Origin of the sequence: Ensifer sp. NPDC090286 (assembly GCF_044769565.1) — a bacterium.
Taxonomy (GTDB): Bacteria; Pseudomonadota; Alphaproteobacteria; order Rhizobiales; family Rhizobiaceae; genus Ensifer.
In genome coordinates, this window is sequence record NZ_JBIVYF010000001.1 from 1,714,980 (window position 1) to 1,936,408 (window position 221,429).

Genomic DNA, 221,429 nt, shown 5'->3' on the forward strand with positions numbered 1-221,429 from the left:
AGCTACGACTATGTCAGCATCAACGGCCAGCCCGTTCTGGTCGAACCGGCAACGCGACGCATCGTCTACGTCTACCGCTAACAGCCGAGATCTCCGGCAGCCATTCGGTTGCCGGAGGTTCCCTCATGCGCCTGCACCACGCTCCCTCGCCCTCCCGACGGCACGAATCATCCACGGCAAGGTCAATGCCGCAAGGCACCCCCGCCGCCGGCTCCATTTTCCCGCTTTGCCTGTATGATATTGCCTCTGCCTAAAATCGAGCCATTTCAATTGGCTACGAAGCAGTCGCGGGAACGTCATTTCACTCAAATTGACAATAAACCAGAATAGGCTTCAACCTATTGATGCCGGATCATCGGCTTTTAGTGGCGCGTCCACGACGAGCCACGACACGGAGGGATCAATGGAAGCATTAATGCCTATCATTACCCAATTGATCGCGGGGGCGGCCGGCGGCAACGCGGCCAGCGCAGTGTTGAAGCAGCAGGCATTCGGTATCGTCGCACGCACCATCGTCGGCGCGATCGGAGGCCTCGGCGGCGGGTTCCTCATTCAGATGCTCGGCGGAGAAGCAGCCGCGACCGGTCTTGCCATGCAAGCCATCGGCGGCCTTGTCGGCGGCGGCGTGCTGAGCGGAATCGTCGGGCAGTTCTTGGGGAAGACCGCCTAACTCTGCGATCATATCCGTAGCAAGACAAAAGGCGGCCCCGGGGGCCGCCTTTTCTGCATTCGAGAGTATCGCGGGTGCCGTTACTCGGCTGCCGCGGCAACCGGATAGACTTCCTTCATGTAGTCGTTCATCAGCGTTTCGCAGATCGTCGCCGGCGTGAAGCGATAGGGGCCGATTTCGGAAACCGGCGTTACCTCCGCGGCCGAGCCGGTGAGGAAGCATTCGCTGAAACCGGACAGTTCCTCCGGCATGATCGCCCGCTCGACAACTTCATAGCCGCGGCGCTTGGCAAGCTCGATCACGGTGCGGCGGGTGATGCCGTCGAGGAAGCAATCCGGCACCGGCGTGTGGATGACGCCGTCCTTGACGAAGAAAATGTTGGCGCCGGTCGCCTCGGCCACGCGGCCACGATAGTCGAGCATCATCGCATCCGCATAGCCCTTGGCCTCGGCCGCATGCTTGGAGATGGTGCAGATCATGTAGAGGCCGGCGGCCTTCGACTTCGAAGGTGCTGTCTGCGGATCCGGGCGGCGATATTCTGCGATATCGAGCCGGATGCCCTTGAGCTTTTCGGCCGGGTTGAAGTAGCTGCCCCACTGCCAGATGGCGATGGCAACGTTGATGCGGTTGTTCTGTGCCGAAACGCCCATCATTTCGCTGCCGCGCCAGGCGATCGGCCGCACATAGGCCTCGGAGAAGCCCTGACGCTTCAGAAGTTCGACGCTGGCGGCGTCCAGTTCCTCGACCGAATAGGGAATCTTGAAGCCGAGGATTTCGGCGGACTGATGCAGGCGCTGGTTGTGCTCGGTCAGCTTGAAGATGCGCCCGCCATACGCGCGCTCGCCCTCAAAGACCGCGCTGGCATAGTGCAGGCCGTGGGTCAGCACGTGTACCTTGGCGTCCTTCCACGCGACGAACTCGCCGTTGAACCAGATCTGTCCGTCCAACTGATCAAAAGGAACCGCTGCCATGGTGTCATCCTCCGGCGCATGCGCGCCATTCTTAGTTGATTATCGTCCTGCTTTCAGTTTATCGGCAAACTGATTGAGGGAAAATTCAATTTCGTGATTTTGGATTTGCGATCGGAACGGCACGGCATATCCTTTCAGATGTTGCCAACGCCAAATGTCTCGCTTACCGAGCATGGACGCTAACGACACGGTAAAAATATGTCAATAAAGCTGACGTATTTTTCCGAATGTTTCGCAAGTTGCAATCAGGCTGAAAGGAAATGACCGCGTGGCCGGCCAATCCAAAGAGAACACCCGGTATCTGAACGATGCCGCTGCCGATGACGATACGATCGATTTCGAGATCATCGAGCTGCTCTTCTTCGCCTATCGCGACTTCACCTCCGACCCGGACGCGATCCTGGAAAAGAGCGGCTTCGGACGGGCGCACCACCGTGTCGTGCACTTTGTCGACCGCGAGCCGGGCATGACGGTCGCCGACCTCCTGGACACGCTGAAGATCACCAAGCAGAGCCTTGCGCGGGTGCTGAAGCAGCTGATCGATTCCGGCTATATCCGCCAGGAAACCGGCCCTGAGGATCGGCGCCAGCGCATGCTCTATACGACGGAGGAAGGCCAGGCGCTGGCGCGTGCGCTCGCCGAGCCACAGTCCCGCCGCATAGCCGATGCATTGGCAAGAACCGGTCCGGGCGCGCGCGAAACGGTCAAGCGCTTTCTCGCCGGTATGAAGAACAACGCCGCAGACTGACGCCCGCCGCAGCGCGGGTCTGGCCTGCAACTTGGGAAGCGTGGAATGACGACAAAAGCGACTGTCTCGGACGATGCCGCTCACCTTCTGGTCGTCGATGACGACCGGCGCATCCGCGATCTGCTCAACCGCTACCTGGTCGAACAGGGTTTTCGCGTGACGACCGCGTCCGATGCGGACGAGGCCCGCCGCAAACTCGTCGGCCTCGACTTCGACCTCCTGATCGTCGACGTGATGATGCCGGGCGAAAGCGGCATTTCGCTCACCCAGAGCCTCAGGCAGATCAAGACCGTGCCGATCCTGATGCTGACGGCGCTGGCGGAATCCAATTCCCGCATCGAGGGCCTCGAGGCCGGTGCCGACGACTATCTGTCGAAGCCGTTCGACCCGCGCGAACTGGTGCTGCGGATCAACAACATCCTGCGCCGCAACCAGCCGGCCCAGGCACCCAAGGTCGACCAGGTCATCTTCGGCCCCTACACCTTCTCGGTGGTGCGCAAGGAACTCCGGCGCGGCGCCGACCATATCCGGCTGACAGACCGCGAGCAGGAGATCATGACGCTGTTTTCGCAGCGCGCTGGCGAAACCATTCCGCGCCACGAACTGATCGGCGACGATGCCGAAGTCGGCGAGCGCACGATCGACGTGCAGATCAACCGTCTGCGCCGCAAGATCGAGGACGACCCATCCAACCCCGTCTGGCTGCAGACGGTGCGCGGCATCGGCTACCGGCTGAGCGTGGACTGAAATGGCAGCCCTTCCGATGAGCGCGGCAGATCATGGCAAGCTTTGACGGCATAGAGCACGGTGCATCCGGGGCGAACGACAACGCCTGGAGGCGTTTCACCCGCTGGCTGCGCCGTCGCCTGCCCATGGGGCTTTACGCCCGCTCGCTGCTGATCGTCATCATTCCGATGGTTCTCCTGCAGTCGGTGGTCGCCTTCATCTTCATGGAGCGCCACTGGCAGCTGGTGACGCAGCGCCTGTCGGCCGCCGTCACCGGGGACATTGCCGCGATCGTCGATCTCATCGACACCTTCCCGGCCGACCGCGATATCTCCGAGATCATCCGCATCGCCCGCGATCAGCTCGATCTCAGCATCTCCGTGGACCCGCCCGGCGAACTGCCACCGCCGCGTCCCAGCCCCTTCTTCGAAATCCTAGACCAGATCCTCGGCGAAGAGATTTCGAACCAGGTACGCCGCCCCTTCTGGATCGATACGGTCGGCAACTCCAAGCTCGTGGAGATCCGCATCAAGCTCGACGACGGCCGCATCCTGCGCGTCTACGCCCGGCGCAACCAGGCCTATGCCTCCAACACCCACATCTTCCTCGTCTGGATGGTGGCGGCCTCGCTGGTGCTGCTGACGATCGCGGTCCTCTTTTTGCGCGGCCAGATCCGGCCGATCCTGGCTTTGACCAAGGCGGCCGAAAGCTTCGGCAAGGGCCAGAAGATCGACGACTTCGCGCCGCGCGGCGCCGACGAGATCCGCCGCGCCGGCCTCGCCTTCATCCAGATGCGCGAGCGCATCGAACGCCAGATCGAACAGCGCACCGCAATGCTGACCGGCGTCAGCCACGATCTGCGCACCATCCTCACCCGCTTCAAGCTGCAGCTGGCGCTTGCCGGCAACAACCCGGATCTCGAAGGCCTGAACCAGGACGTCGAGGACATGCAGAACATGCTGGAAGGGTATCTCGCCTTCGCCCGCAGCGAGGCGGAGGAAGACGTCGGCCAGCTGAAACTTTCGGACCTGATGACCCGGCTCGCCGCGGAAGCCGAACTGCTCGGCAAGACGCTCACCACCTCCGTCGAGGGGGAAGACGATATCCGCGTCCGGCCAAACGCCTTCACCCGTCTCATCGCCAACATCGCCTCGAACGCCTATCGCTACGCCAACACCGTCAAGATCGATGCGCGCCACAGTGCCAAGTGGCTGACAATCACCATCGACGACGACGGCCCGGGCATTCCCGAACGTTCGCGCGAGGATGTGTTCAAGCCGTTCTTCCGTCTCGACGAAGCGCGCAATCTCGACAGCTCCGGCACCGGCCTTGGTCTGGCGATCGCCCGCGATATCGCCCGCAGCCACGGCGGCAACGTCACGCTAGGCGACAGCCCGCTCGGCGGCCTCAGGGCAACGGTGCGCGTGCCGGCTTGACGTCCCTGCCCTGGCGGGCCACTTCTGGCCGCGAACGGGGCTGAGGGGAGCGGGAATGGTAGACGTCATCGATTGGGCTGACTGGGAACGACGGGTGGCCGAACTCTGGGCCGCCTTCGACACGCTGGATGGCGAAAGCTTTGTCGCCCGCATCGATGCCCTCGCCACCGAACTGCCGGCGGGACATGCCGTCGGGCTATTCGAGCGAGCCTCGGCACAGGATTCAACCGGCCATGAGACGAAGGCAGAGCCGCTCTACCGGCAGGCGCTGGAAAACGGCCTTCAGGGAATTCGCCGCCGGCGCGCCACCATCCAGCTCGCCAGCACCCTGCGCAATCTCGGCCGCGCCGACGAAGGCGTCGCCCTGCTCACCGCCGAGCGCGACAAGCCATCGGACGAACTCGACGATGCCGTCGTCGCCTTCCTGGCGCTTTGCCTTGTGGATACCGGCCAGGCGCAAGAGGCAACCGCCCTAGCGCTCGGCAGCCTGTCGCGGCACCTGCCCCGCTACAACCGCTCGCTCAAGCGCTACGCCGAGATGCTGTTGCCGGAGAGTTGAACCGTCAGCGCTGATAGATCGAGGTCAGGCCGCGTCGTTCGTTGAAGCGGTGCCAGGCGTCGATGCGGCGTGGATGACGGGCGCGCATGACATCGAGCGGTGCGAGCAGCCGGCCGTCGCGGCCAAGGGCTGCATCGAGGATCTCGATGATGCGGCGGTTCGGCCAGGGCTTGCGCGTGATGGTCAGCAGTGCCTGGAAGGCTTCGTCCTCTCGTCCCGCGCCAAGCTGGTGCGCAATCAGACCATAGGCAAAGGCAGTAGAGCGGCTGACGCCGGCATGGCAATGGACGAGAATGCGGCTCTCAGCATGCTCGGCCACCGGGCGCATCGCCTCGAAGACCTCAAGCACCAGATCCGGGAAATGCTGGGTGGCTTTCAGGTTTTCCTGATCGCGCATGCGCACGATCCGGTGGCTGGCGTCCGCAATCACCGGCACGTTGGCATCCGGCAGTTCCGGATCGAGAAGGGACACCACATGACTTGCGCGCCAGTCGCGCGCGGCATCGGCGGCGCGCCAAAGGCAGGACACCTTGACGCGCTCGGGGATCGCATCGAAAGCAATGTTCATGGGATCACATCAACTTCTTGCCGTTGGGGACCGGCCGTTCGGTGGCAGCCAGCACAATCGCACCGGCCTCGTCTGCAAAGCCCAGCGTCAGCACTTCGGAGCGCACAGGCCCGATCTGGCGTGGCGGAAAATTGACCACGCCCAGCACCTGCCGCCCGACGAGATCCTCCGGACGATAATGCACCGTGATTTGCGCTGATGACTTTTTTATGCCGAGTTCCGGGCCGAAATCGATCTTCAGCTTGATGGCCGGCTTGCGTGCTTCCGGAAACGGTTCGGCCTCGACGATGGTGCCCACGCGGATGTCCACGCGCTCGAAATCAGCAAATTCAATAGTTTCAGCCATCGTCATTTCCTATGTGAAATCTTCTCCGACGAGGTGGATTAAAGCATCGGGCGAGATTCCGAAAGCATGGCGTCCCCGGAAGGCTCCCCGCGAAATCTGGCCTCCTCCCACGGGCGGCGCGCAAACTGCTCGGCCAGGAAATCGACGAAAACACGCACGCGCGGCGGCAGGAACCGCCGGTGCGGATAGACGACCGTGATCGGTTCCGCCTCGGCATAGTTGCTGTCGGTCAGCAGCGGCACCAGCAATCCCGCCTTGATATCGCCGCCCACGAGCAGTTCGGAAAGGCGCACGATGCCGATACCCGCGAGCGCGAGCCGTCGGAGCGCTTCGGTGCTGTTGGCCTCGACGGAGCCACGAACACGGATCGCACGCCGGCCGTCGCCATCCTCGAACTCCCAGACATTGAGGCGACCGCGGGCGGTGATGGCAAGGCAGGCATGCCGCTGCAGGTCGTCGGGCGTCTGCGGCGCACCGTGCCGTTCGAGATAGGCGGGTGCCGCGCAGATGACGCGGCGGTTCGGAGCGAGCCGCCGGGTCACCAGCGTGCTGTCGTTTTGTTCCGCAACCCGGAGCGCGACATCGGCCTCGCCGTTCATGAGGTCGACGACCGCGTCGCTGAAATCGAGTTCCAGGTCGATCTCCGGAAACCGTTCGATGAAATCAGGCAGCATAGGCACGATCAGGCGGTGACCGAAGGCGCTGGGCAGGCTCACCCGCAGCCGCCCGCGCGGCACCGCCCCCGGCTGGATCGCAACCTCCGCATCTTCCATGTCGCCGAGGATGCGGCGGCTCGATTCCGCATAGGCGCTGCCTTCGCTCGTCAGGCTGATGCTGCGGGTCGATCGCTGCAGCAGGCGCACGCCGAGGCGCGCCTCCAGCCGGCCGACGATCTTGCTGACCGCCGATGGCGTCATGCGCAACCGCCGCGCCGCCGCCGAGAAATCGCCCTCCTCGACGACGGCGAGAAACACCGCCATGGCTTCCTGTCGATCCATCTTATCTATTCCATTTCGTCACAGATAAACGGAATTTAACATGGATTATAGCGGCAGGCGACAGGCTGTAGCCTAAGCCGGAACTCAGACAGCGAAGCTTGAGGAGTGACGGAAATGGGCAATCAGCAAGACGGTCTGCCGATGAGCTATGCGCTGCATTCCTGGGCGCGGCGTCAACGCGCCATTGCGATCGGCGACATGAGCCGCCGCGCGATACGTGCAATCTGGAGAAGTCTATTCAACCGCCAGCCAAGCCGCGATCATGGGGCTTGCACTGGCGCTTACCCGACGCGAACGCCATAGGCCAGGCGCCTGCCGGCCCCGACATGGCGCCGGCCGCGTTTGATGTTCAGCCTGCGAGTTCTTCCGCGCGCTTGCGCGCCGCAGAGATCGCCTTGTCGAACAGCGGTTGCATGCCGTCGTCGGCCATCAGCACGGACAGTGCCGCGGCCGTCGTGCCGCCGGGCGAGGTCACGTTCTGGCGCAGCCGCGCGGCCTCGTCGGGCGACTGGTGCAACAGTTCGCCAGCCCCCGCGACAGTTTCCCGCGCGAGCCGCATGGCAAGGTCCGCCTGAAGGCCGGCCTTGCGACCCGCCTCCGCCATGCACTCGACGAGATAGAAGACATAGGCCGGGCCACTGCCGGAAACGGCGGTGACGGCATCGATCTCGGCTTCGGTGCGCACCCATTCGACCGGGCCGCTGACCTTCAAGAGATCATGCACCTGAGCGCGCTGCTGATCGCTGACGCGGGCATTGGCAAAGGCGCCGGTGACACCGCGGCCGATCATGGCCGGCGTGTTCGGCATGGCACGCACCGTAGCGGCGGCACCAAGATGGGTTTCGATGAAGGCCAGCGTCTTGCCGGCGGCAACCGATACGATGACCGTCTCCGGGCCAACGAGCGATTTCAGCGGCGGCAGGACCGCGTCCATCACCTGCGGCTTGACCGCAAGGAAGATCACGCCCGCCTGAACACCCGACGGTGCGGAGGTCGCATGCGTCACGCCGTTGTCGGCGATCAGCTGCGCCATGGCCGGCGGCGGACCGGGATCGACGACGAGAACGTCCCCGCCTTTAACACCGCTCTTCAGCCAGCCGGAAAGCATGGCGCCGCCCATATTGCCGGCGCCGACGAGCACGATGGGACCGGAAGCGGCGTTCGTCATGATCAGGCTTCTCCAACCGTTTCGAACAGCACGGCATCGACGGCGCGCTGCGCGTCCATGCCGGACCAGACGACGAATTGAAACGCCTGATAATAGGATTCGCAAGCGTCGAGTGCGCTCGAAAGCAGAACTTCGACCTGCTGGTTGGTGGGCTCGGCGCCGCCGGCGAGCAGCAGCGACTGGCGGAAGATCACCACTTCCTCCTGACGCCACAGATCGAAGTGGCCCATCAGCACCTGCCCATTGATATGGGAGAGCAGACGGATGACTTCGTTGACCCGGCTTTCCGGCACCTTGATGTCGAAGGCACAAGCCAGGTGCAGCGCCTCGAATTCCTCCATCCAGGAGAAGGAAACGTGGTAGTCCGCCCACTTGCCTTCGACCGTCATGGCGATTTCGTCTTCGCCGGATCGCTCGAACGACCAGTCGTTATTGGCAGCCACGAACTCGATCATATCGACCGGGTTGGATTGGCGCTCGACTTCCATTTCCAAAAGGCTCATGCATCACCCTGCATAGGTGTGGCACGGGCATGCATCATCACGCTCACAAGACGCAACGCTGCAAACCCAACACCGATTACAAACACACTATGATTGCTGAACTCACATCCATCCTGGCTGACTTACCCTGCCCGGAGCTTACGTGGTTCGTTTCGAATCATCATTTAAAATCAGTGTATAATGGCGGAGTCAGGCTGCCAGCCCCTCGGTCCAAAAATAGCCGTGAACAATCGCGTCCACGTTGTCATGTGAATGAAGCGGTTGAGCTTAACTGACTCTGCCATAAGGGTTTTTTGGCAGTGTCCACAGGTGGAAAACTTTTCAGGTTTTATTAACCACCGATCATGCCGTTTCAGACCTGTGCGGCTGATCGACAGCAAAACGCCCGCGGATGAGGTCCGCGGGCGAAGTAAAAACGCTGAAATGCCGTTATTTCAAGGGAATCGCGTTACTTGCCCGTATCGACGAGACGCGCTTCAAGAGCCTCAATACGGGCCAGAAGCGCATCGTTTTCCTCGCGCGCCTTGATGGCCATTTCCTTGACCATCTCGAACTCTTCGCGCTTGACGACGTCGAGCGAATTCAGCGCCCGCTCGGCCTGCGCCCGGAAGGCGGTTTCAACCTCGCGGCGCACGCCCTGGGCGGCGCCTGCAGCATCGGTCATCAGCTTGGCGAAGTCATCCAGCATGCGGTTGGTGCCTGTGCTCATCGTCGCGATCTCCATTTCAGCCATCGCCTCTTAAAGAGCGATGCGGTCCATGGGTTTCAGGTAGGGTCACCGGCCGCCCGATGCAAGAAAAATCACGCGCGCCTTCACGGCCCGCTTCACGACCCTGTGTCCGGGGCGCAAATCGTCGCCCTTGACCGGGGTGCAATCGCTCGCCATGTTCCGCCGAAACAACCGGCCCGGCACGAGAACAATAAATTGGAAACATTAGCGACCCGCCTCGCCATCCTCCCCTTCCCTGAAATCGATCCCGTCATCGTCCAGATCGGGCCGCTGGCCATCCACTGGTACGGGCTCGCCTATGTGGCGGGCATCCTCCTCGGCTGGTTCTACGCCCGGCGCCTGGCAATGAACACCGCGCTCTGGCGCGACGACAAGCCGGCGATCACGCTGCAGCAACTCGACGACTTCCTGCTGTGGGCAGCCGGCGGCATCGTGCTCGGCGGCCGTATCGGCTACATTCTCTTCTACGATCTCGGCTCCGTGCTCGCCAATCCGATCCGGGCGCTTGAAATCTGGAACGGCGGCATGTCGTTCCACGGCGGTTTCCTCGGCACCACGCTCGCGATGATGCTGTTTGCCCGCAAGAACAAGATCGCCATCTGGAGCCTGTTCGACATAGTCGCCGCCGTCGTCCCGATCGGCCTGTTCTTCGGCCGCATCGCCAACTTCATCAACGGCGAGCTCTGGGGCCGTCTGTCGTCGATGCCCTGGGCGATCGTCTTCCCGACCGGTGGTCCGTTCGCCCGCCACCCGAGCCAGCTTTACGAGGCCGCCCTCGAGGGCATCGTCCTGCTCGCCGTGCTTGCCTGGTTCATCTACCGTCGCCACGCTTTGAAGTCGCCGGGGCTCGTTACCGGCATCTTCGTGCTTGGCTATGGCCTGAGCCGTATTTTCGTCGAATTCTTCCGCGAACCGGACGCGCAGATCGGCTATCTTGTCGGTGGCTGGCTGACCATGGGCATGCTTTTGTCGTTGCCGATGGCGCTCGCCGGCATCTGGGCCATTGCCCGGGCGCGGCGCGCAGCCGCCTGAGAGCGGATGGGGCAAGGGCGTGCGGCTTTTCCGGCCGCCGCCCGGCGAATTGGACGAAGGCATGACGACACCACTTGCGGACAAGATCAAGGCGCTGATCAAGGCCCACGGGCCGATCAGCGTCACCGATTATTTCTCGCTTTGCCTGGCGGATCCGGAGCACGGCTACTACCGCGTGCACGAGCCCTTCGGCAAGGAAGGCGACTTCACCACGGCGCCGGAAATCAGCCAGCTCTTCGGCGAGATGATCGGCATCTTCCTCGTCCATGCCTGGCAGCAGCACGGCAAGCCCGAGGGTGCCGTGCTTGCCGAAATCGGCCCTGGCCGCGGCACGATGATGGCCGACATGCTGCGCGTCGTGCGCCGTCTCGCGCCCGATCTCTATGCCTCCGCCGGCGTGCATCTCGTCGAGACCAGCGAGCGGCTGCGCAAGGTCCAGTCGGAAACGCTCGCCGCCCATGGCCACAAGGTCGAGTGGCACACGAGCTTCGAGACCCTGCCGGAAGGCTTTCTGCTGCTGGCCGCCAACGAGCTGTTCGACGCCATCCCGATCCGGCAATTCGTGCGCACCGCGCAAGGCTTCCGCGAACGCATGGTCGGGCTCGATGCCGATGACGAACTGACCTTTGCCGTCGGCGTTGCCGGCATCGATCCCGATCTCCTGCCGACGCCGGCCCAAGGTATCGCCGAAGGCACGATCTTCGAGATCGCCCCGGCCCGCGACGCAGTCATGTCGGCTCTGTGCGAACGGCTGAAGGTCAGCGGCGGCACCGCCGTGATCATCGACTACGGCCATATGGCCACCGGCTACGGCGACACGCTGCAGGCCGTGCTCGACCACGAATACGATCCGCCGCTGGCCAGCCCCGGCCGCGCCGATCTCACCAGCCACGTCGATTTCGAGCAACTCGCCCGCCGCGCCAAGACGGACGACGTGCAGATCAACGGTCTTGCCCACCAGGGTGATTTTCTTGTCGGCCTCGGTCTTCTGGAACGCGCCGCATCCCTTGGCCGCGACAAGGATGCGCTGACGCAGGAAACCATCCGCCAGGACGTCGAGAGGCTCGCCGGCGCAGGCGCGGGAAAGATGGGCGAACTGTTCAAGGTTCTGGCCGTCAGCAGCCCGCCGGTTCCGCTCTCGCCGTTCCGCAAACCGAAGCCCTGAACCGCCACCGGACGGCACCCCTGCCGTTCGGGAATTGACAGCCCTGCCGTCGCGGGTCAACATCGCGCCGGCAAATCAAGAGCCAGTCGCCGGGCCGGAGCGCGCCCCCAAACCCATTGATTTTCCTGATAAAGCAAAGGCGAATATACCAATGCAGCATGACGCCGCGCTCTCTCCTGTGCAAAGCTCGCTCTTCAGCGAGAAGGCCGGACCGGCAATCGCCCATGGTTATTTCACCCGAACGGGCGGCGTTTCCGAAGGGATCTATCGCGGCCTCAATGTCGGGCTCGGCTCCAAGGACGAGCGCGCCCATGTCAACGAGAACCGCGCCCGCGTCGCCCGCTGGTTCGGGGCTCCGCCCGAGCGTCTGGCAACCGTGCACCAGGTCCATTCCCCAGACGCCGTGGTGGTCGACGAAAGCTATGACGGCGCCCGCCCCGAGGCCGATGCGCTGGTGACGGCAACGCCCGGTATCGTGCTCGGCGTGCTGTCGGCCGATTGCGGCCCTATTCTCTTTGCCGATGCCGAAGCCAATGTCATCGGTGCGGCCCATGCCGGCTGGAAGGGCGCGCTCGGCGGCGTGCTCGAAAGCACGATCGACAGGATGGTTTCGCTCGGCGCCCGGCGCGAGCGCATCGTCGCCTGCCTCGGCCCATCGATCAGCCGCCGCAACTATGAGGTCGGCTCCGAGTTCGTGGATCGCTTCGTCGCGGCCAACGAAAGCTACGCCTCCTTCTTTCGGCCTTCGGAGCGCGACGGCCATGCGATGTTCGACCTGCCGGGGCTGACGATCAAACGCCTGGTCGAAGCGGGCGTTATCGCCGAGAATCTCGACATCTGCACCTATGCCGACGAGGAGCGTTTTTTCTCCTATCGGCGCACGACCCACAGGCAGGAACCGGACTACGGCCGACAGATTTCCGCCATTTGCATACGAGGGACCTGACATGGCGCTTCATTTTGCCCAGGAAGAATATGCAAGCCGCCTTGAGCGGCTGACGGAGAAGATGCGCGAGGAGAAGCTGGACGCGGTGCTGCTTTTCGCCCAGGAAAGCATGTACTGGCTGACGGGGTACGACACCTTCGGCTACTGCTTCTTCCAGACGCTGGTCGTCAAGAAGGACGGCTCGATGGTGCTTTTGACGCGCTCGGCCGACCTGCGCCAGGCCCGTCATACATCGAACATCGAGCGCATCGAGATCTGGGTCGACCGGGCCAATGCCGACCCGACCATGGACCTGAAGAACCTTCTGAGCGAACTCGACCTGCTCGGCTGCCGCATCGGCATCGAATATGACACCCACGGCATGACCGGCCGCGCCGCGCGGCTGATCGACCGGCAGCTGCAGACCTTTGGCGAGCTGATCGATGCCTCGCATTTGGTCGGCCGCCTGCGCCTGATCAAGAGCGATGCGGAAATCGCCCATGTCGAAAAGGCCGCGAGCCTTGCCGACGACGCGCTCGATGCCGCCCTGCCGCTCATTCGCCCCGGCGGCAACGAGGCCGACATTCTGGCCGCGATGCAGGGCACGATCCTTGCCGGCGGCGGCGACTATCCGGCCAACGAGTTCATCATCGGCTCCGGCGCCGATGCGCTGCTGTGCCGCTACAAGTCCGGGCGCCGCCTGCTCGACAGCCAGGACCAGCTCACGCTGGAATGGGCCGGTGTCAGCGCCCACTATCATGCGGCGATGATGCGCACCGTCGTCATCGGCGAGCCGACCAACCGCCACCGCGAACTCTACAGCGCCTGCCGCGAAACGATCCAGGCGATCGAGATGGTGCTTCGCCCCGGCAACACCTTCGGCACCGTCTTCGACGTGCATGCCAAGATCATGGACGAGCGTGGCCTTGCCCGCCACCGGCTGAACGCCTGCGGCTATTCGCTCGGCGCCCGCTTCTCCCCCTCCTGGATGGAGCAGCAGATGTTTCACCTCGGCAATCCACAGGAGATCGAGCCGAACATGTCGCTGTTCGTGCACATGATCATCATGGATTCCGACAGCGGCACCGCCATGACACTCGGCCAGACCTACCTCACCACGACCGACACGCCGCGTGCGTTGTCGCGTTACGGCCTGGACTTCATTTCTGCTTAGGGAAATCCGCCTAGACTTGCGTTCGTACTGGCAGACGACAGGAGACGTTTCAGGAAACTGCCGCGAAGAAACGGACGGACGGTTTGAACATGCGAAAGCTCACCACGCCCATCGTAGCTCTTGGCCTCGCCATCGCGCTCGCCGGCTGCAACAGCACCGAGATGCTGACGCCACAGGTTGACGTCGGCGGGGGGAACTTCCGCTCGCCGCCGGTGACGCAATCCGACCTCGACGCCATGTCGACGCAGACGGCGATGGCGCCTGTGCAGCGCGAACCCGTCAGCCAGACCACCGCCTATTCGCCGCAGCCGGCACCCTCGAACACGCCGACGGCCTATGCCACCGGCGACGCGACCTATACGGATCCGGCCGGTACCTTCGAGGGACAGGCAAACCGGCTTGCCGCCGGCTCGGCGCCGGTCCAGAACGCGATCGAGAGCCGCCAGGCACCGGTCGAACAGGCGCCAGTCCAGCACACGCCCGTCCAGCAGACGGCGGCCGCAGCCGAAGAAATCCAGAGCCAGCCGACCGTCGCCGCGTTACCGAAGGCAAGCTCAGCTGCAAGCGGCACGATCCGCTTCCTGCCGATCATCGGCGCGCCGGTCCAGGCCGTGACACCGCTTTCCAAACAGCTCGGTGCCGACGCTCGCGCCCGCGGCCTGACAATCAAGGGCTCGGCAGACTCAAGCAGCGAGCATATCCTCAAAGGCTATTTCTCCGCACTGAAGGATGGCGACAAGACGACCGTTGTTTATGTCTGGGACGTGCTCGACGGCAGCGGCAACCGCCTGCACCGGATCCAGGGACAGGACTCTGTTCCGGGCGGCGGCACGGATTTGTGGAGTGGCGTTCCGGCTACAACCATGCAGGGAATTGCGACGAAAACCATCGACGCCTATCTCGAATGGCGGCAATCTCAAGCCGGTTGATACAAAGTTTTTAGGATATTGGCCTTCGCGGCGCAGCATTCCCCTTGCATTCAAGTTCAGTCTCGCTAAAAAGCGGCCGATCAGCTCTGAACGGCGGCCATCCGCAAAGAATGACCGCGATTGGAATGGCTCTCGGAATCTGCGCGGAAAACACCGCTACCGGAAAAGTACCGGACGGTGACCGCGCCAGCTCAAGGCGGTCCGTCAATGAAGGTTTTCGCAGGTAATTCGAACCGGCTCCTGGCCGAAGCGATCTGCAACTATCTCAACCTGCCTCTCGGCAAAGCGACGGTACGCCGTTTCGCCGATCAGGAAATCTTCGTCGAGATCGGCGAAAACGTACGCGGCGAGGATGTCTTCATCATCCAGTCGACCTCGTTTCCCACCAACGATCACCTGATGGAACTGCTCATCATGATCGACGCGGTGCGCCGCTCGTCCGCTCGCCGCATCACCGCCGTGCTTCCCTATTTCGGCTATGCCCGCCAGGATCGCAAACCCGGTCCGCGCACGCCGATTTCCGCCAAGCTGGTCTCCAACCTGATCACCGAAGCCGGCGCCGACCGCGTGCTGACCCTCGATCTTCATGCCGGCCAGATCCAGGGCTTCTTCGACATCCCGACCGACAACCTCTATGCGATCCCGATCCTGGCGCGCGACGTCAAGGAAAACTACGATCTCAAGAACGTCATGGTCGTTTCGCCTGACGTCGGCGGCGTGGTTCGCGCCCGTGCGCTTGCCAAGCGTCTCGACTGTCTGCTGGCGATCGTCGACAAGCGTCGCGACCGTCCGGGTGAATCCGAAGTCATGAACGTCATCGGTGACGTGAAGGGCAAGGACTGCCTGCTGATCGACGATATCGTCGATTCCGGTGGCACGCTCTGCAACGCGGCCGAAGCGCTCCTGAAGAACGGCGCGACCAGCGTTACCGCCTACATCACCCACGGCGTTCTCTCGGGCGGCGCGGTTGCGCGCGTTACCTCGTCGATGCTCAAGGAACTGGTCATCACCGACTCGATCCAGCCGACGACCGCCGTCCAGTCCGCCCACAACATCCGCGTCATCTCGACCGCGGGCCTGCTCGGCGAAGCCATCAGCCGCACGAGCCAGGAAGAATCGGTATCGAGCCTCTTCGACTGAGCTCGTCCGGAGCCCCCGAATTTCTTAGACGCCGGCGCCCACGCGCCGGCGTTTTTCGTTACAGGACGCTATTACTTCTCCAGCGCCTGCGCCAGCGGCTGGTCGACGAGGTTGTCGATGAACCAGTTGGGATAGACGGGCACCGGTACCGTCTCGGCATCGAGCGCCGAGATCTCCGCTTCCGTGAGCACCAGATCCGCCGCGCCGAGATTGTCCTTTAGCTGGTGCGGCTTGGAAGCGCCGAGAAGCACACTGGTCACCGCTTGTCTCGAAAGCAGCCAGGCGATCGCCACCTGGGCGACGCTTGCTCCGTGTTCGCCGGCGATGCCGCGCATGCGCTCCACCAGCTTGAAGCCCTGTTCCTTGTCGAAGGGCAGAATGTCGAAGCCGGAATAGCGGTTGTCCGGATCGCCGAGATTGTCGCGAGTGTATTTGCCCGAAAGGAAGCCCGAGGCGAGCGGGCTCCAGACGGTCAGCCCCAGCCCATAGCGCTGCATCATCGGAATAACATCACGCTCGACGTCGCGGCCGAGCAGCGAATAGTGCATCTGGCCGTGGGTGAAAGGCGCCAGCCCGTTGGCCTTCTGGATCTCGGCCGCTGCCGCCACCTTCCAGGCCGACCAGTTGGAAAAGCCGATGTAGCGCACCTTGCCCGAACGCACGACCGCATCGAGCGCGACAAGCGTTTCCTCAAGCGGCGTATGCGGGTCTTCCTTGTGGACGATGTAGGTGTCGATCCAATCGGTCCCGAGCCGCTTCAGGCTTTCGTCGACCGACCAGAGAATGTGACGACGCGACAGACCCGCCTGGCTGAGCGGCGTGCCGGTGCGGAAACCAACCTTGGTGGCGATCACCACCTCGTCGCGGCGGGACTTGAGCGCCGCACCCAGGATCCGTTCCGACTGGCCGGAGGCATAGGCGTCGGCCGTGTCGAAGAAGTTGATGCCGGCATCGAGCGCCTGCCCGACAAGGGCGTCTGCGGCTTCGGCACCGGTCTTGTAGATCGCGCCGAGGCTGCGGTCGCCGGCGGTAAACGTCATCGCCCCGAAGGCGAGACGCGAGACCACCAGGCCGGTATTTCCAAGCGTCGTATATTGCATGTCGATCTCCATCCTCTGCGAGACAAGTTGCTGTTGGACGGACCATGCCAAAGTGGATTGCTGCGAAAAACCGCCACTCTCTTGATAGGTTTGGAAGAGTTGCTTCATAATCAGCAGATGGCGAACGACCCTTTCAACGGACTGAGAGAATTTCTGGCGGTGGCGGAGGCAAGCAGCTTTACTGCCGCGGCGGCGACGCTCGGCGTCACGCCCAACGCCGTCAGCCAGACGATCAGGGCGCTCGAAGCCCGCCTCGGCCTTCAGCTCTTCGTGCGAACCACCCGGCGCGTCGCGCTTACCGAGGCAGGCCTTGCCTTCCTGAAGCGCGTGCGTCCGGCCGCCGCCGAGATCGCTGATGCCTACGAGTTGCTCGGCGACTTTCGCGACCGGCCGATGGGCAATCTCCGGCTGACCGTGCCGCGCATGGCGATCCCTCTGGCGCTGACCCCGCTCTTGCCGCGCTTTCGCCAGGCCTATCCTGACGTTTCCGTCGAAGTCTCCATCGACGATGCGGCCGTCGATATCACCGAACACGGCTTCGATGCCGGTATGCGCATCGGCGAAGCGGTCGAGCGCGACATGATTGCCGTCCGGCTGACGCCGGATATCACCTGGGCCGTGGTCGGCTCGCCCTCCTACTTCGTCAAGCACGGGCGGCCGGCAACGCTCGAAGAGCTGACGCGCCACGAAGCCATTCGCTATCGTTATCCGGGATCCGGCACCATCTATCGCTGGGAATTCGAGCGCGATGGGCGCAACGTCTCGGTCGATGCTCCGGGCGCCCTCACCGTCAATGATTTTCAGATGCTGATAGAGATGGCCGAGGCCGGCACCGGGCTTGCTTATCTGCCGGATCTTTCGGTGCGGGATGCCGTCACAAGCGGCCGCCTCGAACGGGTGCTTGAAGCCTATCTGCCGACGTCGCCGGGTCTCTTCATCTATTTCCCGGCCAAGGCGCAGACGCAGCCGAAGCTGCGGGCCTTCCTCGACCTGGCGGCAAAAGTCACGCGGGAACGGAAATAGTTCCCGGCCTACCGTCCGCGGAAGACGACGGCACAGGCCTCGCCGCCGCCAAAAAGCCGCGAGCGCGTGAGGAAGCGCCTCTCCCGTCCATTGTCGAGCGAGAACATGCCGCCCCTGCCCCGCACCACGTCGATGATCAGTTGCGTGTGCTTCCACACTTCGAATTGGCTGGCGCTGATATAGACCGGCACGCCGCCGATCTCGCCGAGCTTCACATCGTTGTCGCCGACAATGTAGTCATCGGCCGGATAGCACATCGGCGACGAGCCGTCGCAGCAGCCACCGGACTGGTGAAACAGGATATCGGGGTGATCCCGCTGGATTTCGGCGATGAAGGCGAGCGCTGCGTCGGTCGCCAGCACGCGCGGCTCGTCTCCGTTGCCTCCCGTCAGTTCCGTGGACATTTGCGCGCCTCGCTGTCGATTGCGGTCAATGGGCCGGCTGAGGCGCGGGTGGAGAGCACGCCTCAGCCGTCGATCAAGCCGGAGGGAAAGGGTGGAGAATACCGTCCCTCCGGCTCCTCACCTTCCCCAGGCGGCGGGGAAGGCAGATCCGATCAGAAGAAGCCGAGCGCCTTCGGGCTGTAGCTCACGAGCATGTTCTTGGTCTGCTGGTAGTGGTCGAGCATCATCTTGTGCGTCTCGCGGCCGATGCCGGACTGCTTGTAGCCGCCGAAGGCCGCATGGGCCGGATAGGCGTGGTAGCAATTGGTCCAGACGCGACCGGCCTGGATCTCGCGGCCAAAGCGGTAGCAACGGTTGGCGTCGCGGCTCCAGACACCGGCGCCGAGGCCGTAGAGCGTGTCGTTGGCGATCTCCAGCGCTTCGGCTTCTGTTTTGAAGGTGGTGACCGAGACGACGGGTCCGAAGATTTCCTCCTGGAACACGCGCATCTTGTTGTGTCCGCGGAAGACGGTCGGCTTGACGTAGAAGCCTTCCGACAGCTCGCCCTCGAGCACGTTGCGGCCGCCGCCGGTCAGCACTTCGGCGCCTTCCTGCTTGCCGATGTCGATATAGGAGAGGATCTTTTCGAGCTGTTCGCTCGACGCCTGTGCACCGATCATCGTGGCGCTGTCGAGCGGATTGCCCTGGCGGATCGCCTCGACGCGTTTCACCGCCCGCTCCATGAAGCGGTCATAGATGCTCTCCTGAACGAGCGCCCGGCTCGGGCAGGTGCAGACCTCGCCCTGGTTCAGCGCGAACATCGCAAAGCCTTCGAGCGCCTTGTCGAAATAGTCGTCGTCTTCGGCAAGCACGTCGGCAAAGAAGATGTTCGGCGACTTGCCGCCGAGCTCCAGCGTCACCGGAATGAGGTTCTGGCTCGCATATTGCATGATCAGGCGACCGGTCGTCGTCTCGCCGGTAAAGGCGATCTTGGCGATGCGCGGGCTGGTGGCGAGCGGCTTGCCGGCTTCAAGGCCGAAACCATTGACGATGTTGAGCACGCCCGCCGGCAAGAGATCACCGATCAGGTCCGCCCAGACGAGGATCGAGGCCGGCGTCTGCTCCGCCGGCTTCAGCACGACGCAGTTGCCCGCAGCGAGCGCCGGCGCCAGCTTCCAGGCGGCCATCAGGATCGGGAAGTTCCAGGGAATGATCTGGCCGACGACGCCGAGCGGCTCGTGGAAGTGATAGGCGACCGTGTCGTGGTCGATCTCACCGATCGAACCTTCCTGGGCGCGGATGCAGGACGCGAAGTAGCGGAAATGGTCGATGGCAAGCGGAATGTCGGCGGCCATGGTCTCACGGATCGGCTTGCCGTTGTCGAAGGTTTCGGCACGGGCGAGCAGTTCGAGATTGTCCTCCATGCGCCCGGCGATCTTCATCAGGATGTTGGAGCGCTCGGCAGCGGACGTCCGGCCCCACTTCTCGCGCACCGCATGGGCGGCGTCGAGCGCCAACTCGATGTCGGCCGCATCCGAGCGCGCCACCTGGCAAAGCACACCGCCGGTCACCGGCGTCGTATTGTCGAAGTAGCGCCCGGCCACCGGCTCGCGCCACTGGCCACCGATGAAGTTGCCGTATTTCTGCTTGAACGGGCTTTCAACGATCTTCTGATGCAACATGGTCATTCCTCCCTGAGACCCAGCAATGGAGCTGTGAGAGGAAGGTGAAGTTGAACGCGGATCTTCGATAGGGCCGTGCGATCAGCAGTAAGGAGAACTGTTTCAGATATGAGACAGCTTGGCGCGAGTGACGATGCTGCAATGCGGCAAGGAGGGTGAACCAGGCGTCAGCGTCCGCCCCTCGTCCCCCTGCCGGGGGCCTCTCCTCGTAGGCACGAGGAAAGGAGGCAAGTGGCATGCTCTGGACCAGCTCGCAGCGATGCATGAGGGGCATTTTTGCCGGTGACTGATCAGTTGACCTGGAGCCGTTTCATCTTGCGATAAAGCGTGGCACGGCTGATGCCGAGCAGTTCGGCTGCCATGGAGACATTGCCGTTGGCGCGCGAGAGCACGCGGCGGAGCGCCGCACGCTCCGCATCCGGAAGCTCGCCGGCATCACCCGACGTATCTTCCCGCAGCAGATCGGAGGCCGGAACGCCGGCAGCGATGCGTTTGTCGTCGAGGTCGAGCCATTGCCGGGCCGCGCGGGTTGCGCCGAGCACCAGGTCGTCGCGGTCGACGGCGAGCAGCGCGGGGCCGGCGCGGTCGACCGGCACCAGCACGATGCGGGCGCTGGCAAAGGCGCGACGGAAAAGCCCGGCCTCGATGCGCGCGGCCGCGTCGCGCACGGCCTGCGACAGGAGCGACATGGTCATTTCGGAGGCGTCCGCACGGCAGGTGGAGATATCGATCGCCGCTGCCAACCGGCCGAGATGGTCGCGGATCGGCGCCGTGGTGCAGCTGAGGCCGATATTGCTGCTGAGAAAATGCTGGTCGCGTTGGATGACGACGGCGCGCTCGTCGGCGATCGCCGTGCCGATACCGTTGGTGCCGACGCTCGCCTCGCTCCAGACCGTTCCCGACCAGAGCCCGAGATCGCGGAAACCGGCATCGTCGCCGACGGCCCCGCGGCGTTCCAGCGCCACCCCCTTGTCGTCGGTCAGAAGCAGGCAGCAGCCGGCCCGGCCGACGGTCGCAAACAGCCGGTCGAGCTCACCGCCCGCTTCCAGGATCAATTCGGCCGACCTCTGCCGGGCAATCTCGAACTCCGCGCCGGACAGTCGGAGCGGCTGGCGCCCCTCCTCGGGTGCCAGCCCATGCAGCGTCATGCACCGGCGCCACGAAGCGGCAATCGGCGAGCTTGCGGCGGCTGACGGCTGGTGCGCAACCTTGTAGACATAGTCCGAATGTTCCCTGACGGCAGCCATCGGCTTCCTCCCTGAAAGCGTCGTCCGGCGGAATGTCGACACGGCCGATCTCCCAAGCGGGCCGCATCCACGGGGCCACTATAGCCGTCGTTTTCCGCGAAGGTCCAGCCAGACGAAGGTTCGAGAGCGGGCACCCGTCAACGAGTTTGATCGGTCGATCACGCCGCCGATATCGACAGCGCGCCCGAATGTGCTACGCGAAAGGATCAAATTGCCGCGACTCAACCTCACAACAGCCGGTTGCCGCCATGCTTCGTGACTTTTCGCTCCAGAGCCTGTTCATGGGCCTGCTGATCGCCTTCGTCGGCTTCGCCAGTTCCTTTGCCGTCGTACTGCACGGGCTGACCGGCGTAGGCGCCAGCGAGGCGCAGGCCGCCTCCGGCCTGATGGCGCTGTCGATTTCCATGGGCCTCTGCGCCATTGTCATCAGTGCCGTGACGCGGCTGCCGGTCAGCATCGCCTGGTCGACACCCGGTGCTGCGCTGCTTGCAAGCGCCGGCGTCGTCGAGGGCGGCTTCAACGCGGCGGTTGGCGCCTTTCTCGTCTGCGGCCTGCTCGTCGTGATCGCCGGCCTCTGGAAGCCGCTCGGCCGCCTGGTCTCCTCCATCCCGGCGCCGCTTGCCAATGCGATGCTGGCGGGTGTGCTGCTCAGCCTCTGCTTTGCGCCGGTCAAGGCGATCGCCTTCAATCCGCTTTTCGGCCTGCCGATCCTGCTCGCCTGGGCCCTCGTCGGCAGCATCAACAAGCTCTATGCGGTGCCGGCGGCGCTGATTGCCTTCGTGCTCGTCATCACCTTCGGCGTCGAAATCCCGGCCGGCGCCTTCTCCGCCCTGTCTTCGGCGCTGGTACCGACCGTCGAATTCGTGGTGCCGCAGTTCAATGTCGCGGCCATGATCAGCATCGCCCTGCCGCTCTTCATCGTCACCATGGCCTCGCAGAACATTCCCGGCATCGCCGTGCTGAAGGTCAACGACTATCATCCGGAACCCGGGCCGCTGTTTGCGACGACCGGCGTCTTTTCGATGCTGAGCGCCCCCTTCGGCGGCCATGCGGTCAATCTGGCTGCAATCACCGCCGCCATGTGCGCCGGCGGCGATTCCCATCCTGATCGCAACCGGCGCTACTGGTCGGCGATCAATGCCGGCGCCTTCTACATTCTCTTCGGCCTCTTGGCCGGCGTCGTCACCACCTTCGTCAGCCTTGCGCCGTCGGTCCTGATCGAGGCAGTGGCGGGCCTTGCCCTCGTCGGTGCCTTCGCCGGCTCCGCCATGGCCGCCTTTACGGACGCAAAGACCCGTGAGGCCGCGGCGATCACGTTCCTGGTGACTGCGTCCGGCGTCAGCTTCGGCGGTGTTTCCGGCGCCTTCTGGGGTCTGATTGCCGGCGGGTTGATGCTGGCGCTTGCGCGTTTCACCGCTAAAAAGAGCTGAAACCGCGGCAAAGCTTGCATTTGCAGGGGATCTCGTCTAAGGAGCGCCCGTCCGCGTAGACACCCTTGGAGGCAACGCGGATGAAGTCCTTGCGGCTTCAGTTCTTCCGCATGGCGGTCGAACTCTCCAGCATTAGACATTAGAAAGGTCTATCCATGAGCCACGCATCCTACGAGCTCAAGGCCGAGACGCGCGAACGGGTTGGTAAGGGGTCCTCCCGTGAACTTCGTCGCAACGGTCTTATCCCGGCTGTCATCTACGGTGACAAGCAGGCCCCCCTTTCCATCGCGCTCTCCACCAAGGAAGTGACGATGAAGATCCACGCCGGCGGTTTCATGACCACCGTTGCAACGATCGACGTCAACGGCGAAAAGATCCGCGTCCTGCCGAAGGACTACCAGCTGGATCCGGTCCGTGACTTCACGATGCATGTCGACTTCCTGCGCGTCTCCAAGGACAGCCAGGTTACCGTTGCAGTTCCGGTTCACTTCGAAAACGAAGAGAAGTCCCCGGGGCTCAAGGCTGGCGGCGTTCTCAACATCGTTCGTCACGACGTCGAACTCAACGTTTCGGCCAACGACATTCCGGAATTCCTGACCGTTGACCTCTCCGGTCTCAAGGTCGGCGACGCCATCCACATCTCCAACATCAAGCTGCCGAAGGGCGCGACCCCGGTTATCACCGACCGCGACTTCACCGTTGCAACGATCGTTGCTCCGGCCGGTGGCGTGAAGGAAGAAGCTGAAGGCGAAGCAGAAGCCTGATTGGCCTCTGGGCGACCGGCGAAAGCCGGTCCCGCCGCACTTCATTCAAGAGCCCGTCCCATTCGTTTGGGGCGGGCTTTTTGCATTGGCGACAGCCCTCCGCTGCCCGGATGCATCTATGCCGTGCCCCACGAATTATCATGAAGCGATTTCAGCAACATTTAAGGTTTTGATGATGTTCTTCTGACGGGGAAATTGGGCTTGTCTGAAGAGAATTCTGATATGAGATGGGTGGCAGCTGCTTCTGGGGCGTGCATGCGATGATGCACTCCGTGGAGAACCGGTTTATTGCGATTGTCTGCGGCGCGATGCTCGTCTTCATTGCCCCGCTGCTTGCACTCTTTCTCAGCATCTCGAGCGATCGCATCGCACGCGAGCGCCTGCACAACATCGAACTGTTGATGGTTGCAAGCGCCGAGGCGCTCGGCAAGCCGATCTGGGACTTTGACAGCGACGGCATCAAGCACATCGCCCGCTCGCTGATAAACGGCACCGACATCCTCTCCGTCACCATTCGCGACCAGTCCGGCTCCATCCTCGCGCAGCTGCCGATGGGCGGCGTGCAGCCGAGCACCAAGGACCGGGTTCTCACCCTGCCCATTTCCTACCAGTCGGTGGATGGCATGAAGGAGATCGGGCGCATCGAAGTCAGGGTTCCGACGCCGGGTCTGCTGTCGCAATTCAGCAAGGACGAGCTGGCGATCCTCGCCATCCTGCTCTTTGCGGTCGCGATCGTTTTCGCCGCAGCGCTCGTCGGCAATCGCTTCACGGTGATGCGCCCGCTGATGCGCCTGACCGCCGCGATCGAAGCCACCCGCCGGCTCGGGTCTCGCCACCGCGTCGACTGGACCTCCGACGACGAAATGGGCGCACTCGCCGCCAACTTCAACGAGATGCAGGACCGCCTCGAGCGCGAAGAGACCGAGCTGAAGAACGCCCACGAGCGCGTCACCGATATCTACAACCTGACGCCGGCCATGCTGTTTTCGCTGGATGTCGACGGGCGCCTGCTCGCCGTCAGCGACTATTGGCTGCTGGCGACCGGGTACAGCCGCGACGACGCCGTCGGGCGCGACTTCATCGATTTCGTCGATCCGCACTGGCACGAGACCTATCGCAGCCATGCCAAGACGATCGCCGTTGCCGATCACGCGATCCGCGAAGTGACCGTCCCCTTCCGCAAGGCGGACGGCGAAGCGATGACCGTGCTGATCCAGGAGACGAAGGCCACCGGCGAAAGCAGCCTGTCGCTGTCGGTCATGACCGACGTGACCGCGCTGAAGCAGGCGGAAAGCCGCAACCACACCCAGGCGATCACCGATCACCTGACCGGCCTGTTGAACCGCCAGGGCTTCGAGGCCGCGCTCGACGAGGCGATCATCCAGGCCGACCAATGCGCCATGCAGCTCGGCTGCCTGTTCATCGACCTCGACCGCTTCAAGTGGATCAACGACAATTTCGGCCATGCCGCCGGCGACGAAGTGCTGCGCCAGACGGTCGAGCTCATTCAGGCCGCCCTGCCGCATGGCGACATCATGGCCCGGCTCGGCGGCGACGAATTCGCCATCCTGCTTTCCGATCCGAACGCCGCTACTCTGGCGGCCGAAATCGCCGAGCGCATCGTCACTTCACTGCACGAACCGATGGCGATCGCCGGCAACGAACTTTTCGTCAGCGCCAGCGTCGGCATCGCCGTCTACCCGACCCATGCGGAAAACGCCTCCGACCTGCTGCTGAAGGCGGACATGGCGATGTATGCGCGCAAGCACGACGGCAAGAACGGCCTGCAGGTGTTCGACGCCGGCATGCTCGACGCCTCGCGCGAGCGCCATGAGATCGAGCAGTGCATCGAAGCCGGCCTGAAGGACGACCACTTCGAAGCCTGGCTGCAGCCAATCGTCAGCCTCGCCGACGGCCAGATCGCCGGCTTCGAGGCGCTGATGCGCCTCAACCACCCGGAAAAGGGCCTGATGCCGCCCGGCAAGATCATCGGCATCGCCGAAGAAACCGGCATGATTGCCCGCATCGGCGATCAGATCCTCGAAAAGGCGATCCGCCACCTGGCGGCGATCTCCGAGCTCGACGGCACCCAGAACACCTATCTCGCCGTCAACTTCTCGCCGCTGCAGTTCGAGCTGACGCTGCCGCACAAGCTCGCGGCCCTGCTCCTGAAGCACCATATCTCGCCGAGCCGGATCGTCGTCGAGATCACCGAAGCGGTGCTGATGCTCGACAATCCCGAGGTCCACTCGGTGCTGAAGCAGCTCAACGAATTCGGCTGCCGCATCGCTCTCGACGATTTCGGCACCGGCTACTCGTCGCTGAGCTACCTGAACCGTTTCCCGGTCGATATCGTCAAGGTCGACCAGTCCTTCACCCGGTCGCTGAGCTCCGGCACAGCCGACATCCGTCGCAAGAGCCGCATGCTGATCAAGGGCATCCGCACGATCTCGCACCAGATGGGCTGCACCGTCGTTGCCGAGGGCATCGAGACCAAGGAGCAGTGGCAACTCTTGCGCAAGCTCGGCGTCGATTGCGGCCAGGGCTATCTCTTCAGCCGGCCGATGCCGGTCGACCGGATGCTGACCATGCTCGAAAGCGATTCCGAGGCAAAGGCGGCTTCCGCACCCAGCATGCGGGCATGAGTTCACCCACCTGGTTCCCTGGGGCGCGGGAGAGCTTCGGGACCAAAGGTCGAGCACGGGCCGGGGATAGAAAGAAGGATCCGTCGCAAGGCGGACGCAAAAGAGGAGGAAAAGATGTGAAGGCGCTGATCGCAGCATTTTTCCTCGGCCTTGTAACGACGGCCGAGGCCCAGACGATCAAGTTCGTCACCGAGGAGTATCCGCCTTACAACTTTTCGACCGAGGCCGGCCCGAGCGGTGCGGCCGTCGACCAGATCAAGCTCATCATGGAGCGCCTGAAGCAGCCCTATACGATCGAGGTTCTCCCCTGGGCGCGGGCTTTTATGCTGGCCGAGACCGATCCCGCCTATTGTGTTTTCACCACCGGCCACGACGCCGAGCGCGACGGAAAGTTCCAGTGGGTCGAGCCGCTGCTGATCGACCACATGGTCATGGTCCGGCAGGCCGGATCCGCGATTGCGCCCAAGTCGCTGGAGGACGCCCAGCAATATACCGTCGGCACCCAGCGCGAGGATTTTTCGGCGTCCTATCTCAAGGAGCACAGCTTCCCCAAGATCGACTATGCCGCCAATCTCGATTCCAGCCTGAAAAAGCTGCTCGCCGGCCGGGTCGATCTGTTGATGACGTCCGAGAAGACCTTCGAAAGCATGCGCACCGAAGGCAAACCGGTGGAGGCGGCGCTGGTGCTGGAAGGCAAGCTCTACGGTATCGCCTGCCACCGCGACTTTCCGCGCGATATCGTCGCCGCCATGCAATACGAACTCGACCGGCTGATCGGCAACGGCACCCAGGATGTGATCTTCAAGCAATACGGGCTGAAGCCCAATGCCAGCCTGCAGGCGGAGAAATAGGCGTTGACTTCCGGGGGGTGCGGTGTTTTTGGATGGCATCACCCCGAAATCATGAATGCGCAGCACCATGTTGATCATCGTAGGGCTTGGCAATCCAGGTTCGAAATACGCCGCCAACCGGCACAATATCGGCTTTATGGCGGTTGACGTCATTCACCGCCGGCACAGCTTTTCTTCCTGGTCGAAGAAGTTCAAGGCCGAGATCGCCGAGGGCGAGATCGGCGGCGAGCGCGTTCTGTTGATGAAACCGCAGACCTACATGAACCTGTCCGGCGAAGCGGTCGGCGAGGCCATGCGCTTCTACAAGCTGCAGCCGAAGGACATTACCGTCATCTATGACGAGCTCGACCTGCCGTCCGCCAAGGCGCGCATAAAGGTCGGCGGCGGCCATGGCGGGCATAACGGCATCAAGTCGATCGATGCCCATTGCGGTAAGGACTACCGGCGCATGCGCCTCGGCATCGGCCATCCCGGCGTCAAGGATCTGGTGCACGCCCACGTGCTTGGCGATTTCGCCAAGGCCGACCAGGCCTGGCTGGTGCCCCTGCTCGATGCCATCGCCGACAATGCCGACATGCTGGTGCGCGGCGAAGACAGCCAGCTCCTGAACAAGATCGCGCTCGCGACCGGGGGCAAGCCGGAAGCGGAAAAGCCTGAAGGCCCGAAGAGGCAGGGCGCGCAATCGCATATCCACCAGGCGCGCAACTCCGCCCAGCCGAAGAAGCTGCCGGCGACCGGCCCCATGGCCGACATGCTGAAGAAGATGTTCGGCTCGAAGAACGACTAGCTTCCCCTAATCGGAAAGCGCCCTAGCTTGTGCAGTCGGAACGGGTCAGATCGACCCGATGGCATAAGCCTGGAGCACGCCCGTGGCCGACCCGGTGATTGACTGGCTTCTCGCATCGGATCCCGCAATCCGCTGGCAGGTAATGCGCGATCTGCTGGATGCTCCAGAGCCTCTGTGGAAAGCCGAAAGGGCCAAGGTGGAGATCGAAGGCTGGGGCGCCAGGCTTCTCGCGCATCAGGACGATGACGGCCAATGGGCGGGCGGCGCCTTCATCCCCGCCGGTTTCGACGAGCACGAGTGGACCGCGCAGGGCCAACCCTGGACGGCAACCTGCTTTTCGCTGTCGCAGCTCCGGGAATTCGGTCTCGACCCTTCGTCCGAGCGGGCCCAACGAACCGTCGACCTGATCGGCGCGCATTCCCGCTGGGACGAAGGCGGCCAGCCCTATTGGCAAGGCGAAGTCGAGGAGTGCATCAACGGCCGCACCGTTGCCGACGGCGCCTATTTCGGCGTCGACGTTTCGCCGATCGTCGAGAGGCTCGTCGGCGAGGTCCAGGCCGATGGCGGCTGGAACTGCGAACGGGCAAACGGTTCGCTCCGGTCCTCCTTTGCCACCACCATCAACGTGCTTGAAGGCTTGCTTGCGTTCGAACGGGCGACCGGTGGCACGCCACAGTCCAAGGCGGCGCGCCGAACCGGCGAGGATTACCTGCTCAAGCGCCATCTGTTTCGCCGCCTGAGCACGGGCGAGGCCGCCGACAAACGCTTCCTGTGCCTTTGCCACCCGAGCCGCTGGCGCTACGATATCCTGCGGGCGCTCGATTACTTTCGTGCCGCGGCGCGCCTTTGCGGTGCGGCACCCGATCCACGGCTCAGCGAAGCGATCGACCATCTGCGTTCAAGGCAGCTCGAAAGCGGCGCATGGCCACTCGACCGGCGCCCAGCCGGACGGGTTTGGTTCGACATCGACGACGGGGTCGATGCCCCTTCGCGGTGGGTGACGCTGAAGGCTATGCGCGTGCTCAAGTGGTGGGACGCCCACGTGCGGTGAAGGCCGCGCGCCTGAGCGCAACCCGTATCCATCCATCACCCCGGCCCATGGGCCGCCAGAAAGATCCGCACCGCCTCGGCCGCATGGGCCCGCAGCACCTCCGGCGTCGGAATGGCGCCGTCGCCGAGCAGCATGGCGTCATTGACCGGCCCGCCCATGACCAGCCAGTTGAAGAAGCCGCCGGCGACCTCTGCGTCCCTCACCCGGATGTCGCCCTTCTCGCCATAGCGCCTGAACGCGACCGCCAGCCGCCGGATCGAGCGCATGGGCCCGCGCTCGTGCAGCGCCTCGCCAAGCTGCGGAAAGCGCTCGACTTCGGCGATCACAAGGCGGCGGACCTGCATCAGTCGTGGCGTCATCACGATCGTCAGCAACTGCGTGGCATAGTCGAGCAGGAAGTCCTCGATCGGCTCGTCGCCATCGGGGTCGGCCACCTGCTCCTGGAACTCGTCGCCGGCTCCCCCCGTCATGCTGCGCACGACTTCGAGAAACAGCGCCTCCTTGTTGTGGAAGTGGGAATAGACCGTCTGCTTCGACACCTCCGCCGTCGCTGCGATCTCGTCCATGTTGGTACCGAGAAAGCCGTGCTTGAGGAAGAGATCGCTGGCTGCGGCCACGATCAGTTTGCGGGTGCGCTCCATGCGCGTCTTTGCGCCGTTGCTCAAGCCTGCCCTCCCCCTGCCGTATCTCGCCAAATCACTCGGCTTGCAGAATAGGCCAGTCGGATTGACAAATCAAACTGGACGGTCCAGTCTAGTTAGTGAAACCAGATCAGGAGATGGCCATGGCCAAACCACAGGGAAGACATCGCATTGCCGCCTGCCGCTGCGGGCTGGTTGCCTTTGAAGCCGTCGGCGAGCCGATCGTCGGCGCCGCCTGCTACTGCACCAGTTGCCGCACCGCCGGCGAGCGCTTCGAGGCCTTGCCGGAGGCGTCGCCGGTCATGGAGGCCGACGGCTCGACGCGCTTTGCGCTCTACCGCAAGGACCGGATCCGCTGCGTGAGAGGCAGCGATCTCCTGCGCGAACACCGGCTGACGCCGGAAGCGCCGACGCGCCGGGTCATCGCCAGCTGCTGCAACGCCGCCATGTTCCTGGAATTCAAGGGTGGCCACTGGCTGAGCGTCTACAATCAGCGTTTTGCCCCGAACGAACAGCCGCCGCTGGAAATGCGCACGATGACTAGGGATCGCAGGGCCGGCGTCGAGTTTGCCGACACGCTGCCGAGCTACAAGACCCATTCGGGCCGCTTCATGTGGCGGCTTCTGACCGCCTGGGCGGCGATGGGATTCAAAGCGCCGAAGATCGACTATGTGAAGGGCGAGGCCAATGGCATCCCAGGCTGAGAAGATCGAGATCGAAAACATCGTCTCGCCCGGCCACAAACATCGCGTCGACCGGGTGAAATACGAGGCGATGCGTGAAGCCCTGCTCGCGGTGCTGCCGCCGTCGTCGCCCGGCCTGAGCGTGGCGGAAGCGAAGGAGCGGCTGCTGCCGTTGCTGCCACAGGACCTTTTCCCCGAGGGCGCGAAGGCGGGCTGGTGGCTGAAAGCGGTTCAGCTCGATCTCGAAGCCAAGGGCACGATCGAGCGCGAAGCGAGCAAGCCGCTGCGCCTGCATCGGAAGGCGTGAAGCGGGCGGGCCACCGGGCATCTCCCCGGCCGCCGCTCGCTATTCATGAGGCTTGTTATTCCTCTGGCTCGGTGGTGAAAAGCAGCGGGAAGCCCGCTTCCTTGGCGAGATCGGTTGCTTCCTTGGCCTTGGTTTCGGCGATGTCGCGGGCGCAAACGACCACCACGCAGCTTCCCATCTTGTGCGCGGTCATCATCACCCGGTAGCCCGCCTCCTCGCTCATATGGAACACGGCCTTGAGCACGCCGACGACGAACTCGCGCGGCGTGTAATCGTCATTGAGCAGCATGACCTTGTAAAGCTTCGGCCGCTCGAGCTTCACCTTCACTTTGACTTTTCTGGCAACCTCGTTGTCACTCATCGGAACCACCCCGTTGATGACAGATTGTCCGCTGCCGCGGCTCGCCTTGCGGACAAGGCCGTCTCGGCGCACCGGCCCCGTCGGCGCACTATCCTACGGCCGCAGGTGCCGATCAAGCAAAAGCAGGCGCACGGACGCAGGCGGAAATCAACGCTTTCCCCAATAGCCAACGAACATCGATGCCGCTTCGTCATAGGAGCGGGCTTTTTCCAGCGCCGCCTTAGCCTCCTGCTTGCGCGCCAAAAGCGCGTGAAAGAAGCAATGCACGAAAAGCGGGGCGTCCGCTCCCTCGGGCGAGCCGTCAGGCGCAACGTAGAGGGCGGCCCCTCCCTTTTCGACAAAGGCATCGCCGTAGCTCTTGCCGCCGGTCTCGCAGCAGGTGCTGAGCACGATCTTGCCGTCAAGCCTGGCGTGTTCGGCGATAACGGCGGGCGGCAGGCTGCCCTCGACCAGCATCGATGTGTCGATCTCCTCGATATAGTAGCCAAAGACGAAGCCGTTCTCGTCGCCGTGTCCGGAAATGACCACATGCTGGTGCACCAGCTCGCCACCGGCAAGCAAGGTCAGAAAGTCCCCGGGCGTTCCCGGCAGATGCAGGGTGACGACGGCGCCCATGCTTTCGAGCGTCGCGCGGACCAACAGTGCCTCGAGCGTATCGCCGATATCGACGACCGCAACCGGCACGCGCGGAAACATGAACTTCTGGTCGATCAATACGGAAATCCTCAAAAATGTCCTGGCCGCCGAGCAGGTCGACAGAAATCTGAGCGCATATGCGGCCCGAAGAGCACCCGTTCAACGGGCGTGGCCCCTTATTTACCGTGAACAGGGCCTGCGCCCTTGACCGGGGAGCGCCCTTCCCGCATAGCCACGCCAACGGAATTTTAAGATACGGACGAGACCCCATGGGCTTCAAATGCGGTATTGTCGGACTGCCGAACGTCGGCAAGTCCACGCTCTTCAACGCACTCACCAAGACGGCAGCGGCGCAAGCGGCCAACTATCCGTTCTGCACCATCGAGCCGAACACCGGCGAAGTGGCGGTGCCGGATCCGCGCATGCGCAAGCTTGCCGACATCGCCAAGTCGAAGGAAATCATCCCGACGCGTATCTCCTTCGTCGACATCGCCGGCCTGGTACGCGGCGCGTCGAAGGGTGAAGGCCTCGGCAACCAGTTCCTCGCCAACATCCGCGAAGTGGACGCCGTGGTGCACGTGCTGCGCTGCTTCGAGGATGACGACATCACGCACGTCGAAGGCCGCATCAACCCGGTCGCCGATGCCGAGACGATCGAGACCGAGCTGATGCTCGCCGACCTCGACAGCCTGGAGCGCCGCACCGAGCAGACGCGCAAGCGCGCCGTCGGCAAGGACAAGGACTCCGTCGCCCAGCTGCCGATCATGGAAGCCTCGCTGAAGCTGCTCCAGGACGGCAAGCCGGTCCGCACGCTGCTCGCGACGCTCGACGCCGAAGAACTGCGCATCCTGCAGGGCCTCAACCTTTTGACCGCCCATCCGGTTCTCTACGTCTGCAACGTCGCCGAAAGCGATGCGGTCGACGGCAACGAACACACCCGCGCGGTCGCCGAAATGGCGAAGGCCCAGGGTGCCGAAAGCGTCGTGATCTCCGCCGCCATCGAGTCCGAAGTGGCGCAGCTGCCGGAAGACGAATCCAAGGAGTTCCTGAGCGCGCTTGGCCTCGAAGAAGCCGGCCTCGACCGCCTGATCCGCGCCGGCTACAAGCTGCTCGACCTCATCACCTATTTCACCGTCGGCCCGAAGGAAACGCGCGCCTGGACGATCCAGCGCGGCACCAAGGCGCCGCAGGCGGCCGGCGTCATCCATACCGACTTCGAGCGCGGCTTCATCCGTGCCAACACCATCGCCTATGAAGACTACATCGCGCTCGGCGGCGAAGTGGGCGCCAAGGAAGCCGGCAAGGCGCGCGACGAAGGCAAGGAATACGTCGTCCAGGACGGCGACGTCATCCACTTCCGCTTCAACACGTAAAGCCTGCCGGTCCGATCCCGCACTCAAGGCGCGGGATCGGAGCGCCTCAGAACTTGATACTACGGCGCGGCATGCAACCGCGCCGTTATCGTTTCCGGCAAGAGGTCGATGACCATGCGGCGCAGCCGCTGCCAGAAAATACCGATGAATAAGACGGTCACCCCGACGACTGCAAGGGCGATGAAGACGTAGCTATCGAGCGACGCATTGGTCTTGCTCAATACGGTCCAGATCGCACCGCCAAGCGACAACAGCCCCGATGTGACGAAAGCGCGCCGGTCGATGACGAGCCCGACCAGCATGAACACGGCGACGATCACGATTGCGGAAGCGGCCTGATTGAAGCTCGCCTGTCCGTCCCACCATGTTGCGCCACCATTGGCCAGAAACACCAGTCCCATCAGCGAATAGAGCAGAGCCGGCGCGGCTGCCAGGTGCAGCCAGAAGGCGATGTCCGAACGGGTGGTGAGCCGCTGAGGGTCCGAGACGTCGTAGCGCATGGCGATCGCGAACACGGCCATCGCCCCCACGAACAGGGTCAGCGGAAAGAGCAGGACGTGGTCGGGGTTGGCAACGTCGATACCGAAGACCTTCTGGAAGGCGATGAACACCGCCACCACGCAGAGCATCGCGATCGACAGCACCAGGCCGGCCAGCGCCAGCGGAACGCGGTAGCGCCAGTAGAACAGCGCCAGCGGGATCGGGAAGGCAGCAACATAGGTCAGGCCGAAGGTCAGGGGGTGCCAGGCATCCCCGTGATCGTCCACGAACCACATCGAGGTCATTGCGACCCAGTGGACGAGCGCGAGCGTCAGCACCACCGAAGGCAGCGCCAGACGCTGGCGCCGCACGAGAATTTCCGCAAGCACGAGAATGACGGGCAGCGTTGCGAGTGGGCCGGTCAGGCCCCACAAGCCGATGAGGACCACCACGACGCCGATCGTGATCAGGATATCGTGGAAGCCTCTGATGAAGCGGGGCTGTTCGCTGTCTTCCGCCGCCCGCGCATCGAGCGCGGCGTCGGCCCTGTCGGCCGCGGCATCCGATGCCACTGGTCCGAAACGGAAGCCGCGATCGGCGAGATACACTTCGAGATCGCGCACCTGATGCGCTGAGATGATGCCTTTTTCGGCTGCGCCCGCGAGCGCTCTGTTCAGTTCGGTCACGCGCTTTCCTCAGTCAAGACACGAGCGGATGGGACGGATAGTCAGCTGGTTGCATGGACAAGAGCCAAGCGCAACCGGGAAACGTCGCGGGAGGACCTCGATGTTGCCTATGTCCGCGCAAATCGATTCCGCTTGCGGAAATTATGCAGTAGGTAATGCGGCAACAAATCAGACGGGACAAGGCAAGCATGCTCTACTTCGAGGATTTTTCCGAAGGCCGGCGGTTCGACTACAAGCCGGTCGAGATGAAGCCGCCGGAGATGATCACGTTCGCCAGCGAATTCGACCAGCAGCCGATGCATCTTGATGAAGAGGCGGGAAAACGCAGCATCCTGGGCGGTCTCGCCGCCTCCGGCTGGCACACCAGCGCCGTCGGCATGCGCATGATGCTCGACGCCTTCATGAGCAATTCCACGTCCCAGGGCTCGCCCGGCATCGATTTCATGGACTGGAGGAAGCCGGTCATTGCCGGCGACGTGCTCTCTGGCTTCAGCCTGGTGATCGAGGCGCGCCGTTCGAAGTCGAAACCGGATCTCGGCATCGTCAAGTTCCGCAACGAAATCAACAACCAGGCCGGCGAGCCCGTGGCGGTTTCCGAATGCTCGGTTCTCTTTCGCTGCCGCGACAAGGGCAAAGCCTGATGATGACGATGGAAGAATTCTACGCGGCCAAGAGCCGGACCGTCATCGGCAGCCTGACCTTTACGGCCGAGGACATCATCCGCTTTGCCACCGACTTCGATCCCCAGCCCTTCCATCTCGATGCGGAAGCGGCGCGGCATTCGCTATTTGGCGGCCTCTGCGCCTCGGGCTGGCATACCTGCGCGGGGTGGATGCAGTGCTTCGTCAAGTTCTGGCGAAACGAGCAGCGGCGGCTTGCGGCCGAAGGCCTGAAGGCGCCGAACCTCGGCCCCTCGCCCGGATTTCGCGACCTGAAATGGTTGAAGCCGGTCTATGCCGACGACACGGTCACCTACTTCGTCACCTTCCTCGAAAGCCGTTCGCTTGCCTCCAAACCCGGCTGGCGGATCAACACGATCCTGTGCGAAGGCGAAAACCAGCACGGCGAAGCGGTGATCCGTTTCGAGAGCAAGGTCATCGAGTTCGTCTGACCGGACCAAACCGGTCAGGCACCATCATTTCTTAAAATCGCCTTCCGCCGGGTGTAAACTCCCAAGCTACAGGTTGCGCGCCCTCAGCCGCGCCGAAGCGGCTTCAGGGCAGCTACCATTGCTAGCGGAGGAGCGGCTATGGAAAGAACCCACGCCCGCGAACTGGCGGACGAATATCTGCGTCTTGGCGGTCACCGACGCGTCGTCATCGATGATAACGAGACATCGGTCCGAAGCTGGGAAGACGAGCCGCCGGAAGCCGAAAAATTCTGGCTCACCGAAGTGGAGACATTGTCGCCGGCAGCCCAGCGCGAAGTGCAATTGATGCTGCGGACGATCAACCGCATGTAGGCCAAAGGAAGGGCGCGGTTCTCCGCACCCATCCCGCGGACCGATCAGTGGCCCTCGAACTCGATCAGCGTGCGGACATTGACGCCGAGCGCTTCGAGTTTCTTGCGCCCGCCGAGTTCGGGCAGGTCGATGACGAAACAGGCGGCGACGATCTCGGCGCCCATCTGCTTCAGAAGCTTGGTGGCCGCTTCCGCCGTGCCGCCAGTCGCGATCAGGTCGTCGACCAGGATCACCTTTTCGCCCGGACGGATCGCGTCCTTGTGCATTTCCATCTCGTCGACGCCGTATTCCAAGCTGTAGGCGATGCGCACGGTGTCGTGCGGCAGCTTGCCCTTCTTGCGGATCGGCACGAAGCCAGAGGAAAGCTGATGCGCGATCGCGCCACCGAGGATGAAACCACGCGCCTCGATACCGGCGATCTTGTCGATCTTGGTGCCGGCATAGGGATGCACCAGTTCGTCGATTGCGCGACGGAAGGCGCGCGGATTGCCGAGCAAGGTGGTGATATCGCGAAACATCACGCCCGGCTTCGGATAGTCAGGAATGTTCCGGATGGCGGCAATCAGTTCCGATTGAACGGTGGAGGTCATGGGCAAAAGGGCCTTTGCGTCTCTTGTTACCGCAAACCCATAACACCAACGGCCCGCTTGTCTATAACGGTTTCTTGTCGCGCGTTCGGCGGGAACAATTGGCCGTGCCGGGGGTTGATGCTACTCTGACCGTGCGGTCGCCCGACCGGCGCGCCGCGCTCTCGCATCAAACTTACACAGGGAAGGAAGCAACCATGCGCCTGTTTGAATGCGGTTCCCTCGTCCCGGGCTGCGAATGGCACACCCGCGCCGACAACGATGCCGAAATCGTGCGCCGCGTCGTCGATCACATGCGCGAAACGCACGGCGAAACCGTCATCCGCGAAAACATGATCGACAACATCAAGGCCCGGATCACCGACGAGTCCAAGGCGGCTTAAGCCGTCCTCAAGGCGGCGTGAGCCGTCCGGCCAAGACGGCCTGATCAGGACGGCTGCACCATGGCTTCGAGCCGGGCGACGAGGTTTGCCCGGTCGAGATTGAAGTTACGCTCGATCCAGAGGTTCTCGAGTTCGCCGAGGATCTCGCCCACCCGCGGGCCGGCCGGCACACCGGCCTTCAGCACGTCACCGCCGTTCAACGGAAAGCTTGGCCGCTTGAAGGCCTCGGCCCGCGCCAGAAGACGGCGCAGCGAAGCAGTCTCGGACAAGAACGCCGGGTCGCCTTCCGACTTGCGCCGCGCTGTTGAGATCGCCAGCCGCAGCCGCACGACAATGCCTTCCACCCCATGACGATAGAGCAGCCGATCGAAGGCCGTGTCGACGGTCGTCGCCGGGACCGCAGGCGCCTTGGCCCAGCGGCTGAAGAAAGCGGCTTCCACCTTCGATACACGCAAACGCTCCGCCATGGCCTCCAGACGCTGCTCGTCCGGCGGCACGATCGCGGAAAGGCGCAGAAGCGGATCCGGCTTCCAACCGAAGGCCCGCTCGGCGGCAACGAGTTCCGGGATCGCGTCGATGCCCCATTTCTCGGTTTCCGGCAGGATCTCGGTGAGCACGCCGGCCTGGCGCATCCACAGCAGTGCGCGGCCGGGATCATCGGCCGAAAGCAGCTTCTTCGTTTCCGCCCAGACCCGCTCGGCCGAAAGCTTCGCAAGCTTCGAGCGCGCGCGGGCACAGGCGCGCAGGCCATCGGCATCCGGCCGGCCGCGGCCGTAATGGGCGAAGAAGCGGAAGAAGCGCAGGATGCGCAGATAGTCTTCGGCGACCCGTTCGCTGGCATCGCCGATGAAGCGCAGCGTGCGCGTTTCGATATCGGCGAGACCGCCGACATCGTCGAAGACCTCGCCGCGGTCGTTGGCATAGAGCGCGTTGATGGTGAAGTCCCGCCGCTCGGCATCCGCCTTCCAGTCGGTACCGAAGGCGACTTCGGCGCGACGGCCGTCGGTCGCAACGTCACGGCGCAGCGTCGTCACCTCATAGGGCATGCCGTCGATGACGAGCGTCACCGTGCCATGGTCGATGCCGGTCGGCACCACCTTGATGCCGGCCGCCTTCGCCCGCTCGGCGACCTCTTCGGGGCGCCAGGTGGTTGCCATGTCGATATCGCCGGCCGGCAAGCCCATCAGGCTGTTGCGCACCGCGCCGCCGACGACCCGGACCTCGCCGCCGTCGACATTGAGCACATCGAAAACGCGACGCAGGGAGGGCGTCGAGAACCAGCCTTCGCCAGCAACCGAGGTCATGCATAAAGCCTTTCATAGAGCATGCGCAGAATTCCGGCGGTGATACCCCAGATGTTGCGGCCGCCATAGGGCATCCGGTAGAAATGCCGTTCCTCGCCCTGCCAGTGCCCGCTGCCGCGGTCGTGATTGCCGGGGTCCATCAGGAAGGACAGCGGCACCTCGAAGACGCTTTCGACCTCTTCCGGGTTGGGCACGAGCTCGAAACCCGGCTTGACCACCGCCAGCACCGGGGTGATGCGGAAACCGGACATCGCCATGTAGTGCGGCAGCCGGCCGATGGTTTCGACGAAGCGCGGATCGAGCCCGATCTCTTCCTGCGCCTCGCGCAGCGCTGCGACTTCGATCGACCGGTCTTCGGGGTCCACGGCACCGCCCGGAAAGGCGACCTGGCCGGAATGCTTACGCAGGCTGGTTGTGCGTTGGGTGAGGATAACCGTCGCATCGTCGCCGTCGTCGACAACCGGCACCAGGACTGCGGCATCCTTGAGCTTCAGCGTCTCCAGATAGGGCACCATGCCCGGATTGAGCAGGAAGTCGCCGTGCTCGCGCCAGGAGGTCTCGATCGGCCCGCCCATCTGGGTCAGCGCCCGACGACGAAACTCGTCGGCTGAGAAGGGATGCGCATTCATCGGGAGAGCGCTTCCAGTTCGGCCGCCGGCATGATCGGGAAGACCGCGCCGCCCGAGCGCACGCAGAACATCTCCGTGCCGTCGATCGCGACCGTTTCACCCAGCTCGACGATGTCGTACATGACCGGCCGCGACACCAGGGCCTCCAGCCGCCCGCGCACATGCAGGTAAGGCTTCAGCTCGCGGTTCTCGCCATGGATGACGAAGCGCAGCGGATGCTCCGCCCCGGCTTCGACCACGTCGCCGACATTGGTGCGGAAGGTCAGGAGCTGACCCTTTTCCCCCTCGGTCACGCTCATCTCGACAGCGACGAAGGGCGCATCGACGATGCGGATGCCGACCTTTTCCACAGGCGTGACGAGATAGGTGCGCCCGTCCTCGTCCTTGCGCAAAACGGTGGAAAACAGCCTGACCAAGGGCTGCCGGCCGATCGGCGTGCCCAGATAGAACCAGGTACCGTCGGCGCGGATCTCCATGTCGATGTCGCCGCAAAACGGCGGATTCCAGCGGTCAACCGGTGGCAGGCCGCGCGCTTTTTCGCCGGCCTGCCCGGCGGCACGCGCAATCAGGGCCGCCAGTCCGGCCGCATCGCCGGTTTGCTGAATTTCGGCTTCTGCCATTGTTCCGTCCCGTTTGACCTCGATTTTGCATCGAGACCTTTGATATCTCACGAGATAGTGCGTCGGCGCCGACTTGTCAGCCGTCCGGCAGGGTCTAAATTGGATTTTGGCGACTGAAATCCCGGCTACCGCATGATTCCTTAAATCGGGATCGATCTAAGGACAGGCGTCTTGCGGCGGCTCAATATTACAGCGAGCCTGGCGCGCTCTATAAGGACGCGCGGCGCTGTAGGGGCGATTCGGTTTAACAACGGGCGACCGGGGAGTATGACCATGAGTGTGATGAAGGGCGCGGCTGACGCGATCGACGAGAAGGCGATTGTCGCTGCGGCCGAAAGTGCGCTGGGCGAAATCGCCCGGGTGCGCGCGGAAGTCGGCAAAGTCATCTTCGGCCAGGAAAGCGTCGTCGAACAGACCCTGCTCGCGGTCCTTTCCGGCGGCCATGCCCTGCTCGTCGGCGTTCCCGGCCTTGCCAAGACCAAACTCGTCGCCACGCTCGGCACCGTGCTCGGGCTCGATTCCAGCCGCGTGCAGTTCACGCCCGACCTGATGCCCTCGGATATCCTCGGCTCCGAAGTGATGGACCAGGATGCGGCCGGCCATCGCTCGTTCCGCTTCATTCCCGGCCCGATCTTCACGCAGTTGCTGATGGCCGACGAAATCAACCGCGCCTCGCCGCGCACCCAGTCGGCGCTGCTGCAGGCCATGCAGGAGTATCACATCACGGTGGCCGGCGCCCGCAAGGACCTGCCGCAGCCCTTCCATGTGCTTGCAACGCAGAACCCGCTTGAGCAGGAAGGCACCTATCCCCTGCCCGAGGCGCAGCTCGACCGCTTCCTGATGCAGGTCGACGTCGGCTATCCGGACCTTGCCGCCGAGCGCCAGATCCTGCTCGAAACGACAGGTGTCGGCGAAGCGACGGCGCACCCGGTCATCGATGCCGCCCGGCTGCTGCAGATCCAGAGCCTTATCCGCCAGATGCCCGTCGGCGAGAAGGTGGTCGACGCGATCCTGTCGCTGGTGCGCTCCGCCCGTCCGGGCAACGGCAATGCCGCGACCGACAAGAACGTCGCCTGGGGTCCAGGCCCGCGCGCCGGTCAGGCGCTGATGCTCTGCGCCCGCGCCCGCGCGCTCTATGACGGCCGCCTGGCGCCTTCGATCGACGATATCCTGGCGCTTGCCGAGCCCGTCTTGCAGCACCGCATGGCGCTGACCTTCGCCGCCCGCGCCGAAGGCATGACGGTTCGCGACGTCGTCGCCGATCTGGTGAAGCAGGCCAGAGGCTGACGCATGGCCACCGTCGGGCACATAGTCTCGCGTACTCCCGCCAGTGAAGTGCTTTCACGCGCGCAGCAGCGCGCAATGCTCGTTCCCGATTGCCTGGTCGAGGCGCGACGGATCGCCAACACCGTGATCTCCGGCTGGCACGGTCGGCGCAAGCGCGGCATAGGCGAGAATTTCTGGCAATTCCGGCCCTATTCCGATGGCGAAAGCATGTCGCGCATCGACTGGCGACGTTCTGCCCGTGACGACCATACCTATGTGCGCGACCGCGAATGGGAAGCCGCCCACACCATCTGGCTGTGGGCCGATCTCTCGCCGTCGATGATGTACAAGTCGAAGCTCGGCACCGTGTCCAAGGAAAGCCGCGCGCTGGTGCTGATGCTGGCACTCGCCGAAATCCTTGCGCGCTCGGGCGAGCGCATCGGCTGCCCAGGCATCATGGAGCCTGTCTCCGCGCGCAACGCCGCCGAACGGCTGGCGACTGCCATCATGCTCAGCCCGCTTGCCGAGGGCCTGCCCGAAACCGGAATGATCCGCAGCGCCAGCGACCTCGTGCTGATCGGCGATTTCCTCGATCCTGCCGAAAAGATCATGGACCGCCTCGGCCCGCTGGCCAGGCGCGGCCTGCGCGGCCATGTGGTCGAGATTGCCGACCCGGCCGAAGAAGTGTTCCCCTATTCCGGCCGGACCGAATTCACCGACCCGGAGACCGGCGAGAAGCTGACCGCCGGCCGCGCCGAAGTGCTGCGTGAAGACTATCAGCGCGCCTATATCGGCCGCCGCGACACGCTCGGCGTAACGCTCCGCCATCTCGGCTGGACCTTCACCCCGCACAAGACCGACCGGCCCGCCTCCGAGGCACTCGTCGCCGTGCACACCTATCTCTCCGGGATGCCGGGACGCGCGACCCACGGAGGCCAGCTATGAGCGGCCTCGCCTTCCTCTTCACCAATCCGGCCATCCTTGCCGCCCTGGTTGCCCTGCCGGTCATCTGGTGGCTGCTGCGCATGACGCCGCCAAGGCCGTCGGCCGAAGTCTTTCCGCCGCTGCGCATCCTCGCCTCGGTGATGAAGCGCGAGGAGACCCCGGCGCAAAGCCCGTGGTGGCTGACGCTGTTGCGCATGCTGATGGCTGCAGCGCTGATCCTTGCGATTGCCGATCCGGTGATCAACCCACGGCAGAACACGCTTTCGGCAGCCGGTCCGCTCGCGCTCGTCGTCGACAACAGCTGGGCGACAGTCTCCGACTGGAACCAGCGCGTCGAAGCCGCCAGTGCGCTGATCGACGATGCCGAAGCCAAGGAGCTTCCGGTTTCGATCGTCTTTACCACCGACCGCCAGCATGACGCGACGCCGGCCTCCGCCGCCACGGCGCGCGACCGCCTGGCCGCCGCGCAGCCGCAGCCGCTGCCGGCCGACCGCGGCCGGGCGCTTGCCGCCATGAAGACCGCATTTGCCGGCACTCCGCCCGGAACCCTCGCCTTCCTCAGCGACGGCATCGAAGCGTCGAATGGCGGAACGATGGAGCAGATCGCGGAACTCGGCGCTGCGAATGTCCGCCGGGTCGAAGGCAATGCGGAAAGCGCCATCGCGCTGACCGCCGCAACCAACGAAAACGACGGAATGCGGGTTACCGCCTCGCGCCTGCCGCTCGGCGAACCACGCGCCTATTACGTGCTCGCCCGTGACATTCGCGGCACCGCGATCGCCGAGGGCGAGCTTCGCTTCGCGACCGGCGCCACCACGGCGGATGCCTTGTTGAAAGCGCCCTTCGAGCTGCGCAACGACTTTACGCGCCTGACGATCGAGGGCCAGGCGACGGCCGGCGCCATCCACCTCTTGGATGACGGCAACCGCCGCCGCCGGGTCGCTCTTCTCAGCGGCGAGGTCCATCAGTCTCAGCCGCTGCTTTCGCCGCTCTATTACATCAAGCGCGCGCTCGAGCCGCATGCCGACCTGATCGAGCCCCGCGAGGAGGCGGTCGGCAAGGCCATCGCCGAGCTCCTGGCGCAAAACCCGTCGATCCTCGTCATGGCCGACGTCGGCCGCCTGCCGGACGAAAGCTACCCGCTGGTCACGCGCTGGCTGGAAAATGGCGGCATGCTGGTGCGCTTCGCCGGCCCGAGGCTCGCCGGCGCTCCCGCCGACGACCCGCTCGTTCCGGTCGTGCTTCGCCAAGGCGAGCGCACGCTCGATGGCGCGCTTTCCTGGTCGGAGCCACAGCCGCTTGCCGACTACCCGCCCACAAGCCCCTTTACCGGACTGGAGCGCCCGCGTGACGTGCTGGTGAAGCGTCAGGTGCTGGCGCAACCGACACCCGATCTGACGGAGCGGACCTGGGCCAACCTCGCCGACGGCACGCCGCTGGTGACGACCGCAGAGCGCGGCCGCGGCCGCATCGTGCTCTTCCATGTGAGCGCCGATCCGAACTGGTCGAACCTGCCGATCTCAGGCTCGTTCGTCGACATGCTGCGCCGGTCGATCCAGCTGTCGCGCGCTGGCGGCGTTGCCGGCGACCAACCAAGCAAGGCCCAGACATTGCCGCCCTACCGCCTGGTAAGCGCCCGCGGCGAACTGACCGGCGATACCGGCAGCGCCCGCCCGCTCGAAATCGCACCCGGCGTCGCGCCCACCGTTTCCGCCGACACACCCCCTGGGCTCTACGGCTCGGAGGAAGGTTTCGTCGCCAACAATCTGCTGCCTGACGGCGGCAAGCTCACCCCGATTACCGGCAATCTCGTCGGGGCACGGGCCGAAGGACTGGAGGGCGCCCGGCCTTTCTCGATCCGGCCCTATCTCTTCGGCCTGGCGCTGGCGCTTTTCGTCCTCGACACGCTGATCGTGCTCCACATGGCCGGCGGTCTCGCCGGGATGCGCCGGCGCGCAGGCCGTGGCGCCGCGGCCGCGGCACTGGTCGCAACTCTCGGCCTTGCAACGCTCGGCCTTGCCGTCGCCCCGGCGATCGCCCATGCGCAGGACAGCCAGCCGAGCGACGAGCAGACGCTGCAACGGCTGGACACGACCCATCTTGCCTATGTCATCACCGGCGAGCAGGAGGTCGACCGCCTCTCCGAACAGGGCCTCATCGGTCTCAGCAACTATCTGACCTACCGCACGGCGCTGGAACCGGGCGCACCCGTCGGCGTCGATCTCGAACAGGACGAGCTGGCCTTCTATCCGATCATCTACTGGCCGGTTTCGGCCACCGCCCCGATGCCGAGCAGCCGGGTGATGAGCCGGATCGACGCCTATATGCGCAACGGCGGCACCGTGCTCTTCGACACGCGCGACCAGTTCTCGTCGCTGACACCGTCGGATGCCGGCGACAGCCCCAACGTGCAGCGCCTGCAGGCGATGCTGAGCGGGCTCGACATTCCACCGCTGGAGCCGGTGCCTTCCGACCATGTGCTGACGAAGGCCTTCTACCTGCTTTCGAACTTCCCCGGGCGCTATGCGGAAAGCCAGCTCTGGGTCGAGGCCGCCCCCAATGGTGACGAAGACCGCAGCAATCGCCCCGTGCGCGGCGGCGACGGCGTCACGCCGATCATGATCACCGGCAACGATTTTGCCGGGGCCTGGGCCGTTGATGTCAACGGTGCGCCGCTCCTGCCGACGGTGCCGCCGGACGAAATGCAGCGCGAATATGCCTACCGCGCCGGCGTCAACATCATGATGTATATGCTGACGGGCAACTACAAGGCCGATCAGGTTCACGTGCCGGACCTTCTGCAAAGGCTTGGACAGTGAGGGCCGATCGATGACCTATGGCTTTGCCCCGCTGATCCCGTGGATCTACTTCGTCCCGCTGCTAGCAGTCGCGGCGCTGTTCATCGCCTATGGCCTCTGGCAGAAGGTGCGCGGCGCCTGGCTGCGCCTGGCGGCACTCGCAGCACTGGGGCTGGCAATCGCCAATCCCTCGATTTTCGTGGAACTGCGCGATCCGCTCTCGACCATCGTCGCCGTCGTCGTCGACCGCAGCCAGAGCCAGCAGAACGGCGATCGCACCGCGCAGACCGATCGCGCCGTCGAGGGCCTGAAAGAACGGCTGTCGGCCATACCGCTGATCGAGCCACGCATCATCGAGGCAAACACCGATCCGGCAGATGTCTCGCCATCGACCAATCTCTTCTCCGCGCTCGCCTCCTCGCTCTCTGACGTTCCGCCGGCGCGCATCGGCGGCGCGATTTTCGTCACCGACGGCCAGATCCATGACGTTCCCGATGTAGGTCGCACGCTCGGCTTCGACGCGCCCGTGCACGGGCTGATCACCGGCAAGCCCGATGAATTCGACCGGCGTGTGGAACTGATCAACCCGCCGCGCTTCGGCATCGTCGGCGAGGAGCAGAAGCTCTCGTTCCGGGTGGTCGACGATGGCGCTGCCCCCGGCGGCAGCGCTGAAGTCACGATCCGCCTCAACGGCAACGAGATCGCCCGCGAGCGCGCCGAACCTGGCACCGACGTTCCCTTCGCCTTCAACGTTCCGCGCGGCGGCAACAACGTGCTCGAATTTGCCGTCGATGCTGTTCCGGGCGAAGTGACGACGGCCAACAACCGTGCGGTCCACGTGCTCGACGGCATCCGCGAGAACCTGCGCGTGCTCTTGGTCTCCGGCGAGCCGCATGCCGGCGAGCGCGCCTGGCGCAACCTCTTGAAATCCGACGCGGCCGTCGATCTCGTGCACTTCACCATTCTGCGGCCGCAGGAAAAGCAGGACGGCACGCCGATCAACGAGTTGTCGCTGATCGCCTTCCCGACGCGCGAACTCTTCGTCGACAAGATCAACGAGTTCGACCTGATCATTCTCGACCGCTACCAGCACCGCGGCCTGTTGCCGATCCTCTACTACGACAACATCGCGCAATATGTGGAGAATGGTGGCGCGCTGCTGATCGCGGCCGGCCCCGAACATGCCGGCGACGATTCGATTGCAGCGACACCGCTTGAGGCCGTGCTGCCGGCAGCACCCACGGGTGTGATGAACGAAAAGGCCTTCTTCCCCCGCCTGTCGGAGGAAGGAAAGAAGCATCCGGTGACCCGCGGTCTCGAAGGCTCCGACAGCGAGCCGCCGCACTGGGGCCGCTGGTTCCGCACGGTCGACGTCAACCGGCCGCAGGGCCATACGGTCATGGAAGCGGCCGACGGCAAACCGCTGCTGGTGCTCAACCGCGTCGGCAAGGGCCGCGTCGCCATGCTGCTCTCCGACCAGGGCTGGCTCTGGGCGCGCGGCTTCGAAGGCGGCGGCCCGCACGTGTCGCTCTATCGCCGCACCGCCCATTGGCTGATGCAGGAGCCCTCGCTCGAAGAAGAGGCGCTGACCGCGCGCGCCCGCGGCCGCACGCTGGAAATCACCCGCCAGACGATCGATGGCGAACCGGGTTCGGTGACCTTGACCTCGCCGTCCGGCGAGAAGCAGGACGTCAAGCTGACCGAACGGCAGCCGGGCCTCTACTCGGCCGAAGTCGCCACCACCGAAACCGGGCTGTTCGAGATGTCGAACGGCGAGCTCACGGCTCTTGCCCATGTCGGCGACCCCAACGCTCCGGAATTCAAGGCGGCGATCTCGACCGAGGACAAGCTGCGTCCCTGGGCGGACAAGACCAAGGGCCTCGTGCGGCGCCTTGCCAGTGTCGATGGACCACTCGACCTGCCCACGGTTCTGCCGGTCAGGGGCTCGGTGCGCGCAGCAGACGACCAGCGGCTCTCGATCCGCATGACCGACGAAACCGTGCTGAAGGGCGTCAATTCCGTGCCGCTGTTTACCGGCTTCCTTGGCCTTGCGGCGCTGCTGCTACTGATTTCCGCCACCTGGTATCGCGAGGGACGATGAGCGAGCGCACCATGATCGTCAGCGACCTTCGCGAAGCGCCGCATTTCTTCGATGCCGTGGCAGACCGCATCTGGCGCGCCTGGTGGGAGCCCCATGGCTTTCCGCTGGAACACATCACCGGCCTGCTTGAGGAGAGCCTTGCCGCCGATACCGAGCAGCTGTGTCTGGTGGCGCATGCCGGCGACGATTTCGTCGGCACCGCCTCGGTCATCGCCTCCGACCTTGAGGAGCGGCCGGATCTCACCCCTTGGGTCGCTGCCGTCTGGGTCGATCCACAGTTCCGCGGCGCCGGCGTCGGCGGCGACATCGTGCTGAAGGCAGCGCAGGCGGCGCTCGATACGGGCGCCGAAGCCGTGCATCTCTGCGCCCTCTCGGGCAAGCGCGCCTTCTACGAGCGCCTCGGCTGGCAACTCGACGAGACCGATGTCGGCGAGGACCGCCTGGATGTTTTCAGCATGCGCCGTGTCGAAAGGTAAGGACCGATGTTCGTCGTCACCGACGCCGCACCGCCCGAAGCGATCGAAGCCATCGGCAACGGCCTGACCGCCTTCAACGCCGCCGATATCGGCCCGTCGGAGCGCCGCCCCCTCTCCGTCCTGGTCGGTGGTCCCGAAGCAAAGGGTCGACGCGGTGGCTTGAACGGTTACACCGGCTGGGGTTGGCTGTTCGTGCAGTGGCTGTGGCTGCCGGAAGATCTTCGCGGCCAGGGACTTGCCGGCAAGTTGCTGCAGGCGGCCGAGGACGAAGCGCGCAGTCGCGGCTGCCACAGCGCCTGGATCGACACCTTCAACCCGCAGGCCCTGCGCGCTTACGAACGCCAGGGCTATGCGGCCTTCGGTGAACTGCCGGATTTCCCTGTTGGCCGAACCCGGGTGTTTCTGAAGAAGTCGTTCGTGACGCGATAAGATCCGCGTCAGCCGGCTAGCGGCAACGCGATCGGCTGCGCCTGCACCAGCTTGTCATCCCGCCAGGCGATGACGCCGGAAAGACCGGCATGCACGCCCTCGGCCATCGGCACGACGAGCACCCGCGCCGGATCGACCGGCCCCGGGAACTCGAGTGCCGCGTAGCGCACCTTCTCGAAACCGAGCGGCTGGTAATAGGGCGGGTCGCCGACGAGGATCACCGCGTGCGAGCCCTTCCGCCGTGCCGCCTCGACCGCGATGCGCACCAGTTCCCGCCCGATGCCCTGGTTCTTGTGCGACGGCCGGACGGCGAGCGGCCCGAGCAGATGGCCCTTGATCGAGCCCGCCATGACCGGCGTCATCCGGACCGATGCGATCGTCTCGCCATTGTCGGCGCAGATGAAGGACAGCGACCGGTCATGCGGCCCCTGCTCGCGAATGCGCGCGGCAGCGCGTGCGAACCGGCCGGGGCCGAAAGCTTCTTCGTTGATGATTTCGATGGCTGCGTCGTGGGACGCGTCTTCGGTCAGATAGACGAGATCGTGCTTTTTCATGAGATCGAGAAACCAGGCATGCGAACAGACATAGGGATGGCTTCGCCCGATGAGGGCGTTGGCAGCATCAGCGTCGTCGCAGGTTTCCCGAGAACATCATCTGTGTGGATTCTTCCAGACACGAAAAAAGTTGTGAAATCGCCGATAGCAGAAATTTGCCCTCTGTCAAAGCCTAAAACGCACTGTTCCGATTTCGCTACCTATCGAATGGCGCTGGAAGCGTTATCTATTGAGGCAACGATCACGAAGGAGTTTGTCCGATGGGCAGGTTGGTGGATGGCGTCTGGCAGGACGTCTGGTACGACACGGTGGCAACGAACGGCCACTTCAAGCGCAGCGCTTCGCAGTTCCGCAACTGGGTGACGGCGGACGGATCGGCCGGCCCGAGCGGCGACGCCGGCTTCAAGGCCGAGGCCGATCGCTACCATCTCTATGTTTCGCTCGCCTGTCCCTGGGCGCACCGCACGCTGATCTTCCGCAAGCTGAAGAAGCTCGAGGACCTGATCTCGGTTTCGGTGGTCGATCCGCTGATGCTCGCCCAAGGCTGGGAGTTCAAGGACGGCGGCATCGGCACCGGCGACCATCTCTTCGGTTCGAAGGCGCTGTGGCAGGTCTATACCCGCGCCGACGCCAACTATTCCGGCCGCGTGACCGTTCCCATCCTCTGGGACAAGAAGCAGAACACGATCGTCTCGAATGAATCCTCCGAGATCATCCGGATGTTCAATTCCGCCTTCGATGGCCTGACCGGCTCGACGCTCGATTTCTACCCGGAAGAGCTGCGCGGCGAGATCGATGCGATGAACACCGACGTCTACAACGACGTCAACAACGGCGTCTACAAGGCCGGCTTTGCCACCACGCAATCCGCCTACGAGGAAAGTGTGAGCGCACTCTTTGCCCGCCTGGACAAGCTCGAAGAGCGCCTCGGCTCGCACCGTTACCTCACCGGCAGCCGTCTCACCGAGGCCGACTGGCGGCTGTTCACGACGCTCGTGCGCTTCGACCCCGTCTATGTCGGCCACTTCAAGTGCAACATCCGCCGGATCGCCGACTATCCGAACCTGCAAGCGTATCTGCAGGAACTCTATCAGGTGCCGGGCGTGGCCGAGACCGTCGACATGCGCCACATCAAGGAGCACTACTACCGCAGCCACACGACCATCAACCCGACGGGCGTCGTGCCGGTGGGCCCGGTGCTTGACCTCACCGCCCCGCACGGCCGTGAGGCGCTGTAGGCCCGCCCTGAAACGGACGATCGATCGCTACCAGTAGCGATCGATTGCGATGCCGCCGGCAAGTTCCGCAAGCCGGCGGCGTGTCGCCGGCGTGGTGTCGTCGGGCAGCGCGTCCAGGGCGAAGAAGCCGCTTTCGGCAATTTCGAGATCGGGCGTTTTCGGCGCGGTCTGGCTGACGCCATCGCAGCGGTAGAAGACGACATGGTCGCGACGGCTGGTACGCCTGTTGTAATAGACCTGGACGAGCACCGGTGGCGCCGAAACCTCAAGGTTCCCCTCCTCGCGCAACTCCCGCAACAATCCGTCGATCGAGGCTTCGTCGCGGTCGAGTCCCCCGCCCGGCAGGTGCCAGCCCGGCAGGTAGGAGTGGCGGACGAGGAAAACGCGGCCCTCGCCATCGAAACAGGCCGCCCGCACACCCATCGTCATGCCGCGCGCCAGAGCGTAGTAGCCATGCGCAAGCCACATCAGGAGCCGGAGATACCAGCGCCGCATCTCCGGTGGCCGATCCTGTTCCAGGCGTTTTTTCCTTCCTCGTCCCGGCCACGCGCGATTCATCGGGCGACCTGATTCCCCTCGGCCGGAATATGCGCTAGACGGGGGCGATGTTCAAACTTGCCCATATCTCCGATGTTCATCTCGGGCCGCTGCCCGAGCTATCCCTCAGGGAACTCGCCTCCAAGCGCATCACCGGTTTCGTCAACTGGCACCGCAACCGCAGCCGCCATCTCTTTACCGGTACGCTCGACACCCTGCTGGCCGACATCGAGAAGAAGGATCCGGACCATCTGGCGATGACGGGCGATCTCGTCAATCTCGCCTCCTCGCTCGAGATCAAGGCGGTCACCGAGTGGCTGGAGGATGCGGGCAAGCCGGAAAACATCTCCGTCGTTCCGGGCAACCACGACGCCTATGTGCCGGGCGCCTACGAGAAGACCACCCGCGCCTGGTATCCCTATATGCGCGGCGACGATGCACCGGCGCATTGGCATGACCGGCACCATTGCTTTCCCTACATGCGCGTGCGCGGCCCGGTGGCGCTGATCGGCTGCTCGACCGCGGTTGCCACGCCACCCTTTGCTGCCAGCGGCTATTTCGGGCAGCGCCAGGCGCGCGCCACCGTCAACCTGCTGAGGCAAGCCGGCGAGGCCGGGCTCTTCCGCATCGCCATGATCCATCATCCGCCAATCCGCGGCGCGACCTCGATGCACAAGCGCATGATCGGCATTCGCCGCTTTGCCGCGACGATCTCGTCGGGCGGCGCGGAGCTTGTGATCCACGGCCACACCCACCTCAACACCGTCTATTGGCTGAAGGGCCAGCATGCCCCCGTCCCGGTCGTCGGCATCGCGTCCGCCTCGCAAGGACCGGGCGGGCACAAGCCACCGGCTGCCTACAACCTGTTCACGGTCGCGGGTGAAGCGGGAAACTGGCACCTGACGCGCGAGCGCTACGCGCTGAACGACGATGCCACCACGGTGTCGCTGGCCGAAACCACGCGCTTCTAGCCAAACGCAGGCTCCCTCAGCAGAAAATTCATCGCCTGGCGAATAAACTCCGGCCCTGCTGCGTCATACCCCGGTCCGCCGCCGCATGGCAGCGCGCCCGCCTCTGCGCGAATGCAGGACACGCAGTCGTTTGAACCAGCGCGAGGCTTTCGCGGTCATGCGCCAGCAATGGGAGATGGCATGATGAACCACAAGAACCTCGTTTTCGCCCTGTTCGCCGCCGGGGCAACCAGCTTCATGGCGCATGCGGTGATGGCCGCCGGCGAAGATACGAGCGAGCCGCCGAAGAAAACCAAGACCACCAGCGAATGCACCGACGGCAAGGTCTGGGACGCCAAAAAGAAAGCCTGCGTCGATGCCAAGAAGAGCGAGCTTGGCGACGACATCCTATTCCAGGCTGCCCGCGAACTCGCCTATGCCGGCCAGTATGAGAATTCGATCAGGGTGCTCGGCGCCGTCAAGGACCAGCAGAGCGCCCGGGTTCTCAACTATCTCGGCTATGCCAACCGCAAGGCCGGGCGCATGGAACTCGGCATGCAGTACTACAAGCGCGCGCTGCAGGCCGACGAGAACTACATCCTCGCCCGCTCCTACATGGGCCAGGCGCTGATCGAACAGGGCCGCGTCGAGGAAGCGCGGGTGCAACTGGTCGAGATCCGCGACCGCGGCGGCGAAAACACCTGGGCATACCGCGCCCTGCTTCAGTCGCTGGGTGGCGTCCGTCAGTACTGACCGGTCGATAAACTGGACAGGCGGCGCCAGGCGCCGCCTTGATCCGACGTGCCGCGGAGACTCACCGGGACGTCAGGTTTTCTTCGCCCCGCCCTTCTTGGGCTCGGTTCCCTTGGCTGTACTTCCCTGCGCCGCACTTCCCTGCGTCGTGCCAGCCGTGGCGTCGCTTCCCGTCGTGCTGTTGGCAATCGACTTTGCCTCGTTCTTCTTTTCCGACCATTCCGGCGGCAGGCCGAGCGCGCCGCCGGCGATGCCGCCAAGACCGGATCCCTTGCCGAACACGGCGCAATCCGGATCGGTCGGTTTACCGGTGACCGCATAGGCGACGCTGTTCTTGACGTTCTTCATCGAAGGCAGCTCGAAATCGGACTTCATCGGGTCGCCCGATTTTTCGAGCAGCGCGCTGAAGTCGCCCGAGAAATCGCCTGCAAGCTCAAAGGCGTCTGCCGCCGTCGAGGCGCGGGAGCCGTTGGTGAGGATGTTGGCGCCACGCGCCCAGGCAAGGCCGGCGATCTGCTTGCCCTGCGGGTCGAAGGCCTCCGCCTCGACCGCGAGGCTTCCAAGACCGATGGGAATGCGCGGAACCGGGATCGGAGAGACGGCCGAGGTGACGGTCGACACGCCGGCGACGACGGCGTTGGTCGATTTGACCTTGCTGATCACGGAGCGTACCGCCATGTCGGCGGGCTTGGAGATCGGCACGACGTCGAACTGTGCGCTCAAAGCTTCGCAAAGCGACCGGTCGATCGCAGTTGCCACCAGCTTCTTTTGCGGATCCCCGAGCTTGTCGAGATCCGCAGTGGCGGCAAAGGTCGTCGGGATCACATGCACCGTCTTGACGTTCTTGGTGGCGGCGGAATCCACCCGGTACTTCGTCTTGGTCACCATCCCGTCGCTGGCAACGAAGTCCTTGTAGGAGGATAGCGACCCCGTTTCCATGACCTGAGCGCTCTGGCAGGCGGCGAGCCCCGCAAACAGCGGAACCAGCGCAGCCGTGCGAATAACGGCCGCACCTCGCCGAATGCGGCGTCCGCCACAATGTCTCCCGACAAACCTGACAATACTCATGCCATTGCGATGCTGTGCGTTCATTGGCGTGTCCCCGACATCGACCTGCAGTTGTGCATGACGTCCAGTCAGATTCGGGCCGAACTTTGACGCGATCTCCGACCCCCGTTGCAGTTAACGGTAACGAAGCGCGTGATTAACGGGCGCGGGCAAGCGAAAGCTTTTTGGGAAAAGGCGCCATGAAGCAGCAGAATTTGCTTTCCGTTCCGGGACTTCCCTTGCAGACTAAGGAGCAAATGTTTCATATCATCCGCTCGTGCCCAGCACGGCGAATAAATGCATGATCCGGCACGTTTCATTGGAAGAGAAATGCGTCCAGCGGCAGAAACGAAGGACTTCAGACGCGACTTGGTCAGCCTGCTGCCCAAATTGCGCCGTTTCGCGATGACGCTGACGCGCAATGCCAATGACGCCGACGACCTCGTCCAGGAAGCCTGCGAGCGCGCGATCACCCGCAGCCACCTCTGGAACGGAGAGGGCCGGCTGGAAAGCTGGGTCTACGCGATGACGCGCAATCTCTGGGTCGACGAAATCCGCAAGCGCAAGGTCCGCACCGGCAGCGGCACCGTCGACGCACTCGGACATGACGAGCTCAGCATCGAGCCGTCGGCCGAAAAAGCCGTCTACGCCAATCAGTTGCAGAAGATGATCCTGTCGATGCCCGAGGGGCTGGCGAGCGTGTTCCTGCTGGTCAATGTCGAAGGCCATAGCTATCGCGAGACCGCCGATATCCTGGGCATCCCGATCGGCACCGTCATGAGCAGACTGTCGACCGCGCGCCTCAGGCTCGCGGCGATGATCTCAGAGAATACCGAAAGGAGGGCCTGACCGTTGCAACAGACAAGGGGTCAAGCGCTCGAAGTGCGCCTTTCCGCCTATATCGACGGCGAGATCGGCGAAGCTGAACGAACCGAACTCGACGCGATTCTTGCCCGTGACGAGGACGCCAAGGCATTGTTCGAGAGGCTGAAGGCCGGCAGCAGCTTTGGCGATACCGCCTTCGAGGATTTCCTGCACGATCCCGTGCCGCTCGCTCTCGTCCGGCAAATCAAGCAGGGTCCCGGGAGCAACCCGAAGACCGAGCGGATTGCCGCAACCACGGCCACTGTCCGGCACGCGCGGGTCTGGCCACGCATGGTTGCCGCATCCGTAGCCCTGCTGCTGCTCGGCGCCGGCGCCGGCTTCATCGTCGGAACGGCAAACACCGGCAGCGAGCCGGCCAAGCTCGCCGCAGCCCGTGGCTGGCTCGACGACATCGCCGACTATCACCGCATCTATTCGCGGCAGAAGGAGCATCTTGTCGAGGTCCCGGCGACGGAAGCGCCGAAGATCGAGACCTGGCTTGCCTCTAGCGTCGGCGTTCCCTTCAAGATCCCGCAGCTCTCCGGCAAGGGCCTGACCTTCGAGGGTGCGCGGCTGCTCGTGGCCAACGGCAAGCCCGTGGCACAGCTCGTCTACCGCAGCGCCGAAGGCGAGATCTTCGCGATCTGTTTCCTCAAGAGCACCACCGGCCCGCAGGCGGACCAGTTCGACGAAAGCATCCGCGACGATCTCGGCATGGTCTCCTGGCAGCGAGGCGGCGCCTCGTTCGTGCTCGTCGGCCCGTCTTCCCATGTCGGCATGCAGGACATCGCCGAAGCCGCCGCTGCGACGATCTGAGATCGACGGCAGTCCCCTACCCGTAAGACGACCCTGTCCCTGAAACGAAAAAGCCGCGCCGGGTTTCCCCGACGCGGCCGCATTTCGTCACGGTGAAGCGTATCAGCCGCGCTGCATCTCGAGCACGCGGTTCGCCGCCGAAACAATGGCTTCAAGGGAAGCGGCAACGATGTTGGTGTTGATGCCGGCGCCGAACAGCTTGCCGCCGGGATGCTCCATCTCGACATAGGCGATCGCGGCTGCGTTCGAGCCGTGCTGCAGCGAGTGCTCGGAATAGTCGGCGACCGAGAGGTCGATGCCGAGATAGATCGACAGCGCGTTGATGAAGCCATCGATCGGGCCGGTGCCCTTGCCTTCGATGCGCTTGACCTCGCCATTGTCGGTGATCTCAGCGGCCACCACGCGCACGCCCTTGTGCTCGCCCACCGGATAGGTGTGGTGGTCGACGAACTTGATGCGCGCGCCCGGCTGCTCGACGTAACGCTCGATGAAGCGCTCGTAGATTTTCTTCGAGGGAAGCTCCTTGCCCTCTTCGTCGGTGATGCGCTGGATGTCCTCGCGGAACTCGACCTGCAGGTTGCGCGGCAGGTTGATGCCGTAGTCTTCCTGCAGGATGTAGGCGATACCGCCCTTGCCCGACTGCGAGTTGATGCGGATGATCGCCTCATAGGAGCGGCCGACATCGCGCGGGTCGATCGGCAGATACGGCACTTCCCAGAGCGGCTTGTTGGCGGTCTTGATCGCCTTCATGCCCTTGTTGATGGCGTCCTGATGCGAGCCGGAGAAGGCCGTGTAGACCAGTTCGCCGACGTAAGGATGGCGCTCGGGAATGACCATCTGGTTGGAGTATTCGTAGACTTCCTTGATCCGCTCGATGTCGGAGCAGTCGAGCTGCGGATCGACGCCCTGCGTGAACATGTTCAGTGCCAGCGTCACGACGTCGACGTTGCCGGTGCGCTCGCCATTGCCGAACAGCGTACCTTCGACGCGGTCAGCACCTGCCATCAGCCCCAATTCGGTGGCGGCAATGCCGGTGCCGCGGTCGTTGTGCGGGTGCAGCGAGATGATCAGGCTCTCGCGGTTGTCGAGGTTGCGGCACATCCATTCGATCTGGTCGGCATAGATGTTGGGCGTCGCCATCTCGACGGTCGAGGGCAGGTTCAGGATCAGCTTGTTGTCGGGCGTCGGCTTGACGATCTCGGTGACCGCGTTGCAGATCTCCAGCGCCACTTCGAGTTCGGTGCCGGTAAAGCTTTCCGGCGAATATTCGAAACGGTAGCCGCCGCCGGCCTTGGCCGCCATGTCGGTGATCATCTTGGCGGCGTCGGTCGCGATCTGCTTGATGCCACGCACATCCTTGGCAAACACCACGCGGCGCTGCAACTCACTGGTGGAATTGTAGAAATGCACGATCGGCTGGTGAGCGCCTTCCAAGGCCTCGAAGGTGCGGGTGATCAGCTCCGGCCGGCACTGAACCAGCACCTGCAGCGACACATCCTTGGCGACATTGCCTTCCTCGATGCACCAGCGGGCAAAATCGAAGTCGGTCTGCGACGCCGAGGGGAACCCGATCTCGATTTCCTTGAAGCCCATGTCGAGCAGCAGCTGGAACATGCGGGCCTTGCGGTCGTGGCCCATCGGGTCGACCAGCGACTGGTTGCCGTCGCGCAGGTCGACCGAGCACCAGATCGGCGCCTTGGTGATCGTCTTCGACGGCCAGGTGCGGTCGGTGAGCGCAATCTGCGGATAGGCCTGGTACTTCACCGCCGCTTCCGGCATGCCAATCTTAACGGGATGGGATTTCTGGATCATTGCAGCTTCTCTTCATCACTGGACGTCCTGGCCGCCTTGCCATAGCCGATCAGGGATCGGATTGCGATGGCTAATGCCGCGCCGAACGCGCCTTTATTCTAAAACACTTGATGGGGTCGAGGAGCATCCGCCGGCGTGGCTTTTCGGCCGCCGGGCGCTCCTCAGCGAACCCGGCAACCGCGAGTAAGGCCGAGAAGAAGAAGCGAGGCGAAGGCGCGCGACGGCGCACGATTGGTATCGTGTCCGGCGGGGATCGAGGCGATCCGATATGCGTCAGCCTTGGTCATGCTCAAAGCCTATACACGGCTTGCCGAAGCGGAGCAAGCCGCGCGATGACGAGGATCACCGCAAAAGAAAAGGGCACCGGCGAACTGCCGATGCCCTCCAAAACCTTGGCTTGCGTGCGAACTCAGATGTCCGCAGCAGACGAGATGATCCGCGAAACGAGACCGTAGGACTTCGCTTCCTCGGCAGAAAGCCAGTAGTCGCGGTCCGTGTCCTTGGCGATCTTCTCCACCGGCTGGCCGGTCGCGTCAGCGAAGATCTTGTTCAGGCGATCGTTCATCTTGATGATTTCGCGTGCCTGGATCTCGATGTCCGAAGCCATGCCGCGGGTGCCGCCCGACGGTTGGTGAAGCAGGAAGCGGGTGTTCGGCAGGCAAATGCGGCGCTCCTTGGGGGCGCCGACAAAGATCAGCGCGCCGGCGGAAGCGACCCAGCCGGTACCGATGGTCCAGACCTTCGGCTTCACGAACTTGATCATGTCGTGGATGCTGTCACCCGACTCGACATGGCCGCCCGGCGAATTGACGAAGATGCGGATGTCTTCGTCGCTGGCGGCGGCAAGCGCCACAAGCTGCGAGCAGACCTTCTGCGCCAGTTCCTGATTGATAGAGCCGTAGATGAAAATCGAACGCGACTTGAAAAGATTCGCCTCCGTTTCCTTGCCGAGCGGCAATTCGGTCTTCTTGTCGTCCTCGTCGTCGTTCATCATCCGTTTTTCTCCGGCGTCTCATGAAGTCTTCAGTCAAAGTCAGATAATGCGACTCGACCCCGAAGACAATGCAACAAACCGAAGCGGCGACAAAGCGGCAAGGTCGACTACGCTTATGGTAAAAACACCTACCGCCAAATGCCGTATAGACAGGCCCGCAACGCCCAATAAGATCGTCAGCGTCAAACACTCAAGAGTGGGGCCGACCTCCCAGGTCCCGCCGATCCATGGGGACACGCATGAACAGACGCATCCTGATCGCCGCTGCGGCGCTGATCGCCTCCGCCGCACCCGCTTTCGCCCATCTCAATCCGGCAGAGCACGGCTCGTTCGCCGCCGGCTTCTCGCATCCGCTGTTCGGACTTGACCATATCCTGGTCATGATCGCCGTCGGCCTCTGGGCCGCCCAGATCGGTGGGCGGGCGCTGTGGGTCGTCCCGACGGCCTTTGTCTCGATGATGGCGGTCGGCTTCGCGCTGGCGGTTGCCGGTGTCGGCCTCCCCTTCGTCGAGCCGGCGATCCTCGCCTCGGTCGTCGCACTCGGCCTCCTCGTCGCCATGGCTGTACGTCTGGATATCGCTGCGTCGGCTGCGATCGTCGGTGTCTTCGCGCTGTTCCACGGCCATGCCCATGGCGGCGAACTCGGCAGCGCCGGGGCGCTTGCCTTCTCGGTCGGCTTCATCCTTGCCACCGCAGCACTTCACGTGGCCGGCATCGGCCTCGGCATCGCCCTTCAGCGCCTCTCCGGCAGCGGGCTGCTGGCGCGGATCCTCGGCGGTGTGACGGCTCTGGCCGGCACTGCCTTGATCTTCGGCTGAGATCAAACAGGCGTGCAGCACGGACGAATTATCTTTTTGAACGGCACGTCGAGTGCCGGAAAGTCAACGCTGGCAAAGGCGCTCCGGGAAACCCTCCCGGAGCCCTTCTGCTATTACGCGTCTGATCAGCTTGCAGACGCTGGGTTCCGCGTTCTCAAACGCGGCATGCATCATGGCATGCGCGGCGAACGCAACCGGTTCTTCGACGGGTTTCATCGGTCGATCGCGGCCTTTGCCGAGGCCGGAAACGATCTGATCGTCGAGCACATCGTCGAGGAAAAGAGCTGGGCCGAGGATCTGAGGACGCGAACCGCGCATCTCGACGTCTTCTGGGTCGGCGTGCACGCGCCGATCGAGGACCTCGAACGGCGCGAGCGCGAGCGTGGCGACCGCACCATCGGCGAAGCGCGCTTTCACCTGAAGACACATGACCACTGCGCCTACGACCTCGAAGTGGACACGCGCGACCCAACTGATCAGGTGGCTGCGCGCATCGTCGACGCTTGGCTTCAGCGCCAGTCACTCACGGCGTAGCGACGATCTCGCGCTTTACCCGCGGCCGAGGGATCCTTTTGCCGCGACTACAGTTAAACGCCTTGCATCGCGCATCGAAGCTTGTCCGAAGCCGCAGCAACGGCTGCGAGCTCGGCCTCCGAGTTCATATTGGTTTGCGCATACAAAAGTGCGGGACGAACTGCCTCGATCGACTTCCCGAACTTCGCCATCCAGCGATATCGGGGCACCATCCAGAGATGAAAGTGATGCGAGGTATCCTCGTTATAGAAATAGTAGACGTGCTCGATACCGAGTTGTTCTTGCTGTTGCCTTCTCAGCTTTTGCACAAGCGGCAAGAACTCTGATGTTTCATCGAATATCATGTCGCTCAGCAAAGTGAAATGCCGCTTTGCCGCCACGATGACCTGACCAGGCACGGGATAAGCCACATCCTGATGGGCATGAAAATATTCTGTCTCGAAGATAGTCCCGCCAGGAGTCGGCTGTCGCCCTGACGTCAGTTCACAACTCAAGCACAGACCACCCATACTGCCCCGCTTCCTTTGCGCGGTTCACAAGAGGAAATCTGTGCGAGGAGCGCCCGCACAGTCACTCAAGGCCGGATGTCAGCGTACACGCTTCAGCCGCGACCGCGATAGGTCGGCACGCCCTGGTCGGGCAGCCACAGGCCCTCCGGCGGCTTGCCGGTCTGCCAGAAGACATCGATCGGGATGCCGCCGCGGGGATACCAATAGGCGCCGATCCGCAGCCAGCGCGGCGAAAGCAGCGAGACCAGCCGGCTGGCGATCTCGATGGTGCAATCCTCATGGAAAGCGCCGTGGTTGCGGAAGGAATGCAGGAACAGCTTCAGCGACTTCGATTCCACCAGCCACTCGTCCGGCACATAGTCGATAACGATATGCGCGAAATCCGGCTGGCCGGTCATCGGGCAGAGCGAGGTGAATTCCGGCGCGGTGAAACGGACCAGATAATCCTTGCCCTTGTTGCCGCTCGGCACCCGCTCCAGAACAGCGTCTTCCGGGCTCTGCGGCAGGTCGACCTTTGCGCCCAGTTGCGAAAGGCCGGATACGTCAGTCTTGCTCATTTGCCTGTTGCTCCATGAGAACATCCGCGCGTGGATGCGGTCGACGCTGGCCTCTGCCCTCGCCGGCCCGCTCCGTTTGCGGCCGTTAAATCAGAACTGCCTCAAGAAGGAAACCTCGTCACGGTTGAAGCGCCGTCGACGGTGAATCAGTGGCGCCCGACTGTCGTCTTCACGCGCACGCCGTGGGCCTTCTCGCCTTCGGGCTCCACATGGATCGCGATCTTGGCGCCGGGATGCACGGCACGGATCGCGTCTTCGATGCGGTCGCAGATATCATGCGCCTCGCCGACCGGCATCAGCTCCGGCACGACCATATGAAAGTCCACGAAGATAGCTGGCCCGGCCTGGCGGGTCTTGAGATCATGCACGCCCAGCGAACCTGCGGCGTTGGTGGCGATCGCCTGCTTGATCGCCTCCTCCTCCTCGGCCGGCACAGCCCGGTCCATCAGACCGTCGATCGAACGCGAGATCACCATCCAGCCCTGGTAGAGGATGTTGCAGGCGACGATGACGGCGAGCAAGGGATCGAGGATCGCATAGCCGGTGGCAATCGCGAGAACGAGACCGATGAGAACGCCGATCGAGGTGACCACATCCGACAGGATGTGGTGGCCGTCGGCACTCAGCGCCGGCGAGCGGTGCTTGCGACCGGCGGTGATCAGCACATAGGCCCAGATGGCGTTGATAACGCCGGCCACGAAGTTGATCGCGAGGCCCAGGGCCGGGGCTTCCATCAACACCGGCGCCATCATTGCCGGCACGGCCTCCCAGACAATGAGCAATGCCGCAACGACGATCAGGACGCCTTCGATGACGGCCGAGAAATACTCCGCCTTGTGGTGACCGAAGGGGTGGCCGGCATCGGCCGGCTTGGAGGCATAGCCGATCATCAGATAGGCGATGACCGCCGCGATCACGTTGACGGTCGACTCCAGCCCGTCGGAGAGAAGCGCGATCGAGCCTGTCAGCCACCAGGCAAGCAGCTTCAGGCCGAGCACAGCGAGCGAGAGCGGTATGCCCCAGAAAGCAAGGCGGAGCACGGTGCGGTTTTCGGTTCCAGATGTCATTGTCATTCCTCGTGCAGATGCAAACGAGTTGCAAACGCAAGCCCATTCAAACGCAAAACCGCCCGCGCGAATTTTCGCGCAGGCGGTCGATGGACAAGCATATGCTGGATTAAGCGGCGCTTGTCAAAGATTGGATCGGCCGGTTCCGGTTTCTCCGCAGGCAATCGCGTCGAAAGGCAGCGCGCCGGCTTCGATCTCTGCGTCGCCGAGAGCCCTATCGCCTCGGCCGATGAAGAAGAATACGACGGCCGCCGTTGTGACGGTGATGCCGGTCAAAACCAGAAGCAGGACGCTGAACGCATCGCCATAGGCCTGCATCAGCGCGGCAGGCGATGTCTCCGGTGCAAGCCGCGTCGCCGCCGCAAGGTTGCCCGTGACGATGCGCTGCGCCATCGGCGCGGCATTGGCTCCGGCCTCCGGCGCGAGGTTCCAGGCCGTGAGCGCGGAAAGGATGGCGGTCACGATCGCAAGCGCAATGCCCTCCCCGGCGACGCGCGTGGTGCTGAAGATGCCCGTCGCCATGCCGGCGCGCTCCTTCGGCACGACGCTGACGGCAAGCCCGTCCATCAGCCCCCAGGGCAGGCTGATGCCAAGGCCGATCAGCAGCAGCGGTGCAAGCAGCGTGGCCGGCTCAGCCCCCGCCGGAAACAGGCTGAGCCAGAAGAGCCCGGCCGCCGAGAGCAGCAAGCCAACGCCGCAAATGACCGCCGGGGTGAACCAGCGTGTCAAAAGCCCGGCTACGATCGGCAGGATCAAAAGCGGCGCGGACATGGCGATCATCATCCGTCCGCCCTCAACGGCGCTCATGCCTTCAATGCCGATGAAGCGGACCGGGAGCAGGATGAGCAGCACCACGAAGCCATAGGCAGGGGCTGCCGCCAGCAACTGCACACCGATGAAACGCGGATAGCGAAACAGCGTCAGATCCAGCATCGGCCGCACAACAGAACGCTCGATCCGCCAGAAGGCCAGAAAGAAGAGCGCCGATGCAGCAAGCATCGCGATCACCAGCGGATGGCTCCAGCCGCTTTCCGGACCCTGCAGGATGCCTGACGTGAGCGTTGTGAGCGCCGCGGTGAAGCTTGCCGCTCCCTTCCAGTCGAGCCCGGCGGCATCCGGATCGCGTGTCTCCCGCAGGAAGACCGCGCCGAGCGCCAGGGACAAGCCAGCGAGAACGACCACCAGACCGAAGATCGCCGGCCAGCCGAAGGCCTCGACCATCAGGCCCGATGCGATCGGCCCGAAGGCAAGGCCGACACCGAAGCTGGCGCCGACCAGACTGAAGGCGCGTAGCCGCTCGCTCTCGTCGAACTCCTGCGCAAGGGAAGCCATGCCGCCGGAAAAGGCGGCGGCTGCCCCGATGCCCTGAAGGGCGCGCAGGATATCGAACCAAAGGATATTGCGAGCAAAGGCGAGCCCGACCGAAAGCAGCAGGAAGGCCGCAAGACCGCTGAGGAAAACACGCTTGCGGCCGAAACTGTCGGCAAGGGCGCCTGCCGCCATCAGCGAGCTGCCGAAGGTCAGCATGAAGGCGTTGGTGACCCAGTTGAGGGCGACCGGATCGGCGCCGAGGCTGCGGCTGATCGACGGCAGTGCCACCGCCGGTCCGGTGAAGGTGAGCGGCATTGCCGCGGCGGCGCAACAGACCGCAAGGAGCACGAGACGGCGCCCGCGTGATTCTCGAATTTCAGTTCTCATTCCCCGTTCCATCCGTTCGAGCAAAGGAGATACCCGCGCAGGCCCGCCGGACCTCCGTCTTGATGTCGGCAGTTGCCGGGTATCGATTGACGGATGCAGGATAGTTTCGACATAATCGGATGAAAATCACACAGTAATGCCATTTATACCGGAATAAAGCGCTCGAATGGAGAAGCAATGGATCGCCTGAGCGGCTTGACCGCTTTCGTCCGCACCGCCGATCTCGGCAGCTTCGTCGCCGCCGGGCGCGTGCTTGGCCTGTCCGCTTCAGCGGTCGGCAAGGCCGTCACCAATCTCGAACGAGAGCTCGGCGTCCGCCTGCTGCAGCGCTCGACCAGAAGCATAAGGTTGACCGAGGAAGGTCGGCTCTTTCATGAGCGTTGCCGCCGCATCCTCGACGATCTCGACGACGCCGAGGCATCGTTGGCCGAAGCGGTGGCCGTGCCGCGCGGACGGCTGCGCGTCAGCGTGCCGATCGTCAGCTACCATCTATTGCTGCCGGTCCTGCCGGACTTCGTGCGGCGCTACCCCGAGGTCGAACTCGATCTCGACTTCAACGACCGCATCGTCGATCTGATCGACGAGGAAGTAGATGTCGCCATCCGCAGCGGTGTGCTGCCGGATTCGCGGCTGATGACCCGGGCGCTCAGGCCTTTCCAGCTTCTGCTTTGCGCGGCACCCACCTATCTGGACCGACATGGCACGCCCGAATGCCCGCGCGATCTCGATGGCCACCACGCGATCCGTTTCCGTTTTCCCAACAGCCGCAAGCTGCAGGAATGGCCGATCGCCTTGCCGCCGGGCGGACCCGAGCCGCAGATCAGGACCGTGCTCAATTGCAACAACATGGAGGCGCTGAGCGGTGCCGTTCTCAGCGGTCTCGGCATCGGCTGCCTGCCCGATTTTCTCGCGCGCCAGCCGCTCAGCGATGGCCGGCTGCGCACCGTGCTCGACGCCTATCTCAACGCTCCCGGGCAGTTCCACCTGCTCTGGCCGTCAAACCGGCATCTCTCGCCGAAGGTCCGCGTCTTCGTCGATTTCCTGAGCGAACGCCTGTTCGCCGATCGCTGCGAGCGTATGCCGGCCACACGGACGGCGCCCTAGGTCAGGAAAGGGCAGCGTCGAGCATCGCGCGGTTGCGCAAAATCCACGCGACGCTGCGGGCCTGCCAGGCGATGCCCCAGACGCGCGGCACGTGTTCGCTTTCGGGGCGGATATTGAGTTCGAAGGCCTCGTTGGCCGCGCTCTCGGCGGCAAAGAAGATGATCCGATCCGCAAGGCGCTGGCGCTCGCCCCCATCAAGGCCGTAACCGTCGGCAAAGAGACGCACCTGCCGCATCCTTGAGGCAGCATCGGCCAGGCCGTTCATCTCGGCAACGCCGTCGTCATAAAGCTGGGCATTGTTCCAGGCGACCATCGCAAGCTCGGTCAGGCGATCGACGGGCCCGGCCGCTTCCCAGTCGATGAACGCGGCCGGAAGACCGTCGCGTGACACGATGTTCCACGGGGCCGCATCGCAATGTCCGACGATATCGGCCGTACCGACCGTGCGCCCGAACCAAGGGCGCCAGTTCGCCTGCGCCGGAACCTGAAAGGATGCGGCGGCGTCATGCATCTTTTGCATCAGCCGCCCGAGCGCGAAGATCGCCTCGTCCGACCAGGGTGCGGGATTGAGGATGTCGCCCTCGACATAGGTCAGCATTTCGCGGCCATGGTCGTCGAAGCCGGAACCGACGACGCGCGGCGCGCCGTCAAAGCCGGCGGCCTCGAAATGCCGCAGCAGCGCGTGCACGGAAGGCGCCCACGGCCCGGTTTCCCGAAGCACGGTGGAGCCCCTGCGGCTGACGGCCGTGCGGCCGCCTCCGCTCAAGGGCGTATCGTCTGCCATGCCGTCCTTTCCCGTCATGGGACCTCCAGCAAATGGCCGCGACCGGAAGCAGCGCCGACGCACCGCTTCCGTGGTCTGGGATATCAGGCGGCCTTGATCTTGGCGCGCTTGGCGAGATGCGCCACGACGTTTTCGATCATCCGCATGCCGGCGTCGCCGCCGAGCGTCATGATCGATTCCGGATGGAACTGCACCGCAGCCACCGGCTCCTTGGTGTGCTCGATGCCCATGATCGTGCCGTCTTCGCTTTCGGCGGTGATCATGAAGTCGGCAGGCAGGCTTGCCGGATCGGCAAAGATCGAGTGGTAGCGACCGACGGTCACTTCCTTGCCGAGACCGGAAAAGACGATGCCGGGCTCCAACACCCGGATGCGCGACGGCTTGCCGTGCATCGGAATCGCCAGTTGGCGCAGATCGCCGCCATAGGCTTCGGCCAGCGCCTGCAGACCGAGGCAGACACCGAAGATCGGCAGGTCGCGCGCCCGCGCCTTCTTGATCGTCGCCTTGCAATCGAAATCCCTGGGGTTGCCCGGTCCGGGCGAAAGCACGACCAGATCCGGCTTCACCCGATCGAAGATCTCTTCGGCGACCGGCGAGCGCACCGTCGTCACGGTTGCGCCCGTCTGGCGGAAGTAGTTTGCGAGCGTATGGACGAAGCTGTCCTCGTGATCGACCAGCAGGATGTTGACGCCGGCGCCGACGGCAGCGACATCGCGCCCGGCCTTGCCGGCGTTGGCGGATTTCGCGTCGCGAATGGCAGCGATCATGGCGGAGGCCTTCAGTTCGGTTTCGGCTTCTTCTTCTTCCGGGTTCGAATCGTAAAGCAGCGTCGCCCCTGCCCTGACTTCGGCGATGCCGTCCTTGATGCGGATCGTGCGCAGCGTCAGGCCGGTGTTCATGTCGCCGTTGAAGCCGACCATGCCGATGGCGCCACCATACCATGCGCGCGGGCTCTTCTCATGGCTTTCGATGAAGCGCATGGCCCAGAGCTTCGGCGCACCGGTGACGGTGACGGCCCAGGCGTGGCTGAGGAACCCGTCAAAGGCGTCCATGTCGTCGCGCAGGCGACCTTCGATGTGGTCGACGGTGTGGATCAGGCGCGAATACATCTCGATCTGGCGGCGGCCGATGACCTTGACGGAACCCGGCACGCAGACGCGGCTCTTGTCGTTGCGGTCGACGTCCGAGCACATGGTGAGTTCGGATTCGTCCTTCTTCGAATTGAGCAGCTTCAGGATCTGCTCGCTGTCGGCGATCGGGTCGTCGCCGCGCTTGATCGTGCCGGAGATCGGGCAGGTCTCGATGCGGCGGCCCGAAACGCGCACGAACATTTCCGGCGACGCGCCGACGAGATATTCCTGGTTCCCGAGATTGATGAAGAAGGAATAGGGCGATGGATTGATCGCCTTAAGCCGGTTGGAAATCTCCGACGGCTTGCTTTCGCAGCGCTCGTAGAATTTCTGCCCGGGCACCACCTCGAAAAGGTCGCCCCGGCGGAAGCTCTCCTTCGCCTTGACGACGAGTTCGGCATATTCGCCCGGGTGATGGTCGCCATGCGGCGGAATGGTGTCGACGGTCTTGAAGGGCTCGCTGGCGATCTCTTCCGCCTTGCCCTCGGTGGTCCTGCCGTCCTTGGCGAAATCGTAGCGGTCGATCCAGGCCTTCGCCGCATAATGGTCGACGACGAGGATCTCGTCCGGCAGGAACAGCACCATGTCGCGCTGGTCGTCGGGACGCTTGAGCTTCAGGTCGATCGCATCGAACTGGAAGGCAAGGTCGTAGCCGAAAGCGCCGTAGAGCCCGAGGCTCGCATCCTCGGCCGAATGGAAGAGGTTGGTGACGGCGCGAAGCACGCTGAAGACCGTCGGCATCTTGGAGCGCTCTTCTTCGGTGAAGACGCGATCCGGTGCATTGATCGTCAGATCCAGGCGGCGGCTGGTCGAAGCACCGAGCGTGATGTCGGCGACGGTCTTCAGATGCTCGGCGATGATCGCAAGCAGCACTTCGCCGCGACCGTTATAGGCTTCGATCCAGAGCGAACGACCGAAGGAGGAAATGCCAAGCGGCGGATCGACGACGGCCGTGTCCCACCGGGTGTAGCGGCCGGGATATTCGTAGTTGGAGGAGAACACTGCGCCGCGGCGTTCGTCGAGCTTGTCCACATAGCTCGCGATCGCCTGGCCATAGGACGCCTCCCGCCGGCGGCGCGTCACCGTGATGCCGCCCTTGGTGGTATAGCTCTCCGAGCCGTCCTCGAGAATTACCGTTGCCATTCGCCTCGCTCCGTAAAAGCCCGGTCCTTGAGCGGCCTGAATATGAAAAAAGCCGCCTCGAAATCTCCGGGCGGCTTCATCTCTCAATCACGCATGACTGGTCAAGGCCGCTTCAGCGAGCCCACCACCAGATCGAAATGTTGCGTGCGTTTTCCATGGGCCAAAGTGTTAGCTTGGGTTGCTGCCATGCGCAAGCGGGAAAGCGGCGCGCATCGTCACGGTTGCGTCAAAAAAAGAGGCGGCTCCGAAGAGCCGCCCGACTGGAATTGATCTGACCCTATCAGAACTTCGCCTTAGCCGTCACCAGGAACGTGCGGCCGCGGCCGGTATCGATCGTGCTGCCGGCGATCGTGCTCGACGACGGCGTGTAGGTCTTGTCGAACAGGTTCGTGACCTGGGCCGTGACTTCGAAGCCGTTTTCGAACTTGTAGTTGGCGAAAAGGTCCACCAGACCGTAGCCAGGCACGTTCGGCGGCGTGCGATTGATCTCGCCGACATAGGCGTTCGAAACGGCATAGAGACGCGTACCGACCGAAAGGCGCTGGTCCTCGAGGAAACGTGCGCCGAGCGTTGCGCTGATGATGTTTTCAGGCAGGTAGCTCTGGACGCCGAAGCCGTTGACCTGGCTCGGCAGCTTGCTGTCGGTGTAGGTATAGGCAAGGTCACCGAAGACGTAGCCGGCATCGTAGGCCGCCTGCAGTTCGAAGCCCTGTACAGTCGACGTGCCCGGGGTGTTGGCGAAGAAGATCTGGCGACCACCGTTAAGCAGGACGGCGGTGATGTAGTTGTCGATGCGGTTATGGAAGTAGTTGGCCTTCACCCGCAGGCTGTCGCTCGAGTCGAGCAGGCCGTCGAAGGCGAAGTTCGCACCGATTTCCCAGCCCTTGGACGTTTCCGGCTCGAGGAACGGATTGGGGAAGAACGACTGGCCCGAAGGACCCGGATGGGTGCCGCCGGCAAAGGTCTCGTTGACCGTCGGCGAACGCGATGTTTCCGCATAGGTCACATAGGGCTGGAACCAGTCCGTCGGATTGAGCGCGACCGTGACGCTCGGGTTGAGGCGGCCATCGGACTTGTCGACCGTATAGGGCCCGGCCGGAAGGCCGATCGGGTTACCGGCAACGACAGCGCCGGAGCCATCGAGGCTGAAGTGATCCCACCTGAGGCCAGCCGTCAGATCCAGCATGCCATAGGTGAAAGTCGTGTTGCTGAAGACGCCGGTGGTGGCGTTGGTGCCGCTACCATTTACGCCGGCGCCCGGCCGGGCCGTGCTGTTGATGACATCGTAGTCGTCGCGGAAATACTCGACGCCGTAGTTCGCCTTCACGGCAACGTCGCCAAGGTCGAACAGCGAGGTGTTCGAGATGTCAAAGCCCTTGCCGGTGTCGGTGATTTGACGACCGGCCGCTGTGCCGCCACCGCGAATGTCGGTGTCGTACTTCATCTTCAGCCGGTTCCAATAGGCATTGGCACGGAAGTCGATGAGTTCGTTGTCCGGCGTGTAGGCGTAGCTGGCCGAAACCGTCTGGTTCTTCACGTTCTGGAAATAGGAGTTCGCGAAGAAGTCGTTGTCATAGGTAACCCCGGTAAGCTTGAACGTGTGATCCTTGTCCGGCGTCACTTCAAACTTCAGGAGGCCCGAGAGAAGATCCTCCTCGGTGAAGGGGACCTCGACGCCGTTGCCGTTGTCGTAGTTGCCGGGATCGGCCTTGCTGATACCGCCAAGCACCGAGAAGACATCGTTGAAACGATAGGCGCCGATCAGCGACTCCGACCATCCGGCGCCGTTCGTGCCATAGGTTGCCGATGCGATGCCGCCATAGTTCTTGCCGTCCTGGATCAGGTCCTCGACGTCATAGGTCTTGAAATTGACGGAACCGGCGAGCGCGCCGCCACCGACACCGGTGACGGCGCCGCGCGTCACGTCGATTTCGGACAGGAACGCCGGGTCGAAATAGGCAAAGCCCTGGGCTTCGTGACCGGTGAAACGGAAGTTCTGGCGAACGCCGTCGATCATCATGTTGACGCGGCCGGACCCCTCAAAGCCACGAATGTTGACAGCAACACCCGGGTTCTGCGGATTGTTCGCCGTCGACGTTCCCGGAACGCCGCGCAGAAGGTCGTCGGTTTCCTGCCCCGACTGCAGATCGATCTGGTCCGAGGTGACGACGCTGACCGGGCCGGCCTTGGCATAAGGATCGCTCGTGCGCGAGCCCTTCGCCACGATCGGAGAGAGGTAGGTTTCGCCGGCCTTGGTCTCCTCGGCCTTTTTCTCTTCCGGCTTGGTCTGGGTTGTCGCGCTCTGCGCGAATGCGAGGGTTGCCGCGGAAAGTGCAAATGTTGTCGTGCAAGCCAACAGGGCCAGGCGACGATGCCGGGTGAGCATGGACCAATCCTTTGATTTTCGGAGGCCGGGCTTGCTGTTGAGCGGCGAACTCAAGGGGCTGGCTGGGCGGTAGATTCTAGAGCGGCGCGACATGTCGTCGCCTCATTTATGCCGCATAAAAAACATGAGTGTTCTTGTCAACATACAAAGCCGCTCCCCACAATTTATGGGGTCGTGCCAATTCGAGGCGTTGCTAAAGTGCAACGCTTTTGCCGGAGGCCGGATGAAACCAGATCCGGTTCCGTGCGTTCCCTTCCTTCCAGGCCCCGCTGCGGGGGCACGAGAAAGGAACCGGATGCGTCGCTCTTTTCCCTTGATCCTGCTGTCACTCCTGATCCTCACCGGCGCCAGCCTGCCGAAATCCGGACCCGTCCCGCTCAAGAAGCCGCCAAGTGAGGCGGAAACGAAAGAGGCTGTTCCAACACCCGAAGAAAAACCGGCGACGCCGACGGACGATGGCAAGGCCGATCCGTCACAGGTGCCGCCGGCCACCGACGAACAGGCTGTGCCCGAGCCGAAGCCGAAGGACGGGAGTGAAGGCGCGGCTGGGGACCAGAAGCCCGCTACGGACGGAAAGGGCCAGCCCGCCGACGAGAAGAAAGAAGAAAAACCGGCGCCGATCGTCTATCCGCCGGTGGAGGCGGAGAATGTCGCCGACTATGCAAAATGCGTCGCCGATCTGAAGGCGATCGGCGCGACCTTCGACGAAGCCAAGCGCATCGACGACGGCAAGGGCTGCGGCATCGACAAGCCGCTGGAGGTCACCAGCATTCTGCCCGACGTCACGCTCGCACCCAAGGGGCTGATGCGCTGCGAAACCGCGCTCGCCTTGGCGCGCTGGACCAAAGAGACCGCCCAGCCGGCTGCGGAAGTCGCCTTCGACAAAACCATCAAAATCAAGGCGCTGAACCAGGCATCGACCTATATCTGCCGTCTGCGCAACAATGCGACGACGGGCAAGATCTCCGAGCATGCGCACGGCAACGCCGTCGACATCGCCTCCTTCACATTAAGCAACGGCACGACGATCGCCATCCAGCCGCGCGACGAGGACGGCACCATGGACGGCGCGTTCCAGCGCGCGGTCACCGCGTCCGCCTGCCTCTACTTCAAGACCGTGCTCGACCCCGGCAGCGACGCCGCCCACGAGACGCACCTGCATCTCGACGTGATCGAACGCCGCAACGACTACCGCTACTGCCGCTAGGAGAACGGCTCGCCAGCCCTCAATCGTTTCCGTAGCCAAGGGCGACGAACTCGCCCTCGAAGCGACCGGCCACGCTGTCGCCGTCGAGGAGGTCGGCAACGACCACGGCCCGCGCTTTGCCCCGACGTTCGAGCAATCGCAGAAATCCCGGCCATTGCCCGGCATCCGCCAACGACGAGCGTGCGGAGAAGGCACCGGCCACCGGCTTCAGATAATCCATCCGGTTGCTCTGGATCACCAGCCGCGCCGCCACCCCGCTTTGGCGCAAGCGCACATGCAGCAGCGACCAGGCCGACAGGATCGCAAGCGCCGAGGCGCTGCCGCCGAACACCGTTTCGCGGTGGTTGATATTGGGCGCAAGCGGTGCAGAGAGCAGCACGTGATCGTCCGCTACCGTATCCACCCGCACCTGCATCGCCGCCGACAGCGGGATGTGGCTATGAAGATAGACCTGTAGTTCCTCTGGCGTCATCGTGGCGTCCCTGATGCGTTCCTGCGCCGATCAATGCACGAGACCACGTGTCCTGGCGAGAGACAGGCGCCTGCGTCCTGCGGTCTCCCGCAAGCATCCCATAGCCCAAAAGATACCGGGCCGCGCGCCTTGCAGGAGCCCGCCCCTGCTCCCAAATACGGCGCGAGGAAAATCCACCCGTTTTACGCCCCTTCTCAAGGAAATCTGTCATGGCATTGACGATGTACCAACTCTCCATTCCCGCACTCGTTCGCGGCCTTGGTGTCCTCACCAGGCTGCTCGACAAGGCAGAGGCTTTTGCCCGGGAAAAAGGCATCTCCACGGATGATCTCGTCAACGCCCGGCTGGCGCCCGATATGCTGACGCTTGCCGGTCAGGTGCAGCGTGTCAGTGACACGAGCAAGGGTCTCGTCGGCCGACTGACGTCAATCGAAGTGCCCCGCTTTGCCGACGAGGAAAAGACCCTGGACGAACTGCGCCAGCGCGTCGCCAAGACCGTCGCCTTCCTCGAAACGGTCAGCCCTGATGATCTCGAAGACAGCGGCAGCCGCGCGGTGGTGCTCAATTTCCCGACGCTGAAGGTGACGCTCACGGGTGAGGAATACCTGCAGAAATTCGTGCTGCCGAACTTCTATTTCCACCTGACGACCGCCTACGACATCCTGCGCCACAACGGCGTCCCGATCGGCAAGGCGGACTTCCTCAGCCTCACCGCCTAGCTTCCGCCTTGAAAGAACCCGGACACAGCAACGCCACGCATCCACCCGGATGCGTGGCGTTGCTTTTCAGGCAGGCAGGAAGCGCCTAGAACAGCCCTTCGATATAGCCCTGCTCGTTGAGGAAGATCTTTTCCGACGAAGGCACCTTCGGCAGGCCCGGCATTGTCATGATCTCGCCGGTGATGACCACGATGAAGCCGGCGCCGGCGGCCAGCCGCACCTCGCGGATCGGCACCGCATGGCCTGTCGGCGCACCGCGCAGGTTCGGGTCGGTCGAGAAGGAATATTGCGTCTTGGCCATGCAGATCGGCAGATGGCCGTAGCCCTGATCCTCCCAGCTGCGCAGTTGGTCGCGCACCGACTTGTCGGCGATCACTTCGCTCGCATGGTAGATGTCCTTGGCGATCGTCTCGATCTTGTGGAAGAGCGACATCTCGTCCGGGTAGAGCGGCGAGAACTGCGAATGCCCGCCCTCGGCAAGTGCCGCCACCTTCACCGCGAGTTCCTCGATGCCGGCCGAGCCCTCGGCCCAATGGCGGCAGAGCACGGCTTCGGCACCGAGCGTCGCTACATAGTCCTTGATTGCCTGCACTTCGGCCTCTGTATCGGAGGTGAAGTGGTTGATCGCGACGATGACGGGAACGCCGAATTTCTTGACGTTCTGCACGTGTCGGCCGAGATTGGCGCAGCCCTTGCGAAGCGCCTCCAGGTTTTCCCGGCCGAGGTCGTCCTTCTTGACGCCGCCGTTCATCTTGATCGCGCGAACGGTCGCAACCAGCACCGCCGCATCGGGCTTCAGCCCCGCCTTGCGGCACTTGATGTCGAAGAATTTTTCCGCCCCGAGATCGGCGCCGAAACCCGCTTCGGTCACGACGAAATCGGCAAGCTTCAGCGCCGTCGTCGTCGCGACCACCGAGTTGCAGCCATGGGCGATGTTGGCGAAAGGACCGCCATGCACGAAGGCGGGATTGTTTTCGAGCGTCTGTACCAGGTTCGGCTGCATCGCGTCCTTGAGCAGCACGGTCATTGCGCCATCGGCCTTGATGTCGCGCGCAAACACCGGGCTCTTGTCGCGGCGGTATGCGATGATGATGTTGCCGAGCCGCTGTTCCAGATCCTTCAAATCCCGCGACAAGCACAGGATCGCCATGACCTCGGAGGCGACGGTGATGTCGAAACCGGTTTCGCGCGGATAGCCGTTGGCAACCCCGCCGAGCGAGCCGACGATGCTGCGCAGCGCCCGGTCGTTCATATCCATCACCCGCCGCCAGGCGATGCGGCGGATGTCGATGTTCTGCTCGTTGCCCCAGTAGATGTGATTGTCGATCAGCGCCGCCAGCAGATTGTGCGCCGAGGTGATCGCGTGGAAGTCGCCGGTGAAGTGGAGGTTCATGTCCTCCATCGGCACGACCTGCGCATAGCCGCCACCGGCAGCACCGCCCTTGACGCCGAAGCAGGGTCCGAGCGAGGCCTCGCGGATGCAGACGATCGCCTTCTTGCCGATGCCGTTGAGCCCGTCGCCAAGGCCGACGGTCGTCGTCGTCTTGCCCTCGCCGGCCGGCGTCGGGTTGATCGCCGTCACCAGGATCAGATGGCCGTTCTTCTTTTCGCGCTGCCGGGCAATGAAATCGGCACCGATCTTCGCCTTGTCGTGGCCGTAGGGCAGCAGATCTTCCGCCGGTATGCCGAGCGCCGCGCCGATCTCCAGGATCGGCTTCTTCTTTGCGGCGCGCGCAATCTCGATATCGGACTTGACCTCCGTCATGACATGTCCCCTCCCCAGGGTCTCGTTTTCGTCCACGCCTTCCAAAGCGCGGTTCGCAATGCCGGAGCGGGAGGAGAAGACGTGTCTGCGGCTTCCGCCACATCCCGCTAACTCAAGATCGGCGGCGGCCGCCCTTTGGCGGCCGGCCACCTCGTCGTCTGCCTTAACGGGCGAGAATGTCGCGCATTTCGACGATGTTGGAGCGCACCCGCAACGTATAGAAGCCCATAGTCGCCAGATGCGTCGGCATGATCCAGCCCGCTTCCTCGCCATTGGAGATGATCCAGGGCTGGATGCGGAGCGCCGCGCGCAGCTGCTTGATCGTTTCGGTCCAGATCGGCAGCAGGCCGCGCTGGGCAACCACGTTGTCGAAGTCGGCGCCGGCTGCCGAGAGAATGCCGTAATAGCCGTAGAGCTGGCCATAGGCGAACCAGAAGCGATCGTCGGCGCGCGTGTCGAACCAGCCGCCATTGTGGTTTTCCGAACGCTCGCGCAGGATCGCCGAGGTGTTGCCGAGGTCGTTGGCGACACGGTCGAGGAACTCGACGAGGTTATCCGAGCGGCCGTCGAAGATTGCCTCGCACTTGCTGAGCGTCGTGTTGAAGGACCTCAGATCCTTCATCGCCGCCCGGTAGAAGCTCGGCGTCGGCGTCTTCGGACCGAACGGGTTGATGCCGAAATACCAGGTCTCTTCATCGAACTGCATGTTGCCACGCGCGCTCTGCAGGGCGTTGTTGATGCCCGAGGTGCCGCGCATGCGACCGAGCGAATCGACGAGCTCCACCGAGGTGCGGCGGATCGCCTGGTTCACCCCCCGCTGGAACGACGCCTTGTTGTCGAGCCAGGGCGTATCGTCCCAATCGAGCCCGAAGAAGCCGAGCTTGTAGAGCAGCATCGACGAGATCCAGGCGTTCTCGTTGACGTTGAAGTCGATCAAATCAGCCGTGACATCGACGATGGCCGAGGTCTGGCAAACGGTGCCTGCCGGCAGCTGCACGGCGGCAAGCGCCTCGGGCGTCGATTCCATCGGCTGCGTGGCCACGCCCGCAAGATTGCTGGCACCGCCGGTCGCCGATTGGCCTGTCGAGGTGGTACCGGGACCGCTCATCGGCGAGCCGGCGGGCACCTTGCGTTCGGCCAGCTTGTAGCGATCGACGTAGTCTTCGTTGAAGTTCGTCCAGGCCTGGGTCTGCCAGATGAAATAGCCGTAGAACAGGATCAGGCCGAGCAGGACGATGCCGATCGGTCCCTTGATGATCCAGCTGCGCTGACGATACCAGTTGCCGACCGCGATAAATGGCCAGAGCAGCCAGGCGACGGCGAGCCCGATGCCGCGGCCGATCGCGGTAAAGACACGCTGGAAAAACGCAACGATCGGGTCGAACATGTCCTATTCCTCTCTGAGGCCGTAAAGCTTGTGGCGGAAAGCCGCCTTGTCTTTCAGATATGTGCCGGTCAGCGTCGCCACAACATAGGCCTTGAAGCTTTCGCTATAACGCTCGTAGGCTTCGTAGAAGCCCTGCTTGTCGAAAACGAAGCGCGAGACGAAATCGCGGGGCACGAGCTGGGATATCAGCCGATTGACCAGCCACTGGTCCGGATGGGCGGGTGCGGCGCGCACCAGCATGAAGCGGTTTGCCGGCGCCACGTCCTGCATCTTGATCGTGCCGGTCGCAGCGACCGTGCGGATCATCTCCTGCAGGAAGGGATAGGCGCCGTCTTTCGCGACCGCGGCGGCATACCGATGCATCCAGGTCTGCAGCCAGATCCGGTCGGCATTGGCAAGATCGGCCGTCGGGTCGCTCTCGTTGATCAGCCCACGCACCACCATGTCGGCGCGGTGCTGATAAAGCCCGGAATCCTCGACCCAGGACGCCTGCGGCAGTTGCAGCCGCTTGGTCGAGGCGAGGAAGTCGTAGATCCGGGCGTGATCGTTGATGGCGATGTAGCTCACCTGCCAGGGCCGTGAGCGGCGGAAGCCCGGCACGGAAGGGTCGCAGATGACCGTCGTCGTCTTATGGTCGAGGAAGATATAGACGCCGCCGAAATGGTTGGCCCAGAACGCCTCATGGCGGAAGACGAGCTGATCCGGCACCAGTGCGTTCTGCCGGATGTCGCCGGTCTGCTTGGCAAGCTCGACCATGCGCGTCAGCATCTCGTCGTCGGCCCAGGCCGTCGGCACCTTTTTCAAGCGGTCGACAAGGCCACGCAGCTCGGCCGCCTTGCCGAGCATGTCCTCAGCCGACAGCACCCGGAAGCGCACCTCGTTGATAGACAAGAGATCGTCGATGTCGTTTACGACCGAGACCGAATCCTCGATCTCGCCATAGAGCGCATCCTTGATGGTGATGGCGTTGATCGCACGGCTGTTGGCGTTGAAGAACTCGTGCATCAGCGCCGCGGTATTGGAGAAGCTCGTATGCACGCACGGCAGCTCCGCCTGTTCCGGCGTCATGATGATGAAGCGGCGGTTGACCCGGTTCGGATCGAGATAGTCGCGATCCCCCAGCTCCTCGGCGATCTCGGGCGAAAACCCGGTCATGTCGATGCTGAACTGCGTCAGCGCCGTTGGCCGCAAGCCGAAGCCTTCGAGCGCCTTGTTGTAGCGCGCGATCAGATGCGGCTCGGAAATATCGAGCAACCGTCCATAGATCAATTCGGCTTCAAGCAGGCGGTTCATCTGTCAGTTTTTCCTAGCATCACCCCTGCCACCGGCCGTCGCGTTTCATCGCCTCGATCTCGCGGATCGCCTTTTCGCGCTGGCGCTCGCGGCGGATGATGTCGGTGACGGCGGCATCGTCCGACTTGTCGGTGTATCGGAACTCGCTGTCGGCGTAGCGGTTGATCTCCTGCAGCACCATGTCGATGGTGATCGGGCCGCGCAGCGCCTCGATCATCGCCTTCTTTTCATCATAGCCCTTGTGCATGAAGGAGCCGGCGTCCTTGAACCAGTCGTCCGGCAGTTCCACGTCCATGGCTCTGAGCTTGATCGCGTCGGTGATGTTCTTGATCGCCCGGCCGGTGAAGCGCGGCTCGGCCTCCTTGATCATGTGCAGATAGGCGCCGACATCGGCGAGCGAGCCGATCGCGCCCTTTTCCTTCTCGTAGCGCTCCCAGACGGCGACGAGACCATCCTCCTTCGGCCGCGCATGCTCGGCATAGGACTGGGCGACCGCGCGCTTGATCTCCTGGCCCTCGAACAGCTGATGCTCGCCGAGCGGGATGTTGTGGTTCTTGCCGACCAGCAGCGCGAAGATGTCGATGTAGTCGTCCTCGGTCTGCGGCCCGTCGACCAGCCAGCGCGCGCCGGCGCGCTGGCGCAGCGCATCGTCGACATTTTCGGGATAGTTGGAGAACATGCCGAAGGTGCAATTGCCGCGCACTACCGTCGAGGCGCCGGCAAAGCTCTCCATCAGCACCGCCGTCACCTCGTGCTGGCCGGCAGAGGCGCGATCGTCGGAGCGCTTCGCCGCCACCTGGTCGACATCGTCGATCGTGCCGAAGCCGATCGCCCGCGGATTGATGACGTTGTTGACGAACTCCTTGCAGTTCTGGCCGGACTTGCCCTGATAGGAGGAGATCTGGTCGACGCCGAAATTCTCGTAATGGAAGGCGTAACCGGCGATCTCGCAATAATCGTTCAGCATGCCGGCAAGCATCTGGATCAGGATCGTCTTGCCGGTACCCGGCATGCCGTCGCCGATGAAGGTGAAGAGGAAGCCGCCAAGCTCGACGAACGGGTTCATCTGCCGGTCGAAGTCATAGGCCATCAGCATCTTGGCAAGCTTCAGCGCCTGATACTTGGCGATGTGGTTGCCAATGATTTCCTCGGGCTTCTTGAAGGTCATGACCAGCGGCTTGCGCTTCTGGCCGGGTGCCACATCGAAACCGTTGAGCGTGAAATCGTCCTGGTCGAGGCGGATATGGACGTTCTCGAAGCTCTGCAGCCCGGTAAAGCGCGCCTTGCGGGCAATCAGCCCCTCGATCGCCACCCGCGAGAAGGCGCGCGCCCGGGCAGTCAGCGCCAGATCGTCCGGCGCTCCGGCAAGGCCGCGATCGAGCGCCGAGATCAGGCTCTTCAGCGCGTCCTGCGGCGTGTCGAACAGGAAGTCGGGCTCGATGGCGTCGTCAACCGGCTCGCCCTCGCCTGCCAACGTCGCGCCGAGATAGGCGGCAAGCGTGAAGGCCGCGACGTAGGCAGAGGCCGACAGCAGCGCCTTGAACTGATTGGCCTCCTCCCCGCCAAGCGGCGAAGTGGCGTTCTTCGCCTGCAGCTGTTCGAGGCTCGTCTGCCGCGCAAAGACGTCGGCGACGGCCAGCGCCACCTGGATGCCGCGGCGCGTGCGGTAGAGCACCGCGTGCTGGGCCGGAGAGAACATCGGGTCGCCCTGGCGCACTGCCTGGATCGTCTTCGTCAGCTCCACCTCGCGGGTGCGCCGCTGGCCGCCGGTCGAAACCGTCGACACGAAGCGACGGCCGGTGCCGGCAAGCGAGGTGCCGGCGGTGGCATCTTCCCGCTCCAGGATGATGAGCTTGGTCACCAACCCTTGCGCCACCGCCTGATGCTTGGCGATGTCGTCCTCGTGCAGCGTCGTCAGCCCCGTATTGAGTGTCATCGTCAAACCTCGCTCACGACCTGGTTGCCGGAAATGACGTGGACCTTGTAGTCGCCGAACACCTGTTCCGCCTCGCCGGCGGCATAGAGCGCCTGATAGGCGTCATGCGGCACCAGCGCGTGTTTCTCGTAGGAGGAGACCCCCATGCGCGTCGCTTCCAGATTGGCGGTATCGATGTGGAATTCCTCCTGCGCCGGGGTCGACGACCAGAAGCCGCGCTTGGCCGGTCGCTCCGATTTCGAGAAGACCTCCTGCACCGTCCAGGTCAGGAGCCAGGCATTCTCGGTCTTGCGTACCTTGGAAAGGATATCGTTGATGCGCGCATTGTTCTCGGTGATCCCGGCCGAATAGAACGGCCCGAGCACGATGCGGCGCAACTGCTTCGGGTGTAGTTCCTCGAAATCCTTGTCGAGATTGGTGGCGATCGTCACCGGCGTCAGAGAATAGCTGCTGTTCTTGGCGGCAAAATCGTCGAAACGGCTGGCGAGATCCGGATTGAGCAGGCCGCCGACCGGCAGCGGGATCTCCACCTGCGGGTTGAGCTTGCCATCGGCAGTCACCAGCATCTCGACGATCTTTTCCGAAGAGTCCTCGATCGTCGCCATATAGACCATCGGCAGGGTGTTCGCCCCGTCGAAGGCGCCCCAACTCACCACGTAATAGGGCCGCATCGTCTTGGAGTTGACGGCAACACGGATGGTCTCCGGCAGGATGAACGGCGAAAAAATCTCGCCCTTGCCGATCTGCTCCAGATAGAGCCGCTCGGCCATGCGCGTCTGCAGCGCTTCGGGAAAGGCCTTCTGCCTCAGGATGAAATCGACCATCTCGTCGCGCAGCGCATCGGCCTGGGGAATATCGGCAAGGCGCTTGGTCGCCGTCTGGCGATCGTTCTCCAGTTCGAGCACGTTCTGAAAGACGGGAAAGCCGCTTTCGGCGCGCGAAATCCGGAACTGGTCGACGAAGCCGATCCGGTTCTCCCAGCAGTCGATCGAGGCCTTCAGCCGGCCAAGATAGGGAACGATCACTTCACCGACGACGGTGTTGCGATAGAGCGGCGAGTTGCGATCGCCGAGAAAGAGCTCAAGCCCGGCGAGCGCCGCATGGATCGACGCGAAATACTGTGCGACAGCGGATGAAGCCGCGACCTTCATGCAAATCCCCGTGGCGCGCGCCGAAAGGCAAACTCAGTTCGGATCATGCGCCGTCCGTTCACTGCTTCACGTAGTTGGCAGTGTTGTGCTTGTCCATGACAGCCTGGAAGCGGCGGGCGAAAGCGTCGTCGGCGAGCTTCTTGCGGCGCTGGATATCCTGCGTCGAAAGCATGTTCTTTTCATGCATTTCCAGGAGATCGCCGATGTGGCGCTGGGCCGCGGCACCGATGCCGGCCATCGTTTCCTCGGCGGCCGTGTCGACCTGGCTGCCGAGCGTGTTGATCTTGTGGGCGACGTCCTGCTGGGCGGCCGTTTTCAGCGAGTCTTCCAGCGCCTTGTAGAGCACGATGCGCTGCTCGGTATCGATCGTCAGCTTGTTGATCAGCGTGTTCTGCGCCGCGATCTGGTTGTTCAGCGAATCGACGAAGGTCTGGAACATCGAGGTGTAGCGTTCGAGCGTCTGGCTTTCGGCAAGCAGTTCCTGCTCCTTGGCCTGCTTCTCGTTGTATTCGGTGGCAAGGGCGGAGCGCTCGCCTTCGAGCTCGGTGCGCACCTTCTGCTCGGTCGAGGCGGCGATGCGGTTTTCGATGTCTAGCAAGAGCGGGTTCAGCTCCTCGATGCGCTTCTGCACCTCTTCGAGGTTCGCCATCGTGCCCTTGCGGCGCTCGATCACCTGGATCAGGCTCTGCTCAGAAGTCTTGTAGCGCTGGTCGAGGATCGACTTCTGTTCCTTGAGGATGCCGACGATCATGTCGGACTTGGAAAGCAGTTCCTGCAGATTGCCGGCAAGCGACATGTTGCGCACGCGGTCAGTGCGCATGCGCTGCATCTTCTGCTTGGAGAAGATGCCGATGAACTTCTCGTAGCCCGTATAGTTCTTCATGCTCTCGAATTCGGAACCGAAGACATTGGTCGCATCCTCAAGGCCGATGATCAGGTCGGCGATGTTGGCTTCCATCACCTTTTGCTGGTTGATCACGTCCTGGATCCGGGCATTCTCGATGTCGAAATTGACGTCGCCGAGTTTGGTCTCGGCCTTGGCGAACTGTTCGAGTACGACGCCGGATTGTTCGAGCTTGCCGCGCATCTGTTCGACAACGCCCTTCGTCTTTTCGATCTCCGCGTCAAAATTCTGAAGAGTCGCCATGTCCTGCCCCTCGGTCCACCGTGGCGTTATCCGCCAGCCCGGCTGAATTATTCAGCCTTCGATTGCAGTTATATAAAGGGTGTTTACCGAAAGAGAACAAGCCTTTCCCGGCAGCTTTTTGATCAGCCACCACAGCGAAGTGCTTGAGATATCGACGGCATTGCCGCGCGCAAGCCGAGGAAAAGCGGGAAACGGTTTTCCGTCCGGAACCTGCGTCGTCCCTATTTGGCAGCCGGCGGCGCCTTCAGGTAGGCAATCACGTCGGCAATGTCCTGCGGCTTTTTCAAACCCACAAAAGCCATCTTGGTGGCACCGACCATTGCCTTGGGGCTCAGCAGATACTCGCTGAGCGTCGCCTCGTCCCAGACATGACCCTCGGCGCCGAAGGCCTTCATCGCGTCGGAGTAGTTATAGTCGGCAACGGATGCGGCCGGACGTCCGACGACGCCCATCAGGCTCGGGCCGACGCGGTTTGTCGGTTCGCTTGCGGTGTGACAGGCGGCGCATTTGCGAAAGACGGCAGCGCCGGCCGTGGCGTCGCCACCGGCATGGGCGACCGTTGCACCGAGGGAGAACGTGCCAAGACAGAGTGTGATGGAAAGGCTGGTGACGAGACGCAACATCGAAGACCCCTGGCGTGCGATAGGGGCGAACAATGGCATCGCGCATGTGGCGGTTTCAAGCCGCCACGACGCCGCACTCACTCGCAGCGCATCAGGTCGTCCCAATGGCGCCGGCAATAGGAGACGTATTTCTCGTTGCCGCCGACTTCGACCTGGGCGCCCTCGTGCACGACCTTGCCCTGCCCGTCCAGGCGCACGACCATCGTCGCCTTGCGGCCGCAATGGCAGATCGTGCGCACCTCGCGCAGTTCGTCGGCAATCGCCAGCAGCGCCATCGAGCCCGGAAAGAGCTTGCCCTGGAAATCCGTGCGCAGGCCATAGGCCATGACCGGAATGCCGATGCGGTCGGCGACGCGGGCAAGCTGCCAGACCTGCCCCTCGTTGAGGAACTGCGCCTCGTCGACGAAGACACAGGCGATCTCGCCTTCACCATCCCGGTGCAGCCGGTCGATCAGCCCGAAGAGATCATCGTCGCCGTGAAAGGGAATGGCGTCCGCGCCGAGACCGATGCGCGAGGAAATGCGGCCGACCCCTCCCCGGTCGTCATGGGCGGCGATCAGCATCACCACGCGCATGCCGCGCTCCTGGTAGTTGTAGGAGGCCTGCAGCAGCATCGTGCTCTTGCCCGCATTCATCGTCGCATAGCTGAAATAGAGTTTGGCCATTGTCACCGCGTCCGGTTTTTCCGTTTTCCGGGTAATGACGAGGCTTGGCCGGGAAGGCCAGAGCCCGTTTGCAGCACCCACAGTTTTTCGGCGGACTAGACCATTTCGTGGACATTGCGACATCGCGCGTCGCATCGTGCACCCCGCCAGCATATTGACGCAATACACTTCCTTCGACATCAAAGCGCTTGAATTCGCTATCCAATGGTGTTTGGCTAAAACAATAATCGAGGCAGGGGAACGACAACGATGAAAAAACGACTCTCTCTCAAACTGATGCTGGCAGGCGCCGTTTCGGTCGTCGCCATCACCGCTCAGCAGGCTGCAGCTGCTGAGCCGGAAAGCTGTGGCACCGTCCGTTTCTCCGACGTCGGATGGACGGATATCACCGCGACCACAGCCACCGTTTCCACCGTTCTCAAGGGCCTCGGCTACCAGACGGACATCAAGGTTCTCTCGGTTCCGGTCACCTACACCTCGCTCAAGAACAAGGACATCGACGTCTTCCTCGGCAACTGGATGCCGACCCAGGAAAACGATGTACGTCCCTTCCTCGACGACAAGTCGGTCGAATCCTTCGGGCCGAACCTGGTCGGTGCCAAATATACGCTCGCGACCAACGCCAAGGGCGCCGAGCTCGGCATCAAGGACTTCAAGGACATCGCCGCCAAGAAGACCGAACTCGACAGCAAGATCTATGGCATCGAGCCAGGCAATGACGGCAACCGCCTGATCATCGACATGGTCGACAAGGACACCTTCGGCCTCAAGGGCTTCGAGGTTGTCGAATCCTCCGAACAGGGCATGCTGGCGCAGGTCGCCCGCGCCGAAAAGGACGGAGCGCCGGTCGTCTTCCTTGGCTGGGAACCGCATCCGATGAACGCCAACTTCAAGCTCACCTACCTCTCGGGCGGCGACGACATCTTCGGCGCCAACTTCGGCGGTGCGGAAGTCTTCACCAACGTGCGCGCCGGTTACACCACCGAATGCCCGAACGTCGGCAAGCTTTTGACGAACCTCAAGTTCTCGCTCCAGATGGAAAACGAGATCATGGGCAAGATCCTGAACGACGGCCAGGAGCCGGACAAGGCAGCTGCGGAATGGCTGAAGGCCAACCCGACCGTCGTCGATCCGTGGCTCGCCGGCGTGACCGCCAAGGATGGCGGCGACGGCCTGGCCGCAGTCAAGGCCGCACTCGGCCTCTGATCGGCATCAAGGCGGGGGAAATCCCCGCCTTTTTTCACCGCGTCATGCGCCCCTTTTTGACCTGACGAGACGGATTTACCTTCGTGGAATATCTGACCGAGAACCGCATCCCCATCGGGGGCTGGGCCAAGGCATTCGTCGACTGGCTGACGACGAATTTCGATTTCTTCTTCGACCAGCTCGCCCGCTTCCTTCAGGCCGTCGCCGATACGCTGCTTTGGGTCCTTTACGCCCCCCACCCGCTGATCGTCGTGGCCGTCATCACCGGGCTCGCCTGGTGGTTCCGCCGCTCGATCGGCATAACGCTGTTCACCGGCCTTGGCCTGCTCCTGATCATCAACCAGGGCTACTGGAAGGAAACGACGGAAACGCTGGCGCTTGTGCTCGCCGCCACTGCCGTGAGCATGGCCGTCGGGGTGCCGCTCGGCATCGCCGCCGCCCGTCGCCCCTGGGTCTATGCCGTCATGCGACCGATCCTCGACCTGATGCAGACGATCCCGACCTTCGTCTATCTGATACCGGCGCTGATCCTGTTTGGTCTCGGCATGGTTCCGGGCCTGATCGCCACGGTCATCTTCGCCATCCCCGCACCGATCCGGCTGACGCGCCTCGGCATCATATCGACGCCGCCGTCGCTGGTGGAAGCCGCACAGGCCTTTGGCGCGACGCCGGGACAGGTGCTGCGCAAAGTGGAGCTGCCCTTTGCCATGCCACAGATCATGGCCGGCCTGACCCAGACCATCATGCTGTCGCTATCGATGGTGGTCATCGCCGCGCTCGTCGGCGCCAGCGGCCTCGGCGTTCCGGTCGTGAGAGCCTTGAACACGGTCAACATCGCCAAGGGCTTTGAAGCCGGCCTTTGCATCGTCATCCTGGCGATCATTCTCGACCGCCTTTTCCGCTCGTCCGACGAAGGAGAAGGCGCATGACCAACGCCGTCGTATTCAAGAACGTCGACATCATCTTCGGCAACAACCCGCAGGTCGCGCTGCAGATGGTCGACCAGGGCAAGACCCGCGACGAGATCGGCGCTGCGACCGGCCTCGTGCTCGGCGTTGCCGGCGCCTCACTCGAAATCACCGAGGGCGAGATCCTGGTGCTGATGGGCCTTTCGGGGTCGGGCAAATCGACGCTGCTTCGCGCCGTCAACGGCCTTGCGCCGGTCGTGCGCGGCGAGGTCGAGGTCAAGACTGCGAACGGGCCGCTCAATCCCTATCGAACCAATGCGAAGTCGCTGCGCGACTTCCGCATGCACACGGTCTCGATGGTGTTTCAGCAGTTCGCACTCCTGCCGTGGCGCACCGTCGCCGACAATGTCGGCTTCGGGCTCGAGCTTGCCGGCATGCCGGATGCCGAGCGCAAGGCGCGCGTCGGCGAGCAGCTCGAACTCGTCAATCTCTCGAAATGGGCGGGCCGCAAGGTCAACGAGCTTTCGGGCGGCATGCAGCAGCGCGTCGGCCTTGCCCGCGCCTTTGCGACCGGCGCACCGATCCTTCTGATGGACGAGCCGTTCTCGGCCCTCGACCCCCTGATCCGCACCCGCCTGCAGGACGAGTTGCTGGAGTTCCAGCGGCGGCTGAAGAAGACGATCATCTTCGTCAGCCACGATCTCGACGAGGCCTTTCGCATCGGCAACCGCATCGCCATCATGGAGGGCGGGCGCATCATCCAGTGCGGCACGCCGCAGGATATCGTCAAGAACCCGGCGAACCAGTACGTCGCCGATTTCGTCCAGCACATGAACCCGATCACCATGCTGACGGCGAAAGACGTGATGCAGACCGGCGTCCAGCGCGGGGTGACGGTTGCCGGCGTAACAGCGACGGCCAAGCCGACGACACCGCTCGTCGACATTCTCGACGCCATGTCCCGCCAGCCGGGCAGCATCGGGGTCGTCGACAACGGTTCCGTCGTCGGCACCATCGACGCCCAGGATATCGTGCAAGGGTTGACGCGCCACCGCAACAAAAGTTGACGGCGCCCCTCAACAAGCCAATAAAGCCCGGAGCGTCGTTCCGGGCTTTTTCGTCCCGGCGACGACCGCATGGCAGGAAAAGGGAAAGACCATGAGCGACAAGCCGAACGTTTTGCGCGACACCGACGACGAAGCCCGCACGCTGGCCCGCACGCTTCTGCGCGGCGCGCGCAGCGCATCGCTTGCGGCGATCGAGCCGGACAGCGGCGGCTTCCCCTTCGTCAGCCGCGTGCTCGTCGGCGTGGATGTCGACGGGGTTCCTGTCATCCTGATCTCGAAACTGTCGACCCACACCCAGGCGCTGCTGGCCGACGCCAGGGCTTCACTGTTGACGGGTGAACCCGGCAAGGGCGACCCGCTCGCCCATCCTCGCCTGACCGTACAATGCACGGCCGAACAGGTAGCGCGCGACAGCGAGGCGCATGTCCGAATCCGCGAGCGATTCGTTCGCCGCCACCCCAAGTCGAAGCTTTACGTCGATTTTCCCGATTTCGGCTTCTTCCGGCTGACGCCGTTGCGTGCCAGCCTCAACGGAGGCTTCGGCCGCGCCTATGTTCTGACCGCCGGGGACCTGCTGATCGACACGCCCGCCGTCGCTTCGCTCGCCGCGATGGAGGCGAACGCGATCGATCATATGAATACGGATCATTCTGACGCAGTTCAGCGCTATGCGGTGACGCTTTGCAAAGCGCCGGAAGGCAACTGGAAAGTGGTGGGTATCGACGCCGCAGGGCTCGATCTTGCAGATGGCGATCAGCTAAAACGCCTTGAGTTCCCGACACCTATCGAAGAAAGTTCCAATTTACGGGCAATTTTGCGTGAACTTAACGGTTAATCGCGGGAGAAGTACCCCCATTTCTTGCAGTGGGTGGTTGCCCTTTTATGCATCACGACTAATTATCGTGCTTCGTCAACCATAACTACGTGTGATGTAATTTTCGCATGGAGCACGCAATGCAGCCACTTTCGCCTGAAAAACACGATGAAGCCGAGGTAGCAGCCGGTTTCCTCTCGGCCATGGCAAACCCTAAGCGCCTACTCATCCTCGATTCCCTCGTCAAGGAAGAGATGGCGGTCGGCGCATTGGCCAACAAGGTTGGGCTGAGCCAATCGGCTCTCTCCCAGCATCTTTCTAAGCTCCGTGCTCAGAATCTCGTCAGCACCCGTCGCGATGCGCAGACGATTTACTATTCTAGCTCATCCGACGCGGTCATGCGGATTCTAGGCACGCTCAATCAAATCTACGGTGACGACCAGATCGCCACTGCAGAAAAGACTCCGGTCCGCAAATCGGCCTGATACTCGGTCCGCATCTGCGGACCCGTTCAAACAGCCCCACACGAGAAATCGCGCGGGGCTTATTCTTTGGCGGATAGTCTTCCCGATTTGCACGTGAAAGGTGCCGGCGTTCGCCGGCATTTACCGAGCCTTGAGACTTCCGGGGCACGATGCGCCGCGACAGAAAAAGCCGGAAAGCGGACATCGGGATATGCGTGACAAGGTCCGCTGGGGCATCGCCGGAACCGGCACGATCGCAAACAGTTTTGCCGCAGACTTCCGCTTCGCACCCCATGCGAGCCTTGTCGCCGTCTCATCCCGCAGCGCGCAGAAGGCCGAGAGCTTCGCTGCGCGTTTCGGCGGCCTGCGCAGCTATCAGGGTATCGAGGCACTGGCCGCCGCTCCCGATATCGACGCGATCTATATCGCCTCACCCAATGCCGAGCACCTTCAACAGGCCACCCTGGCGTTCGCCGCCGGCAAGGCCGTTCTGGTCGAAAAGCCGCTGACGACGTCGTCGGCCGACGCGCGCGCGCTCGTAAACGCCGCCGGGAGCACCTTTGCCATGGAGGCGCTCTGGACCTGTTTTCTTCCGGCGATTTCGCGGCTTCGCGAGTTGCTCGCTGTCGGAACGCTCGGCACGATCCGCCATGTCCGGGCGGAACTCGCCTATGAGAAACCGTTCGACGCCGGCAGCCGGTTCTTCGATCCGGCGCTCGGCGGCGGGTCGCTGCTCGACCTCGGCATTTATCCGATCGCCCTTTGCCTCAATCTGTTCGGAGACCCCACGTCCGTCGACGGCTCGTGGAAGCGCGCGCCGACCGGCGTCGACACTTCGGCCAAGCTCAAGCTGGCCTATGACGGCTTTAGCGCTGCGCTCGGCTGCGGCTTCGATCGAAACGGCCACAATCGCTTCGTCATCGAGGGCGAGCGGGGCACGCTGGTGATCGACGCGCCGTTTCTGAAGGCAAGCCGCCTCTTCGTTTCCACCGGCGGACCGGCGCGCAAGCTGCTGGCTTTCAACGGAAAAGCGGCCTACCGGCTGGCCCGGTATCTCCCCCTGCCCGGCCTCACCCGCCACGATCATCACTTCCCCGGAAGCGGCCTGCAATTCGAGATCGAGGCGGCAAGTTCAGCCATTATCGAGGGTCGCGGCGAACATCCGTCGATGCCGCTATCGGCCAGCATAAAGGCCCTGGAAATCATCGAGACGATCCGCGCAAAGACGCCTGACGCCGGATAAGCCTGCGCCGAAACGGAGCGGAAGCAGTGCCGACGCTGCGCCGCTTAGAGATCGAGCGGACGGTAGTCCCGCCAGCCGCCGTTGAGCGCCAACACCACTTCCGTCAGATGTCGTGCCGTCGCGCCGGAGAAGAACGGTGTCTCGCCGCGCTCGATCGCCTGCGCCTGCACCGCGATGCCGCGCACGAAATCGATCTGCGACGGAAAGGCCGGAAGCGCCCTTGCCGCCGGCCCCGGCGGATAGGGCATCTTCGTTCCGGGATAGAGCCGAAGTGGAAGCTTGCTGCCAAGTTTCCACTCCAGCCAGTCGAGCCCGCGGTGAAGAAGCGGCCGCTTCGCCCCGAAGGTCTCCAGATGGATCGGCGAACGATTGTCCCAGAGATCGCGAACGGAGATCAGGCCCTTGTCACCGATGATCGTCAGCGAGCGGTCGCGCGGCGCCGCCAGGCCACAGGTGACCCGCGCCGTCACACCGGAGCGGAACGTCAGGCAACCCACGGAAAAATCGGGCCCGAGCGCCAGCGTCTCGGTCCCCGGCCCCTTGTCCGGAAAGGTGAGCGCCGAGACCGCGCTGACTTCGGCGACCGGGCCGAACAGCGAGACCAGCCAGCTTGCCGCATAGCCGGCATGCTCGAGCGTGCATCCGACCTCGAACTCGTGCACGCCCGGCCAGCGCGCGCCCGAGCGGCTGCGCCAGGCGCGCCAGTTGGCCTTGAACACCGGGCCATCTTCCATCTCGGCATAGACAAGCCGCGGCGTGCCGATGGCGCCGCCCGCAAGCAGACGGGCGCAAAGCGCCTGCGCGTCGCTGAGGCCATTGGCCGGCGCGCCGACAAGCAGCAGCCCCTTGGCCTTCGCCAGATCGACGAGTTCGCTCGCCTCCTCCACCGTCATCGCCAGCGGCTTCTCGCAATAGACGTGCTTTCCGGCCGAGAGCGCTCTGCAATTTACGGTATAGTGGCTCTCCGGAGTGGTCAGATTGACGACGATCGACACCGCGGGGTCGGAAAGCACGGCGTCCAGCGAGGCAAAGGGCGAAACCTTCCAGTAGCGCGCAAACGCGTCGAGACGCTCGGCATCGCGGTCCCAGACGCCGACGAGCCGCAGCTCCGGATGGTTGGCGAGCGTCGTCATGTAATAGTCGGCGACGAAGCCGGTTCCGACAAAGGCAATCCCGGTCACGCTTTCAGTCTCCTATCGCGCGTCGGCCAGGAACGACGCGACATAAACGAGCGGCGCATTCCAGTTGATGGCGATTTCGTTGGACCCATAGGCTTCGATATCGTCGACATAACAGGTCTGCGGCGCGCAGCCGCGCAGCCGCTCCCTGGCGATGTCGTCGACAAAGGTCGAGTTCGGGCCGCCGGCAAGCGAGCCGACGGGCGGATTTGGCAACTGCGGATCGCGTTGACGGGCATACCAGCGGCTGTGCTGGTTCTGCGGCGAGCGGCTGCCATATCCGGTTATGTAGGAAAGCCCCATCGCGTTGCGCCCGAGGATATAGTCCATGCCCTCGCGCGCACCGTCGAGAAAGACCCTGTCGCCGGAGAGATCATAGGCGGCCGACAGCACGACGATGTTCTGCAGCATCAACTGGTTCGATCCCCAGTCGTAGCGCCTGTTTTCCGGTCGGTAGACAATGCCGAAGCTCTCGGCCTGCTGCACGGACAAAAGGCGCTGCGCCGCCGACACCACCGAACTGCCGATCGCTTCGCGGTCCGCCGCCGGCAAGGCTTTGCCATAAAGGGCGAGTTGCAGCCGCGCGAAGCCGGCAACGTCGCGCCAGTTGAAGGCGCCGCCGGGCGAAAACACATCCGCCTCCCAGAGCGGCGAGGCCCGCAGGGTCTTAAGATATTCGCCGTTGCCGGTCGTCAGATAGAGTTCGGTCGCCGCCCAGAAGAGCTCGTCGGAAATGCTGTCGTCGTCGTAGTCGCCACCGCCGCCGAACCCGTCGGACTTTGGCGCAAGAAGTGCGGGATTGGCATTGGCCGCCACCCACGCCTTGCGCGCCGCCGAAAGCAGCCGGGCGGAAAATGTCGGGTTGTGTTCGGCAAAGAGCCGCGCGCCCTGGGCCGCCACTGCCGCGACATCGAGCGTCGCCGCCGTCGAGGGACGGTAGAGCGCGCGCGGTTGCGGGTCGTCGCCCGGCAGCATCGGTGCGGCGGTCCAGGCCGTATCATGGATCTTATGGTGCACCATCCCAGCAAGCGGCTCCCCATCCGGGACCATCATCCGCAGCAGGAATTCCAGCTCCCAACGCGCCTCATCCAGAATGTCCGGGAGGCCATTGCCGTTTTCCGGAATGCGCGAGAGCCCGTCGCGGGTCACCGCCGATTTCGGCGCAAAGGTCAGGCCGCGTTCGTAGGTGGCAAGCAGTTGGGCGGCAGCCAGCGCGCCGGTCACCGCATATTTGCCGTGGTCGCCGGCGTCGTACCAGCCGCCGGTGACGTCCAGTTGATAGGAACAGGACCAGCCGCCATAGAGCGCGTCGGCCTGCGCGCCGCCAAGGCACGGAACCGCCTTGTCGCCCTGGTTGGGCGCGACGCCGACGTGACCGGCCGGCCGGGCATAGGCCTTGCCGGCGATCGCGCCCTTGATCTCGATCCCGCTTCGTTGCGGGTAGAACCAGGACAGCGCATCGATCCGCAGCCGCGTATAGAGATCCTCGCCGATCGAAAAGCGGTCGCTCGCCCAGTCGCCGGACACGAGACGATAGCCATCCCCCGGCGTCTTGAACGCTGAGAAGTCCGCAACCTGCGTCTCGACGCCGGCGGTCGGATCGAAGCCATGGGGCTGCGTCTTGCCCTTGCCGACCATCCTGTCCGCAGAATCCAGCAGCTGAAAATCGATGGGGTGCTTCGCGTCGGCGACGAAGGTCGCCCGCTTCGGGCCATCCGTCAGATAGCCGAGCTGGTTGACGCGAATGGCCGGCTCTTCGGCTGCCCGCCGCGCCGCCGGCGAACGGGCCCCGGTCGCCACCAGCGAGATGTCGTCGAGACAGACGCGGCCGCCCTCGCCGCCGCCAAGCGGAAACACGAGCTGCGCTTCGTCCGGTTCCTGGCCTGCAAATTCCGCCGAAAAAAGGCTACCCTCCGGCGTGCCTTCCATCGTGAATTCGTCCACCGTGGTCCAGGGATCGGCAGCGCGCTGCACCCTTGCCTGGACGCTGCGCGCAGGCTCAGCGAGCACCTTCATCGACAGGCGGTAGATCCGACCGGGCTCGAGCTTCAAACCGTTGGTGCCGATGAGCTGGCTCCAGGCTTCGCCACCCCGCGCAACCTCGACGCAAAGCCGGCCTTTCTCGCGCGCGAGCGTCAGCCCGTCGCTTGCCCAGAACGTGTCCTGTCCCTTGTCAAAGTGGCCGTCAGCAATCTGTTCGGCGCCCCTTGCCAGGCCCGGCAGGAAGAGCACGGCAATCGCCGCGTGTGCTATCCCGAACCTCGACACGTTTCTAACTCCGAACTCGCCGGTCATCCAAAAGGCGCCACGGAGCCGACAAGCCATGGCAGCAGAGCGTTGCCGCAAACAAGTTAAGCTTGAGAAAAGATCCGGCGGCGTGGCGAAATTTCGCTGTTGCCAAGCCCCGTCCAAGACCCGTCGGCCGGACCGGCGCGAGGCTTGACGCGCCCCGGTGCCCTGATAGTTTGACCAAAGGGTAAAAATATGGGCGGCAGCACCGCCCGGACGACAAGAGAGACCGAGGAGAACTGGAATGTCGAACCGCCTTAACACGCCGAACGACCTGCGCGCCTTCTGGATGCCGTTCACTGCGAACCGGCAGTTCAAGAAGGAGCCGCGGATGTTCGTCGGCGCCAAGGACATGCACTACACGACCCATGACGGCCGCACGGTACTGGACGGCACGGCGGGTCTGTGGTGCGTGAACGCCGGCCATTGTCGCCCGAAGATCACCGAGGCGATCCGTGCGCAGGCGGGCGAACTCGACTATGCGCCGGCCTTCCAGCTCGGCCACCCCAAGGCCTTCGAACTGGCAAACCGCCTGGTCGACATCGCGCCCGAGGGCATGAACCACGTTCTCTACACCAACTCCGGCTCGGAATCGGTGGATACGGCGCTGAAGGTGGCACTCGCCTATCACCGCGCCAAGGGTGATGGCTCACGCTTCCGCCTGATCGGCCGCGAGCGCGGCTATCATGGCGTCAATTTCGGCGGTATCTCGGTCGGCGGCATCGTCTCCAACCGCAAGATGTTCGGCACGTTGCTCACCGGCGTCGACCACATGCCGCACACCCACCTGCCGGCCAAGAATGCCTTTACCCGCGGCGAGCCGGAACATGGCGGCGATATCGCCACGGAACTCGAGCGCATCGTCACCCTGCATGACGCGTCCACAATCGCAGCCGTGATCGTCGAGCCGGTCGCCGGTTCCACCGGCGTGCTGATCCCGCCGAAGGGCTACCTGCAGAAGCTGCGCGAGATCTGCACCAAGCACGGCATCCTGCTGATTTTCGACGAAGTCATCACCGGTTTCGGCCGCCTCGGCACGCCGTTTGCCGCGCAGTATTTCGACGTCAAGCCCGACATCATCACCACCGCCAAGGGCCTGACCAACGGCGTCATCCCGATGGGCGCGGTCTTTGTCACCTCCGAGATCCATGACGCGTTCATGAACGGCCCGGAGCACATGATCGAGTTCTTCCACGGCTACACCTATTCGGGCAACCCGATCGCCTCGGCCGCTGCCCTCGGCACGCTCGACACCTACAAGGAAGAGGGCCTGTTGACCCGTGCCGCCGAGCTTGCGCCCTACTGGGAGGAAGGCCTGCACTCGCTGAGAGACTGCCCGCATGTCATCGACATCCGCAACCTGGGCCTGATCGGCGCAATCGAGCTGCAGCCGATCGCCGGCGAGCCGACGAAGCGCGCCTTCTCCGCCTTCCTCAAGGCCTATGAGAGCGGTCTGTTGATCCGCACCACCGGCGACATCATCGCGCTGTCGCCGCCGCTGATTATCTCCAAGGCCGAGATCGACGAGCTCTTTGGCAAGCTGCGCGCGGTTCTCAACAGCAATATCTAAGCGGGCCTCACCGAGACCATCAGAACCCTTCCCCCGGCAACGGGGGAAGGGTTACTCTTATCTGCAACAATGAAACCAGGCGTCGTCCCACCGAGAGAGCATCCGGGGCGCGTATAAGAAATGGAGTTGCCTCATGTCCGAAGCGCTGGAACGCTATATCGATCAGGGCGTCGGACGCGAGCCCGCAGACATCGTCCTGAAGGGCGGGCGGTTCTTCGATCTCGTCACCGGCGAACTCGTCGCCTCCGACATCGCGATCTCGGGCGACCGCATCGTCGGTACCTTCGGCAGCTACGAGGGGCGCGAGGAAATCGACATCACCGGCCGCATCGTCGTGCCGGGCTTCATCGACACCCATCTGCACATCGAATCCTCGCTGGTCACGCCGCACGAGTTCGACCGTTGCGTCCTGCCGCTCGGCATCACCACCGTCGTCTGCGACCCGCACGAGATCGCCAATGTGCTCGGCACCGAGGGCATCGAGTATTTCCTCGATTCCGCACTCGAAACGATCATGGACATCCGCGTCCAGCTTTCCTCCTGCGTACCGGCAACGCATCTGGAAACGTCGGGCGCCGACCTGCCGATCGAAAGGCTCCTGCCCTTCCGGCATCACCCGAAAGTCATCGGCCTCGCCGAGTTCATGAACTTCCCCGGCGTGGTGCACAAGGATCCGGTCTGCCTTGCCAAGCTCGAGGCCTTCCAGGGCGCGCATATCGACGGCCACGCGCCGCTCCTGTCGGGCAAGGATTTGAACGGCTATCTCGCAGCCGGCATACGCACCGACCATGAATGCACCAGCGCCGAAGAAGCCATGGAGAAGATCCGCAAAGGCATGCACATCCTCGTGCGCGAGGGGTCGGTCTCCAAGGACCTGCATGCGCTGATGCCGATCATCACCGAGCGGCTGTCGCCGCACCTGGCGCTCTGCACCGATGATCGCAACCCGCTCGATATCGCCGAGCAGGGCCATCTCGACCACATGATCCGCACGGCCATATCCGCCGGCGTCGAGCCGCTCGCAATCTATCGCGCCGCCTCGATCTCGGCCGCCCGCGCCTTCGGCCTGCGCGACCGCGGCCTCGTCGCCCCCGGCTGGCGCGCCGATCTCGTGGTCATCGACAGCCTGGAAAACTGCAAGGCCGAGACGGTGTTTTCCGGTGGCCGGCGCGTCACCGGTGCACTCTTTGCCACCCGCAATCCGGTCGCCCCGGTCGGGCTCGACAGCGTCAAGGCGGGCCATGTCCACGCCAGCGCCTTCGGCATTCCGGTCGCTGACGGCGACACGTCGGTCATCGGCGTTCTGCCGGGCAAGATCATTACCGAGCACCGCCGCTATCGCCTGCCTGCCGTCGGCAACCAGACGGGCGTCGATCTCGGCCGCGACATCATCAAGGTCGCCGTCATCGAGCGCCACGGCGTCAACGGCAACCATGCCAACGGCTTCGTTCAAGGCTTCGGACTGAAAAAGGGCGCCATCGCCTCGACCGTCGGCCATGACAGCCACAACATCTGCGTGGTCGGTGTCAGCGACGAGGACATGGCGATCGCCGCCAACCGGCTCGGCGAGATCAAGGGCGGCTTCGTCGTCGTCGAGGATGGCAAGGTGACCGGCGAGATCGCGCTTCCGGTCGCAGGCCTGATGAGCCTTGAGCCCTATGAGAGCGTGCGCGACACGCTGCACCATCTGAGGCAGGCCGCCTTCGCGCTCGGCGCGACGCTGGAGGAACCCTTCCTGCAACTCGCCTTCCTGCCGCTGCCGGTCATCCCGCATCTGAAGATCTCGGATCGCGGCCTGGTCGACGTCGACAAGTTCATGCTGATCGGGTGATTGGCGGCAGTGCTCAGTTGTCGGCCACGGCGGGCGAGAGTTCCTTGCGGAAATAGACGACGCGCTCCGTCTCCTCGAAGCCGAGCGCCATGTGCAGGCTCTGGCTCCGCAGATTGTCGGTCGCCGTGTCGGAGGCAAGTTCCTGGCAGCCCCGGCTCGTTGCCCAGCGTTCGACCGCGGTGATCAGGGCGCGCGCCACGCCGCGGCGGCGGTAGGCGGGCAACACGTAAATGCCTTCGAGGAAGCCGACGGGCGAGGTCTCGCAGCCGTTGACATAATCGTGGCGGATCGACGCTTCGGCGAAACCGGCAGCAACGCCGGCTTCGTCCTCGCACAGGAACGAAGCATAGCGGTCGCCCTCCGCAAGACAGGATTCGACCTCGGCGCGATGATCCGCGGCGGGGGTATCCGGCCAGAGCGCCACGCGCATCTCGACCCAGCGGCCGATGGCCTCATCATCCATCAACAATACGCGCATCAGTATTTCCCTGCGAAGACCGACAGTCCGGCAACCCTGATGCTACCGGCTTCCAGCCGCGCCGGATATCCGGGCAATTCCAGGGGCTCGACCGCAGCGGGCGCCGGAAACTCCAGGGGTTCCCGGGTGAGGTTGAAAACGAAGAGCATCCGTTCGCCGTCCTTCTCGCGTACAAAGGCGAGCAGGTCGCTGTTGGTGTCGAGGAACCGCATCGTGCCATCGCTGAGCGCTGGCTGCGACCGGCGGAAGGCGAGCGTCGCCCTATAGTGATCGAGCACCGTGTCACCGGCTTGCTGGGCGTCGACCGACAGGCGCCGATGGTCCTCGGGCACCGGCAGCCACGACTTGCCGCCGGTGAAACCGGCATTCACAGCGTTCTCTTCCCAAACCATCGGTGTGCGGCATCCGTCGCGGCCCTTGTAGGAGGGCCAGAAACGAATGCCATAGGGATCGCGCAGGTCCTCGAAGGCCAGCTCGGCCTCCGGCAGTCCCAGTTCCTCGCCCTGATAAAGGCAGATCGAGCCGCGCAAGGCGGAAAGCAGCGTGATCGCCAGCCGCGCCACCCTCTCCCTCTCCGCTTCGTTGCGGGCAAAGCGGCTGACATGGCGTGTCACGTCGTGGTTGGAAAAGGCCCAGCAGACCCAGCCGTCGGTCACCGCCTTCTGGAAATTCTCGACGCAGCGGCGGATATGGGCCGCGGTGAAATCCGGGCCCAGGAGGTCAAAGGTGTAGCACATGTTAAGCTTGTCGCCGCCGCTGGTATAGGCGGCCACGGTCTTCAGCGAACGGGCGCCGTCGCCCACTTCACCAACGGTCATACGGCCCTCGTAGAGATCGAGCAAAGCCCGGAACCGCGCGAGGAAGGCGATGTTTTCCGGTTGGCTCTTGTCGTAGAGATGATCCTGCATGCCATAGGGGTTCACGTCAGGTGCGTCGTTGCTGGTGGCATCCGGATCGGGAATGAGCGGCGGGTTGTCGCGCAGGTGCTTGTCGTGGAAGTAGAAATTCACCGTATCGAGGCGGAAGCCGTCGACACCGCGGTCGAGCCAGAAGCGCGCGGCATCGAGCACCGCGTCCTGAACTTCGGGATTGTGGAAGTTGAGATCCGGCTGCGAGCCCAGGAAGTTGTGCATGTAGTATTGCTTGCGCACGCCATCCCACTCCCAGGCCGGCCCGCCGAAGATCGACAGCCAGTTGTTGGGCGCGGTGCCGTCCGGCTTCGGATCGGCCCAGACATACCAGTCCGCTTTCGCGTTGGTTCGGCTGGAGCGGCTTTCGATAAACCAGGGATGGCGATCGGACGTGTGGGAGATCACCTGGTCGATGATCACCTTCAGGCCGAGACGATGGGCTTCGCCAAGCATTGCGTCGAAATCGGCGAGCGTGCCGAACATCGGGTCGACGTCGCAATAGTCCGAGACGTCATAGCCCATGTCGGCCTGCGGCGAGGTGAAGAACGGCGACAGCCAGATCGCATCGACGCCGAGCGAAGCTATATGCGGCAGCCTGCGGGTTACGCCCTTGAGATCGCCGATGCCGTCGTCGTCGGTATCCTGGAACGAACGCGGATAGACCTGATAGATCGCCGCACCGCGCCACCAATCGCCACCCGATACCTGCCGAGACGCCATGTAAGCCCCCTGAAGACGGTCTGTCGCGCAAAGGTGTAGCGTTGCCCGGCGCTGGAGTAAACGCCGTTCGCCGCCTCTCCCCCGCCATGTCCAAATGCCGCCGGGAAACAATCTCTTGCCGAGAACCGCCAAGCCCCTTATCCCCTCTCAGGCAAAAATCGTGTGAGGAGGAAAGACGTGGCCGGTAAGATGCTTGCAATCGGGGAATGCATGGTCGAACTCATGCAGGCGGAAGGCGGGCTCCTGCGCAAGGGCTATGCCGGCGACACCTTCAACGCCGCCTATTATGCGCGGCTGTTTATGCCTGCTGACTGGACCGTCGCCTATTGCTCCGCCGTCGGCACCGACACGGTCTCCGACGAGATGCTGGCTTTCATGGCGGAGAAACAGATCGACACGTCTGCCGTCCGCCGCATCGAGAACCGCTCAGCCGGCCTCTACATGATCCATCTGAAGGACGGCGAGCGCAGCTTCTCCTACTGGCGCTCGCACTCGGCAGCAAAGCTGCTTGCCGAGGATGCCGAGCACCTCAGACGCGCGATCGAAAGCTCCGACCTCATCCTCTTCTCCGGCATTACGCTGGCGATCCTTGCCCCCGATGCGGTGGAAACGCTGCTGTCGGAACTGCGCCGCGCCAAGGCCTCGGGCAAAACGGTGGTCTTCGACCCGAACATTCGCCCGCGTCTCTGGGACGATGCGGAGCGCATGCGCCGCACGCTGACCGACGGTGCCCGCGCCGCCACCCTGGTGATGCCGAGCTTCGACGACGAGATCACCCATTTCGGCGATGCTTCGATCGAAGCGACGATTGCCCGCTACAAGAGCCTTGGCGACGCAAATATCGTGGTGAAGGATGGCGAAAAGGGCGTGACGCTCGCCTTTGGCGACGCCCCGGTTGAACATGTGCCGGCAACCCCGGTCGAGCGCGTCGTCGATACCACCAGCGCCGGCGACAGCTTCAACGGCGCCTTCGTCTCCCGCCTGGTGGCGGGCGACAAACCAGCCCGAGCCGCTGCCTTTGCGGCAAGCGTTGCTGCCGGCGTCATCGGACATCACGGTGCGCTGGTCCCCAGGGAAAAGCTGCCTGCGGCTTAAGTGACGCCGCGTTTTCCGAAAAGAGCTTTGCGCCCGCCAAAATCTCCGTCATTCCTGTGCCTGTCACAGGAATCTAGCCAGCCCAAGTCCTTGGGCTGACAGGCTTTTCTGACCCGACGGACGTCGGGTCGCTGGATCCCCGCCACAAGGGCGAGGATGAGGGAGAATGAGGTTACCCTCCCGCTAGAGAACCTTAGCCTTATTCAAGGTTTGCAGGCAGTCTTCCTGCCGCCTGAGCGGCATGGTCGATTTCTCTCAGCGGCGCTTCTTCGCCTTGGATTCGTACGGGTTGTCGCCCGAACGGAAGTGCATGCGGATCGGCACGCCCGGCAGGTCGAAATCGTTGCGCAGACCGTTGATCAGGTAGCGCACGTAGGATTCCGGCAGCGCGTCGGGGCGGGTGCAGGAGATCATGAAGCCCGGCGGACGGGCCTTCACCTGGGTCATGTACTTGAGTTTCAGGCGGCGACCGGACACGGCCGGTGGCGGATGCTGGATCGTCTGCGATTCCAGCCAGCGGTTGAGCCGCGCGGTCGAAATGCGACGGTTCCAGGTCTTGTCGGTCTCGATGATCGCCTGCATCAGCCGGTCGAGGCCATAGCCGGTGTGGCCGGAAATCGGCACGGCACGGATGCCGCGCGCCTGCGGCAGCAGCCGCTCGGTCTTTTCGCGAAGATCGGCAAGCACCGTCTGCCAGTCCTCGACGAGGTCCCACTTGTTGAAAGCGAGCACCGCCGCCCGGCCTTCGCGCAGGACAAGGTCGACGATCTGCAGGTCCTGCTTCTCGAAGGGAATGGTGGCGTCGAAGACGATGACAACCGTTTCGGCAAAGCGAATGGCGCGCAACGCATCGGCGACCGAGAGCTTTTCGAGCTTTTCCTGAACCTTCGCCTTGCGGCGCATGCCGGCGGTGTCGAACATCTTGATGGTGCGGCCGCGCCATTCCCATTCGACGGAAATGGAATCGCGGGTGATGCCGGCTTCCGGGCCGGTCAGGAGACGGTCTTCGCCGAGGAAACGATTGATCAGCGTCGACTTGCCGGCGTTCGGACGGCCGACGATCGCCACGCGTAGCGGCTTGGTCTCGTCATAGGCCTCGGCCTCTTCCTCTTCACCATCTTCGTCCTTGAACGTCGGGCGCAGGTCGATATCGGTTTCGGCGACGTCGTCTTCCGGCGGGTAGGCCCGGTCTTCGCCGATCGCAGCGACGATCGCATCGCGCAGATCGAGCATGCCCTGGCCGTGCTCGGCCGAAATCGGGCAAGGCTCGCCAAGGCCGAGCGTGAACGCATCGTAGAAGCCGCCGTCCGAACCGCGCGCTTCCGATTTGTTGGCGACCAGCACCACCGGCTTGCCGCGACGGCGCAGCATTTCGGCAAGCGTCTCGTCGGCCGGCGTCAGGCCGCCCTTGGCGTCCACCAGGAACAGCGACAGGTCGGCTTCGTCGATCGCGGCCTCGGTCTGCGCCCACATGCGCCCCTGCAGCGTGTCGGGTCCGGATTGCTCGAGACCGGCCGTATCGATGATGCGGAAGCGCAGATCGATCAGCTTGGCATCGCCCGGGCGACGGTCGCGGGTGACACCCGGCGTGTCGTCGACGAGCGCCAGCTTCTTGCCGACCAGACGGTTGAACAAGGTGGACTTGCCGACATTGGGACGCCCGACGATGGCGACGGTGAAGCTCATGGATCTATCCGTTTCCGCTTGGAGCGCCGCTGCCAACAAGGCGTCTGCGCTCATAATTCGTTCTCTGCCGCATCCGGCAGCGACAGTTCCAGCCGGAACTGTTCCGATTGTACTCGGCAATCCCGAACGCAAAACCGCTTACGCGCTTCTGCTGGAACTGCCTGTGTGTCTTTCGCAGTTCCGGACGCAAAACCGCTGCGCACTTTTGCTGGAACTGCTTTGTCTTTCGCAGTTCCGGACGCAAAACCGCTGCGCACTTTTGCTGGAACTGCTTTAAACGCTTTAGCGCACAATCCCAAGGTCGAGACCGACATCGGGATCATGCGCTGATTCGAAAGGGTCTTGCACCCTGTGCCCATCCCGTCGGGGATAGGCTGCTGTTGTCTTAGGCCTTGCCGCTCGCGGCGATCACGTCGAGCAGCATCTGGGCGCGACCGGTGACGTTACGCGGGCTCTGCGCATCGTCGACGATCTGCTGGAACCAGGTCTTCGCCTTGGCGTAGTCGCCGGACTTGTAGGCCGCGAGACCAAGAGCCTCACGCGCCGAGTGGCGCATGTTGTTCTGCGGCGTTGCAAGCTGCTCGACCTCGGCCGAAACCTGGTCGTAGCTGCCGGTATCGACCAGCAGATAGGCTGCACGCAGGCGCGCTGCCTCCTGAATAGCCGTCGGAACGCTCCCGTCCTTGCCGATGGCGGAGAACGCCTTGGCGGCCGCGTCGGTCTCGCCCTTCTGCGCCTGCAGCGTGGCAGCGCGCAGACGCGCCAGCACCGGATAGGCACCGTAGCCGTCCTTCTCCAGCGTGTTCAAGGCGGTGAGCGCCTCGTCCGTCTTGTTTTCCTTGGCGAGGTTGAGCGCCTGCAAGAACGCATCGCCCGACTTCGAGGAGGCGCCATCCTGCCAGTAGTCGAAGCCGACCTTGCCGATGGTGCCGAGAACGATGAGCACGGCGATCGCCACGATGACGCCGCCGAAGCGGGCCCAGATGCTCTTCATCTGGTCGGAACGCAGTTCCTCATTGACCTCGCGGATAAAGCTGTCGTCTTGGTTCGCCATCTATTGCCCCGGCCTTGCCTGCACACTGGCCCGCCGCGCCAACGGTCTGATGACGATCGGCGGAACGGACACTCTCAAACTGTTCGAGCATGCACGACGGGTCCTTTGCCGCACCCGCCACACTCTCATGGATTTTGCGCCTTCTACCCGATTTTGCGGCGCTTGTAAGGGGGCCGACGCGATTTAGAGCGCCGATGGCCGGCACGAGGCCGCCTCCGTCGCTCTAAATTTTCCGTTACTGCAGTTCCCGGCGCAAAGCGCTGCGCATTTTTGCCGGAAATTGCGTCAGCCCATGACGACCGGCGCGACGCCGATCAACCATTCGTGCAACTTCCAGACGAAGAGCACGTAGGCGACAAGCCCGATGATGACGGCGAGCACGTCGTTGGTGGCCGACTTGAACACCGGCAGCACGCGTTCGCCTGCCCGCTCGCGGCGTTTCAGCGAGATACGCAGGATCACCGCCCAGGCGAGGAACGAGCCGAACAGCAGGACGGAGGACGTCTCGCCATTGGCGAGCAGATGCGCCAGCGCCCAGATCTTGATCGAAAGCACCTGCGGGTGCTTGACCGCGACTGCGATGCGCCCCGCCGGGAGGAAGCCGGCAGCAAGAAAGATGAACGCAAAGAGCATCAGCAGCAGCGCGATGTGGCGCATGAACACCGGCGGATCGTAGAGCATGCCCGTTTCGCTGCGGGCCTGGCCGAAGCCATAGATGATCAGACAGAGGCCGATGAGGCTGAGGATGGCATAGATCCCCATCCAGGTGCCCTTGCCGCGGCTCTCGATGACGCCGGCGCGGAAACCGGGCGCGACGACGCGGATGAGATGCAGGCCGAGAAAAAGAATGATGCCGAGAACGAGTATCGCCATGGGGCCACCGCTTTGTTCGAGTATCGGGCAAGCTCAGCGCCGCGCGTCGGAAAAGACGGGAGCAGGCCGCTGTAGCGCTTTGATTTCCAGTATCTTCGGTTCCCGGACCGATTCCGCCCAGGTTGTTATGGAGTAGCCTTGATGGCGCGTTTTTTCCAGACCGATCAAAGGATTGCCGCATTTTCGAACCATTTGCGACAAAACCAAAACAGTGCAGTTGATCATGATCCGTATTCCGCTTGCCCTCTCGCTCGCCCTTCTTCCCGCTCTTGCCAGGGCCGAGCCGGCGTCGCCTGCCACAGCGCCCGCCGGCGACAAGCAGCTGGTGATCGTCTCGTTCGACGGCGCGCATGACAACGCGCTTTGGGAAAAGAGCCTGGCGATGGCCAAGCGCACCGGCGCGCATTTCACCTATTTCCTCTCCTGCACCTTCCTGATGACGCGCGCGGACGGCAAGACGCTTTACAAGCCGCCGGGCCAGAAGGCGGGCCGCTCGAATGTCGGCTTCGCCCAGAGCCGCGAGGAGATCGCGGCGCGCGCCGGTCATATCTGGCAGGCCCATCTCGACGGTCACGATATCGCCAGCCACGCCTGCGGCCACTTCGACGGCAAGGGCTGGAGCAAGGCCGACTGGGAAAGCGAGTTTTCGACGTTCGACACGGCGCTCAAGGACGCCTGGAAGAAGGCCGGCACACCCGAGGCCGAGCCTCAGGGCTGGGCGGATTTCGCCAAGGCCGGCGTCAAAGGCTTCCGCGCGCCCTATCTTTCGCTGAGCGATGGCCTGGTGCCGGCGCTGAAGGAGCGAGGCTTTACCTATGACGCGAGCCTGGTGACCAAGGGCCCGGGCTGGCCGTCGGAGAAGGATGGTCTGCCGCGCTTCGGCCTGCCGCTGATCCCCGAAGGGCCGTCGCAGCGCCCGGTCATCGGCATGGACTACAATCTCTTCGTCCGCCACTCCATGGGCGTCGAGAACAAGAAGGACAGCGCCCGCTTCGAGGAGCGCACCTACGAGGCCTACAAGAAAGCCTTCGACCGCGAATATACCGGCGACCGCATCCCGCTACAGCTCGGTTTCCATTTCGTCGAAATGAACGGCGGCGCCTACTGGCGTGCGCTCGACCGCCTGCTGAGCGAAGTCTGCGGCAAGGCCGACGTCGCCTGCGTCAGCTACGCCCAGGCGTTGCCGCTCATCGAGCAGGCAAAAAAGAAGGCGGGTCGCTCCGCCTTCTGATTTTCGTTCCCGTCGATCCAGCTCAGGCGAGCTCTTCATCGCCACCGACGGCGATGTATTTTTGATCGATGTGCGGCAGCGGTTCGTCGTCTATCGCGGCCTCGAAGGCGCGAAGGCGCTTGTAGATCGACAGCAGCTCGACAATAGTTGTCCAGGAGTTGACCAGAAACTGAAATGAGCCTCGCACCTGCTCGAAGACATTCTGGATCTGCCCCATGACCCCAAGCGTTAGCTTGCCAGCGACAATCGACGGCACGAGGACGAAGGTGCCGAACAGGTTGTCGGCCTGCAGATAGAAAATCCTGGCAATGTTAAAATACATGTAGTGGAAGTATAGACGAAAGTAGTTTCGCCGCACGTTTTCGAAGAGCTCGGCAAGCGTCAGTGGATCGGCGCGCTCTTCATGGTCTTCGCCATAGACCAGCTCCTTTCGATAGGCGGCCTCTACTCGCTGATTGCGGAATTCAAGACCGGGAAGCTTGATACCGACAAGGGCCAGGAAGAAGGTTCCGAAAACTGACCAGAAGATTGCAGCCCATACCAGAGCGTGCGGAATTTCGCCAATGAAGGGCAGTTCAGTCACCTTCTCCGAAAACTCAAACAGCACTGGCAGGAACGCGATCAGCGTCATTACAGAGCTAACAAGTCCCACGCCGAGCCGCTCGACGGTCGTCGAAAAGCGCATCGTGTCTTCCTGAACACGCTGGGATGCGCCCTCGATATGACGCAGCTTCTGCCAGTGGGAAATGTAGAATTCGTTCATCGCCGTGCGCCAGCGGAAAATGTAGTGGCTGACAAAAAACAGATTGAGCACACCGACAGTGATCGCCACGAACGCGATGCCGGCAAAGCCGATCATACCCATATACAGCTGCTCGGCTGTCACAGGCGCAGTTCTGGCTAGCGCTTGCTGGATCGTATCGTAGAAAGGCCCATACCAGGCGTTGATTGCAACACTCACCTGAACCGAGAAATATGTGTTGAAGATGATCAGCGCCGAGCCAAGAACCGACCAGTTTTGCCAGCGATGAGGGCTGTAGAGGAACCAGAATGCAGAGAAGATGGCGACGACGATTGCATAGTAGACGTAGAACCACAGAAACGCCTGAGACCAGAAAACCGAGACGCCAATCACTGGCTTCTCACCCGGGGGCAGTGGTGGCAGTCCTATGTATGCGCCAAGATCGCTCGCCCCACCATACCAGGCAAGAATAGCAAGAAGCGTCCAGACCGTGGCGGATATGAAGAAAACCTTCGGTTTCGGGAAAAATGATAGGAACAAGTGCTGCACTCTCGTTTCGGAGGAGGCGAACAACTCACCTCTCGAAGCGCCGAAACTAGGGCAAAGCGCCGTCGCCAACAATCGGATAATATAAACGTTACTGTTATTTCATCCGGTCTGCCGCCCGTATTGCACGGATGTTTTTTGAGGGCTGCCAGGGCCGCTGGCTAGCCCCTCAACGCCTGCGAAATCCGCTTCAGCTCGACGACAATGACGCCGCCGCAGAGGAAGAGGACGGCGGCCGCAATCAGGGTCGGCGCGGCGAAGCTGCCCGTGCGCTCAGCAAGCCAGCCGGCCACCAGAGGGCCAATGATCTGGCCGATGCCGAATGCGGCCGTCATCAGGGCCAGAGCCTTGCGCGGGCTTTCGGGCGCCAGCTTCCGGCCGATCTGCAGGCCATAGGCAGTGATCATCATGAATGTTGCGCCAAGCATCAGGCCGCCGGCAAGCGGGGCATAGGGCAAAGGCAGGCTGACCGTCAGCACCAGCCCGACCGCCTCGACCAGCAGGCCGATCGCGTAGACACCGGCAAGACCGAAGCGCGGCACGGCAAAGCGCCAGAGAAAGACGGAGAGCGCTGCGGCAAGCCCCGTCAAAAGCCAGGCGAGAAATTCGATGCTGTGGCCGCCGCTCGGATCGCGCGCCATGGTGACGAGGAAGGTGGCAGTGATCACATAGCCGAAGCCGAAGAGCGCATAGGTGAAGGTCACCACCGTCAGCGGCCGCGTCCAGCGCAGCGGCTTTTCGCGCACCGGACCTGAACCGGAAGAAGGAACGCCAGGCAGAAGTGCGGCAACGACGATCGTCCCGACCAGCCCGACCAGCGCGCCAGTGAACCAGTCGCCCATGGAGGTCGTCAGGCCGGCGTGCCCCGCAAGCGGGTTCGCCCAGACGCAAAGCGAGGAAAACGCGATGCCGAGGCCGACGCCGCCAAAGTGGACGGCGGGCACGTTTTCCGACCGTGCAAGCACGCCATGACCGAGCACGATGCCGGAGATGAAGATCATCGCAAAGGCGCTGGCAAGACCGGCGAGAAAGCGGATCAGCGCCAGCACGACAACGGAGGACGACAGCCCCATGGCCGCCAGCAACGCTGTCGTGGCCACGAGCGACAAGAGCCCGATCCGCCGCTCGTGCCCATGCGCCCAGCCGTAGGCGGCAAGAATGGCGCCGGCGAGGTAGCCGACGAAATTGGCCGAAGCGATCAAACCGGCATCGCCGGGCGACAAGCCGAGATCCGCCATCATCGACGGCAGGATCGGCGTGTAGGAGAAACGCCCAAACCCCATGGCGACGGCCATGGCGATGGCGCCGGCGGCTGCCGTGGCGGCGATGTTGGTCTGCAGCGGTCTGTCGAGCGTGGTCATATCAGTTTATTGCGCCGCAACACGGCAGACCACAAACGACAATAATTGAAGGACCTATTGAAGAAATCGAACGATCGCCGATTTCAATGGCTTAGACCAATCGCCGGAAAGGTAAGATGCGCGGCGTCACGGCGGCAGATCATGCACAGCAGCGGTGGAGCAAAAAATCGTCTGGAGGACGACGGAGGCCGTAGGCCGCCGCCGTATCCCTGGTTCAGCCCGGCAGCGTCACCACCAACGGCCCGCCGCGGGTGACCACGACCGTGTGCTCGTACTGCACCGTCGGCGCGCGCGGATCGCTGTAGAGCGTCCAGTCGTCGTTGCCGCCTTCGGCCCATTGTGCGCCCATCGACAGGAACGGCTCGACCGTAAACACCATGCCGTCGGTCATCCGGCGGCGCTCCTTGGGATCGGGCCAGGTGGCGATCTCGGTCGGCTCTTCGTGCAGCGAGCGGCCGATGCCGTGGCTGGCGAGATTGGTGACCAGCGAGTAGCGGTTCTTGCGGGCGAAGTCGCCGATCGCGTTGCCGATGGCCGCCAGCGGCTGGTCCGGGCGCACCTGCTTCAGGCCGACCCACATCGCCCGCTTGCCGTCGCGGCACAGCCGGTCGATCGCGGCGGTGACCGGCGGCACCGGGAACGAGGCTCCGGTGTCTGCGAAGATGCCGTCTTTTTCGGCTGACACGTCGATGTTGACCAGATCGCCCGCCTTGATCACCCGACCGCCGGGAATGCCGTGGGCGATTTCCTCGTTGACGCTGATGCAGGTGGCGCCGGGGAAATTGTAGCAGAGCTCCGGCGCCGAGCGTGCGCCGGCCTCTTCCAGCACCTTGCGGCCGATGGCATCGAGCTCCGCCGTGGTGATGCCGGGCTCGAGCGCCTCGCCCATCGCGTGCAGGGCATTGGCGCAGATGCGGCCGATTTCCTTCAGCCGCAGCAGATCTTCTTCGTTGTTGAGGGTCATCCGTTTCTCGCTTTCGCGCTCACATGTAGCGTGTCGCCAGGCGTTATGCCAGCGCCGAGCGGAATGACCGGCAACCGGGCACAAGACCCGGCGTTCCGGTCAGACGGCGGCCGGGGCCGCCGCCTTCTCTTCCGCCACGGCCTTGCGCACCAGCGGCGCCACCTTCGTGCCGTAGAGCTCGATGCCGCGCATGATCTGGTCGTGCGGCATTGGCCCGATCGCCATCTGCAGCAAGAAGCGATCGTTGCGGAACAGCTTCCAGTTCTCGACGATCTTTTCGGCCACCGTTTCGGGATCGCCGAGGAAGAGATTGCCGCTGGGGCTGCGCGCCTGGTCGAAATGCGCCCGGTTGGTCGGTCCCCAGCCGCGCTCGCGGCCGATGCGATTCATCACCTCCGCCTGCGGACCGTAGAACTGGTCGGCAGCAAGATCGGTCGTATCGGCGATGAAGCCGTGCACGTTGATGCTGGTCTTCAGCTTTGCCGGATCCTGGCCGGCCCGCCGCGCGGCCTCGCGATAGAGATCGAAGAGTGGCGCAAACCGGCGGGGTTCGCCACCGATGATGGCAAGCGCCACCGGCAGGCCAAGCGCCCCGGCGCGCGCCACCGACTGCGGCGTGCCGCCGACGGCGATCCAGAGCGGCAGTTCCTGCTGCAGGGGCCGCGGATAGACGCCGCGATCATGGATTGCCGGCCGCATCTCACCCGCCCACGAGACCTTCTCGCTTTCGCGCAGCGCCATCAGCAGGTCGAGCTTCTCGGCAAAGAGCTGGTCGTAGTCGTCGAGCGACTGGCCGAAGAGCGGGAAGGATTCGATGAACGACCCGCGACCGGCCATGACTTCGGCGCGGCCGCCCGAGATCAGGTCCAGCGTCGAAAACTGCTGGAAGACCCGCACGGGATCGTCCGAACTCAACACCGTGACGGCACTGGTCAGCCGGATGGTCTTCGTCCGGGCGGCGGCAGCGGCCAGGATGACCGCCGGCGCAGAGGCCGCATAGTCGGGGCGGTGATGTTCGCCGAGCCCGAAGACGTCGAGTCCGACCTGATCGGCAAGCTCGATCTCTTCGAGAAGGTTGCTGAGGCGGCGCTGCCCTTCCCTGCCCTTGTCATCGGCGTTCGGATCGACATCCGCGAATGTGTAAAGCCCGAGTTCCATGGTGCCTGTCCTTTTTCTGTTTGCACAACAGATAGTTGGCGCGCGCGGGAGCAGCAAATGCGCATCCGGGAAACACAGTGTTTCCCGGATGAACACCAATGGACGTCAGCGGCGCGACAGACCGTCGAGCAGAATGTCGAGACCTTTCCGGAACGTGCCGTCCCAGTCGTTGTCGAGCAGCAGGCGCGTGCGCTCGATGGTCGGATAGCGTTCGCTGAGCACCGAGAGGCGCTGTTGTCCCGCAGTCTGGTCGGCGTCCGAAAGCGCGAAGCTCGCCCGGGTGACGGTGGCGCCGAGCACGTAGTTCCACAGCGACCAGATCGCGACGTTCATGCTGGCATCGGCAACGCCGGCGCCCGACAGAGCCTTGCTCATGGTTTCCAGGCGGGCGAGGATGTTCGGGCCGAGCGCCCGGCGCGGCAACAGCGATGCCGACCAGGGATGGCGCAACATGATTGCACGCCAGTCTTCGAGCATGTGAACCACATCGCTACGCCAATCCTCTGGCTCGGTCTTTTGCGGGGCTTCGCGGTAGGCAAACACCGCATCGAGCGCCAGATCGAACACCTCTTCCTTGTTGCTGACATGCCAATAGAGGCTCATGACGCCGGCACCGAGACTGTCGGCAAGGCGGCGCATCTTCAACCCGTCGATCCCCTCGGTGTCCAGCAGGTCCACCGCCGTTGCGACGATGCGGTCCAGAGACAGCGACGGTTCGCCGCCCGGCTTCCGCCCGGCTTCAGCTGCCGCCTCCACCCGTTGGGAGCGCTTGCCTTGCCCGCCGTTCCCTTTCCCCGCCATGCATCTTCCTTGCTGATTGAAACACCGATTTACGCTGACAACACGCTGGATGTCGATCCTGAACGATTGACTCGTACGGCGTACGATGTAAATCAATCGTACACCGTACGAGTCAATATCAAAGAGCGACGGCGAAAGGTCAAACCTGCGGGTCTGCAAGCCGCGTCGCGCACAGATCTCGGAGACGAGAGAACATCATGTCACACGCAATCAGACATCTCATGATCGGAGGATTCATCATCATGACCACAGGCGTTTCCACCCTGGCGACAGCAAGCGAGCAGGCGACGAAGCTGACGATCGTCAATCCGAAAAACCTCTACGACCCGACGCCGCATGGCTACAGCACCGCGGTAATTGCGCCTGCCGGGGCCCGCGTGGCCTACATTTCAGGACAGGGCGGCCAGGACAGCACCGGCGGCCTGTCTCCCGACTTCGCGGTGCAGGTCAAGCAGGCCTATGCCAATCTGGGTGCAGCGCTCGAGGGCCTTGGCGCAAGGCCGGACCAGGTCGCCAAGCTCACCATCTTCGTGGTCGACCACGACATGTCGAAGCTTGAGGTCCTGACCAGCAGCGTCAAGGCGATGTTCGGAACAACCCTGCCGGCACAGACCCTCGTTCCGGTGCCCAAGCTGGCGGTCGCCGGCATGCTGTTCGAGGTGGAAGCGGTCGCAGTCATCGACTGACGAGCGCCGCCCATCGGATCGGAAAGCAAATCACGGTTCGGGAGAGCTGGACGCCGCGCGAAATCCGCGGCCGTCCGGCCTCTCAACTCAGCGTGCGCTTGACCGCGTTGCGCCAGCCCTTGAGCTTCGTCTTGCGCGTCTTTTCGTCCATGGCAGGCTCGAAGCGGCGGTCGCGTGCCCAGGACTTGGCGAAGTCTTCCTGCTTCGGCCAGACGCCGGCGCGGCTGCCGGCAAGCCAGGCGACGCCGAGCGCGGTCGTTTCGAGGATGACGGGCCGGTCGACCGGCGCGTCGAGCAGGTCGGACAACCGCTGCATCGTCCAGTCGGAGGCAACCATGCCGCCATCGACGCGCAGCACCGTCTCCTTGCCGTTGTTGCGCCAATCCTTGTGCATGGCTTCAAGCAGGTCGCGCGTCTGGTAGCAGACGGCTTCGAGTGCCGCGCGGGCAAATTCCGCCGGGCCGGTGTTGCGGGTCATGCCGAAGATCGCGCCACGCGCATCCGGATCCCAGTGCGGCGCGCCGAGACCGGTGAAGGCGGGCACCAGATAGACCTCCTGCGTCGGATCGACGCTTGCGGCAAGCGTGCCGGTGTCGGAGGCGGCCTTGATCACCTTCAGCCCGTCGCGCAGCCATTGTACCGCGGCACCGGCAACGAAGATCGAGCCTTCGAGCGCATAGGTGGTTTCGCCATCAAGCTTGTAGGCAATGGTGGTGAGCAACCGGTTCTTCGAGCGCACCATATCCTTGCCGGTGTTGAGGAGCGCGAAGCAGCCGGTGCCATAGGTGGATTTCAGCATGCCCGGCTTGAAGCAGGCCTGGCCGATGGTCGCCGCCTGCTGGTCGCCGGCGACGCCGAGGATCGGGACTGCCGCGCCGAAGAGTGCTGGGTCGGTGACGCCGAAATCGGCGGCGCAGTCCTTGACCTCGGGCAGCATGGCACGCGGCACTTTCAGGATCTTCAGCAGTTCGTCGTCCCAGGCATTGTCGGCGATATTATAGAGCAGCGTGCGCGAGGCGTTGGTTGCGTCGGTGACGAAGGATTTGCCGCCGGTCAGCCGCCAGATGAGGAAGGTATCGATCGTGCCGAAGCAAAGCTCGCCCTTGGCGGCGCGCGCCTGCGCCCTGTCGATGTTGGTGAGCAGCCAGTTGAGCTTGGTGCCGGAGAAATAGGGATCGAGCAGCAGGCCGGTCTTCTTGGTGAAGGTTTTTTCCAGCCCCTGCTTCTTCAGCCGATCGCAATAGGAGGCGGTGCGGCGGTCCTGCCAGACGATCGCATTATGGATGGGATTGCCGGTCTCGCGATCCCAGACGACGACGGTCTCGCGCTGGTTGGTGATACCGATGCCCGAGAGGTCGCCGGCCATGATGCCGGCCTTGGCTAGCGCGTCCTCGACCGTCGAAAGCACCGTCTGCCAGATTTCCTCGGGATCGTGTTCGACCCAGCCGGATTTCGGAAAATACTGCTTGAATTCCTTGTGGCTGGCCCCGGCGATCTGCTGCTGACCGTCGAAGATGATCGCCCGGCTCGAGGTCGTACCCTGATCGATCGCGAGAATATATCCGCCCATATGCCCCTCCCCGGCCACACGCATGTTTCTTCACCCGACCTAAAGGGCGGGCTATCATTTCGAAAACTTCAATACGATGGCAAAACGAATGTCAAACGAAAACAAAACGCAACCAGGCCGCTTCGCCATCCCCCGTATCAACTCTGTCGCCGCAAGCTCAAAAACACAATTGTCAGCGCCAAGGTTTTACGCGTAGGCTGACGCTGTTGCGCCGCAACAAGTGCATTCCGCGACGCCACAAAGGGAGAGAGCAGCAATGACGAAAACAGCGGTCATCACCGGTTCGACAAGCGGCATCGGGCTTGCGATTGCCAAGGCTTTCGCCAAGGGCGGCGCCAATATCGTTCTCAACGGCTTCGGCAGCCCGGAGGACATAAAGAAGGCAACGGACGAAGTCAGCGCGCTGACGACAGCAACGGTCGTCTATCATGCCGCCGACATGACGAAGCCTGCCGAGATCGCCGACCTGATCGCCACCGCAACGACCCGCTTCGGCAGCGTCGATATCCTCGTCAACAATGCCGGCATCCAATATGTCGAGAAGGTCGAGGATTTCCCGGTCGAGCAATGGGATCGCATAATCGCGATCAACCTCTCCTCCTCCTTCCACACCATCCGCGCCGCCATCCCCGGCATGAAGGCGAAAGGCTGGGGCCGCATCATCAACATCGCCTCGGCCCACGGCCTCGTCGCTTCGCCCTTCAAGGCGGCCTATGTGGCGGCCAAACACGGCGTTCTCGGCCTGACCAAGACCGTAGCGCTGGAGGTTGCCGAGAACGGCATCACCGCCAATTCGATCTGCCCGGGCTACGTGCTGACGCCGCTCGTCGAAAAACAGATCCCCGACCAGGCGCGCACCCGCGGGATCACTGAGCAGCAGGTGATCAACGACGTGATGCTCAAGGGCCAGCCGACGAAGAAGTTCATCACCGTCGAGCAGGTCGCAGCCCTTGCCGTTTATCTCGCCGGCGACGACGCGGCCCAGATCACCGGCACGCACGTGTCGATGGACGGCGGCTGGACTGCGCAATAACGGCAGGTATCTTTAAGGATGACGGCAGCGCGGAGCGGATGCCCTCGCGCTGCCCGTATGGCGTGCAAAAGTCTGCTCGGCCCTTTGCTTTTCTGCATAACCACCTAAGATCAAAGTGATTTCAGGACGAGTGCAGCAGCAGGGAACGAGTGGCATGCCCCAGCCGAACGGATCGATCAGCTTTATCCTCAACGACCGCGAGCTCGCGATTTCCGACATCGCGCCGACGACGACGCTGCTCGATTATCTCAGGCTGGAGCGCCGGCTAACCGGCACCAAGGAGGGTTGTGCGGAAGGTGACTGTGGCGCTTGCACCGTGCTGGTCGGCAGGCTTGCGGGCGGCACGCTCGTCTACGAAAGTGTCAACGCCTGCATCCGTTTCCTCGGCTCGCTGCACGCGACCCACGTCGTCACCGTCGAACATCTGGCGGGACAGGACGGCGCGCTGCATCCGGTGCAGCAGGCGATGGTCGACTTCCACGGCTCGCAATGCGGCTTCTGCACGCCCGGTTTCGTCATGTCGCTCTATGGCCTGTGGCTTGCAAACGACGACCCCAGCCGCGCCGACATCGAAAAGGCGCTGCAGGGCAACCTCTGTCGCTGCACCGGCTACGAGCCGATCGTGCGTGCCGCGGAAGCGGCCGCAGAGGCGCGACCGTCCGAGATCTTCGATCCGATCACCCGGGAACGGCAAACGATCATTGCCCGCCTGAAGATGCTGGCGCCGGCTGAGACAATCACCGTCCGCCAGGGCGAAAACTGTCTGATCGTGCCGGCCGACGGCGATGGCCTTGCGCAAGCGCTCGCCAACAATCCGGGGGCCACGGTCGTTGCCGGTTCCACCGATGTCGGCCTCTGGGTGACCAAACAGATGCGGCCGATCAACCCGGTCATTTTCATCAACGGCATTGCCGAATTGCAAGGCATCGAAGAGGCTGAGGCGGGCCTGACCATCGGCGCCGGCGTCAGCTACACCATGGCCTATGCCGCACTCACAAAGGCGTTTCCCGCCCTCGGCCCGCTGATCAACCGCATCGGCGGCGAGCAGATACGCAACATGGGCACGATTGGCGGCAACATCGCCAACGGCTCGCCCATCGGCGACAGCCCTCCGCCGCTGATCGTTCTTGGAGCCACCGTGACACTGCGCTCCAAGGGCGGGCGCCGGACGCTGCCGCTCGAAGAATTCTTCATCGCCTATGGCAAGCAGGACCGTCAGCCCGGCGAATTCGTCGAGAGCATCTTCGTCCCGCGCCTGCCGGAAGGCGATCTCTTTGCCGCCTACAAAATCTCCAAGCGCCGCGACGAGGATATCTCCGCCCTGCTCGGCGCTTTCCGCCTGTCGGTGGAAGACGGCGTCGTCCGCGCCGCTCGCATCGCCTTCGGCGGCATGGCCGCCACGCCAAAGCGCGCAACCAATGTGGAAGCGACGCTCATCGGCAAGCCCTGGACCGAGGAGACGGTTCGCAACGCGCAAACGGCCTTTGATGCAGACTACCAGCCGCTCACCGACTGGCGGGCAACGAGCGACTATCGCATGCTGGCGGCGAAGAACCTGCTGATGCGCTTCTTCCTGGAAAGTGGCGGCGAGCCCGCACAACTGGTGCGCTTCGCTGCGGGAGACAGATGACCATGGACAAATCCACCTTCGAAGAACGCAAGGCGATCCGCGGCGAGATGCATGTCTCACAGCGCCATGACAGCGCCCACAAACACGTCTCCGGCAACGCCGACTATATCGACGACATGCCGGAGCCCACAGGCACGCTACATGGCGCGCTCGGCATGACCGACCGGGCGCATGCGGAAATCACCGCCATGGACCTTTCGGCCGTCGCTGCCATGCCGGGTGTCGTCTGCGTGCTAACCGCCAAGGACATGCCGCATTCCAACGACATCAGCCCGAGCCACCTGCACGACGAGCCGGTGCTTGCCGATGGCCTCGTGCAGTTTCATGGCCAGCCGGCCTTCGCCGTCATTGCCGAAACCCGCGACATCGCCCGCCGCGCGGCACGGCTGGCGAAGATCACCTATCGCGACCTGCCGCATTTCACCGACATTCTCGACGCCGTCGCCCACGGCGGCGAACTGGTCACGCAGCCGCTGACCCTGCAGCGCGGCGACGCCGAAGCCGAGCTCGAAAAAGCGCCGCGCCGGATCAAAGGGCAAATGCGCATCGGCGGCCAGGAGCATTTCTACCTCGAAGGGCATATCGCCCTTGCCATCCCCGGCGAGGACGACGAGGTCACGGTCTGGTCGTCGACCCAGCATCCGAGCGAGATCCAGCACATGGTCTCGCATGTGCTCGGCGTACCTTCCAATGCAGTGACGGTGAACGTGCGCCGCATGGGCGGCGGCTTCGGCGGCAAGGAAACGCAGGGCAACCAGTTCGCAGCCCTTGCGGCGGTCGCGGCGAAGAAGCTCAATCGCGCCGTCAAGTTCCGCCCTGATCGGGACGAGGACATGACGGCGACCGGCAAGCGCCACGACTTCCTCGTCGACTACGATGTCGGCTTCGACGACGACGGCCGCATTCACGCGGTCCATGCCAATTACGCCGCCCGCTGTGGCTACTCATCGGATCTGTCTGGCCCGGTCACCGACCGTGCGCTGTTCCACGCGGATAGCTCCTATTTCTATCCGCATGTGAAGCTCACCTCGCAGCCGCTGAAGACCAACACCGTCTCCAACACCGCCTATCGCGGCTTCGGCGGCCCGCAAGGCATGGTCGGCGGCGAACGCATCATCGAGGAGATCGCCTACCAGCTCGGCAAGGATCCGCTCGAAATCCGCAAGCTGAACTTTTATGGCGACAAGGGCTCCGGCCGCGATGTGACCCCCTATCACCAGCAGGTCGAAGACAACATCATCGCGCAGATCGTCGCCGAACTGGAAGAGAGCGCCGACTATCAGGCACGCCGCCAGGCGATCCTCGACTTCAACCGGAATAGCCGCGTCATCCGCAAGGGCATCGCGCTGACGCCGGTGAAGTTCGGCATCTCCTTCACGTTGACCGCCTTCAACCAGGCCGGCGCTCTCGTCCACATCTACCAGGACGGCTCGATCCACCTGAACCATGGCGGCACCGAGATGGGCCAGGGCCTCTATATCAAGGTCGCCCAAGTGATCGCCGACAGTTTCCAGGTCGATCTCGACCGGGTGCGCATCACGGCAACGACCACAGGCAAGGTGCCGAATACGTCGGCGACCGCCGCCTCCTCGGGCTCCGATCTCAACGGCATGGCGGCGTTCGACGCCGCGCGCCAGATCAAGGAGCGCCTCATCAGCTTCGCCTGCGAACGCTGGCAGACGACGCCCGAGAATGTCAGTTTCGTCGCCAACCACGTGAAGATCGGCGCAGAGCTGATCCCCTTCCCGGAATTCATCAAGCAGGCCTATATGGGCCGCATCCAGCTTTCGGCGGCCGGCTATTACAAGACGCCGAAGATCCATTGGGACCGCGCCAGCGGTCGCGGCACGCCGTTCTACTATTTCGCCTATGGCGCCTCGGTTTCGGAGGTATCGATCGACACGCTGACCGGCGAATACATGGTCGACCGCGTCGACGTGCTGCACGATGTCGGCCGCTCGCTCAATCCGGCGATCGACATCGGCCAGATCGAGGGCGGCTTCGTGCAGGGCATGGGCTGGCTGACGACCGAAGAACTCTGGTGGGACGACAAGGGCCGGCTTCGCACCCACGCCCCCTCCACCTACAAGATCCCGCTCGCCTCCGACCGGCCGAAGATCTTCAACGTCAAGCTTGCCGAATGGTCTGCCAATGCCGAGAAGACCATCGGCCGCTCCAAGGCGGTGGGAGAGCCGCCCTTCATGCTGCCGATCTCGGTGCTGGAGGCGCTGTCGATGGCGGTGGCGAGTGTCGCGGATTATCGCGAGTGCCCGCGCCTCGACGCCCCGGCAACACCGGAGCGTGTGCTGATGGCCGTCGAGCGCCTTCGGCAAGCCTGACGGCCATCGTCGTCAACGTTAAAACCGCGGCATTTCATCGACGCTGAAAAGGCGGCGAGAGGCAGCCATTGCCTCTTCGTCATCTCCATAGGGGCCGCGGCCATCCATGAAACCCATGTCTCTCTTGATATGATCAGGGAGCGCGTTGACGTCCAGCGTCGGCTTGGCGGCAACAAGTCTGCCGAACAGGCCGGCTACAAGCCGGGTGACCGGCTCGAACGAAAGAAATGGTTTTCTTTCAGTATGTTCGTAAGTGTCGCAAGTCATTTCAGCACCTGTTTCATCTTGGGAAGTTGACTTGAAGGATGCCGTGAAGGAGGATCGAAATCCAATCGAACATCCGTCTGCATGCATCAAGAGAACTTATCCATGAAGATGTCGAAGCAGTTTCCGCTGAATGCGCTCAGGGTCTTCGAAGCGGTCGCAAGGCTCGGCAGCTTCACCAAGGCCGGCGAAGAGCTGGGCATGACCCAGACGGCCGTCAGCTACCAGGTAAAGTTGATCGAGGAGAATGTCGGCGAGCCGCTGTTCCTGCGACGCCCGCGCCAGATCTCGCTGACGGAAGTCGGCCAGCGCATGGCGCCGCGCGTCACCGAGGCCTTCGAGATGCTGCAGGAAGCGGTTTCGAATGCCCGCGGCGATATCGACAGCGCGCTGTTGATCAGCTCGACGCCGACCTTCGCCTCGCAATGGCTCGCCCGCAATATCGGCAGCTTCCAGCTCGCCCATCCGAACATCGCCGTCCGGCTGACGACCAGCGACTCGCTCACCGATTTTACCCGCGAGCCGGCCGACCTCGCCATTCGCTCAGGCGCCGGCGTCTGGCCCGGCCTCGACACCCATCCGCTGATGCGGGTGGAATTCAGCCCGATGCTGAGCCCGGCGCTTGCCGCCACCATCGGCGGCGTGCATGAGCCGCGAGACCTCTTGAAGCTTCGCATCATCGATCCCGGTGACCCCTGGTGGCCGATGTGGTTCAAGGCTGCCGGTGTCAAGGATCCCGATCTCGAGGGACGGCCGCACAGCCGCCTCGGCGCGCAATCCTTCGAGGCGCGCGCCGCCATCGCCGGCCAGGGCGTGGCGATCCTGACACCGGAATTCTACCCCGATGACGTGGCGCTCGGCCGCCTCTACCAGCCCTTCGAACTGCGCTGCAGCGACGGCTGCGATTATTGGCTCGCCTATCCGCACGCCCGCCGCAACACGCCAAAGATCCGGATTTTCCGCGACTGGATCCTCGGCGAACTTTGCGCGCCGAACTTCCTGCAAGCAAATAGCGCTTGAGGAGCGCGCAAGCCCCTTTTCCCCTCCGCGGTTTATGCGCAAAGTGAGGCAACGGAGACAAAGGGGATCTGAATGTACGAGTTCGCCATCGCCTGGGAATGGCTGGCCTTTGCCGTGCGCTGGTTGCACGTCATCACCGCCATCGCCTGGATCGGCTCATCCTTCTATTTCATCGCGCTCGACCTCGGTCTGGTAAAGCGCGATCACCTGCCCGTCGGCGCCTATGGCGAGGAATGGCAGGTCCATGGCGGCGGCTTCTACCACATCCAGAAATACCTGGTGGCGCCGGCCTCGATGCCCGAGCATCTCACCTGGTTCAAATGGGAATCCTACGTGACGTGGCTCTCGGGCTTCGCCATGCTCTGTGTCGTCTACTATGGCGGCGCCGATCTCTTCCTGATCGACCGGCACGTGCTCGACATCTCGGCAACCACCGCGATCCTGATTTCGCTCGCCTCGCTCGGCATCGGCTGGCTGTTTTACGATCTGCTCTGCAAGTCGCCGATCGGCAAGAACACCTGGGGGCTGATGGCGCTGCTCTATGTGGCACTCGTCGTCATGGCCTGGGGTTACACCCAGGTCTTCACCGGCCGTGCCGCCTTCCTGCATCTGGGCGCGTTTACCGCCACGATCATGTCGGCCAATGTGTTCTTCATCATCATTCCCAACCAGAAGATCGTCGTCGCCGACCTGATCGCCGGCCGCACGCCGGATCCGAAGCTCGGCGCCCAGGCCAAGCAGCGTTCGCTGCACAACAACTACCTGACGCTGCCGGTCATCTTCTTCATGCTGTCGAACCACTACCCGCTGGCGTTTGCCACGGCATTCAACTGGATCATCGCAGCCCTCGTCTTCCTGATGGGCGTTACCATCCGCCACTGGTTCAACACCACCCACGCCCGCAAGGGCCGGCCGACCTGGACCTGGCTTGTCACCGCGCTGATCTTCATCCTGATCATGTGGCTCTCGACCGTGCCGAAGGTCCTGACCGGCGGCGAGAAGGCTGACGTGGCACCGGTCTTCAAGCGCTTCGCCGCTAACGCGCATTTTCCCGCCGTCAAGGACACGGTCTCGACCCGCTGTTCCATGTGCCATGCCGCCGAACCGGTTTATGAGGGCATCACCCAGGCGCCGAAGGGTGTGATGCTGGAAAGCGACGCAGAGATTGCCGCCCATGCCCGCGAAATCTATATCCAGGCCGGGCGCAGCCACGCGATGCCGCCCGGCAACGTGACAGACATGACGACGGATGAGCGCCAGCTGCTGGCAGCCTGGTTTGAAAGCGCCGTCGAGGAAGGCAAGACACAATGACGACCACCCTCATCCGCGGCCGATTGCTGAGCTTTCACCGCGCGCCGACGTCGATCGACGACAGCGCCGCCTACAGCTACGAAAGCGACGGCGCTTTGCTGGTTGCGGGTGGGCAGATCGTCGCGAGCGGCGCTTACGCCGCGGTGAAGGCCGGCGCTCCACAGGATGTGGCGGAAATCGATCACCGCCCGCACCTGATCGTGCCCGGCTTCATCGACACGCACCTGCATTTCCCGCAGATGCAGGTGATGGCGTCCTATGCCGCCAACTTGCTTGAATGGCTCAACACCTACACCTTCCCGGAGGAATGCCGGTTCGTCGAGAGCGCCCATGCGGAGCGCATCGCGACGCGCTTCTTCGACGAGATGGTGCGCCACGGCACGACAACGGCGACGGCCTATTGCTCCGTGCACAAGGCGTCGGCCGATGCCTTCTTCGCCGAGGCGCTCCGCCGCGACATGCGCATGATCGCCGGCAAAGTGATGATGGACCGCAACGCCCCGCAAGGACTGCTGGACACGCCTCAGATGGGCTACGACGAAACCCGCGCGGTTATCCGCGACTGGCACGGCAAGGGCCGCAACCACGTCGCCATCACCCCGCGCTTTGCCATCACCTCGACGCCCGAGCAGATGGAGGTCGCGAAATCGCTGGTGCGTGAATTCCCCGACCTGCACGTGCAGACCCACCTTTCGGAAAACCGCGACGAGATCGCCTTTACCTGCGAACTTTTTCCGGAAGCCAAGGACTACACCGACGTCTACGCCCGCTACGGCCTGCTCGGACCAAAGAGCCTGTTCGGCCACTGCATCCATCTGTCGGAGCGCGAGGCGGACGTCATGAGCGAAACTGGCTCGGTCGCCGTCTTCTGCCCAACCTCCAATCTCTTCCTCGGTTCCGGCCTCTTCCCGCTGCGCGCGCTCAGCAGGCGTGACAAGCCGGTGCGCACCTCGGTCGCCTCCGATATCGGCGGCGGCACCAGCTATTCGATGCTGAAGACGCTCGACGAGGCCTACAAGATCCTGCAGTTGCAGGGCGAGCGGCTGAACCCCTTCGACAGCTTCTTCATGATGACCCGCGGCAATGCCGAGGCGCTGTCGCTGGTCGACAAGATCGGCACGCTTGAGGCTGACACCGACGCCGACTTCATCGTGCTCGACATGGCAGCCACACCGGCCATGGCGCTTCGGGCCGAAGTGGTCAACTCTCTGTCAGACGAACTCTTCCTGCTCCAGACGATGGGCGACGACCGGTCGATCGTCGAAACTTACGTGGCCGGCAAGCCGGCGAAATCGGCGCTCGCCGCCGCCTGATCGACCTGACGCAGAGAGGTCAAGAAAATTGACCTCTCTGCGTTCTGCCTATTAACAAGCCTCCGGCAAACATGGTAATGGCTCGTTCCATCTCCGTTGGACGAAGGCCGTTCCCATGACGCAAATCCTCGAAATCAGCGATCTCAAGGCGCTCGCCAAGCGCCGGGTGCCGAAACTCTTCTTCGACTACGCCGACAGCGGCGCCTGGACCGAAGGCACCTATCGCGCCAACGAGGAGGATTTCGCCAAGGTGAAGCTGCGCCAGCGCGTGCTGGTCGATATGACCGACCGCTCGCTCGAAACGACGATGATCGGGCAGAAGGTGTCGATGCCCGTGGCGCTGGCGCCTACCGGCCTCACCGGCATGCAGCACGCCGACGGCGAGATGCTGGCAGCCCAGGCGGCGGAAGCCTTCGGCGTGCCCTTCACGCTCTCGACCATGAGCATCTGCTCGATCGAGGACGTCGCCTCGGTCACGACCAAACCCTTCTGGTTCCAGCTCTACGTCATGCGCGAACGCGAATTCGTGCTCAACCTCATCGACCGCGCCAAGGCGGCGAAATGCTCGGCACTGGTGCTGACACTCGACCTGCAGATTCTCGGCCAGCGCCACAAGGACCTGCGCAACGGCCTGTCCGCTCCGCCGAAGATGACGCCAAAGCACCTCTGGCAGATGGCCACACGTCCCGGCTGGTGCATGAAGATGCTCGGCACCAAGCGCCGCACCTTCCGCAACATCGTCGGCCACGCGAAAAGCGTCACCGACCTCTCGTCGCTCGGCGCCTGGACGGCGGAACAGTTCGATCCGCAGCTGTCCTGGAAGGATGTCGCCTGGATCAAGGAACGCTGGGGCGGGCCGCTGATCCTCAAGGGCATCCTCGACCCGGAAGACGCCAAGATGGCAGCCGCCACCGGTGCCGACGCGATCATCGTCTCCAACCATGGCGGCCGGCAACTCGACGGCGCCCACTCCTCCATCAGCATGCTGCCGCGCATCGTCGATGCCGTCGGCCACCAGATCGAGGTGCATGTCGACGGCGGCATCCGCTCCGGCCAGGACGTGCTGAAGGCTGTCGCTATGGGCGCCAAGGGCACCTATATCGGCCGCCCCTTCCTCTATGGCCTCGGCGCCATGGGCAAGGACGGTGTGACCAAGGCGCTGGAGATCATCCGCAAGGAGATGGACATCACCATGGCCCTCTGCGGCAAGCGCGACATCAACGACGTCGATCGCAGCATCCTGGCGGAATAGGCCCAGCATCGGCCAGTCCCGCCCTCATTCCTGTGCTTGTCACAGGAATCCAGCAGCCCAAGTCCTTGGGCGGAAAGGCTCTTTCGACCCGACAGACGTCGGGTTACTGGATCCCCGCCATAGAGCGAGGATGATAGAGCCTAGAGTGGCCCTTCCCGCAAAACGCGAAGCAAATGCAAGCCCCCTTTAGCCCTCAGCTCCCCCGGTAAGTCGAGTACCCATAGGGCGAGAGCAGCAGCGGCACATGATAGTGGCTCGCCGGATCGGCGATGCCAAAGCGCAAGGGGACGCGGTCAAGGAAGGCCGGCTCCGGCAGTGTCGCGCCTGACCGGCGCAGATAGTCGCCGGCATGGAACACCAGCTCGTAATTGCCGGCCATGAAGCCGATGCCTTCGACCATCGGGCCGTCGACGCGGCCGTCGCTGTTGGTGTGGACGGTACGGATCAGCTGCCGCTCCTCGCCTTCCAGCCAGTAGAGGTCGATGCGGAGACCCTCGGCCGGCTTGCCGAGTGCGGTGTCGAGAACGTGGGTCGTCAGGCGGCCGGTGCTGCTCATCTCATCCTCCTTCATAAACGGGTACGGGAGGCGGACGAAAGAACGTCCGCATTTTTCATCAGTCGCTAGACAGCGCTCTCTATGACGAAGGGCTCGTCGTAGAAGAACTCCTCGAGATTGTTGCCCGGTCCTTCGCGGTCGACGATGAGGAAATCGCTGACGCCGCCGATGGACATCAGTGGATGGTGCCAGACATTGCGGCCATAGTTGACGCCTTGCCGGCCGTTGGCTTGAAACACCCGCGGTGCACCCGGACGACCGTCCTCGTCTTCAGCGACGATCACCAGCCAGGGACGGTCGTCGAGCGGCGAAAAGCTCTGGCTGCCAAGCGGGTGCCGTTCCATCATCGTCACCGAATAGGGGAAAGCCCGCGGTTGACCGCGAAAAATGTTGATGATGACGTTGGCGCCGTCGCCGACGACATCGGCGCGCGCGAGCCCGTGGAAGCGTTCGGTATTGCCGCCGTTGATGTAGCGCATCGTTGCCGGATCGGCTTCGATGACGGTTCCGAACGGGGCGAAGGCGTCGCGTGTCAGCGGTTCGATCGTAAGCAGGCGCGACATTATGCGGAAACCTCGCAAGAAGACTTGGCGCTTGCGGATGTCCGGTCCAGTTCGAGCGCCCTCCTCATGAGCGGGGACAGGCATCGAACGGTTTTGTCAGGCATTTTCGTCTCCAGGAAGCATCGACTGCAGGCGCAGGCGGGCGATTTTCTCGACCTGTGCGCAAGCGGTTTCAAATTCCTCTTCGGGCGAATTGTCAATGCGGCTTTCGAAGGAGGCAAGAATTTGCGCCTTGGTCAGCCCCTTCACCGCGATGATGAAGGGGAAGCCGAATTTCTTCGTGTAGGCGTCGTTGAGCCCGGTGAAGCGCTGATGCTCCTCTGGCGTCAACCGGTCGAGGCCGGCGGATGCCTGTTCCGCCGTCGAGTCCGCCGTCAGCTTGCCGGCGATCGCCAGCTTGCCGGCAAGATCGGGGTGCGCACGCAGCACCTGCATCTTCTCGCGCGGCAGCGCCGTGCGAAAGGCCTGGCAGAGCGCCGAGTGCACCGTGCCCGCCGTCAGCCCCGTCGCCGCGGCTCGGTCGTAGGCGCGTTCGGCAACCCAGGGCGAGTGCTCGAACACGCCACCGAAACGGGCAACGAAGGCATCACGGTCGGTCATCAGAGCGCCCCTTCCGGCTTGTGGTGTTGGTACCAGTGGTTGGCGATGTCGATGCGACGCGGCACCCAGACCTTGTCGTGCGACATCACGTAGTCGATGAAGCGGGCAAGAGCTGCGGTCCGGCCCGGGCGGCCGACGAGCCGGCAGTGAAGGCCGATGTTCATCATCTTGGCGTCGCCCTGGCGGCCTTCCTCGTAGAGCACGTCGAAGGTGTCCTTGAGATAGCTGAAGAACTGGTCGCCGCTGTTGAAGCCTTGTGGCGTCGCAAACCGCATGTCGTTGGCATCGAGCGTATAGGGGATGATCAGGTGCGGCTTGTCGGGCGAAAGACCCGGCACCCAGTAGGGCAGTTCGTCGGCATAGCTGTCGCAGGAGTAGAGGAAGCCGCCCTCCTCCAGCACCAGCTTCAGCGTATTGGCCGAAGGCTTGCCCTGGTAGATGCCGAGCGGGCGCTCGCCGGTGAGTTCGGTGTGCAGGCGGACGACCTCGCGGATATGCTCGCGTTCGACCTCTTCCGGCACGTCCTTGTATTCCAGCCAGCGCAGACCGTGGCTGGCGATTTCCCAGCCGGCTTCCTTCATGGCCTCAACCGCTTCCGGATTGCGCGCCATGGCCTGCGTCACGCCATAGACGGTCAGCGGCACATTACGGCTGGTGAACATGCGCCACAGCCGCCAGAAGCCGGAACGGGCGCCATATTCGTAGATCGATTCCATGTTGAGGTTGCGCTGGCCAGCCCAGGGCTGTGCGCCGACGATCTCCGACAGCAGGCATTCGGACGCCGGGTCGCCATCGAGAATGCAGCTTTCGCCGCCCTCTTCGTAGTTCAGCACGAACTGCACGGCGATGCGCGCATCGCCCGGCCAGTTTGCCTTCGGCGGATTGCGGCCGTAGCCAACGAGGTCGCGCGGATACTTAGTCTCAGACATCAAATCACCCTTCGAATTTTTAAGAACGGTATCACCGCCGACCGGATTGTCGATACCGAAATGACGGGAAGCGGGGCAGCGGCAGCGCCATGGCCCTGACGGAAATCACCAGAAAAATTCCGCTGGGCCCTAGGCTGAGAGATTTTTCGAAACGGCGTTGAATGGATTGGCAAGGACAACGGCTCTGATCGAGATGAAATCCTACATTCAAGCGCTTCGCGGTAAAATCGGTTCCGGCCTGCTTCTCTGCCCGTCGGTGGCGGCCTCCATTCTCGATCCCGATGGCCGGATCCTGTTGCAGGAGAAAGCAAGCGGCGAAGGTTGGAGCCTGCCGGCCGGCGCCATCGAGCCGGGCGAAACGCCTGTCGACGCGATCCTTCGCGAGGTCATGGAGGAAACCGGCTATCCGGTCTCGGTCGAGCGGATACTGGGCGTCTTCGGCGGAGAAGCGTTTCGCTACACCTACCCGAACGGCGACCGCGTCGAATATGTGGTTACCCTCTATCGATGCCGGATCGTTGGCTCCCAGCAGCCGATCAGCGACAGCGAGACGAAGTCGCTACGCTACTTCGCGCCGGCGGAGATGCCGCCCCTCGGTCTGCCCTATCCGAAAGCGCTGCTGCTTGAAGATTAGCCCGCGTGCGTTTCCGCTTAGCGATGCGCCATCAGCGCCGCGACGATCAGCGGCAGCGGCCGGACGGCGCCTTGCGGCGCCAGCGACGGATCGGCGGCGGCGCGCTTTGCCCGCTCTGCGCGCGTGTTCGTCGAGATCTTGCCGAGCGGGTGCTGCGAATGCACCCGCATGGGCGCCCCCGTCTCCTGTTCGACAAACAGCGCAAGGCTGCCGATCGAAAGCGGTTTTGATAGGCAGGGCTCGAAGAGGTCGCGAAGCGGCGCCTCGACCCGCCGCATCGCGTCTGGTGCAAGCGGACCGGTCAGCATCATGTGGAAGCGGTACTCGTCCATCACATGCGGATCGCCCCAACGGTACAGGTTGGAAAACTGCGGCGCGGTCAGCCGGTCCGGATCGGAACGCTCGATCTCGTCTTCGCTGAGCAGCGCGCGGAAGGCGTCGAACTCCTGAACGACGTTGGCCGCAAGCAGATGCATGGCCGTACTCGGCACCTGCGGCATCAGCCCGAAGCATCGACCGATGCGGGCAACCTCCAGGCGATCGATTTCGAACGGGGTCTGGGCGCCGGCAAAATGCATCAGCGCCTTCAGAAGCTTCGATTCCGTCATGTCGGGGTGGAGGCGGAACGGCGACATCATCACCGCGTGAAAGCCGAAGCGGCGGGGTACCGCCGTGTGATAGGCGACATCTGCGGCGCTCAAGCCCGCGACCGACGGCAATTCCGTGGGGTCGCCGGAATAGACGTTGCGCCCCAGCCAGCTTGCAGCGGTCGCGGAAAGCGTGTCGGCCATCGGCGGCGTAAAACAAATGGCATAGCGCATCGGCTGGCTCCGGATATCCCTCAGCGCGGGATGAGCAAAAGCATGCGGTTTTCCGCCCTCACCCCGACTTGTCCAATGGCCGCGTCTTAGGTGATTTGCGTGACAGATTGACGAAGTCGGCCGGGGATGAGCGCAGCGCCCGCCCGAACGTCGCCGTTGGTTTTTCGGAACCATCCGGCCGATAGCCCGTTCCCCAATGGTAGGAAAACAAGGATGGAGAAGAAGCGTGACCTATCACAATGCGAACCTTCAGGACGCCCGGATCAAGGAGACCCACGACCTGATCGCGAGCGACAAGGTTGAAGGCACGAGGGTCTACGGCCCCGACGAAAAACACATCGGCTCGATCGAGCGCGTGATCATCGAGAAGCGCAGCGGGCGCGTCGCCTATGCGGTGCTCGGCTTCGGCGGCTTTCTCGGCCTCGGCGAAGATCACTATCCGCTGCCCTGGGCAAAGCTGACCTATGACGAGAAGCTCGGCGGCTATCGCACTGATGTGACTCGCGATCAGGTCGAAAACGCGCCGAAATATCACGGCACCGAAGAATACGATTGGAACGCGGAAAACGGTCGCCGTGTCTACGACTACTACGGCGTCCCGCCCTACTGGATGTAATGCCTGACTTTCGATCTTTCGGGTCCCGCCGCCGGCGGGGCCTTTCGCATGTCCGGGGCTAAAGGCTTTTGTCGCGAAGTGCGGCTATGTGATTCCGGCAGAAGAAGGAATCGGGAATACCGATCGTCGGTGAACCGGCGATCTCGTCGACGACGAACCGCGCCAGCCGGTGGGCGATGCCGAAGCTCACCTTGAAGCCGCCGGTCAGGACCGAGACATTCGAATGGTCCGGATGCCGGCCGACCATCGGCTCGCGGCCCGTTGATTTCGGGCGCAACCCCGCCCATCGCTCCACCACCTCGGCACCCGCCAGTCGCGGCGCAAGCGCCACGGCGCGCCGAAGCAGTTCATCGAGCTGCGCGTCCGTCGACAGGGGATCGGCAAAACTGTTTTCGCTGGTGCTGCCGACCGCCACATGGCCGTCGTCATGGGCGATGATGTAGACGCCGTCGGCGAAAATCACCGGAAGTGCCGGGTCGATCTCCGCCCGCAGCAGTGCCGCCTGGCCCTTGACCGCCGTGCCGCTCGTTTCCGCCAGCGGCGCTGACACGTCGTCGATCAATTGAAAACTGCCGACACCGGCGGCGATGATGCAATGCTCGAAACCGATCCGGGTGCCGTCGTCGAGTTCCGCCCAACCGTGTGCCGGCTCGATCCGGCGCACGCCCCGGCGTTCGTCCACATGGGCGTTCGGTGCCCGCAGGAGCGCCGCGCGGAGGGCCGCAAGCATGCGACGCGGCGAGACGCGCGCGGCGAGCGTATCGAAGACCATTCCGTGCGCTGCTGCCTCTGCGCCTGGCCAGCCCTCGGGCCCCTCGTCCTTCACGTGCCAGTGGAACTGCCTGTCGGCCGCGCGCCAGTGGCTCAGTGCATCCTGCTCGTGCCGAAGGGCGATGTCGCGCAGGTGAGGCTTGGCAAGTGGGATCAAGCGGCCCGTCCGCCGATAGCCGGTCGAAAGGCCCGTCTCCGCCTCGAGCGCCGTGATCTCTTCTTCGATCGCCACGAGTGCGTCGAACTGGAACTGCTTCTTGTCGTTCCAGCGATCGGGCATATGCGGCATGAGCGCGCCCAAAAGGCCACCGCTGGCGCCAGCGCCGATCGCCTGCTGCTCGACGAGCCGTACGGTCATGCCCCTGCGCGCGGCGCCAAGCGCGGCCCACAGCCCCATGATGCCGCCGCCGACGACCAAAAGCTCGCTCATCGATTGACCTTCTCCGGCCGGCGGATTATCGCCATGGCCATGACAGGATCCGCAGACCCGATCGAGCCCCCGGCGCACCAGAACCTTGATTGGCACGAGGGCGATATGCCCTATTCCCGGGAGTTTGGCGATCACTTTTATTGCCGCACCGACGGGCGGCTGGAGTGCGGCCACGTCTTCCTCTCGGGCAACGGCCTGCCCGATCGCTGGGTCGGTGCAGGCACCTTCCGCATCGGCGAACTCGGCTTCGGCACCGGCCTCAATTTCTGCGAAACCTGGCGTCAGTGGAAGATGACCGCAACCGCCGGCGACCGGCTGCAGTTCGTGTCCTTCGAACGTTTCCCGATGGCGGCAGAAGAGACTTCGCGCGCGCTTAGCCATTGGCCGGAGATCGACACGGAGCGCCAGGCGCTGGCCTCGCGCTGGCCGGCCGAGCCCGATGGCGACGTCCGGATCGACTTCGGCGACGGCGTTAGCCTCACGGTCGTCTGCGGTCCGGCACTCGAGGGCGTCGCCCGGACGGAACAACCGTTCGACGCCTGGTACCTCGACGGCTTTGCGCCGTCACGCAATCCCGACATGTGGTCGGAGGATCTGATGCGGCTCGTCTTCGACAAGACCGCGTCCGGCGGAAGTTTCGCCACCTATGCCGCTGCCGGTTTCGTCCGCCGCAATTTGCAGGCCGCGGGCTTTGCCGTCGAAAAGCGCAAGGGTTTTGCCGGCAAGCGCGAGATGCTGCGCGGCGACCGAGCCTAGCGCTCGTCGCGATTGTGGCCTGTCTTGAGCGGTTGCGCCATCCGGCTGCAGAAATGCGTCAGCGCAAGCGATTTACTCCACAAGAGAACTGAACTGTCGCAAATGGCGGGCCATCGCCGCTTCGAATCTGCGACACACTCCCCATCGGCAACACGGTGGGTCTTTCATGAACGACGATCAGTTTCCCGATGCAGCAACCGGCGACGCAGCCTCGACGCCGCTGGAGCGCCGACGCCGCCCGGGCGGGCGCAGCGCCGAGCGTGTGCGCAAATCCCCCGGCGGAAAATATCTCAATCTTGTCAATACGCTGGCGAAATCCACCGTCCTTTCGGATGATGCGCTTGAATCGGTGCATGAGGCATCGCTGACGATCCTCGAAGAGATCGGCATGGACGTCATCCTGCCGGAGGCGCGCGAACGGATGAAGGCTGCCGGCGCCGACGTGACACCCGGTACCGACCGAGTGCGCTTCGACCGCGGGCTGATCATGGACATGATCGCCTCGGTACCGCCAACCTTCACCATGCATGCCCGTAACCCGGCCCGCAATGTCGCCATCGGCGGCAACAATCTCGTCTTTGCCCAGATCGCCAGCGCGCCATTCGTGGCGGATCGCGACGGCGGCCGGCGCACCGGCAACCAGGAGGACTACCGCAAGCTGGTGAAGCTCGCGCAATCCTATGACATCGTCCACACGACCGGCGGCTATCCGGTCGAGCCGGTCGACATCCATGCCTCGGTGCGCCACCTCGATTGCCTCTCCGACATGGTGAAGCTCACCGACAAGGTGTTCCACGTCTATTCGCTCGGCAAGCAGCGCAACACCGACGGCATCGAGATCGCCCGCATCGGCCGCGGCATCTCGATGGAGCAGATGGAACGCGAGCCCTCGCTCTTCACTATCATCAACACCTCCTCGCCGCTGCGCCTCGACGGGCCGATGCTGCAGGGCATCATCGAGATGTCTTCGCGCAACCAGGTGGTCGTGATCACGCCCTTTACGCTCGCCGGCGCCATGGCCCCGGTGACGATCGCCGGTGCGCTCGTCCAGCAGAACGCCGAAGCGCTCTGCGGCATCGCCTTTACCCAGATGGTCCGGCGCGGCGCGCCGGTCATGTATGGCGGCTTCACCTCCAACGTCGACATGAAGACCGGCGCACCCGCCTTCGGCACGCCGGAATACATGAAGGCGGTGGTCGCTGGCGGCCAGCTCGCCCGCCGCTACAACATCCCCTATCGCACCTCGAACACCAACGCCGCCAATACGCTGGACGCTCAAGCGGCTTACGAATCCGCCATGTCGCTCTGGGCGCTGACGCAAGGGGGCGGCAACTTCGTCATGCACGCCGCCGGTTGGACCGAAGGCGGACTCACGGCCTCCTTCGAGAAATTCATCCTCGACGTCGACATGCTGCAGATGGTGGCGGAATACCTGACCCCGCTCGATGTCAGCGAGGATGCGCTCGGGCTCGACGCCGTGCGCGATGTCGGTCCCGGCGGCCATTACTTCGGCACGCTGCACACGCTGCAGCGCTACGAGACCGCCTTCTATTCACCGATCCTGTCGGACTGGCGCAACTTCGAGACCTGGACCGAAGCCGGACGACCGACCACCTACGACCATGCCAACCGGATCTTCAAACAGAAGCTCAACGAATATGAGCGCCCGCCGCTCGATCCCGCGATCGAGGAGGAACTCGATGCCTTTGTCGCCAAGCGCAAGGCGGAAGGCGGCGTCCCGACCGATTTCTGACGGGACGCCTTGGGTATACCGGAAAGCGCTACGAAGCCCGGCTGCGGCCGAGCCTTAAGGGAACACTGCGGCCCTTGCCGTTGCGATCAGTTGTTCGGTGGTGGCAGCCACGCAATTGCGGTCGATCTCGGCGACTGTCCGTTCGCGGACATGGGCGGAAAGCTGCTTGCGGAGATCGCCAAGCGTCCGGGGGGCCGCGCAGATCACCAGGCTGTCGAAGGCCTGGTTGGCGGCATAGCTTTCGAGCCTTCCGGCCACATCAGCAACAAAGCGCTGCTGCTCCTCCCGAACGGGATCGCTCTTGTATTCCATGGCCGAGCGGCCGTGTCCGACGGACGAATGCGACCGGCCCGGCTTGTCGGCCATGATGTCCTGAACGCGTTTCGGTTCGGTGTGAAAGGTCTCCTCCTCCGGCCGCTGGCGCTCTTCCTTCAACAGGTTCACGCCCTTGACGATGCGCGCGGTGTTGCCATCCGCGGCCAGTATCCAAGTCCGGTTCTGCACGATTGTCTCCCAGTGAAAGGTGTGGATCGCGAAGGGTCATGAAGACCCTGCAAAGGAAACGAACGAGCGGCGATCCGGTTCCATCGGAAGGTGGCGACGATGCTGATTGTTTCGCCGGGTGCGCCGGTCACATCCGCGCGATATAGGCTTCGAAGCTGCGCTCCGGCATCGCCTCATAGCGTTCGCGCTGGACGTGAAGCGCGCTGATCCTGTCGACCCGGAAATCGCGGAAATCCGACCTCAGTTCGCACCAGCCGGTCAGCAGCCAGAAATGCCCGAAGACGCTGAGACCGAGCGGCCAGATGATGCGCTCGGAATGTTCGTCCTTGAGGCTGTCATAGGCCAGGCGAAGCTTGCGGCGCCCGGCGATCGCCAGGCGGATCTCGCCGAGCAGCGCCGGCGGTTCCGGCTGGAGCGACGAGCGGAAGGCGCGAAGCGGTGCTGCCGTCAGCCGCTGCCGATGTTCGGGCGGCAGACCATGGGCGATTTTCTCCATCGCCTCGCGCGCCGCCTGGGCGAGCCTGCCGTCGCCGAGCATCTGCACCGCCCGCGCGCCGAAGGCGAGCGCTTCCAGCTGCTCGAAGGTAAAGGCAAGCGGCGGCGCATCGAACGCGCCGCGCAGGAGATAGCCGACGCCGCGTTCGCCGTCGATCGGCGCGCCCGATGCGATCAGGTGCTCCATGTCGCGATAGATGGTGCGCTGGGCGACCTCCATCTTCTCGGCGATCTCACGCGCCGTCATCACCCGGCCGCTCGCGCGCAGGAGCTGGATGATGCGAAACAGCCGGTCGGCGGGTCTCATGTCTGGCCTCCCAACGGCAAGACGCCGGTGACGTATCAAAGGGCTACCGCGCGCCTTGTCTGTCCACAACCACGGCTCCGTCGGTAATGGCCATAAGGCTGTCAGTTGCCCTGTGTTAAATCAAGCGGCAACTCACCGGGAGCATCCTCATGACCAGCGATCACATCCTCGAACTTGCCGTCTGCATCGTCACCGACAGGCCGGCCGCGACGGCCACGCGCCAGCGCGCCATGCAGGCGGTTTCACGCTATCCGGGCTTCGTCTCCTGGCGCGCGGTCGATTCCTGCGAGACTTCGGGCATGTTCGCCGACCTCGTCGAATGGGAAACGCTGGAGGCTGCTAAATCGGCCGGCGAGCGCGTCCGGGTCGACCCTGAGTTCGCACCTTACGCAGCCACCATCAGCGCTGTAATGCTGGTGCAGCATTTTAGCGGCGGCCAGAGGATCTGACCGGCCCGGAACGAGACGAACAAAGGACTGCCGCGCGATGGCCGAACCACTGAAGAACCTGCTGCACCCCGGCGTCGTCGTCGCCATCGCCGATGCGCTCGGACGCAATGCGGGAACCTTCGATCGCAGGAAGTTCATGGCGCTTGCGGGTGAAGGCCTGGAGGCGCTGGAGCTGATGCAGCGGTCGCTGCAGATCCGCGACGCGCTGGTCGAGACGCTGCCGCAGGCATTTCCGGAGGCGGCCGCCATCCTCGGCGCCTGCCTTCCCCGTGACGACGCCGAGGGCATCAGCGGCTGGTCGCTGCTGCCCGTCAGCCAGTACGTCGCCTTGCGCGGCCTCGACGACTTCGACCTTTCGCTTTCGCTGCTGCGCGCGCTGACACCGCATTTCACAGCCGAGTTCGGCATCCGCGTCTTCATCGATCGCGACCAGGAGCGCGCCCTTGCGACGATCCGCGGCTGGACGAAGGACCCCAACCATCACGTCCGTCGACTGGCGAGCGAAGGCACCCGCCCGCGCCTGCCCTGGGCGATGCGGCTGCCGCAGCTCATTCGCGATCCGCAGCCGATCCTGCCGATCCTGACGGCCCTCCTCGACGACCCCGAGGACTATGTGCGTCGCTCGGTTGCCAACAGCCTCAACGACATCGCCAAGGACCATCCGGACCTGGTTGCCGCTTTCGTCGCCGAGCATATCGGCGACGCATCGCCGGAGCGCCGCCAGCTTCTACGCCACGCTTCGCGCACGCTTTTGAAGCAGGGCCACGCGGACGCGCTCGGCAATTTCGGTTTTGCGCCCCCGGCCGGCATCAATGCCCGCTTTTCGCTCGATCGTTCGGACATCGTGCTGGGCGAAAGCCTCGGCCTGCGCCTCGCCGTCAGCCATGACGCCGAGACGAGCCAGAAGGTGATGATCGACTACGCCGTGCACCACCGCAAGGCAAACGGCGCAACCTCGCCGAAAGTGTTCAAGTGGACGTCGGCGACGCTTGCCCCCGGCGCCTCGATCGAGATCGAGAAGCGCCATGCGATCCGGCCGATCACCACCCGCCGTTATTACCCCGGCGCCCACCGGATCGTCATCCTCGTCAACGGCCAGGAAGCGGCCGAAGCGGGCTTCGATCTCGCGCTTGAGTAGATCTCATTTCGCACCTGCGAAAAGATGGACCTTGACTTTTTCGTCCAAACCAACGACATGGTGCCCAGCGTCACCTTCCGGCCGCCGCGTGAGCGCGCCCTCGGCAGACATAGAAAGCCGTGAAGAAGGATAGCGCACATATCACCGCAATAGGCGGCACAGCACAGGCGCTTGACGACTTAATTCAACCCACAAGTTCCCAATTCACGCGGGGTTCTTGACGCCGAACGACACCGGAACAGCAACAACGCGGTTCCGGCGAATGCGTTTGGCGCCCCCAAAAGGTATATGCATTTGTCCACCTTTAAAGATCTCGGCCTATCCGAGCACATTCTGGAAACCCTGTCTGCCAACGGCTTCGAAAAGCCGACCCCGATCCAGGCACAGGCCATTCCGCTGGTGCTGAAGGGCAACGATCTCATCGGCCTCGCCCAGACCGGCACCGGCAAGACCGCTGCCTTCGGCCTGCCGATGATCGAAAAGCTGGTCGCCGAAAGCCGGCGTCCCGATCCGCGCAATATCCGCGCGCTGGTGCTGGCACCGACCCGTGAACTGGTCAACCAGATCGCCGCCAACCTCAAGCTGTTCGTCAAGAAGTCGCCGATCAAGGTCGGCGTCGTCGTCGGCGGCGTTTCGATCAACAAGCAGACCGAGCAGCTTGCCCGCGGCGTCGACATCCTGGTCGCCACCCCCGGCCGCCTGCTCGACCTCGTCGCTCGCAAGGCCGTGACGCTGACGCAGGGCCGTTACCTGGTGCTTGACGAAGCCGACCAGATGCTCGACCTCGGCTTCATCCACGACCTGCGCAAGATCTCCAAGCTGGTGCCGAAGAACCGCCAGACGCTGCTCTTCTCGGCCACCATGCCGAAGCAGATCGCCGAGCTCGCCGGCGAGTACCTGACCAACCCGGTCAAGGTCGAAGTCACGCCTCCGGGCAAGGCTGCCGACAAGGTCGAACAGTACGTGCACTTCGTGCCCGGCAAGGACCTGAAGACGCAGATCCTCAAGAAGTCGCTGACCGACAACCCTGATGGCTTGTCGCTGATCTTCAGCCGCACCAAGCACGGCGCCGAGAAGCTGATGAAGCATCTCGACCACGTCGGTTTCAAGGCCGCCTCGATCCATGGCAACAAGAGCCAGGGCCAGCGCGAGCGCGCGCTCAAGGCTTTCCGCGACGGCGAAATCCGCGTGCTGGTCGCAACCGACGTCGCTGCCCGCGGCATCGACATTCCCGGCGTTACCCACGTCTACAACTACGACCTGCCGGAAGTGCCGGATGCCTACGTCCACCGCATCGGCCGCACCGCGCGCGCCGGCCGCGACGGCATCGCCATCGCCTTCTGCGCGCCGGACGAAATCCGCCTGCTGCGCGACATCGAGAAGCTGATGGGCATCAACATTGCCGTTGCCAGCGGCGAGGCTCCGGCCGACCAGGCGCGTCCGGCCAAGGGCCGCGGCGGCCGTGGCAACAACGGCGCCGGCCACCGCAAGGGCAATGGCGGCGGTCATCACCAGAACGGCGGCCGTCCGCCGCGTCGTGAGCGCCCGGCCGGCGAACCGGTTGCAGCCACCAGCGGCTTTACCGGCGACGACCTGCTGCGCGACGAGCGCCGCCCGCAGCGCCAGGAGCGCCGCGATCACGGCCATCCGCAGACCGACGGCCGTGGCGAAGGCAACCGCAACCACGAAGGCAAGAAGCACCACGGACGTCCCGGCCAGAAGCAGGGCGACCGTCGTGACCGCAACCAGGGCGGCCGCAACGAAAACCGTGGCGGTGGCGAGCGTCGCGAAGGCGGCCAGGGTCAGCGTCGGGGCAATGGCGGCAATCGCGGCCACCAGGGCTGACCGAGGCGCTGCGCGTCGATCAGGCGCGCAAAGCCATCGTAGTACTTAGAAATATGAACGGCGGGTCGCTTCGGCCCGCCGTTTTCGTTTTGGGCTGTGCCTGTCGCTATAGCAAAACCGCTGCACGCTCTCGCTCGTCGTGCGTCATGCCTGCTTGCGATTGGTCAGATAGACGCCGGCAACGGCAATGATGGTGCCGATAACCATCGGCAGCGTCAGCGCTTCGCCGAAGAAGAGCCACGCCTGCACGGCGGCGAGCGGCGGCACGAGATAGATCAGCGAAGCTGCGCGCGACACCTGTCCGCGACGGATCAGATAAAGCAGCAGCGCGATCGCCCCCATCGAGAGCCCGAGAACCGACCAGGCAAGCGCCAGAACCACCTGGAGGTTCCAGGTCACGTGCAGCTCTTCCAGCATCAGCGCCAGCGGAATCGTCACGATCAGCGCGCCGAGATATTGCAGCGCTGCGATGGTGCGGATGTCGCCGCTCTGCAGATGGCGCTTCTGGTAGAGCGTGCCATAGGTGACGGCGCCCATGCCGAGCACGTTGATGATCACAGGCAGAAAGTGGATCGGCGTCGCACCCGTGTCGATCGCCAGCACCTTCGGCAGGACGGCAAGAGCAATGCCGAAGAAGCCGAGCACCAGCCCAAGCTTCTGCTGCACGCTCAGCCGCTCGTCGATGACGAAGGCTGCGGCAACCGCGGTCATCAGCGGCTGAAGGCCGGCGATGATGCCGGAAATGCCGGCCGGCACGCCTTCGCCGATCGCCCACCAGACCGACCCGAGATAGAGCCCGTGGAGGAACATGCCGGACAGGATCGCATGACCGGCCATTTTCCAGGACTTCGGCCACTGCGCGCCGGTGACGACGCAGAAGAGGATGAAGAGCGCGATCGCCAGCGTGTAGCGCAACACGAGAAAGGTCAGCGGATCTGCGTAGACCGCAGCATATTTCGCCACCACCCAGCCGGTGGACCAGAGCAGAACGAAGATGGCGGGAGCCAGACGGGCGAGCATGGTGAGCCTATCGGAATGATGGCGGCAGGCGGAAAGCATGAGCCACCCTCGCTGAAGCGCGCCTGGCCGCCGTAACGCTTTGATCTGCCGCTGATTTCGCGCTCAAATCCTCTGATTTAAGCACTCATGCAAGTATCCGCGCCGGTATTGATGGTCAAAGCAATTTTTCTGATGGGAAGCATCAGCCAATCGGAACCATCAGCCTGAGCGAGGAGAGCGAGAGCGAGACGAAACCGGGATCGTACTCCTCGCGATAGTGCAGCAAGGCGGTATCGATCGCATGGCCTTCGGCCGCGATCCAGTCGAACATTCTCTGGTAATGGGCAAAGACGTCGCCGGCGTCAGGGTGATGCAGGGCCGTGACGAAGCGCATGGCCGGCAGGTCGACATGGCCGGGGTGCACGGTCGTCTCGGCCTTGTCGGAGACATAGCCGACGAGATAGCGAAAGCCATCCGGACGATCGTTCCAGGAGATGCCGACCAATGCCGTATGGTCGCCAGGATGAAGATGCTGGTGGTGCCCCTGCATTTCGGCGATCAGCCTGCGCACGGCGCCATCGGCCGCCTCGACGAAGGTTCCCTCCCAGAACGATCCGGAAATGCGCTGTGCGGGTCTCTCCACGATTTCGAACGCCATGGTCACCTCTTTGAACGGGCAATCCCGCAAACATTGGCAGGCTTTCGCCGCCATCGCAGGAGAGAAACGGACCTGCTCTCAAAGCAGTTCCACGAAGGCGCGTGCCGCGCGGCTGAACTGCCTCTCGCGATGGGTCAAAAGTTCGAAGCTGCGCTCGGCCAGTTCGAACGGCAGCTCCACCAGCCGGCCGCTATCGACGAAGGGTTGTGCGGCAAGCCGGGAAACGGCCGTCACGAAGGGGCCGCTTTCGACCGCCGTCAGCACCGCCTCGTTCGAGGGCAGCTCAAGCTCGACCCTGAGCCGATCGACGTCTGCACCATGCTCGTCCATCGATTGCAGGAACATTGCCCGCGTGCCGGAGCCTTCCTCGCGCAGCACCCAGCGCGCAGACAGCAACATTTCCAGATTGACCGCGGCACCGACGAACGCGTGGCCAGGCGCGGCATAGACAGCGATGCGATCGACGGCGACGCGGCGATGGTCGAGCTTGGCGCCATCCACGCGCCCCTCGACGAAGCCGAGCTGTGCCGTCCCCTCCTCCACCGCCTCGGCGACGACCGCCGTGTTGCGCACGGTGAGCTTCACGTCGACCTGGGGATAGTCGTGGGTGAAGCGGGCAAGCCGCGACGGCAGCCAATAGCTCGCAACCGTCTGGCTCGCCGCAATCGACAGTTCGCCACGGCGAAGCTCGGAGAGATCGCGAAGGCAGGCGGTGGCCGCGGCTGCCCGGGCAAGCACCGCTTTTGCCTCCGGCAGGAAGATCTTGCCGGCATCGGTCAGCGTCAGGCCGCGGCCAACGCGATCGAACAGCCGGACATCGTGCTGGGTTTCAAGCGCTGCGATCGCCGCACTTGCGGCCGACTGCGTGACGTTCATCGCCTCGGCGGCTTTGGTCATGTGCAGCCGCTCGGCGACCGCGACGAAGATTTTAAGCTGATCGAGTGTCATGGTAGATCAATCTCAAAAATCGATCAGAATGACAAGAATAATCCGTTAGACTGATTCATGGATGAGCGTAGGTTGCGCCCATGTCCAGATCGCATCCCCCATTTCGCTCCCATTTTTCCTCAGCTGCCTCCCGCCTGACGTGCATTCTCCCGGGCCTTTTCCTCTGCTGTCTCGTCGCCCTTGCGGCCATCGGCCTCGAATGGATCGAGCGGCGCTGGACCGGCCGCGCCTGGCTGGAAGCCCTCGTTCTCGCGATCCTTCTCGGCGCTATCGTCCGCACCCTCTGGACGCCCGGCGCGCGCTTCCTTTCCGGTATTCACTTCTCGGCGAAGATCCTGCTGGAGACGGCGATCGTGCTGATCGGCGCGATGCTGAGCTTCGACGCGATCGCCAAGAGCGGGCCGACCTTGCTCGTCACCATCGTCGTGATGGTCCTCCTGTCGATTTCCACCGGTTACGTGATCGCGCGATTGCTTGGCCTGCCGAAACGTCTGGCGACTTTGATTGCCTGTGGCAACGCCATCTGCGGCAACTCGGCGATCGCCGCCGTCGCACCGGCAATCGGCGCCCGCGGCGAAGAGGTCGCGGCCGCCATTTCCTTTACCGCCATCCTCGGCATCGCCGTCGTCCTGTCGCTGCCCTTCATCGGCGGCTGGCTCGGCATGACGCCCCAGGGCTACGGCGTCTTTGCCGGCATGACTGTCTATGCCGTGCCACAAGTCCTGGCCGCCGCCAGCCCCTTCAGCCCGCTCTCGGTCCAGGTCGGCACGCTCGTCAAGCTGGTGCGCGTCCTGATGCTCGGCCCCGTCGTCTTCTGCTTCTCGCTGATCGGCAGCCGCGACGAGGAGGCGGAATGCAAAGCGCCCGGACAACGCAAGTCGCCGCTCGCCACGATCCTCCACTTCGTTCCCTGGTTCATCCTGGGTTTCGTGGCGGTTGCCATCGCCCGCAACAGCGGCGCAATCTCCGACACGCTCGCGACCGGCGCCGTGACGGTCTCCACCTGGCTGACGGTCATCGCCATGGCCGCCCTCGGCCTTGAGGTCGACATCCGCGCGCTTGCCCATTGCGGGCCGCGTGCAAGCGCTGCCGCCACGCTGTCGCTGCTGGTGCTCTGTGTTCTTGCGGTGCTCGCCATCGTCTGCCTGGGCCTCGGCTAGCTTCGGCGCCTGCGTCCAAATTTAGAGCACGTGCATATTTCTTGCCCACCCGGTCGCAACCGCTTTCAGCGACCGGATGTGGCTGCCTTGCCGTTGGGCAGATTTTCTCGCGAACAGGCGCTTCTGGCGGGGTCAACTTTCTTTTCGGGCGACTGAGCACGCTTCTTGCATTGCAACCAGCCTTGTACTCAAATGGTCAAAAATAAGGGGACCACGCCTTTGGCATTTGACGAAATGATGAATGCGGACAGCAGTCCGCGCCAGCCATATTCGACCTATCATGATTGGTATGCCAGCCAGGACAGAAATCGGCTCATAGCGAAATCCAAGGACGCCGAGAACATCTTCCGGAAAACCGGCATCACCTTTGCGGTCTACGGACACGCAGACAGCTCCGAAAAACTCATCCCCTTCGACCTCATCCCCCGCATCATCTCCGGCCGCGAATGGCGCAAGCTCGCGCAAGGCATCGAACAGCGGGTCATCGCACTCAACGCCTTCCTCGACGACATCTACCACAAGCAGGAAATCATCCGCGCCGGTCGCATCCCGCGCGAACTTATCGAGAAGAACGAAGCCTTCCTGCCGCAGATGATCGGCTTCCGGCCGCCGGGCGGCGTCTACACCCACATCGTCGGCACCGACATCGTCAGAACCGGCGAAGACCAGTTCTACGTTCTCGAAGACAATGCGCGCACCCCGTCCGGCGTCAGCTACATGCTGGAAAACCGCGAAACGATGATGCAGATGTTCCCGGAACTCTTCCATCAGAACCGCGTGCGCCCGGTCGAGAACTACCCCAATCTGCTGCGCCAGAGCCTTTCGTCGCTCGCCCCTCCCGGCTGCAGCGGCAAGCCGCGCGTGGCGGTGCTGACGCCCGGCATCTACAATTCCGCCTATTACGAGCACGCTTTCCTCGCCGACCAGATGGGCGTCGAGCTAGTCGAGGGATCGGACCTGCGCGTCATCGACGGCAAGGTGAAGATGCGCACCACCCGCGGCTACGAGGCGATCGACGTGCTCTATCGCCGCGTCGATGACGACTTCCTCGATCCGCTCACCTTCCGACCGGATTCCGCTCTCGGCATTCCCGGCATCATGGACGTCTACCGCGCCGGCAACATCACGATTGCCAACGCGCCGGGCACCGGGATTTCCGACGACAAGGCGATCTATTCCTACATGCCCGAGATCGTCGAGTTCTACACCGGCCGCAAGCCGCTGCTCGAAAACGTGCCCACCTGGCGCTGTTCCGAGCAGCAGAGCCTGAAATATGTGCTCGAGCATCTGGAAGAGCTGGTAGTCAAGGAGGTCCACGGCTCCGGCGGCTACGGCATGCTTGTCGGCCCGACGGCGACCAGAAAGGAACGTGCCGTCTTCGCCGAAAAGCTGAAGGCCCGCCCGACCAACTACATCGCCCAGCCGACGCTTTCGCTTTCCACCGTGCCGATCCTCGTCAACAAGGGTATCGCGCCCCGGCACGTCGATCTTCGCCCCTATGTCCTCGTCTCCGACAAGGTCCAGATCATCCCCGGCGGCCTGACGCGTGTGGCGCTGAAAGCCGGTTCGCTCGTCGTGAATTCCAGCCAGGGTGGCGGGACCAAGGACACCTGGGTGCTGGAGGACTGAGAGATGCTGGGAAGAACCGCAAACGGCCTCTACTGGATGTTCCGCTACATCGAGCGGGCGGAAAACAGCGCCCGGCTGATCGATGCCGGCCTGCGCATGTCGCTGACCCGTAGCGAGGCGAGCGAGGACGATTGGGACGGCGTGCTGCAAAGCGCCGGCGTCCGCGAGAATTATGACGAGGTGCACGACAAGCTGACGAGCATCGACGCGATCGACTTCCTGTTGCGCGACCGCGCCAACCCGTCGAGCGTGATGTCGTGCATCGAAGCCGGCCGTCACAACGCCCGCATGGTGCGCACGGCGCTCACCCGCGAGACCTGGGAAGCGACCAACGAGTGCTACCTCGAGATGAAGGCGATGCTGTCGAAGAAGGCGCGCCCGACCGACATGCCGGAGATCATCGACACGATCAAGCGACGCGCCGGGCTCATCCGCGGCGCCTTCCACGGCACGATGCTCCGGAACGAGATCTTCAACTTCTCGCGCATCGGCACCTTCATCGAGCGGGCCGACAACACCGCCCGCATCCTCGACGTGAAGTACTATGTGCTTCTGCCGGCGGTCGCCGCCGTCGGCTCATCGATGGACAACGTGCAGTGGGAATCGATCCTGCGCTCGGTCTCGGCGCATCGCGCCTATGGCTGGGTCTACGACGCCGAACTTCGTCCCGCCAACATCGCCGACTTCCTGATATCGAACGGCCGCATGCCGCGCTCGCTTGCCTATTGCTACGAGAAGATCGCCAGCAATCTCGGCTACCTCGAACGGGAATACGGCGAGCGCCACGCGGCGCACGACACGGCCGACCGCACGCTCGCGTCACTGCGCAGCCAGTCGATCAAGGACATCATGGACCAGGGGCTGCACGAGTATCTCGAAGATTTCATCAGCCACAACAACCGTCTGGGACAGGAAATCTCCGACGGCTACCGGTTCTACTAGTGCAATTCCAGCGAAAGCGTGGCGCGGTTTCGCGTTCAAAATTGCGTAAAAACAAGGAGATAGAGCGCTTTCACAACTCCGTTTTGACCGGAATCGCTCTAGATCGGAGGATGGCATGCACCTGAAGATCAGCCACACGACCGAATATCACTATGACGAGCCCGTGCAGTATGCCCTGCAGCGCCTGCGGCTGACGCCGCTGACGCAGGTGGGCCAGACCGTGCTCGGCTGGGAGACCTTGGTCGATGGCGCTGCGATCGAAGTGAGCTACGACGACCACTTCGGCAACCGCGTTCATCTCGTCAGCGTCGACGGCGACCGCGATACGATCCACATCACGGCCTCCGGCGAGGTCCACACGGAGGATCGTGCCGGCGTCTTCGGGCCGCACCAATCCTACGTGCCGCTCTGGCTTTATGCCCGCGAAACGCCGCTCACCAAGGCCGGCAAGCTCATTCGCGACCTCTCGAAATCCGCCGAGGGCGACACCGACCTTGCCCGCATGCATGCGCTGATGGCGGCGATCCATGAAGCCGTGGAATACAAGCCCGGTGAGACCCACGCGGAGACGACGGCCGAAGATGCACTCGAAAGCGGTCGTGGCGTCTGCCAGGATCATGCGCATATCCTGATTGCGGCGGCGCGCTCCCTCGATCTGCCGGCACGCTATGTCTCGGGTTACCTGATGATGGAGGGGCATCCCGAGCAGACCGCCAGCCACGCCTGGGCCGAAGTCCACCTCAATGGGCTTGGCTGGGTGGGCTTCGACGCCGCCAACAAGATCTGCCCGGATGATCGCTATGTCCGCATCGCCTCGGGCCTCTGCTACCGCGACGCCGCTCCCATCTCCGGGCTGATCCACGGCGAGGCCAAGGAGACGCTGAAGGTATCGGTGACGGTCGAACAGCAGCAACAAAGCCAGAGCCAGTCGCAAAGCCAGTAGGTGACGCGACGGGGCGCAGCGTACGTCCCGTCGATCCAGACCCAAGTCTCAGGCGTTACCGCGAAGCGCTCGCCTGCAGGATGCGGCAGAGCGAAACCAGCCCGCTGTCATAACCGCCGCCAACGACATCGCGACAGCGTTTGATCAGCTTGACCCGCTCGCCAGCGGGCAGTGCATTGAACGCAGCCATCGAGGCGCCCGGCGAGACCGCACCGCCCGAACCGCCTCCGGTTCCGCCACCAACGCTGCCGCCACCCCCGGAGCTGCCGCCGCCGGATCCCGTTCCAACGCCCACGCCGAGCCCAAGCCCGACGCCGTTGCCACCGCCGGCATTGGCTTTCAGACCGGCACTCAGGCCATTCCGTCCACCGACCGTGGCGTTGACCGACGTGTTGAGCCCTTTGCCGCCACCAAGGCCGACATCGGCGTCGGCGTTGATGCCATTGGCACCGCCGGCGCTCGCCCGCACATCGGCATTGACGCCTTGCGATCCGCCGACAGAGGCGTTGGCGTTGGCATTGACGCCGTTTGCGCCACCGAGCGACGCATCGACATCGGCCTTAAGGCCGTTCGAGCCGCCGAGGCCCACATTGGCGTTCGGCCCATTCGCACCGCCGACGGACACGCCGACGCCAAGACCGTTGGCACTCTGCGAAAATGCCGGCTGAGACAGCGCCACCGTCGCAAGAAGACCGAGCGACAACGCAAGTACATTCCTCCGCATGATCGTCCTCCTTTTCAGGCTCGGGACCGGAATGGCCCCGGCAAAAGGGATACGTTCGGGGGTTGCCGCCGGTTGCCGCGGATCAGCCGAAAACAGAGGGTTTTGTGCTGTGTGGATAACACAAGGCAAAGATGCCGCCGGATGCGTGCCTTTTCGAAACGATGACCTATGACACGCACATAGGATCACCGCGCCGAAACCGATGCGGCGATCGTGTCTGAGGCTCCGCTCAATCGTAGCCGATCAAAGGAGGTCTATCAGACGCGCGACGCCGTCAGGCTGACCAGCGGCCCGAAAAAGCCGATGATGCGCGTAATGCGCGTCTGGCCGGGATTGAGGAATGCGATGTCCAGCCCCTCGGGGAAAGATGATCCGTCGGGCATCACAAACCGCCAGGCGAAGCGTGCGATGCCATGATGAACATCCAGGTCGCTTGTCCGCGTAATGCGCGCGCCCGGATGCCTGGCCTGAATGCCGGCGATATGCGCGAGCAGTTCCTCTGCGCCGACGGCATGAACCGTTGGATCCGTATACGTTGCGCCATCGGCCCAGATCGGTACCAGCAACGCCCGCCTCCGCTCGGCGTCCTCCGACGACCAGGCGGCGCAATAGGTATCGATGAGATCTGTCAACGGCACGCTTCTTCACTCCTTCGGATCATAGTTCCGACATGGCCCTAGCACTGCCGCGGCCGCCCCGTCTGCAGGCACGCACCGTCGCGGGGACAAACTATGACGTCGACGCTGCGACGCCAATACGCACCCAGTGGTAAGTGCTTACCCGGAGGTAAGGGAAGAGGAACAGGCCTGCGGACAAAGGCGGATTGCAGGCGCGAAGACAATCGCAGCGTAAAGGTTATAGGTCCGCCCCGCGGCGATGCTTGCGGGTGCGCCAGGCCTGTTCAGCGCAGTGGCCCCGACGCCGACACCTGGGACCGTCGCACTGCAATTACGGTGCGACGGCGACCTTTGCACGTCTGATATGACGCAAGCTGTGGTGCACACAGAAGGCACGAGCGGACCGTCCGCTCGTGCGCCGACAGCCTCAGTGGCTGTCGCGGTTCATCGGGATTTCCGCGCCGCGCGGGCCGACGAGGAAGTCGAGATCCGCGCCCGTGTCGGCCTGCATCACGCTCTTGACGTAAAGGCCGGCATAACCACCCTTGAGCGGCATCACCGGCGACACCCAGGCCGCACGGCGACGGGCCAGTTCTTCGTCGGAGACGTCGAGATGGATGGTGCGGGCCGGCACGTCGACGGCGATCATGTCGCCGTTTTGAACCAGCGCCAGCGGGCCACCGTCGGCGGCTTCCGGCGCGGTATGCAGGATGACGGTGCCATAGGCCGTGCCGGACATGCGCGCATCCGAGATGCGGATCATGTCGGTGATGCCCTTTTTCAGCACCTTCGGCGGCAGGCCCATGTTGCCGACTTCGGCCATGCCCGGATAACCCTTGGGGCCGCAATATTTCAGCACCATCACGCAGGTCTCGTCGATGTCGAGATCTTCGCGGTTGATGCGGGCGTGGTAGTCCTCGATGCTCTCGAACACGACGGCGCGGCCCTTGTGCTGCATCAGGTGCGGCGAGGCGGCCGACGGCTTCAGCACGCAGCCCTTGGGCGCCAGATTGCCGCGCAGCACCGCGATGCCGCCGGACTTCGTCAGAGCCTTCTCACGCGGCACGATCACGTCGTCGTTGTAGTTGACGACATCCTTGACGTCGTTCCAGATCGTGTCGCCGGTGACCGTCACAGCATCCTTGTGAAGCAGGCCCATTTCGCCCACGGCCTTGATCACGACCGGCAGGCCGCCGGCGTAATAGAACTCCTCCATCAGGTACTTGCCCGACGGCTGCAGGTTGACGATCGTCGGCACGTCGCGGCCAAGGCGATCCCAGTCGTCGAGCGTCAGATCGACACCGACGCGGCCGGCAAGCGCCAACAGGTGCAGCACGGCATTGGTCGAGCCGCCGACGGCGCCGTTGACGCGGATGGCGTTCTCGAAGGCTTCCTTCGTCAGGATATCCGAAGGCTTCAGGTCTTCCTTGACCATGTCGACGATGCGGCGGCCAGAGAGCTGCGAGATCACTCGGCGGCGGGCATCGACTGCCGGTATGGCCGCATTGCCGGGAAGCGTCATGCCGAGCGCTTCGGCCATCGAGGCCATCGTCGAGGCCGTGCCCATGGTCATGCAGCTGCCGGCCGAGCGGGCCATGCCCTGCTCCGCGTCCATGAATTCGGCGAGCGACATCTCGCCGGACTTCACCATTTCGGAGAACTGCCAGATCGCCGTGCCGGAGCCGACATCCTTGCCGCGCCACTTGCCGTTCAGCATCGGGCCGCCGGAAACGAGGATGACAGGGATATCGACGCTGGCAGCCCCCATCAACAGGCTCGGCGTAGTCTTGTCGCAGCCGCCAAGCAGCACGACGCCATCGACCGGATTGCCGCGGATCGCTTCTTCGACGTCCATCGCCGCGAGGTTGCGGAACATCATCGCCGTCGGACGCAGCGTGCTTTCGCCGACGGAAAACACAGGAAACTCGACCGGGAAGCCGCCGGCCTCGTAGACGCCACGCTTCACCCGCTCGGCAAGGTCACGCAGGTGCGCGTTGCAGGGCGTCAGCTCCGACCAGGTGTTACAGATGCCGATGATCGGCCGGCCATCGAAGGTGTCGGCGGGCAGGCCCTGGTTCTTCATCCAGGAGCGGTGCATGATGGCATTCTTGCCGGTGCCGCCGAACCAATCCTGCGAACGCAGCTTGCGCGGCCATTCAGCTTTCTTCTTCATCTCTTCCTTCCTTATGCGGCCCGCGCCGTTCACGCGGGCCCGATGACGGCGCGCTTCAGGCGAGCGTGTAGGCCGTCTTGACGGTTGTGTAGAACTCGGCGGCGTAGCGTCCCTGCTCGCGCGATCCGTGCGACGAGCCCTTGCGGCCGCCGAAGGGCACGTGGAAATCGACGCCGGCGGTCGGCAGGTTGACCATCACCATGCCAGCCTCCGCATTGCGCTTGAAATGGGTCGCGTGCTTGAGGCTGGTGGTGGCGATGCCCGACGACAGGCCGAAGGGCGTGTCGTTGGCGACGGCAAGCGCCTCGTCGTAGTCCTTGACCCGGATGACCGATGCGACCGGACCGAAGATCTCTTCGCGGGAAATACGCATGGCGTTCGTCGCCTCGGTGAACAGCGCCGGCTGCAGGTAAAAGCCGGGCGTGTCGCGCTTCAAGAGCTCGCCGCCGAAGGCAAGCTTTGCGCCTTCCTGCTTTCCGATGGCGATATAGTCGGTGTCCTGGTTGAGCTGGCTCTGGTCGACCACCGGGCCGATCTGGGTGCCGGCCTTCAAGGCGTCGTCAATGGTCAATCCCTTCATCCGCTCGCCCATGGCCGCGACAAAGCGATCGTGGATGCCCTCGGTGACGATGAGACGGGACGACGCAGTGCAGCGTTGACCGGTGGAGAAGAAGGCGGAATTGACCGCCGCCTCGACCGCCACCGACAGATCGGCGTCATCAAGGACGACGAACGGGTTCTTGCCGCCCATCTCCAGCTGGTATTTGCGATTGTGCTCGACGGAGGCCATCGCCACGCGTTTGCCGGTACCGGTCGAGCCGGTGAAGGTGATGGCGTGCACGTCGGGGCTGTCGAGCATCGCCTGGCCGACGACCGAGCCCTTGCCCATGACGAGGTTCAAGACGCCCTTCGGCAGGCCGGCGCGGTGGAAGATGTCGACGATGGCCCAGGAACTGCCGGGCACCAGCTCGGCCGGCTTGAAGACGACGGTGTTGCCGTAACAAAGCGCCGGCGCGATCTTCCAGGCGGGAATGGCGATCGGGAAATTCCAGGGCGTGATGATGCCGACGACGCCGACCGGCTCGCGGGTGATCTCGACACCGATATTGGGTCTTGCCGACGGCAGCACTTCGCCGGCCAACCGCAGGCATTCGCCGGCGAAGAAGTCGAAGATCTGGCTGGCGCGCACCGCCTCGCCGATGCCTTCGGCCAAGGTCTTGCCCTCTTCACGCGACAACAGCCTGCCGAGCTCGTCCTTGCGGGCAAGGATCTCGTCGGCGGTCTTCCTCAGGATCGCGTGGCGCTCAAGGATGCCGGAGCGCGACCAGGCCGGAAACGCCGCCTTCGCAGCGGCAATCGCCGCACGTGCATCGTCCGCAGACGCACGCGCATATTCGCCAACCACGTCGTTGGTGTCGGACGGGTTGATGTTGGCAACCCCGTCACCGCCGACCCATTCGCCGGCAATCAGGTTTTGGTGCAATGTCATAGGCTTCGAGCCTCCGTCATGAACGCGAGCGACCGTCCCTCTCGAACGGTCGCGCCTGGGAGATGTGTCAGAGCTGACGGATCGCGACTTCTTCGTCAGCTGCGATCGCAAGCGCGTTGCGAAGCGGAAGGCCGAAACCATCGGCCTCGATCTCGAACACGTCGCCTTCCTCGGTGCGGATGCCGTCACCGAAGGACAGCGTTGCCGTCCCGAACATGTGGACATGCACGTCGCCCGGCTGGCGGAACAGGCCATATTTGAAGTGGTGGTGCTCGAGATTGGCAAAGCTGTGCGACATGTTCGCTTCGCCCGACAGGAAGGGCTTTTCCCACAGCACCTTGCCGCCGCGCAGGATGCGTGACATGCCCCGGATATCCTCCGGCGCAACCCCGATGCGGATTTCCGGGCCGAAGCTCGCCTGACGCAGTTTCGAGTGCGCCAGCCAGAGGTAGTTGACCCGTTCGGTCTTGTGGTCGGAGAACTCGTTGGCAACGGCGAAACCGATGCGGAACGGAAAGCCCTTGTCGGAGATCACGTAGATGCCGGCCATTTCCGGCTCTTCGCCGCCGTCTTCGGCAAAAGCGGGCGAAACGAGCGCATCACCGGGCGCCACGGCTGATGTGCCGTTGCCCTTGTAGAACCATTCGGGCTGCACGCCGGTCTCGCCTGATTTCGGCTTACCGCCTTCGAGGCCCATACGGAACATCTTCATCGAGTCCGTCAGCGTTTCCTCGGCTGCCTCGCTTGTCTTCTTGTGCATGGCGTCGCGGGTCGCAGCCGAGCCCAAGTGCGTGAGCCCCGTACCGGTCAGGTGCAGGTGCGCCGGATCGGGATGGGTGATCGGCGGCAGGAAGCGTCCCTCCGCATAGGCCTTGTCGAGGTCGACGGCAACCCCGAGACCCTTGGCCTCGATCGTCTCCTTCAGGCTGCGACCGGCATTGGCCGCTTCCATCGCCAGCGCATAGACGCTCGCCGCACCGTTGACCGCATGCGCCGCCTCGCCGGGCTGCCGCACCGCCACCGTGATCGATCCGTCTTCGTTCCTGATCTGCGAAATCAGCACGATGCTATCCTTCCTATCGTCTCGGGTCGCTGTATTCGCCTTCTCGAGGCAAAAGCGTCCCCGTGGGTGGCTCACGCCACCCAATTCCGGCGGACCAATCCGCCGATCCTGGCAGCCGCGGCTGCCGGTGAATGTTACTGGTTTACGCCGGGTCTTATGGCTTTCCGCTCAACCCTTGTTCTTGTTGTAGACATCGAAGAACACCGCAGCGAGGAGCACGAGGCCCTTGATCAGCTGCTGGTAATCGATGCCGATGCCCATGATCGACATGCCGTTGTTCATCACGCCCATGATGAAGGCGCCGATGACAGCCCCGATGATCTTGCCGACGCCGCCCGACGCCGAGGCGCCGCCGATGAAGCAGGCCGCGATGACGTCGAGCTCGAAGCCGACGCCGGCCTTCGGCGTTGCCGAATTGAGGCGGGCGGTGATGATCATGCCGGCGAGTGCCGCCAGCACGCCCATGTTGACGAAGGTGTAGAAGGTCAGCCGCTCGGTGTTGATGCCCGAAAGCTTCGTCGCCTTGACGTTGCCGCCCATCGCATAGATGCGGCGGCCGATCGTCGAACGGGTGGTGATGAAGGTGTAGAGCGCAATCAGCACGGCCATGGCGATCAGCACGTTTGGCAGGCCGCGATAGGTCGCAAGCTGGAACCCGATGAAGAGCGCCACGGCGGCAATGACCGCCATCTGCACGGCGAAGAAGATGAACGGCTCGTTTTCCGTGCCGTGCTGCTCGTTGATCTTGCGGTCGCGAATGCCCGCATAGATCGCGTAGCCGACGAGCGCGATGACGGCGACGAGCGCTACCATGTTCTGGATTGTCTCGGGCGCCGGGTTGAGGAAATAGAGGAAATCCGGAACGAAGCCCGTCGACAGCAGCTGGAATTCCTTCGGGAACGGACCGATCGGGCGGCCGCCGAGCACCACATAGGTGAGCCCGCGGAAGACCAGCATGCCGGCCAGCGTCACGATGAAGGACGGGATCTTCTGGTAGGCGACCCAGTAGCCCTGCGCCGCCCCCATGATGCCGCCAACGATCAGACAGGCGGGGATGACGACGATGGCCGGCAGGCCCCATTTGACCAGCATGATCGCCGAAATCGCGCCGATGAAGGCGACGATCGAGCCGACCGACAGGTCGATATGCCCGGCGACGATGATCAGCAGCATGCCGAGCGCCATGATGACGATGAACGAGTTCTGCAGCACCAGGTTGGTGATGTTGACCGGTTTGAACAGGACGCCATTGGTGACGAACTGGAAGAACAGCATGATCACGACGAGCGCGACCAGCAGGCCGTATTCGCGGATGTTGTTCTTGAGGTAGTCCCCGATCGAGGGCTTGTTGTTTTGGGTGCTCGTATCGGCGACCATTAGTGTTTCTCCCCTGAACGCATGATGGCACGCATGATGGATTCCTGGCTCGCTTCCGCCTTCGAAAGCTCCGCGACGATGCGGCCCTCGTTCATGACGTAGATGCGATCGCAGGTTCCAAGCAGCTCCGGCATTTCCGATGAAATCATCAGGATGCCCTTACCCTCGGCGGCAAGCTGGTTGATGATGGTGTAGATCTCATACTTCGCGCCGATATCGATGCCGCGTGTCGGTTCGTCGAGAATGAGAACTTCCGGATTGGTGAACAGCCATTTGGACAAGACGACCTTCTGCTGGTTGCCGCCCGAAAGGTTGACCGTTTCCTGATAGATCGAGTGCGAGCGGATGCGCAGCTTCGAGCGATAGTCGGAAGCGACCTTCGCTTCCTTGCGATCGTCGATGACGCCGTTCGCGGCCACCGCCTTCAGGTTGGAGAGCGTCGTGTTCTCCTTGATGTTGTTGATCAGCACAAGGCCGAGCTGCTTGCGGTCCTCGGTGACATAGGCAAGCCCCGCATCGATCGCCCGCGGAATGGTGCTGACGTCGACGGGTTTGCCGCGCATCTTCACGTCGCCGGTGATCTTGTGCCCCCAGGACTTGCCGAAGAGGCTCATCGCCGTTTCGGTGCGCCCTGCCCCCATCAAACCGGCAATGCCGACGACCTCGCCGGCGCGCACCGTAAAATTGACGTCGTGCAGGAACTGACGATCGCGGTGCTGCTGATGGAAGACGTTCCAGTTCTTCACTTCGAGCAGCGTCTCGCCGATATCAGGTTCGCGCGGCGGATAGCGGTCTTCCATGGCGCGGCCGACCATCCCTTTGATGATCCGGTCTTCGCCGATGTCTTCGCTGTGACAGTCGAGCGTCTCGACCGTGCCGCCGTCGCGCAGGATGGTGATCTGGTCGGCGACCTTCCGGATCTCGTTCAGCTTGTGCGAGATGATGATCGAGGTCATGCCCTGCGTGCGAAACTCCATCAGGAGCTTCAAAAGCGCATCGGAGTCGGTTTCGTTGAGCGAGGCGGTCGGCTCGTCGAGGATCAGCAGCCGCACCTTCTTCGATAGCGCCTTGGCGATCTCGACCAGCTGCTGCTTGCCGACGCCGATGTCGGTGATCAGCGTTGCCGGGCTCTCGCTGAGGCCAACCTTCTTCAAGAGTTCCTGTGTGCGGGCGAAGGTCTGCGGCCAGTGGATCACGCCGTTGCTGGCGATCTCGTTGCCGAGGAAAATGTTTTCGGCGATCGACAGCAGCGGCACCAGCGCCAGTTCCTGGTGAATGATGATGATGCCGAGGTCTTCGCTGTCGGAAATCGTCGAGAAGCGGCGGGCTTCGCCACCATAGTGGATCTCGCCATCATAGGTGCCGGCGGGATAGACGCCGCTCAGCACCTTCATCAGCGTCGACTTGCCGGCGCCGTTTTCGCCGACGAGCGCGTGGATCTCGCCTTCGCGGACCTTGAAGCTGACATTGTCCAGCGCCTTGACGCCCGGAAACGTCTTGGTGATGCCCCGCATTTCAAGAATGATATTGTCCATGTTCAGTCATTCCAGCGGCAGTCTTCAAGAGAGTACCGGCTCCGTCATCTGGATAAAAGGGCCCGCGCGCATGCACGGGCCCTCACGCTCAAAAAGATCAGTTGTTGATCTGGTCTTCGGTGTAGTAACCGGAGGAAACCAGCACGTCCTTGATGTTGGACTTGTCGACGGCAACCGGCTTCAAGAGGTAGGACGGTACGACCTTGACGCCGTTGTCATAGGTCTTGGTGTCGTTCACTTCCGGCTCCTTGCCTTCCATGATCGCGTTGACCATGCCGACGGTGACCTTGGCGAGTTCGCGCGTGTCCTTGAAGATCGACGAATACTGTTCGCCGGCAAGGATCGACTTGACCGACGGCAGTTCGGCGTCCTGACCGGTGACGGCAGGCATTGCCATGTCGCCCGAGCCGTAACCGACGCCCTTCAGCGCCGAGATGATGCCGATCGACAGGCCGTCATAAGGCGACAGAACGCCATCGACCTTGGCGTCGGTGTAGTTCGACGACAGCAGGTTTTCCATGCGGGCCTGGGCAACGGCACCGTCCCAACGCAGCGTGCCAACCTGGTCCATGCCCTTCTGGCCGGACTTGACGACGATCTTCTTGCTGTCGATCAGCGGCTGCAGGACCGACATCGCGCCATCGTAGAAGAAGAAGGCGTTGTTATCGTCAGGCGAACCGCCGAACAGTTCGATGTTCTTGGGCTCGGTTGCGCCGTCGAGCTTGAGGCCCTGAACGAGCGAGGTTGCCTGCTGCACGCCGACCTGGAAGTTGTCGAAGGTGGCGTAGTAGTCGACATTGCCCGAGTCGCGGATCAGACGGTCATAGGCGATGACCTTCACGCCCGCGTCATGAGCCTTCTGCAGGATGTCGGAAAGCGTCGTGCCGTCGATGGCGCCGATGACCAGAACCTTGGCACCCTTGGTCACCATGTTCTCGATCTGGGCGAGCTGGTTCGGGATGTCGTCGTCAGCGAACTGCAGGTCCGGCGTGTAGCCGGCTTCCTTGAACAGCTTCTCCATCGTCTCGCCGTCGGAAATCCAGCGGGTCGACGTCTTCGTCGGCATGGAAATGCCGACCGTGCCCTTGTCCTGCGCAAATGCCGGTGCAGCGAAGGACGCGATCGAAATCGCGGCGGCTGCGAGAAGCGAAGTCATCAATTTCATCAGTTCTCTCCCAAAAAAGTTGAAGCCGGCAGGCGAGAGCCTTTCCGTCTATGCGCAGCAATCCGCCGCCCGAGATCTTCGTCTCCGGCTGCGGTCAAGGTGAAGGAGAGGCCTCCCCGCCTCGCATGCTCCTACATGCGCTGGCACATAAGCAAAAACTGGAATGAAACCATATAACTGTCAAATACAATATTGCTTTGAATACATACCAAAAATGATATATCGAGCGCAAACAGTGTGATTTTTGAAAATCCCTGAAAATCAAATAAAAAAACGCAGAGGTTGAAATGCGCGATCAGAAACCGAGCACCGCCGGCGAACTCGTCGATTCGACGCTTTTCCGCTCGGGCCTGAAGATCAGCCACCTCCGCCTGATTCTCGCGATCGACGATCACCGCCGTATCAGCGCCGCCGCCGACGCCCTCGGCATCTCGCAACCGGCCGCATCGCGCATGCTCTCGGAAATCGAGACCATGCTGAAGGCGCCGGTGTGCGAACGCGTGGCGCGCGGCGTCCTGTTGACGCCCTATGGCGAAGCGCTGGCGCGGCGCGCGCGCAGCATCTTTCTGGAGCTGCGGGAGGCATCGCGCGAGATCAACGAGCTGAAGACCGGCAGCGGCGGTTCGGTCTCGCTCGGCTCTGTCACGGGCCCGGCTCTCAACCTCGCTGTACCCGCCATCCGCCAGGTGATGACCGCCTATCCCGGCATCGAGATCAACGTCCAGATCGAAAACAGCAACGTGCTGGCAAGGGAACTGCTCGCCGCCCGGCACGACTTCATCATCGGCCGCATCCCCGACGACCAGCCGCCGCGGCTCTTCAACATGGTGGAGATCGGCTACGAGGAGGTCTGCCTGATCGTGCGCGACGGCCATCCGCTGCTCGACAAGCCCATGGTCGTCGCCGAGGACCTGCCCTCCTATGACTGGGTATTCCAGCCGCCCGGCACGCTTCTGCGGCGCGCGGTCGAAGACAGTTTCGTCGCGGCCGGGGTGCGGTTGCCGGCGACCGTCATCAACACCTCGTCGATCATCCTGACGCTGTCGATCGTGCGCAACACAAACGCAATTGCACCAGTGGCGCTCGACGTCGCCAACCTGATTGCCGGCAACGGCACGCCGGCCGGGGAAATCCGCATCCTGAAGACCGAGATCCCGATCCGCATCAAACCCTATGGGCTGATCACGGCCGAGGGACGCGCGTTGCCGCCGAGCGCCAAGCTGCTCTACGACCTGATCCTGAAGCAGGGCCGCGCCTGATCAGCCCGGGCATAATCACGCTGATCAGCCCGGGATAATCTCCGCCTGCCATTTTGCAAGGTGATCGGAGACGTCATGTTTGGAATGTCAGTCTTTCAGTCGGTGCTCGAGCGGCTGAAATCGGAAGAGGATATCGAATCGGCACCGGCCGAAGCGACGCGTGTCGCCACGCCTTATGCCCCGGCATTCGACAACACTTTTGCGGCCGAAAGCGCCCGCTCGGCTGCCTTCGGCGCCGTCGAGCGCGCCTATCTCGATGCGTCTTTCGTGGAGCCGCCGCCGCCACCGGTCATGCCCAATTATCTCAGCCGTACGACGCTTGCCGACGTGGCCGAGGAACTGGCGCTTGTCGACGGCGAAACGCAAATGACCCTTGCGGCAAAACGGCGGGCCTTCGCGGCCCTGAACCACCCGGACCGGCTACCGGCCGCCTTCCGTGCCAATGCCACCGTGCGCATGAAGCTCGCCAACATGCTGATCGACGAAGCCGCAAAGCAGATGCGCGCCATCAACCCGGCGCCGTGAACCTCAGGCGGCAGCGTCGCTCCCGTCGCCCTTGCCTTGCCCCTCGCCCCCAGCTTTCTCGACGCCCTTCTCGCTCGGCTTGTAGAAAACCAGGAGCGCTGCCGAGGCATAGGCGGTGACCGCGAGGAAGATCATCCCCCACATCGTCTGCTCGCCCAGGAATTCGACCACTGTCCAGACGCCGCAGAAGCCCACGATCAGAAGGCGGATCCACAGTGGGCGGTAGAAGGGATGGTCCGGGTCGATGAACTTGAGCATTCTGTCCTCTGGTGGCCTTGTCGCGTGCGTCCCATTTAGGGGAAATTCGTCGCGGACGGCAAGGCCATGGCCTCCGACTCCCCTTGACGGGCACAATAAAAATGGAATAAAAATTCCGAAATAATCCACATCGGCGACTTCGTTCCAAATGAAAGAAGTGACCGAGTGGAAACGGAGGCATCAAGGGAGAGGCGCTGGCGCAGCGTTCCAACGCGCGGTCTTTCGTGGCAATTCTCCAACCCATTCGCGGAAGCAGCGTTCCGCGGCGCCTTTGCGCGATGAGCGCCGATCATCACGCCCCTTCCCGGTCGCGAACCGGAATTCGAGAGAAACAGAGATGACAGTCAGATTTGGTCTTCTGGGCGCCGGCCGCATCGGCAAGGTTCACGCGAAAGCCGTCAGCGGCAATCCGGACGCTGTGCTTGTTGCCGTCGCCGATGCCTTCCCCGCCGCCGCCGATGCCATCGCCAAGCAGTATGGCTGCGAGGTCCGCACCATCGAAGCGATCGAAGCGGCCAAGGACATCGACGCCGTCGTCATCTGCACGCCGACCGATACCCATGCCGACCTGATCGAACGCTTCGCCCGCGCCGGCAAGGCGATCTTCTGCGAAAAGCCCGTCGATCTCGACGCCGAGCGCGTCAAGGCCTGCCTCAAGGTCGTGAGCGAGACCAAGGCTAAGCTGATGGTCGGCTTCAACCGCCGCTTCGACCCGCATTTCATGGCCGTGAAGAAGGCGATCGACGCCGGCAAGATCGGCGACGTCGAAATGGTGACGATCACCTCGCGCGATCCGGGCGCCCCGCCGGTCGACTACATCAAGCGCTCGGGCGGCATCTTCCGCGACATGACCATCCATGACTTCGATATGGCCCGCTTCCTGCTCGGCGAAGAGCCGGTCTCGGTCACGGCAACCGCTGCCGTTCTCGTCGACAAGGCGATCGGCGAAGCCGGCGACTATGACAGCGTCTCGGTCATCCTGCAGACGGCGTCCGGCAAGCAGGCGATCATCTCCAATTCCCGCCGCGCCACCTACGGCTACGACCAGCGCATCGAAGTGCACGGCTCGAAGGGCGTGGCTTCGGCCGAGAACCAGCGCCCGGTCTCGATCGAGATCGCCAATGGCGACGGCTACACCCGCCCGCCACTGCACGACTTCTTCATGACCCGCTACACCGAAGCCTATGCCAACGAGATCGAGAGCTTCATCGCCGCGATCGAAAAGGGCGCGGAAATCACGCCATCGGGCAAGGACGGCCTCGCGGCCCTCGCACTTGCCGATGCGGCTGTGAAGTCGGTCGTCGAGAAGCGCCAGATCAGCGTCGCCTGAGCGTTCGGCCGACAGACGATCAAATGAAAAGGCCGGGCGTTATGCGCCCGGCCTTTTCCTATCCACACTGCCCGGTCGTAGCCGCTTCAGCCGTCGGCGCGCGCCGGCACCTTCTCCCAGCGCGCGGTTTCCTGGCCGGTACTGGGGGCGGCCCCCGGCCTACCGGAGAGGAAGCCCTGTATCTGCAGGCAGCCCTCCTCCGCGAGGATCTGTCTTTGCCGTTCGGTTTCGACGCCCTCGGTGACCACCGCAAGCCTGAGGCTGTGGCCAAGCGCGATGATCGCCCGGACGATCGCCTGCGCCGAAGGGTCCTTTTCCAGCGCCGCAGTGAAGCTGCAATCGATCTTCAGCTTGTCGAAGGGGAAGGTCTGCAGGTTGCTGAGCGACGAATGGCCGGTGCCGAAATCGTCCATGACGATCCGCACGCCAAGCACCCGCAGACGCACCAGCACGGCCAGCACATCCTCGCGATTGTGCATCAGCGCCGCCTCGGTGATCTCGAGCTCGAGCCGCCAGGGATCAAGGCCGGTGCGGCGCAGGATGTTCGCAACCTGGTCAAAAAGATTGGGCAACAGGAATTGCACGGGCGAAATGTTGACGGAAATCGGCAGGGGTTCGTTCCACTTCGCCGCCTCCGTGCAGGCCTGCTCCAGCACCCATTCGCCGATCTGGATGATCGAGCCGCTCTCCTCGGCGATGGGGATGAAAATATCCGGGCCAATCAGCCCGCGCTGCGGATGCTCCCAGCGCAGAAGCGCCTCATAGCCGATGACCCGGTCGCTCTGGACCTCGACCAACGGCTGGTATTCGAGGAAGAACTGCCGGCGAAGCACCGCATGGCGCAGGTCGTTTTCGATCTGGCGGCGGGTGCGGACTGCCTCGTCCATCTCCCGGTCGAAGAAGCAGGCGATGCCCTTGCCGCTTTGCTTGGCGCGGTACAGCGCCGTGTCGGCATTGTTGCGCAACTGATCCGCCGTCTGCCCGTCGGCCGGAAAGATCGCAGCCCCGATGCTGACGCCGACGGCGGTCGGGTCGCGATTGGTGTCCATCTCGGCGGCAAACAGCGCCAGGATCCGGTCCGTCAGCTGCCGCGCCGCCTCCGGCTCCCTGCCGCCCACCTGGATGATCGCAAATTCGTCGCCGCCGAGCCGGGCGATCGTATCCTGCTCGCCGACGGCCGCCCGCAGGATATCGGCGACCTTCCTCAGGATGCGGTCGCCCTCGCCGTGGCCGAAGATGTCGTTGACCGCCTTGAAGCGGTCGAGATCGAGGCAGAGGATCGCCAGCTCCTCGTTTCTCGCAGCCGCCGCCGCCAGCGTCTGGGCCAGCCTGCGGTCGAAGAAGGCGCGGTTCGGCAGATCGGTGAGCGCGTCGTGATGCGCGAGATGCTCGATGGTGCGCTCGGCTTCCTTGCGCGCTCTCAAATCGCGCACGAAGATCACCTCGCATTCGCGGCCGCGATACTCGATCGTCCGGCACATGAACTCGACCGGGATCGTTTTCCCATCGGTATTCAGAAGTTCGATTTCGCCAGGACCGTCGCCGCGCCTGTGGCCTTCAAGCCCCTCATCGCCGAAGACGAAAATCTCTCCTGGGCCCCGCCCCGACAGCTCCCACAGCTTTCGTCCGGTCAGATCGCAAAACCGCTCGTTCGCCTCGACGATCACGCCATTGAAGACGATCGCCATGCCTTCAAGCGATGCATTGGCGAGCCCGCGCAGGTCCGTCAGGTGCCGGTCGAGAAAGAGCGCGCCGAAGGCGAGCACGATCAATGTCGTCGAAGCGGCAATGACGCCGCCCGCAAGCCAGGCGGGATGGATAGTATCGGCAACGGCGACATCGGCCTCGGGCACCAGCGTGATGCCGCTCATCGAAGTGAAATGCAGCGCGCAGATGCCGACGACCAGAAGCAGCGACGCAACGACCATGCGCCGCACGCCACGCAAGAGCTGAAAGGCGTAGAGCGCGGCCCCGGCCAGCATCGTCCCGGCGAGCACGGCGGAGACCGTCGTTTCGGGATCGTAAGAAATATGCCCCTGGATCTCGATCGCCCGCATGCCGGTAAAGTGCATCGCCGCAATGCCGGCGCCGAGCAGCAGGCCGCCGCAGGTCATCGAAAGATGCGAGCGCCCGGCAAGACCGATCGCAAAGGCGAGCCAGGACGCTGCGATCGCCACGGCTACCGAGAAGAGCGTGCCCCAGGCGCCATAGGCGACGGGAACGCCGCCATCATAGGCGAGCATGGCGATGAAATGGGTGGACCAGACGCCGATACCGCAGGCAAAGCCGCTGGCCGCGATCCACAAACCGCGTTGGCTGCCTTCGCTTCGCTGCGCGCGCAACAGGAGCAGCATCGTCGCGACGCTGCCTGCCAGGCAGACGATCGCGGCAACCAGGATGAGGCGCCAGTCATGATCGTCGCGTATGCATGCAATCACTGAAAACATAATCGTCTCCCGCGTCAGGCCCACCTTGACAAGGAGTCGCTAAATAACTGTAAATTGCATCGCTGGAATTGTTCACCTTCGGCACAACCCCAAAAATGGTTGCGCCGAAAATTCGCCTCAACCGTGCATCGCGGATGCGCCGACGCTGGCGGTATCGCCATCGATCGCGCCGAGCGCCCGTGCCAGGTGCCCCTCGAAAACCAGGCGCTGCTCATCGGCAACGACGGTGATTTCCGGCGCCCCCTGAAGCCGGATCTGCATCGATTGGGCGAGCCCCTCCTCGATCCCCGGCAGCATCAGATCGAAGTAGCGCAGGCCCGGTCCGGTGACATGGACGGGCATCCGCTCATAGAGGCTCAACATGCGCGAGATGCCGTTGCCGAGCGCGATGCCCGCCTGGCGAAAGGCGTAGCCGGCCATGCGGTGGCCCTGCCGTGCGCTGGCGGCGATCTTGTCGAGTTCCGTTACCGGTACGAACTTGGCGGGAATGGTATCGGCCGGCACTTCGAAGGCTGCGCGCAGGATGCCGTAGAAGCCGGCCGCCGCCTCGATGCAGCCATAGGCGCCGCAGCGGCAAAGGCCCGCCGACGGCATGTGCAGCATGTGGCCGAAATTCGGCGCGCTGACGTCCATCTCGCCGCTCTGGCTCTTGCGCGCGACCCCGAGCCCGATGCTGTGCCCGAGCGAGATCGCCGCCAGCGCTCGAAAACCGCTCTCCGGCTTGCGCTCCGCCTGGGCGGCAAGTGCCTGCGCGACCAGAAGGGTTTCGTTGCTGAGCATGACCTTCGCCCGCCAGTCCGGCGCGAGCAGCGCGGCGAAATCGAGCTCCTCCCGTCCGAACACCGGCGACCACAAGAGCCGCGCGGACGCGCCGTCGACCAGGCCCTTGCTGCTGATTGAGACAGCCAGCACCTGGCTGCGCTCCAGTCTCGACCGTTGCAGCAGGCGCTCGAGCGCATCGACGAATGCCCGGGCGAAAGGGGCGGTACCGCGCTCGTCGTGGTTTCGGGTCTCGTCGAAGCGGTCGAGCAACGTGCCGCCGTAATCGACCAGCGAATATTGCACGATGTCGGACGAGATCCGGACGACGATCAGATGGCCGTGATCGCGGCGTGGCGTGAACAGCACCCGGGGACGCCCGCGCCCGCCCTGGACCTGCTGCTCGGCCTTGGCGAGCACGCCGGCCTTTTCCAGCTCCGCCGTGATCGCCGAAACGGTCGCCGAGGCAAGCCCGGTCTCGGAAGAGATTTCCGTATGGGAAAGATTGCCGGACCGCCGGAGCGCCGCAAGGACCAACGCGCTGTTTTGCTGACGCACGAGCTCAGTGCTGGACTTGGTCAGCATGAGACGTCCCTGTCAGTGGCGGATCCTTCGAACACATGCCCCTCCCAAAGCATCTGTTGACCGGCAAGACAAGGCGCCGAACACCTTGTCGACAGCCTTGTGGCACCGATTTTCGGGACGGTCGAGAAACATCGGACACGACCGCTCGCGGAGCACCTTGTTGATGCCGCAACCGACGCTTTCACGCCGTGTTGACAGCCTCAAAAATCCATGACATTCATTTTCTCGACTGTCGAGAAAATAATTCCGCACGGTGTAGCGGCACGATCTACGACAGCGTCTAAGGCTGGCAGAGGATGGTGCGGGAGGTTCGCACGCTCGGCCGGCCGTCACTCGGGAGGATGAAATGAAATCCGTTTTGAAGCTGATGGCAGGCGTTGCCGTCATCGTTTCCCTGCATTCCGTTGCCCAGGCAAAGGACCTGGTCGTCGGCGTTTCCTGGTCCAACTTCCAGGAAGAGCGCTGGAAAACCGACGAAGCCGCCATCAAGGCAGCCCTCGAAGCCTCGGGCGACAAGTACATCTCCGCTGACGCACAGTCGTCCGCCGCCAAGCAGCTGACCGACGTCGAATCGCTGATCGCCCAGGGCGCCAATGCACTGATCGTGCTTGCCCAGGACAGCGACGCCATCGGCCCGGCAATCGAAAAGGCCGCTGCCGAAGGCATTCCGGTCGTCGGCTACGATCGCCTGATCGAAAACCCGGCGGCCTTCTACATCACCTTCGACAACAAGGAAGTGGGTCGCATGCAGGCCCGCGAAGTGTTCAAGGTGAAGCCGGAAGGCAACTACGTCTTCATCAAGGGCTCGTCTTCCGACCCGAACGCCGACTTCCTCTTCTCCGGACAGATGGAAGTGCTGAAGGAAGCCGTCGACGCCGGCAAGATCAAGAATGTCGGCGAGGCCTATACCGACGGCTGGAAGCCTGAAAACGCCCAGAAGAACATGGAGCAGTTCCTGACCGCCAACGACAACAAGGTCGATGCGGTCGTCGCCTCCAACGACGGCACCGCGGGCGGCGCAATCGCTGCCCTCGACGCTCAAGGGTTGGCTGGCTCCGTTCCGGTCTCCGGCCAGGACGCAGACAAGGCGGCCCTGAACCGCGTTGCGCTCGGCACGCAGACCGTTTCGGTCTGGAAGGACTCGCGCGAACTCGGCAAGCGCGCCGCAGAAGTCGCCGTCGAACTTGCCGGTGGCAAGAAGATGGAAGAAGTCTCTGGCGTCACCACCTTCAACGGCGGTCCGAAGGGCGTCGCCATGCAGTCGGTCTTCCTGGCTCCCCTGCCGATCACCAAGGACAACCTGAACGTCGTCATCGACGCGGGCTGGATCTCCAAGGCTGAAGCCTGCCAGGGCGTCAAGGGCGACGTCGCGGCCTGCAAATAAGCCGCACCAGCAGAACTGAGCGCTGACAAAAGACAAGCGCCGCAACGCAACCCGTTGCGGCGCTTGCGCAAGGTGCGGACGCGGCGGACAATACCGCTTCCGCGACCGCAACAATCAGCACGCAGGCTCGGTTTCTGCCGTCGCACCGGACTTGTCGCGTCCATTTGGGCTCTTGGTGCCACTGACGCGATGACATCAACAACATAAGTGGGGGGAAGGCACGTCCATGGCCGACATCACACAAGGCAACACAAAGGGCGCACAGACAAATCGCGCCCGTACAGCGGACGAGAACCCGGTAAAACGTTTCTTCCGCGCCACCGAGATCGACACCCGGCTGCTCGGCATGGTCGGCGCGCTCGTCATCATCTGGGTCGGCTTCCAGATCATGACCGGCGGGCTGTTCCTGACGCCACGCAACCTTTGGAACCTGACGGTTCAGACCTCCTCTGTCGCCGTGATGGCGACCGGCATGGTGCTGATCATCGTCACCCGCAACATCGACCTCTCCGTCGGCTCCGTGCTCGGCTTCTGCGGCATGGTCATGGGGGTCATGCAGGCGAAGTTTCTGCCGCAATATCTCGGCCTCGAACATCCGGCCATCTGGATCATCACCCTTCTGAGCGGCATCGCCGTCGGCGCCGCCATCGGCGCGCTGCAGGGCTCGATCGTCGCCTTCCTCAATGTGCCCGCCTTCATCGTCACGCTCGGCGGCCTTCTCGTCTGGCGGGGCGCCACCTGGTTCGTCACCAGCGGTCAGACAGTCGCGCCGATGAACGCCACCTTCCGCCTGATGGGCGGCGGCACAGAAGGCTCGATCGGCGCAACGGCCAGCTGGATCGTCGGCATCCTCGCCTGCATCGCCATCGTTGCCGCCATCCTCAATTCGCGCAAGCAGCGCAAGCGCTTCCGCTTCCCGCTGCGCCCGATCTGGGCAGAGTACTTCCTGGCGATCCTCGGCTGTATCCTGGTGCTCGGCGCGATCGCGGTTGCCAACAGCTACTATTGGCCGACCAACATTGCCCGCAAATATGCCGACGCCAACGGCATCGCCTGGCCGGACGGCGGTCTCATGATCTCGCACGGCATCGCCATACCGGTGCTGATGGCGATCGCCGTCGGCATCGTCATGACCTTCATCGCCACCCGCCTGCGTTTCGGCCGCTATGTCTTTGCGCTCGGCGGCAACCCGGAAGCGGCCGAACTCGCCGGCATCAAGACCCGCTGGGTTACCGTCAAGATCTTCACGCTGATGGGCATCCTCTGCGCCATCGCCGCGGCGATCTCGACCGCCCGCCTCAATGCCGCGACCAACGCGCAGGGCGAACTCGACGAGCTCTATACGATCGCCGCAGCCGTCATCGGCGGCACCTCGCTTGCCGGCGGCGTCGGCACGATTGCCGGCGCCATGATCGGCGCGCTCGTCATGCAATCCCTGCAGTCGGGCATGGTGCTCTTGGGGATCGACAGTCCGTTCCAGCGCATCGTCGTCGGCGTGGTCCTCGTCGTCGCCGTCTGGCTCGACACCGTCTACCGCGCCCGCGCCAAGTAAGGAGTACGATCCATGAAAGACCAACGCACTCCGCTTGTGGAAATGAAGAACATTTCCATCTCCTTCGGCGGCATCCACGCCGTGGACAACGCCTCCGTCGACCTCTACCCCGGCGAAGTCGTGGCCCTGCTCGGCCACAACGGCGCCGGCAAATCGACCCTGATCAAGATCCTTTCGGGCGCCTACAAGCGCGACGGCGGCGAGATCCTGATCAATGGCGAGGCCGCCGACATCAACAACCCGCGCGACGCCAAGAAATACGGCATCGAGACGATCTACCAGACGCTCGCCGTCGCCGACAATGTCGACGCCGCCGCCAACCTCTATCTCGGCCGTGAACTGCGCACGCCGTGGGGCACGCTCGACGACGTGGCGATGGAGGCCAAGGCCCGCGAAGTCATGGGGCGCCTCAACCCTAACTTCCAGCGCTTCAAGGAACCGGTGAAGGCACTTTCGGGCGGCCAGCGGCAGTCGGTGGCGATCGCCCGCGCGATCCTCTTCGACGCCCGCATCCTGATCATGGACGAGCCGACGGCAGCCCTTGGGCCGCAGGAGACCGCCCAGGTCGGCGATCTCATCAAGCAGCTGAAGCGCGAAGGCATCGGCATCTTCCTGATCAGCCACGACATCCACGACGTCTTCGACCTCGCCGATCGCGTGTCGGTCATGAAGAACGGCCAGGTCGTCGGCCAGGCCCGCACCGAGGATGTCACCAAGGACGAGGTGCTCGGCATGATCATCATGGGCAAGGTCCCGCCCAAGGCGATCCCCGGCCCCGGCGCCATGCAGGTGGCGTAGGCCAAGCTGTCGGCTTCATCCCGCAAACCACGCTCTCAACGACGCCGCGCCCTCGGGTGCGGCGTTTCTATTTGCCCGATGAGGCTCGCCCCGCCGCACGGGCCGGCTCCGTGCCGCCCGCTTCGCCAACGCTGCCAGTACGAAAAATCAGCATCCGGCTCAGCGCATAGTTCACCGAAAAGACCAGGAGCAGTGCCAGCGCCTGGGCAGCGAGATAGTGCATGACGGTCGATAGCAGCAGGAAAGCAACCGCGTTTATTCCAGCGCCGAAGGTCGACACCGCCACGAACTTCGGCAACGCCTTCAGGTGCGGTGCGTCGGATCGGAAGGTAAAGCGCCGCTGCAGGCAATAGTTGACGACGACGGCAAAGTAGAAGGCGATGGTGGACGCGAAGACCGGTTCGAGCCGCGCCGTCTCGACCAGGACGGCGAGCGTGGCCACCTGCAGGCTCGCCGCGATGCAGCCGCAGGCGAAATAGCGAACAAAGGTCATATCCAGAAGGCGTCTCATCCGGTGCCTTTCGCATCGAGCGACGTCCAGCGACTGGCGCATAGGTGGTCGCCGCCTGGCCGAGAACAACGTTTTAGTAGCTTTTGCTTATAAGAGCAGCTAGAAATACAGGCAGTAAAGAGCAGACAACCGTATTCATCAAAACAGCATCAGGCGCCTTTCGAGGCGGCTGCTTGATAACGGGGCTCGGGCATGCCGCATCACTTTCAGCAGGCCATCCTGGCGCTCGGCGAGACGATCGCCCATGAACGCGGGGCCACCGATGACAGCCGGGGCGCCCTGGGCGTCCGTGCGGCAGAGTTCCTGCTGAAAGTTCATCGTCAGATGCCCGACTATCTGCGTCCGCCCTTCCATAGTCTCGTGCTTCTTTTCAATGCCTGGCCACTGCTGCGCAGAGGCAAGTTCTTTCATCAACTTTCGCTCGACGACCGACTGAGCGAACTCGACAAATGGCGGCAATCCCGCCTCGAGTTCCGGCGGCGCTTCGTCGAGTTCCATATGTCATTGGCATTATTCTGTATTTACTCAGACCTTTACGGCCAGGATTACCAGCATGAACCTGCTACCGGAGCACCGGCTGGCCCCTGAGAGGCTCGCCCCCGACATCATCGTCATCGGCTCCGGCCCGGGCGGTGCGGTGACCGCCACCCGCTGCGCGGAAGCGGGCAAATCCGTGCTGATGATCGAGGAAGGTCCGCATCTGGCGCTCGAGTCTGCACCGCATTTCTCCCGCGAGGAAATCCTTCAGAAGTACCGCAATGCCGGCATCAACATCGGCTTCGGCGCTACCAAGATCGCCTATGTCGAGGGTTGCTGCGTCGGCGGTGGCAGCGAGATCAACCGAGGCCTCTACCACCGCACGCCCCAGGCGGTGCTCGACCGCTGGAGCCGCGACTATCGGGTCGAGGCGCTGACACTCGAAGATCTGACTCCGCATTTCGACGCCTGCGAGGCGGTCGCCCGGGTCGAATACCTGCCTGGCCCCGCACCGCAGCTGTCGACGCGGCTCGACGAGGGTGCGCAGCGGCTCGGCTGGTCTTCGCTCGAAGTGCCGCGCCTCTATGCCTACGCCGCCGGGTCCGGCGGATCCCCGGGCCGAAAGCAATCGATGTCGGCAACCTTCGTGCCGCGCTTCCTCGACGCGGGCGGCATGCTGCTGGCCGATACCTGCGCGACAAAGCTTACCCATGCGAACGGGCAATGGACCGTGCATGCGCGCAGCAAGGGGGCGGCGGGGGCGCGCCAAATCGAGCTGAAGGCAAAAGCCGTCATCGTTGCCGGCGGCGCGGTGCAGACCCCGTGGCTGCTGCGCCGCTCCGGTATCACCCGTCATGTCGGCGACAGCCTGCGCTTCCATCCGATGCTGAAGGTGGTGGCGGTCTTCCCCGACGAGCTCAACACCCCTGGCGAACTCGAACCCGTCCACCAGATCAAGGAATTCGACCCACGCTTCAGCATGGGCTGCTCGATGAGCAAGCGGCCGGCCCTGGCGCTCGCCATGGCGGCGCATCCGGAGATGATCGACGCGGTCGACCGGGACTGGCGGCGCATGGCGATCTACTACGTGCAGAGCACCGGCGGATCCGGCAAGGTAAGATCCCTGCCCGGCTTTCGCGATCCCCTGGTGCGGGTCGGCCTTCAACCTTCGGACCTGAAGGAATTGGCCGTCGGCCTCGCACGCCTCGCGGAGGTTCTCTTTGCTGCCGGCGCCCTTGCGGTCTATCCGAGCATTCCGGGCTATCCCGTGCTGAAATCGCTGGCCGATATCGCCAAGCTTCCCGAAACGCTTCCTCCGAAGCAGGCAAACGCCACCGCACTTCACCTCTTCTCCTCTTGCCCGATGGGCGAGGATGCCGAAAAATGCGCGGCGAGTTCGTTCGGGCGCGTGCATGGCGCCAACAATCTCTACATCGCCGACGCTTCGCTTCTGTGTGGGCCAACGGTCGTCAATCCGCAAGGAACGGTGATGGCCGTCGCGCATCGCAACGTCACACGCGCGCTCGAGGATCGGGCGATCTGATCGGACATTCCCGCAGACAGGGGCTGGAGGGACACATGCGACATCTCATTACCGGCGGATCGGGCTTCATCGGCAACCTCGCAGCACGACGGTTGCGCGAACACGGCGACGAGGTGCGTGTGCTCGACCTCTGGGAGGACAGTTCCCGCCCGGCGGATATCGAGTTCGTCAAGTGCTCCGTGCTCGACCGCGACGGAGTGCGCGCCGCCATGCGCGACGTCGACGTCGTTCACCACAATGCGGCACTGGTGGCGCAGACGGATGCGGGGCGCGACTACTGGAACGTCAATGTCGAGGGGACCCGCATCGTCTGCGAAGAAGCCGCAAAAGCGGGCGTCCGGTCGCTGATCCATGTCAGCTCGACCGCCGCCTACGGCATCCCGCCTTCCGGCCCGATTACCGCGGCGACCCCGCTTCGTCCGGTGGAGCCTTATGGCAAATCGAAGCGCGCCGGCGAAGAGGTCGCCGAAGCCATCTGCGCAGCCGCCGATATGACCCTGATCACCATCCGCCCCCGGGCGACCCTTGGCGGCGGCCGGCTCGGCATCTTCCAGATCCTCTTCGAGTGGATCAGCGAAAACCGCGCCGTCTATGTCATCGGCTCCGGCAACATCAAGTTCCAGTTCGTCCACGCCCATGATCTCATGGATTTCTACATGCTGGCGCTCAAGGCCGGCCGGAGCGGTACCTACAATGTCGGCACCGACCGCTTCGGCACGTTGCGTCACGACCTGGAGGCCCTGATCCGCTACGCCGGCAGCACTTCGAAAGTCCGGAGTTTGCCGACTGCCGCCACCATCAACACGCTGCGGGCGCTGCATTGGCTGAGGGTCTCGCCGCTTGTGCCCTGGCACTACCTTACCTACCACAAGGAATGCTACTTCGACGTCGAGCCTCTGCTTGCCATGGGCTGGCGGCCGAAATACTCCAACGAAGCCATGCTGCAGGAGAGCTACGACTGGTATCGGCAGAGCGCGAAGGTCGCCTCTGCCGTCACGGCAAAGAGCCCGCACCGCGCGCCCCTCAAACAAGGCGCGCTCTGGCTGCTCAAGATGATGTCGTGAGCGAGCGGGGCGCTGGCGCGCCCACCGGCTTCGGCTCCGTCACCGGCCAGAAGACCTCGTCGTCATAACCGCGAAACGTATCGACGCCGGCTATCGGCCTTGCGCTGCGGATGAGGGCCCGCATGCCGTGGCTCTGCGCCACGGCCCAGTCGCGCTCCACCCGGTCGCCGATCATGATCGCGGCCTCTGCCGGCACCTGCGCGCGGCCGAGCACATGGGCAAGGCCGGCCGGATGCGGTTTCAAGACGCCGACCTCCGAGTCCATGGCGGAGACGACGATGTCGGCGCCAAGACCAAGGACTTTCAGTTTCTCCAGTGCCGGGTAGTCCGACAGAACGGCAAGCGTTTTTCCCTGCGCCGCAAGGCCGGCAAACACGCGCTCGACATCGCGGCACCGACAGCCCGGGAGAAGATCGAGCGGCCGGCGCTCCATCCATTCCTCGACCGTTTTTCGCACCGTCTCCGGCGAACGCCCGCACCGCTCGGCGGTCAGCTCGTATTGCCGGGCGGTCACGCCGGTCGCCAGCGCATCCCCGAGCTCTTCCCGGCAGTCGCGAAAGGCGCGGAGGATGCGAAGCGTGTCGAGGCTGCGCGTGCGTGCCGCGTCGGCAAGCAGCCGCAGCAGCATTCGCGCCCGCAGCCGCCGCTGTTCGTAAAGCGTGCCATCGAGATCAAACACGACGAGACGCACCCGTTCCCAGTTCACCGGACCATTCGGCAGCCTATCGCCCACCATCAGAGCGACGATATAGGGACGAGGAAGGAAGCGGCCATGAAGTCCAGCACCGGCACGTCGACGAAGCTTGCGAATAGGAAAACGATGACCGTCAAGGTCAGCATGACATCCAGCCGGCGCGAATGAAACAGCCGCTCCGGCCGCTGCACCACCGACCCCGGGCGGGTGGCAAGCCAGAGATAAACGGCAAAGAGCCCGCTGATGAACGGAAAGACGAGGATGTATTCCACCCGGTATTTCACCAGAAAGACCCCCAGCAAAAACGCCGTCATCATCGCGTAGACGAAGCAGGAAACGGTCAGGCTCTCCTCCGTGTAGTACTCGAACGACCGCCGATACCTCTTCAAGACGGCAATGCCCGCATTGGCGGCGATGTCGCGATACTCACCGAGCCGCTTAGCCGCCATCAGGAAGGCGCCCGCCATCCAATAGGCGGCAAGCACGCTGATGGGGGGCAAGGTCACCTGGTCGACGATTGCCCAGCCGAGCAGGAAGCGGATCGGATTGTTGAGGCATTCCGTCAGCACATCGAGATAGGGCTTGTCCTTCGCCCGGATCGGCTCGACGTTGTAGACAATGCCCGAAATCAGGAAGAGCACCGAGGTGACGAAGAACAGCTTGCCGATGACGGCGGCGAGCAGCAAGCCGCCGATGGCCAGAAGCAGATATTCGCCATAGACGATCCCCGGTCGCATCTCGACGACCACCGCCCGACGCTTCGACTTCGCCGGATGCGCCGCGTCCCGCTCCCGGTCGAGCCATTCGTTGATCACATAGTTCGAGGATGCGATGCACACGGCGCTCAAGAGCCCGACCGGGATATTGACGATCAGACTTGAAAGATCCGGCTCGGTGAGCGCCAGAGCGAGGATCAGTCCGGGAAGGATGAAGACATGTTTGGTGACGTGGTCAAACCGGGCAAGCGACAGATAGTCGCCCGCTTGTCCTTGCGGCTGACCACCGAGCGTGTCGACGCGTGTCGTGTTTTCCTGGTTTGCGGGCATGTCCCTCTCCTTGCTTAGAGACCACGCACTCCTGCTTCCGCGCGCCTATCGCACGCTGATGTCCGACGCCTGGTAGATACGGCCATCCCTTTCGGAGCGGACAAGCTTCAGCTTGGCGAGCTTGACGAGCTCCTTCTCCGTCACCAGGTAAAAACGCCAGTCGATCGCATCGACGAAGACGACATAGGCATTCTTCTGCGCCATATCCTCGCGAAACTGCTCGAGCTGCCGGTCGAGCGGACCGGCATCGCTTTCAAGGCCGGTGCGCCGCTCGCTATGGGATGGTATCCAGTCCGTCGAGCGGCGCGTCAGGAAATTGAGCGGGTCGCAGGCATTGGTGAAGATGACCGCATCGGCCGGCAACGCCCTGACCGCGCGAACGATCGGCGACGACTTCCAGGCCGTGCTCTGAAACCCCACCCCTTCGCGAAAGGCTTCCGCCGTCTGGGCGGTGCTGCGCAGTCCGTGGATGGCAAGAAGGCAGAGCAGGATCAGCGCCAGCGAACGCCGGACGACGGGTGCGGCATCGACGCGACCGCAATAGTCTGCCGCTGCAATCACCAGGACGAAGATGATGGCGACATAGAAGGGAAGCGAGTAGCGCGTGTTGAGCTGCAGGTTCGCCTCCACATGCACGGCGAGCACGACGAACAGCAGGTAGAAATACCCAAACAGGCCGAAGATGAGCGTCATCAGATCGCGGTCGTCCGGCCGGCGTTCGGGCCAGTTTCGCCTCAGCGTCTGCACCAGGACAACCGTCGCCGCGACGAGCGCGAGAAGCAGCACCGGGATGCGGATCACCTGCGGCACCTGGCTCGGCAGGAGAAAGCTCGCCAGAAGCGACAGCCCGCCCAGCCAGCGATCGGCATCGGCATTGCCATAGAACCAGAGCGCGCGGCCGACCGACCGTCCGACGAGCAGCTTGCTGACGATCACCCAGGCAAGAAAGATACCGGCGCTACCGACGAACAGGAGGGCGACATCGAAGAGCCTTTGGCGAAGAGACCGCGCCGAATTGTAGAAGAGCGCGATGGTGGCAAACGCTGCCCCCACCGGAGGCGCCACGAAGCGAGCGAGCATGGCAAACCCGACGCAGGCGGATGAGGCAAGCAAGGGTCCCCGCCCCTCGCCCCGCATGTAGCGTATGAAGAAACGGGTGCCGAGAAACGTCAGCGCCAGGAACAGCGCCTCCGACATCGCGATCGTGCTCGTCCAGAGGAAAGTCGGATTGACGATGATCAAAAGCGTTCCGACGGTCACGAAGAAAGGCTGGTCCGGCAGCGCCGTCCTGAACAGCGAAACGACGAGCCAGGTATTGAGAAGATAAAGCAGAAAGGCGATGCCGAGCGCGACATGCTCGAGCGCAAATCCAAGGGATCCCCCGGCACCCAGCATCCACGCGTAAAGCGGCGCGTCATAGGGCGTGCTGACGATCTGCATGTAACGCGTCGAATCCGGAAGGATGCCGATACCGTTCCAGGTGTTCAGCACGAAAAGCACGGCCGCGAGCGCAACCAGACACATCAATACGGGATCGGAGCGCAGCCTCTCCAACGCCGGTTCGCCGGTCGTGAGATATCGGTTGACCAAAACCTGCCCCCTCGCCTGAAGCAATTACGCGAGCACTGGGTACTAGAGCACTAGGTTACTGGAACGCTTGCCTACTTGAGCACTGGGTATCTTAATTTAGAATTATCTATAATGACGAATTTATAACGCACGGCCCCTCGTCGCAAGGCGGTTCGCCTGACCAATTCTAGCTACATCGGGTGGGTGATCCCATCATTTGGGTTGGCTATCGCCCGGCGCCATTGCCCGAAGCGATGCGCCGCGATCACAACGCAGGCACAGGATGGCTGTTTCTACCACAATCTCTTGCAATGACCATTGAAGCGACGCGCAAGCTAGGCTAAGAACCGCTCACAGCCTGCTTCGGCGGCCCTGCCGCCAAACGGATGCACCCGTAGCTCAGCTGGATAGAGTGTTGGATTCCGATTCCAAAGGTCACAGGTTCGAATCCTGTCGGGTGCGCCATTTAAGTTTCAGCCAGACTGTTCGCCTTTAAACGAACTGCCCAGCAAAAGCGCTCATGCGCCTGCGCACAATGGTCTCGCCGTCGAGCTGCGCTTTAACCGACAGCGCCGCGCTCACGTGGCGTCGCGTTCCATCCTGAGATTGGAGACAACGCGGCGGTTTTGGACCTTGCAGGAGCGCTCGGTGCAGTCGCGCACTTCGCGGTCGTTGCCGTAGCCCTTGGCCCAGAGGCGGTTGGGGTCGACGCCCTTGGACACCAGATAGGCCATCACCGCGTCGGCGCGTTTCTGCGACAGGGTTTCCATCTTGGAGGCGGAACCGCTGTCGTCGGAGAAGCCCTGCAGTTTTACCAGCCAGCGCGGGTTGCTGTTGAGCCAGATCGCCTGCTTGTCGAGCGTCGCCTTGGCGACGCTGTCGAGTGTGGAAGAATCCTGTGTGAAGTAGGTCCGGCGGCCGACATTGAGGATAAAGTCCTCCTCGGTGCCGACGGATACGGTTTCGAAACCGGGCGCCGGGTCGTCGGTTTTTCCGGTCATCGGCACGGCCGCGGGCTCTTCGACCGCGGCGATTTCGGTGGTGTTGCAGGAAGCAAGCGTCAAGAGAAGGGCGGCCGCCGACAGCAGCCTCGTCAATCCGGTCATAGCGGGCATCGGGTGATATTCCTCATTCGACCGGAGTTGCGACCGGGGTTGCTTGGCTGACCTCGGGGGCCTTGTCGGCGATATGCGGCAGCACCTGCACCGCCGTGCCGATCGGGCAACGCTGGTAAAGGTCGATCGCATCCTCGTTGAACATGCGGATGCAGCCGCTAGAGGCATCCTTGCCGATGCTGCCGGGCTCCAGCGTGCCGTGGAAGCGGTAACCGGTGTCGACGCCGTCGCGCAGCAGGTACATGGCGCGGGGACCGAGCGGATTTTTCGGCGAACCGCCCTCGACGAACTCAGGCAGTTCGGGGTGGCGCTCACGCATTTCCGGCGGCGGCGTCCAGCGCGGCCAGAGCGATTTGCGGTCGATCGTCGCGCGGCCGTACCACTTGAAGCCCTCTTTCCCGACGCCGACGCCATAGCGGATGGCCGTCTTGTTCTCCATGATCAGGTAGAGAAAGTGGTGCCCGGTATCGACGACGACGGTGCCGATCGGCTCGCTACTGAAATACTTGACGACCTGGCGCTGCCATTTCCTGTCGATATTGGCGAAATTGGTGCTCCGGTACGTGACGCCGTTATCGACGGCCGGGCCGGAAAAATAGGATGTCGCCTTTGCGAGTGCCGGGCTCTGAAGCGCGTTGGCGCCAAGCAGCGCCAAACCACCAAGCATAGTTTCCCTGCGGGTCCACACCATCGGCAATATCCCCCGAAAGCCAATTAGCGAGGCTGCAGTAAATCAGATTTTTGAACTGCTACAACAGAAAACTCTCAAGCATCGATTCTTTCATGACGGCCACCCAATAGATTGCTCTTCTCGCTGTGGACCGTCAGCGAGCAGGCGGCAAACACCGTAGAAGCTCATAAAACACCGGCTTCCCTTCGCCTCGCCGACACAACGCGCAACCGCGCCTGGCACGTCTCAAGCACCGAGCGAGCATAAGCCACGATCGCCGACATTACGGGGCAGATTACTTGATATCGCGTTCCTGCCCTGAGGCTCGCAGCTCGGCGAGCGTCTTTCCAAGGCAGCTCCCGCCGGCATCGGAGCCAACCGCCTTGGCCTCGCCATGCAGCGTGATCGTGCCGGCGAAGTTATCCGAGGCCATGTAGGTCGCGGTGCCGTCCTCCGTCGCCTTGGACAGATAGAAGGCGTGCTGCGTGCCCTTGTATTCGCAGGCGACGGCAAACGGAAATTGATCAAACAGGACGCCTTCGGCATGTGCCGAAGAGCCGAAGGCCTGAACGCTGGCCGCAACCAGCAGTACTGCCAGAGACTTGGACATATTCGCAGAGCGTATGCGCACCATCGATCCCCCAACCCAGCTAGATAAAGGTGTCCGTCGAGCGCGATGGTGCCGCCAAGCGTGCGCTTTGACAAGCCCGACGGGCCAAAATCGGGTACAGCAACTCTCGACCACCGGTTGGCGGTTCTTCCCGCTTCAAGCGGATGGTGCCACGGAGGCCAGCGGCACGCCAGCGCAAGTGAGCGCGTTCTGACCGGCCCGTCACGCCGGATGGCTGAAGCGGGCGATCTGTGCGCCCCGCATCAGGTTGCGGAAATTCGCACCGCTCATATGCACCAGCGTCCGGTGATCGCCGCCCTCGAAATAGACGTCAGTCACATCGCCCAGGCTTTCGTCGAGCAGAACCGGAACGTCATAGGCCGAACCGACCGGCGGCACGGCGCCAATGTCGCAATCGGCGAAGAGATTGCAGACTTCCTCTTCCGACGCGAGGCCGAGGCGGCGGTCCATCACGTCCTGCAGGGTCGAGAGTTCGACCCGGTGCGTGCTCGGCACGACGGCGAGCACGTAGCCCATTTCGTGGTGAACGACCACGGACTTGGCAAGCCGACTGCCCGGTACATGCGCGGCTCGTGCCGTCTGGCTGGTGGTCGCCGTGCGGTGATGGTCAACGGTGTCGTAGGCGACACCCGAACCGTCGATATAGTCCTGAAGTTTTCTGGCGATCGTCATCGTCGACACCCCTTCTCTCTCGTGGTGGCGCGGAGAGGTCATTGTCCTCCCATCCCTCACGAAGTCAACGACGGGCGGCGGCGATCCTGTTCGGCAGCAAGGGGAGCGCCTGGTCGCGCGGCGACATCTGCGAGACCGGCAAGGGCCAGTCGATCGCGAGCCTCGGATCGAGCGGGTTGAGCCCACCTTCGGCCTCGGGCGCATAGGGCTTGTCGTGCAGATAGATCAGCTCGCAGTCCTCGGTCAGCGTCTGGAACCCATGGGCGAAACCGCCGGGGATCATCATCGAGCGACCGTTGTCCGCGCTCAACACTTCGCCGTGCCATTGCAGATAGGTCGGCGAATTCGGCCGCAGGTCGACCGCCACATCGAAGACCGCTCCGGAAAGGCAAGAGACGAATTTCGCCTCGTCGTGCGGCGCCTGCTGGAAGTGCAGGCCACGGATCGTGCCTGCTGCCTGCGTCAGGGTGTGGTTGATCTGCGCGATCTTTCCATCGCCACCGAAATCGGCCAGCGCCTCGCGACAGAAGAAGCGCGAGAAGAAACCGCGATCATCGCCTCTGCGTTGCCGCTCGACGACGATGAGACCCGCTATGGGTGTAGATATTCGATCGAATCGCGACATGGTTCCTTCCGCCAGAACCAAGCTCTACCCGTCTTTTCGCCCTTAAGAAACCGGCCTTGACCGTATTTGCAATTGCCGACATGAAAGCGTTCACAGGAAAGCGTTACGAATCGGTGAAAGCGCCATTTATCGCGATTCGCGATCGAGGCGTATCCGTAGGTTGTATCCGAAAAAGGGTGTCAGGAAGCAATGGCAGTGGAAGACGATCGTCTCGCATTCGAAGCCCACAAGACGGAAATGGCGCTCGCGCTCGGCAAGGACGAGGACGCCTTCCAGCAGTCGCTCGACACCCTGGTAACGCTCGACAAGTACGACTACTCCTATCTCTGGTCGTTCATGGGCGTACCGATCATCCAGATGCCGGCCGATGTCATGGCGACCCAGGAAGTCATCTGGAACACCAAGCCCGACATCATCATCGAAACGGGCGTCGCCCGCGGCGGGTCCATGATCTTCATGGCCGCGATGCTGCAGCTTATCGGCAAGGGCAAGGTCGTCGGTGTCGACATCGACATCCGCGCCCATAACCGCGACTCCATCGAAAAGCACCCGATGTCCTCGCGCATCACGCTGATCGAGGGTCCCTCGACGGCGGCCGAGACGCTGGCCAAGGTAAAGGCCGAGATCCCCGAGGGCGCTTCGGTCATGGTCGTACTCGACAGCGACCACAGCCGCGACCACGTGCTGGATGAATTGCGCACCTACGGCCCGCTCGTCACTGAGGGCCAGTACATCGTCGTCGCGGATACGTTGCTCGGCTACGGCGAGGCTCCGAAGACGCCGACGAAACGTTCCAAGATCTGGCATCCGGGCGACGAACCCTATGCGGCGCTGACCGCCTACCTCAAGGAAACCGACCGCTTCGAGACCGACGACGTTATCAACGGGAAGCTGGTGCTTTCCAGCTCGCCCGGAGGCTATCTGCGCTGCATCAACAAGTAGGGCCGCCCGTAAGAACACCCTGGCGCTGCTCTCCAACTCTCGATCGCGGGTAACGGATGGCTCGGAACATCGTCATTTCACAATCCATGTACTTTCCCTGGGTTGGAATGCTGGAGCAAATCAAGCTGGCGGATGTCTTCGTCCATTACGACGATGTGCAGTTCTCGCGCGGCAGCTTCACGAACCGCGTTCAGATCAAGACGCAGAACGGCATCCGCTGGCTGAGCGTGCCTTTGAAAGATCTTCGTCTCGGACAGCGGATAGATGAGGTGCTGATCGACGATCGCACCGATTGGCGCAGAAGCCATCGCGACATGCTGCGGCAGGCCTATGGGAAGGCGCCATTCCTCAAGGACATGCTGGACCTGGTCGATGACGTGTTTGCTAGGGACGCGTCGACGATTGCTGATATCGCGCGCAATTCCATGCTTGCGCTTGCAAGCTACTTCAAGCTGGACCGGCCGGCGTTCGTTTCATCGGACGCGCTCACCATTGGCGGGGCGAGCAGCGAGAGAGTGTACGACATCACCGCGCATCTTGAAGGCACGACGTACATTACCGGCCATGGCGCCCGGAACTATCTCGATCACGACCTCTTCGGGCAGAACGGCATCTCCGTTCGCTACATGAACTACGAACGCACACCCTATCCGCAGATGCACGGAGACTTCACGCCCTATGTGACCGCATTGGACCTCGTTGCCAATTGCGGAACCCAAGGCGCAGATTTTGTGCATTCCGGAACCGTCGATTGGAAGGAGTTTACCCAGTGAAAGCCGAGAACCTGGACAATGTGACGTCGGAATATCTTCCAAACGCGGTCACATCGATCGAGAACAATCTCATTCTCAACTGGTACCCGCAGCGCATGGTCGAGCGCTTCGGCCGATGCCAATCGCTGCTCGATCTCGGGATCGGCCACGGCTACACCCCTCACCTCTTCAACAAGGTGTGTGACCGGCACGTTATCGTCGAAGGCTCGCAACTCGTCATCGATCTCTTCAGGAAAAACAGCCCGGACTTCTCCGGCGACATCGTCTTCTCCTATTTCGAAGATTTCGAAACGGACGAGCGCTTCGACGTCATCATCATGGGCTTCGTTCTCGAGCACGTCGACGATCCCGCCTTTGTCCTTGACCGATTCCGCCGCTTTCTCAAGCCCAATGGCCGACTGTTTGCCGCCGTTCCCAACGCCAAGTCCATGAACAGACGATTGGGTGTGGAGCTCGGCAAGATCGACGACATCTACAGCCTGAATGCCAACGACCTGGCGCTCGGCCACAAACGCCAATATTGCCGCGATACGTTCCGTGCAGAGATCGAAAATCAGGGCTTCCGCGTGGTGCACGAGGAAGGCATCTATCTGAAGCCGCTGCCGCTGCCGGTGTTGCAAACGCTGCCCGATTTCGAAGCCAACCTGCAGGCCATGCTCAAGGTCGGCATCGAGTTCCCCGATCTTTGCGTCGGCCTGCTGATGGAAGCGGAACTGGCATGAAGACTGCTGCCGTCATCGGCGCGCGTTCGATGCTGGGAGCCCAGCTTGTCGCGCGCCTGCAGCACCGAGGCGTCCAAACCATAAGTGTTGGGAGGACGGAAACGGACGACGTCGCCTTCGACCTCGCGGCGGGACCGGCTAAGGTATCGGGCAACCTGACGGCCGACGTCCTCTTCCATTGCGCTGCGAGCTTCGCCGCCGATGATCCATCGGGCGTGAAGCAAAACTTTGCCGCAAATGCGTCAAGCGCCGTTCACGTCGCCGAACTCGCAAGATCGCTGCAGGTCCTTGCCGTCGTCTATGCCGGTTCGCTTTCCTCCGACGAGACGCTGGATGCGGCACCGTTGACGTCCTACGGCCTCAGCAAGCAAATAGCGGAACAAGTCCTGGAATGGACTTCGCAGAAGCTTGGTTTTCGCTTTTGCAGCCTTCGGTTTTCGCAGCTCTATGACATAGAGGGCCGTTGCTGCCTCCATCAGCCGTGGATGGGACGCATCGTCGCCTACGCGTCCCGCGGGCTCGACATCCGCATGCCCGCGTCCCACGGCACGCGCAACTTTCTGCACGTGAGAGATGCGGCCGACATGATGATCCGGGCCGCTGAAACGAAGGCGTCAGGCATCTGCAACGTTGTCCACCCGGAAGCCATGACCTGCGACGCGATCGCTGCAATCGCCTACGAGACGTTCGGGCTCGGGGGCAGCGTCGTGATTGCGGCGGAGAAAGCGCCCTTCCGCAAGGTAAACTTTCCGGATGGTGGGGAAACATTGTCCAAACTGGGGATGCCGCCGCTTATCGCGATGCGCGACGGTATTGGCATGATCCGGTCGGCAGGCACCGCCGAAGCGTTCGGCCCGATGGATGTGAATTGATGTACGACGACGCAAAGCAAGCCGTGACGGTCGTGGTGACCGCAGTCGGAGCCATCATCGGCCAGGGCATCGTCGCATCGCTGCGCATGCTCGATAGACCGGTCCGGATCATCGGCATCGACCGTGACGCCAATGGCATCGGCCGACACTTCTGCGACCACTTTGTCGCAAAGCCATCCTGTGACGAGACGTCTCCCGAATATCTCAATTTCTGGCTGGAACTGCTGCGGCGAGAAAACGTCGCGCTGGTGCTGCCGGGCCTGGAACTCGATGTCCTCTTCTTCAACGAACACCGGGCGCTTTTCGATGCGACGGACGCGCGCATTGTCTTGAACACTTCTGGGCTGATCGATCTCGGGCAGGACAAGTGGGACATGGGCGAGGCGCTGCTGCAAGCGGGCTTCCTCGCCATTCCAAGCACGCTCAGTCGCAGCCTGGAAGAGTGCACGCGCGAGCTCGGCCCCTTGCCGCTGCTCCTGAAGCCGCGTCGCGGCAACGGTTCGCGCGGAATTGCCTTGCTCAAGGACGCCGCCGATTTCGACTACTGGACGCGAAAAAGCGCTGACGATTTCCTGGTGCAGAAATATGTCGGCAGCAATGACCAGGAGTACACCGTCGGCGCCTTCGGTTTCGGTGACGGCACGACGCTGTCGCCGATCACCTTCAAGCGTAGGCTGTCCGTCGCCGGCAACACCCAATATGCCGAAGTGGTCGATGAGCCTCTGCTGACCGAGGCCGTGCGCAGGCTATCGCGACACTTCAAGCCACTCGGGCCGACGAACTACCAGTTCCGACTGGAGGGAACGATCCCCTACCTCTTGGAGATCAACCCGCGCTTTTCGAGCAGCACGTCATTGCGCGCGGCCTTCGGCTACAACGAAGCGGCGATGGCGCTGGATTATTATCTGCACGGGAAGGAGCCCGCGGAACCGGAGGTCAAATCCGGTCGAGCCTGGCGCTACTCCGAAGACCTGGTCGTCCTGTGATTGCGGTCATTTCCGACATCCATGGCAATCTCCCTGCCCTGGAGGCGGTCCTTGCCCGCATCGACGAACTCGGATGCGGATCGATCCTGTCGCTGGGTGACGTCGTCGGATACTACGCCCAGCCGGGTGACTGCATCGACGTGCTGAAGGCACGCGGCATTACCAATCTCATGGGCAATCACGATTATTACATCGTCAGCGGAGAGGGTTGCCCGCGCTCGAAGACGGTGAATGACATCATCGAGTACCAACGGGGCATCATCTCGGAGGACCAGCGGGCATGGCTCGCCGGCTCGCGATCCCACGTCATCGACGGACCGACCTATTTCGTCCACGGAAGCTGGCAGGATCCGATCGACGAATACCTCTACAAGGTCTCGGAAGCGCAGTTTCCCGACGGGTGCGAACGGCTTTTTGCCGGACATACCCATGTGCAGGTCCGCCTGGAGATCGGCGGCAAGGTCTTCTGCAATCCGGGCTCGGTCGGTCAGCCGCGCGATGGCGACCCCCGCGCAGCCTTTGCCCTCTTGGCGTCAGACGGCACCATCGAACTTCACCGTGTCGCGTACGATATCGACCGGACCGCGTACCACATGCGGCAGGCCGGTTTCCCTCCTCGCCACTATGAAAACCTCTATATCGGCGCGCAGATTGGTGGACGCATCGACAAGATCGTCGTGGCAGACGCGGCCGGCGACTTGCCTGCTTGAAGGCCGGTCGTCCTTAAGGAGGCGTCCGCCACGGCGGGGCACCGCCACAGCCCGGCGAAAGCTTCACCCACTAGGTTCCATGCTGGACCTCATCGCGCGCACCGGTCCCGATGCGCCGAGCACTTTACCGACGACCGTCTCACGGCAGGAATTCCTGAAGGAGGAAGCAGGCGTATCATGAAAAACGGCACCATCATTTCCGAAAGCGCGCGCCAGGAATTCGCAACCAAGGGCTACCACGTCGTGCCCGGCTTCTACGACGCCCAGTCGCAGATCGAGCCGATCCAGGAAGGCATCCGCCAGATCCTTGAGCTGATCTGCAAGAAATACGGCGTCGATGCACCGACAGGCACCGCGCACGAGGCGATGACTATCGCCTATCGCAAGCTGATTGCGGTCAATCGCTCCTGGGGCGGTGAAGTCTATGATGCTGTAAAGCAGATTCCCGCCTTCATGCGGCTCGTGAGCTCCGCCGCCAACGACGAGGTTTTCAAGGCGCTTCGACCGGAAAGCATCCCGGGTCTCGCTGCCGGGGGATATGGCATCCGCATCGACAACCCCGGTGAAGAAAAGTTCCGCGCCCAGTGGCATCAGGAATTTCCCGGCCAGTTGCGCAGCGTCGACGGCATCGTCTTCTGGACACCGCTTTTGCCGGTCACCGCCGACATGGGGCCGGTTCAGATCGCCGAGGGCTCGCAGGCCGAAGGGTTCGTTCCGGTTTACGAAGATGATGCCGGCCTCGGCAAGACCGGTGCCTATTCGCTGTTCCTGCACAAGGCGGAGGAGCGTCTGGCGCGCTACAAGCACGTGGCCCCGCTCAGCAAGCCCGGCGACCTGATCCTCATGGATTTCCTGACGCTTCATCAGTCCGGCCACAATGTCTCGCAGACGCCGCGCTGGAGTATCCAGTTCCGCTATTTCAACTACGCCGAACCGGTCGGCATCCGCATCGGATGGCAAGGGTCGTTCGCCGCGGGCGTCAATTATGCCGAGGTGCTTCCCGAGCTCGTCGCGCCGCAGGGGGAACTTGCATGAGCGCGTGCCGAGTTTGCGGCACCCACATCGGCGCCCCGTCCTATGAAGCTCCGGCACCGGCGCTGACGTCGGGCACGACCCTGCTCGACGTGCCGACGCGTGTCTTCGTGTGCGGAACCTGCGGGCACGCGCAAAGCGACGACATCCCGGACATTCAGGCCTTTTATGACACGGAATACCGGATCTCGTTGAGCAGCGAGAACCACGACCAGATCTTTTCGGTCGCAGCCGATGGCACGATCACCTATCGTACCGACCATCAGGCTGCCCTGTCGCTGCGACTGCTGGACCTGCCTGAGGGCGCGAGCATCCTCGACTACGGCGCCGCCAAGGCTGACACGCTTCGCAAGATGACCGCCGCCCGCAAGGATTTGCGTCCGCACGTCTTCGAAGTCAGTTCCGATTATGCGCCCGCGTGGCAGGGTTGGGTGCCGGAGGCGGCACAAGCCACCTATTCGGTACCCGAGGCCTGGCAGGGTACGTTTGACGCCGTTATGAGTCATTTCGTCATTGAGCACGTAGCCGACCCCGTGGGCTTCCTGCGCACGGTGCGCGACCTGATGCGACCGGGCGGCATCTTCCTGTTCTCGGTGCCCGACGTCGCCGGCAACCCGGGAGACATGGCAGTCGCTGATCATCTCAACCATTTCAGCGCGGCGTCGATCGAACACGCCTTGGCGAGCGCCGGTTTCGACGTGCAGACCGTCGACAGCACCTCGTTCCCCGGCGCATTCTTCGTCGTTGCAAGGCGCTCCGAGGCGCCGATCGAAAAAGCCGCGCCGTCGGCTGAAACTGCCGACGCGGCCAAACGGGCGCGCGACATCTGCGCCTTCTGGAACCAGGCAGCCGAAACCCTGAAGGACGGCGTCGAGCGTTACGCCAAGCGCAAGGTCGCGATCTACGGCGCCGGCTTCTACGGAAGCTGGATCTATTGCCGGATCGGTAAGGCCGTCGATGTTGTGGCATTCCTCGACCGCAACGAGAACATGAAGGGCGCCACCCATTTCGGCATCCCGGTGCTTTCGCCCGAGGAACTGCCGAAGGAAGCCGAAGCGCTGTTCATCGGCCTCAACCCGCTCAAGGCCCGCGCTGCGATTGCCGCGCAACCCTGGCTGCAGCGGGATGGGCTCGACCACGTTTGGCTCTGACAAGAGCACTCACAAGACGCCGGAGCGGGACGAAACATCGTGAAATCCCGCCCGGCACCCCACGCCCCTTACGACCTCCCGGTTCACCAAGTGCTCCCCATGAAACCCCGCATTCTCTACACCAAACCCTCGATCACCGACCGTGAAGTGGCCTATGCGACCGATGCGGCGGCCTATGGCTGGGGCGAGCGCTGCTACGACTATATCAACCGCTTCGAGGCGGCCTTTGCCGAGCATCTCGGCTCGACGCACGCGATCTCGACATCGAGCTGCACCGGTGCGCTGCACATGGGCCTTGCGGCACTTGGCGTCGGCCCCGGGGACGAAGTGATCCTTGCGGACACCAACTGGACCGCGTCTGCCGCCCCGATCGTCCACTTGGGCGCAAAGCCCGTTTTCGTCGACGTGCTCGCCGACAGCTGGTGCATCGATCCGGAAAGGGCAGAGGCAGCGATCACGCCAAGGACCAAGGCGATCATCGCCGTCCATATCTACGGCAATCTCTGCGACATGGACCGCCTGCTTGAGATCGGCGCCCGGCACAACATCCCCGTCGTCGAGGATGCCGCAGAGGCGCTCGGATCCGAGTGGCATGGCCGCAAGGCCGGATCGCTCGGCGCCTTTGGCGCTTTCTCCTTCCACGGCACCAAGACCGTGACGACGGGCGAAGGCGGCATGTTCGTCACAAGCGACGAGACGCTCTACGAAAAGGTGCTGACGCTTTCCAATCACGGGCGGGCGCGCGGGCAGAAAAAGCAGTTCTGGCCGGACGAGATCGGCTTCAAATACAAGATGTCGAACCTGCAGGCCGCCATCGGCCTCGCACAGATCGAGCGCGTCGGCGAGCTCGTCGATCGCAAGCGCGAGATCTTCTACGCCTATCGCGAGCAACTTGCTGGCGTGAACGCCATTGCCATGAATCCGGAGCCCGAGGGAACGAAGAACGGCTTCTGGATGCCGACCGTCGTCTTTGCGCCGGAAACTGGCGTCACCCGAGAGGCTCTGCAGAGTGCCTTTGCGGCCGAGAACATCGACGCCCGCGTCTTCTTCTGGCCGCTGAGTTCGTTGCCGCCCTTTGACGAGGCGCCGGCAAACACCGTGGCCTACGACTTGCCAGGCCGCGCGATTAACCTGCCGAGCTATCACGATATGACCTCGCACGAAATCGGTCGCGTGGTCGACGTCCTGCGCGGCTGCCTCGCCGCCTGACCGCAGCGCTTCGGAGACCACCCACGCGCAAGCTCGCCCGGATATTAGAAGTCAGGAATGCGTCGTGCCGGGGGCGGACGCAAGCACGGGACTGGGTCGCATGAAAATCGTCATTCTCGCAGGTGGATATGGCACGCGCATCTCGGAGGAGAGCCATCTCCGGCCAAAACCGATGATCGAAATCGGCGGCCGGCCGATCCTCTGGCACATCATGAAGATCTACAGCCACTACGGCTTCTCGGATTTCGTCATCTGCCTCGGCTATCGCGGCTACATGATCAAAGAATACTTCGCCAACTACGTGCTGCATTCCTCAGACGTCACCTATTGCATGGCGACGGGCGAAACCCTGTTCCATTCGAACAAAGCCGAGCCCTGGCGCGTGACGCTCGTCGATACCGGAACGGACTCCATGACCGGCGGACGCCTGAAGCGCGTGGCCGACCATCTCGGCGATACGTTCTGCCTCACCTATGGTGACGGCGTTGCCGACATCGACATCAGGGCGCTGACCGATTTCCACCGCCATCACGGCCGCCAGGCGACGGTCACCAGCGTGGTTCCGCCCGGCCGCTATGGCGCGCTGGCCGTCAGCGATGGACGGGTCAGAAGTTTCATCGAAAAGCCGGCAGGCGACAACGGCCACATCAATGGCGGCTTCTTCGTCCTCAACCGCTCGGTGCTCGATCGCATCGAAGGCGATCAAACGCCGTTCGAAGCGGAGCCCCTGGAAGGCCTCGCCGCAGACGGCCAGTTGATGGCCTTCGAGCATTCCGGCTTCTGGCGGCCGATGGATACGCTGCGCGACAAGAACCAGCTCGAAGACCTCTGGCAGAGCGGAGCGGCCCCCTGGAAAGTCTGGGCATGAGCAGACTTGCAGACCCGTCCTTCTGGGCCGGAAAGCGGGTGATGCTGACGGGTCACTCCGGCTTCAAGGGAAGCTGGGCCCGCCTCTGGCTGACGCAGATGGGCGCGGAAGTGACCGGCTACGGCCTGTCGCCGGCGACCAGCCCCTCGCTGCACGCACTGCTCGGCTCTGAAACGGCCACGGACGAACATTTCGCTGACATCCGCGACGGCGACACGCTCGCATCTGCCGTGCGCGCCTGCGACCCGCAGATCGTCCTTCACATGGCGGCCCAGCCTTTGGTTCGCGAGAGCTACCGGACGCCGGTCGAAACCTTCGACGTCAACGTCATGGGCACGGTACGCCTGTTGGAGGCGGCACGCGCGGCCCCTGCCCTCAAGACCGTTCTGGTCGTCACCACGGACAAGGTCTACCGCAACGACGAAAGCGGCCGGCACTTTCCGGAAGATGCCGTGCTCGGCGGCCATGATCCCTATTCCGGTTCGAAGGCCGCCTGCGAGCTGGTCGTTTCGACCTGGCGGGATTCCTATCTGCGTGAACGCGGCATAAGGGTGGCGACCGCCCGTGGCGGCAACGTGCTCGGCGGCGGCGATTTCTCCGCCGACCGGCTGGTTCCGGATATTGTTCGCGCTGCCCTCTCGGGCGAGACGCTGGACATCCGCAGCCCGATGGCGACTCGGCCCTGGCAGCACGTTCTCGACTGCCTCAACGGATACTTCGTCTATGCCGAGGCGCTTCATGGCGGCGAGACCGATGTGGCCGCGCTGAATTTCGGCCCGGCTCCCGACGAGCGACAGATCCCGGTTCGGGACGTTGCCGCCGCGATCCAGACCGCAATGGGCTTGCCCGCGCAATGGCGCGACACCTCATCCGAGGATCAGCCGCACGAGATGAAGACGCTCGGCCTCGACCCGGCGCTCGCCGCACGCACGCTGCCATGGGCAACACGCCTATCCCAGGACGAGGCCATCGCCTGGACCGCGCACTGGTACGACGGCTGGCGCAGCGGCGCCGACGCCCGTGACCTGACACTCAGCCATATCGACGCATTCATGAGAGGCTAACGACTTCGATGTCCCACAACTGCCGTTTCTGCTCGACACCGCTCAAGACCGTCGTTGCCGACCTGGGTTCCACGCCCTGGTCCAATTCCTTTCTCGAACCGACGCAGGAAGCCATCGCCCGCGAGCGCTCATTCCCGCTGAAGGCGATGGTCTGCTCCGAGTGCCTGCTGGTGCAGACGACGGAAAACGTGCCGGCCGACGAAATCTTCACCGACGGCTACGCCTATCTCTCCTCCTTCTCGACAAGCTGGCTCGAACACGCGCGCCGCTACGCCGAGAGCATGACCGAACGCTTCGCGCTCGATAACAATTCGCAGGTGGTCGAGATCGCTTCGAATGACGGCTATCTGCTGCAGTATTTCGTCGCCAAGGGCATCCCGGCGCTCGGCATCGAGCCGGCCGCCAATGCGGCGCGACTGGCCGAGGAGCGGCAGGTGCCGACCGAGGTCGCCTTCTTTGGACGGGAGACGGCAACGGAACTCGTCAAGCGCGGCATTCGCGCCGACCTCACGGCGGCCAACAACGTGCTCGCCCATGTTCCCGATATCGCCGACTTCGTCGGCGGCTTCGCCATCCTGCTGAAGCCCGATGGCGTTGCGACGTTCGAGTTCCCCCACCTGCTGCGCCTGATGGAAGGCGTGCAGTTCGACACGATCTACCACGAGCACTATTCCTATCTGTCCCTGGCGGCCGTCGAACGCATCTTCGAAAGCTCCGGCCTCAAGGTCTTCGACGTCGAGGAACTGCCGACCCATGGCGGCTCGCTGCGCGTCTATGCACAGCTGAGATCCGGCGTACGCGAGACGACGCTGGAGCTCGAGCGGTTGCGGGCGACCGAGGCGCTTGCCGGGCTGATGCGGATGGAGACCTATACGGCATTCGACGACCGCATTGCCGCCGTCTGCAAGGATTTTCAGAACTTCCTGGCAAACGCCAAGGCCGAGGGAAAAACCGTAGCCGCCTATGGCGCCGCCGCGAAGGGCAACACCTTCCTCAATGTCTGCGGCCTGTCGCCCAGCGAGATCGCCTTCGCCGTCGATCGCAACGACCTGAAGCAGGGCAAGCTCCTGCCCGGCACCCATATTCCGGTGCACGCGCCGACGGTGATCGAGGATGCGAAGCCCGACTATCTCGTCATCCTGCCCTGGAACCTGAAGACCGAAATCGTCGCAGACAACGAGGCAATTCGCGACTGGGGCGGCCGCTTCGTCGTCGCCATTCCGAAGCTGAGCGTCTTCTAATACGAGAGACCGGGACGTGTGGACAGTTCTCAACCAAACCGCGTTGAGCCACCCAAAATCGACTTTATTGATCGCCTTAGGTCGCTTTGCCGTAAATTCGGTGACTTTGCCGTAAATTCGGCACGATCTAAGTGAACGTCAGGGGTGGCGTGGGTATTGACGGTTGAAAAAAATGCACCCAAGGAGGTGCTATGTCCACGATTGACCTATGCCTTGTCGCCACCCGGCGCCCGGACCTGCTTGCCCAGACGCTGGCGAGTTTCCGGGACAAAATCTTTTCCAGGCTCGACCTGCGCGGCGCCTATCTCAATCTCGATCCGGTTTTCGGGTCGGAAGAGGATCATCGCGCCTGCGTCGAGATTTTCCGCAACCATTTCCCCGACGGAACCGTATTCCAGCCCGAGAGCCCGGGTTTTTGCGCAGCCGTCGCGAAGCTCTGGTCGGCCACCAGCGCCGACTACGTCTTCCATCTGGAGGACGACTGGATCTCGCTGCGGGACATGGGTGAGGAATTGCTGACGCCGTTCGCCGATCCGGCGATCAGCCAGGTCTCGTTCCATACGGCGGACCAGAACTGGGACATCCGCCGCAAGGGCCATTTCCACCGGCGCAACGAATACGCGTATCTGTTCGGGATCAAGATCCCGCTGTTTCGCACGTTCCCGAAGTTCACGACGTCGCCGTCGATCCTTCGCGGCGACTTCGCGCGCCAATGCGCCGGTCTGATGGATCTCTCGCGCGATCCGGAGAAGCAGTTCTATTCGGGCGTCAACCCGGCGATGGAGGCCTATGTCGCCAGCCGCCGCAACTATATCTTCTCGCCCGAGTCGCAGCCGGTCATCAAGGATATGGGTCGGGAATGGCGCGAGCAGCGCCGCATCCAGAAGGTGATCACCGACTCGACCTCGGTCTGGCGGCAAAGCGCTTAACGCGCCGGGCTTAGGCACCGGATGCTTCGAAACGAAGCGATACAAGCGGGACGATGGCCCCGCTTGTATCCATACCGTCACGCGGTCGCGGCAGCGTCCTTGCGCTGAAAGCCTTTGCTCGCGACCATGAGGCTGCGCGTGTAATCCTCACCGATACGCCCGGCGACGAGGTCCGCTGAGGACAGGCGCTCGACCACGCGTCCACCCTGCATCACCGCCAGCCGCTCACACATATGGGTGACGACGCCGAGGTCATGGCTGACCATGATGAAGGTCAGCTTATGGTCGCGCCGGACCTGTTCGAGCAGGTTCAACACTTCCGCCTGCACCGACGCGTCGAGCGCCGAGGTCGGCTCGTCGAGCAGCAGGATCGAGGGTTCGAGGATCAACGCGCGAGCGATCGCAACGCGCTGGCGCTGGCCGCCCGAAAGCTGGTGCGGATAACGGAAACGGAAACCCGACCCGAGACCGACCTCGTCCAGCGCCTTCAGGATGCGGCGCTCGCCGTCGGCAACGCCGTGGACCGCCAGCGGTTCCAGCAATTGCCGGTCGATCGTCTGACGCGGGTGCAGCGAGCCGTAAGGATCCTGAAACACCATCTGCACGGCGCGGTAGAAGGCCTTGTCGCGTTTTGCCACCTGAAGAATGCGGTCATGCACGCGAATGGTGCCGCCCGTGACCGGTGCGAGACCGGCGATCGCCCGAAGCAAGGTCGACTTGCCGGATCCGGACTCGCCGACCAGCCCGAAGGATTCGCCGGGTGCGATCTCGACGCTGACGTCGTTCAGCGCCTTGAACTCGTCATAGGTGACGGAAAGGTTCGAAACGGAAACGGCAGAGGTCATTGGGCCCACTCCGGCTTGCGGTCGAGAACCGGCAGCGGATGACGATCGGACCCGATCGCCGGCATGCAGTTCAGCAAACCTTGGGTATAGGGATGCTTGGCATTGGCAAGCTCGGATGCGGCCAGTTCCTCGACGATCCGGCCGGCATACATGACGATCACCCGGTCGCAGAAGGACGAGACCAGCCGCAGGTCGTGCGATACGAAGATCAGGCCCATGCCACGCTCGGCCACAAGCTTGTCGAGGATGCCGAGCACTTCGAGCTGCACCGTCACGTCGAGCGCCGAGGTCGGCTCGTCGGCGATCAGCAATTCCGGCCCGGCAACCAGCATCATCGCGATCATCGCGCGCTGGCCCATGCCACCCGAAACCTCGTGCGGATAGAGATCATAGACACGCTTCGGATCGCGGATCTGCACCGCCGAGAGCATGTCGAGCGCCCTCTCCCGGGCTTCGCTGCGGCTGACATTCTCGTGCTGCCTCAGCGTCTCGACGATCTGCCGGCCGATGCTCATCACCGGGTTCAGCGAGTACTTCGGATCCTGCAGGATCATGGCAATGCGCTTGCCCCTCAGGTCCCTCCGAACCTTCGGCGATGCCGCAAGCAGGTCGATGCCGTCAAAGTTCAATTGCTTTGCCGTCACCTGCGCATGGCCCGGCGTCAGCCCCATGATCGCCCGGCCGGTCTGCGACTTGCCGGAGCCGCTTTCGCCGACGATGCCGAGGCGTTCGTGACCGAGCGTGAAGGAAACGCCACGCACGGCCTCTACGAGGCCGGTGCGGGTCGGGAACGAGACCTTGAGGTCTTCAACTGTCAAAAGCGCACTCATTGGCCGCTCTCCCGCGGATCGAGCGCATCGCGCAAGCCGTCACCGAGCAGGTTGAAGCCGAGGCTGACGATCAGGATCGCGATGCCGGGCATCGTTGCCACCCACCACTGGTCGAGGATGAAGCGGCGGCCAGACGCGATCATCGCACCCCACTCCGGCAGCGGCGGTTGAGCGCCGAGGCCAAGGAAGCCCAAGCCCGCAGCCGTCAGGATGATGCCGGCCATGTCGAGCGTGACACGCACGATCAGCGACGACATGCACATCGGCATCACATGGCGGAAGACGATGCGGATCGGCGACGCGCCCATGAGCTGAACAGCCGCGATGTAGTCGGAGTTGCGCACCGTCAGCGTCTCGGCGCGGGCGATACGCGCATAGGGCGGCCAGGAGGTGATGGCGATCGCGATAACGGCGTTCTCGATGCCCGGACCAAGGGCCGCAACGAAGGCGAGCGCCAGCACCAGCTTCGGGAAGGCGAGGAAGATATCGGTGATGCGCATCAGCACTGCATCGACCCAGCCGCCGGCATAGCCGGCGACCGCGCCGACGATGAGCCCGACAGGCGCTGCGATGATCGCGACGAGAAGCACGACGGCCAGCGTCAGCCGCGAGCCGTGGATCAGCCGCGAGAGAATATCGCGGCCGAGATCGTCGGTGCCGAGCAGGTAGCCCGGAGTTCCCGGCGGCAGCAGACGGGCGTTGGCGAGATCGCCGATATAGGGCGAATGCGGCGCCAGGAGATCGGCGAAGGCGGCAACGAAGACCAGCGCCAGCAGGATGAGCAGGCCGAGAACGGCAAGCTTGTTGGCGGCAAAGCGCTGCCACGTCATATAGGCGCGGCCGAGCCGCGCCTGGGTGCGCGACTGCGGGCGATCGGACAGCAGCCATTCGCGACGCGTCATCGGACGGGTTTCTGTAACGGTGCTCATCGCTGGCGCGTCCTCGGGTCGAGCGTCCGGTAGAGAAGATCGGACAGGAGATTGATGCCGATGAAGACCGAACCGATGATGATGGTGCCACCAAGCACGGCGTTCATGTCGGCATTCTGCAGCGAGTTGGTGATGTAGAGACCGAGGCCCGGCCAGGCGAAGACGGTTTCGGTCAAGACCGAACCTTCGAGCAGGCCTGCGTAGGAAAGTGCAATCACGGTTACGAGCGGCACGGCCGCGTTCCGGAGCGCATGGCCCCAGATGATCCGGGTCTCCGACAGGCCCTTGGCGCGCGCCGCGACGACATATTCCTGCTGCAACTCGTTGAGCATGAAGCTGCGCGTCATGCGGCTGATATAGGCGAGCGAGAAATAGCCGAGCAGCGAGGCCGGCAGGATGATGTGGCGGAACACGTCCCACAGCACATCCCATTGCCGCTGCCAGAGCGCATCGAACAGATAGAAGCCCGTGATCGGCGTGAACGTGTATTCGAACACGATATCGATACGGCCGGGATAGGCGACCCACTTCAGCCGCGCGTAGAACACCAGCAGCGACAGGAGCGCCAGCCAGAAGATCGGCACGGAATAGCCGACAAGGCCGATGACGCGCACGATCTGGTCGGCGATGCTGCCGCGCTTGACGGCGGCAAGCACGCCGAGCGGAACGCCGAACAGGGCGCCGATGAGCGTGCCAAGCGTCGCGAGTTCCATGGTCGCCGGGAAGACGCGGCGAATGTCGGTCATGACCGGATTGGTCGTCAGCACCGAAATGCCGAAGTCACCGGTCAGCGCCTGGCGGACATAGATGAAGAATTGTTGGTAGAGGGGCAGATTGAGCCCCATCGCCTCGCGCGTCCTTTCGACGACATGCGTCGGCGCCCGGTCGCCGAGAACGGCCAGAACCGGGTCGATCGGAATGACCCGGCCGATGAAAAAGGTGACGGCCAGAAGGCCGAGATAGGTGGTGATGACAACGACAAGAAAGCGCAGCACCGCTGCCACGATCTTACCGGGACGGGCGCGTTTGCGCCCGTCCACTGTCCCTGTTCCGCTCATGCTCAAGGGAACGATCCTTTCGGTTTATTCCTTCGAGACGGCTTATTCTTTGGTGATGCCGGCGACGAAGTTGGTGTCGAAGCTCGGACCGAGCTTCAGGCCCTTGACGTTGCCGCGGTAGCCGGCGACTTCGGTCTGCTGGAAGATGATGACGAACGGGCTTTCGCCCAGCACCGTCTTCTGCAGTTCCTTGTAGGTCTCCGCACGCTTGGCGCTGTCGCGCTCGAGCAGCGCGTCCTTGGTCTTCTTCGTCAGCTCCGGAACGTCCCAGGCATTGCGCCAGGCAAGGGTCTTGTTCTTGCCTTCGTCGGAGTTGTCAGGGTTGCTGGTGAAGGTTTCGGCGTTCGAGTTCGGGTCGAAATAGTCCATGCCCCACTGACCGATATACATGTCGTGGTTACGGGCACGATACTTCGTCAGCGTCTGCTTGCCGTCGCCCGGGATGATCTCGAGCTTCACGCCGGCCTGGCCGAGGGTCTGCTGGAAGGACTCGGCAATGCCGGTGACCGGCTGACCGTTGCGAACGTCCATGGTGACGGTGAAGCCGTCAGCGAGACCGGCCTTGGCGAGCAGTTCCTTCGCCTTGGCGACGTCGAGCTTGTAGGGGTTCTCGTCGAGCGCACCCAGAACGCCCTTCGGCAGGAAGCTCTGGTGGATCTCGCCGATGCCCTTGATCAGGGTCGAGCCGATCGCATCGTAGTCGACCAGGTACTTGAAGGCTTCGCGCACTTCGGGCTTGGCGAGGTTCGCGTTCTTCTGGTTGAGGCTGATGTAGTAGACCGTGCCCTTCGGCGCGTTCGTCGTGGCAAGGTCGCCATTCTTCGAAACAGCGTCGAAATCGCCCGGCTCGAGGTTGCGTGCCACGTCGATATCGCCCGCTTCCAGCGCCAGGCGCTGGCCCGAGCTTTCCTTCATGTGGCGATAGATGACGCGGGCGAGCTTGGCCTGTTCGCCATAGAAGTTGTCGTTGCGCTCGAGCACGATGACTTCGTTGGCGCGCCATTCGCGCAGTTTGAACGGGCCGGAACCGGCATAGCCGGTCTTCAGCCATTCGTTGCCGAAGTCGTTGTCGTACTTGTACTCGTCCGTCGGCGTGACCGGCTTGACGTTTTCGAGAACGAGCTTCTTGTCGAGCACAGCGCCCACGGTTGCCGTCAGGCAGTTCAGGACGAAGCTCGGCGCATAGGCCTGATCGACGGTGAAGACGAAGGTCTGCTCATCCGTTGCCTTGGCCTTTTCCGTCACGTTGTCGCCGGTGAGGCCAAACTGGGTGAGAATGAAGGCCGGGCTCTTGTCGAGCTTTACGGCACGTTCGAACGACCAGGCGACGTCTTCAGCGGTCACCGGGTTGCCGGAAGCGAACTTCAGGCCGGGCTTCAGCTTGAACGTATAGGTCAGGCCGTCGTCGGACACGGTCCAGCTGTCGGCGAGGTCGCCGACGACCTTGGTCGTGTCGTTGATGTCGAGGCGCACCAGCATGCTGTAGGTGTTGCCGGTGATTTCGGCCGCGGTCAGCTCGAAGGCTTCGCCCGGATCCATGGTAATGACGTCGTCGATCGCAAAGGCTTCGACCAGCGTGTCCTTCGGCGTTTCCGCGAAGGCCGGTGCGGTTGCAGCCATCACCATGGCCAGCGCCGCAGAAGCCGTCAGAAGACGAAGACGTCCATTGAGCTTGTGCATCATGTTTGCAGTTCCCTCGTTTGCGCCCTTTTGGGCCCCTTCTTCATGGGTTCAGGCGGCCTCGTGCCAAGCCTGCCCCAGAACTCTCCACCAGTTCTCCCGGCATATCTTTGCCAGTTCGGCATCACCATATCCGGCGCTTCTGAGCGCTGCAACGAGCGCCTGGCTACCGGCCGCATCAGCGATCCCCTCGGGGATCGTCGCCCCGTCGAAGTCCGAACCGAGTGCGACGCACTCGACGCCCATGCGTTCGACGAGATAATCGACATGGCGCACCATGTCGGAAAGCGGCGTTGCGGCATTTTCCTGTCCGTCGGCACGCAGCATCGTCGTCGCGTAGTTGAGCCCCACGAGGCCCTTGCTTTCGCGGATGGCGTCGAGCTGCTTGTCGGTCAGGTTGCGCGCGACCGGGGTCAGCGCATGCGCATTGGAATGGCTGGCGACCAGCGGCTGGTCGGTGGTCTTCGCCATGTCCCAGAAACCCTTCTCGGTGATGTGTGCAAGATCGATCAGAATGCCCAGACGGTTGCAGGCCCGCACGAGCTCGAAGCCTGCGTCCGTCAGTCCGGGTGCGGTGTCCGGAGACATCGGATAGGAGAACGGCACGCCATGGCCGAAGACGTTGTGGCGGCTCCAGACGGGCCCAAGCGAACGCAGGCCCGCGGCATAGAAGGTTTCAAGCGCGGAAAGATCGGCACCGATCGCCTCGCAGCCTTCCATGTGCAGGACCGAGGCAAAGACGCCGGCTTCGACCGCTCCACGGATTTCGGCGGTCGACCGGCAGAGCTTCCACGCCCCTGCCCGGTCGAGGCGCACGGCGATATCGACGAGCTCCATGGCGATCGCCAGCGACGGCAGGTGTTCGAGCGGTGCCGAAAGCGGTGTTTCGTAGTGGCCGCTCTCGTTCGGCGGCTGCAGGACGAGATCACCCGAGGGCACGTAGATTGCCGAGAGGCCACCGACGAGGCCGCCCGCCTTGGCGCGCGGCGCATCGATATGGCCCTGGTCGATGCCGTCGACGAATTCGCGTACCGGGTCCTGGCCCTTCCGGGCGTTCTGCCACAGACGCAGAAGCACGTCGTTGTGGCCATCGAAAACCGCCTGCATTCCTGAATTTCCTTATCATTTCAGGGAGATCGGACGGGCCGTTCGGGTCACGTCCAGGGGAAAGTCGAAGCGATGCTAGTGAAAGCCCAAAGCCTTTTCAATGAATATAAGGGGGTTTTACCCAGGCCTGCCTGTAGCGAAATGTTGCATGATTGCCGCATCGCCGCCGGCAAACGCAGCCCTCACAGGCGCTTGGGGTCGGTCGAGGGGTGAAAATCGGCCGTTTCTCATGCATGGAGACAACCGGTCCGGATGTTTCGGGCCGGTTGCGCCGCATGATGCGGCACTGGGGGGTTGGTTGCTGCGTCCGTTTTCTACCTCGAAGGGGCACTGGAGCCGCATCGCCGCAACACTTCTGCTGGCCGCGACACTTGCGGCGTGCGCCGGCCGCCCGGTTGGCGTGCTCGTGCCTTCGGGCACGACGGGCGGCGCCTCGCAGGTCGATCTGATGGTGGCGACGACACGCGCGCCGACCGCAGAGCCGGGCGTGCTTTTTAGCGGCGAACGGTCGGTACAGCTTTCTCTAACGGAAATCGTCGTCTCCATTCCGCCCGAGAAGAACCGCGAAGTCGGCCAGGTGCAGTGGCCGAAGAAGCTGCCGGCCAATCCGGAGCGCGATTTCTCGACCGTCAGCGTAACCCCGCTCAACGAGGGCAACGACGTTCAGAGTTGGTTGAAGGGCAATCTGCCGAAGACGCGACGCGTGCTGATCTTCGTGCACGGCTTCAACAACCGCTACGAGGACGCCGTCTACCGTTTTGCTCAGATCGTGCATGACAGCGGCACCGACGTCGCGCCGGTGATCTTCACCTGGCCTTCGCGCGCCAGCATCTTCGACTACAATTACGACAAGGAAAGCACCAACTATTCGCGCGACGCGCTGGAGGAACTTCTCAAGCGCGCCGCGAGCAATCCCTCGGTTGGTGAGATCACCGTGATGGCCCACTCCATGGGCTCGTGGCTAACAGTCGAGGCGCTGCGCCAGATGGCGATCCGTGACGGACGCATCGCCCCCAAGATCACCGACGTCATTCTCGCATCACCCGATCTCGACGTCGACGTCTTCGGTCAACAGCTACGCGCCATGGGCGAAAAGCGGCCGAAGTTCACGCTGTTCGTGTCGCGCGACGACCGGGCGCTGAATCTGTCGCGGCGCATTTCCGGCAATGTCGACCGTCTCGGACAGATCGATCCGACCGCCGAGCCCTACCGCACGCAGCTGGAACAGGCGGGCATCAGCGTCATCGACCTGACGGCGCTGAAGGGCGGCGACAAGCTGAACCACGGCAAGTTCGCTGAAAGCCCGGAAGTCGTGCGGCTGCTTGGCAACCGCCTGATCGCCGGTCAGACCGTAACCGATTCCGATGTCGGGCTCGGCGAGCGTCTCGGCGCCGTCACGCTCGGCGCCACCCAGACGGTCGGCAGTGCGGCAAGCCTTGCGGTCTCGACACCGATCATGATTTTCGACCCCAACACCCGCAGAAACTACGACGCGCAGGTGCGGCGGCTCGGCCAGTCGATGGAAAACACCGTCGGCTCGGCGGTGACGCCTTGGACAGGGCCGCAAAGCGGGGGAGTTGCCAAAAGCACCACCCCCGACCGTCACTCTCGCTAGAGCGCCCCGCGTTCATACGAACGCGCAAAGGGCGCTTCAGACGGGAAGCTCGCGCCGCCCGGCTTCCGTCTCCATGGCCAGGTCGAGGACCTTCTGCAGATTTGCGGCATGGCGGAACCCCGGCTCTTCGGTCTTGCCCTTGCGGACGGCAGCCACGAAGCGCTCGTAGTTCGTCGCAACGGTGCCCGCATCGACATCGCGCCAGGTCGCGGTTTCGACGTCGGCGCCGAGGCAGGCGCGCAGCGTCGACCCATCGGGCGTGTGCACCACTTCAAGCGCACCCTTGTCGCCGTGCAGCCTGAGTCGGAGTTCGTTCAGATGCCCGGTCGCCCAGCGGCTGGCATGGACGACGCCCATGGCGCCGTTGCCGAACTCGGCCGTCATGACGAAGCTGTCATTGGCGTCGAGGTCATACTCGCCGATGCGGTTGCCGGGCGCCTTGTCGAAGGTCTTCAGCCGCGCGAAGATCCGGGCGGCGTCCGTGCCCGCGCCATAACCGGCAAAATCGAGGATGTGGATGCCGACATCGCCGAGCACGCCGTTCGAACCGTGCTTGGTCGAGAGCCGCCACAGCCATTGCGATTCCGTCGCCCAGTCGCCCCAGGCCTTGGAAACGAGCCAGCTCTGTAGGTAGGACGCCTCGAGGTGGCGCAGCTTGCCGACATCGCCGGCAAGCACCATGGCACGTGCCTTCTGCAGCGGCGCGACGTTGCGGTAAGTGAGGTTGACCATGGTCACCAAACCGGAACGTTCGGCCGCTTCCGCCATCTCCGCCGCCTTGGCATAGTTCTCGGCGAGCGGCTTTTCACACAGCACGTGCTTGCCGGCACCAATGAGCGCCAGCGTCGTCGGGTGATGTGCCTTGTCCGGCGTCACGTTCGTCGCCGCATCGAACTTGCCCCAGGCGATCGCCTCGTCGAGCGAGGTGAAGGTCTCGGCAATGCCGTGCTTGTCGGCAAAAGCCTTGGCCCGTGCGGGATCGACGTCGACAGCGCCGACCATCTCGACGCTTTCGATCTTGGCAAAGGCCTGGGCATGGCTGTTCGCCATGCCACCGGTTCCTACAATGAGAAGACGCATGATGCTCACCTGTATCCCGCTTCGCCGGCCTGGTGCAGCCGCGGCCCACGCTCGACGATCGGCTCCAGCGCCTCTTCGACCGGTACGTTCGGCGCATCATGGATGGCCGTGTAGCGGTTGTCGGCGTTGTAGGCCCACTTCACCGAATTGCGCAGCACCTTCTGCACATTGGCGTCGTGATAGGTCGGGTAGGTCTCGTGGCCCGGACGGAAATAGAAGATGTTGCCGGCGCCGCGACGCCAGGTGAGGCCCGAGCGGAACACTTCGCCGCCGGCAAACCACGAGATGAACACGGTTTCGAGCGGCTCCGGCACCGAGAATTGCTCGCCATACATCTCTTCGTTTTCGAGCACGAAGTTCTCGTCGATGCCTTCGGCGATCGGGTGACGCGGATTGATCGCCCAGACGCGTTCACGCTCGCCGGCTTCGCGCCACTTCAGCGCGCAAGGGGTGCCCATCAGCCGCTTGAAGATCTTGGAGAAATGGCCGGAATGCAGCACGATCAGGCCCATGCCTTCCCAGACGCGCTTGGCAACGCGCTCGACAATCTCGTCGCTGACGGCGCCGTGGTCCTTGTGGCCCCACCACAGGAGTACGTCGGTATTGGCCAGGCGCTCGACGCTGAGGCCATGGTCCGGCTCCTGCAGCGTGGCCGTCGTCGCCTCGATGCCACCTTCTGTGTTCAACGCCGCTGCGATCGTGTTGTGCATCCCGTTCGGGTAAATGCTGCGGACGATCTCGTTGGTCTGCTCGTGAATATTCTCGCCCCAAACAACTGTTCTGATAGGCACGGTCATTCTCCTTGCGTGTTCGCCCCTTGCGGGCCTGTCGTCTTACGATAGATGGGGCCGCCGGGAATTGGCGACCCCGAAGCTTTGGGTGTCTTGAGCTTGATCGGGTCCTGGTCAGGCAGCCCCTTTCATGGGCGCGCGGCCGAGAGCCTGCCCCGACGCATCGAAGCGGTGGATGTTGCCGCCGAGCGGCGAGATGTGAATTGTCTCGCCAGGCCGGTGGTGCGAGGTGCCGCCCTCCCGGACGATGACCGGTTCGCCAGCGCCGATATCGAGATAGATGTAGCTGTCGGAGCCCAGCATTTCGGAATGCACCACCGTTCCTGTCCACCGGCCATCAGCCGCCTTGATCTCCAGATGCTCGGCCCGGATGCCGATCGTGTGGGCATCGTAGGGTGCTGCGAGCGCGCCGGACAGAAAGTTCATCTTCGGCGAACCGATGAAGCCGGCGACGAAGACGGAGTTCGGGCTCTCGTAGAGTTCGAGCGGCGTGCCGATCTGTTCGACCCGGCCATCCCGTAGCACGCAAATGCGATCCGCCAATGTCATCGCCTCGACCTGGTCGTGGGTGACATAGATCATCGTCGTCTTGTGCATGCTGCGATGCAGCTTGGCGATCTCGATGCGGGTGGCAACGCGCAGCGCCGCATCGAGATTGGAGAGCGGCTCATCGAAGAGAAAGACCTTGGGATCGCGCACGATCGCCCGGCCGATCGCCACGCGCTGGCGCTGACCGCCGGAGAGCTGCCGCGGCAGCCGCTGCAGATAGGGCGTCAGCTGCAGCATTTCGGCGGCCGCCTCGACGCGCTTCTTGCACTGGTCCTTGTCCTTGCCGGCAAGCTGCATGCCGAAGGACATGTTCTCGAACACGGTCATATGCGGATAGAGCGCATAGGACTGGAACACCATCGCAATGCCGCGCTTCGAAGGCGTCAGCTGGTTGACCACCTGCCCGTCGAAGGACAGCGTGCCGGATGAGATGTCTTCGAGCCCGGCGATCAGCCGCAGCAGCGTGGACTTGCCGCAGCCGGACGGCCCGACAAAGACCATGAATTCGCCGGCCCGGATATCCATGCTGACGCCCTTGATCACCTCGAAGGCGCCGAAGGACTTGCGGATGTTGCGCAATTGAAGTTCTGCCATGGGTTCCTCCCCTTATCCTTTGACGCCGCCGGCCGTGAGCCCGGAGATGATCCGCCGCTGAAATATCAGCACGAGGACGACCAGAGGCACGGTGACGATGATCGATGCGGCCATGATGTTGCCCCACGGAATTTCGTACTGGCTGTTGCCCGAGAGCAGCGCGATCGCGACCGGCACGGTGCGCTGGCTGTCGGACGACGTGAAGGTCAGCGCGAACAGGAACTCGTTCCAGGCGGCGATGAAGGCGAGCAGCCCCGTCGTCACCAGCGCCGGCCACATCAGCGGCATGAACACGCGGGTGATGATCACCCACGGCGTAGCGCCATCGACGATGGCCGCTTCCTCGATCTCCACCGGCAGGTCACGCATGAAGGTGGTGAGCACCCAGACCGTGAAGGGCAGCGTGAAGATCATGTAGGAAAAGATCAGGGCCAACGGCGTGTTGAAGATCCCGACCGCTCGGATCAGTTCGAAGAGGCCCGCAAGCACCGCGATCTGCGGGAACATCGACACCGACAGGATCGTCAGAAGCAGCAGCGCGCGCCCACGAAACCGCACCCGCGCCAAGGCGTAAGCGGCGGTGACCGCAAGCAGCAGCGAGACGCAGACTACGATCGTTGCGACCATCAGCGAGTTGGCAAGGTTACGCAGGAAGCCGCTGCTGGTGACGATGCCCGCATAGTTGTCGAAGGAGATCTCGGTCGGCCAGTAGTCGACCCGGAACAGCGCCGTTCCGGATTTGAAGCTCGTCAGCACCGCATAGTAGAACGGGAAGACGGCGACGATTATGATGGCGGCGACGAGGGCGTAGAACGCCGTGCGCTTGGCGAGGGTGGCAACCATCAGCGTTCTCCCTCCAGATTGACGCGGCCGAACCACATGTAGGCGACGGTGATCGCCGCGATGATCAGGAACAGCATCGTCGAGGCAGCCGCGCCATAGGCGAACTTGTCGAAGTCGAACAGGTTTTCGCGGGCGAGTACCGACATCGTCTTGGTCTGGGCGTTGTTGGGCGTCAGCACATAGATGAGATCGAAGATGCGCAGCGCATCGAGCATCCGGAAGATCACCGCCACCATCAGCGCCGGGCGGATCAAGGGCAGCGTCAGCCGCCAGAAGACCTTGAGCGGATGCACGCCGTCGATTTTCGCCGCTTCGTAGATATCGGAAGGCACCATCTGCAGTCCGGCGAGAATGAGCAGCGCCATGAACGGCGTCGTCTTCCAGACGTCGACGATCAAGACGGCGACCATCGCGGTCTCGGGATTGGCGGTCCAGGCAATCTTCTGGCTAATCAGGCCGAGGCCGAGCAGAAGATCGTTGAGGATGCCGAACTGGTCGTTGAGCATCCAGGCCCACATCTTGGCGGAGACGATCGTCGGGATCGCCCAGGGGATCAGGATCGCCGCGCGCACCAGTCCACGGCCCGGGAAGTTTGCGTTCAGCACCAGCGCAACGGCAAGACCGAGCACCGTCTCGATGGTGACCGAGAGCGCTGAAAACTTCAGCGTGTTCCAGACGGCGTTCCACCAGGCGGGATCGGCAAGCAGGCCGTTATAGACTGTGCGCCCGCTCTTCAGCGTGATCCAGGAAAGGTAATTCTTGAAGCCGACGAACTCGGCGCCTTCGAGATTGGTCAGCGACGCATTGGTGAAGCTGAAATAGACGGTGCGGATCAGCGGCCAGCCGGCAACGAGGGCCAGCACCAGAAGCGTCGGTGCGAGAAAGATCCAGGCGGAGCGGATGCGCTCGGCATTGAGGTCGGAGCGGATGCTCGCCTGCTGCCCGAGAGCGGAAGGCGGGTCTGCGACGGAAAGGTCGGTCATGTCTGTACTCACCTTTGCCATTCGGCGCGCGGCCGAGCGATTGGTCGGAGAGGAATGGCGGTGGCTCGGTGGAGCGAAGGGAGGCCTACAAGCACTCCCCTCGCCCCCGGGAGGATCACCAGCTATCGCCCTTCATCTCGGTGAGTTCGATTTCGAGCAGTTCGAGGTTTTCCGCAGCCGTCCCGTTGCCGGAGAGCGAGTTGTGGACCGCGTTCCAGAACTTGGCGGAAACCTCGTTGTATTTGACCTTGGTGACGGCGGACGGGCGCGGCACCGCGCTTTCGAAGATCGGCTTCCAGGCCGGCATGAACGGCTGGGCCTTGGCGACATCCGCGTCGTCGTAGAGTGCTGCAACCGTCGGCAGGTTGGAAAGCTCGATCGCCCGGCGCTTCTGCACCTCGGCCGACGAGAGGAACTTGGCGAGCGCAATCGCCGCTTCCTGGTCGTCGGAATATTTGGAGACGGCGACGTTCCAGCCGCCAAGTGTCGACGACGGCTGGTCGCCATCGGTGGCTGTCGGCAGCGGTGCGACGGCGAACTTGCCCTTCACCGCGCTGTCGTCGCCATTGCCGAGCGCATAGGCATAGGGCCAGTTGCGCATGAAGACGGAGTTGCCGGTCTGCCAGACGCCGCGCGATTCCTCCTCCTGGTAGGCAAGCACGCCCTGCGGCGAGATCGTGCCCACCCATCCCTTGATGCGGTCGATCGCGGCAGCCGCCTTCTCGTTGTTAATCGAGATCGTGCCATCCGGCTCGACGATCTGGCCACCGCCCGACGATTTGACCCATTCGAGTGCGTTGCAAGTCAGGCCTTCATAGGCATTGCCCTGGAAGACATAGCCCCAGAGATCGGCCTGGCCAGCGGCCCGCTCCTTCTCCTGGATTTCCTTGGCGGTCGCCGCCAGTTCGTCCCAGGTTTTCGGCGGCGTCTTGCCGTATTTTTCGAGCAGGTCCTTGCGATAGAAGAGCGCCGGCGCGTCGGTGAAAACCGGCAAGGCCACGAGGCGACCGTTCACCGTCTGCGAGGCGATGATCGACGGGAAATGCTGTCCGACGACGTCCTTTGCGGCTTCCGTCAGATCGACGAACTGGTCGGCCAGCTGCGGCGCCCAGACGACGTCGGTCTGGTAGACGTCGACATCCTTGTTTCCGGCGGCAAGCCACAGCCGGTACTGGCTGAACTGCTCGCTGCTCGACGGCGGCATGGTGACCAGGCTCACCTTATGTCCGGTCTGCTTTTCGAAAATATCGAGCTGTTCGCGAATGAAATGGACGTTCTTGCCGGTCGTGTTGGCGGCGAGCGAAAGCTCGGCGGCGCCAGCCGTCCCGGCTACAACGATTGCGGCACAAAAACTCAGCACATTGAGCGTGGTTGTCATTGGGTCGACTCCTCCTGTTCCCCCTCCACCGCCCGAAAGCTCCTCGGCAAATTCGAAAGCGGTTTGGATGAGAAAAAGTTGGCAGAAGATGGAAAAACTGTCAATCCACACACTTAGAAAAGTCATTCAAGCGTGGACAAACCATAGATACGCGTTATTTTTCATATAAATAGCGGAAGAAGACAAAATTCTTCTGTCTATCGCAGCACCCCGTAAAATCAAAGGGGATTCGCATTAATTGAAAACGCTTTGGTAAAATTGGCATTCTTTGACGGCACCCGACGTCGCCGACAAACCGATTGTTACGGGCAGCGAAGGTGTATACTTCTGGGACCGGGCCAGGCTGAGGAAACGCATATAGAATGAAGCTGAGGGAGTTCGCACAACAACTGGGCCTTTCGCCGACAACGGTCAGCCGAGCGCTGAGCGGTTACCCCGAAGTCAGCGAAAAGACGCGCAAGCGCGTGGCCGAAGAGGCAACCCGCCTCGGCTATCGTCCGAACATCAACGCGGTGCGGCTCGCCACCGGCCGCGCTGGCGCGATAGGCGTCGTCATGGGCCGCTCCGGCGAGTTCCATTTCTCCGAATTCATGGGCGGCCTTGCCGAACGGCTCGGCACCGAGGATATCGACATTCTCGTCAGCCCGATGGACGACAAGAACCCCACGGGCGAAATCCAGCTCTATAGCCGCCTTGCCGTCAGCGGCCGCGTCGATGCCGTGATCGTGCACTCGCCCGAACCGAACGACGAGCGCATCGCCCTCCTCCACAAGCTCGGCATGCCGTTCCTGGTGCACGGCCGCTCCGATATCGACGTGCCGCACGCCTGGCTCGACATCGACAACGAAGGCGCGATCCGCCGCGCGACCTCGCACCTCATCGATCTCGGCCATCGCCGCATCGCCATGATCAACGGCCGGCAGGGCCGCACCTTCTCGCTTCATCGCGACAAGGGATATCGAGACGCGCTGCAGGCGCGCGGCATCCCCTTCGATCCGCGCCTTGTCGCCCATGGTAACTTCACCGACGAGCTCGGCTTCCGCTTCGCGCGCTCGTTTCTGGAACAGACGCCCCGCCCGACTGCCTTCGTCGCCGGCTCGATGATGACGGCACTCGGCATCTACCGCGCGGCACGATCCATGGGCCTGGAGATCGGCCGCGAGGTCTCGGTCATCGCCCATGACGACGTCTTCCCTTACCTCACGGCGGACAACATGGTGCCGTCGCTTTCGGCGACGCGCTCTTCGATGCGCGCGGCCGGCGCCCGCTCGGCCGACCTCGTGCTGCAGCTTCTCTCAGGCCGGCCGACCGAAGAGGTTCACGAGCTCTGGCCGGTCGAACTGATCCTCAGGGAATCGACTGCACCCCCTCCGCCGGACAAATGACCTCCGGCGGCTGGCCACGTCAGTGGAAGGTCGACTTGGAAAAGAGGTTGAGGACAAGCACGCCGGCAATGATCAGGCCGAGACCAAGGATGGCCGCCAGATCGAGCTTCTGCCCGAAGGCGAAATAGCCGACGAGCGAAATCAGGACGATGCCAAGACCGCTCCAGACCGCATAGGCGATACCGACCGGAATGAAGCGCAACGTGTAGGACAGGAAGAAGAAGGCGATCGCGTAGCAGACCACCATTATCACCGTCGGCCCCAGCCGCGTAAAGTGCTGGGCTGCCTGCATCGCCGAGGTGCCGAGCACCTCGAATACGATTGCTGCAACCAGGACGGTATAGAGCATAGCGGGGTTCATGGGAGACTCCATCCGGGTTACTGCGCCGAAAGCGCCTTGAGATTTTCAACAAGACCGATCCGTGCCTCGGCATCGAGATCGTGGCTCTGCATCAGATCCGCGAGCCACACGCCGTCGCAGGCAAAGCGCGCAAGAACGCAGCCGGTCGAGCCGTCCGTCTCCGCAAACTCCGCCGATCGCCGGCTGACCCAGTCGCGCCAGCGGCTCTTCAGATGCGGCTCGGCAATCAGCGCGATCGTCAGCATCCGCCAACCCGGCACCTCGGTCGCGGGATCGAGCGCGAAGCAGACGTCGATGTAGGCGCGCGTGAAGCGCCCCTTCTCTGCCGGGTCGCGTGCCATCGCCGCCTCGATCTCACGATCGAACCGCGTCACCAGGTCGTCGAACAGCCCGTCGAGAAGCGCGAGCTTGTTCGGGAAATGGTGCAGCAGCCCGCCCTTGCTGACCCCGGCCGCCTGCGACACGGCATCGAGCGTGATGCCGGCCACCCCCTGCTCGTGCGAAAGGCGTGCGGCAACCTCCAGCAATTGCTGGCGCACCTGTTCCGGCTGTTTCTTGCGGCGATGAGCTTCGGTCATACCCGCATAAAGATACCGTCTGGACGGTTTGTCAAGAGAAGCGATGTTCGACCGCGATGAAACGCCGCAAATCCGCGGCCTGAAAAATCGTTGTTCGCCCCGTCGCCGCGCGCTAGGACCGACAGAACGAAGGACGCAGACCATGGCGGAACCGGAAACCACGACCCTCTATGAAGCCATCGGCGGCGACCCGACGGTTCGCGCGCTGACGCATCGCTTCTACGAGTTGATGGACACGCTGCCGGAAGCCGCGCGCTGCCGCGCCGTGCACCCGCCCGACCTCTCGGGCAGCGAAGAGAAGTTCTACGAGTACCTGACCGGCTGGCTCGGCGGACCGCCGATCTACGTCGAAAAGCGTGGCCATCCGATGCTGCGCCGCCGCCATTTCGTCGCCGAGATCGGTCCGCAAGAGCGGGACGAGTGGCTGCTCTGCTTCACCCGGGCGCTTGAGGAAACCATCGAGCATCCAAAACTCAGGCAGATCATCCTCGACCCGATCACCCGCCTCGCCCTTCACATGCAAAACAAGGAATGACCATGTCGCACAGCGGATTTCGCGCAACGACGCTATTTGTTGCCGGCTTGATGGGCCTGACCGGCGTTGTCAGCGCGGCCGCCGCTTCGCATGGCGAAGACCCGCGGCTGCTTGCCGGCATTTCGGCGATGTGCCTCGCCCACGCCCCGGCATTGGTGGCGCTTTACGCAGCCTGGCCACACTTTCGAACCGCAGCCGTTGCCGCACTTTTGATCGCGGCCGGCACGGCGCTGTTTTCGGCCGATCTCGCCATGCGCCATGTTGCGGGCCACGGCCTCTTCCCGATGTCCGCTCCGCTTGGCGGCACGACGATCATGGCAGGCTGGCTCGCCGTTTCGCTCGGCGCCTTCCTGCCGAAGAAGACGGCCTGACACAAAAACAATTTGCCTCCCGGCGAGATCCATCCGGGAGGCGAATGACACGCGAAATCAGGATCATATCTCCGCGCTGGCGCGCGGATCAGGCGCCTTCGACGGCCGAAAAACCCTCGAACTTCGGCGGACCGAGATACATCGCCTTGTTCTCACCGGCATTCTTGTGCGCCGCGCGGAAGTTGTCCGACTTCGTCCAGGCGGAAAACGAATCCCTGTCCTTCCAGACCGAGTTCGAGACGAAGAGCGTGTAGCCCTCCTCCGGCACGCTGTCGCCGCGCAAGAGGTGGAAGGAAACGAAACCGGGCATTTCCGAAAGGCTGGAATCCCGCCCCTTCCACACGGCCTCAAAAGCCTCTTCATGGCCGATGGCGATACGGAAACGGTTCATGGCAACAAACATCGTGGTCTCCTCGGTCCTTTCACCGGAACCGTGAAAGGATCTCAATCTTTAAACGGACGCACCCCGGACGGAAAACCGCCTCGCACTTTTCCTGGAATTGCTTCCTTGCTTACGCAATCCCGGACGGAAAACCGCTTCGCACTTTTCCTGGAATTGCTTCCTTGCTTACGCAATCCCGGACGGAAAACCGCTTCGCACTTTTCCTGGAATTGCTTTAGGCACTTTCCTTCTTGCGGGGGGCGTCGTTAGCGGCACGCGGAAAGGCGAGGATAGTTCCTTCCTTCGGCTCCGCAAGCCCGAGCGGGTCGCGCACCGGCGGGCGGGCCTGCCAGGTGGGGAACTCCGCGACGTTGGCATTCTCTTCCACCATGCGCGCCCGTCGCGTCAGGATCTCGTAGAGTTCAGGCACAAGGCCGTCGCCCTGTTGGGCAGCCAGCTTGTGCAGGCCGATCATCATCGCAAGGTCGGGACGTTCTTCGTTCATTGCAAATTCTCGTCTGGTCTTGGGAGGATTATCGCTCGTTGCGGCTGGTGGTCAGGTCCTGAAGCGCGCGCTCCAGGCTCGACTTCGAGCCGTTGCGCAGCGGCACGAAGGCCTTGCCCCACTTCTTGCAGCCGGTCTTCACGCGAAGACATGCGTCGTGGCTGATGCAGTCGATCGGGCAGAAGACGCAGTCGACGGACGGCAGCACGCGGTCGATGCGCGATACGGCCTCGCGCAGGCCGCCATCGTGGTGCAGCAGTTCGGCGCCGAAGGAGCTGGCGATTTCGCGCAAGTGCGCCACCTGGCAATCACGGCCGCCGACATAAAGAAAGCTGCGCCCTTCGAGCGTCGCCTTGCCGGCCTCCTGGCGGGGCTCGACCGGTTCCGAACCGGAGCGACCCTTGCCGTTCTTCGCCGCATTCTGGTGACGCTTGCCGCGCATGCAATCTTCTCCGCCTGGTCGCGCGACAAGGGCCTTCGTCAGGCAGCCGGTCGCATCGGGAAATCCTCTCGACACACACCCTTCGGCTGCGTGACGAGGGCAACCTATTAAACTTGATAAACAGAGTAAAGTATAAACATGAGTTTTCTAATCATATTTTTTCTTGCAGCTTCTGCGCGAATTCTGCCGCAAGGGGAGAAGATCAGCGGACGCTTGCAACCATCGGCACGATGAAGGATTTGGAGCTTGGCGATCCGGCCGGAAACGCCGGGAATGGCGCAGCACGGCGGACCGCATCGATGGCAGCCTCATCGATCGCCGACGAGCCGGAACTGCTCGCGAGGCTGACGCCCGTCAGGTTTCCATTCGACGTCAGCGTGAAGCGAACGGTCGCCGTGCCGGATACACCGTCGCGCCGTGCGGCGGCCGGAACCTTGAACCGGCGCCAGATCCGCTTTCGGATCTTGCCGCCGTAATTCTCCATGTTGGCGTTGCCGACCTCGGACGCGCGGCTGTTGCCATTTGCTGCGGACGAACTGCCGTTCTCCTGACCGTCCTGCTTGCCCTTGACCTGGTTCTGAGCCTGCTCACCCTGGTCGCCCGCTTTCTTGCGGGTCACCTTCTTCTTTTTCACCGGCTCCTTCTTCGGCTCCGGTTTTTCGACCTTTTCCTTCTTCGGCTCCTCGGGCTTTTCTTCCGGCACGACGGTCTCGACCGGCGCGACGCTCGCCGTCACCACCGCCTCGGCAACCTGCAGGGTAGGCATTTCCTCGGCCGGCAGGATCACGTCCGCCTCGGTCGCCGTCAGATCGTGGGGCTGCTCCGCGGCGATCTCCTGCGTGGGGGCGACATCCTCGACCGGCTGGATCTCGGCGGGCTGAACCTCCTCGGGCAGATCTTCCGTGGGCTCGACGACATCGGACACTTCGCCCGACTGCAGCGTTTCCTCGAAAGCATCGCCAAGGAGCGCCACTTCGACGCTTTCGCCACCCTGGATGAGATCCAGTTGCGTCTCGGGCGGGTTGCCACCAAACAGCGTCGCGAGCACGACGCCATGTGTTGCAAGCGATAAGACGGCGGCCCCGGTCCAGATGACGATACGCTTCATTTCAGCCTTACCTTCGTCGCACCAGGGCGACGCAAACCTCATGCTCGGATTGCCGGACGGGCTTAGCCCCCGTCCCGCTCACCCCTTGAGTTCGACCGCCGACTTGGAGCCGGTCTTGATACCGCTCATGCACGCACCCGGCTGAACGCCGTCGCCGACACAAGCCGGCGCATCGTTGATCAGCAGGCTCTTCACCGCATCACAGTTGGTGCCGGGCAGATCGAACTGGCGAACCTTGGTCTTGCCGGCGGGAAGATCGCGGAAATCGAGCACGGCCATGCGCTCGACCAGCCCCTTCTGGTCGAAGATCACGAACTCGAAGGAAACCTTGCTCAACGACTGCGCAAATTCGTTGCCGGCAACGAAGGTGAGCTTGCAACCCTTTTGCGACGGCGCCACCTCGTTGAGCTCGATCGTCAGCCCGCCTGCCGCTGCGGTCTCCTGCGCCTTGGCGGCGGTTGCGGCAACGAGAGCCGCAAGAGCAACGGAAACAATCGGAAGGCTGGGAAACTTCATGACGACACCACTCCAAAGGATCGAGCACACCACCGAACGCCGGCCGCACGCCCTTGTCCACAAGCCGGCAGCAACTAACTTGAGTTTATAAGTCCGGTATTGCGTCCATAAATAAATATGAGTAATGAAGTCAAGATAGTAATCGAATTGCACGGCGGGAAATGCGGAGAAATCAGCGCGGCCTGCCCACTCGAAACGGCCGAAACACAGTGACCAACGACAACAATCTCGCACGCCCCTCGGAGCTTCCGGTGCTGACCGGACGGGCGCAAAGGATCATCGAAAGTCGCGAGCTCTTCGGCACCGAAAACGAGATCCTCATTTCCCACGACGGCGCGATCTACCGCATGAAGATCACCCGCCAAGGCAAGCTGATCCTGAACAAATAGGCAGATGAAAATGACCGAGAGCCTTCGCCCCACTCCTTCCGAAATCCGCGCCTACCGCGCCGAAAACCCGAAGATGCGCGAGCGTGACATCGCAGCCCAGCTCGGCGTTTCCGAAGCCGCGCTGGTTGCTGCCGAATGTGGGCTGACGGCCGTGCGCATCGATGCCGACGCCAACCGCTTCCTGTCGCGCGTCGAGGAACTCGGCGAAGTCATGGCGCTGACCCGCAACGAGAGCGCCGTTCACGAAAAGATCGGCGTCTACGAGAAGATCACTACCGGCGAGATGGCGAGCATCGTGCTTGGCGAGCAGATCGACCTTCGCGTTTTCCCGAGCGCCTGGGCACACGCCTTCGCCGTGACGAAGACGGACGACAAGGGCGAAGTCCGCAAGAGCCTGCAGTTCTTCGACAAGTGGGGCAACGCCGTGCACAAGGTGCACCTGCGCGCCGCATCGAACGACGCGGCCTATGAAAAGATCGTCGCGGATTTCCGCCTCGACGACCAGGCGCAGGAGTTTGCCGCCGACACCAGCGCTCAGCCGAGCGACGACAAGCCGGAAACCGTCGTCGACGTCGTCGAATTGCGTGACCGCTGGACGAAGATGACGGACACCCACCAGTTCCACGGCATTCTGCGCAAGCTGAAGATCGGTCGCCGCCAGGCGCTGAGCAACATCGGCAACGATTTCGCCTGGCAGCTCGATCCGCAGAGCGTCGAAGCGATGATGCAGGCGAGCGCCGAAGTCGAACTGCCGATCATGTGCTTTGTCGGTAACCGCGGCATGATCCAGATCCATTCCGGTCCGATCGCCAAGATCGCGACCATGGGACCCTGGCTCAACATCATGGATCCGACCTTCCACCTGCACCTGCGCACCGACCACATCGCCGAGCTTTGGGCCGTGCGCAAGCCGACGGCCGACGGCCATGTCACCTCGATCGAGGCGCTCGACGCCAAGGGCGAGATGATCATCCAGTTCTTCGGCAAGCGCAAAGAGGGCCTGGCCGAGCGTCCGGAATGGCGCTCGATCGCCGAGGGCCTGCCGCGCCTCGATACGACGGTCGCCGCCTGAGCGAGAGAATAGGATACGCAAGATGATGATCAACGGTCTCGACTTCCGTCGCCTTCGCCGCTCGGGCCTGGCGCTCGGCGCCTTCGCCCTTTCGGCGACATTCCTGCTGCCGGCGGTGGCTCCCGATGCCCCCGCCTTCATCCGGGCGGCCATGGCCGAGGATGCGCAGAAGGTCGACGTCTCGCGTGTCGTTTCGGTCGGCGGCGCTGTCACCGAGATCATCTATGCGCTCGGCGAAGAAGGCCGTCTCGTCGGGCGTGATTCCACCAGCACCTATCCGGAAGCGGCAAAGACGCTTCCGGACGTCGGCTATATGCGCCAGCTCGCGCCCGAAGGCATCATCGCCGTCAACCCGAGCGCCATCGTCGCCGTCGAAGGCAGCGGCCCGCCGGAGGCGCTGGCCGTGCTGAAGGAGGCCAACATTGCCTTCACCAGCGTGCCCGAGACCTTCGACAAGGCCGGCATTCCCGCCAAGATCCGCGCCGTTGGCGCCTTCCTCGGCGTCGAGGACAAGGCCGAAACGCTCGCCAAGAGCGTCGAAGCCGATCTCGATGCGGCCGTGGCCGAGGGTTCCGCGCGTGCAGACAGCGAGCGCAAGCGCGTGCTGTTCATCCTGAGCACCCAGGGCGGCAAGGTCATGGCCTCCGGTCAGGGTACCGCCGCCAACGGCATCATCGAACTTGCCGGCGCGGTGAACGCCGTCGGCACCTTCCCCGGCTACAAGGCGCTGACCGACGAAGCGATCGTCGAAGCCAAGCCCGACGTCATCCTGATGATGGATCGCGGCGGCGAACACTCCGCCAAGGCGGAAGAGCTCTTCGCCATGCCGGCGTTGAGCCTGACCCCTGCGGCCAAGAACAAGGCGCTCGTGCGCATGGACGGGCTGCATCTCCTCGGCTTCGGCCCGCGCACGGCAAGCGCCGTTCGGGAACTGAATGCCGCCATCTACGGGAAGAAGGCCAATGCCTCGCAGTGAGGCATTGGACCGCGGCATGCGCCTGACCGGATTGGCCGCCGATATCCGCGACGAATGGCGTGCGGGCAATCGCTCGCGGCTCGCCCGGCTTCTCGTCGTCGCCCTCGCGGTCATCGCCATCGCCACCTTCGTCTGCTCGATCATGACCGGTGCGGCCGACGCGTCGCTCGCCAATGTCTGGCGCTGGCTGATCGGCGAGGCCGACCAGGCCTTGAGCATCCGCGACCGCATCATCATTCTCGATATCCGGCTGCCGCGCGCCGTGCTCGGCATGCTCGTCGGCGCGTCGCTTGCGGTTTCCGGCGTGGTCATGCAGGGGCTTTTCCGCAATCCCCTGGCCGATCCCGGCCTCGTCGGCGTTTCCTCGGGCGCAAGCCTTGGCGCCGTGCTGCTGATCGTGCTTGGCACCGCCACCTTCGGGCCGCTGTTTGCCCTGTTCGGCTTCTACGCGCTGCCGGTGGCTGCCTTCTTCGGTGGCCTCGTCACCACGCTTCTGCTCTACCGCATAGCCACGCGCGGCGGACAGACCTCGATCGCCACCCTGCTTCTGGCCGGCATCGCGCTTGGCGCGCTGACTGGCGCCGTCACCGGCGTGCTGGTCTTCATGGCCGACGACAAGCAGTTGCGCGACCTCACCTTCTGGGGCCTCGGGTCGCTTGCCGGCGCCAACTGGACGAAGATCCTGGCATCGGCGCCGATCATCCTGCTTTCGCTCGCCGTCACGCCGTTTCTTGCCCGTGGCCTCAACGCGATCACGCTTGGCGAGGCAGCCGCCTTCCACATGGGCATTCCTGTCCAGCGGCTGAAGAACGTCGCGATCGTCAGTGTTGCTGCGGCGACCGGCGCGTCGGTTGCCGTCAGCGGCGGCATTGGCTTCGTCGGCATCGTCGTGCCGCACCTGCTGCGCCTCGTCATCGGCCCCGATCACCGCTACCTCCTGCCGGCCTCGGCTCTGCTCGGCGGGACGCTTCTGATCCTTGCCGACATGATCGCCCGAACCATCGTTACCCCGGCGGAGCTGCCGATCGGCATCGTCACCGCTTTTATCGGCGCACCGTTCTTCCTCTGGATCCTGCTGCGCGGCCGTTCGAACATGGGATTGTGAGCAAAGCCATGATCAACGTTTCCAATCTCTCCGTCCGCCTCGGCGGGCGACCGGTCCTCCACGGCGTTTCGCTTGACGCACGACCTGGCGCGCTGACGGCGATCGTCGGCCCGAACGGCTGCGGCAAGACCACGACGCTGAAGGCCATATCCGGAGAGCTTGCGCCAGCGGGCGGGACGATCCGCATCAACGGCCGTGACCTACGCGGCCTAAAACCTTGGGAGCTCGCGTCGATGCGTGGCGTTCTGCCGCAATCGACCGTCATTTCCTTCCCGTTCACGGTGCGCGAAGTGGTTCGGCTCGGACTTGCCGCAGGCGCAAACGCCGACGCCGCCCTGCACGACCGGATCGCGGCGGAAGCGCTCGAAGCGGTCGATCTCGGTGGTTTTGCCGGCCGCTTCTACCAGGAACTGTCCGGTGGCGAGCAGCAGCGCGTGCAGCTTGCCCGCGTGCTTTGCCAAATCTCCGAACCCGTTACCGATGGCGAGCCGCGCTACCTTCTGCTCGACGAGCCCGTCTCCAGCCTCGACATCCGCCACCAGCTCGGCATCATGCAGCTCGCGCGCAACTTTTGCGAACGCGGCGGCGGTGTGGTCGCCGTCATGCACGACCTCAATCTCACCGCCATGTTCGCCGACCATATGGTGATGATGAAGGCCGGCAAGGTCCGTGCCAGCGGCGCGCCTGCCGAGGTTCTGACGGACGAGACGATGGAAGCGGTCTTCGGCTGCCGCATGCGGGTGGGCGTCGCGCCGCCAGCACCCGTGCCCTTCGTGCTGCCGCAAACCGCATCGCTCTGACGTAAGCCCACGCCCGGATTCTTCCGAGAGCCAACACCAAGATTTATCGAAACAATTTCCGCACTTGCGCGTTGTCTTCCCGAAGCGCCGGCGCAGGCCTGCAGTTGTGCCCGCCGGTTTGATCAGGAAGCGCCGACCGTTCGCGGCCGGCGCATGTGTGAAAGGGAGTATTCGTCATGGCGTCAGGCCTCTTCTCCGGTTCGAGCTCGCGTTCGACAAAAAGCAACGGCAAGCTCGCCGACATCTCCATCGAGGAACAACTGGGCGAACTGCGCAATGATGTGGCCACCCTCGTCGCCCTCTTGGCCGATCGCGGATCGACTGCTTCCCAGCAAGCCCGCAGCAAGGCGCAGGACGCCCGCGAGCAGGCCGAAGCGGGCCTCAGCGAATTGTTGGCAAGCGGGGAAGATCTGCTGGCGGAGCTTCGCGATCGCTACGCCGGCACGGAAAAGCAGGTTCGGCACGCCGTGCGCGAGCATCCCGTTGCCACCCTTGGCGCCGCCGCCCTGATCGGTCTGGCGATCGCCGCGCTTCTTCGTCGCTGACGACGATGCGAGCCGTTAAGGTGGATGGGTGCAACCCATCCGCTGAGATCGAGGGACAGATGACCGGGGGCAATTCATGGGACCATTGACGGCAGCCCTGACCGCGCTGATGAGCGCCGATATCGGCGCGGCCACTGCGCGCGTGAAACGCAACGCGATCCTGTGGGGCATCATGGGATTGCTGCTTGCCACGGCCTATGTCTTCGGCCTCGCGGCTACATTCCTGTATCTCAGCGAAGTGTACAGTCCAGTCACGGCCTCCGTCGCGATCGCGATCGCGTTTTTCGTGACCGCGCTGGTGCTGTTCGGCATCATGGCGATGCTGCAAGGTCGCGACCGCCGCCTGGCCGAAGAACGTCGCCGCCGCAGACAAGTGCAAACCAACCTGACACTGCTTGCCGCCGCGGGCATCCTGCGCAAACAGCCGCTGCTGGCTGTCGCTACGGCACTTGCGATCGGGGCACTGGTCGGAACCGGCAAACGGCGCGAGCGGCGACGCGACGACTGACGATCAAGCACGGGCTTCCCAGCCCGTTGCGAACTTTCCCCGCTCCGAAGACCGTTGGTGTCTGGCCGGAGAAGCTTGCGCGCTTGCGTCAATCCCGGTTGCGATCAACGCGTTAAAGCGGCAGGCGGATAAGCGCGGTAACGCCGGCTGGCAGATACTCCACCTTGACCGAGCTGCCCAAGACCTTGTCGAGGCTGCGCTCGATCAGGATCGAGCCGAAGCCGCGCCGCTTCGGCTCGCGCACCGGCGGGCCGCCGACTTCGGTCCAGGTGAGATGCAGAACGCTGTCGCCATCCTCGATCATGTTGCGCGCCGTCAGAACCACCTTCCCCTTCGGCACCGACAGCGACCCGTATTTGACGGCATTGGTGGCAAGCTCGTGCAGAACCAGACCGAGGCCGACCGCCTGGTCAGGCCCGAGCGATATCTCGTCCTTGTGGATCTCGATCTGCTCGGCATAGCAATTGACATGCGGCAGCAGCTGCTTGGCGATGAGGTCGGCAAGCCGGATCGTGCCCCATTCGTGATCGGAAAGCAGCCCGTGCGCTTCGGAGATCGCCTGCAAACGGCCGGCAAAGGCTGTCATGAATTCCGCCGGATCGCTCGTCTGGCGCAATGTCTGGCGGGCAAGCGACTGCAGCATCGCGAGCGTATTCTTGACCCTATGGTTGAGCTCCTTCAGCAACAGCCGGGTGCGCTGCACCGACGCCTGCTGGTCGGTGACATCGATGGTGACGCCAATGAACGTCAACGGATTGCCCTTGCTGTCGCGATCATGCACGCGGCCGCGCCCGAGCAGCCAGCGGCCGGTGTCGCCGACACGAAACATGCCGTCGTACTCGTCATCGGCCTTCATCGCCTGGCGCAGCTTCGAAAAGGTCGCGCCGCGGTCGTCGATATGGATCGCACCGAAGATCTCGCGGGCGCCGACGAAACTGTCGGCCGGCAGGCCGAACATGCGTTTCATCGCGCTGTTGCCGGCAATCGCCCCGGAGCGGATATCCCACAGCCAGCTGCCGATGTTCGCCGCTTCGAGCGCCATCGCATGGCGCTGCTCCTCGCGTGACAGCGCCGCCTCTTTCAGCGCGCGCCGGCGCGCTTCGTCTTTGATCTTGAAGAGGGAAGCGGCAAGCCCGGCGAGCCGGCCCAGCTGGTCCATCAGCGCCTGAGGCACGTCGGCGCGCGGCTTGTCGTCGAGAACGCAGACCGTGCCGACCGCCTGCCCCTCGAGCATGATCGGCGCGCCGGCATAAAACCGCAGGAACGGTGGGCCGACCACCCGCGAGCTCCGCATGAACCGCGGATCAGTCGATGCGTCGTGCACCACAAGCCTGGCATCGGCCTCGGCCGCCACCTGCACGCAAAAGGACTCCTCCGACGACGCCCGGCTCTCCGTGGTTCCGACCGCCGCCTTGAACCACTGCCATTCGCGATCGATCAAGGTTACCAGCGCAATCGGCGCGTCGAAGAGGCCGGCCGCAATTTCAACGATGCCATCGAAATCCCGGTCCGGCACCGCCATGTCGGGCACGGTCGCGTGCAGGACGCTCAGACGCTCGGGCGCGTCGAGCAGCCTCGTGACGGGCGGGTCTGTCCTTTCAGTCCTCATGCGCATTCGGTCTCAATTCCCAATCTGAGCGGCTGGGGAGCCCCTTGAGAGCTGCACCCGCATCTCGCTCGGTTCTGGGCATATCGACCCAAAATCGTCATGATTGCGCTCTGCCTCCAACAACCGCCTGTCCCTCTCGGGCGCAAGCGTCAGTGAAAGCAGGACACCGTCGCTTTTGCAACGGTGCCCGGTTGGAAACTTTCCTCAGGAAACGAAGGCGCGCGACGTGATCGGGGCCGACGTCTCGTCGGGGCCGTAGTCGTTTTCGCCCTTCACCTGAAGAATATCCTGCAAGCGCTGGCGCGCGCGGTTGACGCGGCTCTTGATCGTTCCGAGCGCGCAGCCGCAGATCGTGGCCGCTTCCTCGTAGGAAAAGCCGGAGGCGCCCACGAGGATGATGGCTTCGCGCTGGTCGGGCGGCAGCATCTCGAGCGCCTTGCGGAAATCCTGCAGGTCCAGCGAACCGTACTGTTCGGGATGATGGGCGAGCGACTCGGTGAAATGCCCGTCGCTGTCCTGAACCTCGCGTCCGCGCTTGCGCATCTGGCTATAGAGTTCGTTGCGCAGGATGGTGAAGAGCCAGGCCTTCATGTTGGTGCCCATCTCGAAGTGATCCTGCTTCGCCCAGGCCTTCATGATGGTATCCTGGACCAGGTCGTCGGCGCGATCGTGACGGCCGATCAACGACATGGCGAAGGCACGAAGGCTCGGCAACGCGGCCAGCATCTCACGTTTGAAATCATTATTTTCGGATGACATTCCGGTACTCACTCCCTGCCCTGCAGCGCCGATTGCTGCTCGGCCGCGTCGAGTTTTTCCAGAAGATCGAGAAAACGCGCGGGTATCGCCTCTTCCTGCACGGACTGATAGAGCGCCTTCAGCTTCGCTGCAATTTGCGCATTTGGATCTTCTGTCCATAAGGTCGTGCCGGTGGTCCGCCCTGCCCCTGTTTTATGTTTCATTTTCAAACTGTCGCCTTCAACTGTCCGTAATCGCCAAAACTGTCCTTAGCCGCCATAACGCCGCTGAAAATTGAAATGTTCCCTCGCGGAACCTTTTTTTACGAAGAGCGTTCTCGCAACGTCACCGTAAAACGATTTTCGAGGGAGTTCCTCTATGACATTGTCCACGCGGATCGCACCGCTCCTGCCGTACCTGCGCCGCTATTCACGCGCGCTGACCGGCTCGCAGACATCAGGCGACGCTTATGTGGCCGCCGTTCTCGAAGCGCTGATCGCCGACACGTCGATTTTCCCCGAAGCAAGCAATGACCGCGTTGGCCTGTTCCGCCTGTTCACCTCGCTCTTCGGCTCTTCGTCCGTGCTCGTCCCGGAACCGGTCTCACCCTTTGCCTGGGAGCAGCGCGCATCGATCAATCTGGCAACCGTCTCGCCTCTTGCCCGCCAGGCATTTCTTCTGGTCTCGGTCGAAGGCTTCCGGCCCGAGGAAGCGGCCGAAGTTCTCGACGTCAGCACCGACAAGGTCGGCGGCCTGCTCGATCGCGCCTCGCAGGAAATCTCGCGCCAGGTTGCGACCGACATCATGATCATCGAGGATGAACCGCTGATCGCCATCGACATCGAACAGATGGTCGAAAGCCTCGGCCATCGCGTCACCGGCATCGCCCGCACGCGTGACGAAGCAATCGCACTCTACAAGAAGACACGGCCCAGCATGGTGCTTGCCGATATCCAGCTTGCCGACGGCAGCTCCGGCATCGACGCGGTCAACGACATCCTGAAGACGAGCGCCATTCCGGTGATCTTCATCACCGCCTTCCCGGAGCGGCTCTTGACCGGCGAACGGCCGGAACCGACCTTCCTGGTCACCAAGCCGTTCAATCCGGACATGGTCAAGGCGCTGATCAGCCAGGCTCTGTTCTTCAACGAATCCACCAAGGCGGCGGCCTGAGCGCGACTGCATGTTTCCCTCGACTGTAAGGTCGAGGGGGCATGCAGCCAATCAAGATCCTGCAGCGGTCCCGCGTCTTCCGGCGTGTGGCCGCTGCAGGTCGTTTCGCGAGTTGGTTCGGCAAGATTGCCGGAACGTCCCGACGAGAAATCTCTGACCTGACATCGGCAATTTCATCACTGGACCTGCGCGGTGACCGGCGGCTTGTTCCCGTCGCGCGCCACCACCTGCTGTCAGATTTCTCGCAAGAAACAGCCCCCTGAAAACACAACAGCCAGTGCCGAGGGAAGGCACTGGCTGGTATGTGCAACTCACTCGGGGAGTGTGAGTTGTAGGCCGGCGGTCTGCCTCCGGCGCCGCATTGGGGGCTATGCGCGCCACCGTCCGGTCAACAACAAAATGCGCGACATGGAAAAAGGTTCCACGGCCCTGCAACAAGCTTTTCGGCTGCAGCCGTCACGCCATCTTGTCGAGTTCGTCACGGTGGCGATAGAGCGCCAGGAAGCGGCGATAGTCGCGATCATAGGCGTCGCGAACCGCCGTGTTCGGCAGGCGCTCGTGCCCACCCGACGCCATCTCTGCGCCGGCCGCGGCGAGATCCGCATGCATGCCGCCGGCGACCGCTGCCGCCATCGCCGTCCCGAGCAGGACGGCATCCGGGGCTTCCGGCGCCACAACCCGGCAGCCGGTGACGTCGCAATAGAGTTCCATGAGCAGCGCGTTGCGGACATGGCCACCGGTAACGTGCAGCGTGTCGAGCTGGTAACCGACCTCCCGCATCATCTCCAGGATATGGCGAATGCCGAGCGCGATCGCGACGCAAGTGCGCCAGTAGAGACGGCAGAGCGCGTCGAAGGAGGAATCGAGCGGCAGGCCGCTGATGACGCCGAGCCCGTGCGGGTCGGCGAGCGGCGAGCGGTTGCCGTGAAAATCGGGAAGCACATGCAGCCGCTCGGCAAAGGCGACGCCCTGTTCGGCGCGCAGTTCCAGAACCCGCGCGATGATCCGGCCATGGGTTTCGGCGGTCGGTTCAAGGCCTCCGCCATGCAGGCGCACGATATGGTCGAGCAGAGCACCGGTCGCCGACTGACCGCCCTCGATCAGCCAGGCGCCGGGCAGCACCGCTTCGTAGTACGGGCCCCACATGCCGAAGCCCGGCTTCATGTCCTTGGAAAAGGCGACGATGCAGCTCGACGTGCCGGCAATCAGCGCCAGCTGCTTTTCGAGCTTCTCCGGCTTGCCGATGAAGCCGCCGACGACACCGAGCGCACCGGCATAGGCATCGATCATGCCGGGCGCCACCTGGCAGGCCTCGTCGAGGCCAAGCTCGGCAGCGGCTGCAGCGCTCAGATGGCCGACGGAGCTTCCGATCGGCAGGGTTTCTTCCGGCAGCCCGCCGCGTTCGATGAGATCCTCGAGCCCGATCTTTGCGAGATAGTCCGGCTGCCAGCCGCGCTTCTCATGCGCCAGGTAATTCCATTTGGCCGTCAGCGTGCAGCGCGAGCGCGCAGCACTGCCGGTCGCCCGCCAGGAAAGATAGTCAGCAAGATCGAAGAAGAAGCCGGCCTTCTGCCATTGCTGCGGCAGGTTGCGCTTCAGCCACATGAGCTTCGGCATCTCCATTTCCGGCGACATCACGCGGCCGGAGAAGTCGAGTACCGGATGACCGGTCGCCGTGCAGAAATCGGCTTCGGCGAGCGCCCGATGGTCGAGCCAGACGATCGTGTCCCAGCGCGCCTCACCCTTGCGATTGACCGAAAGCGGCTTGCCCTCACGGTCGCGCACGACCAGCGAGCATGTGGCGTCGAAGCCGATCGCCGCAATGTCCTCCGCAGCGATACCGGCCTTTTCCTTCGCCGCTTTGACGGCGCCGCAGACGGCGCGCCAGATATCTTCGGAATCGTGCTCGGCGTGGTTTTCTTCCGGCCGGTTCATGGCGATCGGCAGGTCCACCCGCGCAAGCAGCTTGCCCTTGCCGTCAAAAATACCGGCGCGCGCACTGCCGGTACCGACATCGACCGCAACGACGAATTCACGCATCAAAGAAAGTCCCCGCCCCCAAGATCACGCTGATTTAGGATCTGCCAGACCCCATCACAACCGTGATCGATTGTCATGAAGGAGAGCGGACGTGCGGGCGGAAAACCGCGCACATGTTCCTCGTCCCGCTCCCGTTTCGTCCCTGCTGCTACCGGCCGACAAACTGTAACAATTCGCCCATGTCGTCAAACAGCACGTCGGGACTGAGAGCGGCAAGACTCTGCCGATGCTTGTCGGTACGCGCATGGCTGCCGCCGGCAAAGGCGAAGACCCGCATGCCCGCCGCCTTCGCCGCCTCTATCCCGGCCGGGCTGTCCTCGATGACGACACAGTCGTGAGGATCGAAGCCCATCTGGCGGCTCGCGTGAAGAAAGAGATCCGGCGCCGGCTTGCCGTGTTTCACCATAGTGGCGGAGAAGATGTTGGGCTCGAAGAGATCGATGAGCCCGGTGACTGTCAGCGACAGGCGGATGCGCTCGGGCTGACTGGACGAAGCGACGCAGCAGGCGCCCTTCAGGCCTTCGACGGCGCCCCGGATGCCGGCGATCGGCTGCAGCTCGGTGCGAAAGCGGTCGTAAAGGCGAAGGCGCATGCCTTCGAGAAATGCATCGTCGGTCGCAAGCCCGTATTCGTCATGCAGGGTCGCCGACATGCTCTTGAGGCTGCGTCCGAGAAAGCGTTCGGTCGCCTCCTCGGTGGTCATCGAGACGCCGGCGGCCGAGAGCACGTCCACCAGCACCTCCAGCGAGATCGGCTCGCTATCGACAAGTACCCCGTCGCAATCGAAGATCACCAACCCCGACGCCGCATCCGCCATCGCACTTCATCCCTCAAGCTTGCCGTCCAGATAAAGCTGGAGCGTAGCGCGCGTACCCTTTTCCCAGAGGGTTTTCAATGCATGGGCGAAACGACGGCGGAAGAGATCGGAGCGCGCGACGTCGCCGAAGATGTCGCCAAGAGCCAGGAAGGCCATGGGATCGTCCTTGGCGGCAAGCGCCGCCCTGTTCAGCCGGTCGGCGCTCTGGTCGTTGAAGGCGATCATCTTGCCGCTGTCCGACGTGCCGGCGAAATATCGGCACCAGAGCGCAGAGACGAGCGATAGCCCGACGACATCCTCGCCGCGCGCCAGCCGATCGGCGGTCGAGGGCAGGATGAATTTCGGCTGCCGGTTGGAGCCGTCCTGCGCCAGCCGCGGGATCGTGTCGCCGATCTTCGGATTGGAAAAACGCGTCTCGATCAGCTTGTAGTAATCGCCGAGATCGGTGTTCGGCACTGGCGGAATGACCGGGATGATCTCGTCATGCTCGAGCTTGGCAAGGAAGGCGCGGATCAGCGGCTCCTCCATCGCCTCGTGGACGAAATGAATGTCGAGAAGAGCGGCGGGGTAGGCGATCGCCGCATGGCCGCCATTGAGGATGCGGATCTTCATGTGCTCGTAGGGCGCGACGTCAGGCACGAACTGGACGCCGACCTTCTCCAGCGCCGGGCGACCGAGCGGGAAATGATCCTCGAGCACCCACTGCTTGAACTCCTCGCAAAACACCGGCCAGGCGTCCTCGATGCCGTAGTCGTCGGCGACGATGCCGATCTCGCGCGCGCCGGTTGCCGGCGTGATGCGGTCGACCATGCCGTTCGGGAAGGCGACGTTGGCGTCGATCCAGTCGGCGAAGGCCGGATCATGAAGGCGGGCAAGCCCCGACACTGCCGCATGGGTAACCTCGCCATTGCCCGGAATGTTGTCGCAGGACATCACGGTGAACGGCGGCACGTTCCTGTCGCGACGCGCCTTCAGGCCGGCGACGATCAGTCCGAACACGGTCTTCGGAGCGGCCGGGTTCTGCGCATCGGCGACGATGTCCGGATGGGTCGGGTTGAACACGCCCGAGGCCGGATCGATGAAGTAGCCGCCTTCGGTGATCGTCAAGGAGACGATGCGGATCGAGGGATCGGCGAGCCTGGCGACGATCCCGGCGACGTCGCCCGGTTCCAGATAGTCGATCATGGCGCCGGTCACATGGGCGCCTGTGCGGTTGTTGTCCTGCTCGACGACGGTCGTCAAGAAATCCTGCGCGGCAAGCTTGGCGCGCATCGTCGCGTCCGAGGGAAGGACGCCGGCGCCAATGATGGCCCAGTCCCTGTCGAAGCCGGCGTTGAAGAGATCATCGAGATAGACGGCCTGGTGCGCCCTGTGAAAGTTGCCGACGCCGAAATGCACGATGCCCGCCGTCAGTTGCGACCGATCGTAGGCAGGCACGCCGGCTTTGGCCTTGATCGTGTCGAGGGCGGCAGTTGAGAGTTTGGTCGTCATGATCCCGTATCCTTTCGAGGCTTCACCGGCTGACGCCGGTTCAGCTCATCCAGTTGCCGCCGTCGACGTTATAGGTCTGCGAGACGACGTAGTCGCTCTCGGCTGACGCGAGGAAGATCGCCATGCCCGTCAGGTCCTCGGCCGTTCCCATGCGGCCGAAGGGCACCTCGGCGCCGACGAGCTTCTTCTTTTCGCCGCGCGGACGGTTCTCGTATTTGGCAAATAGCGCATCGACGCCGTCCCAGTGTTCACCGTCGACCACGCCGGGCGCGATCGCGTTGACGTTGATGCCGTGATTGATGAGGTTGAGGCCGGCCGACTGGGTGAGGCTGATGACGGCCGCCTTGGTGGCGCAATAGATAGCGACGAGCGCCTCGCCGCGGCGTCCGGCCTGGCTCGCCATGTTGATGATCTTGCCGCCGCGCCCTTGCGCGATCATCTGCTTTGCGGCCGCCTGCATGGTGAACAGCGTTCCAGCGACATTGATCGAAAACAGCCGGTCGTAGCTGTCGCGGGTGATCTCGACGATCGGCGCCAGGTCGAAGAGCGCGGCATTGTTGACGAGAATGTCGAGCCCGCCCGTTTCCTTGACGACCGCGGCGATTGCCGCGTCGATCGACACCTGGCTGGTGACGTCCATCTCGACCGCATAGGCACCAGCACCGATCTCGGAGGCCGTCTGCCGCGCCCGCTCGATGTTGATGTCGGCGATCGCGACCGTGGCGCCCTCGCGGATATAGGCCTCCGCAAAGGCACGACCGATCCCCCGCGCAGACCCGGTGATCAGCGCGCTCTTTCCTTCAAGACGTTTCATCGAACTGCCAGCCCCTTGTCGTCGAACCTGTGGACGCGCTGCGGATCGGGCGTCAGGAAGACGCGGTCGCCGTGGGTCACCGCGAAGTCACCGCTGACGCGTGCCGTCACCGTGCCGACATTGTCGACATTGACATGCAGGAAGGTGTCGGAGCCGAGATGTTCGGCGACGCCGACCGTGCCCTGCCAGGTTCCGCTTTCCTTTGAAAGCGCCAGGTGTTCGGGACGAATGCCCATCGTATGCGCCTGATAGGCGGAAGCCGCCGCACCGCTGACGATGTTCATGCGCGGCGAACCGATGAAGCCGGCGACGAAGAGATTGTCCGGCTTGTGGTAGAGATCGAGCGGCGAGCCGACCTGCTCGATGCGGCCGCGGTTCAACACCACGATCTTGTCGGCCATGGTCATGGCCTCCACCTGGTCGTGGGTGACGTAGATCATCGTCGTCTTGAGGTCCTGGTGCAGCTGGCTGATTTCCAGCCGCATGTTGACGCGCAGTGCCGCGTCGAGGTTCGACAGCGGCTCGTCAAAGAGGAACGCCTTCGGCTGGCGCACGATCGCCCGGCCGATCGCGACGCGCTGGCGCTGGCCGCCGGAGAGTTGCCTTGGCTTGCGGTCGAGATAGTCGGTGAGGTTCAGCACGCGGGCTGCATCGGACACCTTCTTGTCGATGACGGCCTTGTCCTCGCCCGCCATCTTCAGCGGAAAGGCGATGTTGGAACGCACGCTCATATGCGGATAGAGCGCATAGGACTGGAACACCATCGAGAGACCGCGCTGCGCCGGCGGCAGTTCGGTGGCGTTCTTGCCGTCGATGACGATATCGCCGTCGCTGACGTCTTCGAGGCCGGCGATCAGCCGGAGCAGCGTCGACTTCCCGCAACCGGACGGGCCGACGAAGACGACGAACTCGCCATTGTTGATGTCGAGGTCGATCGAGGGGATGACGGCATGGGCGCCGAAGACCTTCGAAACCTTGCTGAGTGTAATGCTTCCCATTGTCGTATCCCTTATTTGACCGCGCCGAAGGTGAGGCCGCGTACGAGCTGCTTCTGCGAGAACCAGCCGAGTATGAGGATGGGGGCGATCGCCATGGTCGAGGCGGCCGAGAGCTTGGCGTAGAACAGGCCTTCGGGGCTCGAATAGGAGGCGATGAACGCTGTCAGCGGCGCTGCCTTGGCAGCACTGAGGTTCAGCGTCCAGAACGCCTCGTTCCAGGCGAGGATGATGTTGAGCAGAAGCGTCGAGGCAATGCCCGGGATCGCCATCGGCGTCAGTACGTAGATGATCTCCTTGGAGAGCGAGGCGCCGTCCATGCGGGCCGCTTCGAGGATCTCGCCGGGGATCTCCTTGAAGTAGGTGTAGAGCATCCAGATGATGATCGGCAGGTTGATCAGCGTCAGCACGATCACCAGGCCGGTGCGGGTGTCGAGCAGGCCGGTGTTGCGGAACAACAGGTACATCGGCACCAGCACGCCGACCGACGGCATCATCTTGGTGGAGAGCATCCACATGAGCACGTCCTTGGTGCGCTTGGTCGGCGAGAACGCCATCGCCCAGGCTGACGGGATGGCGATGATCAGGCCAATCAGCGTCGAGCCGAAGGAAACGACGACCGAGTTCATGAAGTGCAGGAAGTAGTTCGAGCGGCTCTGCACCTCGTGATAGTTCTCCGTCGTCCAGTCGAAGAAGAACAGCGACGGCGGCGAAGCGATCGCCTCGGCCTCGGTCTTGAAGCTCGTCAGGAACGTCCAGAGGATCGGGAAGAAGATCAGGATGCCGATCGTCCAGGCGACGACGGTGACGACGATCTTTCTTTGAGTGGAGACGTTGCGTGCCATGGTTCTCAAGCCTCCAGCGTCTTGCCGATCATGCGCATCAGGAAGAATGCGACGATGTTGGCGAGGATGACCGCGATGATGCCGCCGGCCGAAGCACCGCCCACGTCGAACTGCAGCAGGGCCTGCGCATAGACGAGGAAGGTCAGGTTGGTGCTCTGCGTGCCCGGGCCGCCATTGGTGGTGACCAGAATTTCGGCAAAGACCGAGAGCAGGAAGATCGTCTGGATAAGGATGACGACCGTGATCGCGCGGGAAAGATGCGGCAGCACCAGGTAGATGAAGCGGCTCCAGGCGCCGGCGCCGTCCATCTGCGCTGCTTCCTTCTGCTCCTCGTCGAGCGACTGCAGGGCCGTCAGAAGGATGAGCGTCGCAAAGGGCAGCCATTGCCAGGCGACGATCAGGATGACCGACATCAAGGGCGCGTTGGCGAGGAAGTCGAAGGGTTGCAGCCCGAAGAGCTTGGCGATCCAGGCAAAGAGCCCGTTGACCGGGTTCATGAACATGTTCTTCCAGACGAGTGCGGCCACCGTCGGCATGATCAGGAACGGCGCAATGACGAGTATGCGCACGATCCCCTGCCCGAACATCGGCTGGTCGAGCAAAAGCGCCAATGCGATGCCGCCGACGACGGTGATGAACAAGACGCCAAGCACGATCGCCAGCGTGTTGAAGATCGCCTGGAAGAAAGCGGGATCGGTCAGGAAGTATTTGTAGTTCGTGAAGCCGGTGAACTCTTCCATGCCCGGCATCAACAGATTGTAACGCAGGAACGAGAAATAGATCGTCATGGCCAGGGGAACGATCATCCAGGCCAGAAGCAGAAGCACCGAAGGCGCGATCATCAGCCGCGCGGCGGAGCGTGTGTGCAAGGTCGCCATGGCGTCCCCCAAATGATGGAATTCAACGCGTGTTCGAGAGCTCGGACCGGGCGCGCGTGGGCTCACCGCGCGCGCCGCGGAAAGTCCTCCAGGAGAGCTGCCCGGAGGAGAATTACCGGGGCGCCGGCCATTTGCGGCCAGCACCCCGGGCCCTTGGGAGCCTCACTTGATGTAGCCAGCCTTCGTCATCTCACGCTCGGTGAGCTGCTGGGCGCTGGCAAGCGCCTGGTCGACGCTCATCTGGCCTGCAAGCGCTGCCGAGAACTGCTGGCCGACCGCCGTGCCGAGACCCTGGAATTCCGGGATCGCCACGAACTGCACGCCGACATAGGGAACCGGCTTGACCGCCGGGTTCTTCGGATCGGCCGCGTTGATCGAGTC

The 221,429-nt window shown here is 63.3% G+C and carries 224 protein-coding genes and 1 tRNA gene (2 of these 225 cut by a window edge); 108 read left to right on the forward strand and 117 right to left on the reverse strand.

The window, feature by feature from the left end:
* Both ACIQUG_RS08680 and ACIQUG_RS08685 read left to right on the forward strand, forming a co-directional pair.
* Positions 1–81: the end of a DUF1236 domain-containing protein gene (locus tag ACIQUG_RS08680; protein ID WP_192446889.1), read on the forward strand. It extends 543 nt beyond the left edge of the window; the window shows 81 of its 624 coding nt (coding positions 544–624); its start codon lies beyond the left edge, outside the window; its stop codon occupies positions 79–81.
* A gap of 322 nt (positions 82–403) precedes the next feature.
* Positions 404–670: a hypothetical protein gene (locus ACIQUG_RS08685; protein ID WP_043618063.1), complete on the forward strand. Its 267-nt coding sequence runs from the start codon at positions 404–406 to the stop codon at positions 668–670.
* 80 nt (positions 671–750) lie between these two features.
* On the opposite strand, the gene ACIQUG_RS08690 is transcribed toward ACIQUG_RS08685, so the two are convergent.
* Positions 751–1,641: a branched-chain amino acid aminotransferase gene (locus ACIQUG_RS08690; protein WP_402319755.1), complete on the reverse strand. Its 891-nt coding sequence runs from the start codon at positions 1,639–1,641 to the stop codon at positions 751–753.
* Positions 1,642–1,909: 268 nt separating this feature from the next.
* Between ACIQUG_RS08690 and ACIQUG_RS08695 the strand changes: the two genes are divergently transcribed.
* Genes ACIQUG_RS08695 through ACIQUG_RS08710 form a run of 4 tightly spaced genes read left to right on the forward strand, consistent with a single transcriptional unit; the run spans position 1,910 to position 5,110 of the window.
* Complete coding sequence (locus ACIQUG_RS08695) at positions 1,910–2,389, forward strand: MarR family winged helix-turn-helix transcriptional regulator (protein WP_034788710.1); 480 nt, start codon at positions 1,910–1,912, stop codon at positions 2,387–2,389.
* 45 nt (positions 2,390–2,434) lie between these two features.
* Positions 2,435–3,136 carry a response regulator gene (locus ACIQUG_RS08700; RefSeq protein WP_043618070.1) on the forward strand — a complete coding sequence of 234 codons (702 nt, stop codon included), beginning with the start codon at positions 2,435–2,437 and terminating at the stop codon, positions 3,134–3,136.
* A 32-nt stretch (positions 3,137–3,168) separates the two neighbouring features.
* Entirely contained in the window at positions 3,169–4,551 is a 1,383-nt protein-coding gene (locus tag ACIQUG_RS08705) for an ATP-binding protein (protein WP_043618073.1), read from the forward strand.
* Between the two features lie 55 nt (positions 4,552–4,606).
* Positions 4,607–5,110 carry a tetratricopeptide repeat protein gene (locus ACIQUG_RS08710; RefSeq protein ID WP_402319761.1) on the forward strand — a complete coding sequence of 168 codons (504 nt, stop codon included), beginning with the start codon at positions 4,607–4,609 and terminating at the stop codon, positions 5,108–5,110.
* Between the two features lie 4 nt (positions 5,111–5,114).
* On the opposite strand, the gene ACIQUG_RS08715 is transcribed toward ACIQUG_RS08710, so the two are convergent.
* From ACIQUG_RS08715 to ACIQUG_RS08740, 6 genes are all read right to left on the reverse strand, one after another.
* Positions 5,115–5,678: a protein-tyrosine phosphatase family protein gene (locus ACIQUG_RS08715; RefSeq protein WP_402319764.1), complete on the reverse strand. Its 564-nt coding sequence runs from the start codon at positions 5,676–5,678 to the stop codon at positions 5,115–5,117.
* Positions 5,679–5,682: 4 nt separating this feature from the next.
* The gene (locus tag ACIQUG_RS08720) at positions 5,683–6,024 is read right to left on the reverse strand and encodes a tRNA-binding protein (RefSeq protein ID WP_192446893.1); all 342 of its coding nucleotides are present in this window, start codon (positions 6,022–6,024) and stop codon (positions 5,683–5,685) included.
* A 38-nt stretch (positions 6,025–6,062) separates the two neighbouring features.
* The gene (locus ACIQUG_RS08725) at positions 6,063–7,022 is read right to left on the reverse strand and encodes a LysR family transcriptional regulator (RefSeq protein ID WP_402319767.1); all 960 of its coding nucleotides are present in this window, start codon (positions 7,020–7,022) and stop codon (positions 6,063–6,065) included.
* 349 nt (positions 7,023–7,371) lie between these two features.
* Positions 7,372–8,190 (reverse strand): pyrroline-5-carboxylate reductase, encoded by an 819-nt coding sequence (proC, locus tag ACIQUG_RS08730; RefSeq protein WP_402319769.1) that lies wholly within the window; start codon positions 8,188–8,190, stop codon positions 7,372–7,374.
* Positions 8,191–8,192: 2 nt separating this feature from the next.
* Positions 8,193–8,693: a YbjN domain-containing protein gene (locus ACIQUG_RS08735; RefSeq protein WP_043618087.1), complete on the reverse strand. Its 501-nt coding sequence runs from the start codon at positions 8,691–8,693 to the stop codon at positions 8,193–8,195.
* A gap of 448 nt (positions 8,694–9,141) precedes the next feature.
* Positions 9,142–9,402, reverse strand: coding sequence for an accessory factor UbiK family protein (locus ACIQUG_RS08740; RefSeq protein WP_043618160.1), 261 nt, complete (start codon positions 9,400–9,402; stop codon positions 9,142–9,144).
* A 216-nt stretch (positions 9,403–9,618) separates the two neighbouring features.
* Here ACIQUG_RS08740 and lgt point away from each other — a divergent pair, with 216 nt between their 5' ends.
* From lgt to ACIQUG_RS08770, 6 genes are all read left to right on the forward strand, one after another.
* Positions 9,619–10,455 carry a prolipoprotein diacylglyceryl transferase gene (gene lgt / locus ACIQUG_RS08745; protein ID WP_402319774.1) on the forward strand — a complete coding sequence of 279 codons (837 nt, stop codon included), beginning with the start codon at positions 9,619–9,621 and terminating at the stop codon, positions 10,453–10,455.
* 61 nt (positions 10,456–10,516) lie between these two features.
* Positions 10,517–11,620 carry a class I SAM-dependent methyltransferase gene (locus tag ACIQUG_RS08750; protein ID WP_402319777.1) on the forward strand — a complete coding sequence of 368 codons (1,104 nt, stop codon included), beginning with the start codon at positions 10,517–10,519 and terminating at the stop codon, positions 11,618–11,620.
* 151 nt (positions 11,621–11,771) lie between these two features.
* Positions 11,772–12,566, forward strand: coding sequence for a peptidoglycan editing factor PgeF (pgeF, locus tag ACIQUG_RS08755; RefSeq protein WP_402319780.1), 795 nt, complete (start codon positions 11,772–11,774; stop codon positions 12,564–12,566).
* 1 nt (position 12,567) lies between these two features.
* The gene (locus ACIQUG_RS08760) at positions 12,568–13,719 is read left to right on the forward strand and encodes a Xaa-Pro peptidase family protein (RefSeq protein WP_043618095.1); all 1,152 of its coding nucleotides are present in this window, start codon (positions 12,568–12,570) and stop codon (positions 13,717–13,719) included.
* Between the two features lie 89 nt (positions 13,720–13,808).
* On the forward strand, positions 13,809–14,648 hold the full coding sequence (locus ACIQUG_RS08765) for a hypothetical protein (RefSeq protein ID WP_402319785.1): 840 nt from the start codon (positions 13,809–13,811) through the stop codon (positions 14,646–14,648).
* 207 nt (positions 14,649–14,855) lie between these two features.
* On the forward strand, positions 14,856–15,788 hold the full coding sequence (locus tag ACIQUG_RS08770; protein WP_034788749.1) for a ribose-phosphate pyrophosphokinase: 933 nt from the start codon (positions 14,856–14,858) through the stop codon (positions 15,786–15,788).
* Between the two features lie 71 nt (positions 15,789–15,859).
* Here the strand turns inward: ACIQUG_RS08770 and ACIQUG_RS08775 are convergent, their stop codons facing one another.
* Positions 15,860–16,888 (reverse strand): aldo/keto reductase, encoded by a 1,029-nt coding sequence (locus ACIQUG_RS08775; protein ID WP_402319790.1) that lies wholly within the window; start codon positions 16,886–16,888, stop codon positions 15,860–15,862.
* A gap of 117 nt (positions 16,889–17,005) precedes the next feature.
* Between ACIQUG_RS08775 and ACIQUG_RS08780 the strand changes: the two genes are divergently transcribed.
* A complete protein-coding gene (locus tag ACIQUG_RS08780; protein WP_402319793.1) occupies positions 17,006–17,911 on the forward strand; it encodes a LysR substrate-binding domain-containing protein in 906 nt (301 codons plus the stop codon).
* An 8-nt stretch (positions 17,912–17,919) separates the two neighbouring features.
* Here ACIQUG_RS08780 and ACIQUG_RS08785 read toward each other — a convergent pair whose 3' ends face one another.
* The 3 genes from ACIQUG_RS08785 to ACIQUG_RS08795 form a co-directional block, all read right to left on the reverse strand.
* Complete coding sequence (locus ACIQUG_RS08785; protein ID WP_402319796.1) at positions 17,920–18,315, reverse strand: DUF779 domain-containing protein; 396 nt, start codon at positions 18,313–18,315, stop codon at positions 17,920–17,922.
* Between the two features lie 152 nt (positions 18,316–18,467).
* The gene (adh, locus tag ACIQUG_RS08790) at positions 18,468–19,976 is read right to left on the reverse strand and encodes an aldehyde dehydrogenase (RefSeq protein WP_205238159.1); all 1,509 of its coding nucleotides are present in this window, start codon (positions 19,974–19,976) and stop codon (positions 18,468–18,470) included.
* 290 nt (positions 19,977–20,266) lie between these two features.
* Positions 20,267–21,223: a helix-turn-helix domain-containing protein gene (locus tag ACIQUG_RS08795; protein ID WP_402319801.1), complete on the reverse strand. Its 957-nt coding sequence runs from the start codon at positions 21,221–21,223 to the stop codon at positions 20,267–20,269.
* 248 nt (positions 21,224–21,471) lie between these two features.
* Between ACIQUG_RS08795 and ACIQUG_RS08800 the strand changes: the two genes are divergently transcribed.
* From ACIQUG_RS08800 to ACIQUG_RS08825, 6 genes are all read left to right on the forward strand, one after another.
* A complete protein-coding gene (locus ACIQUG_RS08800; RefSeq protein WP_402319804.1) occupies positions 21,472–22,653 on the forward strand; it encodes a benzoate/H(+) symporter BenE family transporter in 1,182 nt (393 codons plus the stop codon).
* Between the two features lie 155 nt (positions 22,654–22,808).
* Positions 22,809–23,417: a 50S ribosomal protein L25/general stress protein Ctc gene (locus ACIQUG_RS08805; RefSeq protein WP_043618116.1), complete on the forward strand. Its 609-nt coding sequence runs from the start codon at positions 22,809–22,811 to the stop codon at positions 23,415–23,417.
* Positions 23,418–23,677: 260 nt separating this feature from the next.
* A complete protein-coding gene (locus ACIQUG_RS08810; protein WP_402320633.1) occupies positions 23,678–26,062 on the forward strand; it encodes a putative bifunctional diguanylate cyclase/phosphodiesterase in 2,385 nt (794 codons plus the stop codon).
* 116 nt (positions 26,063–26,178) lie between these two features.
* Positions 26,179–26,913, forward strand: a complete 735-nt coding sequence (locus ACIQUG_RS08815; RefSeq protein ID WP_402319808.1) for a substrate-binding periplasmic protein — start codon at positions 26,179–26,181, stop codon at positions 26,911–26,913.
* Between the two features lie 67 nt (positions 26,914–26,980).
* Complete coding sequence (gene pth, locus ACIQUG_RS08820; RefSeq protein WP_402319811.1) at positions 26,981–27,700, forward strand: aminoacyl-tRNA hydrolase; 720 nt, start codon at positions 26,981–26,983, stop codon at positions 27,698–27,700.
* A gap of 142 nt (positions 27,701–27,842) precedes the next feature.
* Positions 27,843–28,751 carry a squalene cyclase gene (locus ACIQUG_RS08825; RefSeq protein WP_402320636.1) on the forward strand — a complete coding sequence of 303 codons (909 nt, stop codon included), beginning with the start codon at positions 27,843–27,845 and terminating at the stop codon, positions 28,749–28,751.
* A 35-nt stretch (positions 28,752–28,786) separates the two neighbouring features.
* Here the strand turns inward: ACIQUG_RS08825 and ACIQUG_RS08830 are convergent, their stop codons facing one another.
* Entirely contained in the window at positions 28,787–29,416 is a 630-nt protein-coding gene (locus tag ACIQUG_RS08830; protein ID WP_402319814.1) for a TetR/AcrR family transcriptional regulator, read from the reverse strand.
* A 119-nt stretch (positions 29,417–29,535) separates the two neighbouring features.
* Here ACIQUG_RS08830 and ACIQUG_RS08835 point away from each other — a divergent pair, with 119 nt between their 5' ends.
* A complete protein-coding gene (locus ACIQUG_RS08835; RefSeq protein WP_402319817.1) occupies positions 29,536–30,096 on the forward strand; it encodes a GFA family protein in 561 nt (186 codons plus the stop codon).
* A complete protein-coding gene (locus ACIQUG_RS08840) occupies positions 30,080–30,382 on the forward strand; it encodes a DUF6958 family protein (RefSeq protein ID WP_205238154.1) in 303 nt (100 codons plus the stop codon). Before ACIQUG_RS08835 ends, ACIQUG_RS08840 begins: the two co-directional genes overlap by 17 nt.
* Positions 30,383–30,437: 55 nt before the next feature.
* Here the strand turns inward: ACIQUG_RS08840 and clpS are convergent, their stop codons facing one another.
* Both clpS and ACIQUG_RS08850 read right to left on the reverse strand, forming a co-directional pair.
* Complete coding sequence (clpS, locus tag ACIQUG_RS08845) at positions 30,438–30,743, reverse strand: ATP-dependent Clp protease adapter ClpS (protein WP_402319820.1); 306 nt, start codon at positions 30,741–30,743, stop codon at positions 30,438–30,440.
* Positions 30,744–30,890: 147 nt separating this feature from the next.
* Positions 30,891–31,457, reverse strand: a complete 567-nt coding sequence (locus ACIQUG_RS08850; protein ID WP_402319823.1) for a hypothetical protein — start codon at positions 31,455–31,457, stop codon at positions 30,891–30,893.
* Between the two features lie 191 nt (positions 31,458–31,648).
* Between ACIQUG_RS08850 and ychF the strand changes: the two genes are divergently transcribed.
* Positions 31,649–32,752 carry a redox-regulated ATPase YchF gene (gene ychF, locus ACIQUG_RS08855; protein WP_402319826.1) on the forward strand — a complete coding sequence of 368 codons (1,104 nt, stop codon included), beginning with the start codon at positions 31,649–31,651 and terminating at the stop codon, positions 32,750–32,752.
* 59 nt (positions 32,753–32,811) lie between these two features.
* Here ychF and ACIQUG_RS08860 read toward each other — a convergent pair whose 3' ends face one another.
* A complete protein-coding gene (locus tag ACIQUG_RS08860; RefSeq protein ID WP_402319829.1) occupies positions 32,812–33,918 on the reverse strand; it encodes a hypothetical protein in 1,107 nt (368 codons plus the stop codon).
* A 188-nt stretch (positions 33,919–34,106) separates the two neighbouring features.
* Between ACIQUG_RS08860 and ACIQUG_RS08865 the strand changes: the two genes are divergently transcribed.
* The 3 genes from ACIQUG_RS08865 to ACIQUG_RS08875 all read left to right on the forward strand — a co-directional run bounded on the left by ACIQUG_RS08865 (position 34,107) and on the right by ACIQUG_RS08875 (position 35,380).
* Complete coding sequence (locus ACIQUG_RS08865) at positions 34,107–34,559, forward strand: MaoC family dehydratase (RefSeq protein ID WP_402319832.1); 453 nt, start codon at positions 34,107–34,109, stop codon at positions 34,557–34,559.
* Positions 34,559–35,029 carry a MaoC family dehydratase gene (locus ACIQUG_RS08870; RefSeq protein WP_082006054.1) on the forward strand — a complete coding sequence of 157 codons (471 nt, stop codon included), beginning with the start codon at positions 34,559–34,561 and terminating at the stop codon, positions 35,027–35,029. The genes ACIQUG_RS08865 and ACIQUG_RS08870 overlap by 1 nt, the downstream gene beginning before the upstream one ends.
* 138 nt (positions 35,030–35,167) lie before the next feature.
* Positions 35,168–35,380, forward strand: a complete 213-nt coding sequence (locus ACIQUG_RS08875) for a hypothetical protein (protein ID WP_043618136.1) — start codon at positions 35,168–35,170, stop codon at positions 35,378–35,380.
* Between the two features lie 44 nt (positions 35,381–35,424).
* Here ACIQUG_RS08875 and ACIQUG_RS08880 read toward each other — a convergent pair whose 3' ends face one another.
* Positions 35,425–35,970 (reverse strand): adenine phosphoribosyltransferase, encoded by a 546-nt coding sequence (locus tag ACIQUG_RS08880; protein WP_043618138.1) that lies wholly within the window; start codon positions 35,968–35,970, stop codon positions 35,425–35,427.
* 194 nt (positions 35,971–36,164) lie between these two features.
* Here ACIQUG_RS08880 and ACIQUG_RS08885 point away from each other — a divergent pair, with 194 nt between their 5' ends.
* A complete protein-coding gene (locus ACIQUG_RS08885; protein WP_034788815.1) occupies positions 36,165–36,350 on the forward strand; it encodes a DUF1059 domain-containing protein in 186 nt (61 codons plus the stop codon).
* 44 nt (positions 36,351–36,394) lie between these two features.
* Here the strand turns inward: ACIQUG_RS08885 and ACIQUG_RS08890 are convergent, their stop codons facing one another.
* The 3 genes from ACIQUG_RS08890 to ACIQUG_RS08900 are packed head-to-tail and all read right to left on the reverse strand — an operon-like array spanning position 36,395 to position 38,903.
* Complete coding sequence (locus ACIQUG_RS08890) at positions 36,395–37,654, reverse strand: CCA tRNA nucleotidyltransferase (protein ID WP_402319837.1); 1,260 nt, start codon at positions 37,652–37,654, stop codon at positions 36,395–36,397.
* Positions 37,651–38,283, reverse strand: a complete 633-nt coding sequence (locus ACIQUG_RS08895; protein WP_043618142.1) for a CoA pyrophosphatase — start codon at positions 38,281–38,283, stop codon at positions 37,651–37,653. Before ACIQUG_RS08895 ends, ACIQUG_RS08890 begins: the two co-directional genes overlap by 4 nt.
* Positions 38,280–38,903 (reverse strand): DUF1285 domain-containing protein, encoded by a 624-nt coding sequence (locus ACIQUG_RS08900; RefSeq protein ID WP_402319841.1) that lies wholly within the window; start codon positions 38,901–38,903, stop codon positions 38,280–38,282. The genes ACIQUG_RS08895 and ACIQUG_RS08900 overlap by 4 nt, the downstream gene beginning before the upstream one ends.
* A 273-nt stretch (positions 38,904–39,176) precedes the next feature.
* On the opposite strand from ACIQUG_RS08900, the gene ACIQUG_RS08905 reads away from it, so the two are divergent.
* From ACIQUG_RS08905 to ACIQUG_RS08930, 6 genes are read left to right on the forward strand one after another with little or no spacing between them, the layout of a single operon-like run.
* On the forward strand, positions 39,177–40,190 hold the full coding sequence (locus ACIQUG_RS08905; protein ID WP_192446916.1) for a MoxR family ATPase: 1,014 nt from the start codon (positions 39,177–39,179) through the stop codon (positions 40,188–40,190).
* Positions 40,191–40,193: 3 nt separating this feature from the next.
* Positions 40,194–41,114 carry a DUF58 domain-containing protein gene (locus tag ACIQUG_RS08910; RefSeq protein WP_034788827.1) on the forward strand — a complete coding sequence of 307 codons (921 nt, stop codon included), beginning with the start codon at positions 40,194–40,196 and terminating at the stop codon, positions 41,112–41,114.
* Positions 41,111–43,933 carry a DUF4159 domain-containing protein gene (locus ACIQUG_RS08915; protein ID WP_402319845.1) on the forward strand — a complete coding sequence of 941 codons (2,823 nt, stop codon included), beginning with the start codon at positions 41,111–41,113 and terminating at the stop codon, positions 43,931–43,933. Before ACIQUG_RS08910 ends, ACIQUG_RS08915 begins: the two co-directional genes overlap by 4 nt.
* Before the next feature lie 10 nt (positions 43,934–43,943).
* Positions 43,944–46,013: a hypothetical protein gene (locus ACIQUG_RS08920; RefSeq protein WP_402319848.1), complete on the forward strand. Its 2,070-nt coding sequence runs from the start codon at positions 43,944–43,946 to the stop codon at positions 46,011–46,013.
* Positions 46,010–46,489, forward strand: a complete 480-nt coding sequence (locus tag ACIQUG_RS08925) for a GNAT family N-acetyltransferase (protein WP_402319851.1) — start codon at positions 46,010–46,012, stop codon at positions 46,487–46,489. Before ACIQUG_RS08920 ends, ACIQUG_RS08925 begins: the two co-directional genes overlap by 4 nt.
* 6 nt (positions 46,490–46,495) lie before the next feature.
* On the forward strand, positions 46,496–46,918 hold the full coding sequence (locus ACIQUG_RS08930) for a GNAT family N-acetyltransferase (protein WP_402319854.1): 423 nt from the start codon (positions 46,496–46,498) through the stop codon (positions 46,916–46,918).
* A gap of 8 nt (positions 46,919–46,926) precedes the next feature.
* Here ACIQUG_RS08930 and ACIQUG_RS08935 read toward each other — a convergent pair whose 3' ends face one another.
* Positions 46,927–47,472 (reverse strand): GNAT family N-acetyltransferase, encoded by a 546-nt coding sequence (locus ACIQUG_RS08935; protein ID WP_402319857.1) that lies wholly within the window; start codon positions 47,470–47,472, stop codon positions 46,927–46,929.
* Positions 47,473–47,732: 260 nt separating this feature from the next.
* On the opposite strand from ACIQUG_RS08935, the gene ACIQUG_RS08940 reads away from it, so the two are divergent.
* Positions 47,733–48,710: a glutathione S-transferase family protein gene (locus ACIQUG_RS08940; protein ID WP_402319860.1), complete on the forward strand. Its 978-nt coding sequence runs from the start codon at positions 47,733–47,735 to the stop codon at positions 48,708–48,710.
* Between the two features lie 27 nt (positions 48,711–48,737).
* On the opposite strand, the gene ACIQUG_RS08945 is transcribed toward ACIQUG_RS08940, so the two are convergent.
* Positions 48,738–49,205 (reverse strand): NUDIX domain-containing protein, encoded by a 468-nt coding sequence (locus ACIQUG_RS08945; protein WP_402319863.1) that lies wholly within the window; start codon positions 49,203–49,205, stop codon positions 48,738–48,740.
* A 110-nt stretch (positions 49,206–49,315) separates the two neighbouring features.
* On the opposite strand from ACIQUG_RS08945, the gene ACIQUG_RS08950 reads away from it, so the two are divergent.
* Entirely contained in the window at positions 49,316–50,218 is a 903-nt protein-coding gene (locus ACIQUG_RS08950; protein ID WP_402319866.1) for a metallophosphoesterase family protein, read from the forward strand.
* A 183-nt stretch (positions 50,219–50,401) separates the two neighbouring features.
* Positions 50,402–50,950, forward strand: coding sequence for a tetratricopeptide repeat protein (locus ACIQUG_RS08955; protein ID WP_402319868.1), 549 nt, complete (start codon positions 50,402–50,404; stop codon positions 50,948–50,950).
* A 72-nt stretch (positions 50,951–51,022) separates the two neighbouring features.
* On the opposite strand, the gene ACIQUG_RS08960 is transcribed toward ACIQUG_RS08955, so the two are convergent.
* A complete protein-coding gene (locus ACIQUG_RS08960) occupies positions 51,023–52,042 on the reverse strand; it encodes a DUF3313 domain-containing protein (RefSeq protein ID WP_402319871.1) in 1,020 nt (339 codons plus the stop codon).
* Positions 52,043–52,327: 285 nt separating this feature from the next.
* On the opposite strand from ACIQUG_RS08960, the gene ACIQUG_RS08965 reads away from it, so the two are divergent.
* Positions 52,328–52,846 carry an RNA polymerase sigma factor gene (locus tag ACIQUG_RS08965; protein ID WP_034788854.1) on the forward strand — a complete coding sequence of 173 codons (519 nt, stop codon included), beginning with the start codon at positions 52,328–52,330 and terminating at the stop codon, positions 52,844–52,846.
* Positions 52,847–52,849: 3 nt separating this feature from the next.
* Positions 52,850–53,677, forward strand: coding sequence for an anti-sigma factor family protein (locus tag ACIQUG_RS08970; protein WP_402319874.1), 828 nt, complete (start codon positions 52,850–52,852; stop codon positions 53,675–53,677).
* Between the two features lie 102 nt (positions 53,678–53,779).
* Here the strand turns inward: ACIQUG_RS08970 and leuA are convergent, their stop codons facing one another.
* On the reverse strand, positions 53,780–55,489 hold the full coding sequence (gene leuA / locus ACIQUG_RS08975; RefSeq protein ID WP_043621053.1) for a 2-isopropylmalate synthase: 1,710 nt from the start codon (positions 55,487–55,489) through the stop codon (positions 53,780–53,782).
* Positions 55,490–55,898: 409 nt separating this feature from the next.
* Entirely contained in the window at positions 55,899–56,483 is a 585-nt protein-coding gene (locus ACIQUG_RS08980; RefSeq protein ID WP_034788862.1) for an ATP-dependent Clp protease proteolytic subunit, read from the reverse strand.
* A gap of 239 nt (positions 56,484–56,722) precedes the next feature.
* Here ACIQUG_RS08980 and ACIQUG_RS08985 point away from each other — a divergent pair, with 239 nt between their 5' ends.
* Together ACIQUG_RS08985 and ACIQUG_RS08990 are read left to right on the forward strand one after the other, a co-directional pair.
* Complete coding sequence (locus tag ACIQUG_RS08985; protein WP_402319878.1) at positions 56,723–57,301, forward strand: HupE/UreJ family protein; 579 nt, start codon at positions 56,723–56,725, stop codon at positions 57,299–57,301.
* A 12-nt stretch (positions 57,302–57,313) separates the two neighbouring features.
* Positions 57,314–57,835: a chloramphenicol phosphotransferase CPT family protein gene (locus ACIQUG_RS08990; protein WP_402319881.1), complete on the forward strand. Its 522-nt coding sequence runs from the start codon at positions 57,314–57,316 to the stop codon at positions 57,833–57,835.
* Positions 57,836–57,888: 53 nt separating this feature from the next.
* On the opposite strand, the gene ACIQUG_RS08995 is transcribed toward ACIQUG_RS08990, so the two are convergent.
* The 4 genes from ACIQUG_RS08995 to ACIQUG_RS09010 all read right to left on the reverse strand — a co-directional run bounded on the left by ACIQUG_RS08995 (position 57,889) and on the right by ACIQUG_RS09010 (position 61,666).
* Positions 57,889–58,344, reverse strand: a complete 456-nt coding sequence (locus ACIQUG_RS08995; protein WP_402319884.1) for an HIT family protein — start codon at positions 58,342–58,344, stop codon at positions 57,889–57,891.
* 92 nt (positions 58,345–58,436) lie between these two features.
* A complete protein-coding gene (queF, locus tag ACIQUG_RS09000; protein ID WP_205238136.1) occupies positions 58,437–58,901 on the reverse strand; it encodes a preQ(1) synthase in 465 nt (154 codons plus the stop codon).
* A 146-nt stretch (positions 58,902–59,047) separates the two neighbouring features.
* Entirely contained in the window at positions 59,048–59,974 is a 927-nt protein-coding gene (locus ACIQUG_RS09005) for a cation diffusion facilitator family transporter (protein ID WP_402319888.1), read from the reverse strand.
* 117 nt (positions 59,975–60,091) lie between these two features.
* A complete protein-coding gene (locus ACIQUG_RS09010; RefSeq protein WP_402319891.1) occupies positions 60,092–61,666 on the reverse strand; it encodes an MFS transporter in 1,575 nt (524 codons plus the stop codon).
* A 177-nt stretch (positions 61,667–61,843) separates the two neighbouring features.
* On the opposite strand from ACIQUG_RS09010, the gene ACIQUG_RS09015 reads away from it, so the two are divergent.
* Positions 61,844–62,770: a LysR substrate-binding domain-containing protein gene (locus ACIQUG_RS09015; protein WP_402319894.1), complete on the forward strand. Its 927-nt coding sequence runs from the start codon at positions 61,844–61,846 to the stop codon at positions 62,768–62,770.
* Between the two features lies 1 nt (position 62,771).
* Here ACIQUG_RS09015 and ACIQUG_RS09020 read toward each other — a convergent pair whose 3' ends face one another.
* The 4 genes from ACIQUG_RS09020 to ACIQUG_RS09035 all read right to left on the reverse strand — a co-directional run bounded on the left by ACIQUG_RS09020 (position 62,772) and on the right by ACIQUG_RS09035 (position 68,213).
* Positions 62,772–63,572, reverse strand: coding sequence for a phosphotransferase (locus ACIQUG_RS09020; protein ID WP_402319897.1), 801 nt, complete (start codon positions 63,570–63,572; stop codon positions 62,772–62,774).
* A gap of 65 nt (positions 63,573–63,637) precedes the next feature.
* Positions 63,638–65,827, reverse strand: coding sequence for an anthranilate synthase (locus tag ACIQUG_RS09025; protein ID WP_402319900.1), 2,190 nt, complete (start codon positions 65,825–65,827; stop codon positions 63,638–63,640).
* A gap of 112 nt (positions 65,828–65,939) precedes the next feature.
* Entirely contained in the window at positions 65,940–65,984 is a 45-nt protein-coding gene (gene trpLE / locus ACIQUG_RS09030; protein ID WP_178385070.1) for a trpE operon leader peptide TrpLE, read from the reverse strand.
* Positions 65,985–66,107: 123 nt separating this feature from the next.
* Complete coding sequence (locus ACIQUG_RS09035) at positions 66,108–68,213, reverse strand: TonB-dependent receptor domain-containing protein (RefSeq protein ID WP_402319903.1); 2,106 nt, start codon at positions 68,211–68,213, stop codon at positions 66,108–66,110.
* 295 nt (positions 68,214–68,508) lie between these two features.
* On the opposite strand from ACIQUG_RS09035, the gene ACIQUG_RS09040 reads away from it, so the two are divergent.
* The gene (locus ACIQUG_RS09040; RefSeq protein WP_402320640.1) at positions 68,509–69,420 is read left to right on the forward strand and encodes an extensin family protein; all 912 of its coding nucleotides are present in this window, start codon (positions 68,509–68,511) and stop codon (positions 69,418–69,420) included.
* 19 nt (positions 69,421–69,439) lie between these two features.
* Here ACIQUG_RS09040 and ACIQUG_RS09045 read toward each other — a convergent pair whose 3' ends face one another.
* Entirely contained in the window at positions 69,440–69,892 is a 453-nt protein-coding gene (locus tag ACIQUG_RS09045; RefSeq protein WP_402319905.1) for a thioesterase domain-containing protein, read from the reverse strand.
* A 209-nt stretch (positions 69,893–70,101) separates the two neighbouring features.
* Here ACIQUG_RS09045 and ACIQUG_RS09050 point away from each other — a divergent pair, with 209 nt between their 5' ends.
* On the forward strand, positions 70,102–70,611 hold the full coding sequence (locus ACIQUG_RS09050; protein ID WP_402319908.1) for a DUF1993 family protein: 510 nt from the start codon (positions 70,102–70,104) through the stop codon (positions 70,609–70,611).
* A gap of 85 nt (positions 70,612–70,696) precedes the next feature.
* Here ACIQUG_RS09050 and ACIQUG_RS09055 read toward each other — a convergent pair whose 3' ends face one another.
* The 8 genes from ACIQUG_RS09055 to ACIQUG_RS09090 all read right to left on the reverse strand — a co-directional run bounded on the left by ACIQUG_RS09055 (position 70,697) and on the right by ACIQUG_RS09090 (position 80,578).
* The gene (locus ACIQUG_RS09055) at positions 70,697–72,376 is read right to left on the reverse strand and encodes a formate--tetrahydrofolate ligase (RefSeq protein ID WP_402319911.1); all 1,680 of its coding nucleotides are present in this window, start codon (positions 72,374–72,376) and stop codon (positions 70,697–70,699) included.
* A gap of 163 nt (positions 72,377–72,539) precedes the next feature.
* Positions 72,540–73,763: a DUF2333 family protein gene (locus tag ACIQUG_RS09060; protein WP_402319914.1), complete on the reverse strand. Its 1,224-nt coding sequence runs from the start codon at positions 73,761–73,763 to the stop codon at positions 72,540–72,542.
* A gap of 3 nt (positions 73,764–73,766) precedes the next feature.
* Positions 73,767–75,056, reverse strand: a complete 1,290-nt coding sequence (locus tag ACIQUG_RS09065) for a DUF6638 family protein (protein ID WP_402319917.1) — start codon at positions 75,054–75,056, stop codon at positions 73,767–73,769.
* 19 nt (positions 75,057–75,075) lie between these two features.
* The gene (locus tag ACIQUG_RS09070) at positions 75,076–76,992 is read right to left on the reverse strand and encodes an AAA family ATPase (RefSeq protein WP_402319920.1); all 1,917 of its coding nucleotides are present in this window, start codon (positions 76,990–76,992) and stop codon (positions 75,076–75,078) included.
* Between the two features lie 2 nt (positions 76,993–76,994).
* On the reverse strand, positions 76,995–78,143 hold the full coding sequence (locus ACIQUG_RS09075; protein WP_402319923.1) for a hypothetical protein: 1,149 nt from the start codon (positions 78,141–78,143) through the stop codon (positions 76,995–76,997).
* Positions 78,144–78,201: 58 nt separating this feature from the next.
* Positions 78,202–79,290, reverse strand: a complete 1,089-nt coding sequence (locus ACIQUG_RS09080) for a hypothetical protein (protein WP_065374272.1) — start codon at positions 79,288–79,290, stop codon at positions 78,202–78,204.
* Between the two features lie 221 nt (positions 79,291–79,511).
* The gene (locus ACIQUG_RS09085; RefSeq protein WP_192446940.1) at positions 79,512–79,913 is read right to left on the reverse strand and encodes a cytochrome c family protein; all 402 of its coding nucleotides are present in this window, start codon (positions 79,911–79,913) and stop codon (positions 79,512–79,514) included.
* A 77-nt stretch (positions 79,914–79,990) separates the two neighbouring features.
* The gene (locus tag ACIQUG_RS09090) at positions 79,991–80,578 is read right to left on the reverse strand and encodes a thymidine kinase (RefSeq protein ID WP_402319926.1); all 588 of its coding nucleotides are present in this window, start codon (positions 80,576–80,578) and stop codon (positions 79,991–79,993) included.
* Between the two features lie 249 nt (positions 80,579–80,827).
* Here ACIQUG_RS09090 and ACIQUG_RS09095 point away from each other — a divergent pair, with 249 nt between their 5' ends.
* The 6 genes from ACIQUG_RS09095 to ACIQUG_RS09120 all read left to right on the forward strand — a co-directional run bounded on the left by ACIQUG_RS09095 (position 80,828) and on the right by ACIQUG_RS09120 (position 86,280).
* A complete protein-coding gene (locus ACIQUG_RS09095) occupies positions 80,828–81,784 on the forward strand; it encodes a choline ABC transporter substrate-binding protein (protein ID WP_402319929.1) in 957 nt (318 codons plus the stop codon).
* Positions 81,785–81,867: 83 nt separating this feature from the next.
* A complete protein-coding gene (choW, locus tag ACIQUG_RS09100; protein WP_043621105.1) occupies positions 81,868–82,713 on the forward strand; it encodes a choline ABC transporter permease subunit in 846 nt (281 codons plus the stop codon).
* A complete protein-coding gene (gene choV / locus ACIQUG_RS09105; RefSeq protein ID WP_402319932.1) occupies positions 82,710–83,759 on the forward strand; it encodes a choline ABC transporter ATP-binding protein in 1,050 nt (349 codons plus the stop codon). Before choW ends, choV begins: the two co-directional genes overlap by 4 nt.
* Before the next feature lie 91 nt (positions 83,760–83,850).
* Complete coding sequence (locus ACIQUG_RS09110) at positions 83,851–84,594, forward strand: HugZ family protein (protein ID WP_402319935.1); 744 nt, start codon at positions 83,851–83,853, stop codon at positions 84,592–84,594.
* 119 nt (positions 84,595–84,713) lie between these two features.
* Entirely contained in the window at positions 84,714–85,058 is a 345-nt protein-coding gene (locus tag ACIQUG_RS09115) for a helix-turn-helix transcriptional regulator (protein WP_043621113.1), read from the forward strand.
* Between the two features lie 190 nt (positions 85,059–85,248).
* Complete coding sequence (locus ACIQUG_RS09120; protein WP_402319939.1) at positions 85,249–86,280, forward strand: Gfo/Idh/MocA family protein; 1,032 nt, start codon at positions 85,249–85,251, stop codon at positions 86,278–86,280.
* A gap of 44 nt (positions 86,281–86,324) precedes the next feature.
* Here ACIQUG_RS09120 and ACIQUG_RS09125 read toward each other — a convergent pair whose 3' ends face one another.
* Entirely contained in the window at positions 86,325–87,413 is a 1,089-nt protein-coding gene (locus ACIQUG_RS09125) for a Gfo/Idh/MocA family protein (protein WP_402320642.1), read from the reverse strand.
* A 60-nt stretch (positions 87,414–87,473) separates the two neighbouring features.
* Entirely contained in the window at positions 87,474–89,726 is a 2,253-nt protein-coding gene (locus ACIQUG_RS09130) for a glycoside hydrolase family 9 protein (RefSeq protein ID WP_402319942.1), read from the reverse strand.
* 265 nt (positions 89,727–89,991) lie between these two features.
* On the opposite strand from ACIQUG_RS09130, the gene ACIQUG_RS09135 reads away from it, so the two are divergent.
* Positions 89,992–91,317: an aspartate aminotransferase family protein gene (locus ACIQUG_RS09135; RefSeq protein ID WP_402319945.1), complete on the forward strand. Its 1,326-nt coding sequence runs from the start codon at positions 89,992–89,994 to the stop codon at positions 91,315–91,317.
* 133 nt (positions 91,318–91,450) lie between these two features.
* On the forward strand, positions 91,451–93,148 hold the full coding sequence (gene ade / locus ACIQUG_RS09140; RefSeq protein WP_402319948.1) for an adenine deaminase: 1,698 nt from the start codon (positions 91,451–91,453) through the stop codon (positions 93,146–93,148).
* Between the two features lie 13 nt (positions 93,149–93,161).
* Here ade and aac(6') read toward each other — a convergent pair whose 3' ends face one another.
* Both aac(6') and ACIQUG_RS09150 read right to left on the reverse strand, forming a co-directional pair.
* Positions 93,162–93,626 (reverse strand): aminoglycoside 6'-N-acetyltransferase, encoded by a 465-nt coding sequence (aac(6'), locus tag ACIQUG_RS09145; RefSeq protein WP_402319951.1) that lies wholly within the window; start codon positions 93,624–93,626, stop codon positions 93,162–93,164.
* Positions 93,626–95,257 carry an alpha-glucosidase family protein gene (locus ACIQUG_RS09150; protein ID WP_402319954.1) on the reverse strand — a complete coding sequence of 544 codons (1,632 nt, stop codon included), beginning with the start codon at positions 95,255–95,257 and terminating at the stop codon, positions 93,626–93,628. Before ACIQUG_RS09150 ends, aac(6') begins: the two co-directional genes overlap by 1 nt.
* A gap of 177 nt (positions 95,258–95,434) precedes the next feature.
* Here ACIQUG_RS09150 and ACIQUG_RS09155 point away from each other — a divergent pair, with 177 nt between their 5' ends.
* On the forward strand, positions 95,435–96,352 hold the full coding sequence (locus ACIQUG_RS09155) for a sugar kinase (RefSeq protein ID WP_402319957.1): 918 nt from the start codon (positions 95,435–95,437) through the stop codon (positions 96,350–96,352).
* A gap of 255 nt (positions 96,353–96,607) precedes the next feature.
* Here the strand turns inward: ACIQUG_RS09155 and der are convergent, their stop codons facing one another.
* Positions 96,608–98,038, reverse strand: a complete 1,431-nt coding sequence (der, locus tag ACIQUG_RS09160; protein WP_402319960.1) for a ribosome biogenesis GTPase Der — start codon at positions 98,036–98,038, stop codon at positions 96,608–96,610.
* Here der and ACIQUG_RS09165 point away from each other — a divergent pair.
* Positions 98,019–98,315: a hypothetical protein gene (locus tag ACIQUG_RS09165; protein WP_402319963.1), complete on the forward strand. Its 297-nt coding sequence runs from the start codon at positions 98,019–98,021 to the stop codon at positions 98,313–98,315. The two genes, der and ACIQUG_RS09165, sit on opposite strands and share 20 nt — an antisense overlap.
* A gap of 108 nt (positions 98,316–98,423) precedes the next feature.
* Here ACIQUG_RS09165 and ACIQUG_RS09170 read toward each other — a convergent pair whose 3' ends face one another.
* The 3 genes from ACIQUG_RS09170 to ACIQUG_RS09180 all read right to left on the reverse strand — a co-directional run bounded on the left by ACIQUG_RS09170 (position 98,424) and on the right by ACIQUG_RS09180 (position 100,190).
* Positions 98,424–99,092, reverse strand: a complete 669-nt coding sequence (locus tag ACIQUG_RS09170; protein WP_043623817.1) for a tetratricopeptide repeat protein — start codon at positions 99,090–99,092, stop codon at positions 98,424–98,426.
* Positions 99,093–99,377: 285 nt separating this feature from the next.
* Positions 99,378–99,965 (reverse strand): NnrU family protein, encoded by a 588-nt coding sequence (locus tag ACIQUG_RS09175; RefSeq protein ID WP_402319966.1) that lies wholly within the window; start codon positions 99,963–99,965, stop codon positions 99,378–99,380.
* Positions 99,966–99,998: 33 nt separating this feature from the next.
* The gene (locus ACIQUG_RS09180) at positions 99,999–100,190 is read right to left on the reverse strand and encodes a hypothetical protein (RefSeq protein ID WP_402319970.1); all 192 of its coding nucleotides are present in this window, start codon (positions 100,188–100,190) and stop codon (positions 99,999–100,001) included.
* Here ACIQUG_RS09180 and ACIQUG_RS09185 point away from each other — a divergent pair.
* Positions 100,189–101,196: a polysaccharide deacetylase gene (locus ACIQUG_RS09185; protein WP_402319973.1), complete on the forward strand. Its 1,008-nt coding sequence runs from the start codon at positions 100,189–100,191 to the stop codon at positions 101,194–101,196. The two genes, ACIQUG_RS09180 and ACIQUG_RS09185, sit on opposite strands and share 2 nt — an antisense overlap.
* A 22-nt stretch (positions 101,197–101,218) precedes the next feature.
* Here ACIQUG_RS09185 and sbmA read toward each other — a convergent pair whose 3' ends face one another.
* The 5 genes from sbmA to ACIQUG_RS09210 all read right to left on the reverse strand — a co-directional run bounded on the left by sbmA (position 101,219) and on the right by ACIQUG_RS09210 (position 106,768).
* Positions 101,219–102,478 (reverse strand): peptide antibiotic transporter SbmA, encoded by a 1,260-nt coding sequence (gene sbmA / locus ACIQUG_RS09190; RefSeq protein ID WP_402320645.1) that lies wholly within the window; start codon positions 102,476–102,478, stop codon positions 101,219–101,221.
* A 167-nt stretch (positions 102,479–102,645) separates the two neighbouring features.
* Positions 102,646–103,845: an MFS transporter gene (locus tag ACIQUG_RS09195; protein ID WP_402319976.1), complete on the reverse strand. Its 1,200-nt coding sequence runs from the start codon at positions 103,843–103,845 to the stop codon at positions 102,646–102,648.
* Positions 103,846–104,059: 214 nt separating this feature from the next.
* Positions 104,060–104,809, reverse strand: coding sequence for a type I methionyl aminopeptidase (gene map / locus ACIQUG_RS09200; protein WP_402319979.1), 750 nt, complete (start codon positions 104,807–104,809; stop codon positions 104,060–104,062).
* A 99-nt stretch (positions 104,810–104,908) separates the two neighbouring features.
* Positions 104,909–105,967, reverse strand: a complete 1,059-nt coding sequence (locus tag ACIQUG_RS09205; RefSeq protein WP_402319982.1) for an LLM class flavin-dependent oxidoreductase — start codon at positions 105,965–105,967, stop codon at positions 104,909–104,911.
* 105 nt (positions 105,968–106,072) lie between these two features.
* Positions 106,073–106,768 carry a TetR/AcrR family transcriptional regulator gene (locus ACIQUG_RS09210; protein WP_402319985.1) on the reverse strand — a complete coding sequence of 232 codons (696 nt, stop codon included), beginning with the start codon at positions 106,766–106,768 and terminating at the stop codon, positions 106,073–106,075.
* Between the two features lie 197 nt (positions 106,769–106,965).
* Between ACIQUG_RS09210 and ACIQUG_RS09215 the strand changes: the two genes are divergently transcribed.
* Positions 106,966–107,454, forward strand: a complete 489-nt coding sequence (locus tag ACIQUG_RS09215) for a RidA family protein (protein WP_402319988.1) — start codon at positions 106,966–106,968, stop codon at positions 107,452–107,454.
* An 82-nt stretch (positions 107,455–107,536) separates the two neighbouring features.
* Here ACIQUG_RS09215 and glpK read toward each other — a convergent pair whose 3' ends face one another.
* Positions 107,537–109,024 carry a glycerol kinase GlpK gene (gene glpK, locus ACIQUG_RS09220; RefSeq protein ID WP_402319991.1) on the reverse strand — a complete coding sequence of 496 codons (1,488 nt, stop codon included), beginning with the start codon at positions 109,022–109,024 and terminating at the stop codon, positions 107,537–107,539.
* 256 nt (positions 109,025–109,280) lie between these two features.
* On the opposite strand from glpK, the gene ACIQUG_RS09225 reads away from it, so the two are divergent.
* From ACIQUG_RS09225 to xdhB, 3 genes are all read left to right on the forward strand, one after another.
* The gene (locus tag ACIQUG_RS09225) at positions 109,281–110,057 is read left to right on the forward strand and encodes a 3-hydroxybutyrate dehydrogenase (protein ID WP_402319994.1); all 777 of its coding nucleotides are present in this window, start codon (positions 109,281–109,283) and stop codon (positions 110,055–110,057) included.
* Between the two features lie 154 nt (positions 110,058–110,211).
* On the forward strand, positions 110,212–111,687 hold the full coding sequence (gene xdhA, locus ACIQUG_RS09230) for a xanthine dehydrogenase small subunit (RefSeq protein ID WP_402319997.1): 1,476 nt from the start codon (positions 110,212–110,214) through the stop codon (positions 111,685–111,687).
* Between the two features lie 2 nt (positions 111,688–111,689).
* Positions 111,690–114,026, forward strand: a complete 2,337-nt coding sequence (gene xdhB, locus ACIQUG_RS09235) for a xanthine dehydrogenase molybdopterin binding subunit (RefSeq protein WP_402320000.1) — start codon at positions 111,690–111,692, stop codon at positions 114,024–114,026.
* An 18-nt stretch (positions 114,027–114,044) separates the two neighbouring features.
* On the opposite strand, the gene ACIQUG_RS09240 is transcribed toward xdhB, so the two are convergent.
* Entirely contained in the window at positions 114,045–114,383 is a 339-nt protein-coding gene (locus ACIQUG_RS09240) for a hypothetical protein (RefSeq protein ID WP_402320003.1), read from the reverse strand.
* A 12-nt stretch (positions 114,384–114,395) separates the two neighbouring features.
* Between ACIQUG_RS09240 and ACIQUG_RS09245 the strand changes: the two genes are divergently transcribed.
* From ACIQUG_RS09245 to ACIQUG_RS09260, 4 genes are all read left to right on the forward strand, one after another.
* Complete coding sequence (locus tag ACIQUG_RS09245) at positions 114,396–115,310, forward strand: LysR substrate-binding domain-containing protein (protein WP_402320006.1); 915 nt, start codon at positions 114,396–114,398, stop codon at positions 115,308–115,310.
* Positions 115,311–115,382: 72 nt separating this feature from the next.
* On the forward strand, positions 115,383–116,621 hold the full coding sequence (puuD, locus tag ACIQUG_RS09250) for a urate hydroxylase PuuD (RefSeq protein ID WP_402320009.1): 1,239 nt from the start codon (positions 115,383–115,385) through the stop codon (positions 116,619–116,621).
* On the forward strand, positions 116,618–117,934 hold the full coding sequence (guaD, locus tag ACIQUG_RS09255; RefSeq protein WP_402320012.1) for a guanine deaminase: 1,317 nt from the start codon (positions 116,618–116,620) through the stop codon (positions 117,932–117,934). Before puuD ends, guaD begins: the two co-directional genes overlap by 4 nt.
* Before the next feature lie 115 nt (positions 117,935–118,049).
* Positions 118,050–119,186 carry an L-lactate dehydrogenase gene (locus ACIQUG_RS09260; protein WP_402320015.1) on the forward strand — a complete coding sequence of 379 codons (1,137 nt, stop codon included), beginning with the start codon at positions 118,050–118,052 and terminating at the stop codon, positions 119,184–119,186.
* 193 nt (positions 119,187–119,379) lie between these two features.
* Here ACIQUG_RS09260 and uraH read toward each other — a convergent pair whose 3' ends face one another.
* The 4 genes from uraH to puuE all read right to left on the reverse strand — a co-directional run bounded on the left by uraH (position 119,380) and on the right by puuE (position 121,834).
* A complete protein-coding gene (gene uraH / locus ACIQUG_RS09265; RefSeq protein ID WP_402320018.1) occupies positions 119,380–119,742 on the reverse strand; it encodes a hydroxyisourate hydrolase in 363 nt (120 codons plus the stop codon).
* A gap of 65 nt (positions 119,743–119,807) precedes the next feature.
* Positions 119,808–120,305: an ureidoglycolate lyase gene (locus ACIQUG_RS09270; protein ID WP_402320021.1), complete on the reverse strand. Its 498-nt coding sequence runs from the start codon at positions 120,303–120,305 to the stop codon at positions 119,808–119,810.
* Positions 120,306–120,401: 96 nt separating this feature from the next.
* On the reverse strand, positions 120,402–120,905 hold the full coding sequence (gene uraD, locus ACIQUG_RS09275) for a 2-oxo-4-hydroxy-4-carboxy-5-ureidoimidazoline decarboxylase (RefSeq protein ID WP_402320024.1): 504 nt from the start codon (positions 120,903–120,905) through the stop codon (positions 120,402–120,404).
* A complete protein-coding gene (gene puuE, locus ACIQUG_RS09280; RefSeq protein WP_402320026.1) occupies positions 120,905–121,834 on the reverse strand; it encodes an allantoinase PuuE in 930 nt (309 codons plus the stop codon). Before puuE ends, uraD begins: the two co-directional genes overlap by 1 nt.
* A 193-nt stretch (positions 121,835–122,027) precedes the next feature.
* Here puuE and ACIQUG_RS09285 point away from each other — a divergent pair, with 193 nt between their 5' ends.
* Positions 122,028–122,468, forward strand: coding sequence for an NUDIX domain-containing protein (locus ACIQUG_RS09285; protein ID WP_402320029.1), 441 nt, complete (start codon positions 122,028–122,030; stop codon positions 122,466–122,468).
* Between the two features lie 17 nt (positions 122,469–122,485).
* On the opposite strand, the gene ACIQUG_RS09290 is transcribed toward ACIQUG_RS09285, so the two are convergent.
* Positions 122,486–123,289, reverse strand: coding sequence for a DUF1045 domain-containing protein (locus ACIQUG_RS09290; protein WP_402320032.1), 804 nt, complete (start codon positions 123,287–123,289; stop codon positions 122,486–122,488).
* A gap of 196 nt (positions 123,290–123,485) precedes the next feature.
* On the opposite strand from ACIQUG_RS09290, the gene ACIQUG_RS09295 reads away from it, so the two are divergent.
* On the forward strand, positions 123,486–123,905 hold the full coding sequence (locus ACIQUG_RS09295; protein ID WP_402320035.1) for a PRC-barrel domain-containing protein: 420 nt from the start codon (positions 123,486–123,488) through the stop codon (positions 123,903–123,905).
* Positions 123,906–123,963: 58 nt separating this feature from the next.
* On the opposite strand, the gene ACIQUG_RS09300 is transcribed toward ACIQUG_RS09295, so the two are convergent.
* Entirely contained in the window at positions 123,964–125,106 is a 1,143-nt protein-coding gene (locus tag ACIQUG_RS09300) for an NAD(P)/FAD-dependent oxidoreductase (RefSeq protein ID WP_402320038.1), read from the reverse strand.
* 39 nt (positions 125,107–125,145) lie between these two features.
* Here ACIQUG_RS09300 and mnmD point away from each other — a divergent pair, with 39 nt between their 5' ends.
* Together mnmD and ACIQUG_RS09310 are read left to right on the forward strand one after the other, a co-directional pair.
* Positions 125,146–125,862, forward strand: coding sequence for a tRNA (5-methylaminomethyl-2-thiouridine)(34)-methyltransferase MnmD (gene mnmD, locus ACIQUG_RS09305; RefSeq protein WP_402320648.1), 717 nt, complete (start codon positions 125,146–125,148; stop codon positions 125,860–125,862).
* 166 nt (positions 125,863–126,028) lie between these two features.
* Entirely contained in the window at positions 126,029–127,615 is a 1,587-nt protein-coding gene (locus tag ACIQUG_RS09310; protein WP_402320041.1) for a trimethylamine methyltransferase family protein, read from the forward strand.
* Between the two features lie 54 nt (positions 127,616–127,669).
* Here ACIQUG_RS09310 and ACIQUG_RS09315 read toward each other — a convergent pair whose 3' ends face one another.
* Together ACIQUG_RS09315 and ACIQUG_RS09320 are read right to left on the reverse strand one after the other, a co-directional pair.
* The gene (locus tag ACIQUG_RS09315; protein ID WP_043623693.1) at positions 127,670–128,119 is read right to left on the reverse strand and encodes a host attachment protein; all 450 of its coding nucleotides are present in this window, start codon (positions 128,117–128,119) and stop codon (positions 127,670–127,672) included.
* Positions 128,120–128,246: 127 nt separating this feature from the next.
* A complete protein-coding gene (locus ACIQUG_RS09320) occupies positions 128,247–128,921 on the reverse strand; it encodes a helix-turn-helix transcriptional regulator (protein WP_402320045.1) in 675 nt (224 codons plus the stop codon).
* A gap of 149 nt (positions 128,922–129,070) precedes the next feature.
* On the opposite strand from ACIQUG_RS09320, the gene ACIQUG_RS09325 reads away from it, so the two are divergent.
* From ACIQUG_RS09325 to ACIQUG_RS09335, 3 genes are all read left to right on the forward strand, one after another.
* A complete protein-coding gene (locus ACIQUG_RS09325; RefSeq protein ID WP_043623699.1) occupies positions 129,071–129,370 on the forward strand; it encodes a hypothetical protein in 300 nt (99 codons plus the stop codon).
* Between the two features lie 37 nt (positions 129,371–129,407).
* Positions 129,408–130,508 carry a DNA alkylation repair protein gene (locus ACIQUG_RS09330; RefSeq protein WP_402320049.1) on the forward strand — a complete coding sequence of 367 codons (1,101 nt, stop codon included), beginning with the start codon at positions 129,408–129,410 and terminating at the stop codon, positions 130,506–130,508.
* A 294-nt stretch (positions 130,509–130,802) separates the two neighbouring features.
* The gene (locus ACIQUG_RS09335; RefSeq protein ID WP_402320052.1) at positions 130,803–132,353 is read left to right on the forward strand and encodes a DEAD/DEAH box helicase; all 1,551 of its coding nucleotides are present in this window, start codon (positions 130,803–130,805) and stop codon (positions 132,351–132,353) included.
* A gap of 144 nt (positions 132,354–132,497) precedes the next feature.
* On the opposite strand, the gene ACIQUG_RS09340 is transcribed toward ACIQUG_RS09335, so the two are convergent.
* The 3 genes from ACIQUG_RS09340 to ACIQUG_RS09350 form a co-directional block, all read right to left on the reverse strand.
* Entirely contained in the window at positions 132,498–133,373 is an 876-nt protein-coding gene (locus ACIQUG_RS09340; protein ID WP_402320651.1) for a DMT family transporter, read from the reverse strand.
* 181 nt (positions 133,374–133,554) lie between these two features.
* Positions 133,555–134,010: a GyrI-like domain-containing protein gene (locus tag ACIQUG_RS09345; protein ID WP_402320055.1), complete on the reverse strand. Its 456-nt coding sequence runs from the start codon at positions 134,008–134,010 to the stop codon at positions 133,555–133,557.
* A 78-nt stretch (positions 134,011–134,088) separates the two neighbouring features.
* The gene (locus ACIQUG_RS09350; protein WP_402320058.1) at positions 134,089–134,958 is read right to left on the reverse strand and encodes a LysR substrate-binding domain-containing protein; all 870 of its coding nucleotides are present in this window, start codon (positions 134,956–134,958) and stop codon (positions 134,089–134,091) included.
* Between the two features lie 80 nt (positions 134,959–135,038).
* Between ACIQUG_RS09350 and ACIQUG_RS09355 the strand changes: the two genes are divergently transcribed.
* The 4 genes from ACIQUG_RS09355 to ACIQUG_RS09370 all read left to right on the forward strand — a co-directional run bounded on the left by ACIQUG_RS09355 (position 135,039) and on the right by ACIQUG_RS09370 (position 139,632).
* A complete protein-coding gene (locus ACIQUG_RS09355) occupies positions 135,039–136,118 on the forward strand; it encodes a YeiH family protein (protein WP_402320061.1) in 1,080 nt (359 codons plus the stop codon).
* Between the two features lie 234 nt (positions 136,119–136,352).
* The gene (locus ACIQUG_RS09360) at positions 136,353–137,747 is read left to right on the forward strand and encodes a circularly permuted type 2 ATP-grasp protein (protein ID WP_402320654.1); all 1,395 of its coding nucleotides are present in this window, start codon (positions 136,353–136,355) and stop codon (positions 137,745–137,747) included.
* A 3-nt stretch (positions 137,748–137,750) separates the two neighbouring features.
* The gene (locus tag ACIQUG_RS09365) at positions 137,751–138,689 is read left to right on the forward strand and encodes an alpha-E domain-containing protein (RefSeq protein ID WP_402320064.1); all 939 of its coding nucleotides are present in this window, start codon (positions 137,751–137,753) and stop codon (positions 138,687–138,689) included.
* Positions 138,690–138,804: 115 nt separating this feature from the next.
* Positions 138,805–139,632 (forward strand): transglutaminase domain-containing protein, encoded by an 828-nt coding sequence (locus ACIQUG_RS09370; RefSeq protein ID WP_402320067.1) that lies wholly within the window; start codon positions 138,805–138,807, stop codon positions 139,630–139,632.
* A gap of 55 nt (positions 139,633–139,687) precedes the next feature.
* Here the strand turns inward: ACIQUG_RS09370 and ACIQUG_RS09375 are convergent, their stop codons facing one another.
* From ACIQUG_RS09375 to chvE, 8 genes are all read right to left on the reverse strand, one after another.
* A complete protein-coding gene (locus ACIQUG_RS09375) occupies positions 139,688–140,356 on the reverse strand; it encodes a hypothetical protein (RefSeq protein ID WP_402320070.1) in 669 nt (222 codons plus the stop codon).
* 257 nt (positions 140,357–140,613) lie between these two features.
* Positions 140,614–140,922 (reverse strand): hypothetical protein, encoded by a 309-nt coding sequence (locus ACIQUG_RS09380; protein ID WP_402320073.1) that lies wholly within the window; start codon positions 140,920–140,922, stop codon positions 140,614–140,616.
* Positions 140,923–141,400: 478 nt separating this feature from the next.
* Entirely contained in the window at positions 141,401–143,146 is a 1,746-nt protein-coding gene (gene araD, locus ACIQUG_RS09385; RefSeq protein WP_402320076.1) for an L-arabinonate dehydratase, read from the reverse strand.
* A gap of 55 nt (positions 143,147–143,201) precedes the next feature.
* The gene (locus ACIQUG_RS09390) at positions 143,202–144,635 is read right to left on the reverse strand and encodes an aldehyde dehydrogenase family protein (protein WP_402320079.1); all 1,434 of its coding nucleotides are present in this window, start codon (positions 144,633–144,635) and stop codon (positions 143,202–143,204) included.
* Positions 144,636–144,702: 67 nt separating this feature from the next.
* Positions 144,703–145,698: an AraD1 family protein gene (araD1, locus tag ACIQUG_RS09395; protein WP_402320082.1), complete on the reverse strand. Its 996-nt coding sequence runs from the start codon at positions 145,696–145,698 to the stop codon at positions 144,703–144,705.
* A gap of 168 nt (positions 145,699–145,866) precedes the next feature.
* Positions 145,867–147,075: a multiple monosaccharide ABC transporter permease gene (gene mmsB, locus ACIQUG_RS09400; protein ID WP_043611659.1), complete on the reverse strand. Its 1,209-nt coding sequence runs from the start codon at positions 147,073–147,075 to the stop codon at positions 145,867–145,869.
* Complete coding sequence (gene mmsA / locus ACIQUG_RS09405) at positions 147,075–148,610, reverse strand: multiple monosaccharide ABC transporter ATP-binding protein (RefSeq protein WP_402320086.1); 1,536 nt, start codon at positions 148,608–148,610, stop codon at positions 147,075–147,077. The genes mmsB and mmsA overlap by 1 nt, the downstream gene beginning before the upstream one ends.
* 97 nt (positions 148,611–148,707) lie before the next feature.
* Positions 148,708–149,775 carry a multiple monosaccharide ABC transporter substrate-binding protein gene (chvE, locus tag ACIQUG_RS09410; protein ID WP_034793892.1) on the reverse strand — a complete coding sequence of 356 codons (1,068 nt, stop codon included), beginning with the start codon at positions 149,773–149,775 and terminating at the stop codon, positions 148,708–148,710.
* A 287-nt stretch (positions 149,776–150,062) separates the two neighbouring features.
* On the opposite strand from chvE, the gene ACIQUG_RS09415 reads away from it, so the two are divergent.
* Together ACIQUG_RS09415 and ACIQUG_RS09420 are read left to right on the forward strand one after the other, a co-directional pair.
* Positions 150,063–151,034, forward strand: a complete 972-nt coding sequence (locus ACIQUG_RS09415; RefSeq protein ID WP_043611663.1) for a LysR family transcriptional regulator — start codon at positions 150,063–150,065, stop codon at positions 151,032–151,034.
* A 75-nt stretch (positions 151,035–151,109) separates the two neighbouring features.
* A complete protein-coding gene (locus ACIQUG_RS09420; protein WP_402320090.1) occupies positions 151,110–151,559 on the forward strand; it encodes a hypothetical protein in 450 nt (149 codons plus the stop codon).
* A gap of 3 nt (positions 151,560–151,562) precedes the next feature.
* On the opposite strand, the gene ACIQUG_RS09425 is transcribed toward ACIQUG_RS09420, so the two are convergent.
* Positions 151,563–151,817, reverse strand: coding sequence for a hypothetical protein (locus ACIQUG_RS09425; RefSeq protein ID WP_402320093.1), 255 nt, complete (start codon positions 151,815–151,817; stop codon positions 151,563–151,565).
* A gap of 337 nt (positions 151,818–152,154) precedes the next feature.
* On the opposite strand from ACIQUG_RS09425, the gene iolG reads away from it, so the two are divergent.
* On the forward strand, positions 152,155–153,147 hold the full coding sequence (gene iolG / locus ACIQUG_RS09430) for an inositol 2-dehydrogenase (protein ID WP_034793914.1): 993 nt from the start codon (positions 152,155–152,157) through the stop codon (positions 153,145–153,147).
* An 86-nt stretch (positions 153,148–153,233) separates the two neighbouring features.
* Here iolG and ACIQUG_RS09435 read toward each other — a convergent pair whose 3' ends face one another.
* Complete coding sequence (locus ACIQUG_RS09435; protein WP_402320098.1) at positions 153,234–155,594, reverse strand: EAL domain-containing protein; 2,361 nt, start codon at positions 155,592–155,594, stop codon at positions 153,234–153,236.
* A 117-nt stretch (positions 155,595–155,711) separates the two neighbouring features.
* Entirely contained in the window at positions 155,712–156,938 is a 1,227-nt protein-coding gene (locus tag ACIQUG_RS09440; protein WP_043611672.1) for an ROK family transcriptional regulator, read from the reverse strand.
* Between the two features lie 346 nt (positions 156,939–157,284).
* Here ACIQUG_RS09440 and xylF point away from each other — a divergent pair, with 346 nt between their 5' ends.
* The 3 genes from xylF (at position 157,285) to ACIQUG_RS09455 (ending at position 160,672) form a co-directional block, all read left to right on the forward strand.
* Positions 157,285–158,322, forward strand: a complete 1,038-nt coding sequence (gene xylF, locus ACIQUG_RS09445; RefSeq protein WP_402320101.1) for a D-xylose ABC transporter substrate-binding protein — start codon at positions 157,285–157,287, stop codon at positions 158,320–158,322.
* A gap of 226 nt (positions 158,323–158,548) precedes the next feature.
* Positions 158,549–159,874, forward strand: a complete 1,326-nt coding sequence (locus tag ACIQUG_RS09450; RefSeq protein WP_402320104.1) for a sugar ABC transporter permease — start codon at positions 158,549–158,551, stop codon at positions 159,872–159,874.
* Positions 159,875–159,886: 12 nt separating this feature from the next.
* Positions 159,887–160,672 (forward strand): ATP-binding cassette domain-containing protein, encoded by a 786-nt coding sequence (locus ACIQUG_RS09455; RefSeq protein WP_402320107.1) that lies wholly within the window; start codon positions 159,887–159,889, stop codon positions 160,670–160,672.
* 67 nt (positions 160,673–160,739) lie between these two features.
* On the opposite strand, the gene ACIQUG_RS09460 is transcribed toward ACIQUG_RS09455, so the two are convergent.
* Complete coding sequence (locus ACIQUG_RS09460; RefSeq protein ID WP_402320110.1) at positions 160,740–161,183, reverse strand: GtrA family protein; 444 nt, start codon at positions 161,181–161,183, stop codon at positions 160,740–160,742.
* A gap of 192 nt (positions 161,184–161,375) precedes the next feature.
* Here ACIQUG_RS09460 and ACIQUG_RS09465 point away from each other — a divergent pair, with 192 nt between their 5' ends.
* Genes ACIQUG_RS09465 through ACIQUG_RS09475 form a run of 3 tightly spaced genes read left to right on the forward strand, consistent with a single transcriptional unit; the run spans position 161,376 to position 164,267 of the window.
* On the forward strand, positions 161,376–161,771 hold the full coding sequence (locus tag ACIQUG_RS09465; protein WP_402320113.1) for a hypothetical protein: 396 nt from the start codon (positions 161,376–161,378) through the stop codon (positions 161,769–161,771).
* Positions 161,737–163,203, forward strand: a complete 1,467-nt coding sequence (locus ACIQUG_RS09470) for a GMC family oxidoreductase N-terminal domain-containing protein (RefSeq protein WP_402320116.1) — start codon at positions 161,737–161,739, stop codon at positions 163,201–163,203. Before ACIQUG_RS09465 ends, ACIQUG_RS09470 begins: the two co-directional genes overlap by 35 nt.
* Positions 163,204–163,238: 35 nt before the next feature.
* Positions 163,239–164,267, forward strand: coding sequence for an NAD-dependent epimerase/dehydratase family protein (locus ACIQUG_RS09475; protein ID WP_402320119.1), 1,029 nt, complete (start codon positions 163,239–163,241; stop codon positions 164,265–164,267).
* Here ACIQUG_RS09475 and ACIQUG_RS09480 read toward each other — a convergent pair.
* The 3 genes from ACIQUG_RS09480 to ACIQUG_RS09490 are packed head-to-tail and all read right to left on the reverse strand — an operon-like array spanning position 164,251 to position 167,597.
* Positions 164,251–165,003 carry an HAD family hydrolase gene (locus ACIQUG_RS09480; RefSeq protein WP_402320122.1) on the reverse strand — a complete coding sequence of 251 codons (753 nt, stop codon included), beginning with the start codon at positions 165,001–165,003 and terminating at the stop codon, positions 164,251–164,253. The genes ACIQUG_RS09475 and ACIQUG_RS09480 overlap by 17 nt on opposite strands.
* Entirely contained in the window at positions 165,003–166,007 is a 1,005-nt protein-coding gene (locus ACIQUG_RS09485; RefSeq protein WP_402320124.1) for a UbiA family prenyltransferase, read from the reverse strand. The genes ACIQUG_RS09480 and ACIQUG_RS09485 overlap by 1 nt, the downstream gene beginning before the upstream one ends.
* Positions 166,008–166,052: 45 nt before the next feature.
* Complete coding sequence (locus tag ACIQUG_RS09490; protein WP_402320127.1) at positions 166,053–167,597, reverse strand: ArnT family glycosyltransferase; 1,545 nt, start codon at positions 167,595–167,597, stop codon at positions 166,053–166,055.
* Between the two features lie 367 nt (positions 167,598–167,964).
* On the opposite strand from ACIQUG_RS09490, the gene ACIQUG_RS09495 reads away from it, so the two are divergent.
* Positions 167,965–168,041, forward strand: a tRNA-Arg gene (locus tag ACIQUG_RS09495).
* A gap of 113 nt (positions 168,042–168,154) precedes the next feature.
* Here ACIQUG_RS09495 and ACIQUG_RS09500 read toward each other — a convergent pair.
* From ACIQUG_RS09500 to rfbC, 5 genes are all read right to left on the reverse strand, one after another.
* Positions 168,155–168,691, reverse strand: a complete 537-nt coding sequence (locus ACIQUG_RS09500; RefSeq protein WP_402320130.1) for an OmpA family protein — start codon at positions 168,689–168,691, stop codon at positions 168,155–168,157.
* A 13-nt stretch (positions 168,692–168,704) separates the two neighbouring features.
* Positions 168,705–169,382 carry a L,D-transpeptidase gene (locus ACIQUG_RS09505; RefSeq protein WP_402320133.1) on the reverse strand — a complete coding sequence of 226 codons (678 nt, stop codon included), beginning with the start codon at positions 169,380–169,382 and terminating at the stop codon, positions 168,705–168,707.
* 274 nt (positions 169,383–169,656) lie between these two features.
* Positions 169,657–169,971: a hypothetical protein gene (locus ACIQUG_RS09510; RefSeq protein ID WP_402320136.1), complete on the reverse strand. Its 315-nt coding sequence runs from the start codon at positions 169,969–169,971 to the stop codon at positions 169,657–169,659.
* A 222-nt stretch (positions 169,972–170,193) separates the two neighbouring features.
* Positions 170,194–170,664, reverse strand: coding sequence for an aminoacyl-tRNA deacylase (locus ACIQUG_RS09515; RefSeq protein WP_402320657.1), 471 nt, complete (start codon positions 170,662–170,664; stop codon positions 170,194–170,196).
* A gap of 64 nt (positions 170,665–170,728) precedes the next feature.
* Entirely contained in the window at positions 170,729–171,289 is a 561-nt protein-coding gene (rfbC, locus tag ACIQUG_RS09520; protein ID WP_402320138.1) for a dTDP-4-dehydrorhamnose 3,5-epimerase, read from the reverse strand.
* 189 nt (positions 171,290–171,478) lie between these two features.
* Between rfbC and ACIQUG_RS09525 the strand changes: the two genes are divergently transcribed.
* From ACIQUG_RS09525 to ACIQUG_RS09585, 13 genes are all read left to right on the forward strand, one after another.
* Positions 171,479–172,231 carry a cephalosporin hydroxylase family protein gene (locus ACIQUG_RS09525; RefSeq protein WP_402320141.1) on the forward strand — a complete coding sequence of 251 codons (753 nt, stop codon included), beginning with the start codon at positions 171,479–171,481 and terminating at the stop codon, positions 172,229–172,231.
* Positions 172,232–172,287: 56 nt separating this feature from the next.
* Positions 172,288–173,004, forward strand: coding sequence for a WbqC family protein (locus ACIQUG_RS09530; protein WP_402320143.1), 717 nt, complete (start codon positions 172,288–172,290; stop codon positions 173,002–173,004).
* Positions 173,001–173,726 (forward strand): class I SAM-dependent methyltransferase, encoded by a 726-nt coding sequence (locus tag ACIQUG_RS09535; RefSeq protein ID WP_402320146.1) that lies wholly within the window; start codon positions 173,001–173,003, stop codon positions 173,724–173,726. Before ACIQUG_RS09530 ends, ACIQUG_RS09535 begins: the two co-directional genes overlap by 4 nt.
* Positions 173,723–174,598: an NAD-dependent epimerase/dehydratase family protein gene (locus ACIQUG_RS09540; RefSeq protein WP_402320149.1), complete on the forward strand. Its 876-nt coding sequence runs from the start codon at positions 173,723–173,725 to the stop codon at positions 174,596–174,598. Before ACIQUG_RS09535 ends, ACIQUG_RS09540 begins: the two co-directional genes overlap by 4 nt.
* On the forward strand, positions 174,598–175,584 hold the full coding sequence (locus ACIQUG_RS09545) for an ATP-grasp domain-containing protein (RefSeq protein ID WP_402320152.1): 987 nt from the start codon (positions 174,598–174,600) through the stop codon (positions 175,582–175,584). Before ACIQUG_RS09540 ends, ACIQUG_RS09545 begins: the two co-directional genes overlap by 1 nt.
* Positions 175,581–176,294, forward strand: a complete 714-nt coding sequence (locus ACIQUG_RS09550; RefSeq protein ID WP_402320155.1) for a metallophosphoesterase family protein — start codon at positions 175,581–175,583, stop codon at positions 176,292–176,294. The genes ACIQUG_RS09545 and ACIQUG_RS09550 overlap by 4 nt, the downstream gene beginning before the upstream one ends.
* A 177-nt stretch (positions 176,295–176,471) precedes the next feature.
* Positions 176,472–177,329: a phytanoyl-CoA dioxygenase family protein gene (locus ACIQUG_RS09555; protein WP_402320158.1), complete on the forward strand. Its 858-nt coding sequence runs from the start codon at positions 176,472–176,474 to the stop codon at positions 177,327–177,329.
* Complete coding sequence (locus tag ACIQUG_RS09560; RefSeq protein WP_402320161.1) at positions 177,326–178,477, forward strand: class I SAM-dependent methyltransferase; 1,152 nt, start codon at positions 177,326–177,328, stop codon at positions 178,475–178,477. The genes ACIQUG_RS09555 and ACIQUG_RS09560 overlap by 4 nt, the downstream gene beginning before the upstream one ends.
* A 99-nt stretch (positions 178,478–178,576) precedes the next feature.
* Entirely contained in the window at positions 178,577–179,686 is a 1,110-nt protein-coding gene (locus tag ACIQUG_RS09565; protein ID WP_402320164.1) for a DegT/DnrJ/EryC1/StrS family aminotransferase, read from the forward strand.
* A 100-nt stretch (positions 179,687–179,786) separates the two neighbouring features.
* Entirely contained in the window at positions 179,787–180,554 is a 768-nt protein-coding gene (gene rfbF / locus ACIQUG_RS09570; protein ID WP_402320167.1) for a glucose-1-phosphate cytidylyltransferase, read from the forward strand.
* Positions 180,551–181,618 carry a CDP-glucose 4,6-dehydratase gene (gene rfbG, locus ACIQUG_RS09575; protein ID WP_402320170.1) on the forward strand — a complete coding sequence of 356 codons (1,068 nt, stop codon included), beginning with the start codon at positions 180,551–180,553 and terminating at the stop codon, positions 181,616–181,618. Before rfbF ends, rfbG begins: the two co-directional genes overlap by 4 nt.
* 8 nt (positions 181,619–181,626) lie before the next feature.
* Positions 181,627–182,859, forward strand: coding sequence for a class I SAM-dependent methyltransferase (locus ACIQUG_RS09580; protein WP_402320173.1), 1,233 nt, complete (start codon positions 181,627–181,629; stop codon positions 182,857–182,859).
* A gap of 191 nt (positions 182,860–183,050) precedes the next feature.
* A complete protein-coding gene (locus ACIQUG_RS09585; protein ID WP_246764958.1) occupies positions 183,051–183,788 on the forward strand; it encodes a hypothetical protein in 738 nt (245 codons plus the stop codon).
* A 77-nt stretch (positions 183,789–183,865) separates the two neighbouring features.
* Here the strand turns inward: ACIQUG_RS09585 and ACIQUG_RS09590 are convergent, their stop codons facing one another.
* Genes ACIQUG_RS09590 through ACIQUG_RS09615 form a run of 6 tightly spaced genes read right to left on the reverse strand, consistent with a single transcriptional unit; the run spans position 183,866 to position 190,237 of the window.
* Positions 183,866–184,633 (reverse strand): ABC transporter ATP-binding protein, encoded by a 768-nt coding sequence (locus ACIQUG_RS09590; RefSeq protein WP_402320177.1) that lies wholly within the window; start codon positions 184,631–184,633, stop codon positions 183,866–183,868.
* On the reverse strand, positions 184,630–185,463 hold the full coding sequence (locus ACIQUG_RS09595; protein WP_402320180.1) for an ABC transporter ATP-binding protein: 834 nt from the start codon (positions 185,461–185,463) through the stop codon (positions 184,630–184,632). Before ACIQUG_RS09595 ends, ACIQUG_RS09590 begins: the two co-directional genes overlap by 4 nt.
* The gene (locus ACIQUG_RS09600; RefSeq protein WP_043611718.1) at positions 185,460–186,392 is read right to left on the reverse strand and encodes an ABC transporter permease; all 933 of its coding nucleotides are present in this window, start codon (positions 186,390–186,392) and stop codon (positions 185,460–185,462) included. The genes ACIQUG_RS09595 and ACIQUG_RS09600 overlap by 4 nt, the downstream gene beginning before the upstream one ends.
* Positions 186,389–187,450, reverse strand: a complete 1,062-nt coding sequence (locus tag ACIQUG_RS09605) for an ABC transporter permease (protein WP_402320183.1) — start codon at positions 187,448–187,450, stop codon at positions 186,389–186,391. Before ACIQUG_RS09605 ends, ACIQUG_RS09600 begins: the two co-directional genes overlap by 4 nt.
* Positions 187,451–187,492: 42 nt before the next feature.
* Complete coding sequence (locus ACIQUG_RS09610) at positions 187,493–189,133, reverse strand: ABC transporter substrate-binding protein (RefSeq protein WP_043611722.1); 1,641 nt, start codon at positions 189,131–189,133, stop codon at positions 187,493–187,495.
* Between the two features lie 48 nt (positions 189,134–189,181).
* A complete protein-coding gene (locus ACIQUG_RS09615) occupies positions 189,182–190,237 on the reverse strand; it encodes a dipeptidase (protein WP_402320187.1) in 1,056 nt (351 codons plus the stop codon).
* 340 nt (positions 190,238–190,577) lie between these two features.
* Here ACIQUG_RS09615 and ACIQUG_RS09620 point away from each other — a divergent pair, with 340 nt between their 5' ends.
* A complete protein-coding gene (locus ACIQUG_RS09620; RefSeq protein WP_245281562.1) occupies positions 190,578–191,852 on the forward strand; it encodes an alpha/beta hydrolase in 1,275 nt (424 codons plus the stop codon).
* A 36-nt stretch (positions 191,853–191,888) separates the two neighbouring features.
* On the opposite strand, the gene ACIQUG_RS09625 is transcribed toward ACIQUG_RS09620, so the two are convergent.
* From ACIQUG_RS09625 to ACIQUG_RS09650, 6 genes are all read right to left on the reverse strand, one after another.
* On the reverse strand, positions 191,889–192,932 hold the full coding sequence (locus ACIQUG_RS09625) for a Gfo/Idh/MocA family protein (RefSeq protein ID WP_402320190.1): 1,044 nt from the start codon (positions 192,930–192,932) through the stop codon (positions 191,889–191,891).
* Between the two features lie 5 nt (positions 192,933–192,937).
* The gene (locus ACIQUG_RS09630; protein ID WP_402320193.1) at positions 192,938–193,729 is read right to left on the reverse strand and encodes a ThuA domain-containing protein; all 792 of its coding nucleotides are present in this window, start codon (positions 193,727–193,729) and stop codon (positions 192,938–192,940) included.
* A 108-nt stretch (positions 193,730–193,837) separates the two neighbouring features.
* Positions 193,838–194,866 (reverse strand): ABC transporter ATP-binding protein, encoded by a 1,029-nt coding sequence (locus ACIQUG_RS09635; protein ID WP_402320196.1) that lies wholly within the window; start codon positions 194,864–194,866, stop codon positions 193,838–193,840.
* Positions 194,867–194,878: 12 nt separating this feature from the next.
* Positions 194,879–195,709, reverse strand: coding sequence for a carbohydrate ABC transporter permease (locus tag ACIQUG_RS09640; protein WP_402320199.1), 831 nt, complete (start codon positions 195,707–195,709; stop codon positions 194,879–194,881).
* Positions 195,709–196,692 (reverse strand): carbohydrate ABC transporter permease, encoded by a 984-nt coding sequence (locus ACIQUG_RS09645; RefSeq protein ID WP_402320202.1) that lies wholly within the window; start codon positions 196,690–196,692, stop codon positions 195,709–195,711. Before ACIQUG_RS09645 ends, ACIQUG_RS09640 begins: the two co-directional genes overlap by 1 nt.
* 115 nt (positions 196,693–196,807) lie before the next feature.
* The gene (locus tag ACIQUG_RS09650) at positions 196,808–198,070 is read right to left on the reverse strand and encodes an ABC transporter substrate-binding protein (protein ID WP_402320205.1); all 1,263 of its coding nucleotides are present in this window, start codon (positions 198,068–198,070) and stop codon (positions 196,808–196,810) included.
* A gap of 362 nt (positions 198,071–198,432) precedes the next feature.
* Here ACIQUG_RS09650 and ACIQUG_RS09655 point away from each other — a divergent pair, with 362 nt between their 5' ends.
* Entirely contained in the window at positions 198,433–199,455 is a 1,023-nt protein-coding gene (locus ACIQUG_RS09655) for a substrate-binding domain-containing protein (protein WP_043611733.1), read from the forward strand.
* A 19-nt stretch (positions 199,456–199,474) separates the two neighbouring features.
* Here the strand turns inward: ACIQUG_RS09655 and ACIQUG_RS09660 are convergent, their stop codons facing one another.
* Together ACIQUG_RS09660 and ACIQUG_RS09665 are read right to left on the reverse strand one after the other, a co-directional pair.
* Positions 199,475–199,816 carry an SMR family transporter gene (locus tag ACIQUG_RS09660; RefSeq protein WP_402320208.1) on the reverse strand — a complete coding sequence of 114 codons (342 nt, stop codon included), beginning with the start codon at positions 199,814–199,816 and terminating at the stop codon, positions 199,475–199,477.
* 17 nt (positions 199,817–199,833) lie between these two features.
* Complete coding sequence (locus ACIQUG_RS09665) at positions 199,834–200,394, reverse strand: TetR family transcriptional regulator (RefSeq protein WP_402320211.1); 561 nt, start codon at positions 200,392–200,394, stop codon at positions 199,834–199,836.
* 142 nt (positions 200,395–200,536) lie between these two features.
* Between ACIQUG_RS09665 and ACIQUG_RS09670 the strand changes: the two genes are divergently transcribed.
* Both ACIQUG_RS09670 and ACIQUG_RS09675 read left to right on the forward strand, forming a co-directional pair.
* Positions 200,537–200,929 carry a globin gene (locus ACIQUG_RS09670; protein ID WP_402320214.1) on the forward strand — a complete coding sequence of 131 codons (393 nt, stop codon included), beginning with the start codon at positions 200,537–200,539 and terminating at the stop codon, positions 200,927–200,929.
* A 2-nt stretch (positions 200,930–200,931) separates the two neighbouring features.
* Positions 200,932–201,300 (forward strand): DUF423 domain-containing protein, encoded by a 369-nt coding sequence (locus tag ACIQUG_RS09675; protein ID WP_402320217.1) that lies wholly within the window; start codon positions 200,932–200,934, stop codon positions 201,298–201,300.
* Positions 201,301–201,388: 88 nt separating this feature from the next.
* Here the strand turns inward: ACIQUG_RS09675 and ACIQUG_RS09680 are convergent, their stop codons facing one another.
* The 5 genes from ACIQUG_RS09680 to ACIQUG_RS09700 form a co-directional block, all read right to left on the reverse strand.
* Positions 201,389–201,703 carry an antibiotic biosynthesis monooxygenase gene (locus ACIQUG_RS09680; protein WP_192447035.1) on the reverse strand — a complete coding sequence of 105 codons (315 nt, stop codon included), beginning with the start codon at positions 201,701–201,703 and terminating at the stop codon, positions 201,389–201,391.
* A gap of 214 nt (positions 201,704–201,917) precedes the next feature.
* A complete protein-coding gene (locus ACIQUG_RS09685) occupies positions 201,918–202,187 on the reverse strand; it encodes a hypothetical protein (RefSeq protein ID WP_402320221.1) in 270 nt (89 codons plus the stop codon).
* A 28-nt stretch (positions 202,188–202,215) separates the two neighbouring features.
* Positions 202,216–202,629 carry a DUF2325 domain-containing protein gene (locus ACIQUG_RS09690; protein WP_043620688.1) on the reverse strand — a complete coding sequence of 138 codons (414 nt, stop codon included), beginning with the start codon at positions 202,627–202,629 and terminating at the stop codon, positions 202,216–202,218.
* A 202-nt stretch (positions 202,630–202,831) separates the two neighbouring features.
* On the reverse strand, positions 202,832–203,737 hold the full coding sequence (locus tag ACIQUG_RS09695; RefSeq protein ID WP_402320224.1) for an energy transducer TonB: 906 nt from the start codon (positions 203,735–203,737) through the stop codon (positions 202,832–202,834).
* A 78-nt stretch (positions 203,738–203,815) separates the two neighbouring features.
* Positions 203,816–204,253 (reverse strand): hypothetical protein, encoded by a 438-nt coding sequence (locus ACIQUG_RS09700; RefSeq protein WP_034794025.1) that lies wholly within the window; start codon positions 204,251–204,253, stop codon positions 203,816–203,818.
* A gap of 251 nt (positions 204,254–204,504) precedes the next feature.
* Here ACIQUG_RS09700 and hemP point away from each other — a divergent pair, with 251 nt between their 5' ends.
* The 7 genes from hemP (at position 204,505) to ACIQUG_RS09735 (ending at position 209,648) form a co-directional block, all read left to right on the forward strand.
* Positions 204,505–204,642, forward strand: coding sequence for a hemin uptake protein HemP (hemP, locus tag ACIQUG_RS09705; RefSeq protein ID WP_034794249.1), 138 nt, complete (start codon positions 204,505–204,507; stop codon positions 204,640–204,642).
* Between the two features lie 10 nt (positions 204,643–204,652).
* On the forward strand, positions 204,653–205,714 hold the full coding sequence (locus ACIQUG_RS09710) for a hemin-degrading factor (RefSeq protein WP_402320228.1): 1,062 nt from the start codon (positions 204,653–204,655) through the stop codon (positions 205,712–205,714).
* Positions 205,715–205,739: 25 nt separating this feature from the next.
* Complete coding sequence (locus tag ACIQUG_RS09715; RefSeq protein ID WP_402320661.1) at positions 205,740–206,690, forward strand: hemin ABC transporter substrate-binding protein; 951 nt, start codon at positions 205,740–205,742, stop codon at positions 206,688–206,690.
* Positions 206,677–207,795 (forward strand): FecCD family ABC transporter permease, encoded by a 1,119-nt coding sequence (locus tag ACIQUG_RS09720; protein ID WP_402320231.1) that lies wholly within the window; start codon positions 206,677–206,679, stop codon positions 207,793–207,795. The genes ACIQUG_RS09715 and ACIQUG_RS09720 overlap by 14 nt, the downstream gene beginning before the upstream one ends.
* A gap of 8 nt (positions 207,796–207,803) precedes the next feature.
* Entirely contained in the window at positions 207,804–208,595 is a 792-nt protein-coding gene (locus ACIQUG_RS09725) for a heme ABC transporter ATP-binding protein (RefSeq protein WP_402320234.1), read from the forward strand.
* A gap of 176 nt (positions 208,596–208,771) precedes the next feature.
* Entirely contained in the window at positions 208,772–209,140 is a 369-nt protein-coding gene (locus tag ACIQUG_RS09730) for a DUF883 family protein (protein ID WP_034794036.1), read from the forward strand.
* A 76-nt stretch (positions 209,141–209,216) separates the two neighbouring features.
* The gene (locus ACIQUG_RS09735; protein WP_043620707.1) at positions 209,217–209,648 is read left to right on the forward strand and encodes a hypothetical protein; all 432 of its coding nucleotides are present in this window, start codon (positions 209,217–209,219) and stop codon (positions 209,646–209,648) included.
* Between the two features lie 112 nt (positions 209,649–209,760).
* Here the strand turns inward: ACIQUG_RS09735 and ACIQUG_RS09740 are convergent, their stop codons facing one another.
* The 3 genes from ACIQUG_RS09740 to ACIQUG_RS09750 form a co-directional block, all read right to left on the reverse strand.
* Positions 209,761–211,263: a sensor histidine kinase gene (locus tag ACIQUG_RS09740; RefSeq protein ID WP_402320238.1), complete on the reverse strand. Its 1,503-nt coding sequence runs from the start codon at positions 211,261–211,263 to the stop codon at positions 209,761–209,763.
* A gap of 198 nt (positions 211,264–211,461) precedes the next feature.
* Positions 211,462–212,016, reverse strand: a complete 555-nt coding sequence (locus ACIQUG_RS09745) for an RNA polymerase sigma factor (RefSeq protein ID WP_043620713.1) — start codon at positions 212,014–212,016, stop codon at positions 211,462–211,464.
* An 8-nt stretch (positions 212,017–212,024) separates the two neighbouring features.
* Positions 212,025–212,219: a NepR family anti-sigma factor gene (locus ACIQUG_RS09750; protein WP_034794063.1), complete on the reverse strand. Its 195-nt coding sequence runs from the start codon at positions 212,217–212,219 to the stop codon at positions 212,025–212,027.
* Positions 212,220–212,373: 154 nt separating this feature from the next.
* Between ACIQUG_RS09750 and ACIQUG_RS09755 the strand changes: the two genes are divergently transcribed.
* The gene (locus ACIQUG_RS09755; protein WP_043620716.1) at positions 212,374–213,168 is read left to right on the forward strand and encodes a response regulator; all 795 of its coding nucleotides are present in this window, start codon (positions 212,374–212,376) and stop codon (positions 213,166–213,168) included.
* A 41-nt stretch (positions 213,169–213,209) separates the two neighbouring features.
* Entirely contained in the window at positions 213,210–213,431 is a 222-nt protein-coding gene (locus tag ACIQUG_RS09760; RefSeq protein WP_402320243.1) for a hypothetical protein, read from the forward strand.
* 193 nt (positions 213,432–213,624) lie between these two features.
* Here ACIQUG_RS09760 and ACIQUG_RS09765 read toward each other — a convergent pair whose 3' ends face one another.
* From ACIQUG_RS09765 to ACIQUG_RS09800, 8 genes are all read right to left on the reverse strand, one after another.
* Positions 213,625–215,208: an FGGY-family carbohydrate kinase gene (locus ACIQUG_RS09765; RefSeq protein WP_402320246.1), complete on the reverse strand. Its 1,584-nt coding sequence runs from the start codon at positions 215,206–215,208 to the stop codon at positions 213,625–213,627.
* Between the two features lie 148 nt (positions 215,209–215,356).
* Entirely contained in the window at positions 215,357–216,025 is a 669-nt protein-coding gene (locus ACIQUG_RS09770) for an HAD family hydrolase (RefSeq protein WP_402320249.1), read from the reverse strand.
* Positions 216,026–216,031: 6 nt separating this feature from the next.
* On the reverse strand, positions 216,032–217,516 hold the full coding sequence (locus ACIQUG_RS09775) for a mannitol dehydrogenase family protein (protein WP_402320251.1): 1,485 nt from the start codon (positions 217,514–217,516) through the stop codon (positions 216,032–216,034).
* A 40-nt stretch (positions 217,517–217,556) separates the two neighbouring features.
* Positions 217,557–218,330, reverse strand: a complete 774-nt coding sequence (locus ACIQUG_RS09780) for an L-iditol 2-dehydrogenase (protein WP_402320255.1) — start codon at positions 218,328–218,330, stop codon at positions 217,557–217,559.
* Positions 218,327–219,328 carry an ABC transporter ATP-binding protein gene (locus tag ACIQUG_RS09785; protein ID WP_402320258.1) on the reverse strand — a complete coding sequence of 334 codons (1,002 nt, stop codon included), beginning with the start codon at positions 219,326–219,328 and terminating at the stop codon, positions 218,327–218,329. Before ACIQUG_RS09785 ends, ACIQUG_RS09780 begins: the two co-directional genes overlap by 4 nt.
* Before the next feature lie 11 nt (positions 219,329–219,339).
* A complete protein-coding gene (locus tag ACIQUG_RS09790; RefSeq protein ID WP_034794097.1) occupies positions 219,340–220,170 on the reverse strand; it encodes a carbohydrate ABC transporter permease in 831 nt (276 codons plus the stop codon).
* A 5-nt stretch (positions 220,171–220,175) separates the two neighbouring features.
* Entirely contained in the window at positions 220,176–221,048 is an 873-nt protein-coding gene (locus ACIQUG_RS09795; protein ID WP_043620731.1) for a carbohydrate ABC transporter permease, read from the reverse strand.
* A 162-nt stretch (positions 221,049–221,210) separates the two neighbouring features.
* On the reverse strand, positions 221,211–221,429 hold the end of the coding sequence (locus ACIQUG_RS09800) for an ABC transporter substrate-binding protein (protein ID WP_402320262.1). The gene runs 1,092 nt beyond the window's last position; the window shows 219 of its 1,311 coding nt (coding positions 1,093–1,311); the start codon falls outside the window, past its right edge; its stop codon occupies positions 221,211–221,213.

Excerpts from the sequence above, each read along its gene's own strand:
- ACIQUG_RS09540 (WP_402320149.1), top strand. The coding sequence starts at position 173,723 with ATGAAGACTGCTGCCGTCATCGGCGCGCGTTCGATGCTGGGAGCCCAG.
- ACIQUG_RS08705 (WP_043618073.1), top strand. The coding sequence starts at position 3,169 with ATGGCAAGCTTTGACGGCATAGAGCACGGTGCATCCGGGGCGAACGAC.
- ACIQUG_RS09670 (WP_402320214.1), top strand. The coding sequence starts at position 200,537 with ATGGCGGAACCGGAAACCACGACCCTCTATGAAGCCATCGGCGGCGAC.
- mmsB (WP_043611659.1), bottom strand. The coding sequence starts at position 147,075 with ATGGTCGCCGATACGAGCACCCAAAACAACAAGCCCTCGATCGGGGAC.
- mnmD (WP_402320648.1), top strand. The coding sequence starts at position 125,146 with ATGACAGGATCCGCAGACCCGATCGAGCCCCCGGCGCACCAGAACCTT.
- ACIQUG_RS09225 (WP_402319994.1), top strand. The coding sequence starts at position 109,281 with ATGACGAAAACAGCGGTCATCACCGGTTCGACAAGCGGCATCGGGCTT.
- ACIQUG_RS09555 (WP_402320158.1), top strand. The coding sequence starts at position 176,472 with ATGAAAAACGGCACCATCATTTCCGAAAGCGCGCGCCAGGAATTCGCA.
- ACIQUG_RS09095 (WP_402319929.1), top strand. The coding sequence starts at position 80,828 with ATGAAAAAACGACTCTCTCTCAAACTGATGCTGGCAGGCGCCGTTTCG.
- ACIQUG_RS09685 (WP_402320221.1), bottom strand. The coding sequence starts at position 202,187 with ATGAACGAAGAACGTCCCGACCTTGCGATGATGATCGGCCTGCACAAG.
- ACIQUG_RS09755 (WP_043620716.1), top strand. The coding sequence starts at position 212,374 with ATGACATTGTCCACGCGGATCGCACCGCTCCTGCCGTACCTGCGCCGC.
- ACIQUG_RS09025 (WP_402319900.1), bottom strand. The coding sequence starts at position 65,827 with ATGGCAACGGTAATTCTCGAGGACGGCTCGGAGAGCTATACCACCAAG.
- ACIQUG_RS09605 (WP_402320183.1), bottom strand. The coding sequence starts at position 187,450 with ATGAGCGGAACAGGGACAGTGGACGGGCGCAAACGCGCCCGTCCCGGT.
- ACIQUG_RS09210 (WP_402319985.1), bottom strand. The coding sequence starts at position 106,768 with ATGGCGGGGAAAGGGAACGGCGGGCAAGGCAAGCGCTCCCAACGGGTG.
- ACIQUG_RS08880 (WP_043618138.1), bottom strand. The coding sequence starts at position 35,970 with ATGACCTCCACCGTTCAATCGGAACTGATTGCCGCCATCCGGAACATT.
- ACIQUG_RS08685 (WP_043618063.1), top strand. The coding sequence starts at position 404 with ATGGAAGCATTAATGCCTATCATTACCCAATTGATCGCGGGGGCGGCC.
- ACIQUG_RS08925 (WP_402319851.1), top strand. The coding sequence starts at position 46,010 with ATGAGCGAGCGCACCATGATCGTCAGCGACCTTCGCGAAGCGCCGCAT.
- ACIQUG_RS08725 (WP_402319767.1), bottom strand. The coding sequence starts at position 7,022 with ATGGATCGACAGGAAGCCATGGCGGTGTTTCTCGCCGTCGTCGAGGAG.
- ACIQUG_RS09585 (WP_246764958.1), top strand. The coding sequence starts at position 183,051 with ATGTCCACGATTGACCTATGCCTTGTCGCCACCCGGCGCCCGGACCTG.
- ACIQUG_RS09680 (WP_192447035.1), bottom strand. The coding sequence starts at position 201,703 with ATGTTTGTTGCCATGAACCGTTTCCGTATCGCCATCGGCCATGAAGAG.
- ACIQUG_RS09010 (WP_402319891.1), bottom strand. The coding sequence starts at position 61,666 with ATGAGAACTGAAATTCGAGAATCACGCGGGCGCCGTCTCGTGCTCCTT.
- ACIQUG_RS09065 (WP_402319917.1), bottom strand. The coding sequence starts at position 75,056 with ATGAACCGCCTGCTTGAAGCCGAATTGATCTATGGACGGTTGCTCGAT.
- ACIQUG_RS09360 (WP_402320654.1), top strand. The coding sequence starts at position 136,353 with ATGATGAATGCGGACAGCAGTCCGCGCCAGCCATATTCGACCTATCAT.
- ACIQUG_RS09475 (WP_402320119.1), top strand. The coding sequence starts at position 163,239 with ATGCGACATCTCATTACCGGCGGATCGGGCTTCATCGGCAACCTCGCA.
- pth (WP_402319811.1), top strand. The coding sequence starts at position 26,981 with ATGTTGATCATCGTAGGGCTTGGCAATCCAGGTTCGAAATACGCCGCC.
- ACIQUG_RS09470 (WP_402320116.1), top strand. The coding sequence starts at position 161,737 with ATGAACCTGCTACCGGAGCACCGGCTGGCCCCTGAGAGGCTCGCCCCC.
- ACIQUG_RS09300 (WP_402320038.1), bottom strand. The coding sequence starts at position 125,106 with ATGAGCGAGCTTTTGGTCGTCGGCGGCGGCATCATGGGGCTGTGGGCC.
- ACIQUG_RS09785 (WP_402320258.1), bottom strand. The coding sequence starts at position 219,328 with ATGGGAAGCATTACACTCAGCAAGGTTTCGAAGGTCTTCGGCGCCCAT.
- ACIQUG_RS09730 (WP_034794036.1), top strand. The coding sequence starts at position 208,772 with ATGGCGTCAGGCCTCTTCTCCGGTTCGAGCTCGCGTTCGACAAAAAGC.
- iolG (WP_034793914.1), top strand. The coding sequence starts at position 152,155 with ATGACAGTCAGATTTGGTCTTCTGGGCGCCGGCCGCATCGGCAAGGTT.
- ACIQUG_RS09700 (WP_034794025.1), bottom strand. The coding sequence starts at position 204,253 with ATGAAGTTTCCCAGCCTTCCGATTGTTTCCGTTGCTCTTGCGGCTCTC.
- ACIQUG_RS09725 (WP_402320234.1), top strand. The coding sequence starts at position 207,804 with ATGATCAACGTTTCCAATCTCTCCGTCCGCCTCGGCGGGCGACCGGTC.
- ACIQUG_RS09500 (WP_402320130.1), bottom strand. The coding sequence starts at position 168,691 with ATGCCCGCTATGACCGGATTGACGAGGCTGCTGTCGGCGGCCGCCCTT.
- ACIQUG_RS08700 (WP_043618070.1), top strand. The coding sequence starts at position 2,435 with ATGACGACAAAAGCGACTGTCTCGGACGATGCCGCTCACCTTCTGGTC.
- chvE (WP_034793892.1), bottom strand. The coding sequence starts at position 149,775 with ATGAAATTGATGACTTCGCTTCTCGCAGCCGCCGCGATTTCGATCGCG.
- ACIQUG_RS09690 (WP_043620688.1), bottom strand. The coding sequence starts at position 202,629 with ATGCGCGGCAAGCGTCACCAGAATGCGGCGAAGAACGGCAAGGGTCGC.
- clpS (WP_402319820.1), bottom strand. The coding sequence starts at position 30,743 with ATGAGTGACAACGAGGTTGCCAGAAAAGTCAAAGTGAAGGTGAAGCTC.
- ACIQUG_RS09440 (WP_043611672.1), bottom strand. The coding sequence starts at position 156,938 with ATGCTGACCAAGTCCAGCACTGAGCTCGTGCGTCAGCAAAACAGCGCG.
- ACIQUG_RS09325 (WP_043623699.1), top strand. The coding sequence starts at position 129,071 with ATGACCAGCGATCACATCCTCGAACTTGCCGTCTGCATCGTCACCGAC.
- ACIQUG_RS09365 (WP_402320064.1), top strand. The coding sequence starts at position 137,751 with ATGCTGGGAAGAACCGCAAACGGCCTCTACTGGATGTTCCGCTACATC.
- ACIQUG_RS09655 (WP_043611733.1), top strand. The coding sequence starts at position 198,433 with ATGAAGCTGAGGGAGTTCGCACAACAACTGGGCCTTTCGCCGACAACG.
- ACIQUG_RS09455 (WP_402320107.1), top strand. The coding sequence starts at position 159,887 with ATGAAAGACCAACGCACTCCGCTTGTGGAAATGAAGAACATTTCCATC.
- leuA (WP_043621053.1), bottom strand. The coding sequence starts at position 55,489 with ATGATCCAGAAATCCCATCCCGTTAAGATTGGCATGCCGGAAGCGGCG.
- ACIQUG_RS08785 (WP_402319796.1), bottom strand. The coding sequence starts at position 18,315 with ATGTCCACGGAACTGACGGGAGGCAACGGAGACGAGCCGCGCGTGCTG.
- ACIQUG_RS09035 (WP_402319903.1), bottom strand. The coding sequence starts at position 68,213 with ATGCTCACCCGGCATCGTCGCCTGGCCCTGTTGGCTTGCACGACAACA.
- ACIQUG_RS09070 (WP_402319920.1), bottom strand. The coding sequence starts at position 76,992 with ATGACACTCAATACGGGGCTGACGACGCTGCACGAGGACGACATCGCC.
- ACIQUG_RS09610 (WP_043611722.1), bottom strand. The coding sequence starts at position 189,133 with ATGATGCACAAGCTCAATGGACGTCTTCGTCTTCTGACGGCTTCTGCG.
- ACIQUG_RS09590 (WP_402320177.1), bottom strand. The coding sequence starts at position 184,633 with ATGACCTCTGCCGTTTCCGTTTCGAACCTTTCCGTCACCTATGACGAG.
- ACIQUG_RS09510 (WP_402320136.1), bottom strand. The coding sequence starts at position 169,971 with ATGTCCAAGTCTCTGGCAGTACTGCTGGTTGCGGCCAGCGTTCAGGCC.
- ACIQUG_RS09750 (WP_034794063.1), bottom strand. The coding sequence starts at position 212,219 with ATGAAACATAAAACAGGGGCAGGGCGGACCACCGGCACGACCTTATGG.
- ACIQUG_RS08955 (WP_402319868.1), top strand. The coding sequence starts at position 50,402 with ATGAACCACAAGAACCTCGTTTTCGCCCTGTTCGCCGCCGGGGCAACC.
- ACIQUG_RS09745 (WP_043620713.1), bottom strand. The coding sequence starts at position 212,016 with ATGTCATCCGAAAATAATGATTTCAAACGTGAGATGCTGGCCGCGTTG.
- ACIQUG_RS09740 (WP_402320238.1), bottom strand. The coding sequence starts at position 211,263 with ATGCGCATGAGGACTGAAAGGACAGACCCGCCCGTCACGAGGCTGCTC.
- ACIQUG_RS08965 (WP_034788854.1), top strand. The coding sequence starts at position 52,328 with ATGCGTCCAGCGGCAGAAACGAAGGACTTCAGACGCGACTTGGTCAGC.
- ACIQUG_RS09640 (WP_402320199.1), bottom strand. The coding sequence starts at position 195,709 with ATGGTTGCCACCCTCGCCAAGCGCACGGCGTTCTACGCCCTCGTCGCC.
- ACIQUG_RS08875 (WP_043618136.1), top strand. The coding sequence starts at position 35,168 with ATGGAAAGAACCCACGCCCGCGAACTGGCGGACGAATATCTGCGTCTT.
- ACIQUG_RS09090 (WP_402319926.1), bottom strand. The coding sequence starts at position 80,578 with ATGGCCAAACTCTATTTCAGCTATGCGACGATGAATGCGGGCAAGAGC.
- ACIQUG_RS09020 (WP_402319897.1), bottom strand. The coding sequence starts at position 63,572 with ATGACGGGAAAGGACGGCATGGCAGACGATACGCCCTTGAGCGGAGGC.
- queF (WP_205238136.1), bottom strand. The coding sequence starts at position 58,901 with ATGAGCAAGACTGACGTATCCGGCCTTTCGCAACTGGGCGCAAAGGTC.
- ACIQUG_RS08750 (WP_402319777.1), top strand. The coding sequence starts at position 10,517 with ATGACGACACCACTTGCGGACAAGATCAAGGCGCTGATCAAGGCCCAC.
- puuD (WP_402320009.1), top strand. The coding sequence starts at position 115,383 with ATGTACGAGTTCGCCATCGCCTGGGAATGGCTGGCCTTTGCCGTGCGC.
- ACIQUG_RS08690 (WP_402319755.1), bottom strand. The coding sequence starts at position 1,641 with ATGGCAGCGGTTCCTTTTGATCAGTTGGACGGACAGATCTGGTTCAAC.
- ACIQUG_RS09675 (WP_402320217.1), top strand. The coding sequence starts at position 200,932 with ATGTCGCACAGCGGATTTCGCGCAACGACGCTATTTGTTGCCGGCTTG.
- ACIQUG_RS08800 (WP_402319804.1), top strand. The coding sequence starts at position 21,472 with ATGCTTCGTGACTTTTCGCTCCAGAGCCTGTTCATGGGCCTGCTGATC.
- ACIQUG_RS08900 (WP_402319841.1), bottom strand. The coding sequence starts at position 38,903 with ATGGCAGAAGCCGAAATTCAGCAAACCGGCGATGCGGCCGGACTGGCG.
- ACIQUG_RS09245 (WP_402320006.1), top strand. The coding sequence starts at position 114,396 with ATGAAGATGTCGAAGCAGTTTCCGCTGAATGCGCTCAGGGTCTTCGAA.
- ACIQUG_RS09465 (WP_402320113.1), top strand. The coding sequence starts at position 161,376 with ATGCCGCATCACTTTCAGCAGGCCATCCTGGCGCTCGGCGAGACGATC.
- xdhB (WP_402320000.1), top strand. The coding sequence starts at position 111,690 with ATGGACAAATCCACCTTCGAAGAACGCAAGGCGATCCGCGGCGAGATG.
- ACIQUG_RS09660 (WP_402320208.1), bottom strand. The coding sequence starts at position 199,816 with ATGAACCCCGCTATGCTCTATACCGTCCTGGTTGCAGCAATCGTATTC.
- ACIQUG_RS09795 (WP_043620731.1), bottom strand. The coding sequence starts at position 221,048 with ATGGCGACCTTGCACACACGCTCCGCCGCGCGGCTGATGATCGCGCCT.
- ychF (WP_402319826.1), top strand. The coding sequence starts at position 31,649 with ATGGGCTTCAAATGCGGTATTGTCGGACTGCCGAACGTCGGCAAGTCC.
- ACIQUG_RS09165 (WP_402319963.1), top strand. The coding sequence starts at position 98,019 with ATGGCGACGGTGAAGCTCATGGATCTATCCGTTTCCGCTTGGAGCGCC.
- ACIQUG_RS09515 (WP_402320657.1), bottom strand. The coding sequence starts at position 170,664 with ATGACGATCGCCAGAAAACTTCAGGACTATATCGACGGTTCGGGTGTC.
- pgeF (WP_402319780.1), top strand. The coding sequence starts at position 11,772 with ATGCAGCATGACGCCGCGCTCTCTCCTGTGCAAAGCTCGCTCTTCAGC.
- rfbG (WP_402320170.1), top strand. The coding sequence starts at position 180,551 with ATGAGCAGACTTGCAGACCCGTCCTTCTGGGCCGGAAAGCGGGTGATG.
- ACIQUG_RS09460 (WP_402320110.1), bottom strand. The coding sequence starts at position 161,183 with ATGAGACGCCTTCTGGATATGACCTTTGTTCGCTATTTCGCCTGCGGC.
- ACIQUG_RS09085 (WP_192446940.1), bottom strand. The coding sequence starts at position 79,913 with ATGTTGCGTCTCGTCACCAGCCTTTCCATCACACTCTGTCTTGGCACG.
- ACIQUG_RS09115 (WP_043621113.1), top strand. The coding sequence starts at position 84,714 with ATGCAGCCACTTTCGCCTGAAAAACACGATGAAGCCGAGGTAGCAGCC.
- glpK (WP_402319991.1), bottom strand. The coding sequence starts at position 109,024 with ATGGGCGGATATATTCTCGCGATCGATCAGGGTACGACCTCGAGCCGG.
- ACIQUG_RS09415 (WP_043611663.1), top strand. The coding sequence starts at position 150,063 with ATGCGCGATCAGAAACCGAGCACCGCCGGCGAACTCGTCGATTCGACG.
- ACIQUG_RS09260 (WP_402320015.1), top strand. The coding sequence starts at position 118,050 with ATGACGCAAATCCTCGAAATCAGCGATCTCAAGGCGCTCGCCAAGCGC.
- ACIQUG_RS08915 (WP_402319845.1), top strand. The coding sequence starts at position 41,111 with ATGAGCGGCCTCGCCTTCCTCTTCACCAATCCGGCCATCCTTGCCGCC.
- ACIQUG_RS08980 (WP_034788862.1), bottom strand. The coding sequence starts at position 56,483 with ATGATGAACGACGACGAGGACGACAAGAAGACCGAATTGCCGCTCGGC.
- ACIQUG_RS09650 (WP_402320205.1), bottom strand. The coding sequence starts at position 198,070 with ATGACAACCACGCTCAATGTGCTGAGTTTTTGTGCCGCAATCGTTGTA.
- ACIQUG_RS09135 (WP_402319945.1), top strand. The coding sequence starts at position 89,992 with ATGTCGAACCGCCTTAACACGCCGAACGACCTGCGCGCCTTCTGGATG.
- ACIQUG_RS08945 (WP_402319863.1), bottom strand. The coding sequence starts at position 49,205 with ATGCGGCGCTGGTATCTCCGGCTCCTGATGTGGCTTGCGCATGGCTAC.
- ACIQUG_RS09595 (WP_402320180.1), bottom strand. The coding sequence starts at position 185,463 with ATGAGTGCGCTTTTGACAGTTGAAGACCTCAAGGTCTCGTTCCCGACC.
- ACIQUG_RS08770 (WP_034788749.1), top strand. The coding sequence starts at position 14,856 with ATGAAGGTTTTCGCAGGTAATTCGAACCGGCTCCTGGCCGAAGCGATC.
- ACIQUG_RS09055 (WP_402319911.1), bottom strand. The coding sequence starts at position 72,376 with ATGACGGAGGTCAAGTCCGATATCGAGATTGCGCGCGCCGCAAAGAAG.
- ACIQUG_RS09695 (WP_402320224.1), bottom strand. The coding sequence starts at position 203,737 with ATGAAGCGTATCGTCATCTGGACCGGGGCCGCCGTCTTATCGCTTGCA.
- uraD (WP_402320024.1), bottom strand. The coding sequence starts at position 120,905 with ATGACCGACCGTGATGCCTTCGTTGCCCGTTTCGGTGGCGTGTTCGAG.
- ACIQUG_RS09005 (WP_402319888.1), bottom strand. The coding sequence starts at position 59,974 with ATGACAATGACATCTGGAACCGAAAACCGCACCGTGCTCCGCCTTGCT.
- ACIQUG_RS08765 (WP_402319785.1), top strand. The coding sequence starts at position 13,809 with ATGCGAAAGCTCACCACGCCCATCGTAGCTCTTGGCCTCGCCATCGCG.
- ACIQUG_RS08890 (WP_402319837.1), bottom strand. The coding sequence starts at position 37,654 with ATGACCTCGGTTGCTGGCGAAGGCTGGTTCTCGACGCCCTCCCTGCGT.
- ACIQUG_RS09480 (WP_402320122.1), bottom strand. The coding sequence starts at position 165,003 with ATGGTGGGCGATAGGCTGCCGAATGGTCCGGTGAACTGGGAACGGGTG.
- ACIQUG_RS09310 (WP_402320041.1), top strand. The coding sequence starts at position 126,029 with ATGAACGACGATCAGTTTCCCGATGCAGCAACCGGCGACGCAGCCTCG.
- ACIQUG_RS09040 (WP_402320640.1), top strand. The coding sequence starts at position 68,509 with ATGCGTCGCTCTTTTCCCTTGATCCTGCTGTCACTCCTGATCCTCACC.
- ACIQUG_RS09630 (WP_402320193.1), bottom strand. The coding sequence starts at position 193,729 with ATGACCGTGCCTATCAGAACAGTTGTTTGGGGCGAGAATATTCACGAG.
- ACIQUG_RS09320 (WP_402320045.1), bottom strand. The coding sequence starts at position 128,921 with ATGAGACCCGCCGACCGGCTGTTTCGCATCATCCAGCTCCTGCGCGCG.
- ACIQUG_RS08950 (WP_402319866.1), top strand. The coding sequence starts at position 49,316 with ATGTTCAAACTTGCCCATATCTCCGATGTTCATCTCGGGCCGCTGCCC.
- ACIQUG_RS09080 (WP_065374272.1), bottom strand. The coding sequence starts at position 79,290 with ATGGCGACTCTTCAGAATTTTGACGCGGAGATCGAAAAGACGAAGGGC.
- ACIQUG_RS09450 (WP_402320104.1), top strand. The coding sequence starts at position 158,549 with ATGGCCGACATCACACAAGGCAACACAAAGGGCGCACAGACAAATCGC.
- ACIQUG_RS09120 (WP_402319939.1), top strand. The coding sequence starts at position 85,249 with ATGCGTGACAAGGTCCGCTGGGGCATCGCCGGAACCGGCACGATCGCA.
- ACIQUG_RS08825 (WP_402320636.1), top strand. The coding sequence starts at position 27,843 with ATGCGCGATCTGCTGGATGCTCCAGAGCCTCTGTGGAAAGCCGAAAGG.
- ade (WP_402319948.1), top strand. The coding sequence starts at position 91,451 with ATGTCCGAAGCGCTGGAACGCTATATCGATCAGGGCGTCGGACGCGAG.
- ACIQUG_RS09710 (WP_402320228.1), top strand. The coding sequence starts at position 204,653 with ATGACCGAGAGCCTTCGCCCCACTCCTTCCGAAATCCGCGCCTACCGC.
- ACIQUG_RS08960 (WP_402319871.1), bottom strand. The coding sequence starts at position 52,042 with ATGAACGCACAGCATCGCAATGGCATGAGTATTGTCAGGTTTGTCGGG.
- ACIQUG_RS08735 (WP_043618087.1), bottom strand. The coding sequence starts at position 8,693 with ATGAGCCTTTTGGAAATGGAAGTCGAGCGCCAATCCAACCCGGTCGAT.
- ACIQUG_RS09350 (WP_402320058.1), bottom strand. The coding sequence starts at position 134,958 with ATGACACTCGATCAGCTTAAAATCTTCGTCGCGGTCGCCGAGCGGCTG.
- ACIQUG_RS09285 (WP_402320029.1), top strand. The coding sequence starts at position 122,028 with ATGAAATCCTACATTCAAGCGCTTCGCGGTAAAATCGGTTCCGGCCTG.
- ACIQUG_RS09580 (WP_402320173.1), top strand. The coding sequence starts at position 181,627 with ATGTCCCACAACTGCCGTTTCTGCTCGACACCGCTCAAGACCGTCGTT.
- ACIQUG_RS09565 (WP_402320164.1), top strand. The coding sequence starts at position 178,577 with ATGAAACCCCGCATTCTCTACACCAAACCCTCGATCACCGACCGTGAA.
- ACIQUG_RS09545 (WP_402320152.1), top strand. The coding sequence starts at position 174,598 with ATGTACGACGACGCAAAGCAAGCCGTGACGGTCGTGGTGACCGCAGTC.
- ACIQUG_RS08895 (WP_043618142.1), bottom strand. The coding sequence starts at position 38,283 with ATGAATGCGCATCCCTTCTCAGCCGACGAGTTTCGTCGTCGGGCGCTG.
- uraH (WP_402320018.1), bottom strand. The coding sequence starts at position 119,742 with ATGAGCAGCACCGGCCGCCTGACGACCCACGTTCTCGACACCGCACTC.
- ACIQUG_RS08715 (WP_402319764.1), bottom strand. The coding sequence starts at position 5,678 with ATGAACATTGCTTTCGATGCGATCCCCGAGCGCGTCAAGGTGTCCTGC.
- ACIQUG_RS08810 (WP_402320633.1), top strand. The coding sequence starts at position 23,678 with ATGATGCACTCCGTGGAGAACCGGTTTATTGCGATTGTCTGCGGCGCG.
- ACIQUG_RS08775 (WP_402319790.1), bottom strand. The coding sequence starts at position 16,888 with ATGCAATATACGACGCTTGGAAATACCGGCCTGGTGGTCTCGCGTCTC.
- ACIQUG_RS09370 (WP_402320067.1), top strand. The coding sequence starts at position 138,805 with ATGCACCTGAAGATCAGCCACACGACCGAATATCACTATGACGAGCCC.
- ACIQUG_RS09635 (WP_402320196.1), bottom strand. The coding sequence starts at position 194,866 with ATGGCAGAACTTCAATTGCGCAACATCCGCAAGTCCTTCGGCGCCTTC.
- rfbF (WP_402320167.1), top strand. The coding sequence starts at position 179,787 with ATGAAAATCGTCATTCTCGCAGGTGGATATGGCACGCGCATCTCGGAG.
- ACIQUG_RS08720 (WP_192446893.1), bottom strand. The coding sequence starts at position 6,024 with ATGGCTGAAACTATTGAATTTGCTGATTTCGAGCGCGTGGACATCCGC.
- ACIQUG_RS08795 (WP_402319801.1), bottom strand. The coding sequence starts at position 21,223 with ATGGCTGCCGTCAGGGAACATTCGGACTATGTCTACAAGGTTGCGCAC.
- mmsA (WP_402320086.1), bottom strand. The coding sequence starts at position 148,610 with ATGGACAATATCATTCTTGAAATGCGGGGCATCACCAAGACGTTTCCG.
- ACIQUG_RS09760 (WP_402320243.1), top strand. The coding sequence starts at position 213,210 with ATGCAGCCAATCAAGATCCTGCAGCGGTCCCGCGTCTTCCGGCGTGTG.
- ACIQUG_RS08935 (WP_402319857.1), bottom strand. The coding sequence starts at position 47,472 with ATGAAAAAGCACGATCTCGTCTATCTGACCGAAGACGCGTCCCACGAC.
- ACIQUG_RS09150 (WP_402319954.1), bottom strand. The coding sequence starts at position 95,257 with ATGGCGTCTCGGCAGGTATCGGGTGGCGATTGGTGGCGCGGTGCGGCG.
- ACIQUG_RS09125 (WP_402320642.1), bottom strand. The coding sequence starts at position 87,413 with ATGACGACGCTCGCCAACCATCCGGAGCTGCGGCTCGTCGGCGTCTGG.
- ACIQUG_RS09780 (WP_402320255.1), bottom strand. The coding sequence starts at position 218,330 with ATGAAACGTCTTGAAGGAAAGAGCGCGCTGATCACCGGGTCTGCGCGG.
- ACIQUG_RS09665 (WP_402320211.1), bottom strand. The coding sequence starts at position 200,394 with ATGACCGAAGCTCATCGCCGCAAGAAACAGCCGGAACAGGTGCGCCAG.
- adh (WP_205238159.1), bottom strand. The coding sequence starts at position 19,976 with ATGTTGCATCAGAAGATCGTTGAAAGCCCGTTCAAGCAGAAATACGGC.
- araD (WP_402320076.1), bottom strand. The coding sequence starts at position 143,146 with ATGAAGAAGAAAGCTGAATGGCCGCGCAAGCTGCGTTCGCAGGATTGG.
- puuE (WP_402320026.1), bottom strand. The coding sequence starts at position 121,834 with ATGTCTGAGACTAAGTATCCGCGCGACCTCGTTGGCTACGGCCGCAAT.
- ACIQUG_RS09560 (WP_402320161.1), top strand. The coding sequence starts at position 177,326 with ATGAGCGCGTGCCGAGTTTGCGGCACCCACATCGGCGCCCCGTCCTAT.
- ACIQUG_RS09290 (WP_402320032.1), bottom strand. The coding sequence starts at position 123,289 with ATGCGCTATGCCATTTGTTTTACGCCGCCGATGGCCGACACGCTTTCC.
- map (WP_402319979.1), bottom strand. The coding sequence starts at position 104,809 with ATGACCCTCAACAACGAAGAAGATCTGCTGCGGCTGAAGGAAATCGGC.
- xdhA (WP_402319997.1), top strand. The coding sequence starts at position 110,212 with ATGCCCCAGCCGAACGGATCGATCAGCTTTATCCTCAACGACCGCGAG.
- ACIQUG_RS09615 (WP_402320187.1), bottom strand. The coding sequence starts at position 190,237 with ATGCAGGCGGTTTTCGATGGCCACAACGACGTGCTTCTGCGTCTGTGG.
- ACIQUG_RS09485 (WP_402320124.1), bottom strand. The coding sequence starts at position 166,007 with ATGCCCGCAAACCAGGAAAACACGACACGCGTCGACACGCTCGGTGGT.
- ACIQUG_RS08740 (WP_043618160.1), bottom strand. The coding sequence starts at position 9,402 with ATGAGCACAGGCACCAACCGCATGCTGGATGACTTCGCCAAGCTGATG.
- ACIQUG_RS09790 (WP_034794097.1), bottom strand. The coding sequence starts at position 220,170 with ATGGCACGCAACGTCTCCACTCAAAGAAAGATCGTCGTCACCGTCGTC.
- ACIQUG_RS09390 (WP_402320079.1), bottom strand. The coding sequence starts at position 144,635 with ATGACATTGCACCAAAACCTGATTGCCGGCGAATGGGTCGGCGGTGAC.
- ACIQUG_RS09770 (WP_402320249.1), bottom strand. The coding sequence starts at position 216,025 with ATGGCGGATGCGGCGTCGGGGTTGGTGATCTTCGATTGCGACGGGGTA.
- ACIQUG_RS09715 (WP_402320661.1), top strand. The coding sequence starts at position 205,740 with ATGATCAACGGTCTCGACTTCCGTCGCCTTCGCCGCTCGGGCCTGGCG.
- ACIQUG_RS09195 (WP_402319976.1), bottom strand. The coding sequence starts at position 103,845 with ATGACCACGCTCGACAGACCGCTGCAGACCAACATCGCCGCCACGGCA.
- ACIQUG_RS09525 (WP_402320141.1), top strand. The coding sequence starts at position 171,479 with ATGGCAGTGGAAGACGATCGTCTCGCATTCGAAGCCCACAAGACGGAA.
- ACIQUG_RS08840 (WP_205238154.1), top strand. The coding sequence starts at position 30,080 with ATGGCATCCCAGGCTGAGAAGATCGAGATCGAAAACATCGTCTCGCCC.
- ACIQUG_RS09050 (WP_402319908.1), top strand. The coding sequence starts at position 70,102 with ATGGCATTGACGATGTACCAACTCTCCATTCCCGCACTCGTTCGCGGC.
- ACIQUG_RS09425 (WP_402320093.1), bottom strand. The coding sequence starts at position 151,817 with ATGCTCAAGTTCATCGACCCGGACCATCCCTTCTACCGCCCACTGTGG.
- ACIQUG_RS09505 (WP_402320133.1), bottom strand. The coding sequence starts at position 169,382 with ATGGTGTGGACCCGCAGGGAAACTATGCTTGGTGGTTTGGCGCTGCTT.
- ACIQUG_RS09435 (WP_402320098.1), bottom strand. The coding sequence starts at position 155,594 with ATGTTTTCAGTGATTGCATGCATACGCGACGATCATGACTGGCGCCTC.
- ACIQUG_RS08710 (WP_402319761.1), top strand. The coding sequence starts at position 4,607 with ATGGTAGACGTCATCGATTGGGCTGACTGGGAACGACGGGTGGCCGAA.
- ACIQUG_RS09355 (WP_402320061.1), top strand. The coding sequence starts at position 135,039 with ATGTCCAGATCGCATCCCCCATTTCGCTCCCATTTTTCCTCAGCTGCC.
- ACIQUG_RS09205 (WP_402319982.1), bottom strand. The coding sequence starts at position 105,967 with ATGGAACTCGGGCTTTACACATTCGCGGATGTCGATCCGAACGCCGAT.
- ACIQUG_RS09345 (WP_402320055.1), bottom strand. The coding sequence starts at position 134,010 with ATGGCGTTCGAAATCGTGGAGAGACCCGCACAGCGCATTTCCGGATCG.
- ACIQUG_RS09295 (WP_402320035.1), top strand. The coding sequence starts at position 123,486 with ATGGTAGGAAAACAAGGATGGAGAAGAAGCGTGACCTATCACAATGCG.
- ACIQUG_RS08870 (WP_082006054.1), top strand. The coding sequence starts at position 34,559 with ATGATGACGATGGAAGAATTCTACGCGGCCAAGAGCCGGACCGTCATC.
- rfbC (WP_402320138.1), bottom strand. The coding sequence starts at position 171,289 with ATGTCGCGATTCGATCGAATATCTACACCCATAGCGGGTCTCATCGTC.
- ACIQUG_RS08760 (WP_043618095.1), top strand. The coding sequence starts at position 12,568 with ATGGCGCTTCATTTTGCCCAGGAAGAATATGCAAGCCGCCTTGAGCGG.
- ACIQUG_RS09340 (WP_402320651.1), bottom strand. The coding sequence starts at position 133,373 with ATGCTCGCCCGTCTGGCTCCCGCCATCTTCGTTCTGCTCTGGTCCACC.
- ACIQUG_RS08865 (WP_402319832.1), top strand. The coding sequence starts at position 34,107 with ATGCTCTACTTCGAGGATTTTTCCGAAGGCCGGCGGTTCGACTACAAG.
- ACIQUG_RS08835 (WP_402319817.1), top strand. The coding sequence starts at position 29,536 with ATGGCCAAACCACAGGGAAGACATCGCATTGCCGCCTGCCGCTGCGGG.
- ACIQUG_RS08805 (WP_043618116.1), top strand. The coding sequence starts at position 22,809 with ATGAGCCACGCATCCTACGAGCTCAAGGCCGAGACGCGCGAACGGGTT.
- proC (WP_402319769.1), bottom strand. The coding sequence starts at position 8,190 with ATGACGAACGCCGCTTCCGGTCCCATCGTGCTCGTCGGCGCCGGCAAT.
- ACIQUG_RS09600 (WP_043611718.1), bottom strand. The coding sequence starts at position 186,392 with ATGAGCACCGTTACAGAAACCCGTCCGATGACGCGTCGCGAATGGCTG.
- ACIQUG_RS08940 (WP_402319860.1), top strand. The coding sequence starts at position 47,733 with ATGGGCAGGTTGGTGGATGGCGTCTGGCAGGACGTCTGGTACGACACG.
- ACIQUG_RS09735 (WP_043620707.1), top strand. The coding sequence starts at position 209,217 with ATGGGACCATTGACGGCAGCCCTGACCGCGCTGATGAGCGCCGATATC.
- ACIQUG_RS09075 (WP_402319923.1), bottom strand. The coding sequence starts at position 78,143 with ATGAAGGTCGCGGCTTCATCCGCTGTCGCACAGTATTTCGCGTCGATC.
- ACIQUG_RS09045 (WP_402319905.1), bottom strand. The coding sequence starts at position 69,892 with ATGACGCCAGAGGAACTACAGGTCTATCTTCATAGCCACATCCCGCTG.
- xylF (WP_402320101.1), top strand. The coding sequence starts at position 157,285 with ATGAAATCCGTTTTGAAGCTGATGGCAGGCGTTGCCGTCATCGTTTCC.
- ACIQUG_RS09185 (WP_402319973.1), top strand. The coding sequence starts at position 100,189 with ATGATCCGTATTCCGCTTGCCCTCTCGCTCGCCCTTCTTCCCGCTCTT.
- guaD (WP_402320012.1), top strand. The coding sequence starts at position 116,618 with ATGACGACCACCCTCATCCGCGGCCGATTGCTGAGCTTTCACCGCGCG.
- ACIQUG_RS09175 (WP_402319966.1), bottom strand. The coding sequence starts at position 99,965 with ATGGCGATACTCGTTCTCGGCATCATTCTTTTTCTCGGCCTGCATCTC.
- ACIQUG_RS09530 (WP_402320143.1), top strand. The coding sequence starts at position 172,288 with ATGGCTCGGAACATCGTCATTTCACAATCCATGTACTTTCCCTGGGTT.
- ACIQUG_RS09215 (WP_402319988.1), top strand. The coding sequence starts at position 106,966 with ATGTCACACGCAATCAGACATCTCATGATCGGAGGATTCATCATCATG.
- ACIQUG_RS09270 (WP_402320021.1), bottom strand. The coding sequence starts at position 120,305 with ATGTCGCGCCTGCTTACGATCGAACCGCTGACACGCGACGCCTTCGCC.
- ACIQUG_RS08920 (WP_402319848.1), top strand. The coding sequence starts at position 43,944 with ATGACCTATGGCTTTGCCCCGCTGATCCCGTGGATCTACTTCGTCCCG.
- ACIQUG_RS09645 (WP_402320202.1), bottom strand. The coding sequence starts at position 196,692 with ATGACCGACCTTTCCGTCGCAGACCCGCCTTCCGCTCTCGGGCAGCAG.
- ACIQUG_RS08905 (WP_192446916.1), top strand. The coding sequence starts at position 39,177 with ATGAGTGTGATGAAGGGCGCGGCTGACGCGATCGACGAGAAGGCGATT.
- ACIQUG_RS09060 (WP_402319914.1), bottom strand. The coding sequence starts at position 73,763 with ATGTTCGACCCGATCGTTGCGTTTTTCCAGCGTGTCTTTACCGCGATC.
- ACIQUG_RS09765 (WP_402320246.1), bottom strand. The coding sequence starts at position 215,208 with ATGCGTGAATTCGTCGTTGCGGTCGATGTCGGTACCGGCAGTGCGCGC.
- ACIQUG_RS09375 (WP_402320070.1), bottom strand. The coding sequence starts at position 140,356 with ATGCGGAGGAATGTACTTGCGTTGTCGCTCGGTCTTCTTGCGACGGTG.
- ACIQUG_RS09775 (WP_402320251.1), bottom strand. The coding sequence starts at position 217,516 with ATGACGACCAAACTCTCAACTGCCGCCCTCGACACGATCAAGGCCAAA.
- ACIQUG_RS09015 (WP_402319894.1), top strand. The coding sequence starts at position 61,844 with ATGGATCGCCTGAGCGGCTTGACCGCTTTCGTCCGCACCGCCGATCTC.
- ACIQUG_RS09110 (WP_402319935.1), top strand. The coding sequence starts at position 83,851 with ATGAGCGACAAGCCGAACGTTTTGCGCGACACCGACGACGAAGCCCGC.
- ACIQUG_RS09625 (WP_402320190.1), bottom strand. The coding sequence starts at position 192,932 with ATGCGTCTTCTCATTGTAGGAACCGGTGGCATGGCGAACAGCCATGCC.
- ACIQUG_RS08985 (WP_402319878.1), top strand. The coding sequence starts at position 56,723 with ATGAACAGACGCATCCTGATCGCCGCTGCGGCGCTGATCGCCTCCGCC.
- ACIQUG_RS08930 (WP_402319854.1), top strand. The coding sequence starts at position 46,496 with ATGTTCGTCGTCACCGACGCCGCACCGCCCGAAGCGATCGAAGCCATC.
- ACIQUG_RS09180 (WP_402319970.1), bottom strand. The coding sequence starts at position 100,190 with ATGATCAACTGCACTGTTTTGGTTTTGTCGCAAATGGTTCGAAAATGC.
- ACIQUG_RS08995 (WP_402319884.1), bottom strand. The coding sequence starts at position 58,344 with ATGGGTGGTCTGTGCTTGAGTTGTGAACTGACGTCAGGGCGACAGCCG.
- ACIQUG_RS08780 (WP_402319793.1), top strand. The coding sequence starts at position 17,006 with ATGGCGAACGACCCTTTCAACGGACTGAGAGAATTTCTGGCGGTGGCG.
- ACIQUG_RS08910 (WP_034788827.1), top strand. The coding sequence starts at position 40,194 with ATGGCCACCGTCGGGCACATAGTCTCGCGTACTCCCGCCAGTGAAGTG.
- der (WP_402319960.1), bottom strand. The coding sequence starts at position 98,038 with ATGAGCTTCACCGTCGCCATCGTCGGGCGTCCCAATGTCGGCAAGTCC.
- ACIQUG_RS09420 (WP_402320090.1), top strand. The coding sequence starts at position 151,110 with ATGTTTGGAATGTCAGTCTTTCAGTCGGTGCTCGAGCGGCTGAAATCG.
- choV (WP_402319932.1), top strand. The coding sequence starts at position 82,710 with ATGACCAACGCCGTCGTATTCAAGAACGTCGACATCATCTTCGGCAAC.
- ACIQUG_RS09170 (WP_043623817.1), bottom strand. The coding sequence starts at position 99,092 with ATGGCGAACCAAGACGACAGCTTTATCCGCGAGGTCAATGAGGAACTG.
- ACIQUG_RS09720 (WP_402320231.1), top strand. The coding sequence starts at position 206,677 with ATGCCTCGCAGTGAGGCATTGGACCGCGGCATGCGCCTGACCGGATTG.
- ACIQUG_RS09330 (WP_402320049.1), top strand. The coding sequence starts at position 129,408 with ATGGCCGAACCACTGAAGAACCTGCTGCACCCCGGCGTCGTCGTCGCC.
- ACIQUG_RS08885 (WP_034788815.1), top strand. The coding sequence starts at position 36,165 with ATGCGCCTGTTTGAATGCGGTTCCCTCGTCCCGGGCTGCGAATGGCAC.